The 213,086-nt window shown below is 40.3% G+C and carries 189 protein-coding genes, 1 rRNA gene and 3 pseudogenes; 133 read left to right on the top strand and 60 right to left on the bottom strand.

What is annotated here, in order from left to right; genetic code table 11:
• Window positions 1-140: 140 nt before the first annotated feature.
• Complete coding sequence (locus E0D95_RS13205) at window positions 141-911, top strand: tRNA threonylcarbamoyladenosine dehydratase (protein ID WP_130804355.1); 771 nt, start codon at window positions 141-143, stop codon at window positions 909-911.
• A 41-nt stretch (window positions 912-952) separates the two neighbouring features.
• On the opposite strand, the gene E0D95_RS13210 is transcribed toward E0D95_RS13205, so the two are convergent.
• Both E0D95_RS13210 and dusA read right to left on the bottom strand, forming a co-directional pair.
• The gene (locus tag E0D95_RS13210) at window positions 953-1,432 is read right to left on the bottom strand and encodes a hypothetical protein (RefSeq protein ID WP_130804357.1); all 480 of its coding nucleotides are present in this window, start codon (window positions 1,430-1,432) and stop codon (window positions 953-955) included.
• 485 nt (window positions 1,433-1,917) lie between these two features.
• Complete coding sequence (gene dusA, locus E0D95_RS13215; RefSeq protein ID WP_130804359.1) at window positions 1,918-2,940, bottom strand: tRNA dihydrouridine(20/20a) synthase DusA; 1,023 nt, start codon at window positions 2,938-2,940, stop codon at window positions 1,918-1,920.
• A 131-nt stretch (window positions 2,941-3,071) separates the two neighbouring features.
• On the opposite strand from dusA, the gene E0D95_RS13220 reads away from it, so the two are divergent.
• Complete coding sequence (locus tag E0D95_RS13220) at window positions 3,072-4,208, top strand: site-specific integrase (protein ID WP_004281613.1); 1,137 nt, start codon at window positions 3,072-3,074, stop codon at window positions 4,206-4,208.
• Here E0D95_RS13220 and E0D95_RS13225 read toward each other — a convergent pair.
• Window positions 4,174-4,470 (bottom strand): pyocin activator PrtN family protein, encoded by a 297-nt coding sequence (locus tag E0D95_RS13225; RefSeq protein ID WP_004281614.1) that lies wholly within the window; start codon window positions 4,468-4,470, stop codon window positions 4,174-4,176. The two genes, E0D95_RS13220 and E0D95_RS13225, sit on opposite strands and share 35 nt — an antisense overlap.
• A 146-nt stretch (window positions 4,471-4,616) precedes the next feature.
• Between E0D95_RS13225 and E0D95_RS13230 the strand changes: the two genes are divergently transcribed.
• Window positions 4,617-5,801 carry a hypothetical protein gene (locus E0D95_RS13230; RefSeq protein ID WP_078388755.1) on the top strand — a complete coding sequence of 395 codons (1,185 nt, stop codon included), beginning with the start codon at window positions 4,617-4,619 and terminating at the stop codon, window positions 5,799-5,801.
• 100 nt (window positions 5,802-5,901) lie between these two features.
• Here the strand turns inward: E0D95_RS13230 and E0D95_RS13235 are convergent, their stop codons facing one another.
• Window positions 5,902-6,798 (bottom strand): hypothetical protein, encoded by an 897-nt coding sequence (locus tag E0D95_RS13235; protein ID WP_078388754.1) that lies wholly within the window; start codon window positions 6,796-6,798, stop codon window positions 5,902-5,904.
• Window positions 6,799-7,263: 465 nt separating this feature from the next.
• On the opposite strand from E0D95_RS13235, the gene E0D95_RS13240 reads away from it, so the two are divergent.
• From E0D95_RS13240 to E0D95_RS13260, 5 genes are all read left to right on the top strand, one after another.
• The gene (locus E0D95_RS13240) at window positions 7,264-8,172 is read left to right on the top strand and encodes a YagK/YfjJ domain-containing protein (protein ID WP_078388753.1); all 909 of its coding nucleotides are present in this window, start codon (window positions 7,264-7,266) and stop codon (window positions 8,170-8,172) included.
• 105 nt (window positions 8,173-8,277) lie between these two features.
• Window positions 8,278-8,556 carry a hypothetical protein gene (locus tag E0D95_RS13245; protein ID WP_078388759.1) on the top strand — a complete coding sequence of 93 codons (279 nt, stop codon included), beginning with the start codon at window positions 8,278-8,280 and terminating at the stop codon, window positions 8,554-8,556.
• A gap of 22 nt (window positions 8,557-8,578) precedes the next feature.
• Window positions 8,579-9,610 carry a DUF932 domain-containing protein gene (locus E0D95_RS13250; RefSeq protein WP_130804361.1) on the top strand — a complete coding sequence of 344 codons (1,032 nt, stop codon included), beginning with the start codon at window positions 8,579-8,581 and terminating at the stop codon, window positions 9,608-9,610.
• Window positions 9,611-9,785: 175 nt separating this feature from the next.
• The gene (locus E0D95_RS13255; RefSeq protein ID WP_130804363.1) at window positions 9,786-10,844 is read left to right on the top strand and encodes a YqaJ viral recombinase family nuclease; all 1,059 of its coding nucleotides are present in this window, start codon (window positions 9,786-9,788) and stop codon (window positions 10,842-10,844) included.
• A gap of 195 nt (window positions 10,845-11,039) precedes the next feature.
• The gene (locus E0D95_RS13260; protein WP_130804365.1) at window positions 11,040-11,975 is read left to right on the top strand and encodes a recombination directionality factor; all 936 of its coding nucleotides are present in this window, start codon (window positions 11,040-11,042) and stop codon (window positions 11,973-11,975) included.
• A 55-nt stretch (window positions 11,976-12,030) separates the two neighbouring features.
• On the opposite strand, the gene E0D95_RS13265 is transcribed toward E0D95_RS13260, so the two are convergent.
• Window positions 12,031-12,828 carry an undecaprenyl-diphosphate phosphatase gene (locus E0D95_RS13265; RefSeq protein WP_130804367.1) on the bottom strand — a complete coding sequence of 266 codons (798 nt, stop codon included), beginning with the start codon at window positions 12,826-12,828 and terminating at the stop codon, window positions 12,031-12,033.
• A gap of 313 nt (window positions 12,829-13,141) precedes the next feature.
• Here E0D95_RS13265 and kdpA point away from each other — a divergent pair, with 313 nt between their 5' ends.
• The 5 genes from kdpA to E0D95_RS13290 all read left to right on the top strand — a co-directional run bounded on the left by kdpA (window position 13,142) and on the right by E0D95_RS13290 (window position 21,138).
• Window positions 13,142-14,866: a potassium-transporting ATPase subunit KdpA gene (gene kdpA / locus E0D95_RS13270; protein WP_039890241.1), complete on the top strand. Its 1,725-nt coding sequence runs from the start codon at window positions 13,142-13,144 to the stop codon at window positions 14,864-14,866.
• A gap of 11 nt (window positions 14,867-14,877) precedes the next feature.
• Entirely contained in the window at window positions 14,878-16,920 is a 2,043-nt protein-coding gene (gene kdpB / locus E0D95_RS13275) for a potassium-transporting ATPase subunit KdpB (RefSeq protein WP_004281624.1), read from the top strand.
• Between the two features lie 19 nt (window positions 16,921-16,939).
• Window positions 16,940-17,542 (top strand): potassium-transporting ATPase subunit KdpC, encoded by a 603-nt coding sequence (gene kdpC / locus E0D95_RS13280; protein WP_004679624.1) that lies wholly within the window; start codon window positions 16,940-16,942, stop codon window positions 17,540-17,542.
• Between the two features lie 206 nt (window positions 17,543-17,748).
• Entirely contained in the window at window positions 17,749-20,397 is a 2,649-nt protein-coding gene (locus tag E0D95_RS13285) for a sensor histidine kinase (RefSeq protein WP_078388748.1), read from the top strand.
• A gap of 27 nt (window positions 20,398-20,424) precedes the next feature.
• Window positions 20,425-21,138, top strand: coding sequence for a response regulator (locus E0D95_RS13290; RefSeq protein WP_004692355.1), 714 nt, complete (start codon window positions 20,425-20,427; stop codon window positions 21,136-21,138).
• A 50-nt stretch (window positions 21,139-21,188) separates the two neighbouring features.
• Here E0D95_RS13290 and E0D95_RS16000 read toward each other — a convergent pair.
• From E0D95_RS16000 to E0D95_RS15930, 3 genes and pseudogenes are all read right to left on the bottom strand, one after another.
• Window positions 21,189-21,317, bottom strand: a pseudogene (locus tag E0D95_RS16000) (IS5/IS1182 family transposase); the annotation flags it as partial.
• Between the two features lie 9 nt (window positions 21,318-21,326).
• On the bottom strand, window positions 21,327-21,659 hold the full coding sequence (locus tag E0D95_RS13295; RefSeq protein WP_004692353.1) for a transposase: 333 nt from the start codon (window positions 21,657-21,659) through the stop codon (window positions 21,327-21,329).
• A complete protein-coding gene (locus tag E0D95_RS15930; protein ID WP_078388747.1) occupies window positions 21,607-22,002 on the bottom strand; it encodes a transposase family protein in 396 nt (131 codons plus the stop codon). Before E0D95_RS15930 ends, E0D95_RS13295 begins: the two co-directional genes overlap by 53 nt.
• A 250-nt stretch (window positions 22,003-22,252) precedes the next feature.
• Here E0D95_RS15930 and E0D95_RS13305 point away from each other — a divergent pair, with 250 nt between their 5' ends.
• On the top strand, window positions 22,253-23,668 hold the full coding sequence (locus tag E0D95_RS13305; protein ID WP_078388746.1) for a glutamine synthetase family protein: 1,416 nt from the start codon (window positions 22,253-22,255) through the stop codon (window positions 23,666-23,668).
• 10 nt (window positions 23,669-23,678) lie between these two features.
• Window positions 23,679-23,894: a hypothetical protein gene (locus tag E0D95_RS15960; protein ID WP_078388745.1), complete on the top strand. Its 216-nt coding sequence runs from the start codon at window positions 23,679-23,681 to the stop codon at window positions 23,892-23,894.
• A gap of 45 nt (window positions 23,895-23,939) precedes the next feature.
• Here the strand turns inward: E0D95_RS15960 and E0D95_RS13315 are convergent, their stop codons facing one another.
• Window positions 23,940-24,719, bottom strand: coding sequence for a TorF family putative porin (locus E0D95_RS13315; RefSeq protein ID WP_130804369.1), 780 nt, complete (start codon window positions 24,717-24,719; stop codon window positions 23,940-23,942).
• 196 nt (window positions 24,720-24,915) lie between these two features.
• On the opposite strand from E0D95_RS13315, the pseudogene E0D95_RS15935 reads away from it, so the two are divergent.
• From E0D95_RS15935 to E0D95_RS13355, 8 genes and pseudogenes are all read left to right on the top strand, one after another.
• Window positions 24,916-25,104 (top strand): annotated as a pseudogene (locus E0D95_RS15935) (hypothetical protein); the annotation flags it as partial.
• A 243-nt stretch (window positions 25,105-25,347) separates the two neighbouring features.
• Complete coding sequence (locus tag E0D95_RS13325) at window positions 25,348-27,078, top strand: class I SAM-dependent DNA methyltransferase (protein ID WP_078388742.1); 1,731 nt, start codon at window positions 25,348-25,350, stop codon at window positions 27,076-27,078.
• Window positions 27,068-28,471, top strand: coding sequence for an AlbA family DNA-binding domain-containing protein (locus E0D95_RS13330; protein ID WP_130804372.1), 1,404 nt, complete (start codon window positions 27,068-27,070; stop codon window positions 28,469-28,471). Before E0D95_RS13325 ends, E0D95_RS13330 begins: the two co-directional genes overlap by 11 nt.
• Window positions 28,468-29,886, top strand: coding sequence for a restriction endonuclease subunit S (locus tag E0D95_RS13335; RefSeq protein WP_130804374.1), 1,419 nt, complete (start codon window positions 28,468-28,470; stop codon window positions 29,884-29,886). Before E0D95_RS13330 ends, E0D95_RS13335 begins: the two co-directional genes overlap by 4 nt.
• 8 nt (window positions 29,887-29,894) lie before the next feature.
• A complete protein-coding gene (gene kwaA, locus E0D95_RS13340) occupies window positions 29,895-30,491 on the top strand; it encodes an anti-phage protein KwaA (protein WP_130804376.1) in 597 nt (198 codons plus the stop codon).
• Window positions 30,481-31,446 carry an anti-phage protein KwaB gene (kwaB, locus tag E0D95_RS13345; protein ID WP_130804378.1) on the top strand — a complete coding sequence of 322 codons (966 nt, stop codon included), beginning with the start codon at window positions 30,481-30,483 and terminating at the stop codon, window positions 31,444-31,446. The genes kwaA and kwaB overlap by 11 nt, the downstream gene beginning before the upstream one ends.
• A gap of 57 nt (window positions 31,447-31,503) precedes the next feature.
• A complete protein-coding gene (locus E0D95_RS13350) occupies window positions 31,504-34,608 on the top strand; it encodes a type I restriction endonuclease subunit R (protein WP_130804380.1) in 3,105 nt (1,034 codons plus the stop codon).
• 562 nt (window positions 34,609-35,170) lie between these two features.
• A complete protein-coding gene (locus E0D95_RS13355; protein ID WP_130804382.1) occupies window positions 35,171-35,395 on the top strand; it encodes a hypothetical protein in 225 nt (74 codons plus the stop codon).
• A 27-nt stretch (window positions 35,396-35,422) separates the two neighbouring features.
• Here E0D95_RS13355 and E0D95_RS13360 read toward each other — a convergent pair whose 3' ends face one another.
• Window positions 35,423-36,994 (bottom strand): sensor domain-containing diguanylate cyclase, encoded by a 1,572-nt coding sequence (locus E0D95_RS13360; RefSeq protein ID WP_130804384.1) that lies wholly within the window; start codon window positions 36,992-36,994, stop codon window positions 35,423-35,425.
• Window positions 36,995-37,249: 255 nt separating this feature from the next.
• Here E0D95_RS13360 and E0D95_RS13365 point away from each other — a divergent pair, with 255 nt between their 5' ends.
• The 5 genes from E0D95_RS13365 (at window position 37,250) to E0D95_RS13385 (ending at window position 44,072) form a co-directional block, all read left to right on the top strand.
• Window positions 37,250-38,518, top strand: coding sequence for a sensor histidine kinase (locus tag E0D95_RS13365; protein ID WP_130804386.1), 1,269 nt, complete (start codon window positions 37,250-37,252; stop codon window positions 38,516-38,518).
• Between the two features lie 72 nt (window positions 38,519-38,590).
• Window positions 38,591-41,338, top strand: a complete 2,748-nt coding sequence (gene glnE, locus E0D95_RS13370; RefSeq protein WP_130804388.1) for a bifunctional [glutamate--ammonia ligase]-adenylyl-L-tyrosine phosphorylase/[glutamate--ammonia-ligase] adenylyltransferase — start codon at window positions 38,591-38,593, stop codon at window positions 41,336-41,338.
• 26 nt (window positions 41,339-41,364) lie between these two features.
• Complete coding sequence (locus E0D95_RS13375) at window positions 41,365-42,291, top strand: branched-chain amino acid transaminase (RefSeq protein WP_130804391.1); 927 nt, start codon at window positions 41,365-41,367, stop codon at window positions 42,289-42,291.
• Window positions 42,292-42,364: 73 nt separating this feature from the next.
• Window positions 42,365-43,264 (top strand): mitochondrial fission ELM1 family protein, encoded by a 900-nt coding sequence (locus E0D95_RS13380; protein WP_130804393.1) that lies wholly within the window; start codon window positions 42,365-42,367, stop codon window positions 43,262-43,264.
• A gap of 40 nt (window positions 43,265-43,304) precedes the next feature.
• Window positions 43,305-44,072, top strand: coding sequence for a polysaccharide deacetylase family protein (locus E0D95_RS13385; protein WP_431830750.1), 768 nt, complete (start codon window positions 43,305-43,307; stop codon window positions 44,070-44,072).
• 49 nt (window positions 44,073-44,121) lie between these two features.
• Here the strand turns inward: E0D95_RS13385 and E0D95_RS13390 are convergent, their stop codons facing one another.
• Genes E0D95_RS13390 through E0D95_RS13400 form a run of 3 tightly spaced genes read right to left on the bottom strand, consistent with a single transcriptional unit; the run spans window position 44,122 to window position 46,613 of the window.
• Entirely contained in the window at window positions 44,122-44,943 is an 822-nt protein-coding gene (locus E0D95_RS13390; RefSeq protein ID WP_130804397.1) for a glycosyltransferase family 32 protein, read from the bottom strand.
• A 47-nt stretch (window positions 44,944-44,990) separates the two neighbouring features.
• Window positions 44,991-45,926 (bottom strand): glycosyltransferase family 2 protein, encoded by a 936-nt coding sequence (locus E0D95_RS13395; protein WP_130804399.1) that lies wholly within the window; start codon window positions 45,924-45,926, stop codon window positions 44,991-44,993.
• A gap of 3 nt (window positions 45,927-45,929) precedes the next feature.
• Window positions 45,930-46,613, bottom strand: a complete 684-nt coding sequence (locus tag E0D95_RS13400; protein WP_130804401.1) for a hypothetical protein — start codon at window positions 46,611-46,613, stop codon at window positions 45,930-45,932.
• A gap of 135 nt (window positions 46,614-46,748) precedes the next feature.
• Between E0D95_RS13400 and E0D95_RS13405 the strand changes: the two genes are divergently transcribed.
• Window positions 46,749-47,537, top strand: coding sequence for a glycosyltransferase family 25 protein (locus E0D95_RS13405; RefSeq protein ID WP_431830751.1), 789 nt, complete (start codon window positions 46,749-46,751; stop codon window positions 47,535-47,537).
• A gap of 89 nt (window positions 47,538-47,626) precedes the next feature.
• A complete protein-coding gene (locus tag E0D95_RS13410; protein ID WP_228258863.1) occupies window positions 47,627-48,640 on the top strand; it encodes a capsular polysaccharide synthesis protein in 1,014 nt (337 codons plus the stop codon).
• A gap of 33 nt (window positions 48,641-48,673) precedes the next feature.
• On the opposite strand, the gene E0D95_RS13415 is transcribed toward E0D95_RS13410, so the two are convergent.
• The 4 genes from E0D95_RS13415 to E0D95_RS13430 all read right to left on the bottom strand — a co-directional run bounded on the left by E0D95_RS13415 (window position 48,674) and on the right by E0D95_RS13430 (window position 52,632).
• Window positions 48,674-49,531, bottom strand: coding sequence for a family 6 glucosyltransferase (locus E0D95_RS13415; protein ID WP_130804405.1), 858 nt, complete (start codon window positions 49,529-49,531; stop codon window positions 48,674-48,676).
• Window positions 49,532-49,577: 46 nt separating this feature from the next.
• Window positions 49,578-49,796, bottom strand: coding sequence for a hypothetical protein (locus E0D95_RS13420; protein ID WP_130804407.1), 219 nt, complete (start codon window positions 49,794-49,796; stop codon window positions 49,578-49,580).
• Window positions 49,797-49,946: 150 nt separating this feature from the next.
• Window positions 49,947-51,725, bottom strand: a complete 1,779-nt coding sequence (gene aspS, locus E0D95_RS13425) for an aspartate--tRNA ligase (protein WP_130804409.1) — start codon at window positions 51,723-51,725, stop codon at window positions 49,947-49,949.
• A 133-nt stretch (window positions 51,726-51,858) separates the two neighbouring features.
• A complete protein-coding gene (locus E0D95_RS13430; protein WP_130804411.1) occupies window positions 51,859-52,632 on the bottom strand; it encodes a DUF4184 family protein in 774 nt (257 codons plus the stop codon).
• A gap of 153 nt (window positions 52,633-52,785) precedes the next feature.
• Between E0D95_RS13430 and znuD (E0D95_RS13435) the strand changes: the two genes are divergently transcribed.
• From znuD (E0D95_RS13435) to E0D95_RS13445, 3 genes are all read left to right on the top strand, one after another.
• Window positions 52,786-54,849, top strand: a complete 2,064-nt coding sequence (gene znuD / locus E0D95_RS13435; RefSeq protein ID WP_130804414.1) for a zinc piracy TonB-dependent receptor ZnuD — start codon at window positions 52,786-52,788, stop codon at window positions 54,847-54,849.
• A gap of 225 nt (window positions 54,850-55,074) precedes the next feature.
• Window positions 55,075-57,105 carry a zinc piracy TonB-dependent receptor ZnuD gene (gene znuD / locus E0D95_RS13440; RefSeq protein WP_130804416.1) on the top strand — a complete coding sequence of 677 codons (2,031 nt, stop codon included), beginning with the start codon at window positions 55,075-55,077 and terminating at the stop codon, window positions 57,103-57,105.
• 139 nt (window positions 57,106-57,244) lie between these two features.
• On the top strand, window positions 57,245-58,708 hold the full coding sequence (locus E0D95_RS13445; RefSeq protein WP_130804418.1) for a phospholipase D family protein: 1,464 nt from the start codon (window positions 57,245-57,247) through the stop codon (window positions 58,706-58,708).
• 166 nt (window positions 58,709-58,874) lie between these two features.
• Here the strand turns inward: E0D95_RS13445 and E0D95_RS13450 are convergent, their stop codons facing one another.
• Window positions 58,875-59,321, bottom strand: coding sequence for a hypothetical protein (locus E0D95_RS13450; protein ID WP_130804420.1), 447 nt, complete (start codon window positions 59,319-59,321; stop codon window positions 58,875-58,877).
• Window positions 59,322-59,492: 171 nt separating this feature from the next.
• Between E0D95_RS13450 and E0D95_RS13455 the strand changes: the two genes are divergently transcribed.
• Both E0D95_RS13455 and E0D95_RS13460 read left to right on the top strand, forming a co-directional pair.
• Entirely contained in the window at window positions 59,493-59,948 is a 456-nt protein-coding gene (locus E0D95_RS13455) for an RcnB family protein (RefSeq protein WP_130804422.1), read from the top strand.
• 151 nt (window positions 59,949-60,099) lie between these two features.
• On the top strand, window positions 60,100-60,441 hold the full coding sequence (locus E0D95_RS13460; RefSeq protein ID WP_130804424.1) for an RcnB family protein: 342 nt from the start codon (window positions 60,100-60,102) through the stop codon (window positions 60,439-60,441).
• 60 nt (window positions 60,442-60,501) lie between these two features.
• Here E0D95_RS13460 and E0D95_RS13465 read toward each other — a convergent pair whose 3' ends face one another.
• From E0D95_RS13465 to E0D95_RS13480, 4 genes are all read right to left on the bottom strand, one after another.
• A complete protein-coding gene (locus tag E0D95_RS13465) occupies window positions 60,502-60,990 on the bottom strand; it encodes a phosphate-starvation-inducible protein PsiE (protein WP_130804427.1) in 489 nt (162 codons plus the stop codon).
• A gap of 168 nt (window positions 60,991-61,158) precedes the next feature.
• Window positions 61,159-62,940: an acyl-CoA dehydrogenase C-terminal domain-containing protein gene (locus E0D95_RS13470; protein ID WP_130804429.1), complete on the bottom strand. Its 1,782-nt coding sequence runs from the start codon at window positions 62,938-62,940 to the stop codon at window positions 61,159-61,161.
• 187 nt (window positions 62,941-63,127) lie between these two features.
• Window positions 63,128-64,930 carry an acyl-CoA dehydrogenase C-terminal domain-containing protein gene (locus E0D95_RS13475; RefSeq protein ID WP_130804431.1) on the bottom strand — a complete coding sequence of 601 codons (1,803 nt, stop codon included), beginning with the start codon at window positions 64,928-64,930 and terminating at the stop codon, window positions 63,128-63,130.
• A 295-nt stretch (window positions 64,931-65,225) separates the two neighbouring features.
• Window positions 65,226-65,600 (bottom strand): hypothetical protein, encoded by a 375-nt coding sequence (locus tag E0D95_RS13480; RefSeq protein ID WP_130804433.1) that lies wholly within the window; start codon window positions 65,598-65,600, stop codon window positions 65,226-65,228.
• A gap of 129 nt (window positions 65,601-65,729) precedes the next feature.
• On the opposite strand from E0D95_RS13480, the gene baeS reads away from it, so the two are divergent.
• From baeS to E0D95_RS13520, 8 genes are all read left to right on the top strand, one after another.
• A complete protein-coding gene (gene baeS, locus E0D95_RS13485; RefSeq protein ID WP_130804435.1) occupies window positions 65,730-67,424 on the top strand; it encodes a sensor histidine kinase efflux regulator BaeS in 1,695 nt (564 codons plus the stop codon).
• 6 nt (window positions 67,425-67,430) lie between these two features.
• Window positions 67,431-68,117, top strand: a complete 687-nt coding sequence (locus tag E0D95_RS13490; RefSeq protein WP_130804437.1) for a response regulator — start codon at window positions 67,431-67,433, stop codon at window positions 68,115-68,117.
• Window positions 68,118-68,597: 480 nt separating this feature from the next.
• Window positions 68,598-69,911 carry an MFS transporter gene (locus E0D95_RS13495; RefSeq protein WP_130804439.1) on the top strand — a complete coding sequence of 438 codons (1,314 nt, stop codon included), beginning with the start codon at window positions 68,598-68,600 and terminating at the stop codon, window positions 69,909-69,911.
• 13 nt (window positions 69,912-69,924) lie between these two features.
• Window positions 69,925-70,677, top strand: coding sequence for a class II aldolase/adducin family protein (locus E0D95_RS13500; protein ID WP_130804441.1), 753 nt, complete (start codon window positions 69,925-69,927; stop codon window positions 70,675-70,677).
• Window positions 70,674-71,597 (top strand): 2-hydroxyacid dehydrogenase, encoded by a 924-nt coding sequence (locus E0D95_RS13505; RefSeq protein WP_130804443.1) that lies wholly within the window; start codon window positions 70,674-70,676, stop codon window positions 71,595-71,597. The genes E0D95_RS13500 and E0D95_RS13505 overlap by 4 nt, the downstream gene beginning before the upstream one ends.
• A gap of 2 nt (window positions 71,598-71,599) precedes the next feature.
• A complete protein-coding gene (locus tag E0D95_RS13510) occupies window positions 71,600-72,841 on the top strand; it encodes a Zn-dependent hydrolase (protein ID WP_130804445.1) in 1,242 nt (413 codons plus the stop codon).
• Between the two features lie 20 nt (window positions 72,842-72,861).
• The gene (locus E0D95_RS13515; RefSeq protein ID WP_130804447.1) at window positions 72,862-73,935 is read left to right on the top strand and encodes a histone deacetylase family protein; all 1,074 of its coding nucleotides are present in this window, start codon (window positions 72,862-72,864) and stop codon (window positions 73,933-73,935) included.
• Window positions 73,936-73,977: 42 nt separating this feature from the next.
• A complete protein-coding gene (locus E0D95_RS13520; protein WP_130804449.1) occupies window positions 73,978-74,898 on the top strand; it encodes a LysR family transcriptional regulator in 921 nt (306 codons plus the stop codon).
• Between the two features lie 42 nt (window positions 74,899-74,940).
• Here E0D95_RS13520 and E0D95_RS13525 read toward each other — a convergent pair whose 3' ends face one another.
• On the bottom strand, window positions 74,941-75,315 hold the full coding sequence (locus tag E0D95_RS13525) for an MmcQ/YjbR family DNA-binding protein (protein WP_130804451.1): 375 nt from the start codon (window positions 75,313-75,315) through the stop codon (window positions 74,941-74,943).
• Window positions 75,316-75,637: 322 nt separating this feature from the next.
• Here E0D95_RS13525 and E0D95_RS13530 point away from each other — a divergent pair, with 322 nt between their 5' ends.
• Together E0D95_RS13530 and E0D95_RS15885 are read left to right on the top strand one after the other, a co-directional pair.
• Window positions 75,638-77,023, top strand: a complete 1,386-nt coding sequence (locus E0D95_RS13530) for a hypothetical protein (RefSeq protein ID WP_130804453.1) — start codon at window positions 75,638-75,640, stop codon at window positions 77,021-77,023.
• Between the two features lie 49 nt (window positions 77,024-77,072).
• The gene (locus E0D95_RS15885) at window positions 77,073-78,149 is read left to right on the top strand and encodes a hypothetical protein (protein WP_228258864.1); all 1,077 of its coding nucleotides are present in this window, start codon (window positions 77,073-77,075) and stop codon (window positions 78,147-78,149) included.
• Here the strand turns inward: E0D95_RS15885 and E0D95_RS13540 are convergent, their stop codons facing one another.
• Both E0D95_RS13540 and E0D95_RS13545 read right to left on the bottom strand, forming a co-directional pair.
• Window positions 78,150-79,592: a protein adenylyltransferase SelO gene (locus tag E0D95_RS13540; RefSeq protein WP_130804455.1), complete on the bottom strand. Its 1,443-nt coding sequence runs from the start codon at window positions 79,590-79,592 to the stop codon at window positions 78,150-78,152.
• Between the two features lie 102 nt (window positions 79,593-79,694).
• The gene (locus E0D95_RS13545) at window positions 79,695-80,474 is read right to left on the bottom strand and encodes an SDR family oxidoreductase (protein ID WP_130804457.1); all 780 of its coding nucleotides are present in this window, start codon (window positions 80,472-80,474) and stop codon (window positions 79,695-79,697) included.
• Between the two features lie 131 nt (window positions 80,475-80,605).
• Between E0D95_RS13545 and mazG the strand changes: the two genes are divergently transcribed.
• The 9 genes from mazG (at window position 80,606) to yjgA (ending at window position 87,257) form a co-directional block, all read left to right on the top strand.
• Window positions 80,606-81,379 carry a nucleoside triphosphate pyrophosphohydrolase gene (gene mazG / locus E0D95_RS13550; protein WP_130804459.1) on the top strand — a complete coding sequence of 258 codons (774 nt, stop codon included), beginning with the start codon at window positions 80,606-80,608 and terminating at the stop codon, window positions 81,377-81,379.
• A gap of 1 nt (window position 81,380) precedes the next feature.
• A complete protein-coding gene (locus E0D95_RS13555) occupies window positions 81,381-81,815 on the top strand; it encodes a ComEA family DNA-binding protein (protein ID WP_130804460.1) in 435 nt (144 codons plus the stop codon).
• Window positions 81,816-81,945: 130 nt separating this feature from the next.
• Window positions 81,946-83,400, top strand: a complete 1,455-nt coding sequence (pcnB, locus tag E0D95_RS13560; RefSeq protein WP_130804461.1) for a polynucleotide adenylyltransferase PcnB — start codon at window positions 81,946-81,948, stop codon at window positions 83,398-83,400.
• Entirely contained in the window at window positions 83,397-83,885 is a 489-nt protein-coding gene (gene folK, locus E0D95_RS13565) for a 2-amino-4-hydroxy-6-hydroxymethyldihydropteridine diphosphokinase (RefSeq protein WP_130804462.1), read from the top strand. Before pcnB ends, folK begins: the two co-directional genes overlap by 4 nt.
• A gap of 35 nt (window positions 83,886-83,920) precedes the next feature.
• The gene (gene panB, locus E0D95_RS13570) at window positions 83,921-84,730 is read left to right on the top strand and encodes a 3-methyl-2-oxobutanoate hydroxymethyltransferase (RefSeq protein ID WP_130804910.1); all 810 of its coding nucleotides are present in this window, start codon (window positions 83,921-83,923) and stop codon (window positions 84,728-84,730) included.
• Window positions 84,731-84,733: 3 nt separating this feature from the next.
• Window positions 84,734-85,579, top strand: a complete 846-nt coding sequence (gene panC, locus E0D95_RS13575; RefSeq protein WP_130804464.1) for a pantoate--beta-alanine ligase — start codon at window positions 84,734-84,736, stop codon at window positions 85,577-85,579.
• A gap of 21 nt (window positions 85,580-85,600) precedes the next feature.
• Complete coding sequence (gene rapZ / locus E0D95_RS13580) at window positions 85,601-86,452, top strand: RNase adapter RapZ (RefSeq protein WP_130804466.1); 852 nt, start codon at window positions 85,601-85,603, stop codon at window positions 86,450-86,452.
• Window positions 86,449-86,718, top strand: coding sequence for an HPr family phosphocarrier protein (locus E0D95_RS13585; protein ID WP_130804468.1), 270 nt, complete (start codon window positions 86,449-86,451; stop codon window positions 86,716-86,718). Before rapZ ends, E0D95_RS13585 begins: the two co-directional genes overlap by 4 nt.
• 2 nt (window positions 86,719-86,720) lie before the next feature.
• Entirely contained in the window at window positions 86,721-87,257 is a 537-nt protein-coding gene (gene yjgA / locus E0D95_RS13590; protein ID WP_130804470.1) for a ribosome biogenesis factor YjgA, read from the top strand.
• Between the two features lie 68 nt (window positions 87,258-87,325).
• On the opposite strand, the gene E0D95_RS13595 is transcribed toward yjgA, so the two are convergent.
• Entirely contained in the window at window positions 87,326-88,966 is a 1,641-nt protein-coding gene (locus tag E0D95_RS13595) for an acyl-CoA synthetase (RefSeq protein WP_130804911.1), read from the bottom strand.
• A 357-nt stretch (window positions 88,967-89,323) separates the two neighbouring features.
• Here E0D95_RS13595 and thrS point away from each other — a divergent pair, with 357 nt between their 5' ends.
• The 4 genes from thrS (at window position 89,324) to E0D95_RS13615 (ending at window position 93,134) form a co-directional block, all read left to right on the top strand.
• Entirely contained in the window at window positions 89,324-91,246 is a 1,923-nt protein-coding gene (gene thrS / locus E0D95_RS13600; RefSeq protein ID WP_130804472.1) for a threonine--tRNA ligase, read from the top strand.
• 5 nt (window positions 91,247-91,251) lie between these two features.
• On the top strand, window positions 91,252-91,803 hold the full coding sequence (gene infC, locus E0D95_RS13605; RefSeq protein WP_130804474.1) for a translation initiation factor IF-3: 552 nt from the start codon (window positions 91,252-91,254) through the stop codon (window positions 91,801-91,803).
• A gap of 219 nt (window positions 91,804-92,022) precedes the next feature.
• Window positions 92,023-92,643: a glutathione S-transferase N-terminal domain-containing protein gene (locus tag E0D95_RS13610; protein ID WP_130804476.1), complete on the top strand. Its 621-nt coding sequence runs from the start codon at window positions 92,023-92,025 to the stop codon at window positions 92,641-92,643.
• Between the two features lie 62 nt (window positions 92,644-92,705).
• Window positions 92,706-93,134, top strand: a complete 429-nt coding sequence (locus E0D95_RS13615) for a YqaA family protein (protein ID WP_130804478.1) — start codon at window positions 92,706-92,708, stop codon at window positions 93,132-93,134.
• 31 nt (window positions 93,135-93,165) lie between these two features.
• Here the strand turns inward: E0D95_RS13615 and E0D95_RS13620 are convergent, their stop codons facing one another.
• Window positions 93,166-93,903, bottom strand: coding sequence for a TonB family protein (locus tag E0D95_RS13620; protein WP_130804480.1), 738 nt, complete (start codon window positions 93,901-93,903; stop codon window positions 93,166-93,168).
• A gap of 152 nt (window positions 93,904-94,055) precedes the next feature.
• Entirely contained in the window at window positions 94,056-95,309 is a 1,254-nt protein-coding gene (locus tag E0D95_RS13625) for an MFS transporter (protein WP_130804482.1), read from the bottom strand.
• A gap of 238 nt (window positions 95,310-95,547) precedes the next feature.
• On the opposite strand from E0D95_RS13625, the gene rpmI reads away from it, so the two are divergent.
• From rpmI to E0D95_RS13645, 4 genes are all read left to right on the top strand, one after another.
• On the top strand, window positions 95,548-95,742 hold the full coding sequence (gene rpmI / locus E0D95_RS13630; RefSeq protein WP_002054552.1) for a 50S ribosomal protein L35: 195 nt from the start codon (window positions 95,548-95,550) through the stop codon (window positions 95,740-95,742).
• Window positions 95,743-95,753: 11 nt separating this feature from the next.
• Window positions 95,754-96,113 (top strand): 50S ribosomal protein L20, encoded by a 360-nt coding sequence (rplT, locus tag E0D95_RS13635; RefSeq protein WP_000124858.1) that lies wholly within the window; start codon window positions 95,754-95,756, stop codon window positions 96,111-96,113.
• A gap of 91 nt (window positions 96,114-96,204) precedes the next feature.
• Window positions 96,205-96,582 carry a hypothetical protein gene (locus tag E0D95_RS13640; protein WP_130804484.1) on the top strand — a complete coding sequence of 126 codons (378 nt, stop codon included), beginning with the start codon at window positions 96,205-96,207 and terminating at the stop codon, window positions 96,580-96,582.
• Between the two features lie 197 nt (window positions 96,583-96,779).
• Complete coding sequence (locus E0D95_RS13645; RefSeq protein WP_130804486.1) at window positions 96,780-96,977, top strand: hypothetical protein; 198 nt, start codon at window positions 96,780-96,782, stop codon at window positions 96,975-96,977.
• A gap of 88 nt (window positions 96,978-97,065) precedes the next feature.
• On the opposite strand, the gene E0D95_RS13650 is transcribed toward E0D95_RS13645, so the two are convergent.
• Window positions 97,066-98,106, bottom strand: a complete 1,041-nt coding sequence (locus E0D95_RS13650) for a hypothetical protein (protein WP_130804488.1) — start codon at window positions 98,104-98,106, stop codon at window positions 97,066-97,068.
• A gap of 175 nt (window positions 98,107-98,281) precedes the next feature.
• On the opposite strand from E0D95_RS13650, the gene pheS reads away from it, so the two are divergent.
• The 3 genes from pheS to E0D95_RS13665 are packed head-to-tail and all read left to right on the top strand — an operon-like array spanning window position 98,282 to window position 101,967.
• Complete coding sequence (gene pheS / locus E0D95_RS13655) at window positions 98,282-99,262, top strand: phenylalanine--tRNA ligase subunit alpha (RefSeq protein ID WP_130804490.1); 981 nt, start codon at window positions 98,282-98,284, stop codon at window positions 99,260-99,262.
• A gap of 33 nt (window positions 99,263-99,295) precedes the next feature.
• Complete coding sequence (gene pheT / locus E0D95_RS13660) at window positions 99,296-101,677, top strand: phenylalanine--tRNA ligase subunit beta (protein ID WP_130804492.1); 2,382 nt, start codon at window positions 99,296-99,298, stop codon at window positions 101,675-101,677.
• Window positions 101,674-101,967 (top strand): integration host factor subunit alpha, encoded by a 294-nt coding sequence (locus E0D95_RS13665; protein WP_004993038.1) that lies wholly within the window; start codon window positions 101,674-101,676, stop codon window positions 101,965-101,967. Before pheT ends, E0D95_RS13665 begins: the two co-directional genes overlap by 4 nt.
• Window positions 101,968-102,478: 511 nt before the next feature.
• Here E0D95_RS13665 and E0D95_RS13670 read toward each other — a convergent pair.
• From E0D95_RS13670 to trxA, 3 genes are all read right to left on the bottom strand, one after another.
• Window positions 102,479-102,775: a hypothetical protein gene (locus E0D95_RS13670; protein ID WP_130804494.1), complete on the bottom strand. Its 297-nt coding sequence runs from the start codon at window positions 102,773-102,775 to the stop codon at window positions 102,479-102,481.
• A 413-nt stretch (window positions 102,776-103,188) separates the two neighbouring features.
• Entirely contained in the window at window positions 103,189-104,457 is a 1,269-nt protein-coding gene (gene rho, locus E0D95_RS13675; RefSeq protein ID WP_130804496.1) for a transcription termination factor Rho, read from the bottom strand.
• Window positions 104,458-104,789: 332 nt separating this feature from the next.
• Window positions 104,790-105,116, bottom strand: coding sequence for a thioredoxin (gene trxA / locus E0D95_RS13680; RefSeq protein WP_130804498.1), 327 nt, complete (start codon window positions 105,114-105,116; stop codon window positions 104,790-104,792).
• Between the two features lie 280 nt (window positions 105,117-105,396).
• On the opposite strand from trxA, the gene ppx reads away from it, so the two are divergent.
• The 5 genes from ppx (at window position 105,397) to E0D95_RS13705 (ending at window position 110,548) form a co-directional block, all read left to right on the top strand.
• Window positions 105,397-106,917: an exopolyphosphatase gene (ppx, locus tag E0D95_RS13685; protein ID WP_130804500.1), complete on the top strand. Its 1,521-nt coding sequence runs from the start codon at window positions 105,397-105,399 to the stop codon at window positions 106,915-106,917.
• 74 nt (window positions 106,918-106,991) lie between these two features.
• The gene (locus E0D95_RS13690; protein ID WP_130804502.1) at window positions 106,992-107,816 is read left to right on the top strand and encodes an acetyl-CoA carboxylase carboxyltransferase subunit alpha; all 825 of its coding nucleotides are present in this window, start codon (window positions 106,992-106,994) and stop codon (window positions 107,814-107,816) included.
• On the top strand, window positions 107,753-109,132 hold the full coding sequence (gene tilS / locus E0D95_RS13695; RefSeq protein ID WP_130804504.1) for a tRNA lysidine(34) synthetase TilS: 1,380 nt from the start codon (window positions 107,753-107,755) through the stop codon (window positions 109,130-109,132). The genes E0D95_RS13690 and tilS overlap by 64 nt, the downstream gene beginning before the upstream one ends.
• Window positions 109,129-109,965, top strand: coding sequence for a pyrroline-5-carboxylate reductase (proC, locus tag E0D95_RS13700; protein WP_130804506.1), 837 nt, complete (start codon window positions 109,129-109,131; stop codon window positions 109,963-109,965). The genes tilS and proC overlap by 4 nt, the downstream gene beginning before the upstream one ends.
• Window positions 109,966-109,981: 16 nt before the next feature.
• A complete protein-coding gene (locus E0D95_RS13705) occupies window positions 109,982-110,548 on the top strand; it encodes a YggT family protein (protein ID WP_130804508.1) in 567 nt (188 codons plus the stop codon).
• A 90-nt stretch (window positions 110,549-110,638) separates the two neighbouring features.
• On the opposite strand, the gene polA is transcribed toward E0D95_RS13705, so the two are convergent.
• The gene (gene polA, locus E0D95_RS13710) at window positions 110,639-113,401 is read right to left on the bottom strand and encodes a DNA polymerase I (RefSeq protein ID WP_130804510.1); all 2,763 of its coding nucleotides are present in this window, start codon (window positions 113,399-113,401) and stop codon (window positions 110,639-110,641) included.
• Window positions 113,402-113,556: 155 nt separating this feature from the next.
• On the opposite strand from polA, the gene E0D95_RS13715 reads away from it, so the two are divergent.
• Window positions 113,557-116,439, top strand: coding sequence for a DUF2339 domain-containing protein (locus tag E0D95_RS13715; protein ID WP_130804512.1), 2,883 nt, complete (start codon window positions 113,557-113,559; stop codon window positions 116,437-116,439).
• 54 nt (window positions 116,440-116,493) lie between these two features.
• On the opposite strand, the gene E0D95_RS13720 is transcribed toward E0D95_RS13715, so the two are convergent.
• Window positions 116,494-117,414, bottom strand: coding sequence for a mechanosensitive ion channel family protein (locus E0D95_RS13720; protein ID WP_130804514.1), 921 nt, complete (start codon window positions 117,412-117,414; stop codon window positions 116,494-116,496).
• Between the two features lie 9 nt (window positions 117,415-117,423).
• Window positions 117,424-118,224 carry a DUF432 domain-containing protein gene (locus tag E0D95_RS13725; protein WP_431830765.1) on the bottom strand — a complete coding sequence of 267 codons (801 nt, stop codon included), beginning with the start codon at window positions 118,222-118,224 and terminating at the stop codon, window positions 117,424-117,426.
• A gap of 123 nt (window positions 118,225-118,347) precedes the next feature.
• Here E0D95_RS13725 and gspE point away from each other — a divergent pair, with 123 nt between their 5' ends.
• Window positions 118,348-119,835, top strand: coding sequence for a type II secretion system ATPase GspE (gene gspE / locus E0D95_RS13730; RefSeq protein ID WP_130804518.1), 1,488 nt, complete (start codon window positions 118,348-118,350; stop codon window positions 119,833-119,835).
• A 14-nt stretch (window positions 119,836-119,849) separates the two neighbouring features.
• On the opposite strand, the gene E0D95_RS13735 is transcribed toward gspE, so the two are convergent.
• From E0D95_RS13735 to E0D95_RS13750, 4 genes are all read right to left on the bottom strand, one after another.
• The gene (locus E0D95_RS13735) at window positions 119,850-120,674 is read right to left on the bottom strand and encodes a carbon-nitrogen hydrolase family protein (protein ID WP_130804520.1); all 825 of its coding nucleotides are present in this window, start codon (window positions 120,672-120,674) and stop codon (window positions 119,850-119,852) included.
• Between the two features lie 31 nt (window positions 120,675-120,705).
• On the bottom strand, window positions 120,706-121,227 hold the full coding sequence (gene gigB, locus E0D95_RS13740; protein ID WP_130804522.1) for an anti-anti-sigma factor GigB: 522 nt from the start codon (window positions 121,225-121,227) through the stop codon (window positions 120,706-120,708).
• 113 nt (window positions 121,228-121,340) lie between these two features.
• Window positions 121,341-122,309: an RsbU family protein phosphatase GigA gene (gene gigA, locus E0D95_RS13745; RefSeq protein WP_130804524.1), complete on the bottom strand. Its 969-nt coding sequence runs from the start codon at window positions 122,307-122,309 to the stop codon at window positions 121,341-121,343.
• A 126-nt stretch (window positions 122,310-122,435) separates the two neighbouring features.
• The gene (locus tag E0D95_RS13750; RefSeq protein WP_130804526.1) at window positions 122,436-123,347 is read right to left on the bottom strand and encodes an MlaA family lipoprotein; all 912 of its coding nucleotides are present in this window, start codon (window positions 123,345-123,347) and stop codon (window positions 122,436-122,438) included.
• A gap of 315 nt (window positions 123,348-123,662) precedes the next feature.
• Between E0D95_RS13750 and rrf the strand changes: the two genes are divergently transcribed.
• From rrf to hisC, 8 genes are all read left to right on the top strand, one after another.
• Window positions 123,663-123,777: ribosomal RNA gene (rrf, locus tag E0D95_RS13755) — 5S ribosomal RNA — on the top strand.
• Window positions 123,778-124,011: 234 nt separating this feature from the next.
• Window positions 124,012-125,460, top strand: coding sequence for an RNA polymerase factor sigma-54 (locus tag E0D95_RS13760; protein ID WP_130804528.1), 1,449 nt, complete (start codon window positions 124,012-124,014; stop codon window positions 125,458-125,460).
• A 169-nt stretch (window positions 125,461-125,629) separates the two neighbouring features.
• Window positions 125,630-125,968, top strand: coding sequence for a ribosome hibernation-promoting factor, HPF/YfiA family (hpf, locus tag E0D95_RS13765; RefSeq protein WP_130804530.1), 339 nt, complete (start codon window positions 125,630-125,632; stop codon window positions 125,966-125,968).
• Window positions 125,969-126,102: 134 nt separating this feature from the next.
• Entirely contained in the window at window positions 126,103-126,354 is a 252-nt protein-coding gene (gene ibaG / locus E0D95_RS13770) for a BolA family iron metabolism protein IbaG (RefSeq protein WP_130804532.1), read from the top strand.
• A 6-nt stretch (window positions 126,355-126,360) separates the two neighbouring features.
• The gene (gene murA / locus E0D95_RS13775; protein ID WP_130804534.1) at window positions 126,361-127,617 is read left to right on the top strand and encodes a UDP-N-acetylglucosamine 1-carboxyvinyltransferase; all 1,257 of its coding nucleotides are present in this window, start codon (window positions 126,361-126,363) and stop codon (window positions 127,615-127,617) included.
• Complete coding sequence (gene hisG / locus E0D95_RS13780) at window positions 127,617-128,303, top strand: ATP phosphoribosyltransferase (protein ID WP_130804536.1); 687 nt, start codon at window positions 127,617-127,619, stop codon at window positions 128,301-128,303. Before murA ends, hisG begins: the two co-directional genes overlap by 1 nt.
• 219 nt (window positions 128,304-128,522) lie before the next feature.
• Window positions 128,523-129,812 carry a histidinol dehydrogenase gene (gene hisD, locus E0D95_RS13785; protein WP_130804538.1) on the top strand — a complete coding sequence of 430 codons (1,290 nt, stop codon included), beginning with the start codon at window positions 128,523-128,525 and terminating at the stop codon, window positions 129,810-129,812.
• 112 nt (window positions 129,813-129,924) lie between these two features.
• On the top strand, window positions 129,925-131,013 hold the full coding sequence (gene hisC / locus E0D95_RS13790; protein ID WP_130804540.1) for a histidinol-phosphate transaminase: 1,089 nt from the start codon (window positions 129,925-129,927) through the stop codon (window positions 131,011-131,013).
• 14 nt (window positions 131,014-131,027) lie between these two features.
• Here hisC and E0D95_RS13795 read toward each other — a convergent pair whose 3' ends face one another.
• A complete protein-coding gene (locus tag E0D95_RS13795) occupies window positions 131,028-132,293 on the bottom strand; it encodes an anthranilate synthase component I family protein (RefSeq protein WP_165443243.1) in 1,266 nt (421 codons plus the stop codon).
• Window positions 132,294-132,633: 340 nt separating this feature from the next.
• Here E0D95_RS13795 and filA point away from each other — a divergent pair, with 340 nt between their 5' ends.
• The 6 genes from filA (at window position 132,634) to filF (ending at window position 140,757) form a co-directional block, all read left to right on the top strand.
• Window positions 132,634-133,572: a putative pilus system protein FilA gene (filA, locus tag E0D95_RS13800; RefSeq protein ID WP_130804544.1), complete on the top strand. Its 939-nt coding sequence runs from the start codon at window positions 132,634-132,636 to the stop codon at window positions 133,570-133,572.
• Window positions 133,573-133,790: 218 nt separating this feature from the next.
• Window positions 133,791-134,624 (top strand): putative pilus system C39 family peptidase FilB, encoded by an 834-nt coding sequence (gene filB, locus E0D95_RS13805; RefSeq protein WP_130804546.1) that lies wholly within the window; start codon window positions 133,791-133,793, stop codon window positions 134,622-134,624.
• Window positions 134,625-134,653: 29 nt separating this feature from the next.
• A complete protein-coding gene (gene filC, locus E0D95_RS13810; protein ID WP_130804548.1) occupies window positions 134,654-135,820 on the top strand; it encodes a putative pilus system protein FilC in 1,167 nt (388 codons plus the stop codon).
• 14 nt (window positions 135,821-135,834) lie between these two features.
• A complete protein-coding gene (filD, locus tag E0D95_RS13815) occupies window positions 135,835-137,499 on the top strand; it encodes a putative pilus system OmpP1/FadL family transporter FilD (RefSeq protein WP_130804550.1) in 1,665 nt (554 codons plus the stop codon).
• A 38-nt stretch (window positions 137,500-137,537) separates the two neighbouring features.
• A complete protein-coding gene (gene filE, locus E0D95_RS13820) occupies window positions 137,538-138,800 on the top strand; it encodes a putative pilus assembly protein FilE (RefSeq protein WP_250645233.1) in 1,263 nt (420 codons plus the stop codon).
• Between the two features lie 19 nt (window positions 138,801-138,819).
• Complete coding sequence (gene filF / locus E0D95_RS13825) at window positions 138,820-140,757, top strand: putative pilus system protein FilF (protein ID WP_130804554.1); 1,938 nt, start codon at window positions 138,820-138,822, stop codon at window positions 140,755-140,757.
• Window positions 140,758-140,843: 86 nt separating this feature from the next.
• On the opposite strand, the gene E0D95_RS13830 is transcribed toward filF, so the two are convergent.
• Entirely contained in the window at window positions 140,844-141,392 is a 549-nt protein-coding gene (locus tag E0D95_RS13830) for an NUDIX hydrolase (protein WP_130804556.1), read from the bottom strand.
• Window positions 141,393-141,514: 122 nt separating this feature from the next.
• Between E0D95_RS13830 and E0D95_RS13835 the strand changes: the two genes are divergently transcribed.
• The 7 genes from E0D95_RS13835 (at window position 141,515) to fghA (ending at window position 147,522) form a co-directional block, all read left to right on the top strand.
• Window positions 141,515-142,132, top strand: a complete 618-nt coding sequence (locus E0D95_RS13835; RefSeq protein ID WP_130804558.1) for a CoA pyrophosphatase — start codon at window positions 141,515-141,517, stop codon at window positions 142,130-142,132.
• A 49-nt stretch (window positions 142,133-142,181) separates the two neighbouring features.
• The gene (locus E0D95_RS13840) at window positions 142,182-142,712 is read left to right on the top strand and encodes a gamma carbonic anhydrase family protein (protein WP_165443266.1); all 531 of its coding nucleotides are present in this window, start codon (window positions 142,182-142,184) and stop codon (window positions 142,710-142,712) included.
• Between the two features lie 124 nt (window positions 142,713-142,836).
• On the top strand, window positions 142,837-143,508 hold the full coding sequence (tsaB, locus tag E0D95_RS13845) for a tRNA (adenosine(37)-N6)-threonylcarbamoyltransferase complex dimerization subunit type 1 TsaB (RefSeq protein WP_130804560.1): 672 nt from the start codon (window positions 142,837-142,839) through the stop codon (window positions 143,506-143,508).
• An 8-nt stretch (window positions 143,509-143,516) separates the two neighbouring features.
• Window positions 143,517-144,341, top strand: a complete 825-nt coding sequence (locus E0D95_RS13850) for an undecaprenyl-diphosphate phosphatase (protein WP_130804562.1) — start codon at window positions 143,517-143,519, stop codon at window positions 144,339-144,341.
• 16 nt (window positions 144,342-144,357) lie between these two features.
• Window positions 144,358-145,164: a class I SAM-dependent methyltransferase gene (locus tag E0D95_RS13855; RefSeq protein WP_171478546.1), complete on the top strand. Its 807-nt coding sequence runs from the start codon at window positions 144,358-144,360 to the stop codon at window positions 145,162-145,164.
• Window positions 145,165-145,283: 119 nt separating this feature from the next.
• A complete protein-coding gene (locus E0D95_RS13860; RefSeq protein WP_130804566.1) occupies window positions 145,284-146,717 on the top strand; it encodes a C13 family peptidase in 1,434 nt (477 codons plus the stop codon).
• Complete coding sequence (gene fghA, locus E0D95_RS13865; protein ID WP_130804568.1) at window positions 146,686-147,522, top strand: S-formylglutathione hydrolase; 837 nt, start codon at window positions 146,686-146,688, stop codon at window positions 147,520-147,522. The genes E0D95_RS13860 and fghA overlap by 32 nt, the downstream gene beginning before the upstream one ends.
• 76 nt (window positions 147,523-147,598) lie before the next feature.
• On the opposite strand, the gene E0D95_RS13870 is transcribed toward fghA, so the two are convergent.
• Entirely contained in the window at window positions 147,599-147,874 is a 276-nt protein-coding gene (locus tag E0D95_RS13870; RefSeq protein WP_130804570.1) for a DUF2218 domain-containing protein, read from the bottom strand.
• Window positions 147,875-148,067: 193 nt separating this feature from the next.
• Here E0D95_RS13870 and rpe point away from each other — a divergent pair, with 193 nt between their 5' ends.
• The 9 genes and pseudogenes from rpe to E0D95_RS13915 all read left to right on the top strand — a co-directional run bounded on the left by rpe (window position 148,068) and on the right by E0D95_RS13915 (window position 155,943).
• On the top strand, window positions 148,068-148,754 hold the full coding sequence (gene rpe, locus E0D95_RS13875) for a ribulose-phosphate 3-epimerase (RefSeq protein ID WP_130804572.1): 687 nt from the start codon (window positions 148,068-148,070) through the stop codon (window positions 148,752-148,754).
• A 725-nt stretch (window positions 148,755-149,479) separates the two neighbouring features.
• Window positions 149,480-149,926, top strand: coding sequence for a hypothetical protein (locus tag E0D95_RS13880; protein ID WP_130804574.1), 447 nt, complete (start codon window positions 149,480-149,482; stop codon window positions 149,924-149,926).
• 46 nt (window positions 149,927-149,972) lie between these two features.
• On the top strand, window positions 149,973-151,850 hold the full coding sequence (locus E0D95_RS13885) for a copper resistance system multicopper oxidase (RefSeq protein ID WP_130804576.1): 1,878 nt from the start codon (window positions 149,973-149,975) through the stop codon (window positions 151,848-151,850).
• Window positions 151,837-152,727, top strand: coding sequence for a copper resistance protein B (locus E0D95_RS13890; protein ID WP_130804578.1), 891 nt, complete (start codon window positions 151,837-151,839; stop codon window positions 152,725-152,727). Before E0D95_RS13885 ends, E0D95_RS13890 begins: the two co-directional genes overlap by 14 nt.
• Window positions 152,728-152,809: 82 nt before the next feature.
• Entirely contained in the window at window positions 152,810-153,763 is a 954-nt protein-coding gene (locus E0D95_RS13895; protein WP_004987436.1) for a cation diffusion facilitator family transporter, read from the top strand.
• 8 nt (window positions 153,764-153,771) lie between these two features.
• Entirely contained in the window at window positions 153,772-154,323 is a 552-nt protein-coding gene (locus E0D95_RS13900) for a hypothetical protein (RefSeq protein ID WP_004987433.1), read from the top strand.
• A 124-nt stretch (window positions 154,324-154,447) separates the two neighbouring features.
• Window positions 154,448-154,768, top strand: coding sequence for a DMT family transporter (locus E0D95_RS13905; protein WP_004987432.1), 321 nt, complete (start codon window positions 154,448-154,450; stop codon window positions 154,766-154,768).
• A gap of 11 nt (window positions 154,769-154,779) precedes the next feature.
• Window positions 154,780-155,265 carry a methylated-DNA--[protein]-cysteine S-methyltransferase gene (locus E0D95_RS13910; protein WP_004987431.1) on the top strand — a complete coding sequence of 162 codons (486 nt, stop codon included), beginning with the start codon at window positions 154,780-154,782 and terminating at the stop codon, window positions 155,263-155,265.
• A 40-nt stretch (window positions 155,266-155,305) separates the two neighbouring features.
• Window positions 155,306-155,943, top strand: a pseudogene (locus E0D95_RS13915) (nuclease-related domain-containing protein).
• A gap of 51 nt (window positions 155,944-155,994) precedes the next feature.
• Here the strand turns inward: E0D95_RS13915 and add are convergent.
• On the bottom strand, window positions 155,995-157,011 hold the full coding sequence (add, locus tag E0D95_RS13920) for an adenosine deaminase (protein ID WP_004987428.1): 1,017 nt from the start codon (window positions 157,009-157,011) through the stop codon (window positions 155,995-155,997).
• 175 nt (window positions 157,012-157,186) lie between these two features.
• Entirely contained in the window at window positions 157,187-158,470 is a 1,284-nt protein-coding gene (locus E0D95_RS13925; protein ID WP_004987427.1) for a carbohydrate porin, read from the bottom strand.
• Window positions 158,471-159,180: 710 nt separating this feature from the next.
• On the opposite strand from E0D95_RS13925, the gene E0D95_RS13930 reads away from it, so the two are divergent.
• The 4 genes from E0D95_RS13930 (at window position 159,181) to E0D95_RS13945 (ending at window position 164,539) form a co-directional block, all read left to right on the top strand.
• Window positions 159,181-159,888, top strand: coding sequence for a hypothetical protein (locus E0D95_RS13930; RefSeq protein WP_004987426.1), 708 nt, complete (start codon window positions 159,181-159,183; stop codon window positions 159,886-159,888).
• 284 nt (window positions 159,889-160,172) lie between these two features.
• Window positions 160,173-161,311, top strand: a protein-coding gene (locus E0D95_RS13935) for an IS3 family transposase (RefSeq protein ID WP_104794622.1) whose coding sequence is annotated in 2 segments (ribosomal slippage) — window positions 160,173-160,431 and window positions 160,431-161,311 — 1,140 coding nt in all. Because the reading frame shifts where the segments join, the coding sequence is not laid out codon by codon here.
• 71 nt (window positions 161,312-161,382) lie between these two features.
• Window positions 161,383-162,711 carry an ATP-dependent nuclease gene (locus tag E0D95_RS13940; RefSeq protein ID WP_264757475.1) on the top strand — a complete coding sequence of 443 codons (1,329 nt, stop codon included), beginning with the start codon at window positions 161,383-161,385 and terminating at the stop codon, window positions 162,709-162,711.
• Entirely contained in the window at window positions 162,698-164,539 is a 1,842-nt protein-coding gene (locus tag E0D95_RS13945) for a UvrD-helicase domain-containing protein (protein ID WP_004987421.1), read from the top strand. Before E0D95_RS13940 ends, E0D95_RS13945 begins: the two co-directional genes overlap by 14 nt.
• 123 nt (window positions 164,540-164,662) lie before the next feature.
• Here the strand turns inward: E0D95_RS13945 and E0D95_RS13950 are convergent, their stop codons facing one another.
• The 3 genes from E0D95_RS13950 to E0D95_RS13960 all read right to left on the bottom strand — a co-directional run bounded on the left by E0D95_RS13950 (window position 164,663) and on the right by E0D95_RS13960 (window position 169,102).
• Window positions 164,663-165,946, bottom strand: coding sequence for a ribonucleotide-diphosphate reductase subunit beta (locus E0D95_RS13950; protein WP_004987419.1), 1,284 nt, complete (start codon window positions 165,944-165,946; stop codon window positions 164,663-164,665).
• A gap of 141 nt (window positions 165,947-166,087) precedes the next feature.
• The gene (locus E0D95_RS13955; protein ID WP_171063255.1) at window positions 166,088-166,219 is read right to left on the bottom strand and encodes a preprotein translocase subunit YajC; all 132 of its coding nucleotides are present in this window, start codon (window positions 166,217-166,219) and stop codon (window positions 166,088-166,090) included.
• 57 nt (window positions 166,220-166,276) lie between these two features.
• On the bottom strand, window positions 166,277-169,102 hold the full coding sequence (locus E0D95_RS13960) for a ribonucleoside-diphosphate reductase subunit alpha (protein WP_004987414.1): 2,826 nt from the start codon (window positions 169,100-169,102) through the stop codon (window positions 166,277-166,279).
• Between the two features lie 546 nt (window positions 169,103-169,648).
• Between E0D95_RS13960 and bfmR the strand changes: the two genes are divergently transcribed.
• A complete protein-coding gene (bfmR, locus tag E0D95_RS13965; RefSeq protein WP_004987412.1) occupies window positions 169,649-170,365 on the top strand; it encodes a response regulator transcription factor BfmR in 717 nt (238 codons plus the stop codon).
• A 42-nt stretch (window positions 170,366-170,407) separates the two neighbouring features.
• A complete protein-coding gene (gene bfmS, locus E0D95_RS13970; RefSeq protein ID WP_004987410.1) occupies window positions 170,408-172,069 on the top strand; it encodes a sensor histidine kinase BfmS in 1,662 nt (553 codons plus the stop codon).
• A 31-nt stretch (window positions 172,070-172,100) separates the two neighbouring features.
• On the opposite strand, the gene E0D95_RS13975 is transcribed toward bfmS, so the two are convergent.
• Window positions 172,101-172,457 (bottom strand): hypothetical protein, encoded by a 357-nt coding sequence (locus E0D95_RS13975; RefSeq protein WP_004987409.1) that lies wholly within the window; start codon window positions 172,455-172,457, stop codon window positions 172,101-172,103.
• Between the two features lie 683 nt (window positions 172,458-173,140).
• On the opposite strand from E0D95_RS13975, the gene ndhC reads away from it, so the two are divergent.
• The 15 genes from ndhC (at window position 173,141) to E0D95_RS14050 (ending at window position 191,445) form a co-directional block, all read left to right on the top strand.
• Entirely contained in the window at window positions 173,141-173,692 is a 552-nt protein-coding gene (gene ndhC, locus E0D95_RS13980; RefSeq protein WP_004987406.1) for an NADH-quinone oxidoreductase subunit A, read from the top strand.
• A 6-nt stretch (window positions 173,693-173,698) separates the two neighbouring features.
• The gene (locus E0D95_RS13985; protein WP_004987404.1) at window positions 173,699-174,376 is read left to right on the top strand and encodes a NuoB/complex I 20 kDa subunit family protein; all 678 of its coding nucleotides are present in this window, start codon (window positions 173,699-173,701) and stop codon (window positions 174,374-174,376) included.
• Window positions 174,377-174,463: 87 nt separating this feature from the next.
• Window positions 174,464-176,251: an NADH-quinone oxidoreductase subunit C/D gene (gene nuoC / locus E0D95_RS13990; protein WP_004987402.1), complete on the top strand. Its 1,788-nt coding sequence runs from the start codon at window positions 174,464-174,466 to the stop codon at window positions 176,249-176,251.
• Window positions 176,252-176,263: 12 nt separating this feature from the next.
• Window positions 176,264-176,773: an NADH-quinone oxidoreductase subunit NuoE gene (gene nuoE / locus E0D95_RS13995; protein ID WP_004987397.1), complete on the top strand. Its 510-nt coding sequence runs from the start codon at window positions 176,264-176,266 to the stop codon at window positions 176,771-176,773.
• Window positions 176,770-178,101: an NADH-quinone oxidoreductase subunit NuoF gene (nuoF, locus tag E0D95_RS14000; RefSeq protein WP_004987395.1), complete on the top strand. Its 1,332-nt coding sequence runs from the start codon at window positions 176,770-176,772 to the stop codon at window positions 178,099-178,101. The genes nuoE and nuoF overlap by 4 nt, the downstream gene beginning before the upstream one ends.
• Window positions 178,102-178,112: 11 nt before the next feature.
• The gene (gene nuoG / locus E0D95_RS14005; RefSeq protein WP_004987393.1) at window positions 178,113-180,794 is read left to right on the top strand and encodes an NADH-quinone oxidoreductase subunit NuoG; all 2,682 of its coding nucleotides are present in this window, start codon (window positions 178,113-178,115) and stop codon (window positions 180,792-180,794) included.
• Between the two features lie 3 nt (window positions 180,795-180,797).
• Complete coding sequence (nuoH, locus tag E0D95_RS14010) at window positions 180,798-181,814, top strand: NADH-quinone oxidoreductase subunit NuoH (protein ID WP_004987391.1); 1,017 nt, start codon at window positions 180,798-180,800, stop codon at window positions 181,812-181,814.
• An 18-nt stretch (window positions 181,815-181,832) separates the two neighbouring features.
• Window positions 181,833-182,375 (top strand): NADH-quinone oxidoreductase subunit NuoI, encoded by a 543-nt coding sequence (gene nuoI / locus E0D95_RS14015; RefSeq protein WP_004987388.1) that lies wholly within the window; start codon window positions 181,833-181,835, stop codon window positions 182,373-182,375.
• A complete protein-coding gene (gene nuoJ / locus E0D95_RS14020) occupies window positions 182,375-182,890 on the top strand; it encodes an NADH-quinone oxidoreductase subunit J (RefSeq protein ID WP_171063253.1) in 516 nt (171 codons plus the stop codon). The genes nuoI and nuoJ overlap by 1 nt, the downstream gene beginning before the upstream one ends.
• A gap of 2 nt (window positions 182,891-182,892) precedes the next feature.
• Window positions 182,893-183,201 (top strand): NADH-quinone oxidoreductase subunit NuoK, encoded by a 309-nt coding sequence (gene nuoK, locus E0D95_RS14025; protein WP_004987386.1) that lies wholly within the window; start codon window positions 182,893-182,895, stop codon window positions 183,199-183,201.
• Entirely contained in the window at window positions 183,198-185,093 is a 1,896-nt protein-coding gene (gene nuoL, locus E0D95_RS14030; protein WP_004987385.1) for an NADH-quinone oxidoreductase subunit L, read from the top strand. The genes nuoK and nuoL overlap by 4 nt, the downstream gene beginning before the upstream one ends.
• A gap of 1 nt (window position 185,094) precedes the next feature.
• Window positions 185,095-186,702, top strand: coding sequence for an NADH-quinone oxidoreductase subunit M (gene nuoM, locus E0D95_RS14035; RefSeq protein ID WP_130804580.1), 1,608 nt, complete (start codon window positions 185,095-185,097; stop codon window positions 186,700-186,702).
• Window positions 186,703-186,705: 3 nt separating this feature from the next.
• Entirely contained in the window at window positions 186,706-188,202 is a 1,497-nt protein-coding gene (nuoN, locus tag E0D95_RS14040; RefSeq protein WP_130804582.1) for an NADH-quinone oxidoreductase subunit NuoN, read from the top strand.
• Between the two features lie 106 nt (window positions 188,203-188,308).
• On the top strand, window positions 188,309-188,944 hold the full coding sequence (gene upp, locus E0D95_RS14045) for a uracil phosphoribosyltransferase (protein WP_130804584.1): 636 nt from the start codon (window positions 188,309-188,311) through the stop codon (window positions 188,942-188,944).
• 269 nt (window positions 188,945-189,213) lie between these two features.
• Window positions 189,214-191,445: a TonB-dependent siderophore receptor gene (locus tag E0D95_RS14050; protein WP_130804586.1), complete on the top strand. Its 2,232-nt coding sequence runs from the start codon at window positions 189,214-189,216 to the stop codon at window positions 191,443-191,445.
• A gap of 60 nt (window positions 191,446-191,505) precedes the next feature.
• On the opposite strand, the gene gigC is transcribed toward E0D95_RS14050, so the two are convergent.
• Window positions 191,506-192,393 (bottom strand): LysR family transcriptional regulator GigC, encoded by an 888-nt coding sequence (gene gigC, locus E0D95_RS14055; protein ID WP_130804588.1) that lies wholly within the window; start codon window positions 192,391-192,393, stop codon window positions 191,506-191,508.
• Window positions 192,394-192,477: 84 nt separating this feature from the next.
• Between gigC and E0D95_RS14060 the strand changes: the two genes are divergently transcribed.
• Entirely contained in the window at window positions 192,478-193,239 is a 762-nt protein-coding gene (locus E0D95_RS14060; protein ID WP_130804590.1) for a ferredoxin--NADP reductase, read from the top strand.
• Window positions 193,240-193,340: 101 nt separating this feature from the next.
• Here E0D95_RS14060 and E0D95_RS14065 read toward each other — a convergent pair whose 3' ends face one another.
• A complete protein-coding gene (locus E0D95_RS14065) occupies window positions 193,341-193,763 on the bottom strand; it encodes a hypothetical protein (RefSeq protein ID WP_130804592.1) in 423 nt (140 codons plus the stop codon).
• A 152-nt stretch (window positions 193,764-193,915) separates the two neighbouring features.
• Between E0D95_RS14065 and E0D95_RS14070 the strand changes: the two genes are divergently transcribed.
• The 3 genes from E0D95_RS14070 to E0D95_RS14080 all read left to right on the top strand — a co-directional run bounded on the left by E0D95_RS14070 (window position 193,916) and on the right by E0D95_RS14080 (window position 196,454).
• The gene (locus tag E0D95_RS14070) at window positions 193,916-194,152 is read left to right on the top strand and encodes a flagellar basal body-associated FliL family protein (protein ID WP_130804594.1); all 237 of its coding nucleotides are present in this window, start codon (window positions 193,916-193,918) and stop codon (window positions 194,150-194,152) included.
• Between the two features lie 241 nt (window positions 194,153-194,393).
• On the top strand, window positions 194,394-196,082 hold the full coding sequence (locus E0D95_RS14075) for a mechanosensitive ion channel (protein ID WP_130804597.1): 1,689 nt from the start codon (window positions 194,394-194,396) through the stop codon (window positions 196,080-196,082).
• Between the two features lie 186 nt (window positions 196,083-196,268).
• Window positions 196,269-196,454, top strand: coding sequence for a hypothetical protein (locus tag E0D95_RS14080; RefSeq protein WP_130804599.1), 186 nt, complete (start codon window positions 196,269-196,271; stop codon window positions 196,452-196,454).
• 12 nt (window positions 196,455-196,466) lie between these two features.
• On the opposite strand, the gene E0D95_RS14085 is transcribed toward E0D95_RS14080, so the two are convergent.
• The 5 genes from E0D95_RS14085 to E0D95_RS14105 are packed head-to-tail and all read right to left on the bottom strand — an operon-like array spanning window position 196,467 to window position 202,030.
• The gene (locus E0D95_RS14085) at window positions 196,467-197,663 is read right to left on the bottom strand and encodes a BaiN/RdsA family NAD(P)/FAD-dependent oxidoreductase (RefSeq protein ID WP_130804601.1); all 1,197 of its coding nucleotides are present in this window, start codon (window positions 197,661-197,663) and stop codon (window positions 196,467-196,469) included.
• Window positions 197,664-197,693: 30 nt separating this feature from the next.
• Window positions 197,694-198,566 carry a 1-aminocyclopropane-1-carboxylate deaminase/D-cysteine desulfhydrase gene (locus E0D95_RS14090; protein WP_130804603.1) on the bottom strand — a complete coding sequence of 291 codons (873 nt, stop codon included), beginning with the start codon at window positions 198,564-198,566 and terminating at the stop codon, window positions 197,694-197,696.
• Between the two features lie 45 nt (window positions 198,567-198,611).
• Window positions 198,612-199,787: an HlyD family secretion protein gene (locus E0D95_RS14095; protein WP_130804605.1), complete on the bottom strand. Its 1,176-nt coding sequence runs from the start codon at window positions 199,785-199,787 to the stop codon at window positions 198,612-198,614.
• Between the two features lie 22 nt (window positions 199,788-199,809).
• Window positions 199,810-201,468: an MFS transporter gene (locus tag E0D95_RS14100; protein ID WP_130804607.1), complete on the bottom strand. Its 1,659-nt coding sequence runs from the start codon at window positions 201,466-201,468 to the stop codon at window positions 199,810-199,812.
• Window positions 201,461-202,030: a TetR/AcrR family transcriptional regulator gene (locus E0D95_RS14105; RefSeq protein ID WP_130804609.1), complete on the bottom strand. Its 570-nt coding sequence runs from the start codon at window positions 202,028-202,030 to the stop codon at window positions 201,461-201,463. Before E0D95_RS14105 ends, E0D95_RS14100 begins: the two co-directional genes overlap by 8 nt.
• 181 nt (window positions 202,031-202,211) lie before the next feature.
• Here E0D95_RS14105 and E0D95_RS14110 point away from each other — a divergent pair, with 181 nt between their 5' ends.
• The 4 genes from E0D95_RS14110 (at window position 202,212) to E0D95_RS14125 (ending at window position 204,327) form a co-directional block, all read left to right on the top strand.
• Window positions 202,212-202,976 (top strand): class I SAM-dependent methyltransferase, encoded by a 765-nt coding sequence (locus E0D95_RS14110; protein ID WP_130804611.1) that lies wholly within the window; start codon window positions 202,212-202,214, stop codon window positions 202,974-202,976.
• Between the two features lie 78 nt (window positions 202,977-203,054).
• Entirely contained in the window at window positions 203,055-203,645 is a 591-nt protein-coding gene (locus E0D95_RS14115; RefSeq protein WP_130804913.1) for a LysE family translocator, read from the top strand.
• Between the two features lie 159 nt (window positions 203,646-203,804).
• A complete protein-coding gene (locus E0D95_RS14120; RefSeq protein WP_130804613.1) occupies window positions 203,805-203,996 on the top strand; it encodes an NF038215 family lipoprotein in 192 nt (63 codons plus the stop codon).
• A 25-nt stretch (window positions 203,997-204,021) separates the two neighbouring features.
• The gene (locus E0D95_RS14125) at window positions 204,022-204,327 is read left to right on the top strand and encodes an EF-hand domain-containing protein (protein ID WP_228258867.1); all 306 of its coding nucleotides are present in this window, start codon (window positions 204,022-204,024) and stop codon (window positions 204,325-204,327) included.
• A 37-nt stretch (window positions 204,328-204,364) separates the two neighbouring features.
• Here E0D95_RS14125 and E0D95_RS14130 read toward each other — a convergent pair whose 3' ends face one another.
• Both E0D95_RS14130 and E0D95_RS14135 read right to left on the bottom strand, forming a co-directional pair.
• Window positions 204,365-205,717: an 8-oxoguanine deaminase gene (locus E0D95_RS14130; protein ID WP_130804615.1), complete on the bottom strand. Its 1,353-nt coding sequence runs from the start codon at window positions 205,715-205,717 to the stop codon at window positions 204,365-204,367.
• A gap of 206 nt (window positions 205,718-205,923) precedes the next feature.
• Entirely contained in the window at window positions 205,924-207,291 is a 1,368-nt protein-coding gene (locus tag E0D95_RS14135; RefSeq protein ID WP_130804617.1) for a nucleobase:cation symporter-2 family protein, read from the bottom strand.
• 177 nt (window positions 207,292-207,468) lie between these two features.
• On the opposite strand from E0D95_RS14135, the gene E0D95_RS14140 reads away from it, so the two are divergent.
• Window positions 207,469-208,446, top strand: coding sequence for an isopenicillin N synthase family dioxygenase (locus tag E0D95_RS14140; RefSeq protein WP_171478547.1), 978 nt, complete (start codon window positions 207,469-207,471; stop codon window positions 208,444-208,446).
• Window positions 208,439-209,197 carry an alpha/beta fold hydrolase gene (locus E0D95_RS14145; protein WP_130804621.1) on the top strand — a complete coding sequence of 253 codons (759 nt, stop codon included), beginning with the start codon at window positions 208,439-208,441 and terminating at the stop codon, window positions 209,195-209,197. Before E0D95_RS14140 ends, E0D95_RS14145 begins: the two co-directional genes overlap by 8 nt.
• A gap of 108 nt (window positions 209,198-209,305) precedes the next feature.
• Here E0D95_RS14145 and E0D95_RS14150 read toward each other — a convergent pair whose 3' ends face one another.
• From E0D95_RS14150 to E0D95_RS14160, 3 genes are all read right to left on the bottom strand, one after another.
• The gene (locus E0D95_RS14150) at window positions 209,306-210,268 is read right to left on the bottom strand and encodes an MBL fold metallo-hydrolase (RefSeq protein WP_130804623.1); all 963 of its coding nucleotides are present in this window, start codon (window positions 210,266-210,268) and stop codon (window positions 209,306-209,308) included.
• A gap of 119 nt (window positions 210,269-210,387) precedes the next feature.
• Entirely contained in the window at window positions 210,388-211,596 is a 1,209-nt protein-coding gene (locus E0D95_RS14155; RefSeq protein ID WP_130804625.1) for an IS256-like element ISAbe10 family transposase, read from the bottom strand.
• 189 nt (window positions 211,597-211,785) lie between these two features.
• Window positions 211,786-213,086 (bottom strand): LA2681 family HEPN domain-containing protein (locus E0D95_RS14160; protein WP_130804915.1); only part of this gene is annotated, 1,301 nt, incomplete at its 5' end.

Consider the following 213,086-nt stretch of genomic DNA (forward strand, 5'->3'; position numbering starts at 1 on the left):
TGTTCCATTTTAGAGATTTGTTTAAGATAAGATATAACTCATTGAGATGTGTCATAGTATTCGTCGTTAGAAAACAATTATTGTGACATTATTTCAATGAGTTATCTATTTTTGTCGTGTACAGAGAGCAACGATTCAAGATGACCGATCTCCATACCGATGAATATGACCGCCGTTTTGCAGGTGTCGCCAAAATATATGGTGATAATGCATTTTCCCATTATGAAAAAAGTCATGTCATGGTCATTGGGATTGGAGGGGTCGGAAGTTGGGCGGTTGAAGCACTTGCCCGAACAGGTATTGGAGAATTGACATTAGTAGATATGGATGTCTTGGCTGCATCAAATATCAACCGTCAGTTACCTGCTTTGTCTTCCACATTGGGTCAGGAAAAAGCGGAAGTCATGGCAGAACGTTGCCGCCAGATTAATCTGCGAATTAAGGTCAATGTGATTGATGATTTTCTTTCACCTGATAATGTGGCTGAAATATTGGCTTCACAGCCAGATGTCGTTTTGGACTGTATTGATGATGTCAAAGCGAAACTGGCTTTAATGTTACATTGCCGTTTTAATAAGATTGCGCTGATTGTCTCTGGTGGTGCAGGGGGTAAAATTGATCCGCTGAAAATTCGTGTGGCAGATTTATCCAAAACTGAACAAGATCCCATGCTAGCAAAATTACGCAGTCAATTACGCGCTAAAGGCATCTGTAAAAAGCCAAAAGAAAAATTCGGCATCACCTGTGTTTATTCAATTGATAATCCATTTTCCAGTGCAGAGGTTTGTGCGAGTGCAGGCTTGCGCTGTGGCGGTTATGGTTCCGCTGTGATTGTAACCTCAAGTTTTGGCATGATTGCTGTGGCTGAGGTTCTCAAAAAATTAGATATGAAAAAAACTAAGCCAGAGTAAGCTTGGTTTTAATATTCAAAAATATCAATATCACGAATAAATTATATAGGTCGATAATAGCTGTAAGTTACATTACGGTCTTTATACACGTCATAACTGGTTTGTTTAAAGTCAGAAATCCATTGGCTACCACTATAGCCTGCAATGTGACCATAAACGTGATTGGGTGTACGTTTAATAATATAGATATCACCTTTTTGCGGATGGTCAAAAGCGGGTTGGATTTGCCGATAACCAATTTTAGTTAAGGTATCGCCCCAATCAGAGGCTGCAATCGGATGGCTGACAATCTTCGCACCCGCAGATTGCAGGGCAATACGGACACTTTTGGCACATTTCGCCGTGCTGTAATTGCCGCTCATACTTTTTAACTTGGCAACAAATTTGTGGATATCGATTTGGCTGCGTGCATCATCCGATCCAAAAGAGAACGGTGCTGATCTTTCCCTGTTTTCAGTCACAGTTACTTGAGGTGCATTCTGTGTTTGATAACTATCTGCTAATTGTCCGTCATAAATCATCGTTCAAACTCGTTCTTACATTATTCACACATATCAATAACAATGTATTTGCTTGGTTGCATGATGCTATCGCCTGAACCTTAAAATACTTCTTAAGGAATGTAATAATATTTCACAAGTTTGAAACATTTAAAATAATATATTGATTTTAAATAATTAAAAAATATTCTTTTGCTTATTTTTTATCAAATTTTTGATCAAAACTCTTGGATATAAATCTGGATACGATCAAATTCTTATTTTTGAAACAATCATATAGATCAAAACAGAGATATTGTTTTGGATTTGCTTTAGGCAAATTTTCATCAAACATAAATCAAAATGTACTCATTATATTGTTGTCGATATTATTTTAATCGGTATAAACCAATTTTAAATGATCGATTTATATCACTTATATTTATTTAAATGTTCTCGAAAAAGAACATAGTAATATAAAAATCAAGCCTTTGTGTGGATAAGCGCAACACAACGGCTTGGTGTTTTTATATGGATATATGATGTAGCTGTTTTTGCTGTTCTGAACGCTGAATGCTTTCACGCATGTTAACCAGCGCATGTTCAATATCAGTAAGCGTTTGAGCATTGCCGCCACTTAATGCTTGTCGCCATTTACGTGCACCCGGAAGATTTTGAAATAAACCTAGAATATGGCGAGTAATAATAGACAGAGGCGCACCCTCTGCTAAACGTTGTTCGATATAAGGCATCATTTGTTGCATGATGTCAAATCGATCTGGCATTTCCAAGTTCCAAAACTGTCCACATTCTGCCAGTAAATAAGGGTTATGATAGGCTTCACGACCAATCATGACCCCATCGACATGTTGTAGATGTTGTTGCGTTTCTTCAACACTTTTAATTCCACCATTAATTTCAATGGTCAAATGTGGACGTTCGCGCTTTAATCGATACACGTCTTCATATCGTAATGGTGGAACTTCACGATTTTCTTTGGGAGATAAACCCTGCAAGATTGCGATGCGGGCATGTACGATAAAATAATTACAACCTGTTGCAGCCACGGTATCCACAAAATGCAGCATTTCTTCATAAGACTGCATGTCATCAATCCCAATCCGATGTTTAACGGTGACAGGAATTGAAACTGCTTGTTGCATCTGATCGATACATTCGGCGACCAAATTCGGTTCAGCCATTAAACACGCACCAATTTTATTATTTTGTACACGATCACTTGGACAGCCCACGTTTAAATTGACTTCATCGTAACCCCAATCTTCAGCCATTTTTGTGCAGGTGGTTAAATCTTGTGGATTTGACCCACCCAACTGTAAGACCACTGGATGTTCCTGTGAATTAAAATCTAAATGGCGCTTGACATCACCATGAATGATTGCACCTGTCGTGACCATTTCAGTGTAAAGCACGACATTAGGATTAAATAGACGTGCAAAAAAACGGTAGTCACGTGTTGTCCAATCCATCATCGGCGCAACACTGATTCGAGGATTCTGTGTGTTGCTTGGTTTTGATAAAATACTCATTGAAAATCAACCTATTGAATCAGTGTTGTGTTGAATTTATTTGCATCTATTTCATCTTTTTTTGCTCTTTTTAAAATTTGATTTACGCCATAAATACGCCATAATAAGTAAAAATATCATAAGGCGTAAAAATGGGTACAATCACGCAGCGTAAGTTAGTCAATGGATCAATACGCTATCGTGCTGAAATTCGAATCAATCGAAAAGATTTACCAATATATAAAGAAAGTAAAACATTTGGATCGAAGAAAGTTGCAGCAATTTGGTTAGCAAAAAGGGAAGCTGAAATAGAAGAAAATCCTGAAATTTTGTTTGGTCAAGAAGATGTAATAGATCTAACTCTTTCTAACGCTATTTCGAAATATTTGGCGGAAGTGGGAGCTGAGTATGGACGAACTAAAACATATTCACTCAAACTTATTCAGAAGTTTCCAATCGCGCGGCATGTTATCACAAAAATTAAATCGACTCATATTGCGGAACACGTAGCTCTACGCAAAAAAGGCATTGAAGATCTAGGACTCGCTCCTGTTGCATCTAGTACACTCCAGCATGAGCTTTTACATATTAGAGGGGTGCTATCTCATGCAGCGGTAATGTGGGATATAGATATTGATCTAAATTCTTTCGATAAGGCAACAGCACAATTAAGAAAGACACGCCAAATTTCATCAAGTCAAAAAAGAGATAGGCTTCCAACGAATGAAGAGTTGGCGGCATTGACGAAGTATTTTGTCAATAAATGGAATAATCCTGCTTACAGTTATCCAATGCATTTGATTATTTGGTTTGCAATTTACTCATGTAGACGTGAGGCGGAAATAACTCGAATGGAATTAAGTGATTTTGACATTCATAACAACTCATGGAAAATACGTGATTTGAAAAACCCAACAGGCTCTAAAGGTAATCATAAGGAGTTTAATGTATTACCTCAGTGTAAAAAAATTATTGAGCTTTTATCGGAGCAGGAAGTTAGAGCTAGAATGTTGAAAAGAGGCTATGGCGATGAATATCTGATACCTCTTAGTCCAAAAACAATAGGTGGTGAATTTAGAAAAGCTTGTAAGTTGCTTGGAATAGATGATTTAAAATTCCATGATTTGAGACATGAAGGGTGTACCCGTTTAGCTGAGCAAGGTTTCACTATCCCCCAGATACAGCAAATTAGTTTGCACGATTCATGGGGGAGTTTGGAAAGGTATGTATCAGTTAAACGAAGAAAACAGACCCTTAATTTTGAGAATTCGTTAGAGCTGACTTCGTAAAAATTTCATACTCTTTAGCTTGTTCGTTGTAACGTTTGTCTAAAACAAAAGCTAAGTCAAAAATATCAACTAAGTATGGTGATTTTTGACTTTCATCTATCTTGTAGCAAATAAATGGAAATTCCTTTTTTCTCGCTTTTTCTAATATTTTTGCTTTACTTAGATGGGGGTAATACATGGCTGCCACTTGTTCAAGAGTGGGAGTCATGGTTTTAAATTGCATGAATAAATAATCTGATAAATTCATTTGTACTTTGTTCATTTGGTTACTCTTTTAAAAGTTAATTCTTGAATCTTTAGTCATACAACTAAGGTATAGCTAACAAAATTCACTGAAATAATTGTAAAAAAGATGAAATGACGAATAATGAGGAAATAAGGGTAACTTTTTTCTTCATAGATAGCTCAATGCCAAAACTAACAGACATTCAAATCAACACTATTAAACTATTAGATTATTTATACTTCTACGATATTGTTTCGCTAGAAACCTTTTCTGATGAGAAGTCGGATTTTTATAAAAGGTTGAATGATTCTTTTCATCTAATTTTAGCTACAAGAAAATATAAAGGGCTGAGAGCTGAGCACTACAAGCATTTACTGTTGATGGGGCTAGACTTAAATATTGCCTATTATAGTAAATCGGATAAGATGCAAGAGAATGATGTTAGCAATTTTATCTCTGCTTTTAATGATGAGATACGTTTAGAAGTCGATAAGGCGGATTTTCCTATTGATGAATTTGCCCAAGATTTGCAGAACATATTGGATAGACAACCTATAAATCCGTTGAGCGGAAATGAACGCTATAAAATAGTTAGTCAGTTTTTAAGCTATGAATATGACAATATTGCCATTGGAGTACTTGGAAAATTACTTGATATGGGGATCTTAAAGGTCTCGAAGTATAGTAAAGCCTATCAGGTGATTTCTCAGGAATTATTAGATAAGTTATTCTTTAGAGCTATGCTATTTCTTGAATTAGAAATTTTTAAAAATAAGCTGTTGGCATCAAATTTAAAAATGTCGCAGATTGTAGATTTGAATAATTTAAGTGACCATGAAAAAGTCATTGCAGTTATTAAGTCTAACGCCAAGTTGGAAGCTTTGGAAAAAGTAGATTATCAGCGTATCTATACTATTGATCTAAACAAAAAAAATGATTTGTCGAGGTATTTTACTAATGTGGAGGCAAGGTTAGGGCATAATCCGATCTTTAAGCCCAACCTTGCATCTTGGGTTAGCTTGCTAGGAGCATGGCATCTGATGCTGGTCAAAAAGAACAACATAAATAAACCATTATACCGTGAGACCCCTATCCACATCTTAGATGCTGAACCTACCTGTTCTGAGATAGCAAAAAAAGAAATGGAAGAGTATGGTTTTGCTATTTCGGAAAGAACCTTATTTGACCAACATAATAGTATTTTTGATTTTTATAAGCTTATTAGAATTACAGTGAATGACATGATAGATGATGGCTTCTATGGAATATTAGAACCAGTACTAACTAAATATTTCTTTTATGATCCCAATATTGGGGATAAGTTTAAAAGTGCTTTAAGCAAAGTGAATATGAGCTTAAATCAATAAAATTTTATTAAGATACCTATTTTCATTAGGTCTGCACGCACAAACCCAATCTTAGTTATATAATGGACTAGATTGGGTGTGACTGGTGGAAAGATTATTTTTACAAATATAGATTTTCTCCATCGACTGAACAGCATTCTTTGGCATAGGTTTCATTGATGAGTCTTTCGATCATTTGCTCTTCGGACAGACCATTCTTGAAAGCTAATGTAAGCAACGCTTCTCTAGCTCTTTTAGTTAATGCGTAATAGTGAGGTTTTTTCACCTTTTTCTCCTCACGGTGCTTTTTTTGATACCACGCGTTAGATAATTTTTTTCTTAAAGCATAGTGAATATTTTCATCTTCATAATAGATAATATCAAATATTGAGTTAATTAAAGTCTCATATTCAGATACATGTGATGCATCTCTTCTGTATCTCCTAAATTCTGAGTTTTCATTAATATACTTTTTAGCCCATACAAAAAAATCAGAGCATGGTGATTTAAAATGACTGTTGAATTTTGTGTATATTTTGTCAAATCGAAAATATATATTTTCAATTGATCTAGAATTTTCATAATAAAAAGGGATTGTATAAGCCAGATAAAGGAGCTGGAAGTATAGATTTTTTATATCTAAAATTAAGCGATCTCCTTCTTTTTCATTCAAGACTTTGCATGCAAATTGTAAGAATCTTTGATTATCTTTAATTTTATTAAAGTCAAAAGAATGTATTGTGATTCTAGATTGAAAATCCTTTAAATCACGTAAAAAATAATAGATATCATCATCACTACTATTATTCATTTCATCAATTATAAATTTACTTATGTTCCTGAGTTTATCTAGGCTGTTCAGTTTTGCTATATCTTTTTCTATAGCAGCGTTGCTCTCCCGTATTCTGCGATTGTTATCAATATTTGGGCGATGATAGACAAACAGTGCCCAGATAAGATCTTCATCTCTAAGTTGTGTCAGGAATGATTTAAGATTGTCTAGTTCAGAATTGCGCATTTTGTATCCTGTTTTAAAAAAGCTTACGTCATACTTTAGGTAATAAAAACAATACTTTCTACTAAGTTTTTCGCTCTATTTCCCCTTGTTTTGCACTATATTTTTAAAAGCTTTCTACTAAGGGGTAAGGGTGTTATAAATAAAAAATGTTTAGGCAATATAAGTTTTTAATTTAATTTTTTTTATAACTAAAATTAGGTACTAAAACGATATAGTCTAAAATTCATTTTATTCCTTAATTCTAGCTTTTAATGAGAGGTAGGGTATTAAAAAATCTTTGTGAAATACGGGAAAATTGTATTTGAATTTTTGTATTTTATTTTGATTTAATGATAATTTGGTTTATTTTAAGCTTTGGTTATTAATCTAATCTTTTATTAGTTAATGCTTTGTTAAGAAGTAAAAAGTATATATATACTGAATTCCCGTATCTCTTATGAAACTAACAAACATATAGGTTTAAATATGAGGTATTCAATTAACCAAGCAAAACTTACACTTGAGATTGAGAGCTTTTTAAAACGCTTAAAAAGACAACGTACAAAATGGGATGGATTCTATTCACAGCTTACTAATCTGTTATTAGACTTTAATGATATTTATGATCCTGATGATGAATACCCAGGTTATCTTCAGTTCTTTGTTATTCTGATATATGACTTACAAAGCATAGACTCTGATGAAGTTGATCTTAAAAATGAATTGGAATCGATTGGGTATAGAGAATTGAGATCAGAGTTGTTAGATTTATCTGACCTTTGTGAAAAATATTATGAAACTATTGAAAAACAGAAAGATGAAAATAAAATTGAAGTGCAGAAATATTGTAGATCAATACTTAATAAATGCAGTCGAATATTAGTTGTTCGTGTAGACTTGGGTTATTTGCAAGAATATTCTAGTCGAATCAGAGTTGAAGATATTTATAATGATTTGGATATACTACTTAATCGTATCCAAAATAAAGATGGCATATTTAAACATGTGATCGGATATATGTGGGGAGTAGAGCAAGGTGGTAAAAGTAAAGGTTTTCATTGCCATTTAGCAATCATTTATGATAATGCCTATCGTGCTGGAGGTGCAGCATATTGGGGGGATGAAATAATCGAGCTATGGAGGGATATTACTAGGGATTTTGGTCAAGGATATAATTGCTGGAACCGTGAACGTCTAGCGAAACTTCGAAGAGAGAATAAGCTAGGGATCGGTGTGATTTATCGTCGTGATTCCACCCAAGTAACAAATTTCATTGAGGCAATGCAATACATTGCTGATCATCACAAACGTACTCTTCAATACTTACGTGTAAAGCCAAAAGGACGAAGAGTATTTGGTAAAGGTCAGTTAAGAGCGCAGTATGATAGACGCTAAATGAAGATAATCTCAGATATACATTATCTAGATGAAAACGAGGTTTTAAATACTTTGCAAGGCTTGCCAATCGGTGAGCCTTTGTCATTTCTAGAGGTATATATTATGAGTTTAAATTGTCCTTATTGTTTTTCGGATCAGGTTATTCAAGTGGTCAATCAGCAGGTGAATGGTTCTGATTCTACAGGTCTAGCAGCGTCCGCATCGTTCGCAACTATCGGTGCAACCATTTCAAAGGGTTTACCTTTGCCTGTATCACCACTGCTTGGCGGGCTTGCAGGTGCAGTCATTGGTGGCCTATTCAGTAGTGTGTTTGATGAGCCTAAAAAGCCGATCACGCTGACCTATTATCACTGTAATCACTGTCAGCAGAATTTTCGTTGAATTAGCATAGGAGATAAGAACGATGGCACATCAAATCGAACAAATCGCCTATGTTGGCGAAACCCCTTGGCATGGTCTCGGTAATCAGCTGAGTCCGAATCAACCACTCGAAGTTTGGGCACAGCAAGCTGGAATGGATTGGCGGATTGAATCCTCGAATGTCAGCTATATGGCACAGAATGAACGTGGCCAAAGCATCATCATGCCTTTTGAAGAGCAGCGAGTGTTGTATCGCTCAGATACCCATGCACCTTTATCTGTAGTCAGTCAGCGTTATCAGGAAGTTCAGCCTAAAGAGATTCTGGAGTTCTACCGAGATCTGACAGAGCAATCTGGCTTTGAGTTAGAAGCCGCAGGGGTTTTGAAAGGTGGGAAGAAGTTCTGGGCTTTGGCACGTACCGGGCAAAGTACCGCTTTAAAGTCTAAGGATGTCAGTAATGGTTATATCCTGCTGGCTACTGCGTGTGATGGCACTTTGGCAACGACAGCACAGTTCACCAGTATCCGAGTGGTCTGTAACAACACGTTAGCCATTGCTCTACGCGGACAAAGCAGTAGTGCAGGTGTAGTGAAGGTTCCACATAGCACCAAGTTTGATGCAGAGAAAGTGAAACAGCAATTGGGTATTTCAGTGCGTGCATGGGATGAGCACATGTATGAGATGAAACAGCTCACACAGCGTAAGGTGAGTCAGCAGGAAGCCAAAGCTTATTTTGATGCCGTATTCAACAACAGCACCATGTCAATTTCCGATCCTGAAGAAAACATTATTCAGTTCTATCGTAATGTCGCGCAGCAAGTTCAGGAGAAAAAGCCTGAACCCAATGGTCGCGCCATGAATAAAGCTTTAGAGATGTTTAATGGGCAAGGACGCGGTGCTGATCTGTCATCAGCTAAAGATACGGCTTATGGCTTACTGTGTTCGATTACGGAATTTGTGGATCATGAACGACGTGCCATGAGTACAGATCACCGTCTTGATTCAGCTTGGTTTGGTGCAGGTGCGGGGGTGAAACAACGAGGATTGGAGCAAGCGCTTGCTTTGATCGCGTGAAATTAACTAACTCACTTATGTTGAAATCAAGTCACCCCAAACAAATGCTCATCAGAGCACTCATGTAACCCCTCTCAATTAAAACAGCAAACAAATCGCCATACCCGACCTTGTGTCGGGTATGGCTTTTTTATGCATTTCTTTTACAGAGATCAGAATTTATAAGGATAATTCCATGAATCAAATTGTATCTATTTCCCATCAGCCTACGACGGTAGGATCAAAGATTGTAGTTAATCCAACCATCACCACCAAACGCTCAACAGCAGCCAAGCGATTGGTCAATACCAAAGGGATGGAATATCAGGATTGGCTCGAAGTTCGTAAGCAAGGCGTTGGCAGCAGTGATGCCGCGACTGCCTGTGGTCTCAATCCCTACATGTCGATGTTGGAGCTCTGGTTAATCAAAACCGGACGACAGGCTCAATCCATAGAAGATGAAAGCTCAGGTGTAGCACCGCTGTATTGGGGCAAGCAGCTGGAACCTTTGGTGGCAGAGTTCTATAGCATGCACACCCATAGCAAGGTGCGACGGATCAATGCGGTACTTCAGCATCCTGATCCCGATAAACACTTTATGTTAGCCAATCTGGATTACAGCGTGGTCGGCAGTGATGAAGTCCAAATTTTGGAATGTAAAACAGCAGGTGAGCATGGAGCAAAATTGTGGCGTGATGGTGTGCCTTTATACGTGCTGTGTCAGGTACAACATCAACTGGCGGTGACTGGTAAGCAGGCAGCACATGTTTGTGTCTTGATCTGTGGACATGAAACCAAGATCTTCAAAGTGACACGGTCTGAATCAGTGATTGAGCATATTGTTAAAGCAGAACGTTATTTCTGGGAGTGTGTAGAAAAGGATACTCCGCCATCAGTCGATGCCAGTGAATCCGCAGCTAAAGCGATTCAACAACTTTATCCAGCGCATGTACCTTTAACGGTAGAGGATCTTTCGCAAAATGAAAATGCCAATTTGATGTTCGATCAGCTCATCAAAATGAAAGAAGAGATTCAGCATCAGCAGGAACGCTTTGACCAGCTTAAACATGAAATCCAGATGATGATGCAAGACAAGGAAAGGGCAGTCTTTGCTCATGGCTCAGTAGTCTGGAAGAAAGCCAAGGACTCCATCAGTCTCAACACCAAGGCATTGCTTCAGCACCAACCCGAACTCATCGAGCTTTATCCAATTGAAAAGCAAGGCAGTCGTCGATTTAACATCTATAACGACTAAGCCCTATCTACAGCACCAAATCAAAAAATCACAAAAATCGCTCCCCGCTCTCTACCCTTCGGTAGAGAGCAAATCGGTCGCGATCTCTGTAGCACTTTATCTGGCTCTACATTCTTTGGGTCACTTATTTGGTCCTTGTTCCGACCTACATACATAGACCCAAATTTGTAAGGTAATACATTAAGGAATATCAACATGATTAAAGGTTTAGCAATTACTCCACCAATTCTGGGGCGTATCAGTATCGGTCGTATGATCGAAAAGAATGGCAAGCGATTGCCTGAAAAAGATGACCAGTTCACCATTACTTCCCAGATTCAAAGCAAAGAAGGCTGGGTGAAGCATCCACTGGATGATCAGCTTCGAGCGAATACTCCCAATCAAAAGCTACGCTCAATCCCCGTCAGAATGATCTTTAATGATCCTGACTTAAACCTACGTGCTGAATACACTTTGTTTGATCGCCAGACTGGAAGACCTGTTTGCATGGGCAATGGTGAAACCTGTCAACGCTTAACCAATCAAGGCGTGGAGCAACATCCATGTCCATCCCCTGATTTATGCGCTTTGGCTCAAGGAGGGAACTGCAAGCCCTATGGTCGTTTGCATGTGAACCTGGATGAATCGGATGAGTTTGGCACCTTCATCTTTAGAACTACAGGCTTTAACAGTATTCGAACTTTGGCCGCACGGCTGAGTTATTACCATGCTGCATCAAATGGTTTGTTGTCATGCCTCCCATTGCAGCTGATATTGCGGGGCAAGAGTACGACACAGAGTTATCGTCAGCCCGTGTATTACGTGGATCTAACGTTAAGGGAGGGGATTAGCTTGAATGAAGCCATTATTCAGGCGAAGCAAATTGATGAGCAGAGTAAGCAGGCTGGGTTTTATCAGGAGGCTTTAGACTTTACTGCAAGGAAGGGTTTTGCGAATGGAAGGATGGAGGTCGATATAGAGGAAGGCTTGGAGGTAGTTAAGGAGTTTGATATAGATGAACTTATTGAATCTGAACCCCTGCAAACTAGAACCAAAAAGGAATCTAAATCAGGGCCTAAGTTCCATCAGGGAGAGGGTGTTGTACAAGAGATTCAGAAAAGCTTGCAGCAGAATGTACGGGTTGTAAATTAAAAAAACTTAAAGAGAACAGCGAGTTCTCTTTAATTTATTTATTTTTTTGCTTGTATTAAAAAATAAATAAGATGATTGAACCTAATACCAAACGATACCAAGCAAAAACTTTTAAAGTATGTTTTTCTACAAATTTAACCATGGCTTTTACCACAAGCAAAGCTGCGATGAATGCGGTTACAAAGCCTACGGAAATATTCAATAAATTTTCTGAAGTTAAAACATCAACGTTGCGAAATATGTCATAAGTAGCGGCACCAAGCATTGTTGGTATGGCAAGGAAAAAAGAAAATTCAGTAGCTGCTTTACGTGATAAACCCGCCAACATCCCCCCAATAATGGTTGCACCAGACCGTGAAGTCCCCGGAATCATCGCAAGACATTGAACCAAACCAATAACAATGGCCTGTTTGAATCCAATATTGGTTGCCTCAATGGTTTGGACTTTAAAATTTTTAGCTTCTACAGCAAAAATTAACAGTGCACCAATAATCAGTGCAGATGCCACAACCGAAGGACTGAATAAAACTTGTTTAATAAAATCAACAGCTATAACTCCGATCACTACTGCAGGAATAAATGAAATGAAGACATTTATCGCAAAACGTCTCGCATGGTAATCACCTGATATAAAACCATGTAGTAGATTAATAATTTTTTTACGGTAGAGCCAACAAACGGCTAAGATTGTGCCCAGTTGAATGACAACTTCAAAGACACAGCCTGAGCCTGAATGAAAATCAATTAAATGGCCAAATAAAATTAAATGACCAGTACTGGAAATGGGTAAAAACTCCGTTAAACCTTCTATAAAACCTAAAAATAAGGCTTTAAGTACTGAAATTATATCCATAAATAAAGTGAGTCACAGAATAATAATAGCCATCACTTTTAAGATATTTTTCTGCATTTATAAGTGCATTGAGCTAAATTTTTACGCTTTCTTTACGCGGCATCCAAAGTTATGAATAGAGACTTTACGGTCTTATTTTTCATACTGGATTTTGGAATATCCCAATGCTTAGGATGAAAAACATGAGTGCGGTCATTCACGCGCATCAGCAGGTACAGCATCAAAAAAATTGCGTTGTACTAAATAATCAAAATAAACGTTATTTCAATATCTGCATGCAGATTTCAGCTCTGAAACATAGGAGTGAAATGCCATGTTAGAGTTTGCTTTGCTTTTAGCCATCGTCTTTGTTCTGGCTTATCCCTTGGGTAAATACCTCGCAGCAATTATGCACAACCGCGATATGAAAATTGATCCTCTATTCAATTGGATTGAAAAGCCCATTTACGCGGTTTTAGGAATCAATCCCAAACGGGGGATGAATGTCAAAACCTATTCATTCAATTTTGTCATGAGCTGTGCAGTGATCGGTTTGGTGACTTGGACTCTATTTATGGTTCAAGCCAGCCTGCCGTTGAACCCAAACCATGCACCGAATATGTCATGGGATTTGGCGCTGCATACCATGATTTCGTTTCTGACCAATACCAACCAGCAGCACTATTCAGGACAGGCGCAACTGTCTTATTTATCGCAAATGGTCGGCATTGTCGGCTTGCAGATCTTCACGCCGATGATGGGCCTGGCGATGGTGGTGGCTACAGTTCGAGCACTGTTCTACAAACAATCCAATGCACTTTCTGAAACCGATCAACAGACCAGCTTTAAGCATAAAGTGCAACAAATTAATGTCGGCAACTATTGGGCCGATGTGATTCGTCCGACGTTCCGCTTTCTGATTCCTTTATGCATGGTTTGGTCATTATTGCTCACTAGCCAAGGCGTACCATCGACTTTTCAAGGCGGCCCAGAAGTTCAAGTCATCGACCAAAGCAGCGAATTAACAACGCAAAAAATACCTTTAGGCCCTGTTGCGCCCATGGTAGCAATTAAGCAATTGGGCAGTAATGGTGGTGGCTGGTATGGTCCGAACAGCAGTGTACCTTTGGAAAATCCGACACCATTGTCAAACTTTCTGGAAATGCTTGCGATTTTACTGATCCCTGTTTCGGTGATTTTTATGCTGGGCTTTTTCACCAAACGCGCCAAATTCGCAGGCTTGGTCTTTGCTTCAATGCTGCTGATGTCGATCATTTCTGCGACTAGCGCTATCTGGTCAGAAAGCCTTTCATCGACTTCGACATTGCTTTCCGCCATGGAAGGTAAAGAAGTGCGTTTTGGCGAGGCATCATCTGCTTTGTGGTCAGCGGTCACCACCCAAGTCAATAACGGCTCAGTGGATATGATGCATGATTCATCTGCACCGCTCACAGGTATGGTGCAATTGTCCAATATGCTGATCAATGCCATTTGGGGCGGGATTGGCTGTGGTTTACAGCAATTCATTATTTATCTGTTTTTAGCAGTCTTTATTGCAGGCTTAATGACCGGCCGCACCCCAGAATTGTTTGGCCGCAAAATTGAAGCCGGTGAAATCAAGCTGCTCGCTGTTGTGATTTTGATCCAACCCATCGTCATTCTTGGTTTAACCGCAATAACTGTATTTTTTCCTGAATTGACGGGCAACAGTAATCCGCAATACCACGGCATTTCTCAAGTGCTGTACGAATATGTGTCTGCATTTGCCAACAATGGCTCAGGCTTTGAAGGACTATCAGACAATACCGTGTGGTGGAATGTCACATGCGGTATTGCTTTATTGCTCGGCCGTTTCCCGACATTAATTATTCCTTTAATCATCGCTACACGTTTAGCTGCTAAACGCCAAGCACCTGAAAGCAGCGGCAGTTTAAAAGTCGAAACGCCAACATTCGCACTGACTTTAATTGCCATTGTGGTGATGTTGACCTTATTGCAATTTATGCCAGCCCTGGTCTTGGGGCCAATTGCTGATCATCTGTTATTGGTTCAAGGTTAAGGGGGAGTACAATGAATCATTCAAAACACACTGTTCAAACACAGCAAAACACCATAGCTTCAACCTTATTTCAAGCTGAAGCATGGAAAAATGCTTTTATTAAACTGCTGCCGCAGCATGTGATTAAAAATCCGGTGATGGCCATCGTTTGGCTTGGGACGCTGATTACACTGGTTAGTACAATTCTAGGTCAATCTAGTTTGGTTTTTGGCTTATTGGTGACGTTGATTTTATTTGTGACGGTTCTCTTTGCCAATTATGCCGAAGCGGTTGCTGAAGCCAAAGGCCGCGGACAGGCGTCATCCCTGCGTCAAGCGCGTCAGAATTTGACGGCGCGCCGGATCCATTCTAAAGATGATATGGATGGGGTGCAGATTTCAGCGGCTGAATTGAACATGCATGACTTGATTGAAGTGCGTGCAGGGGAATTGATTCCCGCAGATGGTGAAATAATTCAGGGCTTTGCTACGATCAATGAAGCTGCAGTAACAGGTGAATCTGCGCCGGTACTCCGTGAAGCGGGCACAGATAAATCTGGGGTGATTGGCGGAACCAAAGTCTTAACCGACCGGATCATCGTGCAAGTGACCGCAGAGGCGGGAAATAGCTTTCTCGACCGAATGATTGCTTTAGTCGAAGGCTCAAACCGTCAAAAAACACCGAATGAAATTGCCTTAGGTATTTTACTGACCGTGATGACTGTGACTTTTATCATCGTCGTGGTCAGCCTGCCGTTGATTGGACATTTCCTGCATATTGAAATCAGCCCGATTTTATTGGTGGCGCTATTGGTCTGCTTGATTCCAACCACCATCGGCGGCTTATTGCCAGCTATTGGAATTGCAGGGATGAACAGAGCGCTCAAAGCCAATGTGATTGCCAAATCAGGCAAGGCGGTTGAAGTTGCAGGCGATATAGATGTTTTACTACTCGATAAAACCGGAACTATTACTTACGGTGACCGTCAGGCGACTGCTTTTTATCCCTTAACAGGAGTGACGGAGTCTGAACTTCGCCAAGCGGCGGTACTGACTTCTTTGGCCGATCCAACGCCAGAAGGTAAATCGGTGGTTGCTTTGGCCAAAGAGCAAGGTGAAAGAGTGGCCGAGCCTGAACAGGCTGAATTTATCGCTTTTAATGCGTCCACACGCATTTCAGGCCTTAACTTGGCGGATGGTCATCAAGTGCGTAAAGGCGCTATGGATGCCATTCTTAAATTCGCTTCGCAAAACCTTGAAAATCATGCCGAACTGAAAGCGCGCGTAGAACAAATAGCTTCAAAAGGGGCAACGCCGCTGGTCGTGGCTAAAGACCAGAATTTGTTGGGTGTCATTGAACTATCAGACGTGATTAAGCAAGGCATTAAAGAAAAATTTGCGCGCTTACGTGAAATGGGCATTAAAACTGTGATGGTGACCGGAGATAATCCGCTCACAGCAGCGGCCATCGCAGCAGAGGCTGGTGTGGATGATTATATCGCTGAAGCGAAACCAGAAGATAAACTCACATGCATTCGAACCGAGCAAAACAAAGGACATTTGGTAGCGATGGTCGGTGACGGTACTAATGATGCACCGGCGTTGGCCCAAGCAGATATTGGCTTAGCCATGAACTCGGGAACGCAAGCAGCCAAAGAAGCAGGCAATATGGTGGACTTAGATTCTGATCCAACCAAATTGCTATCTGTGGTTGAAATAGGCAAACAGCAGCTGATTACTCGCGGTGCATTAACCACCTTTTCCTTGGCGAATGATGTATCAAAGTATTTTGCAATTTTGCCGGCATTATTCGTCGCGGCAATTCCGCAAATGCATGTGTTAAATGTCATGCAACTAGGCAGTTCTGAAAGTGCCATCCTGTCTGCGCTGATCTTTAATGCGATCATTATTCCTCTGCTGATTCCAATTGCACTGCGCGGTGTGAAATTCAAACCTTCGACATCTACCCAATTATTGCGCCGCAACATGCTGATTTATGGTGTGGGCGGGGTGCTGCTACCGTTTATTGCCATTAAAGCGATTGATCTGCTGATCAGTCCAATCTTGGCCCTATAAATTTTTTGAGGATGACAAAGTGAATATGCAAAATCATCAATTGGCAGACTCATCATGGGGTGAGAAACTGCGCGCTTCGTTTGGAATGACCATCATTGCTCTAGGCTTATGCGGCTTTGTATATAGTGCTGCTGCAACCAGCTTAGGACAAATGCTCTTTCCAAAACAAGCCAACGGCAGCTTGATTGTCGAAAATAATCAAGTGATCGGTTCACGCTTAGTGGCACAGCCTTTTGCCCAAGTTCAATATTTCCATCCGCGTCCATCTGCCGCAAATTATGATCCTATGGCGATGGCCGGAAGCAACATGGCGAGAACCAATCCTGAACTGCAGAAAGCCATAGAGGAACGGCTGAATCGAATCGCAGCGAAGGAACAGATTGAAAAATCTAAAATTCCTGCGGATCTGGTCACCGCTTCAGGCAGTGGCATCGACCCTGAAATTAGCGTGCAATCAGCCATGATTCAAGTGAAGCGGATTGCCCATGCACGGCATATGCCTGAACAGAATGTCGAAAAACTGATTCAGTCGCATACGGTTCAGCCGATTTTTGGGATTTTAGGGCAGGCACGTATCAATGTGCTTGAATTGAATTTGGCTTTGGATCGGGGCGGGAAGTGATATGAATGGCTTGAAGATTAAAATATAGTGATTGAACGCTATTAAATAATTTGAATTAAGTTACATACGATTGTTGGGCGAGGGGATGTTCTATACCTCCGCCCAACGGTGGCATCCATATTGCCCAGCAATAGCCAAGCTGACTTTAGACGCATTTAAATGAATTTAAAAACATCTTTTTAAAGCAATAAATAAAGATTACTTCTATGACTGATCAACGAACCAATAAAGCCGATGTTTTGCTGCAACATACACAGCGTTATCAGTCTGGGCGGCTGACGATTTTTTTAGGCGCAGCTCCGGGCGTGGGAAAGACCTTTGCCATGCTGGTTCGTGCGCATGAACTGGCGCTGCAGGGTATTAATATCGTCATTGGCTATGTAGAAACGCATGGCCGTAGAGAAACTGAAAATTTAATTTCTGGTTTAGATATAATTCCGCGCAAGGCTATTGAATATCAAGGGCAGCATCTGGAGGAAATGAATCTAGATGCCGTTTTGGATAAAAAGCCCAGTATTGTTTTGGTGGATGAATTTGCCCACACTAATATGCCCGGCAGCCGTCATGAAAAACGCTGGCAAGACATCAATGAATTATTAGATGCTGGTATTGATGTTTTTACCACCATGAACATTCAGCATTTGGAAAGTTTGAATGATGTGGTATATCAAATCACTGGGATTCGTGTCACTGAAACCGTGCCAGACCGGGTGTTCGAATGGATTAGAGATATCCGCTTAATTGATTTGCCTGTGAATGAGCTGTTGGAGCGCTTAAACCAAGGGAAGGTTTATGTGCCTGAGCAGGCGGAACAGGCCTTACAGCGATTTTTCAACAGCTCCAACTTAACGGCACTGCGTGAACTGGCAATGCAAACCGTTGCCAATTATGTTGATAATGATGTACGCGAAAATTTCGCCATTCAAGGGCTTGCTCAAATCCCCTTAAAAAATCATGTCTTAATTATGATTGATGGCAAAGGGCATTCTGAAGCTTTAGTTCGGACTGGATGCCGTATTGCCGAGCATCGTGCGGCAAACTGGACGGTTGTTGCTTTTTCTCATGATACGCAAATCATGAATAAACAGGAAAACTCGCAAAGCCGTGAAATAGAACGGGCTTTAAACTTAACGCGTCAAATGGGCGGAATGACAGAAGTCCTTTACGGCCAGCAACATGCTAAAACTTTATTTGATTATGTGATGGACCGCGGCATTTCAACCTTGGTTTTAGCGCAAGCGGCTCCGCAAAAGTTTTCGCTGAATTTAAGGCTCAATTTGATTGATCAATTACTGCAATACCGGCCCAGTTTTGAACTCAGTATAGTGCCGATTATTGCAGAGAATAAGCATCTGTCCTTTTTCACTCAAAGGGCATTCTTGTCGCTGAGAGAAATACAGTACGTACTAGCCACCACGGTCATCAGCATTGTGATTGCAAGCTTAGGGGAAAAGTATTTAGGGATTGAAGATCTTTCGGTGATTTTTATCACCGCTGTGGTTTTTGTGGCATCAAAAACACGGATGCTGGCTGCAGCTTTTTCAGCCATCCTATTCTTTCTAGCTTATAATTTTTTCTTTATTTCCCCGCAATTTACATTTCAGATTTCTGCACATCAGGGGATTGTCACCGTGATTGCATTTTTGGGCGCGGCTTTAATTTCGAGCCGATTAGCGTCACGTTTGAAAGAGCAGGTGACTGCACTCAAAACGGCGAACAGTTATAACAGCATTATGCAGGATTTAGGGCAGAAGCTGTCCACAGCATTAGATTTGGCACAAATCAAGGAGATTGCTGAACATAGCCTGAGTAAAAATCTCAATGCAGATGTCTGGCTGTATTTCCCAGATACTGCAGCAACTCAAGCATCATCCACTATCATGAGTAATAAAGAAAAAATTTCAGCCGATTGGACATTCAAAAACCATCAACCGTCCGGTCGCTTTACCCAAACCTTGACGGAAAATGAGTGGTGGTTTTTGCCCTTATTGGCTTCCAAGCAATGCTTAGGCGTGGTGGGGTTGAAACTTAAAGATGTGCAAGCAGTAATCAATACGGAGCAAAAACAGCTCGCTGAACTCATGGTAGAGTATCTTGCGCAGGCGATTTTCCGCACCCAGCTGACCAAGGCTTTGGAAATAGCCAATGTGAATTCTGAAACGGAAAAATTGCGCTCGGCATTATTATCATCCGTATCGCACGATTTACGCTCGCCTTTGGCGTCGATGATTGGAGCAGCGGATACTTTGAGCACTTACCGCCATTCCATGAATGAAAATGATCAGGACAGCTTGCTGGAAGCGATTCATTTAGAGGGGGAGCGTTTAGACCGCTATATTCAAAACCTACTGGATATGACCCGTTTAGGCCATGAAGGCTTAAGCTTGAAGCGGGACTGGATTGGAGTTGATGAACTGATCGGTTCAGCAGTGCGCCGTTTAAACCGTTATATGCCAGATGCATTGGTTGAAGTGCATGCGCCTCAAGAATCTTTGAGTTTATTTGTACATGCCGCCTTGATTGAACAGGCCATTTTTAATGTACTGGAAAATGCCGCAAAATTTTCACCAGAAAATAAAGCTGTGATGATTGAGGTGCAGCAGGTGAATGAAAATGAGATCGAAATTGCCATAACTGATAAGGGGCAGGGTATCCCGGAAGGTGAGCGGGAACGCATTTTTGACATGTTTTATACCATGCAGCGCGGCGACCGCGGGCAATATGGTACAGGCTTGGGCTTGACGATTGTGAAAGCGATTGTGGGTGCGCATATGGGGAAAATCATGGCATCATCAGGCAAGAACAATCAAGGAACATGTATCCGCATACAGCTTCCTATTCAGCAAATTACTTAAAGCATCTAGCAGCTTTTAGGTGGGAAAATGCCAGAACAGAATGAATCAGCCAGCTCCATGACCAATGTCTTGATTATTGATGACGAAAATCAGATTCGAAAATTCTTGGATATAGCACTCAGAGCGCAAGGCTATAAAACGCTTTTGGCTGAAAATGGCCAAAAGGGTTTGGAACTCCTAGCTTTGCAAGGCGCGGATTTAGTGATCCTCGATTTGGGTTTGCCAGATTTGGATGGTTATGAGGTTTTGTCTGAGCTTCGCACATGGTCGCACGTTCCAGTGATAGTGCTGTCTGTGCGGGCAAATGAAGAAGAAAAAGTGAAGCTTCTGGATGCTGGCGCAAATGATTATGTGACCAAGCCGTTTAGTGTTCAGGAGCTGGTGGCGCGCATTCGTGTACTGCTTAGGCAGCACCAGCATAGTACTGTTGATACTGTAATTTTTGATGATGGCGTATTAAAAATCGATTTTTCCAAACGGCAGGTTTTTTTAAATCAACAATTGCTCTCCTTAACACGCAAAGAATATCAGCTGCTGAATTTATTGGCGAAAAATAAAGGCCAATTGATTACTCAGCCGCAAATATTGAAAGAGCTGTGGGGGCCAACGCACCAAGAAGATACGCATTATTTACGGATTCTGGTGGCTAAATTAAGAGTGAAGTTAAATGATAATGCTGTGCAGCCTAAATATATTATTACTGAACCGGGAGTGGGTTTGCGATTTTTGAAGATTTATTAATATTAAATATGCCATTTATTTTACATGAGTAATTAGACCTCTTTCATAAATCATTTTTTGCTCAGTTCCAAGTTGTAGATTCCAGCGATTAAATTGAATCTCAAACTAAGCCTTTTACATCTATTTCGATAACGCTCAGCAAGGATTTTGAAGGTTTTCAGGTTGCCAAATACATGCTCAATTCCGATTCATCTTTTATTGATTTCTTGATTATAGATTTTCAATTCAGGATCCAATTTACAGTGTCTTTTGGCTTTTAATGGCAACAGGCTATTCGGATACAACACATAAATCCGCTGATAGCCTTTATCTGCCAGGATAAAAGCCCCAAAAGGAATCTGGTTTAAATTGCGTTTGAACAACTCGAAATCATGCACTGCCCCGCGACTGGCACATAAACTCAGAATTTGCTGAGTTTTGTAGTGAATCATGGCTTGTACTTTAAAGGTATGGGTCTTTTTTTTGCCGCTATAGCTTTTCTTCTGTTTTTTTAGGCCTTTGGATTGGAATTTCCGTGGCATCCACGATCACAACATTCCAGTCGATGCCTTCGCCCTCGGGTAAATCTTTGGGTAAATTAAACAGATTGGACCGAAGCAGGCAGTCTTCAACATGACGGACAATTCTTGAGGCTGTGGGCTCTGAAACCCCGTAACTCGTCGCAACGTGAAATAAGGTTCGGTATTCCCGCCAATAGCTCAGACAGAGCAGAACCTGATCCTCCAGGCTTAACTTGGGCGGTCTGTCTTTGGCAGAGACATGCTTCTGCAATTGCTCAACCATCAAATAGAAAGTTGACCATGAGATGCCTGTGTATCGCTTGAACTGAGGATCAGAAAGCTTGTTTGAATCGATGTATTTCATCCGCAGATTATGCACGAATGCTAAGAAATCCGGAGTGCAAATATTAACCAAAAAGAAGATCGTTTTTTGATTTATGAAAGAGATCTATTGTTATTTTTATGTTTTAACTTATTTTAAATTAGCTTTTTCGTGGTTTTAATAGTTTAAAAAATAATCATATTAGTTGGGTGCTTTTTTACGGTTTATTTACGTTACATTCGGTAGAACTTGTTTTATTTTGATCATTGTTAATATTTAACAGGACAAAATAATGAGTAATTTACTCATGGCTAGACATAATATAGCTGACGAAGAAGCGGTCCCTGAATCCATGCCATCTGCGCGTCAATGCTGCGATATTGAAGATATTCTATTTTCAGAAGAAATCGAAAACTATCTGCAGCGCTATCCCAATACCCGTCATGTTGAGATTTGCCTGCACGATCTGAATGGTCATGTCCGCGGCAAGCGCATAGATATTGTCGGTCTAAAAAATATTGCACAAGGCTGTTATTTCCCAATGTCTATTTATGCCATGAGTCTTGATGGAGAAGTGATTGAAGAATCGGGTTTAGGAAAATCGATCGGTGAGCCGGATTATTTATGTAAACCTATATTGGGAAGCCTGCAGCCCTGCGCTTTAAATCCAGAGTCCAATGCACAGTTATTCCTAACCATGAAAGATGACAATCATCAAGATTGCGAAGTTGAACCGCGCAATATTTTAAAAAAAAGTTTAAGAGCGCTGCATGATCAAAACTTTTATCCTTGCATGGCCGCAGAATTGGAGTTTTATTTATTTGACAGCAATGAAAAATCTGGCTCCAATCAGATTTATTTAAATCAATGTTTTGATGTGAATGCGCAAGATAAATATCAAGACGTTCTGGATGAAATTGAACGGATTGCCCTTTTGCAGGGGATTCAGATTACAGGCTTAGTCTCGGAATCATCTTCCGGACAATACGAAATTAATATTCAGCATAGCGGTGATATTTTGAAGCTATGCGATCAGATCATGATGCTAAAGCGCACCATTAAGCAAGTCGCTGTAGAACATGGGTTACATGCAAGCTTTTTGGCTAAGCCTGATCTGAATAAAGCGGGCAGCGGCATGCACTTTCACATGAGTTTGTTAAATCAAGACCAGCAGAATATTTTCAGCATGAAGCAGAATCCTTTACCGTCACGGCAATTATTAAAGGCGATCAGCGGGCTGATAGTCTTGCTGCCGCCGTCCATGGCCGTGCTTGCCCCGAATGTAAACTCATTCCGCCGGTTTAAAGCTGGAAACCATGTGCCCTTAGAAGCTAATTGGGGCGTGAATAACCGCAATGTGGCCATTCGCATACCACGTTCGGACAATGAAAATCAACGCTTGGAATATCGTGTTGCAGGTGCGGATTGCAATCCTTATTTAACTGCAGCCCTGATTTTGATCGGCACACTGCATGGGTTGACACAGAATCTGGAAATTCCACAGCAAGCCACTCACATAAAAAATAAAGATCAGCTGCTCTTTTTAAGTACAAATCAGCCGGATGCTTTAGCGCTTTTTCACAGTAATTCGGTTTTGCAAAAACATCTCGGCAAAAGATTTATGGAATTATGGTGTGCTGTTAAATGTGCGGAGTATCAGCATATGTATAGCCAAATCACTTTAATGGAACAGCATTGGGATATTTAGCTACATAAAAATGTATAACACGATAAATAATGAAGATGATGCTAAAAATCAGAAGCTCAATGAAGAATTATATTTGAAGTATAGTTTACAGGAAATTGATTCTGAAATTTTAGTAAAGAAATACCAGCATGCGTCAAAAAATATGAAAAAAATAATTCATGCTATTTTAAAAGAAAGAGGTTTTAATCGAAGTGAGGTAGAGTATTTATTGAATTCAATCAAGTAAAATGATTATGCCAATAGTATTATTGATACTATTGGCATTAGACTTTTAAAAAGATTTAGTCAGGGTAAATACGGCTTCAGTTTTTACCCCTTTTTTATTTTGATTTGTAAAGTCTTTGGTTTTTAAATTACTACCAACTGCTGCTAATTCTACATTTATTCCCATTGGGTTATAGCGGTAAGTTGCACCAATTTTCCAATCAAAAAAATGGTCTTCTGCTTCAGAACCATAAATGTCCTGATTTGCTTTAGAATAGCCTAAGCTAACATTTGTGCCAAAATTAGTTTGGGCAATCGGTGTAGTATATAAGACATTAAAATACCAATTTGAGATATCTTTACCTGTACTGTCACTTGCAGCTTTGCCGCCATAGTTATCGGTATAGCTTATGCTTGGTGTGAAGCTATCGTTCTGATGCAGCAACGCATTAAAGATCATTTTGAAATAATATTCATTATAATTTAAATCGCTGTTATCGATGTAATTGTAGCGCAGGATGCCAAGATCGACTGCAGGATGGATTGAACCTAGCGCGATTGGCGCTGTATAGCCCATCTGGGGATCCAGTTCTAAATGCGCTTCGTCATCAAAATCAACATTCGATGCAAATGCAGCAAGATAAAAGCCAGAAGCGTGGCTTAAAACAAAGTTTGCCTGTAAGGCTGGGTCATTCTGGGTTTGCGTTTGGCCGCGCCATCGGTACTCGCTGGCTAATGATACATTACCTGAAAAGCTTAATGCGGGAGAGCTTTCATCTCCAGTAGCAAAAGCATAACTTGAATAGAGCGGTATAAGGCTAAAAAGTAGATGGTATAATTTTTTCATAACATTTTAAATTAGTAGTCAGTGAAGTAATGTATGTTATGGATTAATTTATTGATTTATAATAAAAATATCGTAAATTTTGCGTAAAATAAGTATAAAATTTAAGATGAATATTTTTTAAAGTCGCAGATTCAAATCCCAAGTGCAACACATTTGTAGTTAGTTGAAAAAGTTAGGTGTATTCATAGAATCATTAGACTTTACCGCAAGGAAGGGTTTTGCCAATGCACGGTTTGAAACGGATATAGAGGAAGGGTTGGATGTGCTGGAGGAATACTACCCTGAACAAGAACAAAACCGTACGGTGGAGCAACAAGCTTCGCCTGAAGGGTTTGTGCAGGGTATTCAGCAGGGGTTGCAGCGATCAGTCAGACCCGTCAATTAATCGATTGGTTGGAAAAGAGCAACTTTCTAGGTTGCTCTTTTTTTTTACGACATTATAAGACGTAGCAGTTGTTAAAGGACTATTTTAGCTAAAGTTATCCCGTTAAAATGACAGGACTTTATTAATCTCTATTTTTTTTGTTAAGTGCATGACTTTTAATAGGTCATTGATATGCTAACTTAGCAACATTGTTTAACATTAAGTATAAAACCAAAGCGGTTGATCTTGGATTGAGGAAATAAAATGCATTCATTGGAACAAAAGTTTCTAAATGACTTAGATGACAAGCTTTGGAAAGCCGCCGATAAATTACGCAGCAGTCTGGATGCCGCTAACTACAAGCATATTGTTTTAGGACTGATTTTCTTAAAGTACGTATCAGATGCTTTTGATGAACGGCAATCTGAACTCAAAGAATTGTTTGCACAAAAAGACGATCACAACATCTATTACATGCCGCGTGATCAGTACGACAGCGAAGAAGAATACCAACAGTCTATTGCTGATGAACTAGAAATACTGGATTACTACCAAGAAAAAAACGTATTTTGGGTGCCAAAAGCAGGCCGCTGGTCAAATATCCGTGATGCAGCCGCTTTACCAATTGGCTCAACCATTTGGCAGGATGAACAAGGTACAGATGTCAAACTGCGTTCTGTATCCTGGCTGATTGACAATGCCTTTGATGCAATTGAAAAAGCCAATCCAAAGCTTAAGGGTATTCTTAATCGTATTGGACAGTATCAGCTGGACAATGACAAGTTACTTGATCTGATCAATACTTTTTCTGACACCAGTTTTACTAATCCAGAATATAACGGTGAGCAACTCAGTCTGCACAGTAAAGATATTCTTGGGCACGTCTACGAATACTTTTTAGGACAGTTTGCTTTGGCTGAAGGCAAGCAAGGTGGGCAGTACTACACGCCTAAAAGTATCGTCACCTTAATCGTTGAAATGTTGCAGCCTTATAAAGGTCGTGTGTATGACCCTGCAATGGGTTCAGGTGGATTCTTTGTATCCAGTGAAAAGTTCATTGAACAACATGCACAGGAAAAGCGTTACAAAGCGTCTGAACAGAAAAAGCATATTTCCATCTATGGTCAGGAGAGCAACCCGACCACATGGAAACTGGCAGCCATGAACATGGCGATTCGCGGGATTGATTTTAATTTCGGTAAAAAGAATGCAGACAGCTTTTTAGAGGATCAGCATCCAGACTTGCGTGCCGATTTTGTCATGGCTAACCCACCTTTTAACATCAAGGATTGGTGGCATGCTTCTTTAGAAAATGATGTGCGTTGGAAATACGGCACGCCACCGCAAGGTAATGCCAACTTTGCTTGGATGCAGCACATGCTGCACCATCTATCACCTACGGGCAGTATGGCATTGTTACTTGCCAATGGTTCGATGAGTTCCAATACCAACAATGAAGGTGAGATCCGTAAGAACCTGATCGAAGCCGATCTGGTGGAATGTATTGTCGCATTACCGGGACAACTGTTCACCAACACGCAAATTCCAGCCTGTATTTGGTTCCTAACCAAGGACAAAAAGAATGGCTTGTCTTTAGATAAAAAGAAAGCCAACCGTGAAGGCAAGACCCTGTTTATCGATGCCCGTAATTTGGGCTACATGAAAGATCGTGTGCTACGTGACTTTACCGATGCGGATATTGCTAAAATCACCAATGCTTTACATGCTTGGCAACAAGGTGAAAACTTTGAAGGCGAAGCGTATCAAGATGAGAAAGGTTTCTGCTTCTCTGCTGAGTTAAAAGATATTCAGAAGCATGACTACGTACTGACTCCGGGACGTTATGTGGGTGCAGTCGAGCAGGAAGATGATGGCGAGCCATTCGCTGAGAAAATGTTACGTTTGACTGCTCAGCTCAAAGAGCAATTTGCTGAAAGTGCGGTCTTGGAAAGTGAGATTAAAAAGAATCTAAAGGGCTTGGGCTATGAGTTCTGATCATCCTTTATTGCAAGAAATTCAGAAGGGTGAAAGTCAAACCCTTGAATTTAAAGAGCAGTTACCGAAAGGGCAACAGGTCGCAAAGACCCTGATTGCTTTTGCCAATACCAGTGGTGGTAAATTGGTAGTGGGTGTAAGTGATGATCGCCAACTCGTGGGTATTCAAGATGATATTTTTGAGTTGCAAGATCAGATCACTTCGATGATCAATGAACTCTGTATGCCCAACATTCTGCCGTATATTTATATCGAGAATATCCAAGGCATGGAGTTGCTGGTGATTGAAGTCAGCCGTGGTTCATTGTTGCCTTATTATCTCAAGCCACAAGGCAAGGCACAGGGAACCTATATCCGTTTGGGTGCAAGTAATCGTGTGGCATCGCCTGAGTATATCCAGCAACTTGAATTGCAACGTCTGAACCAAACTTTTGATGAACAGCCGAATCCACAATACAGTTTAGATGACATTGATTTACAGCCTTTAAAGCAAGCCTTTGCTGATCTGGGTAAAGAGCTGTCTTTGCAGAAAATGCGTAATCTTAAATTGATCATTCAGCAGAATGGACAGGATTACCCAAGTCATGGGTTACTCATTTTGTTGGGGCTTTATGAGCAGGTTGAGATCAAATGTAGCCGCTTTAAAGGCACGACCATGACAGTGTTTTTGGATAAGAAAGAATACCGTGGAGACTTATTTAGTCAGTTGAAGCAAACAGAGCAATTCATCAAAAACCATCTGCATCTACGTGCTGAAATTTTAGGGTTACAACGTACAGAAAGTTATGAAATCCCCATTCCTGCAATTCGTGAAGCCTTGGTGAATGCAGTGTTGCATCGTGACTATAGCAATGCAGGGCGTGATATCAAGGTTGGCATTTATGATGACATCCTGAATATTGTATCCCCGGGTGGCTTGCCCAATGGTCTGACTGAAGAAGATTTGGCTCAAGGTCGTTCAGAGATTCGTAACCGTGTTTTGGCACGTGTGTTTAAAGAGCTGGGTTATATCGAGCAGTGGGGCAGTGGTATTGCCCGTATTAAAGATCTGTGTTTGCAGGCAGGTAATGCCGAACCTCAATTGAAAGCGCAAGGTGATTTTGTCGATTGGGAGTTTTACCGTCCTTCGATTGAGCAATTAAGTGGCTCAATAGGTGGCTCAATAGGTGGCTCAATCCAAAATACTATGCTGACAGATCGTCAAAAAGAGATTTTAGTTTTAATTCAACAGAACCCGAAAGTTTCCTATCGCTACATGGCAGAGCAGCTAGGGATTAATGAGTCAGCAGTGAAAAAGCATCTGAACCATTTAAAAGATGCAGGTTGGCTTGAGCGTGTTGGTGGTACTCGTGGCTATTGGGCGATTAAGAAAGAATTTGGGGGTGCGGTGTGAGTTTTACTCTACGTTTGTTTTGGGAAGCTGCGGGCGGTAATGTGCCTGAGCATTGGGAATTTAAAACAATAGATGAGTTATTAGAGCATCCGAAGGCTATATCAGTTGGTGTGATGTATCCGGGATCTGATACGGATGGTGGTGTTCCTTTAATTAAGGTTTCTGATGTTAAAAATGGAGCAATTGCATCACGCCCTTCATTTTGTATCAGTAACAAAGTTGATGAAGAGTATAAAAGGACTCGTTTAAATGGTTCGGAGCTTTTACTGACATTAGTCGGTAATCCCGGCGATTGTGTAATCGTAACTGATGAAATGTGTGGCTGGAACGTGGCTAGAGCATTAGCTGTGATTCGCCTCAAAGATACCCAATTGCGGTCTTGGATACGTTATGTACTGGCAAGTAAGCCCGCACAACATTTAATAGAAGCTAGATTAAATACCACAGTTCAAAAAACCTTGAATTTAAAAGATGTACGGGAAATTGGTATTCCAATTCCTCCTAGAGAAGAACGTGATTCAATAACAAAAATAATTGATTCAATTGAGAAAAAGACATTACTTAATACGCAAATAAACCAAACCCTAGAATCCATTGCTCAAGCCATTTTTAAAAGTTGGTTTATCGACTTTGACCCTGTGCGTGCCAAAATTGCAGCTAAGCAGGAAGGAAAAGACGCTGATTTTGCTGCGATGTGTGTTATTAGTGGCAAGAGCGAAGAAGAGCTTAAGCAAATGTCTGAAGATGATTTGGCTGAATTGCGAGCAACTGCTTCGCTATTTCCTGATGAGTTGATGGAAAGTGAGTTAGGGGAAGTGCCGAAGGGTTGGGATGCAACAGCTTTAGGAAATTTTCTTGAAATTAAACGAGGTGGCTCCCCTAGACCAATTCAAAACTTTATGGCACCTACAGGATATCCATGGGTTAAGATTGCTGATGCAACAGCTGATCCTTCGCCTTTTTTATTTAAAACAAAAGAATTTATTATAAAAGAAGGGCTGAAAAAAACTGTTTATCTCAAAAAAAGTTCGTTAATATTAACAAATAGTGCAACACCCGGATTACCTAAGTTTTTAGAATTAGATGCATGTATTCATGATGGATGGTTATATTTTCCTCAAAAAAAACATTTTTCAGATAATTATTTATATTTCTTATTCTTAAAATTAAGAACTCAACTAGTTGCTCAGGGTAATGGTAGTGTTTTTACAAACCTAAAAACAGATATTTTGCGTAATCAAGTTGTTTTAGTACCAACTAGAGAGGTTATTGAAAAATTTGATCTTCAAGTTGGCAAGATATTAGAAATGATGAAAACTCAGTGTATTCAATCCAGTAACTTATCTGATTTGAGAGATACCCTATTACCAAAACTATTGTCGGGTGAGCTAGATGCTACTTTATTAAAAGAATAGGCAACGTTATGGCAAGAACAAATACTCGTAGGAAGGTAGATTTATATATCCTATCTTTAGGATTGTTATTTCTATTTTTTATAATAATGTCGATTCATTTCCCTGATGAATCTTTTTTTTTGAAAGATTTTAAATCATGGAATGAGTTAATATTAAAAAATATTTTGACCATAATTTCGCTCTTAGCTTTGATATATTGTTTTGATGCCTACAAAAAATTTGACTTTGATTTGAAAGGAACAACCGAGATTCCTTTTGAAATAAGAAAAATTGATGATGCTAATTATGAGCATTTAACATTCTTGGCTACATATGTAGTTCCTTTGATTAGTTTTAATTTTAGTGAAGGGAGACAAGTTATCGTGCTAATACTTTTATTGGTGGTTATGGGAGCTATATATGTTAAAACTGATCTTTTTTATGCTAATCCATCACTAGCACTTTTGGGATTTCGTATATATCGGGCAAATGGTAATTTTAAAAATGGAGAAAGAGAGGGAATAATTTTGATAAGTAGAACTAAAATGAAAGTGGGGACTAAAGTTTCATATATAAAACTAGATGATAGAATTTATTTTGTAAAAGGCTTAAAAGATGAATCTTAGTGAAGTTCAGGAATCAGTTCGGTATTTTATTGATAATTATGAAAAAATTGGGGTTTCGGTTTATGCTATTCTAAAAGATAGAGGGAGTACAGATCCTGTTAAAGTTGATATTGAATCAGATGCTTTAAAGGGCTTAAAAAAACTATTTATTCAAAGTATAAAAGAATGCGTATTCGATAATGAAGATCTAACAGTATTAAATCTTTCTAGTTCGGATGAGCGTTTAAATGCTCTTTATATATATGATTTAGAGAGGCCAGATGAACTTAATACATTACAAACGGTAATTGCTAATGATGAATTGCCACTACTAAATTTAACTCAACATGACCTTTCTTCTATAAAAGCTTTATTAATAGAGCTAGGTAATGATGAAAATCAGATAGTCTTATATAAAACTTTAGCGCAAGTGAATGTGTTTAAACGTTCAGGCTTGTTTTTGAAAAAGTCAAAATCTCGATTGGAAAAAATAGACGATGAATTTTTACGCATAAGTTCAGGTTTTCAAATGTTGCAAGTAAATAACACTCTATTAGTTGTTGATTTGCAAACTATAGAAAAAAGTTTTGGGTTCCATGACGTAATTAAAAAAGAAGCAGCAGTAGGTGTTGCTGCATTAAAAAACATGAATTTAGTTCAGAATCATGAGGTTTTGTCTGAGTTGCTTGATGATATCAAATATGCAAGAAGATTCACTAAAATTGCAAAATCCTCTCCCGTATTGAAATCAGGAATCCCTAATAACGAAATTATTCAATTTTGCCAAACCTTTCCCACTCTGACAGGAAGAATTCGTTTTAATGATGCTGCTGATAAAATTATATTAGATACTAAAGTTTCCAAGGATTTATTTATTCAATTGCTTATGGATAATTTTCTTACCTCAGAGCTGACCAAGTCTTATTATGCAAGTGTAGCAAAAGATAGTATTAATAAAGTTGTCATAAGTAATTAGTCAAAAGATATAGCTAAAATTATAGGACTATTTAAGTAATATTTATCGGGGATTGCCATGAACGAAACACAACTTGAAAACTTATGCCTTGACTGGTTTGCTGAAAATGGTTGGGAAGTCATTCATGGTATTGATATTGCGCCTGACAGCAGTAATCCCCTACGCAAAGACTATAAACAAGTCTTAATTGAATCAGACTTACATGCTGCATTTGAACGATTAAATCCGCATCTTCCCATAAATTGTTTTGAACAAGTCTTACAAAAGCTGAATCAACCTGAAAGTTTAGATATTGTCACCAATAATCGCGCTTTCCATCGTATGTTGTTGGAAGGTGTACCTGTCACGTATAAGAAGCAAGATGATTGGGTACATGACCATGCCTTCTTAGTGGACTTTAATCATGTGCATCAAAACCGTTTTGTTGCGGTCAATCAATTTACTATTCTAGGTACTAAACAACCTCGACGTCCTGACATCATCTGTTTTATCAATGGTATTCCGTTTGCCGTGTTGGAGCTAAAAAGCCCAACCGATGAAAATGCAGATATCTGGGATGCCTTTAACCAGTTGCAAACTTACAAAGAAGAAATCTCGGATCTGTTTGTATTTAATGAAGCTTTGGTAGTCAGTGATGGTGTAACAGCACGTGTCGGTTCACTGACGGCGAATCAGGAACGCTTTTTACCGTGGCGTACGATCAAGAATGAAGATGATAAACCCGTTTTAGAATGGGAGTTAGAGACAGTTATTCGAGGCTTCTTTGATCGAGAATTGTTCCTGGATTACATTCGATTCTTTGTGTTGTTTGAAACAGATGGCGAAAAGACCATTAAGAAAATTGCAGGCTATCATCAATTCCATGCGGTTCGGGAAGCGGTACATGCGACCATTGCAGCAGCCAATCCAACTGGGGATAAAAAAGCCGGTGTTGTATGGCATACCCAAGGCTCGGGTAAAAGTATCTCCATGTGTTGCTATGCAGGTAAACTTTTACAGCAGCCCGCTATGCACAACCCAACCTTGTTAATCGTGACTGACCGTAATGACTTGGATGGACAGCTCTTTGAAACCTTTAGCAATGCTCAAGAATTATTAAAGCAAACCCCAGTACAAGCCAATAACCGTGATGAGCTAAGACAGCTTTTGGCTGAGCGTGAGTCTGGTGGAATCATTTTTACTACAGTACAAAAGTTTGCATTACTGGAAGGTGAGAGTGAGCATCCATTATTGAATGGACGCCATAATATTGTTGTGATGTCAGATGAAGCACATCGTAGCCAATATGGTTTGAAAGCAAAACTAAACAATGATGGCACATACAAGTTCGGCTATGCCAAGCACATGCGTGATGCTTTAAAGAATGCTGCTTTTATTGGCTTTACTGGAACTCCAATCTCAAGTGAAGATAAAGACACCCGAGCCGTCTTTGGCGACTATGTCTCCATCTATGATATTCAGGATGCCGTCGATGATGGTGCAACAGTCCCAATCTACTACGAATCACGCTTGGCAAAGTTAGATATTAATCAGGCTGAAATCGAAGAGCTATCTGATCAAGTTGATGAGGTTGTAGAAGATGAAGAATATGTTGGTAACCGAGAAAAGACTAAAAGTGAGTGGAGCCGACTAGAAAAGCTGCTGGGTGCCACACCACGGCTGAAACAGATTGCTGCGGATTTAGTCGCACACTTTGAAGCTCGTACTGAAGCGACGGCGGGTAAAGGTATGATTGTGACCATGAGCCGAGAGATCTGTGTCCACCTTTACAATGAGATTATTGCCTTACGTCCAGATTGGCATGACCCTGATCCTGAAAAAGGCAAAATCAAAATTGTGATGACGGGTTCAGCTTCAGATAAACCATTATTACAGCCGCATATCTACAATAAGCAAACTAAAAAACGTCTTGAGAAACGCTTTAAGGATGTCAAAGATCCTTTGCAGTTAGTGATCGTGCGCGATATGTGGCTCACAGGTTTTGATGCGCCTTGTACGCACACCATGTATATCGACAAACCGATGAAGGGGCACAACCTCATGCAGGCTATTGCACGTGTGAACCGTGTCTTTAAAGATAAGCAGGGTGGACTAGTTGTTGACTATATCGGCATTGCTAATGAATTGAAGCAAGCCTTAAAAACCTATACCGATGCCAAAGGTAAAGGGGAACCAACATTACGTGCAGAAGAAGCTTATGCGGTTCTTGCTGAAAAGATGGATGCGATACGGGGAATGTTTGCCAAAACCAATGAACAGGTTGGCATGGATTTAAGTGCTTATGAAACTCAGGCACACCGACTGATTATCCCCGCAGCTAACTATGTGCTGAGCTTGAAGGATGGTAAAAAGCGTTTTCTTGATTTAGTCCTGGCAATCAATAAAGCCTTCTCTTTATGCAGCACCTTGGATGAAGCGAAGAACCTGCACAAAGAAATTGCCTTTTACTCAGCCATTAAAGCGGTCATTAGCAAGCATACCTCTGTAGATCGTAAACTGTCGCAAGCGGAAAAGGACAGTACGCTAAAACAGATTCTGGATAATGCTGTCATTGCTGATGGGGTAACAGATGTCTTTGCAATGTGTGGTTTGGATAAACCCAACATTGGCTTGCTTTCAGATGAGTTCTTAGAAGATGTAAGGCAGATGCCATACCGTAACTTGGCAGTTGAACTGTTGGAAAAGTTACTCAATGATGGCATTAAGGCAAAGACACGAAACAATGTGGTACAGGAAAAACGCTTCTCTGACCGTTTGCAGGAAACCTTGAGGAAATACAATAACCGAGCGATTGAAACGTCTCAGGTCATTGAAGAACTCATTCAAATGGCAAAAGAGTTTCAGGCAGAAATGCAGCGTGAAGCTTCACTTGGCTTGAATCCAGATGAAATCGCTTTCTATGATGCTTTGGCAAACAATGAAAGTGCTGTCAGAGAGCTTGGAGACGATACGTTGAAACAGATCGCACGAGAGATTACCGAAAAGCTCAGGAAGTCAACGACCGTCGATTGGCAGGTTAGGGACAGTGTCCGTGCTCAGCTGAAAATATTAGTACGTCGTACTTTACAGCGTTGGAAGTATCCACCTGATAAAGCAGCTGAAGCGATTGAGTTGGTGATGAAGCAGGCGGAGACTTTGTCGAATGCTTGGACGTGTGCTTAACTAATAATTCGATTGAAAAATTGGTAAGCATTTGGCTTGCCAATTGTTTTTTACACCAAATTTACGCCATTAAAATTTATAATAATAATAAATCATTGTTTTTAAATAGTAATATTTATTTGTTTGTCCAATCCATCATCGGGGCAACAGAAATACGCGGATTCTTAGAAGTTGTAGTGGAAGAAAAATGGGTCATTAAAGATCATGCCTTAACATCAGCGTTGGAAAGTTTGCGATCACAGTAAATTTGAGGTTAAAGAATGAAAATGAAAAAGCAAATAGGCATATTTAATCATTACATTTCTAGACCTATAAATCGATCGAAACATGGTCAAACAGAATTTAAATAGATTTTAGCATAGAAATAAAATTGACGTTGAATCACATACAAGTATATGGATGTTATCTCTTATGAATGTAAATTGCATACGATTCTAATCCGATGCAGATCGACCCTGATGTTACATATCCATACATTGCCATAAAATCTAACAACTCGAATATTTTATCGACCATAAACTATGCTATACAAAATAAAAGGACGAAATTAGATGTGAATATTATGGAAACACGTGAAATTATGGTCAAGGATCAATTTGATCAAACATATACAGCCGTCGCAACTATGAAGGCGCAACAGCTTACACCAGAAGGGCAACCTTTAAGCCTGTACCAACGGGTTGAGAAAATTGAAGTTGAAAATGAAAGTATTCTGCCTTCAACTGAATTGTTATTTGAAAGTCAGCATTCCAATCGAATTTATAAAATTGTTAGCGAATCCACTTGAATTGAGCCTTAGGTTGCGAACATCAATTTAAATTTTGACACGGTTACGACCTTCAGCTTTCGCCACATACAATTTGTCATCTGCAAGTTTAAATACACGACTTATCTCATTGTCTGAGATTGGCCAGTGGGCAATCCCTATTGATACTGTAATGGTGCCAATGTCTTCGATCTTAGTATTTGCGATAGTCTGACGAATACGTTCAGCCAAATGATATGCATTATTTAAATCTGAATTTGGTGATAACACAATAAATTCTTCTCCACCAATACGACAGCAGGCATCAATATCCCGAGAGTTTCTTTCAATGGTCGTGGCAATATTTTTAAGTACAAGATCGCCTGTTTCATGTCCATAAATATCATTAATACGCTTAAAATGATCAATATCGATAGAGATGACGGCAAAGGGAGTTCCGGATTTTTGGAACTCGTCCAAAAATAATCGCATACCGCGTCGATTATAAAAACCAGTTAAAGGATCTGTATTTACATAAAAATTAAGCTCTGAAATTTTTTCTTTAAATTGCTGTGAACTTAAAAGTAGTGACAATTTAAATTTTAGTACTTCATAGTACCAAGGCTCTATTTGCTTAATTTTTTGATCAGTTTCTACACTATTTAAATGACTTGCCATTTTGGCAAGTTGTGCGAGAGGGTTGGAAATTAAAAAAGAAATGCGCCAAACGATGAAAAAAATGAATACATAAAAGAGCAGCATACCTGCAATAATTTTGACAATAATTGAGGATGCTTGTGCCAGCAAATCACGTGTCGGTTGCTGCGAAACCACAATCCAGTCTGTAGTTGGAATATGAGCAAAGCCCGCTAAATTATCGATACCTTGACTATTGATCAGGCGAATTTTGCCATTTTTCTCAGTCAAAATCGTTGCTAATCCCGTATTATTTTTAACCTCTTTCCCGATGAGTTGTTGATCGGGATGGAAAATAATTCGTTGATTACTGTCAATCACATACATATAACTATTTTTATAACGGTATTTAATTGTGAGTAATTCATTTAAAATATTATCCGATTTTAAATAGATCGCTGCGCCAATAAAACCTAGATAACGACGGTTTTGGTCAAAAACCGGTTGCGATAAAAAAACGATCAAATTATTTTTGACTGAATAATAAGGGGGTGTCACAACCGTCTTTTGCTGTGTAAGCGACATTTTAAAACCGAGTGTGGTATTGACGACATTTTTATTAAGTTGAAGTTTTTCCGGCGCAAAACTTAAGATGTTCCCGTGACGATCAGAAATAATCAAACTATCAAAATAATTAGACTGAAATTTAAGACGATTGACTTCTGCTTGGCGGATCTGATCATTATCAAAAGCTTGACCCAATACATGAGCACTGTAATCCAGTTCTTGTAACATCGATTTAAAATGGCTATTGGTGCCTCGTGCAATTTTGGAAGCATATTCCATGTTGACTGAAAGTGAATTTTCAATGAGTTGATTTTTTTGAATATAATAATTGACCAATAATGAAATGATGAAGAGACTCAAGACACTAAAAATGGCCAGAAATAAAATTAATTTGCGTAAATTAAGTTGTAGAGAATAGATAATTTTTTTGAAAATCATGAACTAAAAATAATATCTGCTTTTGATGCTTATGTTATATTTTTTGAACAATTTAATCGAATAAAAAATGCAAAATGAGATAAAAACAACAGAATTTATTTATTGCCTGATAAATCGTTTAAATTCAACGCCCGATTACATTATTGCGTTTTGTTATTGATTTTTTGTGAAAAATTTGCTAAATGTAAGTGGTGCAATTTGTTTTTTATTTTTATCTTCTATTTCATAATAACCATAACAATGATGAGGCGGACCATGAGTTTACAGTTGTTAGAGCTTGATCAAGCAGATCAGCTAAGTGCTTGCCGCTTATCGCTACTCCTTGGTCTAAAAAGTGAGCATAATCTGATTCAACAGTTTTTAGAATTTGGTAAAAACTTGATAGGGGCTCAAAAAGCAATTTTATGTTTCCACGAAGAATCTTATTTTTGGCATCATGCTGAAAGTAAAATTCACGCAGTACTCAAGTTGCAAAAACGTAATAATGCGCAGTTTTTTAAAGATAAAGTTTTTATCGATCAAGAACATCCGCATTATATTGATTTTTCAGCCTATATGAATGAGGGTGGAGTAGAGCATCATCGTATTATTGCCCTCAATATTTTAAAAAATAACGAATCCATTGGCATTGCTTTGTTTTTTGACCAAGAAGATCAACCATTTGAGCCGCTTAAGATCTCAATGCTAGCCGAGCATGGGGTTAATTTCTCGCGTTATATTGAACTGAAATATAACCATGAAATACTCAATGAGTTATATGAACAGCAATGTGCCTTAAATTTCAGTAAAACCAAATTTTTCTCGATCATTTCACATGATTTGCGTGCGCCTTTTCATGGCTTGTTGGGCTTTTCGGAAGTGCTTGCCAAAGAGCGTGAGAGTCTGGATGAATCCAGTGTGCAGAATATCGCAGACTATCTGTATGATACGTCTCAATCGACCTATAACTTACTCGAAAGTTTATTGGAGTGGGCGATGGCAGAAGGTGGGCGTTTTGTGTATCACCCAATTAATTTTAATCTAAAGCAAGCGACTTCGATTGTTATTAACGTCCTGAATACCTTGGCAATTAAAAAGAAAATTGCATTGGTTGATCAAGTTCCTGATGATCTAAAAGTTCATGCAGACATTAATATGATTACCTCGGTCATTCAAAACCTGGTGTCCAATGCCTTAAAGTTCACCAGCCTAGGCGGGGAAGGTTATGTCGCATTACGAGCCAATCATGGTGAAAATGGTATTGAAATCTATGTCGAAGATAATGGCTTGGGCATGACCGAGCTTCAGATGTCTACCGTTTTTCATCCTAGAATTACTGCAAGTTTAAGAGGCACTGATGGTGAGAAAGGTGCTGGTCTGGGATTGACTTTATGTAAGAGATTTATAGACCTGAACCTTGGACAAATATCTGTCAGTTCTAAAGAAGGACAAGGGACAATATTTAAAGTGGTTCTACCTTGTGCTACAGATGTCGGTGAAGTCTTGATTGAACAAAAAGATAGCGGAGATCTTACAGTCACTTAAATCGATTTCCCTAAAACCACCTGTAACTGTTATAACGATATATAAATAAAAGTTAAATGTTGCAGGTGAATGATGAATATTGAGCAATTGCATAAGACCTTAAGAGCCAGTCAATACGCAGAACAGGTATTGGGTTTACATCAAACGGCTTTGGAGCAGGATTATGCGATTGACCAATTTAATCAGCCCTTAACAACACAAGCTATTTTTCAATGTGTTGAGCAAGAACTCAAAGAGATTCAGGATGAAAGTCAGTGGATGCGTACTTTACGTATTCTGCGCGCGAAGCTGATGTTTCGATGGATCTGGCAGGATGCCAACCAACTCACTAATGTCGTCACCCTCACTCGCGAACTTTCTGATTTTGCTGATGCATGTATTGGTGCAGCTAAAACTTTTGCGCTGCCTGCTTTATTGGCCAAACATGGTGAACCTGTTGGATATGATGGTCAAATTCAGGACTTAATTGTAATTGGCATGGGTAAACTAGGCGCACAAGAACTGAATTTATCCAGTGATATCGACCTGATTTTTGCTTTTGATGAACAAGGTGAAACCAATGGGCGTAAGTTGATTGATGTTCAGCAATTTTGTATTTTATGGGGACAAAAGCTGATTTATTTACTCGATCATATCACCGCAGACGGTTTTGTGTTTCGAGTCGATATGCGCTTGCGACCATGGGGAGATGGTTCAGCACTGGCTATTAGTCATGTGGCTTTGGAAAAATATCTCATGCAACATGGACGTGAATGGGAGCGTTATGCATGGATTAAGGCACGTATTATCTGTGGCGGTAAACGTGGTGATGATTTATTAGATATGACACGCCCTTTTGTATTTCGCCGTTATGTCGATTATTCCGCTTTTGAAGCCATGCGCGAAATGAAAGTCATGATTGAGCGTGAAGTAACTCGTCGTAATATTGCCGATGACATTAAATTGGGAGCGGGGGGGATCCGTGAAGTTGAATTTATTGTGCAGGTATTTCAACTGATTTATGGCGGTTCAAAGCGCGAGTTGCAGGATCGGCAATGTCTGGTCAGTCTGCATCATTTGGGGCAGGTCGGTTTGCTGGATTCGCAGGCCGTGATTGAACTTGAAGATGCCTATTTATTTCTCAGACGAGTTGAACATGCCATACAGGCTTTAAACGATCAGCAAACACAAATGTTGCCTGTTGAGCCTGATTTACGGCAACGTATGATTGATACTTTAAATTATGAGTCTTGGGATGCATTTTTAGCTGTATTAAACGAAAAACGTGGACGTGTCAGTGACCAATTTAAAAACCTGATTCAGGATGAGGTTGCATCTCCTGTCGAAACTGAAAGTCAACTGGAACAACGATTGAATGCCGTGCTAGATGAATCTGCACAAAATTTAATTTATGAGTTTTGGCATAGTAATGCCTTAAAAAAATTACCCGCTAAAGCCATTGAGCGTTTAAAAGATTTTTGGCCGCATTTGATTGAAGCGATACTTCAGTCCGACAAACCGCAAGTGGCACTGACACGTCTAATGCCCTTGGTGGAGTCAGTCATGCGTCGCACAGTCTATCTGGTCATGCTCATGGAAAGTCGTGGTGCCATGCAGCGTTTGGTGAAAATGGCAACCGTCAGTCCATGGATTTGCGAAGAGTTAACCCAATATCCAGTGTTGCTGGACGAATTTTTGTCGATGGATTTTGAATTACCAAAACGACAAGATCTGGAAGATTCTCTGCGTCAGCAATTATTGCGAATTGAAATTGATCAAGTGGAAGATCAAATGCGGGTGCTGCGATTATTTAAGAAAAGTAATGTACTGACGGTCGCCGCAAGTGATGTACTGGCAGAAAGTCCATTGATGAAAGTCTCCGACGCACTAACGGATATTGCTGAAGTCAGTGTGATTGCCACTTTAAATCTGGCTTATCAGGCGGTGGTAAAACGCCATGGTTTTCCACTGGATGCTCAGGGACAACGTTGCTCATTCGAGCATAACGGTTTTGCTGTGATTGGTTATGGCAAAGTGGGTGGAATCGAATTAGGCTATGGATCCGATCTGGATTTGGTATTCATTCATTATTTTGATGAACAGGCTGAAACTGATGGTCAAAAAGCCATTACAGGTTTTGAATTTGCAGTGCGTGTGGCGCAAAAATTTTTATCGCTTATGACCACGCAAACGCTGGATGGCCGGGTGTATGAAATTGATACCCGATTACGGCCTTCAGGTGAAGCCGGCCTACTTGTGACGAGCCTTAAAGCATTTGAACAATATCAATTTAAAAATGCATGGTTATGGGAACATCAGGCTTTAGTCCGTGCACGTTCCATTGCAGGTGAAGCAACTTTGCGCCAGAAGTTTGAAGATTTACGCTGTCACATATTGACCCAACCACGAGATGAAAAACATGTACAGGAAGAAGTGCTTAAAATGCGCCAGAAGATGAAAGATCATCTGGGCTCTTCGACTGAACAAAAAAAACATGGGATTTTTCATTTAAAACAGGATGCAGGTGGTATCGTTGACATCGAATTTATGGCACAGTATATGGTGCTTGCATGGAGTGGTGCGAATCCTGATCTCGCCCATTTTTCCGACAATGTAAGAATTCTTGAAGATGCTGCTCAAGCAGGCTGCTTATCCAGTGAAGATGCCACAGCATTGATACACGCTTATCTCAGTGAACGAGCCGAGAGCCACCGTTTAGCCCTTGCAAATCAATCCATGCAAGTCAGCGCTGCGGACTGGCGCGATACCCGCGAGGTCGTTTGCAAGTTATGGCAAAGATTAATAGATCCAGCGTCAACGGTGATGCTGGAGAGTGAATGATTGTGTAAAAATTTGGAGTGTGTGCCATGAATTTGGCTGATCGTGATGGTTTTATTTGGCAAGATGGACAATTGGTTGACTGGCGTGATGCAAAAATCCACGTCTTAACTCATACGCTACACTACAGTATGGGTGTCTTTGAAGGTGTCCGTGCCTATGAAACACCTAAAGGCACTGCAATTTTCCGTCTTCAAGACCACACTAAACGCTTGCTCAACTCTGCAAAAATTTATCAAATGAAAGTTCCATTTGATCAAGCAACTCTTGAACAAGCGCAAATTGATGTGGTACGTGAAAATAAACTGGCTTCTTGCTATTTGCGTCCTTTGATCTGGATCGGTTCTGAAAAACTTGGAATTGCGGCGACTGACAATACGATTCATGCTGCGGTTGCTGCATGGGGGTGGGGTGCTTATTTGGGCGAAGAAGCAATGGCACAAGGTATTCGTGTTAAAACCTCTTCGTTTACTCATCACCATCCAAACGTGACCATGTGTAAAGCGAAAGCTTCTGGTAACTATACCTTGTCTATCCTTGCGCATCAGGAAGTAGCACATTCTGGTTATGATGAAGCGATGTTGATGGATCCACAAGGCTATGTTTGCCAAGGTTCTGGCGAAAACGTATTTTTGGTCAGAGATGGTGTGTTACATACTCCAGATATCGCAGGTGGTGCGCTGGATGGGATTACCCGTCAAACCATTATTACCATTGCCAAAGACCTAGGCTATGAAGTAGTTGAGCGTCGTATCACCCGTGATGAGTTTTATATTGCCGATGAAGCGTTCTTTACTGGAACTGCGGCTGAAGTGACGCCAATTCGTGAATATGATGATCGTCAAATTGGTGAAGGTCGTCGTGGCCCAATCACCACGATTATTCAAAAAACATTCTTTGATGCCGTTCAAGGTAAAAATCTAAAATATGAACACTGGTTAACTTACGTTAAATAATTGAATCAGTTAAGATGAAAGGCGAAACAGGTGTTTCGCCTTTTTTTTGTGCTTGTGATATTGGGAAAATAAAATGCATATTGTATATGTGAGTGATGCGAAGGCAGGACATCGGTCACAGGCTTTAGGTTTATATCAGGCCATACATCGGCAAAATTCCAATTCAAGTTTTGAAGAAATTCAGTTAGAAAAACTACCCTTGTTGTCGCTTTTTAAATGTCTATTTAGCCATCAAGTGGATGCAATTCGCCAAGCTCCTGATTTTATTTTTGGGGTGGGTTCACATACCCATTTTCGGGTTTGGTTATTGGGAAAAGTGTATCCTCAAGCCAAAACGGTAATCTTGATGAAACCCAGCTTGCCCATTCACTGTTTTGACTATGCGGTAATTCCTGAGCATGATGGGATTGCTGCATCAGAGCGTGTGATTGTGACTCAAGGTGCGCTTAATCCAATTGAAAATGAACATCGTCATCAAAGCAATCGGATTTTGATTGCGTTAGGTGGTCATTCAAAACGACATCAATGGAATGAAGACAAAGTTTTAAGCTCGATACAGCACATTCTTGAGCAGAATCCGCAATGCCAGATTATCTTAACCACATCGCGCCGAACTCCTGAGCATTTTCTGGATTATTTAAAACAACAAATTGATGTAAAGCAATTACAGATTTTTCCTGTTGAGCAAACGCCACAAGGCTGGATTTTTGAGCAAATGCAACTGGCAGAAACAGTCTTTGTAACAGAAGATAGTGTGTCGATGATGTTTGAAGCATTGACCGCAGGGTGTCGGGTAGGCGTGATTGCAATGGATCGATTAAAACAGGATCGTATTACTCAGGCAGTTGATGCCTTAATTCAGGATCAAATTGTTGGTACACAGACCATTGTTGCACAACTTCCACCGCAACAGACTTTTAAAGAGGCAGAACGTGTGGCAACATATTTATTGAAATCTTATTCAGGTCAATGATGTGATTTATCTTGCTTTAGTCTTTGTTTTAGCAGTGATTATGTTCAGTTATAAATATGCATGGTGGAAGCCAGCAATAGACTGGAAGCGACCACGTGTTTTGATGTATCACATGGTGAGAGAACATATTGACGGCGCGAAGTTTAATAAATTGCGCGTTAAACCTGCTGAGTTTGATAAGCAAGTGGCGTGGATGAAAGAACAGGGATTTCATTTTGTCACCATGCAGGAGCTACAGCAAAATTGGGGTAAACATCCTGATAAAACAGTTGCGATTACTTTTGATGATGGTTACTTAGATAATCTGGAACATGCTTTCCCGATTTTAGAAAAATATCAAGCCAAAGCCACCATCTATGTCGTGGTCGACCGACATGAGCGTGATTGGTCAACTTATAAAAAAGCACATCATAACAGTGGCGAGCTGGCGCGAGAGCCTAAACTTAGTGATGAACAAATTCAAGTTTTAGCAAAAAGTGGTTTGATTGAAATTGGTTCGCATACTTTGACACATGCCAACTTAGCTAAACTGAACGATCAGGAATGTTTTGATGAATTGCTTCAATCCAAGCAACAACTAGAACAGATGACAGGGCAACAGGTGACCAGTTTTGCTTATCCATTTGGAATCTATTCACAACGCGATGTGGAAATTGCAAAACAGGCAGGCTATTTAAACGCGGTCACAACGATTGAGGGAATTGATGCAGAGCAGCCTGATTTTATGCAATTAAAGCGTATTAAAGTTAGTGGAAAAGATTCCATGTTTGCAGTGAAGCTTAGAATGAAGCTAGGGAAACGTGCATAACTCACGTTTTCTTAACGCTTATCAATGTAAAAAATTGAATCATCAAAATTTATCTTTTAAATATTTCTGAAAATTTATCCTTTTTGCTTTTCACTTTTTTGGGGTGTAACAGAAATAACCAGCCAATATAGAGGTAATGATGGATCAAGCCTAATCTCACAATGGGTTGAAGCTGTTGAGAATAATGATTTTGATTCACTACGGCTGTATCGGCATTTTTATAAACCAGACCGATATCCTGAGAAAATCGTACATATCTATAACTATTTTTTTGATTTTTAATTAATTTTTCTATTGCAATGGAGTAGGGAACAGGCCCTGTTGTATTTAAAACACCCTTGCGACCGACATGATATTTTAAAGGTGAATAATGTTGCAGGCGGTTAATCACTTCGTCAATAACAGCTTTAAGAAAGGGAGATTTTTCTTTGGCAATAATATTCCATTGCTGATATTCCCCATGCGCTAAATGCTTAAGAAATTTACTTTTTCCATATCCTTCATATTGTTGCCCTTTTTCATTTTCCCATCCACAGACAATAAATTCATCTTCTGCTGTCAGGATCGAATTAAACGGCTGAGTACATGAACTTTTGAGATCCAGATAAATCCCACCTTTTTGATATAACAGTAAATATCTGAATAAATCAGAGCGCGCGGCGGCATAGCATGGGTTAATCGATAAATACAGATCAAGCATTGTTTGATCATAATATTTCCGAATAAATTCTAAAATTGTCGATTCATCGTAGAGCTGATAGTCCCAATCTGGATTCCGTTCCCGAAGCTGTTGTATAGACTGTTGGATATTTTCAGGAATGTTAGCTTCGCCTTGTAAATAAATTTGATGAATTATTTTAGGAATCGACATTTTTTACTCTCGATGAACAGCATTCATTAGTATTTTGCTTAGCTCAATTATAAATGTGGGCGACGTACACGATCGAGCATGCTGAAATACTGCCTTAATTCCGTATGTCGAATATTCCACCATTTTTCTGGATTATATTTTGCGAAAACATAGAAAATAAACTCTTTAATACTCTTACGATTAGTGACTTTTAGGCTTTTCCAGTAGGTCGATAGCGCTTTTTTTTGTAATAGCATTTTTTGTTGTGGATTGAGATTGTGATTCATTAAAAAGTCATCAATCGTAAAAAACATATCATGATGCTGCTGATTTAAGTTTTGTGAAAGTCTATTTTTACCACGAATTTGCTTGGTTTCATTTTCATCCAGAATCACAAAGACAGTTGGTGTCTCGGTAAAGAGTAATTTTTTAGCAACCATTCCGAGTTCAAGCGCAAGAGATTCATCCTGAATAAATAGGGTGGGATTACAACCTTTGGATTCTTGCCACAAATCACGGGTGCACATCACGCACATTTCCATAATATTATGCTGAATCATATAGGTGAGAGGCTGTTCTACAGTCATTGTGGATATTTCTGGGAAATGATGAATTTCGTTTAAATCATGAATTTTGACTTTGTTTCCGTAGAATAAATCACAATTTGATTCCTGCATTAAGGTCATTATTTGTTTGAGACGCTCAGGTGCAAGCACATCATCGGCATCCATAAAAAAAATATAGTCTCCTAATGCTAAATCTGCACCTTGATTGAGCCGATTTGCAGGTCCTAAGTTGTTGCTATTTGTAATAATTTTTACTTTCTGATAGGTTTGTTCTAGTGTGTTGGAAAATTCAAGCCAAGAAGGATCAGTCGATGCATCATCTACAATAATAATTTCAAGTAAATCAGGCTGCTCAGGTTGCAATGAGTCAATCGTACGTTGTAATAGAAGTCCTTTATTGAAATGCGTTAAGACCACTGAAATACGAGGTGAAGACATAGACTAATTCACTTGCTTATATTTAAGCGTTTTATTTAACCATAAAAAGAAAGTTTTGAGCGGTCCTGTCATACTGTTGGTTGCCAAAAACTGCACCTGTACATGAGAAATATGATATTTACGACAAAAAAACATACGATGATGACCCTGATGTAATTTATCTTTTACCCCTAGACCACGGCATAACATAATGGCCATAGGATAGTTTTTATCATATCCATGCAGTCGAAAAGATTCATCAATCTCATTAAATCTGGATTGTCTTTGATCTTTAGGCACGCCCCATTTGTTTCGATCACTATAATTATAAGCCGTTTCTTCGGTCTTTAAATTTCGCTCTAAATGATTATCAATGATATCACTCAGATAGATTTCATAGCTGTTGGAAGAATAATCCAGATATTTTTTACGAATGGGTTTGAGTAATGCAAAAAAAGAAAGTTGTGGTGCACGTTGCCTAAAAATAATTCGTGTTGGAATGTGGGTCTGACCTTGTTGAAGCGCTTGAATCAACTGATCTCGCCCACGAACAAGTTTATCTGTAATTTTTAGCTTTTCCTGACCAATAAATAAAACCACCTTGTCACTATATTCATCTGGAATGTTGATATCAGATAAGTCATCAAGAGCGAGTAACTCATTAATTTTAATATGATAAATTTCAGATGAAAAGCCAAGATCAGACATAAAAACAATGTATCAGATGTAAAAATATTTAGCACCCATCTTACTTAAAAAAAAACGATCAATCCATAACAACAGATCATTATTATTTCTTGATCAGTTACTTTATAATTATCGGTATCATAACTTTGCATTTCGATGAACAACGTGAAAAAGTATTTAATTAGCATTGAACAGCCTGAAAGTCCGAGGTTAACTAACTTTTTTGCTCAGTCTACTTTTTCACGATATCAATCAGAGTTTATTCAATGCGGTGTGATTGGTGCAGATCTCCCCACTAGGGAATATTTTAAGTTGGCTGTAGCTGGTCGAAAAAAACCACTGAGTCCTGCTGAATTAGGTTGTACATTATCTCATCTGGAGGCACTGAAAAATTTTCTATCAACAGATGAGAAATATGCCTGTATTTTTGAAGATGATGCAATTTCTTTAAAGGATTTTGATTTAAATTCACTTGAAACCGAAATCTCACAATTAAATCTGAAGGAATGTTTCTTTTTTAGTCTTGGCGGAATACAACTTAAAAGTAATCAGCGTGTTCGAGGTACACTCCTTGATCAGCAAATCAATGAAAAACAAATCCTTCAATTACACCCACTTTATTTTGGACGTTTTTTCTATACTTATGCATATGTCGTAGATAGAAAAATGGCTGAACTGTTACTTCAGTACCATCAACCCCCTAAAGGTTGTGATCATTGGTCTCAAATCACAAATTACGACCCAAACTGTAACTTCTATGCGACTTTCTTATTTGATCATCCTGAATTGGATCAAATTGCTACGGGTCAAAGTTATATTGAACAAGAACGACAGTCTATTGGTCTAGAACAGAGTAAAAATAAATCATTTTTTTTAAGGTTAAAAATTTCAATTTTAAAGAAATTTTATAATATTTTTTTAAATCAATATAAAAAAATAAATTGAAATTAAGCCTATTGGTTGGGTTGACGTTTTAAGTTCATTCGCAATGAAATGCTTAAATTTTTATGGAGATGATTGTGGTGGATAATTTTATGATTTCAGAAGAAAAATGTGCAGATGTGATGTATCTATTTTCAGAAGACTCAGCTCAGACCAAACGATTAAAACGCTTAAAAAAACAACCTTGGCGTACTTTTTATTCTACATTCACTACAAAAAAATTCCGTAAAGCTCAGGCAAGAGAGGCAAATCTTTTACAAAAAAAACATGTCGCACGACAATGGGATTTTTTTATCGATCAATATCTGGCAGGTCAATTAAATCACTTTAAATTAGAACCTAAAATCAATTTAGGGAATGAAAAAATCATTTGGCAATATTGGGGGCAGGGAATCGAATTAGCCAATGAAAATGAAACCGTTCAATTATGTTTTGCTTCAGTAGATAAATTTAAAGGTGATTATAAAGTTATTCGACTTGATGAAAACACCATAAAAGATTATTTAGATTTACCTGATTTTGTCTGGGAAAGAAAGCAAAATCCTTACTTTAAACCAGCTTTTTTTGCAGATTTAATCAGATTGGCTTTGCTAGATATATATGGTGGTATCTGGATTGATGCTACAATTTTGTTAACAAATCAAATTGATAAAAATATTTTAAATCAAGATTTTTTTATGTTTCAAAGAAGTGCTAATGCTGAAAATAAAGATTTTTGGATTGCATTTAACTCAGATTATTTTGGTTGGAGTGATGAACATTTTGTTAATATACTGAATAGCTTTATTGTTGCAAAAAAAAATAATGAAATTATACATACATGCCTAAATATAATGTTGAACTACTGGAAGACACAAAAAGATATACCGCATTATTTCTTTTTTCAAATTATGATGAATGAATTACTTAAAAAAAATACTTTTAATGTAGATATGTTGATTTTAGATGATACTTTACCACATTTACTACAAACGAAAATGAAAGAGCCGTTTAACTCAAATGGATATGATCGTATATTAAAAGATACGAATATCCATAAAATTAATTATATCAAAGAGGCGGATGAAAATTCATATTTTTATCAATTAAAAAATCTTCTAGGCTAGGTTAAGTTTAAAACAACTTTTTAATTGGTTGTTTCATAAGAGAAAAGATTTAATATATTGTTTTAGTCTAAAAGCATACCTCTTTTTATGTAAACTTTTAGTTTTAAGCCAATCATTTTCAGTTATTTTTTCGTTGGTTTCACTACGAAGGTAGGCATGTCCACCAAAGCGGAAATGACTTTTATCAGAGAACATAATTTTTGCTGATTTTTTCCAGTATTCAGTTTCACCCCGAGTAAAATATGCAGGTAATATTTTTATATCTTCTCTATTAAGTGCATATTTGTTCAAATGGCTTTCATCATGCCATAATGCGATAACATTATTTTCTAAATCAATTTTTGTATTTTTGTTGAGTGTTTCACACATATTTAAATAGTCTTGGCATCTCCCTCCATTCAAGGCACCTGTGAAATAAAATTTTCCAGAATTGTAATCAATATAGGCAGTACTTTCAGGATTTCGATCGTAGGTGAATTTATCGATACGTTTATGAAAGGAATGAGGCTGTAGTGCGAAAATTAAGTTTTCATCTTGTTTTTCTGGTAAAAACTCTTTAGAGGTTACTTCTTTTACAATCTCAGTATTTGCATTAAAGAAGAAAACAAAATCATATTCTTTTAATTTATCTTTTTGTGATAGAAAAATTTCAAATCTCATTAAAGTATCATATGGCCAACCGAGCTTTTCTTGCTGAATATAAGTGACATTACTGAGATTACTTTTATTTAATAAGGCTGCATCATCGGTAAAAACGAAATAATGTTTTTTATTGGATCTAAGTAAATTTTTTTCTGCTGATTCATAAAAGTGTTGCCAAAAAACAGTATATCGTCCAGTCGCAATATAAAGTATTGCAATTGAAGCTTGATTGAGATCAGTATTTAGCATATATGAAAATTTTTAGAGTCAATATGAATGTATTCAAAATTGAATGCTAGGATTGATCCGCATTACCTTTTAACACCATATAAATCAGTGCCACGAAAATCAATAAGGCACCAGCTAGACTACTGATACAGAAAAACAGAATCCGTTGATTGGTGTCCATGTTAAATAACTCATTGGCAAGGATATAACGCATAAACAACCATTGTGCTAATGCAAAAACGATGACGACAAGAGCGTGTCGACGTACTTCAGGACGCATTGCCATACTGAGTTATCCATTGCGAGAGTAAAGCGTTATTATGCCATTAACCAGAGTCAACCTCAATTCATGTCATGATTCTTGATGTAACCCTTAACCAAACGTGAAGAAGCCAGCATAAATGCTGGCCTCTTTAGACGTTTTATACAACTAAAATCAATCTTCTTTCTTTGCTTGTTCGCGTAAACGAATGCCTAAGTCACGTAATTGATTTGGCTCAACTGGTGCAGGGGCTTGAGTCAATGGACATTCAGCAGTCTTGGTTTTCGGGAATGCAATGACATCACGAATAGACGCTGCGCCTGTCATTAACATAATCAAACGATCCAGACCAAAAGCCAAACCACCATGTGGAGGGGCACCATAACGTAATGCATTTAACAAGAAGCTGAATTTCTCTTCGGCTTCTTCTTCACTAATACCTAAGGCTTCAAAAATGGCTTTTTGCATCTCTAAAGTGTAAATACGCAATGAACCACCACCAATTTCAGTACCATTTAAAACCATGTCATAGGCAACAGACAATGCTTCACCCGGATTGGCTTTCACATCTTCAACGCTAGATTTTGGTAAGGTAAATGGATGGTGAACCGAAGTCCATTTGCCATCATCCGTTTCTTCAAACATTGGGAAATCAACCACCCAAAGTGGTGCCCATTCGCAGGTTGCAAGTTTTAAGTCATGACCAATCTTAACGCGTAATGCGCCCATGGCATCATTCACGACTTTGGCTTTATCTGCACCAAAGAACACGATGTCGCCATTTTCTGCACCGACACGTTTTAACAAGTCAAGCACGATCGGCTCAATAAACTTCACGATTGGAGATTGCAAACCTTCAATGCCTTTTTCAAGCTCATTGACTTTGATGTAGGCTAAACCTTTCGCACCGTAGATGCCAACGAACTTGGTATATTCATCAATCGCGCTACGTGGTAATGAGCCTGCACCCGGTACACGTAAAGCCACAATACGACCTTTAGGATCTTTAGCTGGGCCTGCAAAAACTTTAAATTCCACGTCTTGCATTAAGTCAGCAACGTCGACCAGTTTTAACGGAATACGCATATCAGGCTTGTCTGATGCATAATCACGCATCGCATCGTTATAAGTCATACGTTCAAATTTATCGAACTTGACCCCAAGCAAATCGTTAAATAATTTAACGGTCATGCCTTCCATCAAATCCATGATGTCATCATCGTTTAAGAACGATGTTTCGATGTCGATTTGAGTAAATTCAGGCTGACGATCCGCACGTAAGTCTTCGTCACGGAAACATTTTGCAATTTGGTAATAACGATCGATACCACCGACCATTAATAACTGTTTAAATAATTGTGGGGATTGTGGCAATGCATAGAAGCTACCATTTTGAACACGGCTTGGGACTAAATAGTCACGCGCACCTTCTGGTGTTGCACGGGTCAAAATAGGAGTTTCAACGTCCAAGAAACCATTATCATCTAAATAGTTACGAATTAGAGTTGTGGCTTTAGAACGTAAACGTAAACGCTCTAACATTTCAGGACGACGAATATCAAGGAAGCGATATTTTAAACGATGTTCTTCCGACACGTTAATATTGTCATCATTCAAAGGGAATGGAGGTGTTTCAGACTGTGCAAGAACTTCAATTTCTTTGCCCAAAACCTCAATTTGACCACTGACCATATTGGCATTTTCGGTGCCTTCATAACGACGACGAACACGACCCGTAATTTTTAGCACAAATTCAGAACGCGCTTTATCTGCTGTTGCAAAGGCTTCTGGGGTGTCAGGGTCGATCACGACTTGGACTAAACCATCACGGTCACGCATATCCAAGAAAATTACACCACCATGGTCACGGCGACGGTGTACCCATCCACAAAGAGTTACGGTCTGGTCAATTTGGGCTTCTGTTAAAGAGCCACAGTAATGAGTTCGCATCATAATTTTAAAAATCCAAACTATATTGGCTGTAGGGGCGCATACGTAAACAGCGTACCGCCAGTGAATCAGCGATTATGCCTTCTCAGAGGACGGGTCACAAGAACTTGAATGAAAAATACCAAAAAATGAAGGCTTAATTGTCATTTTTTCGCTGAAATTGATTGAAGAATTTCAGTAAAATAAAGATAAGGCAACTCAAACTAAAGCTGATAAGAAAACCACGACAAAAATAATTAATCGCTTTGCCAGTAATCACATAAGTCTCTGTATGCCAAAGTTGTGGGTCAATGTGTTGTAAATAGAGAAATACTGCATAACTGCCCGTAGCGCATGAGAGCAATACAACTAAGCTCAACAATAAAAAGAAGCTGCGCTGCTGTGCAATACGATGTTGAATGAAATAGCGATAACACATCCAACCCAGAATCGGCAAACTCACGATAGATGTCGCCAGTTGTAAAAAACGATGAACGGGATAGGTTCGTCCAAAAAATACAAGAGCCTGACCGAGAAAATCCTGAAATGCGAAAGTTCTAAAGTCATCGTGGGTTAAGCCATCCCAAACAATATGTGTGACACAACCGACCATGATCCCCACCATACAGGCAATGGCAAAACCACAAAATTGATGAAGGCTTTTAAAATTCAAATCATCCTGTAGCGCAAGCCATTGGTACAGTACAGGACGATAGAGCAAATACCAAACTAGGCAAAACCCAAGTCCAAGTAATAAATTCGGGATTATTAAGCCAGACCATTCATGACTAATGGTGATGTTTTCATCAGTAAATAATCGAACTAAATCGGGTGTCATACAGCCAATCGCCAAAGCAGCGACGGGTAATGTGTGTCGAGTAAGTTTGGCAATAGGAGGTGCAAGAACAGCATGGGACAACGTAAAAGGCATATAGGCGAAGCAATTAATTCTGACTCAATATCGGGTTTGAGTTTAAAGCGTCAATTGAAGAATGAATGTTTTTTATTGCAAATTTCATGAAATGTTATAATATTTCAAAAATTAAGAAATGATTAAGCTTTATATTATTGTTGAGTTTTATGTATGTCTTTTCAGAAAAAAATATTGTCGTTTTCAATCTTGAGTATCATGTCTTCAACGCTTTATGCGGTTGAAAGTCAATCTGCCACTCATCAATTGGAAACCATCGAAGCAACCGCACATCCGCTGGTACAAACGGCTGTGGACTATGCTGCTGCGGATCATGTGATTAAAAATGAGCAATTACGACAGGGCGGGGCAACCATTGGTGAGGCACTGAGTGATCAGGTTGGGGTGTATTCCAATCAATTTGGGCCGGGTGCAAGTCGTCCTGTGATTCGCGGTCAGGATGGGGCGCGCGTGAAAGTTTTGGCGAATGCGTCTGAAACGATGGATGTGTCAACTCTATCTCCCGATCATGCAGTAACGGTCGATCCAATCTTGGCCAAACAGGTTGAAATCGTCCGTGGTCCATCAACTTTGCTGTATGGTGCAGGCACAGTAGGTGGATTGGTTAATATCACCGATAGCAAAATTCCAACTCAAATGCCTGAAAACGGTTATGAAGGTCAAGTGGGTCTAAGATACAACACAGGCGGTGATGAAAAGTTGGGTGCTGCGGGGGTGACTGTCGGTTTGGGCGATCGGGTCGCGTTACGTGTTGAAGGTTCAAAACGTGATGCGAACAGTTATATTGCCCCTGATTATGTTCATGAGGGTGAAAAAGAACGCCGCGTGGATAACACCTTTGCTCAATCAGACAATGTCAGCTTAGGTTTGTCATGGATTTACGATCGAGGCTTTACTGGTGTTTCCTACACCAACCGTCAGGATCAGTATGGTTTGCCGGGACATAGCCACGAATATGAAAGCTGCCATCCCCATGGAACGCATTTGCACTGTGGTGAACATGATGATCACGATCATGGTGAAGATGAAGAGGGACACGAGCATGAACATGATCATGCAGGTCCATGGGTTGATCTGAAATCGGAGCGTTATGATTTTAGAACAGAGCTGGATGATCCGTTTGTAGGCTTTAAAAAACTTCGTGCCCAGGCCAGCTATACCGATTATAAACATGATGAAATTGAAGAAGGCGAAGCGGCCACCACTTTTAAAAGCACAGGTTATGATGCCCGTTTAGAGTTGGTGCACAATCCAATCGCGGTTTGGGAAGGAGTCATCGGGACGCAATTTGGTCGTCAAAAGCTGGATATTAGCGGTGAAGAATCCTTATTTGCTGGGCCAAGTACGACCAATAAATGGAGCCTATTTGCCCTTGAGCATACCCAATGGAAAGATGTTCATTTTGAACTTGCAGCACGTTTTGATCAGCAAAATATTGATATTGATTCACCTCAGAAAAATTATGATGATCATACTTTTTCTTATTCAGGTGCTGCCAACTGGTCATTTGCGCCAAATTATAAATTGTCACTGGTTGCCTCTCATCAGGAACGTATGCCACTCGCGCAAGAGCTTTATGCCAATGGTAAACATTTGGCTACCAACACCTATGAAATTGGCAATGAAAATCTGAATCCAGAAAAATCCAATAATATTGAACTGGGTTTTCATTACGATGCAGATCAACTGAACTATCATGTTCACCTGTTCCATAGCTGGTTTGATGATTACATTTATGCTCAAACCTTAGATCGTTATGAAAACTTTCGTCTGGTCGAATACACACAAGACGAAGCCCGTTTTTATGGGGTAGAAGGAGAAGTGTCTTATCAGCTATCACCACGATATAAAACAACTGTGTTTGGTGATTATGTACGTGGCAAGATTGAAGCTGAAGGCAATGCGCCACGTATTCCGGGTGGACGTTTGGGCACACGTTTCGATGCTGATTTTGGCGACGGTTTCTCAGGCATGGCTGAGTATTATCATGCATTTAAGCAAGACAAAATTGCAGCCTACGAAACCGATACAGAAGGCTATAATATGGTCAATCTAGGATTGGCGTATGCAGCGCGTGCCACCAACAAAACCGACTATCGTGTTTATGTAAAAGCCAATAACGTACTGGATGAAACAGTTTATAACCATGCTTCGTTTTTATCCAATATTCCCCATGTTGGACGAAACTTTACTGTAGGTGTTGATTTTAGTTTCTAAAAAGTAGTTGTTTTTAAATATTCACATGGAGTCTATCCCGCATAGGTTCCATGTTTTTTGAAATATTATATTGTTACAATTATCTTTTGCTTAAATCTGACTTAAATTTTGATTAAAACCATAAAAGTCATATTCCCAATGGAAATAATGATATCAAGCTGAATTTTCTTGAAAAATAAACAATATATTATAACGTAACATGTGATTGACTCTTGGATCATCATCATGCTGAACAACACCAACCTTTTTGCCTTTTCTATTTTGTCTTTATCGATACATCATGCACAAGCACGGGACTTAAATACTGAAATTCAGACCAGTTATTTACCGACGATTGAGCTAAAAGCCAAAGCCAGTGAACAACCGCTCCCTGGTCAAACCACAGGTAATATTACTATTGCGCAAGATCAACTACTTCAGGGCGGAACAACCATCGGGAATGCTTTAGACGGTCAGGCTGGTATCTATTCTGCACAATATACAGGCGGCGTCAGTCGCCCAGTGATTCGTGGTCAGGATGGTGCACGTGTCAAGATTACTCAAAATGGCGGTGATCCGCTGGATGTGTCTTCGGTTTCTCCAGACCATGCGGTGACGGTTGATCCAAATTCGGCAGATCAGATTGAAGTATTAAGAGGACCTGAAACCTTAATGTATGGTGCAGGATCAGTGGGTGGACTGGTGAATATCATTGATCATAAGATTCCTTCAAAAATGCCAGATCAGGGATATGAGGGTCGTATCGGGGCGCGTTATAACACAGGTGATGATGGTGTTGTTTATTCTGGAGAGACTACGATCGGTCTGGGGCGTCAGATTGCTTTAAATGTTGGCGGCTTAAAACGCGATGCCAATGATTACATCTTGCCTCGCGATCTGCAAACAGATGCGCGCCGCGAAGACAGTACTTTTGCCAAATCCAATGATTATCATGCAGGTTTGTCGTGGATTTATGATCGTGGCTATACGGGTATTGCGTATAGCGAACGCCACGATAAATATGGTATTCCCGGTGATGTTGATTCAGATTGGGAACCGGATCAAAATATGATGTTGACGATTCCTGCGCAACATGAGGATGAGGGTGAGGAAGGTGGCTCTTCTTGGATCAACTTAAAACAAAAGCGTTATGACTTTAAAACCCAATTGGATGAGCCATTTGCTGGATTTAGCCGTTTCACTGCTCAGGCAAACCACACCAGCTATCAACATGCAGAAATGGATGGTGATACAGCTGCCACACTTTTCCGTAGTCAAGGTACAGATGGGCGTATTGTTTTAGATAATCACCCGTGGCTCGGTTGGAATGGTCAAATGGGCGCGCAATATACCCAGCAAAAATTGACTATTGATGGTGAAGAAGCCCTAATGGCACCCACAGATACCAAGCGGTATAGCTTATTTGCAGTACAAGCTAAACCAGTGGGTGCATTCACTACAACACTTTCCACACGTATTGATCATCAACAATCAAAAGTTGATTCAGATCAGAAAAACTTCAATGGCACTGCTTACTCTGTGGCAGGTGAAACCGCTTGGGAGTTTTTGCCCGATCAAAAGATTTCGCTGGATGCTTCACATCAAGAGCGTCTACCGATGGCGCAAGAGCTTTATTCCAATGGTGGCTTACATGGGCCAACCAAAAGTTTTGAATTTGGTAATGATCAACTCAGCAAAGAAAAATCCAATAATCTCAGTTTAGGCTTTCATGCTAACCAAGATGCGCTTCAATATAATGTCAGTGTTTATCATAACTGGTTTGATGACTTTATCTATGCCAACACTATTGACTGTAAAGGAGACTTTCGTTCAGTCCATTATGACCAAACGGATGCACGTTTCTATGGCATAGATGGCGATATCAGTTATCAACTGAATGCACGTTATAATGCAGGATTATTTGGGGATTATGTGCGTGCTAAGCTGGATAATCAGGGCAATGCGCCACGTATTCCGGGTGGACGTATCGGAACGCGCATCAAGGCTAATTTTGGTGAGGGGTATTCTGGAACTGCCGAGTATTACCATGTATTCAATCAGGATGATATTGCCAATTACGAAACTGAAGGTCAATCTTATAACATGGTGAATCTTGGTTTTACTTATGATGGGCATATCAACCCAAAAGCAGCGTATCAGCTCTATGCCAAAGCCAATAATTTACTCGATAGTAAAGTCTATTTACATGAATCATTCTTATCGGATGTTCCACAAATTGGACGTAATTTTACGATGGGCATAAACTTTAACTTCTAATGCTTGTTGGTTGAACATGATCAGGGAAAGCTTCGGCTTTCCTTTTTTAAAGACTTTAGACGCGCTAATTTAACTAAATGCGTCTTGAAAAATAAGGAAATAAACTCTAGCCTGAACATAACTGTTTAGGTTGTTTTTTATGCGTATTTTTCAACGGATTCACAAAAAACTGAATTGGTCAGGGCGTCGTTACGTGGCGTTGATCGCAGGGATTTTAGTGTTGGGTTATGTGGCCTCAGCCATTTATCACGTTTACAAACCTTTGCCTGTGGGCCTAAATTTTAACGGTAAGTTCCGTCATGCACAGGTCAAATTTCTTTCTGATCAAACTTATTTGAATGCACAAGGTCAACAGCAACAGGATCATCAGATTTTTGATGAGATGTTAAGTCTGATTCATCAGGCTCGAAGCACTATCGTGCTGGATATGTTTTTGTTTAATGCAGAGACAGGTGAGTCTAAGTTGGCTCAACGACCATTAACACAGCAGTTGACTCAAGCCTTGATTCAAAAACGCCGTGAATCGCCAAATGTTGAAATTACGCTGATCACCGATCCAATTAACTCGGTATATGGCGGTATTTTGCCTGAACATTATCGACAATTACGTCAGGCAGGCGTCGATGTGATTGAAACGGATTTGACTCCATTACGGGCTTCTAATCCATTGTGGTCTGGATTTTGGTACATTTGCTGTCAGGGATTGGGTAACAATCCTGAGAAAGGCTGGCTTGCTAACCCTTTTGGACAGGAAAAAATTACCTTACGGAGTTATTTACAATTGGCTAATTTTAAGGCCAATCATCGTAAAACCTTAGTGGTAGATACCGATGAGGGCTGGAAAACCATGGTTACTTCGGCAAATCCGCATGATGGCAGTTCACGTCATTCAAATGTCGCTTTAGTGGTTGCAGGCCCAACAGCGATGGATGTGTTAAAAACAGAGCAACGTGTTGCACAACTGTCGGGTGGAACCTCACCCGTAGTGGTGATGGGGGAAATCAATGCCAGTCACAGTGCACCACAAGTGCAAGTGCTTACTGAGGCTGCTATTTATCAAGCTGTATTAGAGCTGATTGACACAGCTAAAGCCGATGAGCAAATTGATCTGGCGATGTTCTATCTATCAGAGCGTCGCATCATTAAAGCCTTAAAAGCGGCACAGCAGCGTGGTGTGAAGTTACGGATTTTGCTTGACCCCAATAAAGATGCCTTTGGTCGTCAGAAAAATGGTATTCCAAATCGTCAGGTGGCAGCAGAGCTACACGCAGCAGGCGTGCCTGTACGCTGGTGCAATACGCAGGGTGAGCAATGTCACAGTAAAATGATCATTAAATCCAATTCGACCCAAACAGACATGATTTTAGGCTCGGCTAATTTTACCGCTCGAAATCTAAAAAATTATAATCTGGAAACGGATTTACGCGTGAAAGGCACAAGCCAGACTGCTGTTTTTCAAGATGCCAAACACTACTTCAATACCGCTTGGTCGAATCTGGATGGTCGCCAGATGAGTGTTGATTATGCTCAATATGCAGATGAGTCTAAACTAAAATATTGGACCTATCGCTTTATGGAGTGGTCAGGACTTTCTACTTTTTAATTAGGCTTCTTCCATAAGTCTCTTTTATTTCTCTTTGGGAGAAAAATAAAAAGGGCTTAAACCATCATGAAAAAGAAGCCTAATTTAGATGATTGAGCTTTAAAACAAGTCTAATGCTGATCAAAAGAGAGGGGATTCCTCTCTTTTTCATATTTATACGTATGACTTAATGGGTCGGGGGAATTAATTCATCCAGTTCTTTAGCCGTCAGTTGATCGAGCTCTGTTAAATCGTTTGCAATTTTCCATTGGCTTTCATCATCAACCGGATTCGGTAAACGTGCTTCCAGCCAGTCACACACTACATCAGGTGTAAAATCTGGATGATTACATTGAATGACCCATGCCAAAAACTCTTTAGGTTCACCGTTCATATACGGTGGTGGAGAAACTGGAAAAAACTGGGTTGGGAGGCGTTCATTGGTTGATAAATAATTGAGTACATGCCCCAGTTCTTGAACGGTTTGCCATGCAAGTGGATGTTCAACATCAATTTGAAATTTAAACCACCATGCCTCTTTGCCATCTGTACCATGCGCATCGATTCGGCTTTCCTGAATGCTGGGTACTTTACTAAAAAATTGATAAAGGCGTTCAAAACTTAACTCAGACACAAGCTCTCATCCAGTCATACAACGATGGTCTAGTATAACGGCTTTTTTGCTCAAGAAATGCAAGCCATATCAACAACGACAACTTTAAATAATGCCTACATTTATGATGCAGATATTGCTGATTTTTTAAGCTAAAATGAAAGAAAGATCAGAATATAAAAGGGCAATACCATGCGTATTTATGCGATATATGCCTGTATCGGGGCACTCTTATTCAGTCTCTCGATGCCAAGTTTTGCCGAAAATCAGTGGGGAAATTATCGCAGCGTGGAACGTCCAAAGCCACCTTCAAGACCTCCACAATGGAAGCGGCCGCCACCATCTCATGCACATCGTCCACCTCCGAATTGGGGTGGACATTATCCTGATTATCCGCAGCGTCCACGTCAGGGGACTTATATTGAATATCATTATCAACCTGCGACTACCTATGAATATCGTAATGATCGATATGTATTTGTACAGGGCAATCATTTGCCCATTGAGTATCGGAATGAACGGTATTATTTAAATGACTGGTACGGACATCAGTTGTATGAGCCACCATGGGGAACACGCTGGTATTTAGTGGGGGGACATTACCTCCTTATTTCTGATGATAATTTTAGAATTGAATTTGTCCGTTAAATCGGTTTATGCGGATTAAATTGATTTCAAGTTACAGATTCTTCATCTTTAAGGAAACTTGCTTACACTCCTTAGCAAAGTTGGCATTTTCATTCATCCTTTCTCCTTGAGTACTGCTTAAGCTGAGTCTATCGTTTAAGAGGATGAAATAATGAAAACATCGTTTAAGATTTTACTGGCTGTCGCAAGCTTCGCAGTTTCGGCAAGCGCAATGGCGACCTCTCATCATTGGCAAAATGATCGTGGTCCAGACCGTTACCATCATGCCCCTCCTGCCGCGAAATGGTCTGATCGCCAGCATGACCGATCTGATTATGCCCGTTTTAGACAAGGTGACCGCTTGCCTAAGCAATATCGCGACAATCGTTATCATGTATCTAACTGGCGTAATTCACGTTTGTCTGCTCCGCCTCGTGGTTATCATTGGGTGAGAGCCGACCACCGATATCTATTAGTCTCGAACTATAATCATCGAATTTATCAGGTTCGTTAATGATCCAAACCTTTCAATAAGCAGGAATTAACCTGCTTTATTGCTTGAGTAAGCTATATTTTAAGCAAGTTCATCATCTTCAGGACGAGGTGTTTTACCCGCGGGTAATTCGCGTTCCTGCTCTTTGCTTCGGATGACCGATGGATAATTCCATGAGGCATAGCGCACGATTAAAATCGCGAAGGCCAAAATCAGGATAGATCCCGTAATAATTAACTGACCGACATCTGCTTTATGGTTATGTTGGATGTCAGAAATGAGTAAACGGGTCAGTGCGGTAATGGCCACATAAATTAAGAAACGTACAGGCATGTGATTGGTTTTAAAGTAAATTCCAACCATTGCACCAAGCTCAAGATAAATAAATAGCAGTAAAATATCATCAATGGTTGCATACTGTTTTACGGTCAAAATTTCGATAGTCGTATGCAGTGCCGACCAGACCACCATACAGCCAATAATAAATAGGGCAATATAGTGAAAGGCTTCAACAGCGTAATTACCAAATTTGTCGAGTAAGGTTTCTAATTTATTCTTGGGAGCAGACATAAAGGATTCAGACTCAAATAGATGTTTAGTCATTATATATGAAGCAAATTTCATGCACATGAGACATATATAAATATTTATAGTCTTGATTTTATGGAGACAATATTACATTTTAAGGCGCATAAAAAAACGCCTGCATGGGCAGGCGTTTTTGCTTGATCGTTAAGATTAAGATTGAGTGGTGAAGTAATCTTCACTAAAGCTCATGACCAGCTCAGAACCCGCTTCAATTTTTTTGATGCGTGATTCAAGTTCTGGAAGAATACGGGTCACAAAGTATTGTGCAAGTGATAATTTGTTTTGATAGAAATCACCTGATTTATCTTTGGCTGCCGCAGCAATTTTGGTAAACATATAGGCAAAGCTGAGTAGACCGACGGCATGCAAATAATCAACTGCTGCTGCATTTGGGAAATCAACATTTTCTGCTGCTTGTTCTAAAATAAACTGGGTCACTGCTTCAACACTTGTGGCTGCATCTAGGGTTGCATCCTTGATGAAGTTTAAGTCAGCATCTAAAGTGTTGGCAAAATCACGGATTTCAGCAACATATTCTTCAATAAACGCACCACCACATTTAATGGTTTTACGACCAATCAAGTCCTGAGACTGAACACCATTGGTGCCTTCATAGATTTGTGAAATACGTAAGTCACGAATACATTGTTCCATGCCCCATTCACGAATATAACCATGTCCACCGAAACACATTTGTGCATCTAATGTGGCTTGGAATGCAGTATCGGTTAAATACGCTTTAGCAATTGGCGTCAATAATGCTACACGATTATTGGCTTTTTTCACCGCTTCTGCATCAGTTGAAAACTTAGTGATGTCCAGTTGCTGACCGACATACACCGCAAAAGCACGGGATGCTTCGTTGTTGGCACGAACATTGAGCAGCATACGACGTACATCACCATGTACTAAAATGCTGTCTGCTGGCTTATTCGGGGATTGAACACCCGCAGCACTACGACCCTGTAAACGGTCAGTCGCGTATTGCGCAGCATTTTGATAAGCAAATTCAGAGGCACCTAAACCCTGAATTCCCATCGACAAACGTTCATAGTTCATCATCACGAACATGGCAGCCAGACCTTCGTTTTCCTTACCAACAAGGAAACCTTTCGCTCCGTCAAAGTTCATGACACATGTAGCAGATGCCTTGATCCCCATTTTATGTTCAATTGAACCCGGGCCCACGGCATTGCGTTCACCGACTGAGCCATCTTCATTAACGAGGAATTTTGGCACGATAAACAATGAAATACCGCGCGAACCCGCTGGTGCATCAGGTGTTTTTGCCAAGACCAAATGAATAATGTTTTCAGCTAAATCGTGATCGCCACCGGTAATGAAGATTTTAGTACCCGTAATGTTGTAAGTACCATCTGCATTCGGTTCTGCTTTGGTTTTAATAATGCCTAAATCTGTACCCGCATGAGGTTCAGTCAAACACATCGTGCCAGACCATTCTCCTGAATAGATTTTAGGTAAATAGGTTTGTTTTTGCTCTTGTGATGCATAGCTATTTAAAGCCATACCAGCACCCACAGAAAGAAGCGGATAGAGCATAAAAGATGGGTTGGTGGCAAAAAGCATTTCATCTGCAAGTACAGTCAGCATTTTAGGCATGCCTTGACCGCCCCATTCTTCATCTGCACCTAAACCGATCCAGCCACCTTGTGCATATTGCTCGAACGCATCTTTAAAACCAGCAGGTGTGGTCACGTTTCCATTGTCATAACGTGCACCTTCTTCATCGCCGCTACGATTCAGTGGCAAAGTCACGTTTTGTGCAAATTTTGCCATTTCTTCTAAAATCGCTTCTGCGGTCGCTGCATCAATATGTGCCAAATTTTCATTGGCTTGCCAGAATTGTTCTGCTTTAAATACGTCATTTAAAATAAAACGCATATCTGCAAGTGGCGCATTGTAAATTGGCATCGTTTTTCACCCTTGTTATTTTACATTTATCTGCTTCATCTTACGCAGAAAATGTAATTCATGACTATGTCTGGAATGTTATTAATTTAGCATTGATTCAATAAAAAAAGGACTGTCAAAACTGATCAGTCCTTTTCGTTGGCATGCAGTTGTTTTTGCAAATCAACCCATGCTAGAGCCGGATCGCTTAGAACACAAAGTGTTCTGCATCAAGTGCCATCAATGGCTCAAGACCAGTTGAAAGCACATCGACATGTGAGCGAACACGTGGCAAGATTTTCTTGAAGTAGAATCGCGCTGTGGTCACTTTGGCATTGTAGAAATCAACATCAGTTGTACCTGCTGCCAATGTTTCTTGAGCAACCAATGCCATACGAGCCCATAGATAAGCTAAGGTGACATAACCAGAGAAATACAGGTAGTCAACTGCCGCAGCACCGACTTCATCTGGGTTTTGCATAGCACGCATACCAATTTGCATGGTGATGTCACCCCATTCTTTGTTCGCCGCTGCCAATGGTGCAACAAATTCTTGCATTGCTGCATTGTCTTTATTGGCTTCAACAAATTTATGAATGATTTTGGTGAAATCACGTAGCATTGCGCCTTGAGTTTGTAGAACTTTACGACCTAACAAATCCAGTGCCTGAATTTCAGTTGTACCTTCATATAAACATGCGATACGCGTGTCACGGACAATTTGTTCCATGCCATGTTCAGAAATGAAGCCATGACCACCGAACACTTGTACGCCGTGTTTTGCAGACTCAGAACCTGTTTCAGTCAGGAATGCTTTTGCAATCGGGGTCAACAATGAAAGGATGTTGTCTGCAAATTTACGTTCTTCTTCAGAAGTACCTTGTTCAACGATATCGGCATATTGAGCAAGTAAGTAAACTAAAGCACGACCACCTTCAGCATACGCTTTTTGAGTCAAAAGCATGTTGCGAACGGCAGGATGAACAATAATCGGATCTGCTTCTTTTTCAGGTGCTTTAGGACCAGAAAGTGAGCGCATCGCTAAACGTTCTTTGGCATAGGTTAACGCGCCTTGGAACGATGATTCAGATGCAGACAAACCTTGAACCGCAGTCCCAATACGTGCAGTATTCATGAAGGTAAACATGCAGTTTAGACCACGGTTTTCAGGTCCAATCAGATAACCTTTGGCACGGTCAAAGTTAATGACGCAAGTTGCATTACCATGAATCCCCATTTTGTGTTCGATTGAACCACAACGTACCGCATTGCGCTCGCCAACAGAACCATCTTCATTTACAAGGAATTTCGGTACGATAAATAGCGAAATACCTTTAGTGCCTTTTGGCGCACCTGGTAAACGGGCAAGCACAATATGAATGATGTTATCTGCCATGTCATGTTCACCAGCAGAGATAAAGATTTTCTCGCCAGAGATAGCATAGCTGCCATCTTCATTTGGTTCTGCTTTTGAACGAATAATACCTAAGTCTGAACCTGCATGAGATTCAGTCAAACACATGGTTCCTGTCCAGACACCTGAAACAAGGTTAGGTAAATAAGTGTTCTTTTGTTCTTCTGAACCGTGATGTTCCAAAGTACGAACTGCACCGTGTGACAGACCTGGATACATGCCCCATGCCCAGTTTGAGGCACCGACCATTTCAGAAATTGCAACACCTAAAGAGTTTGGTAGACCTTGACCGCCGTATTCTTCTTCAGCAGACAATGATGGAAAGCCAAGTTCGATATATTTTTGATAAGCTTCTTTAAATCCTGTTGGTGTCGTTACAACGCCATCATTCCATGTACAGCCTTCGCGGTCACCCACTTGATTGAGGGGAGAAAGTTCATTTTCACAGAAATCCGCAGCAGCTTCCAAGTATTGATCCACCAATTCACGGCTTACGTTTTCTTGGAATGCAGGAAGTTTTGCATAATGTTCTTCGGCATTTAATACTTCATGCAAAACAAATTGCATATCACGTAGCGGCGCTTTGTATTGTGGCATATCGGGTTCCTCAATACTGGTTAAACCAGAGTTATAATCTTAATCAACGATAATGGTGTCATGTGACACATCTTTTACTTTTACATCGTGCAACAACTTATTTATCAGTACAAGCATTTGCCGTTCAACATCCATGACTGTAAAGTCAAAGAAAATTGCTTTAACTATGCTAAGTACATTGAACCTCAACACTTTTAACGAATTTTCAATGAAAGGAATAGTCAAAAAACGTAAAGAGATGTGTCCATAAAAAAAGACGCCGAAGCGTCTTTAAGGATATGACTTAAATTGAATTTTAAGACGATTTTACTGCTGCCGTTGGCGCAGGTGGCGCAACACGATCATTCATTTTGTTCGGTTTAAAGCGAACCTCACAGGTGCCATCAATAGTTTTGTCGCCGACTTTGACCTGAATGGCCTGACCTACAGTTTTACCGACACAGGCTTTTTGAATTTGTTCAAATTGAGCTTTTCGCTCTGCACGATGCTGTTGCATCTCTGCACGTTGTTCGGGCGTTAATTTATGGCGTTTAAAATGTTTGCCGTGATCACCTTGCATCATTGCACGATCTTGTCGTGGTTCTGGTGCTGAAGTTGATTGACAGGCTGCTAAACTTCCCATCGTGATGATGGTTGCTGTTAACATTGCGACTTTAGAAATTTTATTCATGTTCTATCCCCGATTGATCTTGATGGCATACGTTAAAGATTAAGTAATAAACATGAAGAAACAATGGAGAGTTTTTTGAGTGAGTGTTCGCTACAATAGTGAATATAGAAGAAAAATGAGAGATTTCTTTTGAATATTCGTCGTGTACCGATTGCCTTGCGCCTATTTTTAACGGTGCTGCTGACAACACTGGTGATTACGACCGTCAGTTTGGGCGTTTTACACTGGACGATGCAAAAGAATTTTGCACGTTATGTTGCTGATGTCGAGATGCAAAAACTGGATCATCTCATCATTAATTTAGGAAACGTATATAATGTTTACCATGATTGGGGCAATGCAATTCAGGCACAAATTTTACAGATAGAAGGTAATGCCGCGCCTGATGATTATGATCGATTGTCACGTTGGTGGTTACGCCGTCAGTATGACATTGCCTTGCAACAGCGAATGTTTAAAGAGCAAACGTTATTAAGCTTATCACCAGAATTATCTAAAAATGAATTAAAGAATAGTCTGATTTTAGATGCTCAGGAACGTAAATTTATCGAAGATAATTTGCCATCTGAGTATCAGCCTTTTGAGGGATTAAAATTTCCGCTGAGTTCCAATCAAAATTTATTTCGTCCAAATGATAAAAATAAAGATCCACATAAGCCGCCGCGATTGTCTGAAATGGCCGGCATGATGCCGCAAGAGGGGAAAAAACGCTTTATTTCCATGCCTGACCGGCTTGGATTAAGTTCGCGGCTTTCTTTGTATGATGCCAAACGCCAATTTGTAGTGGGTGAGCCTTCTAATGACCAACTGTCATTTCGACCGATTATGTCGGGCAATCAGGTGATTGGTTATTTGGGTTTAAAGCCTGTTCTGGATGAAGATGATGCTTTAAGTATTAATTTTTTTAGTAATCAAAAGCGTTTTTTATTACTCATTTATACTTTATCGGTGTTGGCGAGTTTGGTTGCGGCGTTATTGTTAGCCACCTATTTTAAAAAACCGATTCAACGTTTATTGGATGCTACCCGTGAGTTGACTAAAGGGCATTATCAGTATCAGGTCAAAATTAAGCGCAATGATGAGTTGGGAGACTTGGCAACACAACTGAATCAATTGGCAGAAATTTTGGATCAACATGAGCAATCACGCCGACAATGGGTCGCAGATACATCACATGAATTAAAAACCCCACTCAGTGTATTGCAGGCGCAAATTGAAGCGATGCAAGATGGAATTCGTCAAGCCAACCCAGAACATTTAGATGCGATGATGCGTCAGGTTAGCAGTTTGAAAAAACTCACGCAGGATTTGGCTGACTTGGCTCAGGCGGATGCGCAACAACTGAAATGTTACTTTGCTGAAGTGAACCCTTGGGATGTGATCATTCAGGAAGTAGAAAACTTCAAACCCAAGTTTGAACAAGCCGAACTCAGCATTTTAGTCGAAGGTCAGGGTGCGGTTTTACAATTAGATATAGATCGTTTTAAACAAATTATGGTCAACTTGTTGAGTAATAGTGTCCGCTATACCGAAAAAGGTGGTCAAATCCATATCCATACCGAGGAAAGTAGTCAGCACTGGAGTGTGATTGTGGATGACAGTCCGTTGGGTGTGGATGATGAACAGTTAAAACGATTGGGTGAACGCTTCTATCGCGTGGATGATTCACGAACACGTAGTACCGGTGGTACAGGCTTAGGGCTGGCATTGTCTAGTAAGTTGGCGCAAGCATTGGGTGGTCGCTTAAGTTTTGCACACTCTCCATTGGGCGGGCTGCGTTGTAGCTTAACCTTTCCAAAAATACAGTCCATACATAAGGAATAATTGACAATGAAACACGTAATGTTGGTTGAAGATGAAGTTGAATTGGCGCATCTGGTACGTGACTATTTGCAAGCGGCAGGTTTTGAAGTCAGCATGTTTCATGATGGGCAGGAAGCCTACGACAGCTTTTTACAACAAAAACCCAGTCTTATGGTCTTGGATTTAATGGTTCCTCGGATGGATGGTTTAACCATTTGCCGTAAAGTTCGTGAACAGTCAGATTTACCGATTATTATGGTGACAGCGCGTACTGAAGAAATTGACCGAGTTCTGGGTTTAAATATGGGCGCGGATGATTATGTGTGTAAACCTTTTAGTCCGAAAGAACTGGTTGCTCGAGTACAAGCGGTATTACGCCGACTAGATCGTAAAGCTGAACCTGAACAAAATGATTTATTTCGTATCGATAAGGCGCAACAACGTATCTGGTATCAACAAAAACCTTTAAGCCTGACACCTACTGAGTTTCGACTTTTAGAGTTGTTTTTAGAACATGTGGGGCAGGTTTATTCGCGAGCGCAGTTATTAGATCATATTAATCCAGATAGTTTTGATGTTGCAGATCGTGTAATTGACAGCCATATTAAAAACTTACGTCGTAAAGTGACGGAAGCTGCGGATACGGGCAATCGTCATGAATGGATTCAGGCTGTTTATGGCGTCGGTTATCGTTTTGAATATCCTGAAGATTAACTTCCAGATTTTATAGCTTGTTCAGGAGGGACTTTAATTCCATGGAAGTCACTCCTACATCTCTAGTATCAACCTAAATCATTGAGACTTGTTAAGATCACTTTATGAGAAAATGATTATTCTCAAAAAATATATGTTTATTGTTCATTAGTTAAGCTTAATCTAAAAAATAAATATTAGTAAATAATGATCCTTTTTTGTGCATTGAAAGCATTTAAATTATTACTTCTGCGCCAAAAAATTACAAATAAGGCTTTATATCATTTAGTTCTCCGCAAATTTTGACTCCTTTTTTATCATATAAGTTTTTCTAATGTCATGCTTTAAAATTATTCGCTTGATGAGTCTTTTTTAAATCTTATATGTTGAGGGAGTCATAGATTCATCAGTGTTTCAATTGAAGCGCACATGACATATCCGTAATGACCTTGTTGTACTAATAAAAATAGCGAAGCCTATTTCAAAAATTAAGGATGAAAGATGAAAAAAGATCAGTCTAAACGCGCCGCCGCCGCCGCGTTTATGGGAACAACAATTGAGTTTTATGATTTCTATGTGTATGCCACTGCCGCAGCCTTGATATTAGGAACCGTATTTTTCCCTAAAACAGATCCAGTAACAGGAACGTTGGCTTCATTTGCAACTTTGGCCGTGGGATTTGTTGCAAGACCCTTGGCTGGCGTCGTCTTTGGGCATCTTGGTGATCGCTTGGGCCGAAAAAAAATGTTGCTATTTACAATGGTACTGATGGGAATGGCTACAACTTGTATTGGGCTTATTCCGAGTTATGAAAGTATTGGTATATGGGCACCAATCTTATTGATATTTTTCCGATTTTTACAGGGAATTTCAGTCGGGGGGGAATGGGGTGGAGCTGTATTAATGGCAAGTGAACACGCACCTCAAGCAAGAAAAAATTTTTTTGCATCATTTGCGCAATTAGGTAGTCCCGCAGGTCTTATTTTGTGTTTACTTGTATTTAGAGCTGTAAGCACACTTGATGAACAAGCTTTTGCAAGTTGGGGATGGCGTGTCCCATTTTTGCTCAGCTTTCTGTTGATGGCTGTCGGATTTGTCATTCGTTTTGGTATAGAAGAATCACCAGAGTTTACGCAAGCTAAGCAGCAAGAAACAACTTTACAGCATCCTGTAAAAGAATTACTTAAAAATTATCGAGGACATTTAATTTTTGCTGGACTGACGATTACGATCGGGACAGCAGGTTTCTTTTTTACTAATACCTTCATGATTACTTATGTCACTCAATATCTGGGAATGAGCAAACAAACAATTTTGGATGCCTTGTTTTTGGTTACTATTTTTCAGTTTCTAACAATGCCAATCGCAGCATGGTGTGCAGACAAAGTCGGTGTACAGCGTTTTCTTATCGTGGTTGCGAGTCTGTGTATCATCGTTCCATATCCAATGTTTATGTTAGTTGAAACCAAAAACATCATTTTTATTACCTTGGGAATTACTCTGGCAGTTGTCACATTATCTGCCTTGTATGCAGTTGCTGCTGGGTTTATGGCCAATATATTTCCAACACAGGTACGCTATTCAGGTATTTCGATTTCGTATCAATTCATTGCTGCTTTGACAGCGGGGACTACGCCATTTATTGGAACCCTCTTGGCAAGTCATTATACCGGGCAATGGTGGCCGCTGGCTTTACTGTTTAGTTTTCTATCTTTTCTATCTTTAGTCGGTGTACTTGGAGTTAAAGCCCTCATGACTAAACAGGAAAAAAAGATTTCTTCGATTCAACCTATGGTCGCTGAAGAGTCTGTGTGAAAAGAGAGCAATTATGAATACCTTAGTAAAAATTGACACAGTTGAATGGCAAGCGCGTTGTGATTTGGCTGCGTTATATCGCCTCATTGCATTTTATCGAATGACTGATTTGATCGATACTCATATTAGCTTTAGAGTTCCAAATGAGCCGAATCATTTCCTCATTAATCGTTATGGCATTCCTTTCGATAAGATGAAAGCATCAGACTTAGTTAAAATTGATCATAGTGGAAATATTATTGAAAGTTATGATCAGCATAAGCATGTTAATAGAGCAGGTTTTGTAATTCATTCTGCCATACATCATGCTCGGCAGGATGTGAACTGTATCATTCATACGCATACAGCTGATGGTGTAGCTGTTTCTGCACAAAAGCATGGCTTGTTACCACTTTCACAGCATGCTTTAAAGTTTTATGAACGGATTGGTTATCATGACTATGAAGGGATTGCTTTATCTTTAGATGAGCAGCAACGCTTAGTCAATGATTTGGCACAACATCGTTGCATGATTCTGAGAAATCATGGCTTGTTAGCGACAGGTGATTCAATTCCACGTGCCTTTCATGAAATTTACTTTTTAGAACGCGCGTGTCAAATCCAGATCAAGGCTTTGAGCAGTCATGATTTAAATTATCCCGATATTCAGGTTTGTCAGCATACCGCGGCGCAGTTTGACCGTGAGGGTGTTGAGCAAATTATCGGAGATGCTTGGCAGGCAGCACTTTCTTTAATTGAAAGTCAGCAGCAAGAGTATTGCTCATGATTGTAATCGCTTCAACGAAGCCTTATGCGCAAAAAATGCTTTTGGATGCATTTCAGGCTTTTGCACCTGAAAATAGTTTCTGTCTTCCTGATGATGCTTGTGCGACACAAGCGACAACAGCTGCATGCTGGTTTCCAGATATGGATCAGTTAGAGTCTTTACCCGACCTACAATTGATTCATTCTATGGGCGCAGGTGTAGAGCATTTAGATTTGAAAAAGATTGAGTATAAATACCAACTTTGTCGAATAGTCGATGCGCATCACAAGCAGGGAATGCTGAATTATTTACATTGGGGCATTTTGTATTACCAACGCTGCTTCGATCTTTATGCGCACAATCAGCAACAGCAAATTTGGCATCAATATTCACAGCTTTCTGAACATGATGTAAAGGTCGGCATTATGGGGCTGGGAGAAATAGGCTCTTTTGTGGCGCAAAAACTGGCGAATTATGGCTATCAAATTTCTGGTTGGTCAAAATCAAGTAAATCTATTGAATCAGTGACTTGTTATTCTGGTGAGGCACAGTTTGAGCAGTTTTTATCTCAAAGCCAGATTCTGATTAATCTTTTACCACTTACAACAGAAACCCGACATATTTTATCCAATAAAACTTTTGAAAAATTACCAAAAGGTGCAGCTGTAATTAATAGTGGTCGAGGGGCTCATTTAAATTCGAATGATTTATTGGCTTGTCTTCAATCTGGTCAATTACGTGGAGCAATTCTAGATGTTTTCGAGCAAGAACCTCTCATCCCAGAGCATCCGCTATGGACAACACAAAACGTATTGATCACACCCCATGTAGCATCACATGCGCCTTTAAAGGTAGTGGTTGAACAGATATTGGAAAATGATAAACGTCTTATCAACAGGCAGCCATTGATGAATGTAGTGAATCTACAACGAGGATATTAAAGATGAAAACGAATGGAAAGCGATTATGGAATTCATTAATGGAGATGGCAAAAATTGGTGCGACTGAACAGGGCGGTAATACTAGACTTGCATTGACCGATCAGGATCTTGCAGGTCGTCATCTGTTAATCGAATGGGCTTCTGAACTAGATTTTAAAGTGAGCTACGATGCAATAGGAAACCTGTATTTATCAAAACATGGTGTTCATACAGATTTAGCACCTATTGTGATGGGTAGTCATTTGGATACTCAACCTAAAGGTGGACGTTTTGATGGTATTTACGGCGTTTTGGCTGGTTTAGAGGTTTTAAGATGTTTGCATGAGACACAAACCTTGACGCATCATCCCATTGAACTGGTGGTATGGATGAATGAAGAAGGTGCACGTTTTACTCCAGCAATGATGGGATCAGGTGTATTTACAAATATTTTAAATTTAGATCAGGTACTTAAAACCACAGACAAAGATGGTTTGAGTGTCGAAAGTGAATTGATACGTACAGAGCAGTCAGGTCAAATACCATTGCAGCGTCATTTTCAGGCGTATTATGAGCTACATATTGAGCAAGGACCTGTACTTGAACAAAACCAAAAAGAAATTGGTGTAGTGACCGGAGGACAGGCGATTATTTGGCTGGATGTCGAAGTCTCAGGTAAAGCGGCACATGCTGGCACTACCCCAATGGCAATGCGTCATGATCCTATGCTTGGAACTGCAGAGATGATGATTGCTTTAGAGAAAATGGTTTTACAGGACTTTCCTGAAGGCTTAATTACCTTTGGAGAAATTTCAATTCAAAATTCATCCAGAAATACCATTCCTGCAAAAACTCAGTGGACAATCGATTTAAGACATCCAGAAGATACGCAAATACAAAACATGCAGCAGCAGGTTTTGAAACTCTTACAGCAAATTGCAGCTCAACGCCATTTAAATGCCACAAGTCAACAGCACTGGCATAGTCCAGCAACTTATTTTGATGCAGGCTGTGTGCAAACAGTGCAGTCTACGGTTGAAGATTTAGGTTTTAGTTCTCAAAGAATGGTCAGTGGTGCTGGTCATGATGCCATCAACTTAGCCAAGCACTGTCCAACGACCATGATTTTTGTACCTTGTGAGGGTGGTTTGAGTCATAACGAAGCTGAAAAGATAACATCCTTACAGGCTGAACAAGGTGCAGATGTTCTTTTAAACAGCATATTAAAGTTTGATCAGCAATATAAGCTTGCTCGAGCTGGTTAATAAACAAAAAAGGATTACCCATGCAAATTTTCTTTCATCCTGAACAGTTAAAACATTGTCCACAAAGTTATTATTCAAGAGGGAAAATGCGTCAGCCTCAAGAAAAGCCTGAGCGCATGCACGAACTGCTTAAAGCCATTGAACAGCTATCATTGACTGTGAAAACAGCAAAAGATTTTGGTACTAAACCTCTATTGGATGTTCACACACTAGGCTATATCGACTTTTTAAAAAATGCTTATAGCGAATGGAAACAGTTACCTGAAGACTGGGGCGATGAAGTACTTTCCAATGTATTTATACGGGAAAATAATCGGGAAATTGGTGTGCTTGCGAAAGCAGCAAAGTATTTGGCAGATGGGAGTGCGCCTATTGGTCAGCATACATGGACATCTACTTATTGGTCGGCACAAACGGCTTTATCTTGTGCAGATGCACTTCTTAGCCAAAAGGAACAGTGTATTATTGGTTTAACACGCCCAGCAGGCCATCACGCCCGTAAAGATGGTGCGGGAGGATTTTGTTATATCAACAACGCTGCTGTAATTGCACAATATTTAAGACAACATTTTAAACGAATTGCTATTATTGATACAGATATGCACCATGGACAAGGAATTCAGGAAATATTTTATGATCGCTCTGATGTATTGTATGTTTCAGTGCATGGCGATCCAACCAATTTTTATCCAGTAGTCGCAGGTTTTGCTGATGAATATGGCACAGGATCTGGATATGGCTACAATAAAAATTTTCCAATGCCACATGGAAGCTCAGAAGAAACCTTTTTTAAGTTTTTAGATCAGGCTGTCGATTATGTTCAAACGTATCAGCCTGATATTGTTATTCATGTCATGGGCTTTGATATCTATGTGGATGATCCACAAGCAAAATGTTCGGTCAGTACAGCAGGATTTGCACAGGTTGCTGAAAAAATTAAATCAATTGGTGTTCCGACCATTAGCTTGATAGAAGGAGGATACTGTATCGAAAAGTTAGGTGAGAACTTTAAAAGTTTTTTGAAAGGATTTGGTATTCATCCTGCTTCTCAACATGAGCAAAATCAGCAACAAGTGTTGGTTGAACTTGAGTAAATAGCTTTTGAAATTTAATTCAAAATAGGGAAATATGTTTTAATGAAGTCAAATATATTGCTAGAAAAATGCAATTGGTCATTGTTACGTATTTTTCGCGTTATTGTACAAGAAGGCAGCTTAAATAAAGCTGCCATGAAGCTATTTTTAACTCAGTCTGCAATTAGTCAAAGTTTAAAGCGCCTTGAAGAGCAGATTGGGGAAGTGCTTATTATTCGCACAGGAGGGAAGTTTTATCTGACGCCAACAGGTGAAATTGTCTTTGAAGCCAGTTTAGTCATTTATAATCAGTTAATTGATTATGAAGATCGTTTAAATACTGAAAAGAATAGTTTGTCTGGAACGATTAAACTTTTAGTTCTTAGCCGAATTGAATCATCTCGTTATGATCAGGTTTTACATGATTTTCATGAAAAATATCCTTTGGTCGATTTTCAGGTGGATGTTTTAAGAAGTAAGGAAATTCAGCAACTTTTATTGCAGAAAATTCCTGCATTAGGTATTTGTATTAGTCGTGAGATGCATCCAAAACTAAATTATCATACTTTGATTAATCAAAAATATGCGCTTTTTTGTAGTCGAAAGCATCCTCTTTATCAACAGGATATTCAAGCGATTGATCAGATTAGAGGGCATGGTTTTATTTCTTTTCAGAGTGAGCAGTTAAACGATCCACTCTCTCCGCTCCATGAGATAAGAGAAATAGTAATTAGAAATAACAAATTATTGGTCACCACCAACAATATAGACGAAGTGATACGTTTTATAAAAAATGGAATTGGAATTGGTTTTTTGCCAAAACATATGGTAGAAGATAAAAATATTGGGGCCGAGTTTCGACAATTACCTCCGTTCCCACATGCTGCTATCCTTCCTATTTTATTAACTTGGCATAAGGATCGTGAACTTTCTTTATTAGAACAGTATTTTACGAATGACTTGAGAAATGTTTTTTGCCGTTAAAAAAAAGTTGGTAGACATATATTTTATTGAAGAACGAGTGATTTATTCAGACAAAAGCTTTAAACGCATTTTTTGTGCTTTATTCAATTTAGTGATAACCAGCGCATACGAAGCTTTTACTAAATCTTCAATCAGCTCTTGATCAATATTTTGCCCTTCAAAAATCGAAATCCAGTGTTTTTTATTCATGTGATAGCCTGATGTAATTGAGGGATACAATTCTTTCAGTTCTTCAGCATAATCAGGCTCAATTTTGACGTTAATAAACTTTTGTCGATTGACTTCGCCTGTTAATAAAAACACTTTGTCAAAGACTTTAATCACATTGCACTCTGGACCAAAGGGGTGAGACAACTCAGTTTCAGCTTGTTCAAGTGCAATTTTTATCGCCAGTTTTTGTATGTGTTCTGCTTTCATTTGCATCCTTATAAATTTAGATTTGTTCTTGGTTGAATTTTAATCATTATAGATTCAATGGTTTAAATTAATTTATCGTATTGTGTTTATCCTGTGGATAATCACAATGTTATCCACAGAAAATGGGGATAACTGTACGCGCAAAAATATCAATCAATGACTAAATAGCCTAATCTAATTCTGCGTACTAGAAAAATCATTTTAATGGCATTTGCCATTTTCTATTGAATAAAAGACAGATTTGTCTGCTTAAGCCATTGTAAAAATCACATGTTTTATGTAAATTCTGTTTGCTTTGTGTAAGTATAAAAATGGAAAAATCATGATATTCAAAAAAACTGTACTTGTTATTGCTCTGACTTCTTTACTTGCTGCATGTGGCGGTGGTGGTGGAGACTCATCAACTTCTTCTGGTTCACCAAATGGTGGTTCAGAATCAACCAATACAATGAGCGATTTAGATAAAGCAAAACAGCTCATTACAACAGCCAATACCATTATTTCTTATTACGATAGTTTTGAAGATATTCAAAAAACCTATGAACCATCTATTGATGCGGTTGCTCAAGTGAGTACTGATATTGAAGATGGAAGTAATTTAGTTCTTATTCTGGCTGAATTGGCACACGACGACGCAAAAGGAAGTAATCGGGATTATAATTCTGAACAAGTTGCAGCACTTTATAATACTCATGCTGATTATACGCCAGATTATAAGCTCAGTAACAACACCCTTTCGATTCAGGTCAGAGGCTCAACAATTACCATTCGCGGATCCACTGAGTTTGAGCGTTGGGTTGGCTATAATTTTCCTAATAATGGGCAAAGTCCAACTCCGATTTATGCTGACAAGATGACTATGGATGTCAAGGATTTGGTTTTAACTGTTCCTGTGACCAATACATCAGCTACAAGTTATCGTTTTAATCTTCAGCAGGGCGGCAGTATTCATACGATTAATGCTAAGCAAAAAGAAGCGACCCTCAGTTTTAATGGTAACTCTACGGCTTCTATAACATATGCATCTTCTAAAATCATGGACGTTCGTACGGATGATGAAGTCCCTACATCGGCAAAGCTTGAATTAAGTAACATCACGCTGAAGACAAATGATAATTTTGTAGCAACTTTGGCAGAGTTATCAGGTGAAGCAAAAGCAGCAAACTTTATTAATAATGGCGATGCTTTTGTAGGTCTTGTACCTTATCAAGTAAAACTTAAAGGAACAGCTACATTAAATGATAAGGACAACTTAGGCATTGATGCAACTATTAAATTAAATAATGATTTAACTAAGAACATTGATATAACTGGTAATAAAGAATCCCTAAATAATTTCTTAAATCTTTCCGTGGAAGTTGCTTTAAAAGGAAACTTGCAAGCAAAAGCTAAACAAACTCCATTTAGTTTGAAAATTGATGCATTAAGAAATAAATATGAGTCAGGTAATGCAACTGCGGATATTGATGTAGATGGAAATGCATTAAATATTCAATTTATTTCATCTGATCTCGATAAGGATAAACCAACCATTGGGGCAACGATTAAACATAAAAATGGTGCTTTTGTATCAACCCCTAATCTGAAAAATTTTGCCTCAACAGATATTATGGTAGGTAGTCAAAGTTATGGAACATTATCTAAAACTTCTGGCTCTGTATACAATGCAAAATTCAGTGATAATTCCATTATTACCATTGCACCATAATATTTAACTCAAGGTGGCGATTATTAGCCACCTTTTTTATTTGTTGATTATGAAAAAAATTGTTTGTTTTTTGGCTCTTTTACCAAGCTGTGTTTATGCCCAGCCGCAACAAATCGAATATCGGGTTAAAGCTGATTTATATAGTCAACCGATTTCGATCCATTCATTTTTGGATGATTGGAAAGATCCAAATTTGAAATCGGGCAACAATGCATTTGCTCATGGGAAAATGCAGCTTGGCTTACAACAAGGCTCTTGGAATTATGCTTGGGTTTGGCGTTATGACTATGTTTTAAATTTTAGTCAGGATATGGCAAAACTTTATCATCAAATTCAAAATGATCAACTTATTGATTCAAATCAGCACTATAACCTTGACTTAAAGGCACAGCATATCGATGCGGTGGGTACTCGATTTGCTTATGATTGGTCGATCAATGCAGATTGGATACTGAGTTCGGGACTTACAGCATTAATTGGTCGACATTATGTTGATGGGTATTTTCAGGGAACTGGACAAACTACCCAGATGCAAGAGTTGTTTGATCGTGTGGAGTGGTTAAATGGATCGCTCAACTACAGTTATGATCGGCCAGCGCTCAAAGAAGAAAATATGGGTTGGGACCCACAGGCAAATCGTGGATATGGTTATGCATTAGATTTTGCGTTATCAGGTCGAATGTTTGATCGGATTGATATAAATCTTTCTGCTGAGGATTTGGTCGGCTATCTGTATTGGGATAATGCACCTTATACCCAATATGAACTTCGTTATGATCAGGATAATCGTCCAAGATTTGATATTCGTGGCCAATTAGGTACCAAACAGAAGTACACGCAAAGATTGCCTTGTACCATTAGCACTGAAATTAACTATGCGCCAGAAGCATCATTATGGAAAGCGGGTATCTCCACATTATCCAATGAATATATAACTTTATATCAATTGAATGGTTATTATCGTTTTGAGTTGGGGACGTTGGGGATTCATTTTGAACCGCAATCACATGCTTATGGGGTTTCATTTCAGCACCAAAACATTGGGCTTAAATACCTCACGGATGATTTGAATACCAATCAGGCCCATCGAATGGGCGCTTTGGTATATGCACAATATCAATGGTAACTATGACGAGCAACTGACCATTACTTCGGGTACATCGCTTGGAAGTGGGGCTAAATCTTCAGGTCGTTCCAATTCTGGCTGTGGCTTAAATGGGTGGCGCAGTAAAGCGAATAAGCGTTCAACTTCACTCAAATCGCCACGTTCAGCAAGTTCGATGGCTTTTTGTGCCATATGATTTCTGAGAATATAAACGGGATTGACCTGTTGCATTTGGGCATCGAGTAATTCAAGGTCTTGATGCTCGCGAATGCTTTGATAAAGGTGTAAAAACGCATCAAACTGACGAATATCCAGACAATCATCGCGAAGGGCTTGGTATTGCTGATGTTGCAGGTGTAGAAAACTCTGAGTGTAATCCAGTTGCTCAGTTTGCAAGATACGCAAAAAAGCCATGCCGCAGTCAAAGCTATCCTTATGAAAATCTGGCAGACCCATTTTTTGACATAAGCCTTGGGTATAGGCTGCTAAAAAAGTCGGTTCAAAATGTTCCAAACAATCAGCGAGTTGTTTTTTAAAGCTTTCTTTATCTTCTGGCTGTGCGAGCGGAATCAGATGATTCAGCCACATCCATAAGTTCCAATGTGCGATGCTCGGTTGGTTTTGATAAGCATAACGACCTTGGTGATCTGAATGATTGTTGATCCAATTGGGACGAAAGCGTTCCATAAAGCCATAAGGGCCAAAATCCAAGGTAGAACCTGTAATGTTTAAATTGTCGGTATTCATCACCCCATGTGCAAACCCGATCAATTGCCATTGCGCGATCATTTTGGCGGTGTTTTTAATCACGCCTTCTGCAAAAGCCAGAATCGGTTGTTCAGCTTGTAAAGCTTCTGGATAATGCCATTCGATACATTTTTGGGTAAATTCTGCGAGCAGTTCAGGCGCGTATTGATTGATCCACTCAAAATGACCTAAACGAATGTGGCAATCGGAACTGCGTAACAACATTGCGCCTTGTTCCAGTTTTTCACGTTGTACCCCTTGACCGGATGTCGTAAAACCCACAGCATTACTTGATGCAATACCCAGACTATTTAAAGCGTGTCCTGCCAAATATTCACGAATCACCGAGCGCAATACTGCACGGCCATCGCCCATTCTTGAATAAGGCGTCAGTCCTGCACCTTTCAAGTGTAAGTCGATGGTTTGTCCTGAGCGATTTAAAACCTGAGCAATTAATAAGCCTCGACCATCACCCAGTTGACCTGCCCATTGTCCAAATTGATGTCCTGCATAGACCATTGCTAAGGGTGAAAATTCTGTAAAGGTTTTTTGTCCACTACAGATCTCAACCCATTGCTGTTTATCCTGTTCAGACCACTGTAAATCATCAGCCAGTTCGACATTAAAATGTCCTGCCGCAGCACCTTTCAGTGGGACAGGTGCTTGTTGGTGATAAAGTTTCTGGTTGAGTTCAGGATAACGTGAATTAAAATGCATAACAGAAGGCGACTCATGGCTATAACATCACTATAGCAAATAATCCTGCTTCTGCCTAAAACATAGACTGCGTGATAAAAGTAAAGCATTTATGATATTGATTCATTTTTTTCTTCGACTAATCATCAGGTTACTTAAGCGATTTAAAAATTGTGGACTGATATTCGATAATTGATACAAAACTTTGGTTTTTAAACCAATCGCTGTATGGGTGGCGCGAAAAAAATGATCTTGTTGTTGCGCAAGTTTGAGAACCTGTTTAGCAACATCAGACGGGCTGAGATTTACGCCCATATTTTGAATGCTCGCTGCATCCATATTTTTAACCATGGTGGTTTGTACAAAAAGTGGCATGACATCCAGCACTCGAATGCCATATTTTTGCCATTCCACATCCAAGGCTTCAGTCAGCCCGCGTACTGCAAACTTACTGGCTGAATAAGAGCTTAAGTCTGCTTGACCATAAATGGCAGAAGCCGATGACAAGTTAATAATTCGCGCAAAGCCCGTTTGTTTAAGATAAGGTAAGGCAGCATGACAGCCGTTTAGTACACCTTTGACATTAATATCAATGGTGCGGTGATGCGTTTGAATATTGGTATGTTCAAATGCGCCTGAGTAGAGGATGCCAGCATTATTCACCAAAATATTGAGTTCTCCTGCCCATTGTACAAACTGTTTTAAGGCATGTTGCCAGTGATCGTAGTCACTCACATCCAGATAACCTGCAAAAGCACGTGAACCTAACCCTTTGGCCAGTTTTTGACTCTGGATTTCATTGATATCAAAAATTCCGACCAGATAACCATGCTGATAAAAAGTTCTCGCAATTTCTGCGCCAATCCCTTGAGCTGCGCCTGTAATCAGGATACTTTGAGCCATATTTTTCTCATTTTTTTTTGTTAAAAGATGCTTGATTGAATGATCATATGAGTGTTAGCGCTCACTGTTCAGATCATAACAAATCTGCTTTTGAAATAAATTGACCACGATAAGCTGTAGAGGATTTAGACATGCAACAACTACTGAATATCATGCGTGAGTTACGTGAAAAATGTCCGTGGGATCGTGAGCAAACGCCTTCAACTTTGACTCAATATGCGATTGAAGAAGCTTATGAAGTGGAGGCCGCTGTGCGTGAAGGTCATTTGGATGAGATTCGCGATGAACTAGGCGATCTGCTTTTACAAGTGGTTTTTCAGTCACAAATGTATAGCGAGCAAGGTGCTTTTGATTTTCATGATGTGGTAAATGCGATTAGTGAAAAATTGATTCGTCGGCATCCGCATGTGTTTCAGGCTGAACAGTTTTCAGCGTTAAATCCGGATCAGGTGAGCGAACTTTGGCAACAGATCAAGCAGCAAGAAAAACAGGGCAAACCGCAATCGCGCTTAGACGACCTCAAACATGGTCCAGCTCTAAATCAGGCGCAGGACATTCAAAAAAAAGCGGCGCAATTGGGCTTCGATTTTGAAACAGTTGAAGATTCGTATGGCAAATTAAAAGAAGAACTTGCAGAATTTGAACAAGCATTACAATCGCAACAATCCGATGAAATACATGAGGAATTTGGAGATTGCCTATTTTCTCTGGTGAATGTTGGACGTAAACTTGGGCTTTCCAGTGAATCCGCACTATTGGCGACGATTTTTAAGTTTAGACAACGTTTTGCTTATATAGAGCAACAAGCGACTTTACAACAAAAAAATTTAGAAGACATGAGTCTACAAGAAATGGATGCACTTTGGGATCAAGCGAAACAACAATTAGAATCTAGGTCTTTATAATATGTTTTGGGTACAACAAACACAGCAACTTTTACTTAAATTGATTCAGATCATCGTATTGTCATCATGTTCAAGTGTGCTCTTTGCACAGCAGTTTGATCAATCCTATTTGACATGGAAAGCACAGCAACAATCACATGATCAACGCTTAAATGCATCAGCTTCGGCAAATCATTATTTGGGCAAGCCTAGTTTAGCATCGGCTCAAACATCGTCACAAAACAGCACTTCAAAAAATGCGGGCCAGAAGGTGAATATCAATAAAGCTTCTGTACTGGAACTTCAGCAATTGCATGGTATTGGTGAGAAAAAGGCACAGGCTATTGTAGAGTATCGAAACCAGAATGGGCAGTTTAAAAACATGAATGATTTGCTAAATATTAAAGGCATTGGACCAAAATTTATTGAAAAAAACAGGTCAAATCTGAGTTTGTAAACCTACAATTTCAGCGAAATTTAGTGGCTAAGTGCCTAATCATTGAGAGAATCAAATTGCCCTTTGGTCTGCTTAGAGATATGATTAGCGCATCTTATCATTTACGTCCAGACGTAGGAGACAGCGTCTTTTGCAAACCTTGCGCGCGTCAAAATGTGGTTTATCTACCACGCAGCTTCCTTCTTCAATCTTAGATGTGATCGATAGTCTCACCAAAGCAGGTTATGAGGCTTATATTGTCGGTGGTGGAGTGCGGGATCTGATGTTAGGCCTTAATCCAAAGGATTTTGATGCCGTGACCAATGCCACACCTGCTCAGGTCAAAGAAGTTTTCGGACGACGTTGTCGTATTATTGGACGACGTTTTGAGCTGGCACATGTCTACTCTGGACGTGAACTGATTGAAGTTGCGACATTTCGTGCTCCTCCCAAAAAAGCAGTGACCAGCACCTCAGGCATGATTCTGCGTGATAATAATTGGGGAAGTATTGAGCAGGATTTTGCACGACGTGATTTTTCAATCAATGCTTTGTACTATCAACCACGTAAAGGCATTGTGCTGGATTTTTGTGATGCCATCTCAGATATTCATCACAAAACATTGCGTTTATTGGGTGACCCGAAACAGCGTTTTGAGGAAGACCCAGTACGCATGCTGCGTACTTTACGTTTTGCCGCCAAACTGAATTTTGATATTGATCCTGCGATTTTAAAAATTTTTGATGTGGATATGACACAGCTATTACGTGATGTCTCTCCACACCGTTTATATGACGAATCGCAAAAGTTATTTACCATGGGACATCTGGCGCGAGTTTTGCCGATGCTCATCGAGTTTGACATCTGGAAACAATTATTTGCGGATATTAAACCAGAGATTAGCCAGTTTATTGAGCGCGCGGCTAAAAATACCGATCAGCGCATTCAGATTGGTAAAACTATCAATCCTGCATTTTTCTATGCAGTGTTATTGTGGAAGCCTTTTTTGGAACGTTGTGATTTTTATTTAAATAAAGGGGTTATTCCTGCTGAGGCTCGTGCGCAAGCAGGTTTAGATGTGCTCAAGCGTCAGGCTACTCGTACCGTCATTCCACGTTTTGCTGAAACTTTTATTCGTGAAGTATGGGAAATGCAGGTCCGTCTGCTCAATCCTAAACCACAACAAATTGAAGCATTGGCGGGGCATGCGCGTTTTCGTGCAGGTTTTGACTTTTTATTGCTACGCGAAAAGTCAGGAGACGACTCTACACAAGGCATGGGACAGTGGTGGGATCAGTATCAATCACTTTCGGTTGATCAAAAAGAAGCAGCCATTAGCCAATATAATCGGCAACGCGCCAAAACACGTCGCAAACAAAATGCTGAAGTGAATGAGCCAAAAGAGATTTCGACTGAAATCGAACCCTTGGTTGATGTGCCAGAACCTCGTAGTCGCCGTTCCCGTCGAGAGCAACCTCGTCAAAAAGACGCTGGTCGAGCTTCTGCTTCGGCTTCTGCTGAACAGATCAATTCAGATCATCCGATTATGAAACGTAAACGGGTCAATCGAGATTTAAGTAAAGTAATTTTTGGACCGACGCAATGAGTGTTGTGACCTACATCGGCATGGGCAGTAATTTAGGAGATTCTGTCCAGATTCTGCGTGAAGCGGCTCATAAACTTGCAGAACTTGGTCCAATTCAAGTTTCCAGACTGTATCGTAGTCCCCCGATGGGCCCACAGGATCAGCCACACTATTACAATGCCGTTGTGCAATTGGTCACGACACTTCAGCCTTTAGATTTACTCGATCAACTACAGCGTTTTGAACAAGAGGCTGGACGTGTGCGATTACGTCGTTGGGGGGAGCGTACACTCGATCTGGATGTATTGCTCTATGCCGATCAATCTATTGAAAATGAACGTTTGAACGTGCCTCACATTGGTCTGCTTGAGCGTGATTTTGTCGTGCTCCCTTTATTGGATATTGAGAGTAATTTGAAGGTTCGTGATCAATGGCTTCGGGATTTAAAATGGAGCCAAGCATCCACATTGACTGTGATTGACGATAAGCACTGGGTTGAAAAATAACGTCATTTGACGTGACGTTGATAGAGGACATCATGATGATTAGTCTAAGTGACTTAAGAAAGTTTAAAGCCGAAGGACGCAAGTTTTCCTGTCTGACTTGTTACGATGCAAGCATGGCAAAAGCGATGGAGCTTGCCGAGATTGATACCATCTTGATTGGTGATTCTCTGGGAATGGCAATACAGGGTCATGACTCTACTTTGCCTGTAACGGTCGAAGACATGGCTTATCACACTGCAGCTGTACGCCGTGGAAATCAGCATGCGCTGATCATGACTGATTTGCCTTTCATGAGCTATGCGACCTTGAATGATGCTTTGCACAACGCCAAAAAGGTCATGCAAGCAGGCGCGCAAATGATCAAAATCGAGGGTGGAGCATGGTTGAGTGAATCTGTACGTGTATTGACACAAAATGGTATTCCAGTATGTGTACACTTGGGATTAACGCCACAATCGGTACATGTATTTGGTGGTTATAAATTGCAAGCCAGAACACGTGAAGCCGCGGATCAGTTAATTGCAGACTGTACTGCGGTGGTTGAGGCTGGGGCTGCGATGTTATTGTTGGAATGCGTTCCTGCACAGTTAGGTCAGGAAATTGCTGAATTATTTCCGCATACCCCCGTGATTGGGATTGGCGCAGGTCATCAAACGGATGGTCAAGTCTTGGTGGTACAGGATATGCTGGGTTTGACTTTTGGGCGTATGGCACGATTTGTGCGTAATTTTATGAAAGAACAGGCAGGCGAGACCGCCATTGTGGATGCCTTTAAAGCTTACCACTTAGCAGTGCAGGATCAATCTTTTCCTGCACCAGAGCATACATTTCAGGTTGAGCTGTAACTCATGAAAACAGAAACAACAATACAAGGGCTGAGTGCTTCTTTACAATCTGCTCGTGCTGCTCGCAAAACGATTGGCTTTGTCCCAACCATGGGCAATTTGCATCAGGGGCATTTGAATCTGGTACGTGAAGCCAAAAAACTCTGTGATGTGGTAGTAGTGAGTATTTTTGTCAATCCTATCCAGTTTGGTGAAGGTGAGGATTTTGAAAGCTATCCGCGGACATTGGAGCAAGACAGCCATTTATTGGCAGATGTCGGGTGTGACATTATTTTTGCACCCACGGTAGATCAAATGTACGGTAAACAACCACGCTTGACCAATATTAGTGTGGGTGGCATTACTCAGGATTTGTGTGGTCAGTCTCGTCCAGGTCACTTTGATGGTGTGGCGGTGGTGGTGACGAAACTATTTAACATTGTTCAGCCACATTTTGCATTTTTTGGTCAAAAAGACTATCAACAATTGGCGGTTATTCGTCAATTGGTCAAAGATCTCAATATGCCGATCGAAATTATTGGTGTCCCGATTGCGCGTGACACAGATGGTCTCGCGCTCAGCTCGCGTAATGGCTATTTGACGCAAGAACAACGTCAAACTGCTCCTGTCATTTTTCAGTCTCTCAAACAGGCCGAAAAAGATTTGCATGCAGGTGTGGCCTTGTCAGAGGTATTGCAAAATATCAAAGCACAACTCAGCGATGCTGGACTCGTTGTGGACTATGTAGAAGCGCGTCAGCCTGATTTACAACCGATCAATGTCTTTGATCATGATCTGGTTCTGTTTATTGCAGCGAAACTGGGAAATACCCGTCTCATTGATAATTTACAGATTCAACTCAAGACATAATATAAAAAGGACAGTCATGCCATGAAGCGTATTCTTATCGTCACAGGGCAATCTGGATCAGGAAAATCCTCTGCATTGCAGGTGTTGGAAGATCTGGGCTATTACTGTATTGATAACCTGCCTTTGGCATTGCTGCCAGAAATTGTATCTAAACTCGATCATGAAAATAATCTGGAACAACTGGCACTTGGGGTGGATGTTCGAAGTACGCGTGCAGATTTACAGGAATTTGATCAGGTCTTTGAACAGTTGCAGCGTCATGGTTCAGTCGATGTCATTTATTTGACTACACAGGATCAGGAGCTGATTGCACGCTTTAGTGCATCGCGTCGACCACATCCACTGGCCAGTCGTTTTAAAAGTTTGAATGAATGCATTCAGGAAGAAAAGCAACTATTGCTTCCGATTCAGTTTCGTTCAACGGTACATATTGATACCACTGATAAAAGTGTGCATGACTTAAAGCATACATTACTGTCAAAATTGGGACAGTCAGATAAACTCATCCTGATTTTACAGTCTTTTGGTTATAAACATGGCATCCCGCTCGATGCCGATTATGTGTTTGATGTACGTCATTTGCCGAATCCACACTGGGATTTAGAACTGCGTAAATTTTCTGGGCTAGATGCGCCAGTACAGCAGTTTTTAGAGTCGAGCCAGCAAACCAATGACATGTTCAATGATGTCTATCAGTTTTTGGATAAATGGCTACCCGTTTTTGCAGAAGGGCATCGTCACTACATGACCATTTCGATCGGATGCACAGGTGGACAACATCGTTCAGTTTACATTGTGGATAGACTAAAAAAGGCACTTGAGGCAAAATGGTCGGTTCAGGTTTTACATAGAGAAATGAAGCACTGGTCATGATTGACACTACAGTTGATGTAATTAATAAACTTGGTCTACACGCCCGTGCATCAGGGAAATTGATTGAGGTCACCACAAAATTTCGTTCTTCGATTCAAATCGGTAAAGGCGATAAACTGGTTGATGCCAAAAATATCATGTCTTTACTGATGCTAGGTGCAGGCAAAGGAACAACTTTGCGTCTGGTGCTTGATGGTGCTGATGAAGAAAAGGCACAAGACGAAATTAAGGCATTGTTCGCAGCAAAATTTTATGAGGCAGATTAATCGTGGCACGTCGTCCAAATAAACGTTTCAGTGAAGAAGATTTTGAATCTTTAGAAGGACGTGCAAGTAAAACCGAACAGAAGAAAGCTGTTCAGCGTATGGCTGCACTCGGTGAACAACTGGCTGAACTTTCGGCAAAGCAAATTCAAAAATTACCCGTTGATGAACGTTTAATTGATGCATTGCTGGATGCACAAACAATTACCTCTTTTGAAGCCCGTCGTCGTCAGTTTCAGCGAGTGGGTAAATTATTACGTAACGAAGACGAAAGCGTAATTTTGTCTTATTTGACTCCACAACAGGGGCTGAAAAAACAGGCGCAGTTACAGCGTTGGGTCGATCGTATGATCGAACAGGGTGACCCTGCCATTAACGAATTTAGTAAACTTCATAATGCCTCAGAACGTCATACCTTACGTCAACATGTATTGCGTATTCAACGAGATCTGACCCAAGCATTAGGTGAAGAAGAACTGGCAGCATCCAAGTTAAAATTTTTTAACTATGTGCAACAAGTGGCGTTATTATCTGATAATTGATTCAATTTTTATCGAAACACATCTTACATAATGCCAGTCAAGCTACACTTCGACTGGCATTTTTTTGATTAACTCAATTCACGTGTGGCACGTTCTTTGGCCCAATCCCGTAAAATAAATTTTTGTAATTTACCGGTCGAGGTTTTTGGAATTTCGGTAATCACAATATCTTTGGGAACTTTAAAACGAGCCAACTCTTGCTGACAATGTTGAATTAATTCTTCGACTGTGACCAAAGCATCCTGTTTTAATTCAATAAAAGCGCAGGGCACTTCTTGCCAGCGTAAGTCGGGTTTTGCTACAACTGCAGCGGTCATCACCGCAGGATGTCGGTAGAGCACTTCTTCTACTTCAAGAGATGAAATATTTTCGCCACCAGAAATAATCACATCTTTGGCGCGATCAGTAATTTTGGCGTAACCATCTGCTTGGCATACCGCTAAATCTCCGCTATGAAACCAGCCGCCAGCAAAAGCTTCTTCTGTGGCTTGAGGATTTTTTAAATAACCCTTCATCACAATATTGCCACGGAACATAATTTCTCCGAGCGTTTCTCCATCAGCGGGTACGGGCTGCATCGTTTCAGGGTCTAGCACGCGCATACTGTCCTGTAAGGGATAAGGCACTCCCTGACGTGAATGTAACTGGGCTTGTTCCTGAATTGAAAGATCATTCCAGCCCGCTTGTGAAGCACAAAGTGCAGAAGGGCCATAGGTTTCAGTCAGTCCATACACATGTGTGACATTGATGCCTATATGACGCATTCCTTCAATAATCGCCGCAGGTGGGGCGGCACCTGCCACCATCACTTCAACCCGATGATCAAAATGAACTTGTTTGTCTTTAGGGGTATTGATTAACATCGATAATACGATTGGCGCACCACAGAAATAATCGACTTGATGTTGGGCAATCAGTTGAAACACCCGCTCAGGATCAACTTTGCGCAGACAGACATTGGTGCCGCCATTGGCTGCAACAGTCCATGCAAAACACCAGCCATTACAGTGAAACAGCGGCAATGTCCATAAATAACGGGCGCGTGGCGTCATACCGCAGGCAATAATATTGCTGGCTGCATTCAGATAAGCCCCACGGTGATGATAGACCACACCTTTAGGGTTACCTGTCGTACCCGAGGTATAGTTCAGGCTAATCGCATCCCATTCATCATTTGGCAGTGACCATACAAAATCTGGATTGCCTTGACTGAGCCATGTTTCATATTCAATTTGACCAATTGGATTGCAGAGTTCAGGCTCATATTCGGTATCTGCAACATCAATCACATCAATCCGCTGTGGAACCAGTGCCAACGCTTCCTGAGCAACCGCAGCAAATTCAGGATCAACCAGTAACACTTTAGTCTCGGCATGTTCCAGCATAAAAGCCAATGTTTTTGCGTCCAGACGTGTATTCAATGTATTTAATACTGCGCCAGCCATAGGCACCGCAAAATGTGCTTCAATCATGGCAGGAATATTCGGCAGTAAGACTGAAACTGTATCGTTCTTCTGGATACCTAATTGTTGTAATTGATGGGCAAACTGACAACAGCGTTGATAAGTCTGTTTCCATGAAATTGTGCGTTCGCCATGAATGATGGCTGCCTGATCAGGGTAAATATAAGCGGCGCGTTCAAGATAACGCAAAGGCGAAAGCGCGACAAAATTGGCGGCGTTTTTGGCTAGCTCATCATAAGCATTCATCGTGATTGACTCCATGTCATTATTTTTTAATTGTGCTTGATCAAAAGATATGGCTTTCATTCGATCAAATCATTTAGGCTTTAGTCGTAATTATGTAAGTACATATGTTGATAAAAGACGATGTTAAACCACTTGAAAACACAGTATTTTGCCCATATATCACTGTGGCAGAATTGATTCTGTCAAAATCTGTTTTTTTGTTGATTCAGTTGTTTTATCTCAACGCAAACGCGTGTAAAATTTGTGCTCACTTTTTTATTTATTACCCACCGTTTTTATCTTTTGAGGTTTTCCTCGATCATAATCTCGCGGTGATATGCTCCATTGTGCGGGGCATCACTCCTTAAGGATTTTCTTATGCCAATTATCACATTGCCAAATGGCGATCAAAAATCATTTGATCAAGCTGTTTCTGTTATGCAAGTTGCCCAAAGTATAGGGCCTGGACTTGCTAAAAATACCGTTGCGGGTCGTGTCAACGATCGCCTTGTAGATGCATGTGATCTCATCACTGAAGACGCCACCTTACAAATCATTACGCCGAAAGATCCAGAGGGCGTTGAAATCATTCGCCATTCTTGTGCGCACTTGGTGGGACATGCGGTTAAGCAATTGTTCCCTGAGGTGCAAATGGTGATTGGGCCAGTGATTGAGGAAGGATTTTATTACGATATCTTTAGTCCAAAGCCATTTACCTTAGATGACATGGCTGCGATTGAAGCGCGTATGAAACAATTGATTGATCAGGACTATGATGTCATTAAAAAAATGACACCGCGTGCCGAAGTGATCAAAGAATTTCAATCTCGGGGTGAAACGTATAAATTACGTTTGATTGATGATATGCCTGACGAAACAGCCATGGGGCTGTATTATCATCAGGAATATGTGGACATGTGCCGTGGTCCTCATGTGCCAAATACCCGTTTTCTGAAAAACTTCAAGCTGACTAAAATTTCAGGTGCGTACTGGCGCGGTGATGCTAAAAATGAGCAGTTACAACGGATTTATGGTACAGCGTGGGCAGATAAAAAAGAGCTTGTGGCATATATCAAACGCATAGAAGAAGCTGAAAAACGTGACCACCGTAAAATTGGTAAAGCACTTGATTTGTTCCATATGCAAGAAGAAGCACCAGGTATGGTGTTTTGGCATCCAAATGGCTGGACCATGTATCAAGTTCTTGAACAACATATGCGTCAAGTACAACGTACTCATGGTTACCAAGAGCTAAAAACACCACAAGTTGTGGATATTAGTTTGTGGAAAAAATCGGGTCATGCGGACAATTACGCAGATAATATGTTTACTACACATTCGGAAAGTCGCGAATATGCAGTTAAACCGATGAATTGTCCATGTCATATTCAAGTGTTTAACCAAGGCCTCAAATCGTACAAAGAATTACCAATTCGTTTTGCTGAGTTTGGTTCGTGCCATCGTAATGAACCATCGGGTTCACTTCACGGTATTATGCGTGTACGTGGCTTTACACAAGATGATGGTCATATTTTCTGTACTAAAGATCAAATTGCAGATGAAGTTGCTCAATTTATCAAGCTGACTTTAGATGTTTATAAAGACTTTGGCTTTGAAGATATTCAAATGAAGCTGTCAACACGTCCAGAAAAACGTGTAGGTAGTGAAGAAATGTGGGATGTATCTGAAAAAGCATTGGCTGATGCGTTAGATGCTGCTGGTTTACCTTGGGAATTACAACCAGGTGAAGGCGCATTTTATGGTCCGAAAATTGAATTTTCATTGAAAGACTGTTTGGGCCGCGTATGGCAATGTGGAACCATTCAGTGTGATCCGAATATGCCAGAACGACTAGATGCTTCATTTGTAACTGAAGACAATGAGCGTGATCATCCTGTGATGTTGCACCGCGCAATACTTGGCAGTTTTGAGCGTTTTATTGGTATACTTATTGAACACTATGCGGGTTTTATGCCACCTTGGTTGTCACCAGTCCAAGCCTGTGTCATGAACATTACTGATTCACAAGCCGAAGCTTGTGAACAAGTAGTCGCAAAACTTAAACAAAATGGTCTTCGAGCGATTTCTGACTTGAGAAATGAGAAAATCGGCTTTAAGATTCGTGAGCGTACACTTGAGCGTATTCCTTACCTTTTGGTCTTAGGTGATCGTGAGGTTGAAGAGGGAACTGTGAATGTTCGTACTCGCTCAGGAAAAAATTTAGGGACTATGTCAATTGATGCATTTATTGACCTAGTAAATTCTGCCGTCGCCGAACGCGGCCGGTACATTGTGGAGTAAGAAAGATTAAACAGCCTGACCGTAACCAACAACAACCTGCTAAAAGTAATCGTCCAGCAATCAATGACGAGATTCGAGCTAAAGAAGTCCGTCTTGTCGCTGCGGATGGTGAGCAAAAAGGTATTGTAACCTTGGCAGAGGCTTTAAAAGCAGCTGAAGACGTTGAACTTGATCTTGTCGAAATTGTGGCGAATGCTGAACCGCCAGTTTGTAAAATCATGGATTACAACAAGCACTTGTTTGATTTAAAGCAAAAGCAAAAAGATGCCAAGAAAAAACAGCATCAAGTACAGGTCAAAGAAATCAAACTACGTCCAGCAACGGATGTAGGTGATTACCAAGTGAAATTACGTGCGATTTTAAAGTTCCTTGAAGAAGGCAACAAAGTTAAAATCACATTACGTTTCCGTGGTCGTGAAATGGCACATCAACAGCTTGGTTTGGCGCAATTGCAAAAAATCGAAGCAGACGTGACGGATTTTGGTGTAGTAGAACAAGCACCAAAGATGGAAGGTCGTCAAATGGGGATGTTACTTGGACCGAAAAAGAAAAAGTAATCTTCCTACATAAAAAACGCAGCCGAAACGCTGCGTTTTTTTTCATCTATTTGCTGCGAAAAAGCACAATGAATTCTCATTCAATGATTTTATTTAAGGTTGTTAAGCAAAGTCACTGCTAAACTAAATCACTTTTTATAGGTTTAGTACAGGCTAAAAATTGTGCTATAAACGTATACAAAGACTTAAAGATAGAAAAATAGGATAAGCAGGTATTTCATGATAGACCTATATTATTGGGGAACTCCCAATGGCCATAAGATCACCATCGCACTTGAAGAAATGGGACTGGAATATCAGATTTTTCCAATTAATATTTTAGAAAATGACCAGTTTCAACCTGATTTTTTAAAAATTTCTCCTAACAATAAAATTCCTGCCATCATTGACCAAGATGGTCCACATCATGAACCGATATCAATTTTTGAATCGGGTGCAATTTTACAATATTTAGGGCGTAAAACAGGGCTATATTATCCGAGCGATGAGCAAGAGCGGGTTGAAGTCGAACAATGGTTAATGTGGCAAATGGGCGGCTTTGGCCCGATGCTCGGACAAAACCATCATTTTGGTCGATTTGCCAAAGAAAAAATTCCTTATGCAATTGAGCGTTATGTGACTGAAACCAAACGTTTATATAAGGTGTTGAACACCCAGTTAATTGGACAAAAATTTGTGGCAGGTGAGTATTCAATTGCCGATATGGCCATTTTACCGTGGGTGTTACGTTATGAATGGCAATCCATTGACTTAAACGACTATCCTTATGTGAAGGATTATGTCGAACGATTGACTGCACGACCTGCGGTACAAAAAGCGTTATCCATTCAAGTGATTTGATTTTTACTGCAACATGTCTCGATCTTTGATAAAAAGAAACAGCTTTTGTCAAAGATCCATTTATGGCTTATCTATTTTTATTCCTATCTGCATTTGGTGCTGCAACGCTGTTACCACTTCAGTCAGAAACCGTGCTGTTTTCTCTTTTCGTCCTCAAACAGCATTCGGTTATGGCGTTATTGATAGTCGCGACTGTTGGAAATGTACTCGGTTCCTGTGTCAATTGGTGGTTGGGGGTTAAAATTGAATATCTTAAACATAAAAAATGGTTTCCTGTTTCAGAAAACCAATTAGAAAAAGCACAAAATATTTATCACCGTTATGGTTTTTACTCATTATTGCTGAGTTGGCTGCCGGTGATTGGGGATCCGATTACACTCATTGCAGGGGTATTAAAAGAAAGTTTCTGGCGGTTCCTCATCGTGGTGAGTCTGGCAAAAGCAGGGCGTTATTGTTTTATTTACCTGCTTTATGTTGGTGTGATCAACTGACCAGAAAGTGGTCTTTCGAGTCAGTCAGGTTTTAGTGGGTCGAGCATTCATTCAATTTAAAATAGATTTCATCTTTGAGGTTTGATTTTTTAAATAACCAAAGCTTTTTAGGTACGTCAACTTTGGCATTGGTCACTGCTTGCATGACCTGTGCATCCAGAGCATAAATACCAGATCCTTTTTTGATTTTGACTTTAGTCGTTTCGCCTTGTTGATTCACTTTAAAATCAAAGCGCACTAGGCGATCTTTCCCTTTAAGTTGCTCACGCGGTATGTTTAAAACAGGTTGCTGAACATACTGAAAAGGCACCGATTTTCCATATTGTTGTCTGAGCCAATTTTTTGAAGCAAAAGAGTAAACACATTCGGTCGTCGTATCATTTTCTTTATAGTCTAGATTAAAAGTTTGATACCCAATGGTAGAAATCAAATTACCATCTTGTTGAAAAGGTTTTACCTTGGCATGTTCTGTGGCTTTGACCAGCAAGGCATCCAGCTTTTTAATGCCTGTACTTTCCTGAACGTTGACTTGAGTCACTGTGCCTGTTTCATCAGCAGCAACACGTAAAATAGCTGCTCTATCTTGGCCTTGTAAATCTGCATTATCATAATTGAGCTTTGGAAATTCACGCCATTCAATACGTGTCGTTAAATGAGCGGGTAGTGCGGAGCTTTTTTGTGGTGCAAGTTGAGACGAGTTCTCTTTGGCATTAACCTGAGTTACGACGATACCTGCAAAAAGTGCAAGGCAAAAAATAGATTGTTTCATCTTAAATGGTTTTGGTTGTTAAAGCATTGTGGCGCAGTATTCCCTGTTCAGGAAATACACGCAACAAAAAAATGCAGACTAAAGCGTATCTGAGAGCAAATCACCTCATTTCAGTGGGAAACAGTCATAAAACTGACTCTTGCTATAAACAGTTAGTGATCTGAGCCTTTATTAATATCCACATGGAACAAGTCCTTGGTTTTAGTCCAGCTTAAGACCACTACGGCCAATGTCATACAGCCGCCAAAAATGGTAGCGGCGATGGTTCCCATATATTTCGCAGCCAAACCCGACTCAAATGCACCCAGTTCATTACTACTGGAGACAAACATGCCATTCACCGCAGCTACACGACCTCGCATATTTTCTGGTGGAAAAATTTGCAAAATCGTTTGACGTACTACGACAGAAATACTATCGCAAGCCCCAGTCATCGCCAGAGCAAAGAGTGACAGCCACATATGATTTGAAAAAGCGAAAATGATGGTAAATACGCCAAAACCTGCGACTGCCAATAGCATATTGCGCCATGCGTGATGCGTGGGTGGAAACTTGGTTAAGGCAATCATGGTCAATAATGCGCCAATAGAAGGCGCAGCCCGCAAATAACCTAAACCTTCTGGGCCAACTTTTAAAATATCTTCGGCAAAAATAGGCAGTAAAGCGATGACACCGCCAAAAAGCACAGAAACTAAATCTAAAGAAATCGCCCATAATACAATTTTGGTTTTTAAAATAAACCGGAATCCTTCCCCCAGACTTGACCAGATATTTTCATGTTCAATGGCAGGGAAGGTTCTATTTTTCAATAATAAAATGAGACAAAAGCAGCTAAATAAAAGAATAGAAACGCTGAATAAACTGGTTTCACGACCTAAAAATGCCAACATAAAGCCACCTAACATTGGCCCCAAAATTACGCCACTTTGCCAGCCGATGGTGGTCCACGTTGCACCGTTGGCATAAAGTGCTCGGGGAATCAAAAATGGTTTAAGTGAGGTTGCCGATGGACTGTAAAAACCACGAATGACACCAAAGCAGAAAATCACCGCATAAATCCCCAGTGCCAGAGTATGTACACTGATTTGATTTAGTCCATATAAGTGAAACAGGCTCCAAAGTACCAATGGCAATGGAAAGGAAAAAAACAAACAGATTTTCATAATCCGCTGCTTATTAAATTTATCTGCCACATAGCCCCCAAAAAGCGACAGGCTAATAAAGGGAATGGCTTCTGCTAAACCAATCAATCCAAGTGTTAAAGGGTCTCGGGTCAATTGATATAAAGAATAGGCGACAATAATTTCCTGAATCAAAATGGCAAGTGTCAGACAAAATTGATTAACAGTAATAATGGAGAAATCACGATATCGGAGTGCGGCAAAAGCATCCTGCTTGGCTTTCATAACTATCGTATATTGAGAATATTGGTTTAATTATAAAGCTCTATTCTTAAAAAATGACGAAACATACAAATTTAAAACCAAGACTTTTCTGAAGTTTTGAAGGACTTGAACCTGATTCAAATTTTATCTTGAATTGCTTTTGTTTTGAGCAAAGATGCTATATCATACTGCCTTCCTTACCTGCAGGTCGATTTGCAATGGTGCAAACGCGCCGAACAGGTGCCTAAAAGAGGTTACTATGGCTAAGTTAAAAACTCGCCGTGGTGCAGCTAAACGCTTCAAAGCGACTGCAAACGGTTTTAAGCGTAAACAAGCGTTCAAGCGCCACATCTTGACCAAAAAATCTGCTAAACGTATCCGTCAATTACGCGGCTGTGTAATGGTTCATGTTTCTGACATGAATTCAGTTCGTCGTATGTGCCCATACATCTAAGGAGATTATAAATGGCTCGTGTAAAACGTGGTGTAGTGGCTCATCGTCGTCACAAAAAAATTCTTGCTCGCGCTAAAGGTTACTATGGTGCTCGTTCACGCGTTTATCGCGTAGCGTTCCAAGCGGTAATCAAAGCTGGTCAATACGCTTACCGTGACCGTCGTCAGAAGAAACGTCAATTCCGTGCTTTATGGATTGCGCGTATCAATGCGGGTGCTCGTCAAAACGGTTTGTCTTACAGCCGTATGATCGATGGCTTGAAAAAAGCTCAAGTGATCATCGACCGTCGCGTATTAGCTGACATCGCTATGCATGATGCAGTAGCATTTGCTGCTTTAGCTGAAAAAGCGAAAGGCGCATTAGCTGCATAAGCTTAGAGATTCAAAGGAGACCGCTTTTTAGCGGTCTTTTTTATGTCACGCATTTGTCTTTGTATTTGATAATAATTTTTAGAGTTTTAAAATGCGTAAACAATATCATTTCCGTGAAGTGGGTGAAGATAGTTATATTTGGGATGTGCATCGGCTTGTCGCCTTATCCAAAAACTTAAAGACCAAAAAAGTCTTTCTCAGTCAAATTATCGAGTTAAATGAAGCCTATTGGTTTCCAGAGCAAGTCCCCACCACACAGCAAATTCTTGATCATATTCAACTCATCGAACAGGCAGATTTAGCCTATCCCATTATTCTAAGCGCAGATGGTCGTGTTATGGATGGTATGCATCGGGTGGCTAAAGCAAAGCTACAGGGTGATTTGGAGATTATCGCGGTACAATTTGAGCAAACGCCTACCCCTGATTTTATCAATGTGCATGAAGATGACTTAAATTATAATGAATAAAGTTATAAGGTTTTAATGAAGTGTCTTTCATCACGATTTAAATCCTATTTATTTTTTTTCTTAAAAGAGAAATAAAAATAGACTGATGACAGAAATCCATTGAATTTAAAATTACACAACATCAACATGTTGAAATAGACATCGCCCTTCAAATTTTTCTACAGTAAAGTTCATGAAAAGCAAAGGCGAAGAAAAAAATGTTAGTCAGTGTAGAAGGTTTAGAACAAGGAACAATAGAGACAGAACTGAGTATTTTGCCGAGAAAAGGTGAAACAATCCGAATCTTTTATGGACCTGATGCAGAGGTTGAAGGTGAAATTGAAAATGTTCATCACATTGTCAATCAACATGATGGTGGGCATAAAGTGATTATAAAAATTCGACCTACTTTTTAATGCAAGATTCGTGTTCTTATGGCTTTATCTAAAACCTAGATCTATCCTTTGTTTCAATGCAGTAAAGTGAAGTCTAGGTTTAACTAGACTATAGACCAAAATAATAGGCACAAGCGCAAATAATAATCGTCAAAATAATCAGTTTAATGACAGCAGATGAACTGACTTTATGAGGTGGATGATGAGATTCAGAGCGAGATTTGCTCTGTAATATCGTCTGGGTCTGTGGATCAAGTGGTGATGCAATTTCAACTGCTGTACGCTGTGCAGATTTGTAATGATTGGCAATTTTAACAATCAGTTTGGCATTTAAGTCGTCGAGCTTTTGAGAAAAATTACGTAGATTAATCTGATCTTCAGGCGTGAGCATTTCACCAGATTCACGGTACGGATGCAGACGCAAATGCTCGATAAAGTTCGCTAGAGCCTCGGTGCGGTGCAAAAGCTCATGTGCCACATCTGCTGCATAATCAGTTGGAATCAATGCCAGATATTGCATGTCTTGCAAGGTTGAACCATCAGGTTTGTGTACAAGATTCGCTTCTATTCCATAATAGGGTAAATCCCGATTGGCTGGTTCAACAAAACCTTGCGCATATTTACTTCGAAAGAGTTCATTTTCAATAAATGTTTGAATTTCATCCCAGTCAGATTCTTTTAAATCGGCTTCAATTTTTTTGCAGAGTTTATCTGATAAATCAAAACGCCAAAAAGTTTCCTGATGCAAGGTGGCTTGCTGTGATGCTGGAATTTCAAAGTCATTGTCACTGAAGTACCATTCGGCAAGCTCTTTACCTAAAATCCATGCAGTTTTTTTATTTTTCTCATGACTTACAATAAAGTGTGCAAAGGGCAATAGTTCTACATTGGCATTCGGATTCTGTTCATCAGTCAGTAGATTTGAGAGATGTAGGCTAATACGATAGACGCCCTGTTTTTTTAACCCTTCGAGCCAGACCTGAAAATGTTGGGCGAGCAAATGTTGGGAGTGAAGATCACGGAACTGAAAATAATGCTGATAAAAAATAGAATGTTGTAACCAACGGTTAAAACTAAGTTCGTGGCTGAGATATTCATTGCCAAAAGTAACCAGTGTCAGTTGTTGTTTCCAGATTTGATCAAGTGCCATTGTTCAGTTTTCTTGTCCATACTGTTTTCAATCTTATACGTTTTATCATTCATATGACTAGAGGAAGATATCATTCCGTGTAATTTTCCTGTGTTTGATCTTCATCATTGTGCCGAAAAACTGTTAGAATGCAGAGTTTTATTTTATTTATAACTTTGTTGCTTTGAGAGTTACTATGTCACTGGAAGCCCTGACCACCGACGCGCTTGCTGCCATTGCAGCGGCTCAAGACCTTGCTGCACTCGATCAGGTTCGAGTTCAATTTACAGGGAAAAAAAGCCAGCTTGCAGAGCAATCGAAAGCATTGGGCAAAATGGATCCTGAAGAGAGAAAAACTCAGGGGGCGGCCATTCATGCCGTTCGTGAAGCGATCAATAGTGCATTCACTGAACGTCAAAATGCATTGCAACAAGCCGCATTACAACAAAAATTGGCGAGCGAAACCATTGATATTACTTTGCCGGGACGCGGTCAGCATACGGGTAGTATTCATCCAGTTATTCAGGTGCAGGAACGTATTTGTCAGTTCTTCACCAAAGCAGGTTTCATGGTTGCGACAGGTCCAGAAGTTGAAGATGATTATCATAACTTTGAAGCCTTAAATATTCCGGGACATCACCCTGCGCGCGCCATGCATGATACGTTTTATTTTGATGCCAATCATTTGCTACGTACACATACTTCTGGCGTACAAATTCGTACCATGGAAACCACGCAGCCACCGATTCGTATTGTGTGTCCGGGACGTGTTTATCGCTGTGACTCAGATCAAACACATTCGCCGATGTTTCATCAGATTGAAGGTTTATATGTTGCAGAGAACACCAGTTTTGCTGAACTAAAAGGTTTACTGGTTAATCTGCTCAATGAATTTTTTGAAAAAGATTTGAAAGTACGTTTCCGTCCATCTTATTTCCCGTTCACAGAACCAAGTGCTGAAGTGGACATTATGGATGAGCGCGGTCGCTGGTTAGAAGTTTTAGGCTGTGGCATGGTACATCCAAATGTATTACAGGCAGCAGGAATTGATCCTGAAAAATACAAAGGCTTTGCCTTTGGTTTAGGGGTAGAACGTTTTGCAATGCTACGTTATGGCATTAACGATTTGCGTATGTTCTACCAAAATGATGTGCGTTTCTTACGCCAATTTGCTTAAACATTTTTCAGAATTAAATAAGGTTTTATACAAATGAAAATTAGCGAAAACTGGTTGCGCACTTGGGTTAACCCAGCGATTGATAGCGACACTTTGGCTGACCAATTGACGATGCTTGGTCTGGAAGTCGATGAACTTACTCCTGTAGCTAAACCATTTACAGGTGTGGTGGTGGGTGAAGTTCTTACCGTTGAACAACATCCAGATGCAGATCGCTTGCGTGTGACCACGGTCAATATCGGTTCGGACGAAACTTTGCAAATTGTCTGTGGTGCGCCGAATGTACGTGTGGGCATGAAAGCACCTGTAGCGACCATTGGTGCAGTATTACCGGGCGACTTTAAAATTAAAAAAGGCAAACTACGTGGTGTGGAATCACAAGGAATGCTCTGCGGTGCTTCAGAAATTGATTTAGAAGATAAAATCGATGGTTTGCTGGAGTTGCCTGATGATGCGCCAGTGGGTGTCAATGTTCGTGACTATTTAAAACTTGATGACAATGTCATTGATATCAGTATTACGCCAAACCGTGGTGACTGTTTTAGTATTCGTGGAATTGCCCGTGAAATTGGTGTGATCAATCAGTTATCTGTTACTCAGCCTGAAATTGCAACGGTTGAGGCAGTCATTGCCGATCAAAAACAAGTGCAATTGGCAACCGATGGCGCACCTCGCTATTTGGGTCGTATTGTTAAAAATGTCAATGTCAAAGCCCCTACACCTGCGTGGATGGAACAAGCTTTAGCACGTTCAGGCATTCGTACCCATAGTATTTTGGTGGATATTACCAACTATGTATTGATGGAACTGGGACAGCCGATGCATGCCTTTGATTTGGCGAAATTGCAAGGCGATATTCAGGTACGTCAAGCTCAGTCGAATGAAAAGTTGATGTTACTGAATGAACAGGAAGTTGAACTCAATCCTGACATTATGGTGATAGCTGATAACGCGAAAGTCTTGGCAATTGCAGGAATCATGGGCGGTCTTGAATCGAGCGTCACCGATGATACTCAAGATATTTTCCTTGAAAGCGCATTCTTTGCACCTCTTGCGATTGCTGGTCGTGCGCGACGTTTCGGTTTGCATACGGATTCATCACAACGCTATGAACGTGGGGTTGATTTTGAACTGCCAATGCTGGCAATGATTCGTGCTTCGCAATTAATTCAGCAATATGCGGGTGGTGAATTTGGTCCAATCAGCTCAGCTGAAAAGACTGAGTTATTGCCACAGCGCAAAGCAATTGAATTGAATCAGGCGCAGGTCGATGCACTACTTGGTTATCAGGTCGATGCGGAGTTTATTGCTGATGCTTTAACGCGTCTGGGTTGTGTAGTCACGGTGAAAGCGCAAGGTGAATGGTCAGTTGTGCCACCATCACATCGTTATGATATGGTGATTTATCAAGACTTGATTGAAGAAGTTGCACGTATTCATGGTTATGACAATATTCAAATTCGTCTGCCACAAATCGATGTGAAATTTAGTGCTTATCAGGATGGTTTTGAACAAGATCAATTGCGTCAAACCATTGCGACATTAGGCTACCAAGAAGCGATCAGTTTTAGCTTTGCTGACTTAAAACTGGAAAAACAACTGAACCCAGCCGTAAATCCGCTGGCATTAGCCAACCCGATTTCAAGTGATTTAGCCGTGATGCGCAGTACCTTGCTGTCGAGCTTGATTCCATGTGTACAATACAACTTAAATCGTCAGCAAAATCGTGTGCGTTTGTTTGAATTAGGCTTACGTTTTGACTACCAAAATGCCCAGTCGATTCATGATTTAAAACAAATCCCAACTTTGGCTTTAATTGCGGTGGGTTCTCACATTCCAGAGCAATGGCATGCGAAAGCTCAAGCGATGGATTTCTTTGATCTCAAAGGCGAGGTTGAACAGATTTTAGCGGCAGGTCGCGTACAGGTTGAATACATCCGTTCTGAACGTGCTTGGTTACATCCGGGACAATCTGCTGAAATCGTCGTAAATGGTCAATCGATTGGCTATTTAGGACGTTTACATCCATCACTTGAAAATGATCTGGATTTAGGTGTAACTTGGGTAGCAGAGTTAGATCAAAGCGCAGTTTTGCAATCTTATGTATCTAATTTTACAGAATTATCACGTTTTCCATCAGTTCGACGTGATATTGCGCTATTAATCAGTGATAATATAAATGTGAGTGATATTCAGCAGTTAATTAAACAAACAGGTGGAGACCTTCTGGATTCTAGTTGGTTGTTTGATGTGTATACGGGTCAAGGTGTTGAGCAGGGCAAACGTTCTTTAGCATTTGCACTACTATGGCAACATCCTTCACGTACGCTTGAAGATGCTGAAATTAAATCAGGTATGGATCAAATTATAGAAGTGTTGGAAAACACTTATCAAGCGACATTGAGGGCCTCATGACAGCATTAACTAAAGCAGACATGGCGGATCATTTAAGTGAGCTCACGAGCTTAAATCGTCGTGAAGCAAAACAAATGGTTGAGTTGTTCTTTGACGAAATTAGTCAGGCATTAATTGCTGGCGAACACGTCAAACTTTCGGGTTTTGGTAATTTTGAATTGCGTGACAAGCGTGAACGCCCGGGACGCAATCCTAAGACTGGTGAAGAAATTCCGATTTCTGCCCGTCGTGTGGTCACCTTTAGAGCGGGTCAGAAGTTTAGACAGCGCGTAGGAAATGAGCAGGATTAACCTGCTCTTTTTTTATTTTATCTGGACGATATTGAGCCGACTTTAAAACATAACCGTTTCTAATTTTTTATTTTTATACAAATACTTCTCTTGATCTGAAAGTGCTAGACCGTTTGATTTTGTTGCTTATCTTCATCTAGCTGATCATCTTAATTAAATTCTCAGATATATCTTAAATCCTAATTATACGCTGATTCTATGGTACGAAATGATGATGGATCTTTAATTTAAGCTCCAATAGAAATAGCCTCGAGCTCAGTCTTCGTTTTGCTTATATTCTCAAAGTGTTTGGAGTATGAGTTAAATCATCATTTTTTTAATGGTAATCAAGCTGCTTTCAAAATATTCAACGTTCGAGGGGGAAGGTAATCGATAAGTGAATTATAAATTAGAAAGCATTGATAAAAATCCGTTTGAGTTTTAATTATTCTTACAGGAATTTATCTATAAATTTAAATGAAAAAAGAGAGCTAAAAAGCTCTCTTTTTGAACTGCTAATCTAAAAACTAGATTAGTGAGCAGCTTCAGATGCAGCAGCAGCAGCGTCTGTAGCTGAACCAGCAGCATCAGTTGCAGCAGCAGCAGCTGTGTCAGCAGCAGCAGCAGCGTCAGATGCAGCAGCAGCAGCTTCTGGAGCAGAAACAGCAGCAGCGTCAGTTGCAGCAGCAGCAGCTTCAGATGCAGCAGCAGTAGCTTCAGATGCAGCAGCGTTAGCGTCAGCAGCAGCTTCGTCAGTTTTCTTTGCACAACCAACGAAAGCTAAAGTAGTAGCGATAGCAGCAGCAATAGCGATTTTTTTGAATAACATGGCATCACTCTCATAAAATTTGTGAGATTAAAAAAAACCGGTGTCAAACTGTTTGTGCTTTAATTATTCCTAAACGAAGCTAGGTAACAACGCATAGAGCAGTCTAACTGGTCTGCAAATATGCTATCATTGCCTATAAGGAAATACTACTGGCTGGCATTAAAAATCACTAAAAAAACCGATAAAATGAAGATCTTTTTAACAGATAATAACAATTAAAGTCGTCATTTATATTGGATAATTAATAGTTAAGAGTTTAAAACATAAGCATTTTTTGAAGCGTTGCTTAAAATTTATCATGTGGTTACACGTGCTTTAACATTTTAAACTATCAATTGTATATTTATGTAATAAAAGTCAACCAAAACAAAAGGCTGTCATCAAGACAGCCTTTTATCAAAAAACACAAAATTTTAGTTCGCAGCTTTTCGTTTCATTTGATCAAAAAAGTCATCATTGGTTTTGGTTTCTTTCATACGATCAAGCAAGAATTCCATTGCTGCCAATTCATCCATAGGATGAAGCAGTTTGCGAAGAATCCAGACTTTACGAAGATTATCTTCATCCATCAAACGTTCTTCGCGACGTGTGCCTGATTTTTTGATATTCATGGCAGGGAAAACACGCTTTTCAGCAATACGACGATCCAGCGTGATCTCTTGGTTACCTGTCCCTTTGAATTCTTCGTAGATCACTTCATCCATCTTACTGCCAGTTTCAATCAGTGCAGTTGAGATGATGGTCAATGAACCGCCTTCTTCAATATTACGTGCCGCACCAAAGAAACGTTTTGGACGTTCAAGTGCATGGGCATCGACACCACCGGTCAAGACTTTTCCTGAAGATGGAATGACCGTGTTATAAGCACGTGCCAGACGCGTAATAGAGTCCAGCAAAATCACCACATCTTTTTTGTGTTCGACCAGACGTTTGGCTTTTTCAATGACCATTTCAGCCACCTGAACGTGACGTGCTGGTGATTCATCAAAAGTAGATGCGACCACTTCACCACGCACACTGCGTTCCATTTCTGTGACTTCTTCTGGACGTTCATCAATCAGAAGTACAATCAGGAAAACTTCAGGATTATTACGAACAATAGACTGCGCAATGTTCTGTAATAACATGGTTTTACCCGCTTTTGGCGGTGCCACGATAATCGAACGTTGACCCTTACCAATTGGAGCGATCAAGTCAACTACACGTGCAGTTAAATCTTCTGTAGTTCCGTTCCCTAACTCCATAATCAGTTGTTCAGTTGGGAAAAGCGGGGTTAAGTTTTCAAAAAGAATTTTATTGCGAGAATTTTCTGGCGTATCGTAGTTAATCTGGTTGACTTTTAGCAACGCAAAATAACGTTCGCCTTCTTTAGGTGGACGAATGGTTCCTGTGATGGTATCGCCTGTGCGCAAATTAAAACGGCGAATTTGCGATGGACTGACATAAATATCGTCTGGGCCTGCAAGGTAAGAACCCGCAGCTGAACGTAGAAAACCAAAACCATCAGAGAGGATTTCGAGAACACCATCACCAAAGATTTCTTCGCCATTCATGGCATGGCGTTTTAAAATGGCAAAAATAATGTCTTGCTTACGATTACGAGCCATTCCTTCAAGGCCCATAAACTCAGCAATCTTGATCAGTTCGCCAATCGGTTTTTTCTTGAGTTCGGTTAAATTCATAAGTGTTCAGATTGATAAGGAAAATAGTGGAGTCAGATAAGAGAAGTAAAAGTCAGCCGCAAGTAATCAAATGCGAAATATACGCACTTGCATAGTCACAAACGCAGAAGTCAGGTTGATTGTTTCGGTAAGAAATAATTAAAACAATTGCTATTGCCGAATGGCGATCTTATGTTTTGTGTCTTGCTTGTAAGAAGGCAGGTGAAGTGATTTTCCTTCAGCACTTCTTGCTCAAGAAATATATGCCAGATCAGTGAGTTTGTCAATTTTTCAGCAAAAAAAATACGCTATTAAAAATAGCGTATTCATTTATAAAGTCATTAAACTCAAACTTAAGCATTTTCATCAAGAAATGCAGCAAGTTTAGAACGTGGCGCAGCACCAACTTGTTGTGCAACCACCTGACCATCTTTAAATAAAAGAAGTGCAGGAATGTTACGGATATTATATTTCACCGCAGTGTCTTCACAAGAAGTCACGTCAACTTTCACAATTTTTACTTTACCTTCGTATTCTTGAGACAAGTCTTCAAGTACAGGAGCGATCGCTTTACATGGCGCACACCAAGCCGCCCAGAAGTCGACGAGTACAGGGATTTGTGAATCGAGAACATCTGCCTGAAAATCAGCATCAGTGGTATTTACGATATTAGCAGACATAGCTTGCTCCGAATTTTTTGAAAATTTTTAATCTAGAAGGTTAGTCAATCTATCGGCATAAAGTATTACATAGCCTTCTAGGTCAATGTAAGGGTTGTTTTACATTATTCAAGGATTCAGTTACTTTGTCTAATAGATGTTGGCAATGTTGTTGATCGTGTAGAGCAATGCTAGCACCTCATTACTTGATAAAAATACAGTGCACAGTTTGGCAAAAATGGCTTTTCAATTGTATGTATGTGAATTACTCTAAGCGACAATTCTGTAGGGGTTAATTTCAATGGCTGATTTTTTAATTGATGAAGAATTACTTGCTGCCATCGACATGGGATCAAATAGTTTCCACTTAGCCATTGCACGTGTAGACCATGGTGAAGTAAAAAAAGTCGCATCGATGTCCGAAAAAGTGCAATTAGCAGCAGGTCTGGATGAAAATAAAAATTTAACTGAAGCCGCACAGCAACGTGGTTTGGCATGTTTAGCCCGTTTTGTTGGGCGTCTTGGCTCTGTACAGCCAAATCGTTTAAGAATTGTGGCAACCAATGCCTTGCGTCAGGCAAAAAATGGTCATGAATTTATTCAAAAAGCAGCTGAAATTTTACCCAAACCGATTGAAATTATTGCAGGTCGTGAAGAAGCCCGTTTAATTTATCTGGGGGTATCGCACACCATGGCCAATGGTGGACGTCGTTTGGTCATCGATATTGGTGGTGGTTCAACTGAGCTGATTATTGGTGAAGAGTTTGAACCCATTCAGACTGAATCTTTGCAAATGGGCTGTGTGGCATATACCAAAGCTTTTTTCCCCGAAGGTGACATTAGCGCTAAAATTTTTGATAAAGCGGTCACGGCTGCACGTAAGGAACTTTCTGCAATCGCCAATACTTATAAAGCTGAAGGCTGGGACACAGTTGTGGGTTCATCAGGAACCATTAAAGCGGCCAAACAGATTATGGTCAATCTGGGCTTGAGCGATGAACAGGAAAATGTGACCCGCGAAGGTCTGGAAAAACTCAAAGACAAGCTTCTTAAATTTAAACACAGTGCTGAAATCGATTTTGAAGGTTTGAAGGATGACCGCCGAGCAGTTTTGCCAGCGGGTTTAGCAATTTTATATGCGGTTTTTGATGTTTTAGAGATCGACAAACTGGCCTATTCAGATGGTGCATTACGCGAAGGGGTCATGTATGACTTACTTGGTCGTTTTAAACATGAAGATATTCGTGATCGTAGCGTACAAGCCTTAATGGGGCGTTATAACGCCGATTTAAAACAGGCAGAGCGTGTGGTGAATACGGCGCAACAATTGTTTGATCATGTGGCAGAGCCGCTTGATTTAAGCAGTGAAGACAGTGACTTATTGCGCCGCGCCGCGTATTTGCACGAAATTGGTCTAGCGATCAGTCATGGGGGCTATCATCGTCATGGTGCATATTTATTGCAACATTCAGACATCCCGGGCTTCTCACAAATTGACCAAAATCATCTTTCTTTATTGGTGGCGCATCATCGTCGTAAGTTACGAAATGACGCTAAACAGGACGTTTTAAGGGGCGGCGGGATAAAATTGGTCTATCTATGCCTGTTACTTCGTTTGGCGGTTTTACTCAATCATAGTCGTAGCGATCAGATGCTTCCTGCCATTGAATTGACCGTACTAAATAGTCAACAATGGCAACTTAGCGTTTCTGGTGATGCAAAACAATGGCCGCTGCTGGTTGCCGATCTGCATGATGAGCAAGAGCAATTTAAGCATTGGGACATTGAGTTGGATATTCAGTCGGAAAAATTTATCGATTAACTCGACTTGGTTGGGCGATTGCGCATGTGTAATATGCAGCCAATACGCCCCAATTTAGGGATAATACTCGACTTATGAAAAGTAAAGCTGCTCAGTCTAAAGCGTGGAAAACCGTGCAAATTGCACGACATCCTGATCGACCACAATTTCTGGATTATGTCGGTGAAATTTTCACTGAATTTGATGCCTTGCATGGCGATCGGCTATTTGGTGATGATGGCGCAATGGTCGGTGGCTTAGCACGTTTTGAAGGCCGCCCAGTCATGGTGGTGGGTCAGCATCGTGGTCGCAGTACCCGTGAAAAATTAAAACATAATTTTGGGATGTCAAATCCGGAAGGCTATCGTAAATCGCAGCGTTTATTGGACATGGCAGAGCGTTTTAACCTGCCTGTATTTACTTTTATCGACACCATGGGTGCATATCCGGGTGTGGGAGCTGAAGAACGTGGTCAGGCCGAAGCGATTGCAACCAGTTTGGCGCAGCTATCAAACTTGAAAGTCCCTGTCATTGCAACAGTTTTGGGTGAAGGGGGTTCAGGTGGTGCGTTAGGAATTGGCGTCGCTGACCGTGTGATTATGCTATCACACAGCATTTACTCGGTGATTTCACCAGAAGGCTGTGCTTCGATTTTATGGAAAACGGCAGAAAAAGCTGAACAGGCCAGTGATGCTTTAGCATTGACCGCCGATAAACTGCAAAAGATTGGTATAGTCGAATATGTGGTGGATGAAGGTGAAGGTGCACATTTACATCCAGAACAAGTTATGCAAAACCTGCAAGCTGTGTTAAAAGAAGCGTTGGATGAATTGCTACCGATGGATGCAGATGAACGATGCGAAGCACGTTACCAGCGTTTAATGAAATTTGGCAGCGACAATTTAGGTCTGAGCTCTTAAATCAAGCTGAACAGTTTCCACCTGAAACGACGTTTTTAATTGGATGCAGTGGTGGCATGGACTCCATGCTGTTGCTGCATTTAATGTCTCTTGTTTTTCCTACGCGCGTTCGTGCAATTTATATCGATCATCAATTACAAGCACCTAGCCATGAATGGGGCATTTTTGTGCAACATTATGCACAACAACTGAATCTTCCGATTATTATTCAAAAAGTTGAGGTTGCCTCAGGTAATCTGGAAAATCAGGCACGTAACGCGCGTTATGCGGCATTTCAACAGCATTTAAAACCACATGATATTTTAGTTTTGGCACATCATCAGCAAGATCAGGCTGAAACGCTATTCTTGCGTTTATTGTCGGGGGCTGGGGTAGGCGGTCTGGCTGCAATGCAACAACTGGAATCTCGTGAACATTTTCAATTATGGCGACCTTTTTTATTATTATCACGTCAACAAATTGAATCATGGTCACTGCAACTCAATTTGCCATTTGTACAAGATCAGAGCAATTTTGATATTCAGTATGATCGGGCATGGTGTCGTCAACAAGTCTGGCCCTTATTGCAACAGCGTTTTCCCAAAATGCAGCATGCTTTGAGCCGCACCAGTCTGTTAATGCAGGATGCCGAAAGTATATTGCAGGATGTTTTAGTACAGGACTTGCAATATTGTGGCAATAGCATCCAGATTGATCTGGAAAAATTACAACAACTCAGTTTGCCTCGACAACGTCAGCTTTTATCTGCTTGGATGAAAGGAGAAGCAGAATATCGACCTGCTTTCGATATGGTGGAACGTATTCAGCAAGAAGTGATTCATGCCAGAGCGGATGCGCAAGCGGCTTTGCATTGGAATGACCACTACTATGTGCGCTATCAAAAACAACTGTATCGGATCACTCAATTTTTGTATTTAGCTGCAAAAAATTCTGCTCATGCTGTGGATAGCATTTGTTTGGAGATGGATCAAATCGTCCAGTTGGCTTCAGGTCATTTTAAAGTTGCGTCTGCTGAAATTGGTCTATCTGCTGACTTATTCAAGCAAAACTTAACGATACACTCGCGTCAGGGTGGTGAAAAAATTCATTTATATGGTCGTATTGGGCACTGGCCATTAAAAAAAGCCATACAAGAGGCACAAATTTTGCCGTGGTTACGTCATACAATTCAAATATTAGCCATAGATAATGTTATGCTAGGGGTTTTTACCCCCAAAGGGTTTTGGTTAGCACAATCGACGTATTGTGAAGTTGGCGGTTGGTTGCCATATTTAAGTTCTGAGATAGATAATTTGCGAGTTGAGCGTAATTCATGAATGCGACATTAAATTCAAATATCACATTTATTGGTGGTGGTAATATGGCGCAAGCCCTGATTGGTGGCTTGCTGGCACGTGGATTACCAACAACTCGAATTACGGTATCTGACCCTGTTGAGGCGATTCGTCAGCTCTTGCAGGAAAAAGAAATTCAGGCAGTGGATGATAATGTTCAAGCCATTAAAAATGCCGATATCGTGGTATTGGCAGTCAAACCACAGGTTTTAGGTGCGGTGCTCAAACCTTTACAAGGTTTATTTGATGGTAAGTTGATTGTTTCGATTATTGCTGGGGCGGAAATAGACACGATTGCTGCACTCACTGGGACTGATCGAATTGTACGCGTGATGCCAAATACGCCTGCTTTGGTTCAGACAGGGGCACACGGTTTATATGCCAATGACAGCGTTTCAACGCAGGATCGCGAATTGGCCAGTCAGATTTTGGCGGCAACAGGTTTAACCATTTGGGTCAACTCAGAAGCACAAATTGATGCAGTGACAGCCGTTTCTGGCTCAGGCCCAGCTTACTTTTTTTATTTAATGGAAAGTATGATTCGTGCTGGAAAAAATATGGGGCTCGATGAAAAAGTGGCAACTGCTTTGACTTTGCAAACCGCATTAGGTGCTGCGCAAATGGCAATTACCAGTTCCAATACGCCTGCTGAATTGCGTAAAAATGTGACCTCTCCAAATGGCACTACCCAAGCGGCACTTGAGGTATTTGATCGCGCCCAGATTTCTCAAAATATTCAGTCAGCACTCGCTGCTGCGCAAAAACGTAGTCAAGAATTAGCACATGAGCTAAGTGACAGTACCAAGACTCATTAAGTAGGAAAGTAACAGTATGGCGAGTTCTGCGCTTATTTTTGGTATTTTAATTAATGTTGCCATTTTATTGGTGTTCTTTCGCTTTTTAATGCAGTTGACTGGTGTGAGCCCTTATAATCCAGTGGTTTTATCAACGGTTAAAGCAACACGAATTGTCGATATTTTTAGTCGTATTTTTCCTACGGTAGGCAAAGGTCGCGTGAATCTTGCGGCAATTGCTCTGCTCGTGGTTTTATATCTGTTGAAAATTTTTGGGTTGATGTATCTTTCCGGCGCGATGCCGAACAGTCCGATTCATTTATTGATTTTGACTTTTGTGACCATGATTCAGGACTTAATTCGTTTCTGTCGCTATTTGATTTTTGCGACCATTATTTTGAGTTGGGTGGTGATGTTTACTCAATCACGTTCACCGTATATTGAAGTGATTCAGGAGTTGGCTGAACCTTTACTTGCACCATTTCGCCGTTTATTGCCAAATATGGGCATGATTGATCTTTCTCCGATTATTGCATTTTTGGCGTTGTATATTGCTGAAATCTTAATGAATGAAGTGGCGAAAATTTTACTGACTGGGCTATAAAACTGAGTTAATTTTTGAAAGCATAAATTCAGATGAAACAAAGGCCGATTGAATCGGCCTTTGTTTTGTTTCTACTAAATATAAATAAAATTAATGCGCTTCTTCCCAATTTAAGCCTTTACCGACTTCAACCACCAAAGGTACAGAAATTTCAACCACAGATTGCATGGTTTCAGCAAGTTTAGGTGCAAGTTCATCCGCCAGATCTGCATCGACTTCAAATACGAGTTCATCGTGGACTTGCAGTAATAATTTAGCTTGATCTTTAGGTAACATTTTATCCACTTCAATCATCGCCAGTTTAATAATATCGGCGGCACTCCCTTGGAGTGGCGCATTAATCGCGGCACGTTCCGCACCTTTACGTACCATCATATTGCGGGCATCGATGTCTGGCGTATAGAGACGACGTCCTAAAATGGTTTCCACAAAACCTTGTTCTAGTGCCACCTGACGGGTACGTTGCATATATTCATAAATACCCGGATAGCGATGGAAATATTGTTTGATATAATTTTGTGATTCTTCACGGGTAAAACCCAATTGACGAATCAAACCAAACTCGGACATACCATAGAGCAGGCCAAAGTTGACCGCTTTGGCTTGGCGGCGTTGATCGTTGGTGACTTGTTCGAGTGGAATATTCAAGACTTCCGCGGCAGTACGACGATGCACATCTTGACCATGTTGAAAGGCATCGAGTAAAGCTTCATCTTGAGAGAAATGTGCCATTAAACGCAGTTCGATTTGTGAATAATCGGCTGCCAATAATACGCGGCCTTCTGGTGCAATAAAGGCTTTACGAATTTGACGACCAATTTCGCCACGAATTGGAATATTTTGCAGGTTGGGATCAGAAGATGACAAACGTCCCGTTGCAGTTAAAGCTTGATGATAACTGGTGTGTACCCGATGTGTTTCATTATGCGACTGCTCCACCAAACGATCGGTATAGGTATTTTTCAGTTTGGATAAAGTACGATGTTCTAAAATCACTTCTGCAATCGGATGTTCGACTTTTTCCAGAATACTTTCACTGGTACTGTGCTGACCTGTAGCAGTTTTTTTGCCGCCTTTTAGCCCCATTTTATCAAATAAAATTTCGCCGACTTGTTTTGGAGAGCTGACATTAAACGTTTCACCTGCCAGTTCAATCGCCTGATTTTCCAGTCCTTGAATGGTTTCAGTAAATTCAAGGCTCAATTGTCCCAAAAAGGCGTGATCCAGTTTAATGCCTGCTTCTTCCATCCCTGTAAGAATACGCGCAACAGGCATTTCAATGTTGTAGAGAATATTTTCGAGTTCAGGAGAAGCTTTTAGTTTTTCGGCCAAGACTTCATATAAGCGATAAGTAACATGTGCATCTTCGGCAGCGTAGTGTGCAGCCACTTCAATGTCGATTTGATTAAAGGTTTTCTGTTTGACGCCTTTACCTGCAATTTGTTCAAAGGTCGTAGTGAGGTGACTTAAATACACCCGTGCCACATCATCCATCCCATGACGAGTCGCGACAGAATTAAGCACATACGACGCTAGCATGGTATCAAAATACCAGCCTTTCAGCTCAATACCGTGATTGGCAAAAATATGTGCATCATATTTCAGATGGTGTCCAATTTTTTTGACATTATCATTTTCCAGAATTGGCTTGATCTGTGCCAAGACTTGCTCACGATCAAGCTGTTGTGGTGCATTTTCATAATCATGTGCCAATGGGACGTAGTAAGCATCGTTGGCATCAAAAGCGACTGAGAAACCGACCATTTCAGCAACACGGTAATCCAGACTGGTGGTTTCAGTATCAATCGCAAAACGCTGTTCAGTTTGCATGCGCTTGAATAAGGCATCCCATGCATCCTGAGTCAAGACGGTATGGTAATTTGCTGTCCCTAATTGATCATCATCACTGGTCAGACTCGCTTGATCTTCAGTTTCAACAGTCTGCTGTGTTTCAGCCTTGGCGATTTCTTTATTAATTTCCTTATAGCTTTGACTGACTGGATTGTTTGGATGATCCAGTGATTGCAACTGATTTCTAAATTCAAGTTCAGTATATAAGTTGCGCAGGGTGTCGACATGCGGCTCACGAAGTTGTAAGTCATCCCAAGTCAAAGCAATATCTAAATCACAAACAATACTCGCCAGTTGATGATCAATCGCGATTCCATCGGCATTATCTTTGATATTTTGTCCGACTTTACCTTTAATCTGATCGACATTTTCTAAAATGCCACCAATTGAACCATATTCAGTGAGCAGTTTGGCGGCGGTTTTCGCCCCGATTCCCGGGACACCCATAATGCCATCTGAGGCATCGCCCATTAAGGTCAGATAATCAATGATCTGGTTCGGCCAGACGCCAAACTTATCAAACACCCCCTGAATATCCATCGGTTTGTCTTTAAAACTGTCTTCGAGGGTCACTTTTTCAGTGACCAGTTGCGCCATGTCTTTATCGCCTGTTGAAATCAGGACTTGTTGGCCTTGTTTTTCAGCACGTTTTGCCAGAGTCCCAATAATATCGTCGGCTTCTGCACCCGGCAGCATATATAGAGGAATTCCCAATGCTTTGATCAACGCATGTAAATACGGAATTTGTTGGGCTAATTCATCGGGCATGCTAGGACGATCACCCTTATAAATAGGCGAAAGTTCATGTCGAAAGGTTGGTTCTGGGGTATCAAAAATCACTGCCATATGTGTCGGTTGAGTACGACGCATCAATTTTTGAATCGCAGAGATCGCACCACGAATTGCATTGGTTTGTAATCCTGTTGAGGTCGTCAACGGTGGGAGTGCATGAAATGCACGAAATAAAAAATAAGACCCATCAACCAAAACAAATGGTGGCATCGAATACTTCCTTCATCACAATTGGGTCTTATTCTACGTGAAAATGGAGCGAAATGTGGAACTTCGATTTGTAGAGAGTTTTGTATGGCTAAATATACGCTGCAAAGAGGATGAGGTAAGATAGCCTTAAAAACAAATGAGTTCGTTTTTTGATCATGTATAAAAATGACAAGCATACTGCCACGATGGTCATCCTTATTCTTACCGTAGCTCTAGGAGCCGCTTGGCTTTTCGATATTCAAAATGCAGTCATCGTGTTGATGGTACTGTTATTATTTTTTGTCGTACAGCAATTCAATGCTTTTGAACGTCGTCTTCAGCAACTTGAACAACAATATCAAATCACTGTGCCTGTGGCGGATCTGAATTTACCGAAATGGGGCATATATTTAGGCACATTAATCGGGATAAGTGGCGTCTATTTACATGCCACCTCGGCTATTTGGGTTGGCATCGGGTTGCTGTTGCTGAGTCTGATTCAAATGTTAAATGTGATAAATGAGCGTCTGAGCAAACTTGAAAATCAAAAACAACTGCAACCGACTACATTGAATGTAACGATGGCTCCCGTGCAAGCGAATCCTTCAGCGCCGTCTGATGCACCTGAATGGTTTCAAACTCATGCTGATTCTCAAGATAGTCAGCCAACAATAGCCAGTTTAGCGAATGATCAAAACCCTGATTTGATTGCGCCAAGTTCAGCATTTCAAAAACAGGTATGGTGGCAACCTGCACGGGATTGGTTGCTGCATGGCAATCCAATTTTAAGGGTGGCGATTGCGTTGTTAATGATTGGTGTGGTGTTGCTATTACGGTTTGCCAGTGAACATTGGCAACTCAGTTTAGCGATGAAATTATCGGGCATTGCTGTCACTGGGGCAGCATTGACGGCATTGGGTTATTATTTAAGAAAAAAGAATGCATTGTTTGCTGTTGCGTTGCAAGGGGCGGGTTTGGCAGTTGTTTTTCTCACTTTAATTTTTGCGCACCATTATGCAGTGATTGAAAGTTTAAGCATCGCAAGTATTGGATTTGCCGTGCTATTGATCATCACGGTTGCTTTAAGTTTAAAACAGAATGCAGTTTATTTAGCGATTCTTGCATTAAGCATGGCTTATCTTGCGCCTTTAGTCATTCCACAATATCGTCCAGACAGCATCTTTTTGTTGAGTTATTACCTGCTGATTAATCTGGCTGTGGCAGCAATCAATGTGATTAAGCCGTGGAAAATACTGAATCAAATTGCTTTTTGTGCTACTGGATTGTTGGCTGGCAGCATCATTGTTTTATATGCCAGCCCCACGCAATATCATACCCTTGATCTTATTTTATGGCTGCATATCGCTGTGTTTATCTGGCTCAGTGTGCGTTATAGCCAGCTCATTCAGAAAGAATATCGTTCTTTAAAGGATCAAGCTAAAGATCAGGCTTTTAATTATTCGTTTGCAAATCATCAGCAAGGTGTTCAACTGCCACCTTTGCTGGATGTGGGCCTGATTTTTAGTGTGCCGATTTTTGGATTTTCTTTGCATGCATTTTTAGTACAACAATCGAGTCTGGCATTGACCTGCGGTGCAGCATTACTCGGACTGACTTATGCGGCATTAGGATGGTGGGTTAAACAAAAACAATCTGAGCTGTCGATTTTAGCCAAAAGTTTTTTTATTTTGGCAGTGGCATTTATCGCACTGATTTTTCCTTTTTACCAAGGCGTGCATTGGACAGCAACAGGCTGGGTGGTACAAGGCACGGCTTTAATTGTCTGGGGTGTTTCCGAGCGTTATCGTTTAAGTCGTTATCTCGGCATCATTTTAGTGATCCTGAGCTCATTCGCTTTGTTCTATCAAGTCTGGTCAGATGAACATTTCCCAGTTTTAAGCACCACGATTTATGCGATTGCTCAATTTATTTCAGCTTATGCTTTATTTCGTCATAGCTCCTCAAGTCCTTATTCATCCGTTTTTGCCAGTATTTTTTTGTGTTTGGCTTTGTATTCGGGTGCAGTCGCAGCTGTGGAGTTCTTGGACTGGCATGGACAGGGGTTGAGTCCTTATTTGGCGATTGCCGCATTGTTATATTTAGGTTTTACAGTGGTTGTTTATTTACAGGCGCGTTTAAATTGGCAAATTTCACAGTTGGTCATCGCTAGCCTGCTATTGTTATTGTGTCTCGTGGAACTTATTCAACAAGGACTATTTACACATTTTCACTGGACGACTCCGTTACAGCGCATCAGTTTTTTTATTGCGACATTCATCATTGCTTCACTGTTGATTGGACTTCAAAAAACACGAGCGCAGCAAATGGATTCGACATTGAATGCTTATTGGGCGGGCTTATTATGGTTGAGTTTAGCTGTGATTGGGCCAGCACTTTGGTCAAATGCGGTTTTATTGTCTTTTGCTGTGATGCCTGTTTTGTATAGTGTCTGGCTATTTAAACAACGTCATTTTATTGTGCTGGATCAGTTTCCAGTTTGGGTATTGACGTGGTGGTGGTTATTGCTCGTGAGTCTGAGTGATCAGGTTTTTGTAGCTTATTACCTGCCTATAGTTAACCCAGTCGATGTTTTGTCTTTACTCATGTTAGCTGGCTTGCTATGGATGATCTATCATCATGATTGTAGTGCGCAGCGTAAATCTGTCGAATGGCGAGATAAAATCTTGAGTATTGTCATGGCTCTATGTGTATTGAGTAGCATCGTCGTTCGCGCTTTACATATCTATTTAGCCACGCCACTTTGGAGTTGGTCAATTTGGTCGAATGGTACCGTACAACTCAGTTTGACTTTACTTTGGGTCATTTTGGCTTTTGTGCTCATGACTTTTTCCAGTCAACGTCAGATTCGTCAGCTTTGGTTTGTTGGTGCCGCCTTACTTGCAATTGTGGTGATTAAACTGGTTGCGCTGGACTTATCGCAGAGTGGTACTTTGACTCGAGTGATTTCTTTTATTGGTGCAGGAGGAGTGATGTTGGTAATTGCTTATTTGGCACCACTGCCTCCAGTTCAGACCATACAGGAGACGAGTGAAAAATAAGATAAGAGTTTTTTAAACATGAAATATAAAAAGGTGGCGAAAATGCCACCTTCACTAAAATTTTGCTTCTCGTTTTAAATCTTCTTTATTGGCATATTGGTCAACTTCATCATCGGTTAATGGTGTGACAGGTGGGCGGTCTACAAAGCCCATTTTCGGTACAGGAATTTCAATCTGATTTTCCAAAAAGCCATTCCGAATCCGTTCCTGTAATTCATCACGAGTATGCAAAAAAAGTTCCTGACGGCACCAGACTGAAAATAATAATTCAATCGAAGACTCACGGAAAGCCGTGACGGTCACCTCAGGTTTTGGGTCATCCAAAACCAAAGGATATCGTGATGCAACATCCAACAAGACCTGCCGTACCTTGATAATGTCTTCCTGAAAATTGATTGCAAGGGTGATAGGAATGCGCCGTATTGGATATTTCGACAGATTCATAACAGGGGCACGAATTAATTGTTCATTGGGTAAACGAACGTAAACGTTATCCAGTGTCAGTAACTTGACGGATAATAAATCAATTGAAATCACTTGCCCTTCAATGGTGTGACCGCGAATTAAGGTGATTTGAATGGTATCACCCACCTCAAATGAACCTTCGCCAATCAGGAATAAACCACTAATTAAGTTACTGGCCGAGGTTTGAGAGGCAAAACCTAAGGCCACGGTTAAAATTCCTGCCGCACCCAAAAATACACTGAGTTTAAAGCCTGCTTCTTTGAGGCTGGCCATGACGAAAATCAGGAAAATAAAATAAAAAATCCCACGCCGCCAAACCATGCGTTGATGTGCATTAAAACGCATGCCGACCGTGCGAATAAAGGTGTTAGAAACCAGTCGGGCAAAAATAAAACCAATTAAACACAGAACAACTGCGACGAGAACTTCACTGAGTCGATCCAAATTAATATTGGTGAAAATCCCTTTGAGGCTGACAGCGACATCTTTGGGGATATTAGAATCTGCCATAATGCCTCCTTAGAAAAATGAATCAAACATATTAAATAATGCACCACCCGGCGAGCGTGGTGGATGAACATAAGTCACTTCACCTGCCAAAGGTGGTGTACGATTTTCCAGACGAATACGGGGTGGACGATCAGAACCTTCATGAATCACTTTAATCTGCGATGTCCATAAGCGGTTGGTACTTTCACTATAAAACAGCGGCAATGCCGATACAGGCACATTCATACGGTCAAAGCGTAATTGTTGACTGCTGGTGTTGTGAAACTCGACCGGTGTAACCGCTCGAAAAGCACGAGGTTTTAATAAATTTAAATCGGTACGTCCATCGACTGCGGTGGCATAACACATTTCGCCAGTACGATGATCTGGTCCAAACCACGTGTCTTTCGGGCGAATCACTGGAAGGTCGAAAATAGGCTCGCGCTGGTTTTCTACAAATCCAGAAATCCATAGCGGCGTACTAATATATAAAGTACCGCGTTCACCGGCTGGAATATAAATCGGATCGACAGGTTTAATGACCACAGACCGATCTGCCAGACGGGGCATCAGTTGGAACTCGTTGTGGGTATTACGAAACATATAACGTTCGATTTTTGCCCCTTGTGGAAAGGCAAAATGTGGATCATCAATTTTTTGCCACTGTTGTTCATAATCATGCTGATATTGTGGACGATAATATTCTAATCGCCATTCATTAATACCGCGAGTCAGGCGAAACAGAAGCGAGCCAAACTGCCATGCTTTGGATTCACTCAGTTCAAATCGCTGTTCGCCCCACCACTTTAAATTGCTCTGTTCGGGTTCCAGATTTTCGTATTGTTGCTGTGCCAAGTTCAAAAATTCCTCTGGTGAGTTTGTAAAAACAGACTTCACGCTGTATGACGCTTAGAGTACACTCAAAACTCTCTTTTTGATCATTATAAATTTGTGATGCAAATACTCAAACAAATACAAATTCCGTATAGTTTTGCCAAGCGTCATGGCGTTTTGTTGCGTTATGAAGGGGATCAGGTCTTTATTGTACGTCGTCAAAATACAGAATGGATTGCCTTGCAGGAAGCAAGACGTATTGTAGGAAAACCTGCGCAACATCAAATTTGTGATGATCAAAGTTTTAATGCATTACTCAGTTCGAGTTATGCAGGAGATACGGGTGAATCACAACAGGTTGCTGCGGGACTTGAAGATCATCCCGATTTATTAAGTCTGGCAGATCAAGTTCCTGAAGCTGAAGATTTGATGGATCAGGAAGATGATGCACCGATTGTACGACTGATTAATGCACTTTTGTCGGAAGCGATTCGCGTCAATGCTTCCGATATTCATATCGAATCTTTTGAAAAAAAGCTTTCTGTACGGTTGCGTGTTGATGGTCAATTGCGTGAAATTGTCCAGCCACGCCGTGAACTTGCACCGTTATTGGTGTCACGAATTAAAGTCATGGCGAAACTGGATATTGCCGAAAAACGCATACCACAAGATGGACGGATTTCCTTACGTCTGGCAGGGCGTGAAGTAGACGTGCGTGTTTCTACCTTGCCTTCTTCACATGGTGAACGTGTGGTGATGCGTTTGCTAGATAAGCAGGCAGGTCGTTTGAATATGACGCATTTGGGGCTGATGTCACATGATTATGAACGTCTGACGCATTTGGTACATCGCCCGCACGGCATTATTTTGGTTACAGGGCCAACTGGTTCGGGTAAAACCACGACCTTATATGCGGCACTGTCTGATCTAAATGACAATACCCGAAATATTCTAACGGCCGAAGACCCAATTGAGTATCAACTGGAAGGTATAGGTCAAACTCAGGTGAACACCAAAGTAGATATGACCTTTGCGCGTGCCTTAAAAGCCATGCTACGTCAGGATCCTGATGTGGTAATGGTCGGTGAGATTCGTGATCTGGAAACGGCTGAAATTGCGGTACAAGCCTCACTCACAGGTCACTTGGTATTATCTACTTTACATACTAATACCGCCATTGGTGCTGTGACTCGTTTAAAAGATATGGGGATTGAACCTTTCTTGTTGTCTAGCTCGTTAATCGGAGTGATCGCTCAGCGTCTGGTTCGCACCTTATGTTCACATTGCGCCACTTGGCGTGAGGCAGATGATTTTGAACGTCAATTATTTCAGCACATTAGTCCTGAGCAACATTTAAAGTTACCAGAACCGCAAGCTTGTGAGCATTGTTCACATTTGGGTTTTACAGGGCGGACTGCGATTTATGAAATTGTTCCTGTCGATGATCAGATGCGTCGTCTAATTCATGGCAATGCTGCTGAATTTGAACTGGAACGTTACGCTCGCCAATACTCAGGATCAATTCGTGACGATGGTTTAAGAAAGGTTCTGGCAGGAAAAACCACATTGGAAGAAGTGTTACGAGTCACCAATCAGGCAGAAGAATAGCTCATTCTCTCGACTTAAAAACTGATTAAACGTCGATGCTGCATCAGTGGCATCGACTCACGAATGTGATCCTGTTCTTTGGAATCAAACTCAACTGTAATCAGACCAGCACCTTCACCATCAATCATGTCTAAGAGCTGACCCCGACTATTGGTGGCTCCAGTATGACCCCAAGTCTGACGTTTTTCCCCATGCCAGCCTTGTTGTGCTGCACCAAGGACATCACATTGGCTGTCCATTGCACGTGCTTGTAATAAAAGTTGCCAATGCATTTGACCCGTCGTATAAGTAAAAGCGGCAGGTGCGGTTAAGATTCTTGCGCCTTGTGCCCGCAAATTGAGTGCCAGCTCAGGAAAACGAAGATCATAACAAACCATGAGTCCGATATTGCCAAAAGGTGTTTGAGCAACGACAACCTGATCACCTGGTTCAAAAAATTGAGATTCCTGATAACCGCCGACAGCATCACCCACTTGCACATCAAACAAATGAATTTTGTCATAACGTGCTTCAGTTTTTTCTGGGCTGATACATAAACTGACCGTACGGACACGACCATCCTGAATGACAGAACCATCAGGACGGAATGGACAGGGCAGTGTGCCTGCAATGATCCAGATATTGTATTGCTGCGCCAGCCGTTCTAAACGTTGTTGGATCTCTTCAAACCGTGCTGCGGTTTCACGTTGTTTACCCGCAGCAAAGCAGACAAAGTTTTCAGGAAACACAATCAGCTCTGCCTGTTGAGCCTTACTCTGCTGAATCAATGATTCAATGACACGAAAATTATCTTCAATGTCATTTTGAGAATTCATTTGCGCAACAGAGAGTAAAGTCATATGCAGAATTTATCCTGAAAAACTGAGGGAGCTAAGCGTTTTGCTTAGAAGATACTTGATCCAGTGTATCTTGTTCTTTTTGTAATTGTTTAACCAGTGGCTCAAACATATTCTGATTATTTTCGTTGAGTTGCATCAGGGTTCTATGTGCTTCAAGTACTGTTTTGAGCATCGCATTATGTGTAATTTCTTCTTCACATAATTCATGCGTACACACTTGTGGCTCTTTACAATAATTCAGGATGACGAAAACCTGCCCTAGCCCCATGCTGTTGGCCAGAGTTGTAATATCAGGATTAGTTGATAGCATCACTGCCTGAATATGATGGACTTGCTTGAGTTTTAAACCTAGCTTGGCCAATATTCCAAGAACAGTACTATCAATAAAAGTGGTTTCAGTTAAATCGACAATTGCACCAACCACATTTTGCTGCTGTTCAATTCGATTTAAAAGTTTGTCTAGACTTATGCAAGACTGGGCGCGTACTTCACCAATAAGTTTGAAAATATGCGTTCCATTTAAACTTGCATATTCAACATGACCTGTTGACATATAAATGCCATTTTCAGAGAAGGATAGCAAAATTATCACATAGGGCGCATAGATACTCAAGTATCCAACAGTCTTATAGGGAATAATTGAAATCTATATGATTGATTATTCAGTTAATTCAGTCGACACAGACTTAAAATAGCAATGTCATCTGCGACATGTTCAGGTGCTTTAAAGGATTGTTTTTGCAAATGATTGACCAATTGAGAAAATTGTTCGTTCAATCCGCCATCGAACGGTTCGAGTGCGCCATCTGAACAAATAATAAACCGAGTCTGTCGATTTAGAGTGCACTCATACTCTTGAATCTCCAGATCATCGGTTAAACCGAGTGGAAAACTACTGGTATTTAAAATTTTAGGTGGTTGATTGGGTTCAAAAATAATGGGTGGCGGATAATGCCCTGCACTTGACCAGCGAATCTGATGGGTTTGCAAATTTAAAATACCTGCCACCATGGTAATGTGTTTTTCAATATTTTCCTGCAATAACATGCCATTGAGTTTTTTAATCAACTCACGTGGGGTTTTAGATCGTCCATGAAAGGCTGCCATCCATGAAGTGAGTAAACTACTGGTCACACCATGACCAGAAACATCAGCTAAATAAAATAGAACTTCTTTATCGTTAAGTTTCCAGTAATCATACCAGTCACCTGATAAATAAGCTGAGGGCTGGAAAAAAGTTTCAATTTTATAATCGAGTAAATCCAGCGTATTGGGTAATAATTTCTTTTGTAATTCAGCTGCCGCAGGTAAATCTCGGCTATCCTGATTACGTTTATATTGTGCATCAATCTTTGATAAAGCTTCAGCGGGATTTTGCGGCAAATTTCCCCAAATCCAGCCTGCAAGTGCACCAAGTTGCCAAGCTTGAGCCAGTGCTGCACCTTCATCTTCACGTGCGATCACCACCGTTGGCAAAGACCACTGGTGCTCTAAAAAATCCTGAACATCCGCAATGGCAATGATAGTAGGGTCATATAGTTCCAGATCATCTATGTGAATGACTTGTAGACTCGGTAGCTCATCAACGGCTTTAGCTAAATGAGGGACTGAACGTGTCGGCTGAATAAAATACATAGACGATTAGATGTAACCTTATCAATAATCATATTTACTATAATAGATGTACTATAGAAATCAAAAGATTGCTAGAAAAACTCGGCTTCTAGCAACTTTATTAAAAACTATGATGCAACCAAATATTTAATTTTGAGTGTTGGAGTCGTCAGCATCATCTAAATCATCATCAATGAACTGGATTTGTTCAGTTGAGTTGCCTTTTTTCTCAGCAATTTGAAAACTCTTGCGCTGCAAATACAAGTCTCGAATCACAGCATATTTATCGCCTTGTAAAATTTGCTCGATATCCAACACTTGAGCACGAGTATCAATGGCTTGCAGCATATTGGTAGACCAATATAAACCTTTTTGATCATCCATTACATATTTCTGAGGTCGAGCCTGACTGTCAACCACTAAACCGAAGCCGTCACGAACAGTACTTGGACCAAAGAAAGGCAACATCAGGAAAGGTCCCGATGGTACGCCATAATAACCGAGAGTTACACCGAAATTTTCCTCTTCAGTCGGTAAACCCAAACGACGTGCAGGATCAGCCAATCCTAAAGTTGTTAAGGTATTAATGGTAAAACGACCAAAGGTTTTGGCAGCTCGAGATGGACGACCTTGAATTAACTGATTCACTGCATTCCATGGCTCACCCAGATTTTTTCTAAATAAACGATAAGAACCACGAACTTGCTCTGGCGTTTTTTTCGTATATTGCACAGCAATAGGACGTACAATGGTTCGATCCAAAGCATCATTAAACGCATAAAACTGACGGTTTAAAGGTTGCAACGGATCCTTAACTTCATCCGGCTGTGCTGCATTCGCATTGACCTTAAAATCACTGGCTTTTACATTTTTAAGATCATCTTTTAATTCTTTTAATTTCTGAAATCGAGCCTTATTTTCAGGTGTGTCAGATTCAGATAGAGAGGCAGCACCTTCTTCGGCGTTAGTCGTCGCAACATTTTCACTCTCTTGAGCAAAAACATGAAAAGACATGCCTGTAGATAGGAGTCCAATAAATACAAGTTTTGAGTAATGCATAAGAATCCTTAAACGCCTGTTGCGGCAAGATTTTATACCATTCTATATAAAGATGGTTCTATTTGAATGACTAGATCATAACTGCTATTAAAACAAATCTGGGTAAAAAATGTTAAAAAAAGATAAAAAGAATGAAAAATAGACACTCGGACTAACAATATTAAAAAAAGATATTGCGTTGATGTGAGGATGCTGTAGAATGCGCACCTATCGGCGGCGAGCTAGATAAAAACTTGTTGAAAAACAGTGTGTTGATTGGGTATTAGTGGTTTTACACTGAGATTTGATTGAGACGTTGGAAGAGTAAAAAAGTTTGCTGGCGACAATAGCAAGAGTGAACCACCTGATCCCTTCCCGAACTCAGAAGTGAAACCTCTTCGCGCTGATGGTAGTGTGGCATTGGCCATGTGAGAGTAAGTCATCGCCAGCTTTTAAATACTAAGCACCTCAACTCAAATGTTGGGGTGCTTTTTTTTTGTGATAAGAAAAATAGAAATAGAATAAGTCTTGGTATGGATGGTTAATCTACCAATCAAGCTTGAATGCTTGAGTCAGGGCTTTCGTTAATAGAGCATAGTGTTTATGTAGGATATCGTTAAAATATATGCTATAAATAAGTTATGGGCACATTTTTTGCTTTGTAACGAAGTTGGGATATCAATTTATGAAGTTATCTGTTGGATTGAAAGTCGCGAATTCTTTATCGCTTACCCCTCAATTACAACAAGCGATCCGTTTATTGCAACTCTCTAGCTTGGAGTTGGAACAGGAAATACAGATACAATTAGATAGTAACCCATTGCTCGAAAAAGTAGAAGAAGAAGGCATTATCGAAAGTCTATCGAGTTTAGAGTCAAAAGATACCAATGATTTGACACAGGATCTGAATGCGGATCATTTGCCTAATGATTTGCCTGTAGATACGGATTGGGATGATATTTACACGCATCAATCAACAGCTTTAGCATCGCCTGAGTTTGAAGAGCGTGAAGATAACCGCCAAGTTCAAAATACATTAAAAGAGCATATTTTAGAGCAGGTGAATTTACTGCATTTTTCAATGGTAGATAAATTAATTGCGTATTGCATTGTTGATTGTCTGGATGATAAAGGTTTTTTAGATGCTGAGATTGAAGAAGTTTTATTTGCAGTCGAACATTTGCTTGAAGAAGCTGACTATCATGAAGAAATTGAAATTGATGAAGTTCTCGTTGTCTTAAAATATATCCAACGTTTAGATCCAGTCGGAGTCGGTTCAACCAACCTTGCGCAGTGTCTTAAAATTCAATTGGAAATGATGGATGCAAGTATTCCATTTCGTCAGGAAGCTCTTAGTTTATTGCAATATTATGAGCTTTTAATTGCCAATGATTTAAACAAGTTATTAAAACTTTCTGGTTTAAATATGAGTCAGTTAAAAGCTGCGATCTGTCTATTAAAAACCTTAAAGCCCTACCCAGGCGCAGAGTTTGAAAGTCAGGAATCAGATTATCAAATTCCAGATGTTGTCGTGAGTAAAAAGGATAATAGTTGGCAAGTTCAGTTGAATCCAGATGTGATTCCAAAATTGCGAGTCAATTCTTTTTATTCCAATATGATTCGCCGAGCTGATCAGAGTGATGAAAATCTTTATTTGCGTAATCAAATGCTGGAAGCCAAAAATTTTATCAAGAGCATTGATGAGCGTCATAAGACACTGTTAAAAGTGGCGACCTGTATTGTGGAACATCAACGCGCTTTTTTTGAAATTGGTGCTGAAGGAATGAAGCCTTTAGTGTTGCGTGATGTCGCTGAAGAAGTTGAATTGCATGAATCGACGGTTTCTCGAGTGACGACCAATAAATATATACTAACACCGCGTGGCTTATTCGAACTCAAATACTTTTTTTCTAGTCATGTTGGCACTACTTCTGGCGGTGAATGTTCTTCAACTGCAATTCGCGCACGAATTAAAAAGATGATTTCTGCTGAGAATCCACGTAAACCTTTGTCTGATAATGCAATTGCGGTTTTATTGAAGGATGAGGGCATTGATGTAGCACGTCGGACAGTCGCAAAATATCGCGAATCGTTACATATTCCTTCGTCTTCTGAACGAAAAGTCTTGATCTAGTTTTTAAAGTGTGACTATTCTAAGGGTTCATTGTTGCAAAATAATGAATCTTTTTTTTCACCAAAGGAATAGTCGAAATGATTTAGTGATTGTGATGCAGAATTCTGTTTTTGTCATTGGATCGTATTGGCTATGACTTTATATCCTAAAGAAGGTGAGGGATAGAATTATGCAAATAACAATTCGTGGACATCATTTAGCGATTACCCCTGCAATAGAACAAACAATCAAGACAAAATTTGATCAGATGACTAAGCATCTGGATCAAGTCAATAGTTTGCAAGTTAAACTTTCCAAAGATCATCAAATTGATAAAAGAACGCACAAAGGAAGTGCAAATCATATCGCAGAAGCGATTGTGCGATTGCCGGGTGTGGAACTTTTTGCTCAGGCTTCAGCTGACGATATGTATATGTCGATCAAAAAACTAAGTGAAAAATTAAAAAGACAATTACAGAAACATCGAAAAATACAATGTCACCATCAACAGGTTCTAGTCGATATATAATTTTTTTCTTTAAAAAAGAGACCAAAACTTGGTCTCTTTTTTTATTGATAAAATACGATCATCTACTGAATTATCGGAATGATTTATAGTAAACTAACGCATTTTACGCTTAAGCTTGTATATGAGGTCTAGCAATGAATAGTGAACAGCTCACCCAAATTTTACAAGAAGCTTTCCCCAATGCGGAAGTGGCTGTCTCTGGTCAGGCTGGAAAATTTGACCTTCGTATTGTAGATGATCAGTTTGAAGGTAAACGCAGTGTTGCACGTCAACAAGCAGTTTATGGCCCTTTAAATACTTATATCGCAAGTGGCGCAGTACATGCGGTCACAATTCGGGCAATGACCAAAGACGAATGGCGCAAAGCAAGCCTTTTCGGAGCATAATAATTAATGGATAAATTTTTAATTACGGGCGGTGTTAAGCTCGAGGGTGAAGTGCGGATTTCTGGTGCGAAAAATGCAGCCTTGCCTTTATTGGCGGCGATGATTTTGGCCGACTCTCCCATTACATTGACCAATGTTCCCAATTTAAAAGATGTAAATACATTGGTGAAGCTGATTGCTGGTTTAGGCATTACAATGTCTTATGAGGGTGATACAGTTCAAGCAGATACTTCAACGTTATCCAATCAATTTGCACCTTATGAATTGGTCAAAACCATGCGTGCATCAATTTTGGTTTTAGGACCATTATTGGCACGTTATGGCAATGCTCAAGTGTCTTTGCCAGGTGGTTGTGCAATTGGTTCGCGTCCAGTAGATCAGCATTTAAAAGCCTTAGAAGCGTTGGGTGCGCATATTGAAGTTGAAAACGGATATGTACATGCGACAGTCGATGGACGTTTAAAAGGTGCGGATATTACCTTTGATATGGTCACAGTGGGTGGAACTGAAAATATTTTGATGGCAGCAGTGTTAGCAGAAGGTGTGACCACACTTCGTAATGCTGCGCGTGAACCTGAGATTACCGATTTAGCCAATATGCTGGTCAAAATGGGTGCCAAAATTGATGGCATTGATACAGATACCTTAGTGATTACAGGTGTTGAAAGTCTGCATGGTTGCGAATATGCGGTGGTTGCCGATCGTATCGAAACGGGTTCATATCTTGCTGCTGCCGCGATTACAGGCGGGCGTGTCAAAACCACGCATACTGACCCAAGTTTGCTGGAATCTGTTTTAGACAAGTTCGAAGAAATGGGAGCAGAAGTCACTCGTGGTGAAGACTGGATTGAATTAGATATGCAGGGTAAACGTCCTAAAGCAGTGAGTTTTAGAACCTTGCCTCATCCAGATTTTCCAACCGATATGCAGGCACAGCTCATGGCTGTCAATGTGATTGGTCGAGGGTTTGCAACGATTTCAGAAACGATTTTCGAAAATCGTTTTATGCATGTCCCTGAATTGGCACGTATGGGGGCCAATATTCAGGTTGAAGGTAACGATGCAGTGGTGACAGGCGTTGAAACTTTACAGGCGGCTCCTGTAATGGCAACAGATTTACGTGCTTCATTTTCTTTGGTATTGGCGGCATTGGTTGCCCAAGGCGATACTTTAATTGATCGTATTTATCATATTGATCGCGGTTATGAAAATGTTGAACAGAAATTGCAAGATTTAGGCGCTCAAATTAAGCGAGTCAGTTAATGAATGATATGAGAAACGATGATCCAAACTTTAATGTGATGGGAAATTTTGATCATGGTTTAACATTGGCACTAAGTAAGGGTCGTATTTTAAAAGAAACACTGCCTTTACTGGAAAAAGCAGGCATTAATTTGCTTGAGGATCCTGAAAAATCACGTAAGTTAATTTTTCCGACGACGCATAAACAAGTTCGTATTTTAATTTTACGTGCTTCGGATGTGCCGACCTATGTTGAAAATGGAGCTGCTGATATTGGTGTAGCAGGTAAAGATGTCCTGATGGAACATGGAGCTCAACACGTTTATGAGTTGCTGGACCTAAAAATCGCGAATTGTAAACTGATGACAGCGGGTAAGGTTGGCATGCAACGTCCGCAAGGTCGTTTGAAAATTGCGACTAAATACGTTAATTTGACTCGACAATATTATGCCAGTTTGGGCGAGCAGGTTGATGTCATTAAGCTTTATGGCTCGATGGAACTTGCGCCTTTGGTTGGGCTGGGTGATTATATTGTGGATGTGGTCGATACTGGAAATACTTTACGTGCCAATGGTTTAGAGCCATTGGATGAAATCATGAAAGTTTCTTCACGTTTAATTGTGAATAAAGCCAGCTTTAAACGTAAACAAGCATTACTTGACCCTATCCTCGCACAGGTCGAGCAAGCGGTTAGCGAACGTCAATAAAAACTGCTCGATACTTAAAACCGCTGTTTATCCACAGCGGTTTTTCTTTTTCGGATTTAAATATTGATGACGGTAGGAAATAAGATTCTATTTTTCCTATGCTGTTATTCATAATTTCCACTGATACCGGATCAGAATAAGCATAGAACTTGCCCACAAAGCACTGGAAAAAGAGTAAACTAAGTTTTTCTTTCAACTCAAAACCTTGTAGGTAAATTGATGCGACGTTTATCGACTCAAGATCAAAACTTCAAACAAGTCTTTGCAGATTTGTTGGCGTTTGAAACTGTGAATGATCCTGAACTTTTAAAAACAGTAGACCAAATCATTGCTGATGTACGTCAGTATGGTGATGAACATGTTCTTAAGCTCACTCAACAGTTTGATCGACATCCAGCGCATCAATTTTCAGATCTAGAGCTGACTCAGGCACAACTTAAAACCGCGTTTGAGGCTTTAAGTTCAGAGATTCGTGAAGCACTTGAATTGGCAGCAGAGCGTATTCGTAGCTTTCATGAGGTACAAAAGCAGGAAGGCTGGATCTATGTGGATGCTTTGGGAAATACATTAGGTCAGAAAGTTACACCGTTAGATCGAGTCGGTATTTATGTGCCCGGCGGTTTGGCATCATATCCATCTTCAGTGTTGATGAATGCAATTCCTGCACATGTGGCTGGCGTGCCTGAAATTATTATGGTGGTTCCAGCGCCAAATGGTGAACTCAATCTATTGGTGTTAGCTGCGGCATATTTAGCTGGTGTAAATCGTATTTTTACCATTGGTGGTGCACAGGCCGTTGCAGCATTGGCTTATGGAACCGAAACTATTCCTGCGGTAGATAAAATTACTGGGCCGGGGAATCGTTTTGTTGCCGCAGCCAAACGCGCGGTGTTTGGTCAAGTCGGGATTGATATGATTGCAGGACCATCTGAGATTTTGGTCTATGCAGAAGGTCAAAATAATCCCAAATGGTTGGCGATGGATGTTTTGTCCCAAGCTGAACACGATACAGTTGCCCAAGCGATTTTCATTACCCCAGATGAGCAGCTTTTGAATGATGTTGCGCAAGCTATAGAAGAGCATCTTGCGGCGTTACCTAAGGCTGAGATTGCACGAACTTCAATTGCCAATCGTGGCGCATTGGTCTTGGTCAAAGATCGAGCCGAAGCGATTGAACTGATTAATCAAGTTGCACCTGAGCATTTAGAACTTTCTCTGGATGATGCTGAAGCGATGAGTCAAGACATTCGTCATGCAGGTGCAATCTTTATAGGACGCTATACACCAGAAGCCATTGGAGATTACTGTGCGGGACCAAATCACGTCTTGCCGACCTCTGGTACAGCACGGTTCTCATCACCGCTAGGCGTTTATGACTTTCAAAAGCGTTCCAGTTTAATTATGTGCTCGCAACAAGGCGTTAAAACATTAGCCAAAACAGCAGATATATTGGCGCAACAGGAAAATCTGGATGCTCATGCACGTTCTGCCCGTTATCGCTACCAATGATCATCTAATGAGAAAAACTTTTGCCTAAATTCTCTTGGGTTAAATTTATAGAGTGCGATTCAATCATCGCGCTCTATAGAAGAGTTTAGGCAATTGTATAAGAGAAAAGACAATGTCAAATATTACATCAGAACAAAAGCGTTTCTGGAGTCCAGAGGTTCGTGAATTAGAGCCGTATACGCCGGGTGAACAACCTAAAATCCAGAATTTGCTCAAACTGAATACCAATGAAAATCCGTATCCACCTTCTCCGAAAGTGGTTGAGGCTGTGCAAGCGGTATTGAACCAGCAAGCAGATGCTTTACGTTTATATCCAGACCCAGAAGCGACTCAGCTAAAACAGGCGATTGCGACACAGCAATCTGTCACTGTAGATCAAGTTTTTGTCGGTAATGGTTCAGATGAAGTGCTGGCACATATTTTTAAGGCATTTTTTATCCAAAGTGAAGCTGTTCTTTATCCAGATATTAGCTATAGTTTTTATCCTGTTTATAGTCAGTTTTTCAATATACAAACCAAACAGATTCCACTGAATGATCATTTTGAAATTGTGGTAGAAGACTATAAACAAGCCAATGGTGGCATTATTATCGCCAATCCAAATGCCCCGACGGGAATCGCACTAACACGTGTTCAAATTGAGGCATTGCTTCAAGCGAATCCTGATCGCGTTGTGGTGATTGACGAAGCCTACGTCGATTTTGGGGCTGAATCTGCTGTGAATCTTGTAAATGAATATGACAATTTAGTGGTGTGTCAAACGACTTCTAAATCGCGTTCACTTGCTGGATTACGTGTAGGCTTTGCGATTGCGCAAGCGCATTTGATTGCAGCGTTAGAGGCTGTAAAAAATAGTTTTAATTCATATCCGATTGATCGTTTTGCCTTAGCTGCTGCGGTGGCCTCTTTTCAAGATCAAGTTTATTTTGAAGCGCAATGTCAAAAGGTGATTCAAAGTCGTGAAGCCCTGGTGGAACAATTGCAATGCATTGGTTTTCAGGTGTTGCCATCTAAAGCCAATTTTATATTTGCAACACATCCTACCCGTGAGGCGGCTGAATTAGCTGCACAATTACGTGAACAAGGTGTAATCGTGCGTTACTTTAATAAACCGCGTATTGATCAATATTTGCGAATTACGATTGGGACAGATCAACAAAATCAACGTCTGGTTGATACACTAAAAAATATAATGACATAATTATCCGCTTGTGATTATTTCTGTTTCTGCCATGTATTGAGTAAATCCAGCATGGCAGAAACTTTATCAAAACATTCCTGATATTCTGCATCACAATCTGAAGCGATCGTAATACCTCCACCAGCCCAAACTGATAATTCATCTTGATATTTTTGAATAGTTCGAATCAGAATATTCCAGCGACCTGTTCCATCATAATTAAAATAGCCAAGAGAACCACAATATGCGCCACGCGCTGCACCCTCAAGTTCTTCAATAATTTGCATGGCACGAATTTTGGGTGCACCCGTAATAGAGCCACCCGGTAAGGCAGACATTAAAACTTGTAAGGGATTAATCTCTGGTTTCAACTGGGCTTCAATTTCGCTCACCATATGATGAACCTGATTAAAGCTTTCAATTTCAAATAGTTTTGTAGTTTTAACTGAACCAGTTTCAGCATAAATACTTAAATCATTACGTAATAAATCGACAATCATCACATTTTCAGCTTGATCTTTTTTTGAGCTTTTTAATTTTTGTTTAGAAGCTGCATCTAAATTGGCATCCTCAAAACGTGGCATTGTGCCTTTAATTGGACGGGTGATTATTTTTTGATGTGAATTAAATTCAATAAATAACTCAGGAGAACAACTAAGTAATTCAAAACTATCCAGTTTTAAATAACCTGCATAAGGCGCATTGGTTAAATGCCATAATTGTTCAGCGCGACTAAGTAACATCCCCTCACAAGGTGCTTTAAATTCTTGAGTGAGATTAATCTGATAACAATCACCAGCTAAAATATAATTCTGAATATTTTGAAAGGCATGATCATATTCTGATTTTGACCAGCGAGGTTTTAATGGTTGATCTAGGCTCAGAAGCTGATTTGTTGATGATTGCGACAACACCTGTTCAAGCGCGTTCCATTGTTGTTCGGCATCAGCAGCATGACTATAGAAATACCAGCCATCATCTTGAAGTTTTATAAAACTATCATAGTGACCAAAATAAAAAGCAGGTTGAGGATGTACTGAACTTTCTACAAATTGTTGGGTTGCATAATCATAGGAGACAAAACCGATATAACCTCCGGTAAATTCAGTATGGGTTAAGTCACTATGAACTGTGTAGCAGGAATTAAACTCAAGAAAATTGTCAATATCCAATCCTTCAATCATTTCATATTTTTTTTGTGAGTTTAATTTAAAATATTTAAATTGATTATTTTGATTAATTAAATAATAACAGGGAAGAAAAGCAATGACAGGATGACTTTGATCATTTAAATAAACCATACCAAATAACTGTTTTAGTTTTATAAGAAGTTGTGATGGGTCTTTAACGTTTTGATTTAACTTGGAAAAAAATATCACAGAAATTTGCCTGACAACTAAAACAGATTTAAGGAAGTTATTTTACTACAGAACAGCAACAGACATAAAATCATGAACCGTTTATCGGGTAGTTTGCAAATTTTGACGAACAGGAGTTGAACAAAAATTAACAGAGCGGTAATTTAGAGAGGCAAATTCAGCTACTCAAGGATAGGACGTTTCTGCTGGGGAAATTCGAAAAACCGTAGAGACATAGAGTAGTGAAAACCAAAAAAAATAAATGCTCTTGGGAGAGTACGGAATGAAAATGTTTACTAAACTTGCTTTGGTTTCATCAATTGCGATCAGTGCAAATGCAATGGCAATGCAGTCAATGGATGATGCTGCGCTAAGTGCTACTACAGGTCAAGATGGTTTAAATATCGGTATTGGTATTTCTAAAGTCACAATTGATCAATTAGCTATTCATGATAACGATGGTTATACTGATACAACTAAAGGCGGTACAAGTACAGCTGGTGCTATTGTAATTAAGGCAAATGGTGATGGTACAGTGGGTACAGTTGCTCACGGCGTTGAAATTACACCGAATATGACATCACTTTTACCTTCTCATAATTTAGCTGATTTAGTTATTGATACTGATGCTGGCGCAAATGGTGCTTTTTTGAACGTAGCGGCTAAAGTATCTGGATTGACCATCAAAATTGGTGAGATTGGGGTGGATAAAAGTAATACCTATACAACTGGTAGTGTTGTTCGTGGTGTAGCTGGTACTAGTGGTACAAGTTATAATAAAATTTTGAATGGTCTTACATTAACTACTGGTGTAATGGACGCGAATATTCAATTGGGTGCTGCTCCACAAGGTGCGATGGTTAACTTAAATACGACTATGCAAGGTGGTTTAGAACTCTCTAATCTATCTATTCATGATGGTTCTGGTACTGGTGATATCTTATTGGATAGTATCAAGGTGGCATCAACTGGCAATGCGAATGGTGATTTAGCTATAAATGCATCTGTAAAAGTGCTTCCAACAGGACTTCAAATTACTTCAAATGATTCATCTGGTAATGATATCTATATTAAAGGTATCCATTTGGGTAATCAGACTGGTACAATTTCTGGTGTAGCTTTTGACTCTACTAAATCAATTGGTGATGTAGAAATTAGTGGTTTGAAAACTTACTACGGTGCTGGTAATGCAGGTTCTCAAATTACGATTTCTGGTCACTAATCTAATTTAGATTACTCCATAAATAAAAAACGCGCATTCATGCGCGTTTTTTATTTACATAAGTTACAAAAAAAGACGCATTCCGTCAAAAAAATAAAAAAAAAGCTGTATTTTTATATAAAAAAAGGTATCTTCAACAGACAAGGAACGTAGAGTGCTTACTCTAAAAATAATAGCAACGTAAGGGCATCAGATGCCAAAAGTAGAAAATTCAGATTATGTTAGAGATTACATTGGGGTCTGCACTGATTTATTACTTTGCGACTCAAGCCTTTGATATTAAGGAAAAGCCGCCGGGTACAGTCAACTACACGGAAGTTTTGGACTCAAGACAACCTTCTTTTACACGTTATCATCGTGAGCAGGTGAATATTAAACCTGCGGTAGAGGATCAATTTCGTGGAATTGTCCGTCAGGCTTATGACTATAGTTGTGGTTCAGCTGCTTTAACTACCCTTTTAAATGGTTATGTTGGAACACGCCTAACCGAACAACAAACCATGAATGGTCTATTACGTTTCGGGGAATACAACCGTATTGTAGAACGTCGAAGCTTTTCTTTATTGGACATGAAACGCTTTGTGACTGCTTTAGGGCTAGAAAGTGGCGGGTATCGTGGCGAGTTTTCTGACTTGATTAAACAAGGTCAACCAGCGATTGTTCCCATTTCCTATGCTGGCTTTAAACACTTCGTCGTGTATAAAGCCTATAAAAATGGACGTGTATACGTTGCGGATCCTGCCTTGGGGAATATCAGTTTCGATCAGGAGCGATTTAAAGAAATTTGGGAAAACAATACCTTATTTTTGATTAATGTGCCTGAAGCACAGCGCCAGTCTCTCTTGGCTTTGCAAGATGCAGATATGCGCCATGTCGAAGATGCAACTGTGAATAAATATGCATTGGTCGACATTCAGTATCCAACTTTCTATATGGAGCGCATTGCAGATAAAGCTTCTACAGTACGCAGAGCACCAGATTTAAATAAAGATTCTGGTACTTATGGTGAAAATGTAAATACTTTTATGCGCTTATATTACAAGCGTAAATAGCCAGAAAAAAAATAAGTGTTAGGAATTAGATGATGAGAGCTCAATGGATGAATAAAACGCTACTTGCAGTCAGTATTCAAATCTTTATGGTGGGTGGAGTGTATGCCGCTGATGTCAAAGCACAGGACGTGCCTGAAGACTCAGCTTCTGCAACGGCATTTACACAACCTGATCCAAATGCAACCGCAGTACAGCCTGAGGATCCACCAGCAATTGAACCTGCGCCTGTTGCACCAGATCAAGTAACGCCAGCACAACCAAACAGTGCTGCTGAAGCTTTGCAGAAACAAGAAGGTGATGCGACTCAGGAAAGCAACCTACAAGAAGTTTTTACATCAAATGAGCGTCAATACTCTTTAATTAAAAGAGGGGAGATCTCGACCTATTATGATATTGATTATACGTATTATCGTGATAGTCAGCTCAATCTCGCTATTCAGGATGGTAGTGTTGCACAATTGCGTGTCGATGAAGATGCAACGCATACATTGACCAACACCTTCACCTTACAATATGGTCTACGTGATAACTTGACCTTATCAACCTCTTTACCTTTTGTAGCTAAATCAGATAATTTAAAAGATACCACCACAGCGGGTTTAGGTGATATTTCTTTTGGCGCACGTTGGGAACCATTTCCATTAAAAGCAGGACGTTTACCTTTAATTCTGTTTGGTAACGTGTCAACTAAAACAGGCGACAGCCCTTACGAAATTAATCCAAATAAAGATCTCTCTACAGGTAAGGGATATTATTCAGCAGGTATTGGTGCAAGTACTCGTAAATATATTGATCCAGTGGTTTTGTTTGCTTCAGTTTCTGCGAACTATGGTTTTAAAGAATCTGGAATCAATCAAATTCGTGGTAACCGAATTATTGATGAGTTTGATCCGGGAATTAGTGGCGGGTTTGCATTTGGTTTTGCTTATTCGTTTAACTACGATGTTTCGTTGACGATGTCTTATCAGCAAAGCTTTAATACAGAAAGCGAATTTACGTATAATACTGGCGAGACTTATAAGCCCGCAGACCAAACCAGTGCCACTTTCTCTATTGCTTTGGGTGTTCGAGTTTCGCCAGATACGATTGTCAACGGTACATTGGGAATCGGTTTAACTGAAGATGCACCAGATATATCACTCGGTCTATCTTTCCCACTGGATATTGTGGGTTTTGCTAAAAAAATTCGTAACTAACGGGAGTCATCGGTATGATATACCTGAGACTACGCCCGTTAGCTGCTGCAATTTTTTTAACGGGCTTTTCAAGCGTGGCGTTTGCGCAGCTTGGACAAAACTTATCTGTTGATATTCGCTCATTATCTTTGGGGAACGCAGTCACGGCTGATCCACCGGGGATTAGTGCTATTCACTTCAACCCTGCGGGTTTGGCTAAAATTGAAGGCTTGCAGACCGATGTACAGGGGATTGTCGCTAACTTTAATGTACAGCGCGACCTTTCTGCACCAGCTGGATATAACGTATTTGGTTACTCTGATGATCCACTGGTCTGTAATGACGCACCAGAAAATCCATCGAGTTTATGTACTGATTTTAAAGGAACAGTGAATGCTGACGTAGAATACGCCAGTATTTATGTGCCTATTTTTAAAAAAATGGTTGATTTGGGGGAGGGCGTTCCAATTGCTGCTCCTACAGCAGGTATCGCTTATAAACCACCGGGTTCTAAAGTCACCTATGCAACTGCTATTTATGCTCCTTTGATTGTGGGTTATGGCTCTGAAAATGGCAATCCCGGAAATTTCATGGGACAACAGGTTGCCTTTGAGCGTATTACTTATTTATCACCTTCCTTTGCTTTTCAGGTGAATGATGAACTTTCACTGGGTGCATCGCTGGGTATGTCTTATCAGGCAATTTCGTTAAAAACGGATTTACGTTTTCCAAACGAGCTGATTGGTGTACTTCGTATGGTCGATGAAGTGGTGTGTTCCCCATTTCGTGACAACTCAGATATTATTACAGACCTTTTACTTTTAGGCTTGTGTAATGCCAATGAAGGGCTTAATCCATTTGCTAAGTTTGGTCAACTTAAAGCAACGATGGAGCAATCATTAGCCCCGAGTTATAACTTGGGTTTAATGTGGGAACCATCGGATGATTTCGCATTTGGTATGGTTTACCAGAGTGAAAGTAAGACAAGAATGAAAGGCAAATATTATATTGATAATGCCAATGCACCAAGAGAACTTATTCGTGCCTTAAATTCGTCTGCAACGGGTCAGATTTTTGCAGCGATTTTAGGTTTTCCATCTTACATTCCAGCAAGTGAATCTGGTTTAGTGTCAATGGATCTTAAATATCCTGCACATTTTCAAGCAGGGATTAAATATAAAGTTTTGCCTGACTTACAAATTAACTTTGATGTAGGTTGGACCGATTATAAACAGTGGGATGAGTTTAGGTTTGAATTTGATCGACAAGTTTCAGCACTTAAAATTGCAAAATTACTTTCACAGGGTGTGACAGATACGACTTTATCTGTGCCATTAAAATTTACTTCGCCTTGGAGTTGGGGGATTGGTGTGGAATATTCTGCGACCGATCGTCTGAAGTTGCGCGCTGGTTATGAACCACGTACGTCAGCCACACCAAATGATAAACGTAATACTCTGATTCCGATTAACAATGCACAGCTGTTTGGTATGGGCTTGGGTTACCGCTTTGATGCAGATACAGACATTGATTTAACCTTGGCCTTCTTGCGTAGTCGCGATAATATTCCTGCATGTTCAAGTAGCTTATCTAATGCATGTGGAGTAGATAATTTAATTTTAAATCCTTATGCGGGATTAAATGTGAGAACCAATACCCAAGTGACTATTTTGGGGATTAACTATAGAACAAGATGGTAATTATGTTTAAAAGTGGTCGACCAATTCATTATATCTCAATGATACTTGTGACATGTGGAACAGTATCACTGGGATATGCTGCGGATTTTTTTACGATTATTGGCCCAGATGGTCGTCCTTTGGTGATCCCGCGTGATCCTGTTGCGGTTAAGCAAGCGCAACCTTCGCACTCATTGCCTCAGCCTACAACTCCGGCGAAGGATTCAAACACTTTACCCAACTCACTTAAAAGTCAAAAGTCGCCATCTAAAGTGATTAATCAGCCTAACGGAGCCGATCAAAAAAGCAAATCTGAACCAGATCAATCTGAAATAGCATCTAGCAATTTAGACTCCAAAAAAGCTTCAAGTCCGGTCATTACACAATCCATAGAAAAGCAAACCATTCAAATAGAGTCTGAAACGGCTCAGAGCAAACAAACCATTCAAGAAACAGAAGCAATTCAACAGCGCTCTTCTGAAAATACCACTCCTGCTGTTTCGCAAGCATTAAAACAAGCAGTAAAAGTTGCCCCCAAGCAGGTTTCCGCTGTTCAAACCTCGAATCAGCTTAAAACAGATCAACCGAGTCGTGCACCAGAGTCAGTCGATGCAGATCAGCATATTGTGGAGCTGAATGGTGAAAAATATGTGGATAGTGAATATTTAGAAGATAAAGAATTTAATCTTGAAGGAAAGAAACGCTTTTATATGATGCCAGAAGGGATTGTCGATGCTCGTTTAGGCGCTGTACGTATGCAACCTGAGCAACGTGAAAAAGGGGTAAGTAAATCCTTTGTTAAATCACTTTTAAAAAAGAATGAAACCCAGAAAGAACAAGAAGTTTTGGCATTATCTGCAACGTATTACCGATTACCTAAAGAACAAGTGGTTGAGAATCTTGAAACGACTTGTTTTAGTGGTAAAAAAATGAAAGATGCAAAGTTATTCAATGTGGAAAAGCAGATTGGTCTTTGGCCTAGAAAGCCACTTAAAGATACATTTGATTATGACGTAGTCAAGCTTTCAGCACCGTTAAAGCAGCTTAAATTGACCTCTTATGCAACGACAGATCAGGAACCTACATTTTATTGGCCGTTCGTGGTTTTTCTGGACAAAAATGGCTGTATTTTAGAGGGCGTTAGTGGCTACAAAAATCAGGAATATTCTGCCACCATGTTACAGCATGCTGCAATTGAAGGAACGATAAGACTTCCCGATCAAACCTCCTATATTTTGCTGACGCCTTTAGCCTCGGCCTTGGATGTTCAGGAAAAATCTTTATCAAATCAGGGACAAATAAAATTAACGGCGATTCGTTAATCATTAAAGTGATTGTATTATGAAAAAACAGATACTTATTCCTTTTACCTTAACTGCACTTATGACTGCACTGAGTGGATGTGGTGGAGAGGGTGGAAATATTAATGTAGAGCCGCCGGGAAGTAATGGTGTTACTGCGAGTACCAGTTGCTCTACGACAGCCAGTGATTGCTTGGAATTTGTGTTCGATTATCCAGTGGCAGGCCTAAACTTTGATTGTAGCAGTGATACCACCAATCATTATATTACTCAGAATAGTTCAAATGCTGTTTCAGGTGCTTGTAAGTTAGGTGACACGGTTACTTTCTCGATCAAAGGCCAAGGCACAGATAAGCAGATTAAATTAGGCGCGGTCGATTTAAAAACAATTACATCTTTAAAAATTTCCGATGCACCGATTTCATTGGTGGATATTGCAACCGCGATGGTGGGTAAGGCACCAGCCAGTTTAACTCAGGATGACGAAACCATTAAAGTCGCCATGGCTTTGGTTAAAATTTTTCAGGCAGCGGGCGTCGCAAATGAAAATAATACGGTCGGAGACTTACAACCTGTTGATCTGGATGAAGATTATAAAAGTAATTTGAAAAATATTAATCAGTCGATTGATGTGAGTAATTTTAAAGATGGTTCTTATGCAGCTATTTTAAAACCATGGGTAGATGTATCCATAGTCAGTGATCAAAGTGCATTCGATGTTGTCAACAAAATGTTGAATATGCAAAATGCAGGAAGTTTCCAGTCTGATTTCCTACCATGGCCATTAACTACTGATAGTAATGTTGATCAGCAATATATTGAAGGGTTCCATGGTAAGAGTTTATTGGGTAATGAGATTATTGCCAATATGTATCTTTTGTCAGACCGTACCGGCCACACTTTGGGTTATGGTTTGCAATGGCGAGGCAAACCAGATGATAAAACAGCTGGAGGATCTATCATTGGTGACTCTTTAAAACGCCTTACACTAATCAGTAAAATTGCGCCGAAGAAAATGAATGCTGATGCGCAGACCAACTGGATTAACCCATTAAATAAAAAATTAGCAAGCAATGCGCCATTTGTTTTCTCAATGGCAGATCAAAGTGGAGATGCATTGCGATTAACGCAAGGACGTTTATTAAACGGCTATATTATTGCAGGTACTGAACCCGTATATAAACAGGTAACTGCTGCCAAAGAAGGCGATAGTGCAAGTTATGGGAAATGGTCACAACAATTTGGTCCAGAGCAGTTCGATGGCTCAATTGATATTTCTAAAACCAATCCAATTACTTATTTAGATAAGAAAATTTTAACCACCCAACACAATGTGAAAACAGGGGGCTACTATGTTTTCCCAATGTTTGCCACCTTAATTGTCAAATTTGACGATAAGACCATTCCAGATGTTAAGTTGGGTATTGTGATTGACGAAAATGGTGATATCCGTTCAGATATTAAACCACAAGCAACAGCGAATGATATGTCAGGCACCTGTGCAACTGTAAACCCGAACAGTATGATCGATAATAATGGTGTCCAGCAATTCCGTATAGGCACCACAGGTGCAGGCAATTATGCAGAAACGGATAAATCTCTTACCATCCGTATGATTTTAGCTAATTCCAAGTTTGGTTTATTAGATGGTTTAATTTTGGGACTTAACCAAAACTTGTCTGTAAGAGCGGGTGAAGGTACAGGACAAAATTCCCAGACGCTTAATTCTAGTGGGGTAAAGATTAACCTGCATAATTTGCTGACTGATAACAGTACCAGTCGTGGCGTGAATATTACGAATTTTAATAACTTAACAGCCAACTGGATTAACATTCATGCGGCCTATCAAAAAGTTTATAATGGAATTAAGGATATTTCTCCAGCACCTACGCAGGAACAGATTGATCTCGCAAAACGTGTGAATGGAACCTTGGCAATAGAATTACCAAGTTGTTATAGCATTAAGCAAAAACCATAAAATATCGTAACTAAAAAGGGCAATCAAAATGATTGCCCTTTTCGTATTTCAATACGCTACTCAATAATCGGTACAGCCTAAAAAACTTAACCCGTATGATCCAAACGCGTACCTAAAGTTTCCAGATGTACAGGGAAATGCTGATTTTTACGATCAGCAAAATAATGTTTTAAAGTTTGTTCGACACTTGGAAATGCCAATTCACCCCACGGGATGTCTTGTTCTTCAAACAAGCGGCATTCGATACTTTCTTCGCCTGCACCGAACTGTCCATCAATTAATTTTGATTTAAATAGAACATATATTTGTCCGATACGCGGAATGTTATACATGCAATATAAATGTTCAATGTCAATTTCAGCTTCCGCTTCTTCACGAGTTTCTCGTGCTGCACCTTGTTCCATGGTTTCAAATAATTCCATATAACCTGCTGGAAGCGTCCAGAGACCGTAACGCGGTTCAATGGCACGACGGCAGAGCAACACTTTATTTTCCCAAATGGCTAAGGCACCACAAATCAGCTTGGGGTTTTCATAATGAATATGACCACAGTGGGGACAGACACGACGAATTTTCTGATCGCCTAAAGGAATTTTATCTTCAGTTTGGTGTCCGCAAACAGTGCAAAAACTCATAATCATCATCGGGTGTAAAGATGACTCAGCATAACTGAAATTTTCGACTTTCGCATCATTTCTATACGAACAGCGTGCTTTTTCAGCTATGATGAAAACAACTACAACAAAGAGAACAGGGCATGGTAACGCAAGATCTCACACAACTTTTGCAGCAACGATTACGTTTCTCAAAACGCACTTCGTCTGCACAAGCTGCCGTGCTGATTGCGATCACGCATGAACCAGAACCAAAGGTATTATTAACTCGGCGTTCGACACAATTATCCAATCATGCAGGTGAGGTCTCATTTCCTGGAGGCAAGCGTGATCCGGGAGATACCAGTAATATTGTGGTGGCATTAAGGGAAGCGCAAGAAGAAACAGCTTTAAATCCCTTTGATGTCGAATTGATTGGTGATTTACCCATGCAACAGGCACGTAGTGGAATGCTGGTCAAACCCGTGGTAGGGCTTATTCCTCCTAAAGTAGATTTGATTGCCCAGCCGACAGAAATTGATCGTATTTTTTTCGCTTCATTATCGCAATTATTGAAAGCACCTGCCACGCCTTATGAAGTGAAATATGCGCATCAATCCCTCTATTTTCCAAGTTTAAGAGTTGAAGATGAGGTGATTTGGGGGCTGACGGCACGTATGCTGATTTCTTTATTCCATTATGGTCTAAATTATCAGAAAGATTGGCCATTTCTTTTAAATGCGCCACACTTTAAGCCCAAAAAATTAAACTCAAGAAATTAAATCCATAAAATTGAATAAGTTAAAATTTGAACAGGATGTGATGAATATGATGTATCGTTTTGAAGGACATTCACCAAAGGCACTCATTGAACCTTGGGATGGCTGGATCGCGGATAATGCGACCGTAATTGGACAAGTTGAACTCGGGCAGCAGGTGAGTGTCTGGTTTGGTGCGGTCATTCGCGCTGATAATAGTCCAATTCGTTTAGGACATTTTACCAATATTCAGGAAAATGCAGTATTGCATACAGATGCAGGGATTGAACTTCATATTGGCGAATATGTCACTGTTGGTCATCAGGCAATGCTACATGGCTGTACAATTGGTGATAACAGTTTAATCGGGATTAACGCCGTGGTACTTAATCACGCTGTAATTGGTAAAAACTGTATTATTGGTGCAAATGCTTTAATCCCTGAAGGAAAAGTGATTCCAGACAATTCAGTGGTGATGGGGTCACCGGGGAAAATCGTCAAAACACTGGATGAAGCAGGGGCTGCTAAATTACGTTTGAGTGCTTTACATTATGCTGAACACTTTAAACGCTTTCAGCAATTGCGGCCTTTTTCCTTTGAATAATTCAAAGAAATCGCAGTATGCAAACCGCGCTTTTTTGTATCCTTCAAACTGAACATCTCGCCTAACTAGACGTTGTAGAGTATGATAGCCAACGTTTTTTAATTAAATTATGGCGTGGAGTTGCATGAAAGTTCTGGCATTGGAAACGGCGAATGAGCATTGTTCAGTTTGCTTGATAGATCAATCAAATGAGCTTTTTTTTCAACTAGATACCCAATCCAAAGCACAAACACGTACCATTTTGCCAATGATTGAACAGGCAATGCAGGTTGCGCACAGCACTTATTCAGATTTAACCGCTATTGCATTTAGTCGTGGACCGGGTTCTTTTAGTGGTGTGCGTATCAATGCTGCTGTGACTCAAGCACTGGCTTGGGCAAATGATTTGCCTGTGATTCCTGTTTCTACATTACAAGCACTGGCGCAAGCAGCTTATCGCCAATTGCAACTCACTCAGGTGACTGCGGTTTTGGATGCACGGATGCAGGAAGTGTATCTGGCGAATTTTAGCTGTGATGAAAATGGCATTATGCAACTTCAAGGCGAAGAACACCTGTTAAATTATGAGTTGGCACAATCTTATGCTCAGTTTTCCTGTGTGGGTTCGGGGGCCAAACTTATTTCTTCTTGCGTTTCTGAACAAAACAATGCAATCAGTCCATCTGCGCGTGATATCGCGTTAATTGCTCGACATGAAGCTCAACAAGAGTGTTGGGTCAGTGCAGAACAGGCATTACCCGTCTATTTGCGTGATAATGCATGGAAAAAAATTGCTGAACAAGGTAAAGCGAATTAGGACACTTTATGGATCTTTTACTGCTATTAAAAGCAGCGATTATGGGAATTGTGGAGGGTATTACCGAATTCCTTCCAATTTCAAGCACCGGTCATTTAATCTTAGCTTCTGAGTTGATGAACTTCTGGACCCCAGAAAAAAGTGCTGTATTTGTAGTTGCAATTCAAATGGGTGCGATTGCTGCGGTGATCTATGAATATTGGTCGCGTCTTTGGGGGGCAGCCACTGGCATGGTGACGGGTGAGGAAAAAGGTCGACGCTTGGGCATTAGTCTCATTCTTGCCTCTATTCCGATCGTCTTGGTTGGACTGACCTTTGGTCAAACCGTCAAAGAACTCTTATTTAATGATATTCCGGTTGCCATGGGCTTGATCATTGGTGGTTTGATCATTATCTGGATTGAGAAAAATCCACGTAAGGTGAATGCTGTTGAGGTTGAAAATATTAGCTTAAAACAAGCCATCTGGATTGGTCTCATACAGGTTTTATCCTTAATTCCAGGTACATCCCGTTCAGGTGCAACTATTATCGGGGCCATGTTCTTAGGGGTATCCCGTAAAGCAGCCACTGAATTTTCTTTCTTTTTGGGGATTCCTGTCATTATTGGTGCAGGGCTATTAGATTTGTATCAAAGTCATGATGTATTTCAGACCCAACAGGACTGGGCAGTGTTGGCTGTTGGTCTACTGGTTTCATTTATTTCAGCCTTGCTATTGATTCGTGCATTGGTGGCTTATGTTGCCAAACGCGACTTTATGATTTTTGCATGGTATCGAATTTTTTCTGGTTTGCTCATTTTACTGTTTGCTTTTACGGGCTGGAAGCTGTGGTAAACAAAAGGGGGTGTTAATGGTAATGCCATTATTTTTCATTGCCTCTGATCTAAAATCCGCGCAGCATTATCAACAGATTTTGCTTGAGCGCGGCGTAGATATTAATTTGTGTGAAGTTGAACAGCTCAATGCCCGATTTTTTCGGCAACATCCTGAGTTGGCATTGTGCGCAGATGAGCAAGGTCTTTGGCTATGTGCCAATGGTATGAAAATGCAGCCAGATTGGAAGGCTGAAGTACCTCGGTTAAAACGTGCCAGTTTAAAATCGGAAATGATTGCGAGAGCTTGTCAATTGGGCGAAGCTCCGCAATTAATTGATGCAACAGCCGGCTTGGGGCATGATAGTTTACTGATGGCACATTTGGGTGCGCACGTTACCTTGCTGGAACGTCATCCGATTTTATTTACTTTGCTAGAGGATGCGCATAATCAGGCAAAACAAGATCCATTTTTAAGTAAAATTGTCGAGCGGATTCAACTGATTTTTTCTGATTCGAGTGATTATTTGCAGGCATGTATTCAACACCATCAGCAAGTGAATGTGATCTATCTTGATCCAATGTTTCCACAGCGTGATCAACATCAAAATACCATCAAAAAACAGGCACAAGTCAAAAAGCAAATGCAATTATTACACCTATTACTGCCCGAGCATGGTGAAATGGATTTAGGGGATTCCTTGTTGCCTTTAGCTCAACAAGTGGCACAGCGAGTAATTGTAAAACGTCCACGCCATGCTGTTTTTTTGAATCAGCAAACACCTGATCATCAATGGTTAGGCGATGCTTGTCGTTTTGATGCCTATTTTCAATTGAGTATGTGATGAATTGTGATCATCACTTCAATCAACAGCAAATATTTGTTATATAGATAAAAGCATTATTGATATAATTTCACACAAGCATACACTGATTATGCATTCTCACTCCTGAATAATTTTTTATGATTGACCTGAAGCCCTCCATCAATTTTTGGCATGATTTCAAAAGTAACCAAATTGCGGGTATGTGGTTATTTCTAGGGTCACGACGTTGCTTGCAAATTGTTCATCCCTCAATCTTTCAGTTATTGGTCTGGGGAGTACTAGGCGGTGCTGCCAATACTTTATTTAGCTGGTTGGTTGCAGGGCAGAATGGTGAATTTAATTCTCAGGGGTTGGTCAGTTATGCACTCTGGCCTTTTTTGGCACTGATCGTTGGAATTTTTTTATCGCAACGTACCAATAACGCACGATTAATGTTAGTACCTGCTATTTTATGGCTGGTACTGGATACCAATATTGCTTTATTACAAAGCTTTATTCAGTTTTTAGGACAACTGGATTATCTACCTTACTTTAGCTACGATTATTTGCCTACCTTGTTTATGGTGTTATTTGTCTGGCAAAGTCTGGCCGTGGTTTGGGTGTTTTCTCGTGAGCTGAAATGGCCGTGGTGGGAACGTGCCCTGATCATGATTGCTACACTGGTGACATTGGTGGTGTGGCAAGGGTCGGTGCGCAGTCAACCGATCTGGAAAGTGGAAGATGTTGCGCCTACCTTTGCAGAAGACGCTTTTTACGCGCAAAGTCAGTTGTTAAATAAGTCTCTTGAACAGATTCAATATGGCGAATTTGCCCAAAGCCACTGGTATTTTCTTGGCGTGGCAGGTGCGAGTTATCAGGATGTTTTCAAATCTGAAATTATGCGGATAAAAGAGCAGTTTGATACACGTTTTGGCACTTTTGGCCGTTCTATGATGCTCATTAATAATCCGAATACGCGTACTCAAGTGCCAATCGCCTCACAAACCAGTATTGCCACTGCTTTACGCCGTATTGGGCAGCAAATGAATAAAGAAAGTGATGTATTGTTTTTATATATGACATCACATGGCGCGCCGAATGAATTTGAAATGGAAAATGCGCCGCTGGATTTACATCAGGTTGATCCAAAATGGTTACGTGAAACCTTAGATAAATCAGGAATTCGCTGGCGAGTGATTGTGATTTCATCGTGTTTTTCAGGCAGTTTTATTCCTGCATTGCAATCTCCTGACACGCTCATTATTACGGCCTCCGCTTCAGATCGGCAATCTTTTGGTTGTACTAACGAGGCGGATTATACCTATTTCGGACGTGCATTATTTGATCAGGCTATGCGTGAACAACACTCAATGAAAGATGCATTTAAGCAAGCTCAGGACACTGTCGCCAAATGGGAATCGGCGCAAGGCTTTGAACCATCGGAACCGCAATGGGTCATTGGTAAAAATATGGAACTTATGTTGCCACAATTAGAGCAACATTTATTTCCTCAACAAAATTTACCCCAAACGACCATGACTCAGCACGAGGAAAAGACACATGGAAATGCTACAAAAAAATCGTTGCTTTGATGGTGAACAACGCATTTATCAATGTGATTCAGATGCACTGAAGGGCACAAGCAAATTTGCTGTGTTTTTACCGCCAGCGGCATTGAAAGGCGAACAGTGTTCAGCCTTGTTTTATCTGGCAGGGTTAACATGTACTGAAGAAACCTTTGCCATTAAAGCACATGCACAGCGTTTGGCAGCTCAACTGGATTTAATTCTCATTATGCCAGACACTTCACCGCGTGGTGATGGTGTGGCACAAGGCGATAGTTGGGATTTGGGGTTAGGAGCAGGGTTCTATATTAATGCAACTCAGGCACCATGGGCTACGCATTATCAAATGGAAAGTTATATTGTTGAAGAACTTTATCCTCTCATTCAAACAGAATTCCCTGTCATCCAAGGTCAGATCGGCATTTTTGGTCACAGTATGGGCGGCCATGGTGCGCTCACGCTGGCACTGAAATACCCTGAAAAGTTTAAATCAGTTTCGGCATTTGCTCCAATTTGCGCACCTAGTCAATGTCCTTGGGGAGAGAAGGCATTTTCAAACTATTTAGGTCATGACCAAAGCGTTTGGTTACAACATGATGCGACCGCACTTATCCAGCATAAAGGTGCATTATTTGCTGAAATCCTGATTGATCAAGGCTTGGATGATCAGTTTTATGCGCAGTTAAATCCAGATTTATTTCAACAAGCCTGTGACAAAGTTGGACAAAAACTGAGCCTAAGACAACATGCAGGATATGATCACGGTTATTATTTTATTCAGAGTTTTATCGATGATCATTTGCAATTTCATGCAGTGCAACTCGAACAATAAGTTAAAGCCACCATATACCACTTAAAGCGCAAACTGGATAAGGCTGCGCTTTATTTGATTTAGACAAATGAATACGTTATGAATGTATCCAATCTGCCTGAAACTCTTGTTGAGCCATACGATTTAAATGATCCAGAACAACACCTTCTAAACGCACAGTATCTTCATTTTCACTCTGAATTTGGACATCTAGGCTTTGTAGTTGCGGAATCAAAATGACTGTTGCGCTCGGCATAAAAATTTTAAAATCCTGTTCCGATTCGGCAACTTCAAATTTGTGTTTCCAGTGATTCAGTAGACGTTTGGCAATCCGTCGTGCTTCTGTGGTGCTAATAGACGTTGAACTTTGCATATAATGGGTCTCCTTTAACAGCTTTTGATATGACTATTACCTTAACAAGTTTAGTCACAGAAAAAACCGGATAAATAAGAACAACGTGTTGCATTTATGCAATTGAGACGCATTTAATCTATGGTTTTAAGCCCCCCATAGTAAAACTGTTTTTGTTATACTCTATTTTTATTTTTGATTTGCCAGGTCGCTCATGTCCAAGCCCTATCTTATTGCACCTTCTATTCTTTCAGCCGATTTTGCCCGTTTGGGTGAAGACGTAGAAAAAGTTTTGCAGGCGGGTGCAGATGTAGTGCATTTTGATGTGATGGATAACCATTATGTGCCCAATTTGACCTTTGGTGCAGGGGTATGTAAGGCACTTAAAAATTACGGGATTAAAGCTCCAATTGATGTGCACCTTATGGTGTCGCCAGTTGATCGCATGATTGGTGATTTTATCGAAGCGGGTGCAGATATTATTACCTTTCACCCAGAAGCTTCGGATCATATTGATCGTTCATTACAATTGATTAAGGCAGGCGGAGCTAAAGCTGGTTTAGTGTTTAATCCAGCTACGCCATTGCATTATCTGGATTATGTACTCGACAAAGTCGATCAAATTTTACTCATGAGTGTGAATCCGGGATTTGGTGGCCAAAAATTTATTCCAATGACTTTGGAAAAATTACGTCAGGCACGTCAGATCATTGATGCCAGTGGTCGTGATATTCGCTTGGAAGTTGATGGTGGAGTTGGGCCAGCCAATATTCGTGAAATTGCGGAAGCGGGTGCGGACATGTTTGTGGCAGGGTCAGCCATTTTTGGTAAACCTGACTATAAAGCGGTCATTGATGAAATGCGTGCTGAATTAGCTAAAGTTGGTGCACAACAGATTTAATTTTATTTTCAATATCATATTTTCTCGCACTGCATCATTCTTTGCTGTGGTGCTTAAATTTTGGCTTTCGATTTTTCCTTTCAAGCACAAAAAACCATTCACTTTAGCCAAAAATAAAGCATTAGATATTTTCTTTTAGTGACAGCAAAGCGGTTGGTCTTTTGCTCAAGATATGGCGCTGTTTAATTTCATCTCATGCCTCCAATGAAGAGTTGCTGTATTTCATCTTGCGACACAAATAAAGTGCTACTTTATTTATCTTGCGCATTCACTAAAGCGCTGCTTTATTGAATGCTCATGTGGATAACTTTGTTTATAACTCTCTGGATAACTATGTTGATAACAGGGTGGATAAACTGCTGATAGAATAATCAAAATGATATCAATTGCTTAAAAAATCCATGAAATTGGCATAAAAATAAATCAATCTGATTTCTTTTTATGCATTTTAACTTATTTATTTTGCACGTTTTTTAATCTGTGAGAAAAGTCACATTCGCTGTTTAAAAAATAGAAAGTTAATAGAAATAAAGACCTGAAATATGCGGATTATATAGATCAAAATTACCTCATTTTTATCCACATATACTAGCTGTCAGCTTATAAGTGAAAAGTAATTTCACGCTGTATTGAAATGACATGATTCAGATTTGTATCTAATGATAAACTTGGTTATGCTGTATGACAGGTATCATAAGATGCGTGTATTTCAGAGGATTTTCAGCTTGTATCAACTTCAGCGCAGACGGACGTGGTTTGTGTTGCTCATGGTGTTTATGATGAGCTGGAGTGGTGTGGCTGTTGCTTCTGTTAAAAATATGCATGTAGGCATGATGCAAAGTATTGTTCAGCCGATACAGCATCTATCAAAAAAATCGCCGTGTGATGATCCCCACATACATGCAAATAAAATGCAGCACGATTTAGCGCATACACCGCAAGACAAGATGCATTGTGATCAACAACCGCAATTGCATTCTTCTAACATCTCAGTTTCTTGTCAGGATTGTCATCAGTTACATTGCCAAAATTTAAATAATTATGTTGAGCATGTGATTCCGACCTTACCAGAGCATACTGTGTTTGCTGCAATGGCAACGCCTCCTTCGGATTATAACGTTCAGCATTTTACAGGTTTCTGGCAGGAAATTTTAAGACCACCCAAAGCTTAATCTCAAAATCAAACTAAATATTACGTTTTAAATTTTGAGGTTAGTGATGTCTATTTTATTTAGAATTGCTCTTTTTGCAGGACTGTGTCTGGCGATTTCGCCATTCAGTCTGGCTGCGGTCAAAGAATATCATTTGGATATTGCCGAACAAACGGTCAATATCACCGGAAAAGCTGTTCAACGGATTACGGTCAATGGTCAGTTTCCTGCACCAAAACTTGAATTTGAAGAAGGCGACGAAGCCGTTATACATGTGCATAACAATTTAAAAAATCAGGATTCTTCGATTCATTGGCATGGTTTGCTCCTCCCCGGGATTATGGATGGTGTTCCTGGCTTTAATGGCTTTCAGGGAATCAAACCAAACGGTTCATTTGAATATCGTTTTAAAATCCGCCAAAACGGAACCTATTGGTATCACGCGCATAGTCGTGGACAAGAGCAGGACGGTTTATATGGCGCATTTATTGTTTATCCAAAACATAAACAAGCACTGATTGTACAGGAACAGACTGAACGCGATTATGTGGTAATGCTGTCAGATTTTCATGAATCATCGAGTGCTACGCTCATGAAAAATTTAAAGAAATCTGCGGAATATTATCAAAATCAACGTGAAACATTAGGCGATGTTTTTCAGCAGGTGAAACAGCAAGGTCTGAAAGCCACTTGGCAGGATCGTAAAATGTGGAATCAGATGCGGATGTTGAAAACGGATTTATCTGATGTCACAGGTTATACCTTTCTGGTCAATGGTAAAACGCCTGAACAGAACTGGAGTGGTGCATTTAGTTCGGGTGAAAAAGTTCGTTTACGTTTCATTAATGCCTCAGCGATGTCATTTTTTGATGTGCGTATTCCTAACTTAAAAATGACCGTTGTCAGTGCTGATGGGCAACCTGTCAAACCTGTTACGGTGGATGAGTTTCGGATTGGTACAGCGGAAACGTATGACGTTATCGTTGAACCCAAGGCTGCACATTATCAAATACAGGCTGAATCGATTGATCGTAGTGGATTTGCTCTAGCAAGTTTGCAAAATGTGGCGATGCCTGCACCGCAACAAATCATGACTCCAATCGCGCGACCTCGGGCATTACTGACCATGCAGGATATGGGGCATGGCGATATGTCTGAAAATTCAACGCATGCAGAACATTCCTCTATGTCGATGGACATGCCGAAGGAGCTGCAACATAGCGTTGAATCTTCTTCATCCATGCCAGACCATATGGATCACCATGTGATGTCATCTGAACACATGCATCATGAGGCGATGTCACATCAGCAGATGAGTCCTGAAATGGCACATGGTGACATGAATCATGAGCAGATGATGCAGCATAAAATCTCGAATCCATCAACTCAAACTGAATCAGCAAAAACAGTGCAAGGTTGGGCGAATGCTTCCACGCCAGTAGGTTCGAAAGCCTTGCAATATCAGGATTTACAATCCTTGACTCCGCAGCCAGATACTCGTCAGCCCACTAGAGAATTAGTGATTCGTTTAGGCGGCAATATGGAGCGTTATATCTGGACCATGAACGGCCAAAAATATAACGAAGCGAAACCTTTAGTGGTCAAATATGGAGAGCGTATTCGTCTGAAATTTATCAATGACAGCATGATGGCGCATCCGATGCATTTGCATGGCATGTTTGTGCAATTGGAAAATGGTCAGTCCTTACAGAATCTTCCCAATAAACATACGCTGATTGTACCGCCCGGTAAAACCGTGACTGCACTTTTGACCGCAGATGAATTAGGTGAATGGGCAATCCATTGTCATCTGTTGTATCACATGTCCGCAGGGATGATGAATAAACTGATTGTGGCTAAAGTTAATGACGATGGCTTACCGCCAGTTTCATCTGAGCAGCAGAACATTCAACCTGTTCAAGGAGGTCAACATGCGCAGCACTAAATTGATGACTTTGTTGATGCTCTCGGGGGGATGGATGTTAAGTTCATGGGCTTTTGCTCATGAAGGGCATGAGATGATGATGTCTGATATGTCGATGTCAGATGCTCAAGATCATTCTAAAATGCAAATGTCTGACAGCAGCATAGATACAGACATTGCAACTTCAGATAATGAAATCAATTCCACAAATTCTGCTGGTGATCATTCAGATCATGATCATCGCCGTGAACATGGCGGACAAATTTATCAGGCAACGAAACTGGACAATCAATGGCGATTGGATAAACACGGGCAGGGCGAGTTTAATACTGAACTGGAAACCTGGATTGGCACAGATCAAAATAAACTTTTCATCAAAGCTCACAGTGAAAAGTCAGAATCTGAGAAAGCTGATTATGCGATTTCGGCATTATATAGCCGAAACATTGCTGATTTTTGGGATGCTCAAGTCGGCTTGCGTTATCGCAGTGAAGCCTTTGAGGCACATCGTCAGGAAGCGGTGGATGCAGCATTTGGTCTACATGGTTTAGCCCCATATTTCTTTGAAACTGATGCCTATATTTATGTCGGTCAAGATCAACATGTCAGCTTAAGTCTGGAAACTGAGCGCGACATTTTGCTGACGCAAAAGCTCATTACTCAACCTTATCTTAAAGCGGATGTTTTAATTCGGGATGAATCTGATAATGCAAAGAAGACAGGCTTAAGCTCTTTGCAAACAGGCGTTCAAACCCGTTATGAGATCAGCAAAAAAGTAATGCCGTTTATTGATGTCGCCTATCGTTATGAAAAAGGGGATCGTGAAACCAGTCGTCAAGTTGCAACCAGTTCAGAATCGGGCTGGCTGTATGGTGCAGGGATTACTTTCAAGTTTTAATTGATTCGTCAAAATAAAGCTGTATAGAATGTCATCACAATTAACCTGATGACATTCTTTTTGCATCTAATCTGGTGCGTCAATGAGCCTAAAACAACAGTACCAACGCTTTTTACTTTCAAATGCTTTTTTTCAATCGCAACGGGAGTTACACACAGACGGCAATTTACTTGCAGATGATGAATATGATTTTTCAGAACAAGACAATATTCAGTCGGAATGGGTGAGTTATTACTATATTCCCCAACTGGATATGGCGCATGAACGTGAATTGCGCAAGGCTTTGGTGCAATGTCATCAGGTCAAATATATTGAGATGGATCATCAAACTCAACATATGGCCATTTTCCATGATGGTGAAGTAGAGGTATTGACCAGTTTATTAAAGAACAAAGTGAAACAGGCGGATTATCAACAAACGCTATCTAATTTTGTGCCTGTCACCACCACCTTAAAACCCGTGATCAAAACCACGCAAATCCTGTCGTGGCTATCTTCGATTTATATTATTTTGTGTCTGGTCACTTTGTGTATGGCAATTCTGGCGACCTCGTTTAGTCTCTTGGCGATGAGTTTGTTGATCCTGATGGATGCCGTGATTTATTTGGTCGCCAATAATGCCATCGTGATTGAGCCTTTGCTTCGAAATAGATTAATTCAGGCATTGGCGTGGTTTGAACTGGTCGCAGCCACTGCTTTAATGATCGGCATTGTATATGATTATTTTAATGCACAGGTTGCATTGGCGGGATTTGTGCTGTTGCAAGGATTGGTGATCCTGACAGCGACTATTTTATCGCGTTATTTGATTGCTAAAGACTATATTAAAAATCGACCTTTGCACTGGAGTCATTTAGTGCGCAATATGGATGTAACAATTGCAATCACGTTGGTGATGGCTGGTGTGCTACTTCAACTCACACAGAACATAAGTATTGATTTGATGATGGCCATGTTGGTGATATTTTTAATTTTTTTACGAGTGTTTAATATTCTGATTTTAAATAAACTCGCACTGAAACCATCAAAATATTGAGTACACAAATGCGTAAATGGATGTACTTTTTATTGATCATCGCGGTCGCGTGGGGCGCTTGGACAACATGGATAAAACCAGCGCCCGATATTCAGACCTTTAGTTCAGATCACAACATTCATATTCAACAATTACAGCCTTATGAAGGAACATTCAGGGTTTTGTCACGTGAGGACTATCACGCTGGGAGAGAGGCTCAATTTTCACCGATGGATATTGCGGTGGGATGGGGCGAAATGGCAAATCCCAGTATTTATAAACAGATTGATATTTCACAAGGCAATCGTTGGTACCATTGGCGTATTGATTCAATTCCTCCAATTTCATTGAATGATATTTCGACACACAGTGCCAATATGCATCTGGTTCCTGCAACGCCAGAGATTGCCAAACAATTACAGCAGCTAAAAAAAGATGATTTAGTTTTCCTCAAAGGTGCTTTAATCGAAATTCAGTCAAGCGATGGCTGGCGTTGGCGAAGTTCCTTATCACGTGAGGATACGGGTGCGGGGGCGTGTGAGTTGATGCGAGTGGATCAAATTATTTGGCGTGAACAATGACGTTTCAAAATCAAAATTGGTCATCCCGATTAAATTGACTATAATCATCGTTTTGGAGGAACGACCTCCCCCAGATGAGGGAAACAATGTCAGGACGACCTGACGCCTGATTATGGAGCATAAAATGGCTTGGGCAATCTTAATTTTGGCGGGACTTTTTGAAGTCATCTGGGCATATTCGATGAAAATGTCAGACGGTTTTACCCGTTTGCTGCCAAGTGTCATTACCATCGTATTTATGGTATTGAGTGTCATATTATTATCAATTTCAATGCGGAGCTTGCCGCTTGGTACGGCTTATACAGTCTGGACAGGAATTGGTGCCATTGGTTCTTTTATCGTGGGTATTTTGATTTTGCATGAACCTATGGGAGCAATGCGCATGATGGCTGCGATTTTAATCGTCTCAGGTCTCGTGCTCATGAAACTGTCATCACCTACTTAAGGTTATTTGGTATGCAGTTATCTTATTGTTATATGGCTTCGCCTGTGGGACAGCTTAAATTAGTGGCGAATGAGCAGGCTTTGGTGGCTATTCTTTGGGACAATGAAAACCCAAAAAGAGTACGTCTGGCTGAATTAATTGAAGATGTATCCCATCCGATTTTATTGAATACCCAACAGCAATTAATCGAGTATTTTTCAGGTCAGCGCAAGGTATTTGATATTCTACTTGATTTTGAAGGAACAGATTTTCAGAAACAAGTCTGGAGTGCCTTACTGACGATTCCTTATGGGGAAACTCGCAGTTATAAACAAATTGCCCAGCAACTTGGTAATGAAAAAGCAGTTCGCGCTGTAGGGGCTGCCAATGGTAAAAATCCGATTTCAATTATCGCACCTTGTCATCGTGTAATTGGAGCGGGAGGAGCATTGGTAGGGTTTGCAGGCGGTTTAGATAAAAAAGAAATTTTACTGCGTTTGGAATTGAATAATATTTGAATTAGCTAAACTGTCACCTCTATAAAATAAGGATAATGAGATGTTTTTATATATCGTTTTTTTCATTGTTATCATGGGGATTGTTGCTTATCTATCTTCGCCTGCATTTAAAGGGAAAATGGGTGAGAGTATGGTGATTGATCATGCGAAACGACATTTAGGCGAAGAATATATCATGCTGAATAACTGCACGATTCCCGATGAGCAAAACGGAACAACACAAATTGATCATATTTTGATTAGCCCATATGGCGTTTTTATTATAGAAACTAAAAATTATACAGGCTGGATTTTTGGCAGTATTAATCAAAAACAATGGACGCAAAAAATCTATAAAAAAGTTATCGTTTTCAAAACCCAATTCATCAGAACTTCAAGCATTTAAAAGTATTGGAGCAAATTCTTGAAGATGTGGTTGCTCCTGAATATCTACATTCAGTCATTGTATTTACATCACGTAGCGAGTTTAAAACCGTCATGCCTGAACATGTTTGTCGGGGTAAAGATTGGATCACACATGTGAAAAAATTTAATCAGGAGGTGATTCCAACTATGAAACAAAAACGCATTAAATATCGGATCGAAAAAGAAATATTGGAGCCTTCATGGAAAACCAATCGTACACATATTGCTAACTTGCAACAGAAAAATTCAGTGACAACGAATATATCTCAATAAATGGCTACATTTCATAGCCATTTATAAGATACGGTTTGTACGTTTTAAAAATTATGCGACTTCATGTTGACGAGCCAAAGCCTGATTTTTTAATAATTGCTTTTCCTGTTCAGATAAAAAAGCCACTTTGAGACCATTTTCCTGCGCAGTTCGGATTTGATCTTCGGTTAAACCTGCTTGTGGTGCTGCAACCTGATATTCATGCTGAATTTCAATGCCTTCTACCGCAGGATCATCGGTATTGATCGTCGCCAAAATCCCATGTTGTAAAAAGTCCTTGATGGGATGTTTTTCAATTGAACTGACCGTGCTGGTTTGTACATTTGATGTGATGCACGATTCAATCCCGATCTGATGCTCAGCTAGATAATCCATCAGCTTTGGATCATGAATAGCTTTGACACCATGCCCGATACGCTCTGCCCCAAGTTCCTGTATGGCTTGCCAGATACTTTCTGGACCTGCGGCTTCGCCTGCATGAACGGTAATATGCCAGCCTGCATTTCGAGCCTGTTTAAATTGATCCAGAAAAAGCGTTCCGGGAAATCCCAGTTCATCACCTGCCAAATCCAAAGCTGTGATATGGGTTTTATGGGTGAGTAAGGCATCGAGTTCAGCCTGACAAGCGGCTTGTCCAAAAGTGCGACTCATAATACCAATCAAATTTGCCTGAATCCCTAAATCACGGCAACCCTGTTGTACGCCGTCAATCACCGCCTCAACCACACCTGCTAAAGGCAGATGATGAGTCATGCCCATATAACCCGGAGAAAAACGTAATTCGACATAGTCTAGACCTTGTTGCTTGGCATCCTCAATATTTTCATAGGCGATCCGTTGGCATGCCTCCAGACTTGCCAAAACCTTGACACCCCAGTCCAGCTTTGCCAAGAAACTGAGTAAATCGGGTTGATTATCCATGACTTGTACGTGTGGACGTAACTCTTCGAGCGTTTGAGCGGGTAGGGCAATATGATATTGCTGTCCCAAATCTAAAATGGTTTGTGCGCGAATATTGCCATCCAGATGTCGATGAATATCGGTGAGGGGGAGGTTTGTTGAAATCATCGGCATTACCTCTCTAGCATTGTTTTATTGTGTTTTTATCTTGGCAGAGATGGATTAAATAAAAAAGTAAGGCGATGTTATTTTTTGCTGATAAGTTGAAAAATGACCATTCATGCATGTTCAAAATAAAAATGCCGTGAGCTTAGAATCACGGCATTTTAAATACAGAATAAATTTAGAAAATCACTTTAGTGGTCAAACCAAGTACCAGTGCATTATCCACTTGATCGGTCGCACCCGGTTGAATGACATATTGCACCACAGGGCGTAACATCAACCACGGTGTGACATAGTGCGAATAGTTCAATTCAATATTGTATTCAGCATCTTCATTAATTAAGGCTTTCTTGTTGTAGATACCATCCCGATAACGATCATTGACATGAATGCGATTGACACCTAAGCCTAACATATCAGTGGGATGATCATCTAATAAGCCCAGATAACGAATCCCGATTTGTTGAGTATTATCAATTTTATTCACAGTGGTGTCATGGAAGGAAATATTGGTAAATCCGTATAAACCCCGTTTGCCGCCATCCACAGAAGTGAATTGTTGATCTGCGGTAAACCAACCTGCATAAGCATGGTCTTTCTGCTCACCTGTAATGACATCTTTGTTTTGGGTTTTATCGGCATTGTTATAAAAAACACCTAGACGATAGCTACCCGGTAAATGGTTAATCCCTTGTTTAGGTTGATAATGCAGTTCAACAGGGACAGTGACACCATCCATGTGGTCGGATTTTAAATTCCAACCCTGATTCTCTTTGATATTGGTCGGGTTAAACTCAAATACACCTACTTGGGCAGAGAGTTCAGGGGTAAATCGATATTTTACAATTCCCGCCCATTGCGCCACGGGTTCGTTATACCAGACATTACCCATCCATTTTCCGTTTTGTGCGGTACAAAACGAGGTACTTTGGAAGTCACATCCCATCGTATTAAAGTATGAACCCATACCGATACGACCAACGCGAACACTCCAACCCGTATCTGTAAAAATCTTTTCAATCGAGAGTTGAGTTAAGCGAGAGTCGACATTGCCGCGACCCCAAGTGGCTTGTGTATTGGCCATTTGTGGCGCACCCGGATACGAAATATTATCAACACTGGTACTTTGACCCTGACGAGCAGTGACAATGGCACGAACTGAAACGCCATTCCAACCCAACATTTTTTCCAGATCCAGACTACTGCCTAACCAGAGCTGACTTGCGAAGGTTGCACCATCTCGTGGTTTATAGCCACCATCTGCCAGATAGTCGGTATCGACATAAAGATTGGCATCAAAATTTACGCCCTGACTGGCGAGCTCTGTCCGTTTTCCATTCCAGTCACCAAACAAATACTTGCTTTGAGGACTGAAAGCATCATCCGCATGACTTAAATTAAAACATGTTATTGCTGTCACAAAGCTAGCAAAGCTTATTTGTTTCAGTCCCTGAATTTTCATTTGACTCAACCACGCATACTTAAAATTTGTCCATTCATTGTTTATCAACAATGAGTTTGAAAAATCTAACCATGTTTTAAAATTTAATCAACAAAAATTCACTTGAATTTTCATATTTAATATTTGACTGAACGGTTTAGTTTTTATGAATAATTTGATTTAAAGTTGTTATAAGTATTTCATTTAGAATTTTTTTTAGAAAATCTGAAAAAAGACCATATTTTCTAGAAGAATGGTGGTAGTCCATAATATATTTTTAAAGTCCCCAGTAAGAAACCTAGATTACTTACTGGGTGTATTATATTTCTTATTAATGACAACTGATGTGTCGCCTGACGGTCCGTTAGGCGACACATCCTCTATCATTTTTGAATTGTTAAACTCAAAAACTTAGCAATCTTTGCGACACATGATGAGAAAATATAACGACACAGCCCATGTCACTATCACAAAGAAGTGACACATTTGGTGTCATTTTGATAAGAGCACATAAATTCATGAAAAGCAGTAATTGTGAAACTTATGTAAAGTAATTTTAGTTTTTTGTTAAAAATACGTCTGTTTGTAATTAATATATAAAACGAACGGAGCTGATAGCTTATTTTTCAAACGACAAATTTTGTCGTAGAACTAGAGTGTTTAACTTATAAAAAATAGGCTCAATGCTACTATTCCAGCTCTAACCTTACCAAAACCTAAAAGAGAGAATTATGTCTGACAAAGTATGGACTACCACTATTATGTTTGATGAAAACTATCGAGTATTTGAATTATCTTTCCCTGGTTTATTTAACTATCCTGAGTTTAATAAACTAAATAAAATGGGAGCATCGGCAGAGGAAAAAGAGAAAAAAAATGAAATGACTCAAAAGAGTATAGAAATAATTAAAAGATACCATAAAGCTGAAAAGCTAGACCTAGCCAATGTGCCGACTATTTTATATGCACATGGTTTTAGCAAAACAGTTAAATTACCAAGTTTTTTTCGTACCCAAGATGGCTTTGTGATTGTCACTGAAGCATGTGCAAATGTACTAAAACAATTTCGTTTAGGGGAAAGTGTACTTTATCCATTGTCATTTTTTGATATTCAATTAAATGAACCTGTAAATGCTCAGACTTACTATTTTTTCAATATTGTTGAGCTAAAAAGCTATTTATGCCCAGAATACTGTACACAAGAGTTGGACAAACGTTCATATACCAAGCATGAAGGTTACCAACTTTTTAGCTTATACCATGCTGATTATGCTGATTATGCGATAGCAGTAGAGAAAGAAGTTTTAGCATGTGATGTCGATTTATGGCAAGATCCAGAATTAAATCACTCAATTTTTATGTCTGATGAACTCAAGAAAGCTCTAGATGAAGCTCAATTGAGTGATGCATGGCAATTATTTTTATGTGACCTTAAATAATAAAATAGATTAGAAATAACTAACATGGCTATTTCGTTTCAAGTACATCATATTTTATGAAGTCAGATTCTTAATTTTTATTTTTTATAATTAGATAGCTATTTGAGTAGCCACCAAAATTATTGACACACAAAACCATCTTTTGGACTGCCACCATTCTCCTAGACAAATATCGTCTATTCTTGGACTGCCACCATTCTCCTAGACAAATATCGTCTATTCTTGGACTGCCACCATTCTCCTAGACAAATATCGTCTATTCTTTTTGCATAGGAGAGAACCTTATGAGTGGACAACGATACACCCCAGAATTTAAAGATGAAGCTGTCAAATTGATTACTGAACGTGGATATTCTGTCACCGATGTTGCAGAACGTTTAGGTGTATCACAGCACAGCATTTATAAATGGCTAAAGGCAGTACAGCCTTTACATAATAACTCTGATGAACATGAACTGCTCGAAGCAAAGAAAGAAATTCTACGCCTTAAAAGTCAGCTCAAACAAACTGAAGAGGAACGGGATATCTTAAAAAAGGCCGCAAGGTACTTTGCAAGCCTGCCCGAGTAAAGTATCAATTTATCCTTGAATACAGCCATCAATTTAAGATTAAAACGATGTGTCGGGTTCTGAAGATTGCTCGTGCTGGCTATTACGCCTGGTTGCATGAACCTGAATCAGGCAGGACTATTGAAGATAAGCGCTTATTACAGCTCATCCGTTCTTCTTATGATGCCAGTTATGGTATCTACGGTTATCGTCGCATCACACTGGATCTTAAAGAGCTAGGTGAAAACTGTGGGCCTAATCGTGTGCTGAAGATCATGAAGAACAATGCCATTGCCGCTGTTCGAGGATATAAGAAGCATAAAAGCTATGGTCGTGGTCGTCCGCAGATTGTGCCACCTAACCATTTAAATCGAGAGTTTGTTGTAAACACACCTGATACCTCGTGGGTGACTGATATTACCTACATCCGCACTTGGCAAGGCTGGTTATATTTGGCTGTGGTTCTCGATTTATATTCAAGGAAAGTCATCGGTTGGTCAATGAAACCTACGCTTGCCAAGGATATCGTTTTAGATGCAATTCTTATGGCAGTATGGCGACGCAGACCCAATGAACCTGTGATCATACACTCAGACCAAGGCTCACAATACAGCAGCGGAGACTGGCAGAAATTCTGTCAGAAGCATAATTTGGTTCCAAGTATGAGCCGGAGGGGAAACTGTTGGGATAATGCTGTTGCTGAATCCTTTTTTAGCAGCTTAAAGAAGGAAAGAATTAAAAAGCGAATCTATAAAACACGAGAAATGGCTCGTGCAGATGTGTTTGATTATATCGAGATGTTTTACAATCGAATCAGGCGTCATTCGCATCTCGATGGGATGAGCCCAGAAGCATTTGAGGCAGCTTCAAAATGAAGCTGTCTCATGTCTAGGATACTGGGAGCAGTCCAGGTTACCCTGGAAGTAAAAATGATCCTAATATTAGTATTTCCAGTAAGATTGACCAAATTGAGACATTAGGTCATGAAAGTGCAATACGTTTTAAGATTAATAATGATGGTGAAGAGGAAATTAGAATTCCTGAGGGATTGAATGGACTAGGTTTCAGAAGGTTAATTTCTATTACTTTAACATTGATAGATTTTCGTGAAACTTGGTTACGCAAGAATAAATTAGATCAAGAGCCCATAGAGCCTTTACATTTAGTTCTTATTGAAGAACCAGAAGCTCATTTACATGCCCAAGTACAGCAAGTCTTTATAAAGAAAGCATATGAGACCTTGTGTCTAGGTCAACCTAGTCATTGTGGAACACAATTATTGGTAAGTACTCATTCAAGTTATTTAGCTCGAGAACTAGACTTTTCAAATCTGCGTTACTTTAAAAGGAAAAATAGTGATGCGATACCACATGCAGAAGTAGTAGATCTTTCTAGAACTTTTGATGAAAATTCATCACAGAATGAGAAGTTTGTAACTCGATATATTAGAACTACTCATTGCGATTTATTTTTTGCAAATGGGGTTATCTTAGTCGAAGGCGATGCTGAAAGGTTATTATTACCGCATTTCATTAAGAATCACTTTCCTAAACTTAATAGCAGTTATATCTCTATACTCTCAGTTGGGGGAGCGCATGCACATCGATTAAAAAATTTAATTGAAAAACTTGCCTTACCGTGTTTGATTATTACAGATCTAGATTCAGTTAGAATGGAAATTCAGACGGATGAAGATGGGAATATTAAAATGAATAATAATAATAATGCTGAAAAAGTAAAATATAAAAAGTGTGTACCTTTACCTAATGCAAATCAATTAACAAATAATGATACTTTAAAAACATGGTTTCCTATCAAGGAGAAAATTGATGATTTGTTAAGTTTAAAATATGAAGACAAAACTAATGGTAATATAAGGGTAAGTTATCAGACTCAAGTTTCTTTGAATTTTAATGATGAAAATAAAATAGTATTTCCTTACACATTTGAGGAGTCTATTTATTTTGAAAATAGAACTTGGATCAACACTATTTTTAAAAAAGATGTTGATAAAGATGATCCTCGTATAAAAGCGACTGGCGTTTTGTTAAAAATGATGAAAGCTGAAGGTTGTGAGGATTTTAATGATTTTAGACAGAGTATTTTTTCAGCCCTAGAAAGCAATAAAGTTGATATGGCTATGGATTTAATTTATGGTCTGGAGCCAAAGGATTTAAAAACACCAAGATATATTGATGAGGGGTTAACTTGGCTAGAAAATAAAATATTAGGTATTGACGATTTAGCGCAAGGAGAAGCTAATGAAGTCTGTTAATTCTTTAGTTTTAGAAGATTTAATATTTGATTATGTATCTTCATCTCCTCCACAAAGTTTCATTCTATATGCAGGTGCAGGTGCTGGAAAAACCCATACATTACATCAGGTATTAAATAAAATAAAGGAAGATATTCTTTTATCTCTTGGTAGAGAAAATAAAAAACTTGCTGTTATAACATATACAAATGCTGCCTGTGATGAAATTAAAGAGCGGGTAAATTTTGATAATAATTTTTTTGTCAGTACAATACATAGCTTTGCTTGGAGTTTAATATCACCCTTTACAAAGGAGATTAAAGATATTATTAAAGAGAATTTGAAGGAAATTATTAATGAAGAGGAAAAGGCATTAAAAAAATCTAGAGATTTAAATAATAAAACCAGTATCGGTAGACAAGAGAGAATTAGGAAGTCTTTAAAAAGATTGTCTTCATTAGAATCAACTAGATGCTTTAATTACAATCCAAATTATTCAAATGTTGAAGAAAGTTCATTAGAACACTCAGAAGTTATAGACATCTTTTCAAAATTATTAGTAGAAAAGAAGTCATTTAGAAAAATTTTGGTGAATAAATTTCCTATTCTATTTTTAGATGAAGCTCAAGATACCTATGAAAAAGTTATTGATGCATTAGTCCAAACGCAAATTGAATTTCATAGTCAGTTTGTAATAGGGTTATTTGGTGATAATATGCAGCGAATTTTTACTAATAATAAGAAAGATTTAAGTAAGTTTATTCCTGAAAATTGGAAACGCCCAGAAAAGATTGAGAACTGGAGATGTCCGAAAAGAGTAGTGACATTAATTAATAAAGTAAGATTCGATGCCGATAAATTTCAACAAGAATCTAAAGTTAATCATAATGGATTTGCTCGCTGTTTAATTGTTGATACAAATAAGCCGAATTTAGATAAATTGTTAGTTGAAGATGAAATATGCAAAACAATGAGAGAAATAACCAATGATGATAAATGGAATATAAGGTCTGAGATAAAAACCTTAATTTTAGAGCATCACATGGCTGCAACTCGTTCTGGATTTCATAAGTTCTATAAACCATTATATGATTCGGCATTACGAAGTAAATTGAGTGCCGCTGATACTCAGTCTTTAAGATTTTTAGTGGGTACTTTTTGTGAATTTATTAACTCTGTAAAATCTAAAAATAACTTTAATATCATAAGGATATTGAGGAGTAGTTCAGATATTTTTCTTGATTTCTCTACTGTGGAAGATCAGTTGAGTTATTTGAAAAATATAAGAGATAAAAAAAATGAGTTGTTTGATCTCTTGATGGATAGTAGTAACTCTATAAAGATTATTCTCAATTATATTTATCAGACTAACCTTTTGAACATTCCACCATTATTAATACAGGCATTAATTTTAGATAATTATGCTGTAGATGCAGACAGTAGCTCCTCCGAACTTATTGCGTATAGTCAAGCCTTAGATGCAAAAATAGATCAACTATTTAAATATGCATCTTATATAGATGGAAGTTCGGCATTCGATACTCATCAAGGAGTTAAAGGATTGCAGTTTGAGAGGGTCATGGCGATATTAGATGATGATGAAGCTGGAGGTTTTTTATTTAACTATGATAAATTTTTAGGTATTAAAAGTTTAAGTGATAGTGATAAAAAGAACGAAGCTCAAGGAGAGGATAATGCATTGTCTCGCACTCGTAGACTTTTCTATGTAATTTGTAGTAGAGCTGAGAAGAGTTTAGCTGTGGTTTGCTATACGAAAAACTCTGAGCTTTTAAAGGGTAAATTAATTGAAAAAGAATGGTTCGATGAAAGTGAAATACATTTAATTTAAATAAATAAAAAATCCGACTAAACGTCGGATTTTTTATTTCAGTGTCATTACATGTGTCGCGTAATGTCGTTACATGTGTCGTAAATGTCAACTCATGTGTCGCGTGACGGCGGAGATTTTAACTTACCAGCTCAACGCCCCACCAGTCTGATAATCTGTCACACGAGTCTCGAAGAAATTCTTCTCTTTACGCAAATCCATCATTTCAGACATCCATTGGAATGGATTATTTACACCTGGATACTGTTCAGGTAAACCAAGCTGAGCCAAACGACGGTTACAGATGAATTTTAAATATTCTTCCATCATCGCTGCATTCATGCCTAATACACCACGTGGCATCGTGTCACGCGCATATTCGATTTCAAGCAAGGTACCTTCAAGAATCATTTGAATGACTTCTTGTTGGAACTCGGCTGTCCACAAATGCGGATTCTCGATCTTGATTTGGTTAATCATATCGATACCAAAGTTCACATGCATGGATTCATCACGCAAAATGTACTGGAACTGTTCAGAAACACCGTTCATTTTATTACGACGACCCATACTCAAAATTTGACTAAAGCCGCAGTAGAAGAAAATTCCCTCAAGTACACAATAAAATGCAATCAGATTACGTAATAATTGCTGATCAGTTTCAGGTGTGCCTGTTTCAAATTTTGGATCACTCAAAGATTGCGTATATTTCAAGCCCCAAGCTGCTTTACGCGCCACACTTGGAATCTCATGATACATGTTGAAGATTTCGCCTTCATCCATACCCAAAGATTCAATACAATATTGATAGGCATGCGTATGAATCGCTTCTTCAAATGCCTGACGTAAAATGTACTGACGACATTCAGGATTGGTAATTAAACGATAAATCGCCAGAACCAAGTTATTGGCAACTAAAGAATCCGCAGTCGAGAAAAAGCCAAGATTACGTTTAATAATAATACGTTCATCTTCAGTCAAACCATTTTCAGACTTCCATAATGCAATATCATGGTTCATGTTGACTTCTTGCGGCATCCAGTGGTTGGCACACCCATCCAGATATTTTTGCCACGCCCATTCGTACTTAAATGGCACTAACTGGTTTAAGTCCGCACGACAGTTGATCATGGCTTTATCATCAACTTGTACGCGATTTGCACCCGTTTCAAGCTCTTCCAGACCCACTGTAATATCCAGATTTTTTAAGGATTCAGATGCTCGAGCCACCGAATCGGTTGAATCTGTTGATCGGCTGGTAGCGGTTCCAGCGGGTTGTACATTTGCCACACGCGGCGATGATGGCTCTGCATCAGATACCAGCGGCGCAGTTGGCGCTTTTTGCGGTTCGACGGGCGCAGACTTGTGTTCAGGTGCAGCCGGTTTTTGCGAATCATCTTCGAAATCGTCCCAACTCAGGATAGACATAATCAAATTCTCTCTTCGTTGTTAATATCTTTATCGACACCTTTCTACGAAGATGCCATTACTATACGCTTATTATGTGTAAGCAAAATTAAGTTTTGTCGATAGATGTTCTAAAATTATTCAATAGAACCTATATCCCCACTACTTATTTTGATTACGCTGTTGATTACGAATCTTAAAAAAAGCGTAAACCATAGGCGCGTAAAAGAATAAAAAGGCAAAAATCAGTACAGCTAGACCTAATGTGTAGTTATGACTGAGATGTAACATGATCTTTACCTTTTATTGTGCAAGGAAATATTGTTCTGATATTTCCTTGCGTGTTCGTCATTACTGACAAGCTTCACAGTCTGGATTGTCGATTGAACAAGCCATTGGCACTGGTGCCGCCGTCGTGAAACCATCTTCTGCTGTCACTTCAGGCTTTACTTCCTGAGCCACTGCTGCAACAGGGGCTGTAACCGTAGTTGCTTTAACTGCATTTAATGCGCCAGTATTGATGGTGGATTTCTCAGCCGAGGTTGCACCTAAAGCTCGGAGGTAATACGTAGTTTTTAGACCACGTAACCATGCCATTTTATAAGTGATATCCAGTTTCTTACCGTTGGCACCTGCAATATACAGGTTCAGCGACTGTGCCTGATCGATCCATTTTTGACGACGTGAGGCAGCATCCACAATCCAGCGTGGCTCAACTTCAAATGCAGTGGCAAAGATCGCTTTCAGTTCTTCTGGAATACGTGAAATCTTTTGTACTGAACCTTCAAAATGTTTCAGATCATTGACCATCACGCTATCCCAAAGACCACGATCTTTCAATGCGCGAACAAGGTAAGGGTTGATCACGGTGAATTCACCAGAAAGGTTAGATTTCACATACAGGTTTTGGAATGTCGGCTCAATCGATTGAGACACGCCACAAATGTTAGAAATCGTTGCAGTTGGTGCAATCGCCATAACATTTGAGTTGCGCATACCATCTTTTTGCACTTTGGTACGTAAAGTATCCCAGTCCAAACGTTGAGTACGATCCACTTCAAACATACGTTCAGGGCGTGTTTTACCAACAAGGTCTAAAGAGTCGATTGGTAAAATACCTTGATCCCAGAGTGAACCTTTAAAGGTTGAGTAAACACCACGTTCAAGCGCAAGATCACTTGAAGTTTGAATGGCGTAGTAACTAATGACTTCCATCGACTCATCAGCAAAATTAACTGCTTCATCAGAGCCATACGCCAGATTCATTTCGTATAAAGCATCTTGGAAGCCCATGATACCCATGCCAACAGGGCGATGTTTCAGGTTCGAATTTTTGGCTTGTGGTACAGCATAGTAGTTAATGTCGATGACGTTATCGAGCATACGCACGGCTGTTTTGATGGTACGTGCCAATTTTTCACGGTCTAAAGCGCCGCCTTGTACGTGTTGTACAAGGTTGATCGAACCTAAGTTACAGACTGCAATTTCATCCTGATTAGTATTCAGGGTAATTTCAGTACATAGGTTTGATGAGTGAACCACACCTACATGTTGCTGTGGCGAACGCAAGTTACACACGTCTTTAAATGTAATCCACGGATGACCTGTTTCAAACAGCATTGACAGCATTTTACGCCATAAGTCCTGAGCGCGAACTTTCTTGTAAAGGAAGTTTTGCTCTTTAGCAATCGCTTCATAATGCGCATAGCGTTCAGCAAACGCTTGACCTGTTAGATCATGCAAATCTGGAACTTCGGAAGGAGTGAACAATGTCCATTCACCATCTTCAAACACACGTTGCATAAAGAGGTCAGGAACCCAATTGGCGGTGTTCATGTCGTGGGTACGACGACGATCATCCCCTGTGTTTTTACGTAATTCCAAAAACTCTTCGATATCTAGATGCCATGTTTCAAGATACGCACACACCGCACCTTTACGCTTACCACCCTGATTTACGGCAACCGCAGTATCATTGGCGACTTTAAGGAAAGGAACAACACCTTGTGATTTACCATTGGTGCCTTTGATGTAAGAGTTCAGGGCACGTACAGGTGTCCAGTCGTTACCTAAACCGCCTGCCCATTTTGATAACATTGCGTTGTCACGCATGGCTCCATAAATGTTGTAGAGGTCATCACCAATGGTGGTTAAATAACAGCTAGATAATTGCGGACGCAATGTGCCTGAGTTAAATAGGGTAGGCGTCGATGCCATGTAGTCGAAGCTAGACAACAAGTCATAAAACTCGATGGCACGTTCTTCACGATTGGCTTCATTAATGGACAGCCCCATGGAAACACGCATAAAGAACAATTGTGGAAGTTCGTAGCGAATGCCATCTGAGTGAATAAAGTAACGGTCGTATAGTGTTTGTAAACCTAAATAAGTAAACTGATTTGATCGCTCTGGTTTGATTGCTGCTGCAAGTTTGGCAAGATCAAAGTTTAATAATTCTGGGTCGAGTAACTCAAGTTCAACCCCTTTTTTCAGGAAGATTTCAAGCGCATCACTTTCAAGCGTATCTTCAGGTAAACCTAAAAATTCAAGACCTTTGGCAACCAGTTCATTACGCAATAAACGCGCAGTGACATATGTATAATTTGGCTCATGTTCAATGCGGGTACGTGTTGCCATCATCATTGTCGTGGCAATATCGCTCGCTTTCACGCCGTTATATAAGTTTTTAACTGTTTCATCGACAATCGCTTGAACATCAATCCCTTCCAGACCTTCAGCCGCTTTCTCAACTTCTGCTGATAGCGCATCGAGATCTAATGGCTGGAGCTGACCATTAGCATCCGTAATCTGTAAAGTCGGGTGATGATTTGCACCGGCCTGTTGACGGGCATTAGCGCGTTGTTCACGATAGATGACATAGGCACGCGCAACTTTTTGTTCGCCTGTACGCATCAAGGCCAGTTCAACCTGATCCTGAATTTCTTCAATGTGAATCGTACCGCCAGAAGGTAAGCGACGATTGAAAGTATTCATGACCATTTCTGTAAGTTGAGTAATACGGTCGTGAATACGGCTTGAATCTGCACCTTGTTGTCCTTCGACCGCCAGAAATGCTTTACCAATCGCAACGGAAATTTTCTCTGCATCAAATACAGCAACTTCCCCAGTGCGTTTAATCACCTGAAGTTGGCCAGGAGTTGAAGTGATTACGCTCATGTCAGCATAGCTCCATTGTCATCTATAGTTATGTTCATTGGACCGTTTCAATCGGGCAAAAAGGTGGCTCGATATTTGAGGAATAAACACAAGACTTAGTGGTTAGTGTTTGTTTTAAACACAAGATACGGGAATTTTAATCTGATATCAATCTTGACATTTTATTAATTTTTTATTCATTCATTATCTGTCTGATTCTGCGATGCATAGCTTAGCAAAGTCCTAAAAAATTACGTATAGATAACTATGTGGATAACTCAAAAAACAGACATTTACAGGCTTAAAAAGCGGCTATAGAAATAATTTGTTTAATATTTATACGTACTATTTAGCGAATTAAGATAAGTGGTAATTTTTAAACCAAAATAATAAAATCACTGAAAATTCAACAGCTAATAAAATTGCAACAAAATACAACTGGCGTGTATCAGTTTGGTGAACAAGGACTTGTTTACAATGTAAACGTGTGTATATTGCTTTCTATGAAGCATGTCTATCTGTCGGATTTTAAACAGATACACTTAAATATATAAATAGGGGCATTGTATGAGCCAGGAAGAAAAGTTACCTAAGATTCTGATTGTTGAAGATGATGAGCGTCTTGCACGTCTAACACAGGAATATCTGATTCGTAATGGACTAGAGGTTGGGGTTGAAACAGATGGTAATCGTGCAATTCGTCGTATTATCAGTGAACAGCCTGATCTTGTCGTACTCGATGTGATGTTACCTGGTGCAGATGGTTTAACCGTTTGTCGAGAAGTGCGTCCTCATTACCATTCTCCGATCTTGATGTTAACTGCGCGTACTGAAGATATGGATCAGGTTTTGGGTCTGGAAATGGGCGCAGATGATTATGTGGCTAAACCAGTACAGCCTCGTGTATTATTGGCGCGCATCCGTGCTTTGTTACGTCGTACTGATAAAACGGTTGAAGATGAAGTGGCGCAGCGCATCGAATTTGATGATTTGGTCATCGATAATGGTGGACGCTCAGTGACCTTGAATGGTGATCTAGTTGATTTCACCAGTGCGGAATATGACTTACTCTGGCTATTGGCTTCAAATGCAGGCCGTATCCTGTCTCGTGAAGATATTTTTGAGCGTCTGCGTGGGATTGAATACGATGGACAGGATCGTTCGATTGATGTGCGTATTTCACGCATTCGTCCAAAAATTGGCGATGATCCAGAGAACCCGAAACGTATCAAAACTGTGCGTAGCAAAGGCTATTTATTTGTAAAAGAAACCAATGGTATATGAAACATCCATTGTTAGTAAAAATCTCCCAATAAGGTTGATCGAGTGTTTAAACACAGTATCTTCTTACGCATTTATGCTGGTTTGGTGGTCTTGGTTATGTTGGTGGCTTTATTTGGCTACTTGCTGGTTCAGATCATCAATTACCAACGTGCTCAGGAATATCGTGAATCCCTGACGGATGGTATTTCTTTTGTCATCAGTGAAGGTGTTGCTCGACAGCCGGGAGAACAACAAAAACTGGACTGGATTTCAGATGCCTCTGATTTACTTGAACTGCCAATTTATTATGTGGCGTCAAATAAAATTGAGCTTTCCAGAACAGAAAAGAAACGTATTGAAGAACAAAAATCAGTTGTTCGTTATGATGCTGAAAATAGCATTGCTTACGTCATTATTGGTTTGCCCGAAGACAATCAACATTTCCTCTATGTCAAAGTAGATAAAATTGGTGAGCGCCAAATGAAAGCGCTTCCCATCTTTATTTTGGACTACTTGATTTATTATCCAGGTCAGGAAAAAGAATACATTAATCGTATTCAAAAGCATTTTTCTTATCCAATCACCATTCAGGATGTTAAAGATATCCAACTGGATTCTGAGCAAATTGGTCGTTTGCGTCAGGATCAAAGTGTGATGTTGTATAAAGACAGCGCAACGGTACGCGGAACCACGATCTCCATTGTTTCTCCGATGCCGAATAATCCGACTGAGGTTTTGGTTTTAGGTCCAGTGCCTATGTTTAACTGGATGCCATTTCAGTTATCGGCAGGAATTACCCTATTTAGCTTATTTCTGTTGAGTTTAGGGGTTTATGGACTGATCTTACCGCTAGAGAGAAAAATCAGACAGGTACGATTCGCTCTAAATCGCATGAAGTCTGGCGATTTATCTTTGCGAGTGCCTATTGATGGTAGTGATGAGATGGCCAATCTGGCATCGAGCTATAACAATATGTCAGATCATATCCAGCGTTTGATTGAAGCGCAGCGCGAATTGATGCGCGCAGTTTCGCATGAGCTACGAACGCCTGTGGCACGCGTCCGTTTCGGGATGGAAATGCTGGCTGAAGAAGATGATTACAATTATCGGATTCAGCAAATGGAAATGATTGATAAAGATATTGAGGCCTTAAATACCTTAATTGATGAGATCATGACTTATGCCAAGTTAGAGCAGGGGACACCTTCGCTGGATTTTGAGGAAATTGCTCTGATTGATGTGTTGGATCAGGTCGCCGTTGAAACCGAGGCGCTAAAAACTCAAAAAGAAATTGAGCTGATACCCCCGCCGAATTATGTGATAGCAGATGCAGAACGTCGTTATTTGCATCGTGTCGTACAAAATCTGGTGGGTAATGCAGTACGTCATTGTGATCATAAAGTTCGCTTGAGTGGTGGTATCCGCGCAGATGGAAATGCTTTTGTCTGTGTAGAGGATGATGGTTCTGGTATTCCTGAAGAAGATCGGAAACGTATCTTTGAAGCTTTTGCCCGTCTGGATGATAGTCGTACACGGGCTTCAGGTGGCTATGGTTTAGGGTTATCTATTGTGAGTCGGATTGCGTACTGGTTTGGTGGAACCATTAGTGTGGATGAAAGTCCTGATTTGGGTGGTGCGCGTTTTATTATGCTTTGGCCAGCAAAACGCTTTAATCAAAAGCTTAAACAAAAAAATCTGTCAAAACAAAAAGAAAGCACTCATTAGAGTGCTTTCTTTTTGTCTGATTTGAATCAGTTTATTCTTGTAAGGTCGCATCTGGTGCAATTAGGGCTTTGCCTGCGCGTAAACTGGTTAAAGCATCTTGATCAAAATCGATTAAGAGAAAGTTATTTTCTGCATCGATTTTATAACCACTAATAATTTTTTGATCACCATTGATGGTTTCAATACGATATTCATCCGTAATGTTAAGAATACCTTCTAGATTGGTTGTGGTTGATGCGAGATCCTGACGAAACAGGTCATAAATATCACGTAAATCAAAAATTGCATTGTCTGCATCGGGATGCTTTTGCACATATTCTTGAATATGTCGAATGAGCAATTGAGCATAAAGAAAATAGTTTGGCTTATGTGTATAGTGCAGACTCATTGATTTTACTCCTTATTCTTTGTTTTTAGCATACACATTGGCTCAAGGTTGATGTGTATAAAGTTAATTAAAGCATGTAACTGAATTGCAAAGATTTATAGATCTAATTTTATATATTTTCCTCATTTAGAAATTCTGCTTGTTTAATCAGTTTTATTTCAATCCTAATTTGAATTGAAGTAAAAAATACCACTCGAGTTCAGCATGATCTACTTCTCAAAATAGCATGCTCTTTTGAACTTGAGATAGTCTTTTAGAGCTTTAATTTTCAGCAAAATCACCGTTTAATGTAGGCTGATTTTAAGCCAAGTTTGAGGTTGAGGGTATTTCTTGAGAAAATAGCAAAATAATTCAAAAAAATACATGATAAGTGATGGTTAAAGGTGTAATCATGATTTAGGACAAAATTGTCCGAAATATTGGTTAAAATGTAAGAAAATGAAAAAAATAATCATAATATGAGAATTGATTTGATAAACCGATAAATACCAGTGGATTTAGCGTTCAAGCCCTATATTTTCTAAAATTGTCCAAAAAATCATCCTAAAGACTAAGGTACTTCACCTAGCAACAGAAATTAGAAATCAGGTACAATTGGCGGGATTAATTTTATGTTTGGTGTATTTGAAGGCCAATACATACATTCTTTGTTAAATAATAGGCCTGCCAGGAGTTATCCCCGCATGAGTGCCATTACTCCATACGAATGGGCAACTATTGCCTTCGTGATCGGTGTTACATTTCTGTGCGTTTTTATGCTTACCGTTCCCTTGCTCCTAGGGGGTAAATCGTGGGGGCGCGCGAAGCAAGAGCAATTTGAATCAGGTGTTGTGAGCGCAGGTGGGGCACGTATCCGCTTGTCTGCAAAATTTTATTTGGTCGCGATTTTCTTCGTTGTTTTTGACCTTGAAGCACTCTACTTATACGCATGGGCAACCTCTGTCCGTGAAGTGGGTTGGCTTGGTTTTACGACTGTTGTAATTTTTGTTGTCGATTTATTGATTGCTTTGGTTTATGCATTTGCTGTAGGTGCATTGAACTGGGCACCAGCAGATCGTCGTAAATCAGCAGGAATTAAGGCCAAAGTGGGTTCTGCACAGATGAATATTGCTGATATTACCCGCTTCAATTCTATTGAGGAGTTGGTGATGGACCCTACAGGTCACATTCCAGCTCAATCCTCAGGTCGTATGAAGTCTATTTCAGCGACTCAAACCTCATCTGAACAGGAGTAACTCGGGATGAAATATACATTAACCCGTGCGAATCCGAGTGCTGATCAATATCCTTTGCAAGAACGCCAAATTGTCACTGATCCGCTTGAAGAAGAAGTCAATAAAAATGTCTTCATGACCCGTCTGGAAGATGTGATGCATAATGTGGTCAACTGGGGGCGTAAAAACTCAGTCTGGCCATTTAACTTTGGGACTTCATGCTGTTACGTTGAGTATGCAACCACCTTAACAGGTGTCCATGATTTATCACGTTTTGGTGCCGAGGTTATTCGTGCTTCACCGCGTCAAGCTGACTTGATGATTGTTGCTGGAACCTGTTTTGTCAAAATGGCGCCCGTTATTCAACGTCTTTATGAGCAAATGCTTGAGCCAAAATGGGTCATTTCCATGGGAGCTTGTGCAAATTCAGGCGGTATGTACGACATTTATTCGGTTGTACAGGGCGTCGATAAAATTATTCCTGTTGACGTGTACGTCCCAGGTTGCCCGCCTCGTCCTGAAGCATTGATTCAAGCATTAATGCTACTCCAAGACCAAATTCAATTAGAGCGCCGTCCACTTTCTGCCGTAATCGGTGATGATCTTAAGCCAGTGTATAAGCCAAAGATGATGCCAGAACGCGATCGCAAAAATGCTGAGCGTATTGCGGTGAAAAACCTACGCTCTATGGATGAAATTAAATAATTATTCATGATGAAGTTTTGATATATCGACTGGATATGTTTCATCAGAAAAATTGACTGAATTTGTATTAAATAGGAAGCCAAGCCAATGGCTGAAACTGACATTGCTATGCCAGAATCGACTCCAGTTGATTCACGCCCAGCATTTGCAATTGTAGAGGAACTCCAAACCAAGTTTGGTGAAAACTTCTACGTGCAACCGACTTGTGAAGAGTTTCCGACTGTCTGGGTTGAGCGCGCACGCGTACAAGATGTACTGATGTTTTTGCGTAAAGTAGAACGTCCTTATGTGATGTTGTTTGACTTATCGGCGGTGGATGAGCGTTTACGTACCCACCGTGATGGTTTACCTGCATCTGATTTCACGGTGTTCTATCACTTATTATCATTAGAACGTAATAGTGATATTCGTATCAAAGTGGCGCTGAACGAGAATGATATTAACATTCCAACAGCCACCAATATTTGGCCAAATGCCAACTGGTACGAACGTGAAGCTTACGATATGTTTGGGATCAATTTCGAAGGGCATCCGATGCTACGTCGAATTTTGTTACCAACTTATTGGGAAGGGCATCCACTGCGTAAAGAATATTCTGCACGTGCGACCGAATATACCCCGTATATGCAGAACAAAGCCAAGCAGGATTTTGAACAGGAACATTTACGTTTTGTCCCAGAAGATTGGGGATTAAAACGTGGAAATGCCGATGAGGATTTCATGTTCCTGAACTTGGGTCCTAACCATCCATCTGCACATGGTGCGTTCCGTGTGGTGTTACAGTTAGATGGTGAAGAAGTCAAAGACTGTGTGCCTGATATCGGTTATCACCATCGTGGTGTGGAAAAGATGGCTGAGCGTCAAACTTGGCACTCGTTCATTCCCTATACCGACCGTGTGGACTACTTGGGCGGTTGTGCGCAAAACATGCCTTATGTCATGGGCGTTGAGCAGCTTGCGGGTATTAAAGTGCCTGAACGTGCGCAATGTATCCGTGTCATGATGTCGGAATTGTTCCGTATCAACAACCACTTGTTATATATCGGTACGGCGATTCAGGATGCGGGTGGTATGACCCCAGTATTCTATATGTTTGCCGATCGTCAAAAAATCTATGACGCGATTGAAGCGATCACAGGTTTCCGTATGCATCCTGCGTGGTTCCGTATCGGTGGAACAGCACATGACCTTCCAAACAACTGGCAAAAACTGATTCGTGACATTCTCGAATGGATGCCAAAGCGTTTGAAGGAATATCATACTGCTGCACTTAAAAACTCAGTATTTGAAGGTCGTACCCGTAATGTTGCTCAATATGATGCAAAATCTGCATTGGCTTGGGGAATAACAGGCACTGGTTTACGCGCCACAGGTATTGACTTTGATGTGCGTAAATATCGTCCATACAGTGGTTATGAAAATTACGATTTTGAAGTACCACTTGAGTATGAAGGCGATGCCTATGCTCGTGTCATGGTGCATTATCGCGAAATCGAAGAATCGCTCAAAATCGTGAAACAATGTCTGGATAATATGCCATCTGGTCCGTATAAAGCGGATCATCCTCTGGCAGTTCCACCACCGAAAGATAAAACCCTGCAAGATATTGAAACTCTGATTACGCACTTCTTAAGTGTGTCATGGGGGCCTGTCATGCCAGCGGGTGAAGCATCTGTGATGGCGGAAGTGGTGAAAGGTGCGTCTAACTATTATTTGACGTCTGATAAATCAACCATGAGTTATCGTACTCGTATTCGTACACCGACCTTTACCCATCTACAGCAAATTCCATCTGTGATTAACGGTAGTCTGGTTTCAGACTTGATCATTTATCTGGCAACCATTGATGTGGTTATGGCCGACGTGGATCGCTAAGGGGTACGCATTATGATGATTTTGACTGATAAAAAGCCACGTGTGAATGTTGAAGGGATTTTGACTGCGGATGAAATCCACGAAATAGAACATCACATTGATCACTATCCGTATCCACGTGCGGCATCATTGGATGCACTGAAGTGCGTACAACGCCGTAATGGCTGGGTAGATGATGCACAGATGAATGCAATCGCGCAGTTATTAACGATTAGCGTTGCAGATTTGGAAGGTGTGGCGACATTTTATAACCGTATTTATCGCCAACCTGTGGGTCGTCACGTAATTTTATTGTGTGACTCGATTGCCTGCTTCTTGATGGGTGCTGAAACTTTGGCTGAAGCGTTCCAACGTGAGCTGGGTATTCAGTATGGTCAAACCACGCAAGATGGCCGTTTTACCTTATTACCCATTTGCTGTTTAGGTAATTGTGATAAAGGCCCAACACTTATGATTGATGAAGATACCCATGGTTTGGTAGATGTATCTTCGGTCAAACAGTTATTGGAGAAGTATGTATGAATACTGAACCAAAACCGATTTATGGCGAAGGTAATCCAGAAACTCATCCACTGACTTGGCGTTTGAGTAAACAGGAACATGTCCGCAATGCCGATGATTACGAAGCTTTAGAGGGTTATCAAGGCTTTAAGAAAGCCATTGAAATGAAACCTGCGGAAGTTTTGGAAGTCATTAAAGCAGCAACGGTCAAAGGCCGTGGTGGTGCAGGTTTCCCAGCAGGGATTAAATGGTCGCTCATGGCACCGAATGATGGTGGTCCACGCTATCTCATCTGTAATGCCGATGAAATGGAACCCGGTACATTCAAAGACCGTTTGTTGATGGAACGTCTTCCGCACCAATTGATTGAAGGCATGTTGATCGCTGCTTATACCTTAGAGGCAACGCAGGGTTATATCTTTATTCGTGGTGAATATATTGAAGCGGCTCAATACTTAAATGAAGCTTTGGAACAAGTTCGTGCCAAAGGTTATTTGGGTGACAATATTCTGGATACAGGCTGGAATTTTGAGCTGTTTGTGCATACAGGTGCTGGCCGTTATATCTGTGGTGAAGAAACTGCATTGATTAACTCGCTAGAAGGTCGTCGTGCTAATCCACGGACTAAACCGCCATTCCCGCAAGTTGCAGGAGCATGGGGGCGTCCAACCATCGTCAATAACGTCGAAACTTATAACAACTTACCCGCGATCATGTTACGTGGTCCTGAGTGGTATATCGGTTTGTCTGCGGGTAAATCCAAAGATCCAGGTACTAAAATTTATGGTGCCTCAGGTAAAGTTAAATTCCCAGGACTTTGGGAGTTGCCATTTGGTACGACTGCGCGTGAAGTGATTGAAGACTACGCGGGTGGTATGCGTGATGGTCTGAAACTTAAAGCATGGTTACCGGGTGGTGCATCCACTGACTTTTTAGCAGCTGAGCATATTGATCTTCCGATGGATTCTGAAAGCATCATGAAAGCAGGTTCGCGTTTAGGTACGTGCTTGTTGATGGTGGTGGATGAAACCCAATGTATGGTTTCTGCGGTACGTAACCTTGAAGAGTTCTTTGCGCGTGAATCATGTGGCTGGTGTACACCATGCCGTGATGGTTTACCTTGGGCGGTCAAAGCACTGAAAGCACTTGAAAATGGTGAAGGCAAGATGGAAGACATCGAGCATTTGTCTGAACTCACCAAAAAGTTGTGGATCGGTAAGACCTTCTGTGCCCACGCACCGGGTGCGATGGAGCCGCTTATGGGCGCACTCAAATATTTCCGTAGCGAGTTTGAAGCAAAAGTGACCAATCGTCCTGTTGCCCAAGCCAGTCACGTAGAACAAGTTTAAGGAATTCGACTATGGCTACAATTCATGTCGATGGAAAATCATATGAAGTCAATGGGTCAGAAAACCTGCTACAAGCATGTTTGTCCCTAGGCATCGACATTCCATATTTTTGTTGGCATCCATCCTTAGGTTCTGTGGGTTCATGTCGTCAATGTGCGGTGACTCAGTATGCAAATGCTGACGATACCCGTGGACGTTTAGTGATGTCATGTATGACACCCGCGGCTGACAATACGTTTATTTCAATCGAAGATAAAGAAGCGGTTGATTTTCGTGAGTCAGTGGTTGAATTTTTAATGACCAACCACCCGCACGACTGTCCAGTTTGTGAAGAAGGTGGTCACTGTCATTTACAAGATATGACCGTAATGACAGGTCATGACCGTCGTCGCTATCGCTTTACCAAACGTACGCACTATAACCAAGAGTTGGGTTCATTTATTGCACATGAAATGAACCGTTGTATCGCGTGTTATCGTTGTGTGCGTTACTACAAAGACTACGCAGGCGGGACTGACTTTGGTGTCTATGCCAATGCATCGCGTGTGTACTTTGGTCGTCCAGAGTCTGGCACTTTGGAGTCTGAATTTTCAGGTAACCTGACAGAAGTTTGTCCAACAGGTGTATTTACCGATAAAACTCACTCTGAACGTTATAACCGTAAATGGGATATGCAGTATGCACCAAGCGTGTGTCAGGGCTGTTCTTCAGGTTGTAACATTTCTCCGGGTGAGCGTTATGGTGAATTGCGCCGTGTAGAAAACCGTTTTAACGGTGAGGTCAATCAGTACTTCCTCTGCGATAAAGGTCGCTTTGGTACGGGTTATGTGAACCGTGCAGATCGTCCGCGTCAGCCACAGTTCCGTGTCGGTGAAGCGGTCAGTTCAGTTTCAGTTGATCAGGCACTGGATGAAGTCATTGTAAAACTTCAAGGTAAAAAAGTACTGGGAATCGGTTCTCCACGTGCCAGCCTTGAATCGAACTATGCATTACGTGAGCTAGTCGGACAGGAAAACTACTCAACAGGCCTGTCGCAAAAAGAGCAAAATCTGGTTGAACTTGCGGCTTCAATCATGCAAACCGAGGGTGTTTACAACCCGAATATGCGTGAAGTCGAAAGCTATGATGCAGTACTGATTTTAGGTGAAGACCTCACTCAAACTGCACCGCGTATGGCATTATCCGTTCGTCAAGCAGCGAAAAATAAAGCCAAACAAATGGCGGCGGATCGTCGTACTCCAGACTGGTTAGCAGAACCTGTACAACGTATTGGTCAGGATGAGAAATCTCCGATTTATATTTTGGCAGCGACTCAAACTCGCTTAGCGGATGTCGCAACAGGTGAAGTAGTTGCATCACCAAACGACATCGCGCGTCTTGGTTTTGCAATTGCGGCAGCTGTGAAAGGTGAAACCCTGAATGGTCTAGATGATGATGCCAAAGCCTTTGCTCAAAGTATTGCTGACAGCTTAAAAGCTGCGAAAAAACCTTTGGTGATTTCGGGTACAAGCTTACAAGATCCAGCGATTATGGAAGCGGCTGCGCAAGTCGCACAAAATCTAGGCAATGCTGGTCTTACACTGACTGTGCCTGAAGTGAACTCAATGGGTCTGGCATTGTTTGGTGGTCAAAGCTTAGAACAAGCCTTTGCACAAGATTATGACACTGTCGTGATCGTGGAAAATGACTTATTCCGTCGTTTACCTGCACCTCAAGTCAAAGCTGCTCTTGCCAAAGCGCAAACCGTAATTGTGTTGGATCACAGTGAAACTGAGACTGTGAAACAGGCCGATATCGTGCTTTCAGCGGCAAGTTTTGCTGAGGGTGATGGTACAGTGGTGAGTCAGGAAGGTCGTGCGCAACGTTTCTACCAAGTTTATGATCCAAGCTATTACAAGCCAGAGTATGCGATCAAAGAATCATGGCGTTGGTTACATGCTATTGAAACAGGACTCAACGGTAAAGTGATTAACTGGACTTTACTGGATGATGTGATTGAATCTGTGGTGAAAAATGTTCCTGTGCTTGAAGCGATTCAGGACGTTGCACCAGATGCAGGCTACCGTGTTCATGGTTTAAAAATTGCGCGTGAACCGCGTCGTTATTCAGGTCGTACCGCACTTCGTGCACCAATTTCTGTACATGAACCAAAACAACCTGTGGATGTCGATTCAGCTTTAACTTTCTCGATGGAAGGTTATGTGGGTCCACAAAAAGCATCATCATTGGTTCCATTTGCATGGGCACCGGGTTGGAACTCGCCACAATCTTGGAATAAATACCAAGATGAAGTCGGTGGTCACTTGAAAGGTGGCGACTCAGGTATTCGTTTATTTGATCGTTTACCAAAACGTCCTGCACGTAGCTTTGTTGCACCAGCAGCGATTACGGTCAATCCTGAAAGTTTCCGTCTGGTTCCAATGCATCACATTTTTGCATCGGGTGAATTTACCATTAAGACACCTGCCATGCAGTCTCGTATTCCTGAAGCCACTTTTGCTTTGGGTGAACAAGATGCAACTCGTTTGAATCTCAAAGATGGTGAACGTATTTCATTACAAGCGGGTGAAACCACAGTGAGCTTACCTGTTCAGGTGATTGAATATTTACCAACGGGTTATATCGGTTATCCAATTGGTTTGGCACCGACGGTGTCTTTGGCTGAACCTGTATCAGTCGCGGTAGGAGTGTAATTCATGCAACAAGAAATTATGCGTCAAACACCGCTTTGGGCTGAGAACTGGCCAATTGCTTATGCTGTGGTTCAAGCGATTGTGATTATGCTGGTAGTGGTTGTGATTGCAGCTTTAATGTCATTTATTGAACGTCGTCTTTTGGCACTCTGGCAAGACCGTTATGGTCCTAATCGTGTAGGGCCAGGCGGTATGTTTCAGATCGTGGCAGATATGCTGAAGATCATGTTCAAGGAAGACTGGACACCAAAGTTTGCCGATAAATTGACCTTTCGTATGGCACCAGCAGTGGCAATGGCAACTGCGGTACTGTCATTTATGGTGATTCCAATCAGTCCGACGCTTGGCGTTGCGGACATGAGTATTGGTCTATTGTTCTTTATGGCAATGGCGGGTATTGCAGTTTATGCCGTGCTGTTTGGTGGTTGGTCATCAAACAACAAATACTCGTTACTGGGTGGTTTACGTTCTGCGGCTCAAACCATTTCTTATGAAGTGTTTTTGGGTATTTCCCTGATGGGCGTTGTTGCCATCGCAGGTTCATTTAACCTGCGTGAAATTGTGGAAGCGCAACGCGATGTTTGGTTTATCATTCCGCAGTTTATTGGCTTTATGGTATTTGTGATCGCGGGTGTTGCGGTCACGCATCGTCATCCATTTGACCAACCAGAAGCTGAACAAGAATTGGCTGAAGGTTATCACGTTGAATATGGTGGTATGAAGTGGGGCATGTTCTTCGTTGCAGAATATGTGAATATCGTACTGATTTCTGCCTTGATCGTGACCTTATTCTTTGGTGGTTGGCTTGCGCCATTTAACCTTGAAATTCCGTTTGTTCCGCCTGTGTTCTGGTTCATTATTAAAACAGCGTTTTTTATGATGATGTTTATTTTGGCTCGTGGTTCTTTAATGCGTCCGCGTTATGACCAAGTCATGAATTTTGGTTGGAAAATTTGTTTGCCGCTGGCGTTAGTCAACTTACTCGTGACTGGTGCTGTGATTCTGATGAATCAGGCCTAAGACAGCAGGGAGTACAAAATGTATAAAGTTCTAGCTGGAGTTGGGTCAATCGTTCGTACCTTGTGGATGGTATTTACCCACATTACGCGTAAACGAGACACAATTCTTTATCCTGAAGTCCCAGCAGAGGAAATTGTACCGCCTCGCTATCGTGGCCGTATTATTCTGACTCGTGATCCAGACGGTGAAGAGCGCTGCGTGGCATGTAACTTGTGTGCAGTGGCTTGTCCAGTCGGCTGTATTTCACTGCAAAAAGCAGAAAAAGAAGACGGACGCTGGTATCCAGAATTTTTCCGTATCAACTTCTCTCGTTGTATTTTCTGTGGCATGTGTGAAGAGGCGTGTCCAACGACCGCGATTCAGCTTACTCCTGACTTTGAGTTAGGTGAGTACGTGCGTCAGGACTTGGTTTATGAAAAAGAAAATCTATTGATTTCTGGTCCAGGTAAATATCCTGACTATAACTTCTACCGTGTTGCGGGTATGGCAATTGATGGTAAAGGTAAAGGTCAAGCGCAAAAAGAAAGTGCACCTATCGATGTACGGAGTTTATTACCATGATGTGGCCATTTTATTTGATGGCTCTCGTGGCCATTGTCTCTACGATTCGTGTGGTGACCAATGCGAATCCTGTACATGCTTTACTCAGTCTGATTGTTTCATTACTTGCAGTAGCGGGTATCTTCATGATCGTGGGTGCGCCATTTGCTGGTGCGCTTGAAGTGATTGTTTATGCTGGTGCAATTATGGTTCTGTTCGTCTTTGTGGTGATGATGCTGAATTTAGGTCAGCATACTGTGGAACAAGAACGTAAGTGGTTGAGCTCTGAAACATGGGCAGTTCCAGCACTGATGAGCTTTCTGCTCGGTTTGACTTTGGTCTGGATGTTATCAAGTGATTACACGGTACCGGGACAAGTCATGGGTCGTGAAGTGATCGGTCCAAAAGCAGTCGGTCAAGCTTTGTTTACTCATTATTTATTATTGGTTGAAGTTGCCGCGATGTTATTGCTTGCAGCATTAGTTGCAGCATTCCACTTAGGTAAACGTGAACCAAGTGCAGAAGGGGAACTATAACAATGGGCAATATCCCTTTAGAACATGGTTTGATTGTTGCAACCATTCTTTTTGCACTGGGTTTTTACGGTGTAATGGTGCGACGCAATCTTCTCTTTATGTTGATGAGCCTTGAAATCATGATGAATGCTGCGGCATTGGCATTTGTTTTAGCAGGAAGTGCATGGGCACAACCTGATGGTCAGATTATGTTTATCCTGATTTTGACTCTTGCTGCGGCAGAGGCTTGTATTGGTCTTGCGATTGTCCTTCAGTTTTACCATCGCTTCCACCATCTGGATGTGGATGCTGCTAGTGAGATGCGCGGATGAGTACTTTATATTTAACGATTCTTTTTCCGCTGATCGGTTTTATTTTATTAGCGGTAGGGCGCGACAAGCTCTCTGAAAATGTCGCAGCCATTATTGGTGTCGGCTCGGTTGGACTCTCTGCATTGTTTGCTCTCATTGCCGGACTTGCATTTACCAGCAGTGGACAACCATTTTTTGTCCAACATTTGTGGACTTGGTTTAATGTCGGTGGTTTTGCACCGGGTATTACGCTATATCTCGATGGTTTGTCATTACTGATGACAGGCATGATTACGGGTGTGGGTTTCCTCATCCATATCTTTGCTTCATGGTATATGCGCGGCGAAGAAGGCTATGCGCGTTTCTTCTCATATTTCAACCTGTTTGTTGCCAGCATGTTGGTGTTGGTGCTTGGCGATAACTTGGCGTTATTGTTCTTGGGTTGGGAAGGCGTCGGTCTGTGCTCATATCTATTGATTGGATTTTATTATTCAAATCCAGACAATGGCTGGGCTGCGATCAAGGCATTTACAGTGACACGTGTTGGTGACGTATTTTTACTTATTGCATTGTTCCTGCTTTATCAACAGTTTGGTACGTTAAATACGCATTATATCGTTGAAAATGCGGCGACAGTGATGACACAAAGCTCATCGCTTTCAATCTGGACCGCTTTAATGTTGTTCTTGGGTGCGGCAGGTAAATCTGCGCAGATTCCATTACAAACATGGTTGGCCGATGCGATGGCAGGCCCTACGCCTGTTTCAGCACTTATCCACGCTGCAACGATGGTGACAGCGGGTGTCTATCTGACCAGTCGTATGCATAGCGTGATTGAAATGGCGCCAGCAGTGATGCAATTCATTTCAATTACAGGTGCTGTAACTTTGCTCGTCGCAGGTTTTGCAGCATTGGTTCAAACCGATATCAAACGTATTTTGGCTTACTCAACGATGAGTCAGTTGGGTTATATGTTTATGGCAGTGGGTGCAGAAGCCTATCAGGCAGGTCTGTTCCATATGTTGGCTCACGCATTCTTTAAAGCGTTATTGTTCTTATCTTCTGGTGCAGTGATTTTAGCGTGTCATCATGAACAAAACATTTTCAAGATGGGTGGTTTGCGTAAAAAGATTCCATTTGTATTCTGGTGTTTTGTCATCGGCGGCGGTGCACTTGCTGCGCTTCCAATCGTGACCATTGGCTTCTTCTCTAAAGATGCGATCTTAGGCGCAGTTTATGCACAATCTGTGATTGCAAACTTACCACTTTACAATACCTTGTATTGGGTCGGGGTTGCAGGTGCATTCTTAACGTCTATTTATACTTTCCGTTTAATCTGGGTGGTATTTTTTGGCGAAGAAAAAACAGAAGCACATGCTATTCATGGTGTGACTTACTGGGGACCTTTGGCTATTCTTGCATTCTTATCGACAGGTTTCGGTTACTTCTTACAAGCTCCAGTTTTGAAGCTTTTAAGCAGTGCTAATATTCCAAGTTTTGTGATTCCAGAAAGTTTGGAAGCTGCGGTTTCTCACGCAGAACATTTGGCAAGCGGTATTGCGATTGCGGGTTTAATCGTAGGAATCTTGTTGTTTGTATTTGCTTACGCGGCAGTTAAATCTTTTGCTCAAAGTGGTTTGGGTTCAGGTTTAGTGCATATTTGTCGTACTGCATTTGGTTTTGATGCCTTGTATAACATCGTGTTTGTAAAACCTTATTTGTTTATAGCAAGACTTTTAGGTCGAGATCCAATCGATAGCATGTGGCTGGTATTGCCTGCCTTAGTGAAAGGCGGCAACAAATTTACGAGTTCACGTCAAACTGGTTTAGTGCGTGAATACGCTTCCAGTATGTCGCTTGGTGTCGTCGTGCTGTTGATGATCCTTATCGTTATTCAGGTGGTGGGGAAATAAAATGGAAAACAATTTAATTTTACCCGCGCTGATTTTAGTTCCTTTCATTGCTGGTTTTGTTTGCTGGTTGGTCGACAAGCTCGATCAGCATTTACCGCGCTGGATTGCCTTAATTGGTATGCTCGTGACTTTGGGATTGACACTTGCACTATGGCAAAGTGGTCAATTTCATTATGAGCTTGGTGCTCGAGTTCCAACGTGGTCAGCAGAGTTTAATCTTCCTTGGATTCAGACTTTAGGGATTAATATCCATCTTGCTATTGATGGTTTATCACTCTTGATGGTTGGCCTGACTGCACTACTGGGTGTTTTGGCAGTTGGTTGTTCATGGGGTGAAATCCAGAAAAATGTCGGTTTCTTCCATCTAAACCTTTTATGGTCTTTGGGTGGCGTGATCGGGGTTTTCCTTGCAGTTGATTTGTTCTTGTTCTTCTTCTTCTGGGAGATGATGCTGGTTCCAATCTACTTCCTGATCGCACTATGGGGTCACCGTGGTGCAGACGGAAAATCACGTGTCTATGCGGCTACCAAGTTTTTCCTTTATACCCAGATTGCAGGTTTAATCATGCTGATTGGTATTCTGGGTCTGGTGGTCTATGGCTACATGATGACAGGTTCGATCGGATTTGATTACAACTACTTGCTTGCAGTCGCCAATACACTTGATCAGCAAGCACCTGCGGTTGCTTATGCCTTTATGATCTGTATGTTTATTGGTTTTGCAGTGAAATTACCTGTATTTCCACTGCATGGCTGGTTACCCGATGCGCATGCTCAGGCACCGACCGCGGGTTCAGTAGACTTGGCAGGTATCCTGATCAAAACTGCTGCCTATGGCTTGCTTCGTTTTGTCATTCCATTCTTTCCAGCGGCATCTGCACAGTTCGCGGATATTGCCATTATTTTTGGTTTGATTGGTATTTTCTACGGCGCATGGTGTGCTTATCAACAAACAGATATGAAACGTTTGTTGGCATATACCTCTATTTCGCACATGGGCTTTGTATTGCTCGCGATTTATGCAGGCAATATTTTGACCTATCAAGGTCTGATGATCATGATGCTGGCACATGGTTTGTCATCTGCGGCACTGTTCATTATGTCTGGTCAGGTGTATGAACGTTTGCATACGCGCGATTTGCGTTTGATGGGTGGTTTACGTGGTCAACTTCAGTATTTGCCTTTCTTCCTGATGTTCTTTGTTGCAGCATTGGTTGGTATTCCGGGCTTAGGTAACTTTATTGGTGAATTCCTGATCTTGATGGGTTCATTCAACAAATATCCTGCGTTCACCATTATTGCTGCGGTCAGTCTGGTATTTGCTGGTCTTTATGGTCTGATTCTGATCCACCGTGCATTATTTGGTACACCTAATCCTGAACAACAACAGCATTACACTCAGCCACTTAAAGATTTGAGTCTGCGTGAGTTGGGCATTTTAATGGTGTGCTTAATTGGTTTGGTCTGGTTAGGTCTATATCCACAAACCTTCCTTGATATATCACACTCAAGCATGCAGTGGTTAGCCAATAGCTATACTCCTGTACAACCTGTGGTTGATCTTAGTCAACAGACGGTGACTCAGCTTAGTAATGTGGAGATCCAATAAGCCATGAACTTCACAATGTCTTTTTCTCAGCTTATGCCTTTGGCACCCGTGATGATTGTGGCGTTGACCGCAGTTGTCGTGATGATCCTCATTGCAATTAAACGTAATCATAATTTAATTGCAACGGCTTCAGTGGTTGGCTTAAACCTTGCTGCGGCTTATATTCTTTTAACCATGTTTGGCGGCCATTTTGTTCCTGCCAATGTCATGGGTATGTTTATGATAGATCCGTTTACACTGATTTATCAGCTACTTATCATTGTTGCTGCATTGGCATGCTGTACCTTGTCTCATGCATATATTGAAAACTATCAGGATAAGCGCGAAGAACTGTATTTATTGCTGCTGATTTCGGTATCAGGTGCAATGCTGATGGTTGCAAGTGCACATTATGCATCGTTCTTCATTAGCCTTGAGCTTATGTCGATTCCGATGTACGGTTTGCTTGCCTATACGTATCAACGTAGCCATTCGCTTGAAGCAGGCGTGAAGTATCTTGTACTTTCTGCAACTGCATCTGCCATGTTGTTGATGGGTATGGCTTATATTTATGCGTATACAGGTTCATTGTCTTTTTATGATTCTGTGCAGGCGTTATTTAATGCCATTCGCCAACCAATGGTGATTTTGGGCTTAGGTTTAATTATTTTTGCTGTGGCATTTAAACTTTCTTTGGCTCCATTTCACAAATGGACGCCAGATGTATATTCAGGTGCCCCAGCTCCGATAGCTACCTTTTTGGCAACTGCTGCAAAGGTTGCCACCATTGGTTTGTTCGTGCGTTATATGTTGACTTCAGGTGCAATCTTGGTCGATTCATTGATCACGATTTTAACCATCATTGCTGTGTTATCAATCTTGGTCGGTAACTTATTGGCAGTACGTCAAGTCAACTTGAAACGCATTTTGGGTTATTCATCGATTGCCCACTTTGGTTATTTGTTAATTGCCTTGATTAGCATGACTTATGCAAGCTTGGGAAGTGTCACAGTTTATGTGGTGACTTACGTTTTAACGACTATTGGTGCATTTGGTGCAGTGGCTTTGATGTCAAGCCCATATAACAATGTTGATGAAGCAGAAAGTCTTGCGGACTATCGTGGTTTGTTCTGGCGTCGTCCTGTATTAACGGCAACATTAACTGTCATGATGTTGTCTTTGGCTGGTATTCCATTGACTGCGGGCTTTATTGGTAAGTTCCTTGTGGTGATGGCTGCGGTCACGACGCAACACTGGTTCCTTGCGGCCATGATTATTGTGGGTAGTGGTATCGGTTTATATTACTACTTACGTGTGATGGTGGTCATGTACATGACACCACCTGATGTGCCACGTATCGATGCGGATAAGCATTGGGGACAAAAAGTGGGTGGAATCATGGTCTTGGCTGCGGCTGCACTGGTTCTAATTATTGGTATTTATCCTGATCCAATTATTAAGCTGGCACTTGAAGGCGAGATTTTATCTCCATTGCATTTTGTGTTATCACAGCAACACTAAGTTCGCGTTTTAACAAAAAAACCTCCATTTTTGGAGGTTTTTTTTATATCAGTAGGTAAAACTATTTATAATACGTCAAGTTTAATGTTGTCTTAGGTGTTCTAACGTGCCCATTCAAGAAATCCGTCATCCTTTGATTCGTCATAAACTTGGCTTATTGCGTCGTTCGGATATCAGCACTAAAAATTTTCGTGAACTTGCTCAGGAAGTGACCATGCTTCTGACCTATGAAGCAACTAAAGATTTGCAACTGGTCGATCATGAGATTGACGGTTGGGCTGGCAAAGTAACAACGCAGCGTATCGCGGGTAAAAAAATTACCATTGTGCCGATATTACGTGCAGGTATTGGGATGTTAGAAGGGGTACTTAACCTAATTCCAAGTGCCAAAGTAAGCGTATTGGGACTTGAGCGCGATGAAGAAACTTTACAGGCGCGTACTTATTATAAAAAATTAGTGCCAGATGTGGCGAATCGTATCGCGATGATTATTGATCCTATGTTGGCGACGGGCAGTTCGTTGGTGGCAGCGATTGATGTATTAAAAGCCAGTGGGTGTAAAGATATTCGTGTCATGATTTTGGTGGCTGCTCCAGAAGGCATTCAAAAAGTACAGGAGCTACATCCTGAAGTTCAAATTTATACTGCATCCATTGATGATGGTTTAAATGCACAAGGTTATATTGTGCCAGGTCTAGGAGACGCTGGAGATAAAATCTTTGGTAGTGTGCAAAAAGACTAAAAAATAAGATAAATCAGCCACCTATAGGGTGGCTTTTTTATGACGAAAAGATTGAGCAATAATTTGAAATGCATAATCTATGAAATCAATAATTTATAAAAATTAAATTAAACTTAAAATTTTAGTTAAGATTGAGTGGAAATAGTTATTTTTAACCGTAAATAAATAAGAAAATACAATAATGATTATGGATACAATATTGGTAATGTTAGTGATAATTGTTAACATTTGCGATAGGATTGCGCTAATTTTATGCAGGGGAAATTAAAATGTTGAATACTCAACCTAAAAGATTAGCACGTGCAATTTCTATCATGATGTTTATGGCGGCAGGCAACAATTTTGTTCATGCCGATAATGTTTTACCGACCATTAAACTTAAAGCTGACGATCAAGATCAGCAAGGGTATACCGTCCAGAAATCTAAATCTGCGACTAAAATGGAGCTGGCGCTTAAGGATACGCCACAGTCTGTCAGTGTAATTACAAAAGAACAAATCGATGATCAAAACTTAACAACAGTTGAAGATGTATTGAATCAGACCCCAGGTGTATATGTACAGCGTTTTGGCGCGCAAGGTGCAGTAGGCAATGGGGGAGAATATGTATTTTATTATGCTCGCGGTAAACAAGTTGTAAATTATCAAGTTGATGGTGTGATGACAGCACCAGCGATTGATGGCAAAAATGGATCATCACTTAGTAATTTTGATCCTGCTGTTTTTGAAAATGTTACGATTATTAAAGGTGCTACAGGTTTGACCAATGGTGCTGGTTATCCAAGCGCAAGCGTCAATTTTAATAGAAAACATGCCAATAGTAGTGTCCCAACTGGAGAGCTTAAACTAAGTACTGGCTCATGGGATACTTATCGTTCACAATTTGATGTACAGGGCGGCTTAAATAATTCAGGCTCTATTCGCGGTCGTGCTGTTGCATCGTATGGTCAGGGCGATTCATGGAAAGCTTGGGGAGATAATCAGTCAGCGACACTGTATGGTATTATCGATGCAGATATTGATCCTAAAACAACGGTTTCTGTAGGTGGTATGCTGAGTCGTAATAAAGTTACTGGCCTTGGCGTGCATGGGATTGATATGTATGGTATTGATGGTAGCATTAACCCTTACACGCCTAGCTTTAATGCAAATGCAAAATGGGCATATAGTCGGGTTGATACTGTTAATCTATTTGCCCAAGCAAAACATGAGTTTGAAAATCGTTGGAAGTTGCAGGCAAACTATAGTTATACGCAACAGCAAATTAAGTCGTTGTATGGGGTGATTGGTGTCGCCTCTGTAAATTATTCTGATCAGGATGTCATCAAGGGTACAACAACTTATAAAGCACATTATGCATCTCTAGCTGCCTCACAAAATAACTTTAATCCTGAAGAACATAGTTTAGATGTTTCTGCATCAGGGCCGTATCAGTTATTTGGTCGTGAACATGAGTTGATGCTGGGTGCAAGTTATCAGCATATTGAAAATAACAATAACAATTTCTCAGGTTACAACAGTGCTAATGTGGTTGATTTGAGAACGTGGAATGGTGATGTTGCATTACCTAGCGCGGCGACTCAAGTGGTAGGGGTGAATAACAAGAAATATGAGCAGGTAGGATATTATTTAGCTACACGCTTAAATCCAATTGATCATTTACATGTGATTGCAGGTGCTCGTTTATCTGACTATGATTATGAAACATTAGTTACGACTGCAACAAAAAAAACACCTACCCATTTTAGTACTTATGCAAAAGTTACTCCGTATGCAGGTATTACTTATGACATTGCCCCATGGTTAACTGCTTATGCAAGTTATACCAATATTTTTATGCCACAGAATAACCGTGACTACAATTATGCTTTATTGGATCCGCAAGAAGGTGATAACTATGAAGGTGGTTTTAAAGCGGCATTCTTTGAAAATCGCCTCAATCTGAGCGCTTCATATTTTGAAGCCAAGATGGATAATGTAGCAGATGCTGGTACAAAGTATGGAAACAATATTCCTGCTGATTTAGTTGGAATCGTCTTACCAACTGATAACTATTATGCTGAAATGGATGGGGTAAAAACCAAAGGCTATGAGATAGAAGCAAGTGGGGAAATTCTAGACGGATGGAATATTCAGACTGGTTATACTCATGCAAAATCAAAACAGAATGGTGTAAAAGTAAATACAACGATCCCAGAAGATCAATACAAGCTATTTACCACGTATAACCTCCCGATATTAGATAAAAAACTGACTATTGGTGGTGGTTTAAATTGGCAAAGTGCTTTCTATAATGGGAATGTTAAAGGTATAAATTATATTGCCTATAAACAAGATCAATTTGCACTTGTTAGTTTAATGGCTAAGTATCAGATTAATCGTGATTTAAGTGTTACGTTCAATGTAGACAATGTTACCAATGAAAAGTATCGTCTCAATACTTGGGCAAATACTTACGGTGATCCAACCAGTTATACGGGATCATTAAGCTATAAATTCTAATCATAGGCAAAAAAAACTCTTCCATTAGGAAGAGTTTTTTTATTGCTTAATTTAAAGCGTTTAATTAACACGATGTTCACAAAAATTCATAAAGGCTTTCAAACCCGGTCCCTGATATTTCTGGCGGTGTACCAATACATGTAATGGACGAGTCAGTTCCCAGAAAGGCGTGTCTAAAATCACCAATTGACCCTTTTCAATTAGTGGTTCAATTGCGAGTTTAGAAATACACGACATGCCTAAACCACCTGCAACGATTTTCAAGATCGCTTCATTGTGCCCAAGTGTGAGACGGATATTGGCATCCGGTACATCCTGTAAAATCGCATTATCAAACACTTCACGTGTTCCCGAACCTTCTTCACGTAAAATCCATTCTACGTTTAAAAAATCCTGCGGGGTTAAGGCACGATTGAGTTTGGCTAAGGGATGTTCTGGCGAGCAACATACTGCCAATTCATCATTACGCCAGTGAATACACTGCAACTGCGGTAAATGACATGAACCTTCAATCAGTGCTAAATCAAGCTGGAATTGGTTGACGGCTTCAATCATCTGACGTGTATTACCGACCTGAAGCTGTAAATGGGCTTGAGGATGAACCTGAAGAAAATCAGCCATCAAATCGGGAATCAGATAATCACTAATGGTCAGGGTCGCGCCCAAACGTAAATCAATACTTTGCAATTCACCTTTGGCAGCTTGTTCAAAAGCTTCACAACGCCCCAATATTTCTAAGGCTTGTGGGAGTAAAAAACGACCTAAATCATTGAGTTGTAAACGCTTACCTAAGCGATCGAATAGTGGTGCGCCTAAACCGTCTTCAAGATCGGCCAGTGCCATACTGGCAGCACTTTGTGTCAATCTAACCGCATCACTGGCCTTGGTGACCGTTCCCTCTTGAGCGACTGCCACAAAGACAGCCAGCTGACGTAATGTCATGCGCATGAATGAAGCCTTACTCTTGAAAAGTATTCATAATTTCTGCTGTCATGCTAACATGAGCATACCCTGTCGTGCCATGTTGAAATTATGTCAATTGAGAAATTTAGCGTAGAAAAGGTTTTATCTGTCCACCGTTGGACCTCCAATTTATTTAGTTTTCGCATGACCCGTCCAGCACATTTCAAATTTACAGCAGGTCAATTTGCCCGGATTGGTTTAAAAGTGGGGGATGATTTGGTGGTGCGCGCTTATTCAGTGGTGTCATCGCCTTTTGATGACACGCTGGAATTCTTTTCAATTGTTGTTCCAAATGGTGCCTTTACCTCGAATTTACAGCACTTAAACATAGGTGATGAGCTTTACCTTGAAAAAATTCCATACGGTTTTTTAACCTTGGCACGTTATCAATTGCCTTCACCACAGGATTTATGGCTTTTGGCAACAGGTACAGGTTTGGCTCCATTTATTTCCATGTTGCAGGATTTTGCAACATGGCAAAATTATCAGCACATCCATTTGGTTTATAGTGTACGTACTGCATCTGAATTGGCTTATGTCGATCGTATACAGGAAATTGCTGCAACTTTTGGTGAAGGGCATACTGGGTTTAAGTTTGTACCGGTAATTACGCGTGATCCAAATGCAGCTTTACATGACAGATTACCTGTACTGATTGAAAATGGAGAATTAGAAAAAGCAGTGGGATATACGTTCAATCCTGCAACCAGCCATATCATGCTTTGTGGTAATCCAGAAATGGTTGAAGATACTAAAGAAGCTCTAAAACGACGTGGTTTAAGTATGAACCGTCGTGGTGAGGGCAATATCGCAGTCGAAAACTATTGGTAATGCACTGGGGTTATCGCAGTGCAAAAATCGCGGCTTATACCATACAGAATTATTCAAATCATCTAGTTTGATTTAAAACGCATCGGCACACATTTCAGGACTTAATGTACGAACATATCCATAAATTCACGGAGTTCCTGAATTGCGGTTTCCAGATCGGTACTTAACCACGTGGCTTCAAAAAAACCTGCATAATGTTCAAGTCGCTGTTGTGGAACCACCAGGCGTATAGGACATTCTTCTTCAAGCATTCGCCACGGTAAAATCGGAACTTCATTGTCCAGAAATGAATTGACGTTGCGAATGTCAATAATCATGGCGTTAATACAATCTGGAAAAGGCATGACTGAAAACTCTTCAGTACGACGGCGAAAATATTCCAGATCACCCCATTTCAGACTATAGCTTGGTTTATTAAAACTGATGATGCCAATCAGGTGTTCATCACGCGTGTAATGTAATGAACATTCATGTGTGACGTCAGTGTCTAAATCCAGAGTGACGCTTTGCTGACGGTAGGACATAAAGACCTGAGTAAAAAAATGGGTGGGATAGTATAGCTCATTTTTATATACAACGCAGAAACAAAGAACACGATTGCGCTATGCTTTTTCACACAATGCTACATAAGTGCTTGTTATGATGAAGAACATGGACAATAAAACAGGGGATCAAAATGACACATGATTTTAATAAACCGAATTCACATACTTCTACACCCGAAGAAACTGAGAAAAAGAGACGTTTACCAGTTTACATTTTGATTGTAGTTGGCATATTTTTGATTGCGTTAATTGTATATATGGTCGCTGATCATAAACCTGATGCAAGCGATGCACCACCAGATCATCCGAATCCGAGTGCTGAGCCTGCAACACCAAATAATTCAACCACCAATAGTCAGCAATCTTAAAGATCGTGTGAATGGTTGGTAATTTTAAAGCCCTTTAATAACACTAAAGGGCTTTTTTGCAATCTTTTGCACTGTTTTTGTAGGAGTTCTTATATTGTAGGTTGAATAAAAAAAAGCCACGAAATAAGGTGAAAATCATCACAAATATAGCGTATTTCAATAAACACTTTATTTTACTGCTGAATAAATTTCGAAAATCAAATTTAAAGCAGTGAACAATATAACAAGAGGGCATGACAAGATGAATGATTATGTTGGCAATGAGTCCGCTCAGGCTCATTATGGATTGATGTACTATTGGGATATGTTCCAGCCCATTATTGCTGCAATTGCAATTTTTATTATTGGCTGGATTCTAGCACTGTTGATTGCAGCAGGAATAAAAAAACTTCTCACTGCATTAGGAACCAATCGGCATTTATCGAGTGCCACAGGTAAAGCCCCAGATTTTGAAGGGATTATCTCCAAATTTGTGTTCTGGTTCGTGTTAATTATTGCCTTAATTGCGTCATTAAATGTCCTGAATATTTATAGTGTCAGTGGCCCATTTAGTGCCATGGTGACTCAAGTTCTGGTGTTTGTTCCAAATCTGATTGCGGCAGCAGTGGTTGCTTTTGTAGGTTGGATCTTGGCACGTTTAGTGCGTGCTGTTTTAAGCAAAGGGTTGGCAAAAACCCAGCTTGATGAGAAATTAAGTACAGAAGTCGGTGTTCGACCACTGAGTGAAAATATTGCCGATATCGTATATTGGCTCATTTTGCTTTTATTCCTACCGATTGTGCTTTCGATTTTAGGACTTTCAGGACTGCTTTTACCTGTACAAGCGATGGTGGCTGATGTCGTTGGCTATCTTCCAAATATCTTTATTGCTGGTGTGATTATTTTTGTCGGTTATATTTTGGCAAAAATTGTACGCGGCATTGTTGAAAGTTTGCTCAATAGCCTGGGTATACAGACTCAAGCTGAGAAAATTGGTCTGTTTAAAAATAGCAATGTTGCTTCAGTATTGGGTTCGCTGGTCTTTGCTCTCATTTTTATTACGGCATTGATTATCGCATTTGAAGCACTTGGAATTGAATCGATTTCACAACCTGCTACGGCAATGTTGAATGAGATCATGTATGCGATTCCGAATATTATCGCGGCTGGTTTGATTCTGACTATTGCTTATGTGGTTTCTCGCTTTGTGGCAAAACTGGTTGAAGATATTTTGGCGGGAACAGGTGTTGATGAGGTTCCAGCAAAATTCGATTTACAACGCTTTTTGGGAACCACCAAAGTTTCACATGTAGTTGGTGTACTCATTGTGTTCTTTACCATGCTGTTTGCTGTAGCAGAAGCTGCAAATCGTCTTGGTTTTGATCAAATTAGTCATTTGATTGCGATCTTTATAGCCTTTGGTGCCAATATTTTATTGGGTGCAGTTATTTTGGTCATTGGCTTCTGGTTAGCCAATATTGTAGCCAATGTGGTACAGCGCGGTGAATATAATAGTTCACGCTGGTTAGGAAATTTGGTTCGTATTTTAATTATGGGCTTGGTTCTAGCGATGGGTCTGCGCGCAATGGGCATTGCCGATTCAATCGTCAATCTGGCGTTTGGTTTAACGCTCGGTTCAGTCGCCGTGGCTTTTGCTTTGGCCTTTGGTCTAGGTGGTCGTCAGCCTGCTGAACGCGTTTTAACTGATTTAATTGATAAAGCCAAGGCAGAAGGCAAACAGCCAAATCCACTTGCTGCAACAACGCCAAGTGTGGTGGTTGAAACTCCAGACACGTCATCTACCGTGGCAGCATCAGAGGTGGCAACAGATCATAATGTACCGAGTACTTTCGATGTTGATCCAGCGCATAAGCCTTTAAACAATCCATATGGTTCTAAAGGTGAAGGTGACGATGATGCAACGCTAAAACCCGATGACCAACCAAAATAAATTTTGATTTTTGCTTAAAGATCGGCCACTCTATCCAGAGTGGTCGTTTTTTAGACCTTTAAAAGAATAGAGGTCTTTCATCATGGTTAAGTCCTTTCAATTTTTTTCCCAAGTGAGAAATAAATAATAAGCACTTATGAAAGACATTTTTATACGTGAGTCATAAAAATAACAGTGGAGTGACATATGCAAAAACAGCCGAATCGTTTTATTGCACCAATTGTGATTGCAGGAATAACTGTTGGTTTTTTAGTGAGTGCCTATAAATTTGTATTTGCCAAGCCCAAGCCTGAGCAGAGCGAAAAAACAGTAGCAGACTCTGAACAAGAAACGCCTTCACTTAAAACTGAGCAAACCGATGCAGCCCCTTAATTTTGCTGTGCTTCATACATATTGTGCCGCCGCATAGGCAGATGACCATGCCCATTGAAAGTTATAACCGCCTAAGTGTCCTGTTACATCCAATACTTCACCAATAAAATAAAGTCCATGAACACGCTGACTTTGCATTGTTTTTGATGAAATTTCAGCAGTATCAACACCACCCAACGTCACTTCGGCGGTACGGTAGCCTTCTGTCCCTGAAGGTTTGACCACAAAGCTCTGTAATTGAGATGCGATTTGCTCCAATACTGTGTCGCTCAGTTGTGCAATCGCAGTGTCTGCATAATCTGACCAAATCAGTTGTTGCAACTCAAGCACAATGCTTTTTGCTGTGAACTCTGAAACTAGGGTTCGAAGCAAGACTTTGGGTTGCTGCTGTTTTTTGAGTTTAAAATATTCGATTAAGTCTTGTGCTGGGAAAAAGTTAATCTGAAAACTTTCTCCTGCGTGCCAATAATTGGAAAGTTGTAATGAACTTGGGCCGCTTAAACCCCGATGGGTAAACAATAGTGCTTCGGTAAAACTATGTTTATCATTAGACAGAGTGACATCTAATGCATTGCCACTCAAGCGAGTGGTGACTTCTTTAAATTGATCGGAAAAAGTAAACGGAACCAGTCCTGCGCGGGTCGGAAAAACGGGATGACCAAATTGTTTAGCAATCTCATAACCTACACCTGAACCACCGAGTGTTGGAATGGATAAGCCACCCGAAGCGACCACCAGAGATTCACAACTGAAATGTCCTTGCGTTGTGCTGACCTGAAATAAAGCATTGTCCAGTTTTTTGACTGTTTTTAATTCACAGTCCGTTTTAAGCGTGACTAGTTTGGCTTTTTCACATTCTGCGAGCAGCATATTTAAAATATCTTTTGAACCATTTAAGGTAAAAAGCTGGCCGTGTTTGCGTTCTTCGTAAGCAATCCCATAGTCACAAACCATGCCGATAAAATCCCAGTTGCTATAACGCGACAAGGCAGAAATGACAAAATGTGGATTATGGGAAATAAAATTTTCAGGCTCGACATACAGGTTGGTAAAGTTGCATTTACCTCCACCTGACATCAGAATTTTTTTACCGACTTTATTGGCTTTTTCAACCACCAGCACTTTACGCCCACGCCATGCAGCATGTGCAGCCAGCATCAGTCCAGATGCACCTGCACCCAGAACAATGACATCATAATGCATGGACATAAATCTACTCAGCGTGATAAAAGCGCGACATTATAAAAGATTTTGTCTGCCCTGTAATCCACCACTATGAATCGCTAAAATTCGGGTATTGGGGGCAAAGTAATGGTGTTTAATTAAATCTAAAATACCAAACAGCATTTTTCCTGTATAAATCGGTTCAAGCGGAATCTGATATTGTTCTTCAAACCCATGAATAAACTCAATTAATAGAGGTGAAGTTTTAGCATATCCTCCAAAACAATAGTCATCGCGAATATTCCAATTGCTTTTTTCTGTCAGATTGGCAATGTCCTGTTTTAAAAAATCACCTTTAAGTGCAGAAAACCCCATGACAGTTTGATGAGAATTACTGGCTTCAATCAGCCCTGTAAGGGTTCCTCCAGTTCCTACCGCACAGCAGATTACATCATAATTTTGGCGATCTGCATCCGTTAAAATTTCTGTGCAGCCTTGAATAGCGAGCGTATTCGTTCCGCCTTCAGGAATAATATAAGCTTTTGGAAAACGCCGTTGCAATTCGACCAAAAAATCGGCTTGGTTTTTATTGCGATAATCCTGTCTGCTGATAAATTCAAGCTGCATGCCAAACTGCGAGGCAGTGGTCAATGTGTGATTTAAGCGTTGCTGTGCAAGTTCTTCGCCACGAATAATGCCAATACTTTTAAAACCGAAATAATCAGCAGCATAAGCTGTGGCCGCAATATGATTAGAAAATGCACCGCCAAAGGTAATGATAGTATCTAAACCAAGCTGTTTTGCATATTGCAGGTTGTATTTGAGCTTATAAAATTTATTGCCTGAAATCTGTGGATGGATCAGATCCAGCCGTTTTAAAGCGAGATGTATCTCAGGCTGATCGATGAGCGTTTGATATTTTACAGCTTGTTCGATAGCGTTAAACATAGCAGGCAGCTTGAATGAAGACGTCATAGACATAGGCTAGATCAGCTAGTCCATCGCTTTGGATGACGTATCAACCGAAGCAATTACAGACATACCTGGACGTAAGCGTTCCAAGCCTTTTTGATCAGGATCAATGGCAATCCGTACAGAAATGCGCTGCACCACTTTGGTAAAGTTACCTGTGGCATTGTCTGCTTTGAGTACACTAAACTCTGAACCTGCCGCAGGGGAAATTTGTTCGACTCGACCTGTAAATTTTTGATGAGCCAGTGCATCGACAGTAAAGGTTGCCGTTTGCCCAATTTTCATATTGGCAATCTGGGTTTCTTTAAAGTTGGCAATCACCCATGTTTGTTGTGGGATCAAATACAAGAGCTGTGAACCGGCTGCGACATATTGCCCGACACGTGGATTGACCTCACCCAACTGTCCATCCATTGGCGCGGTAATCACACTATAATCTTTGGTGGTGGTTGCCTGATCCAGTTGTGCCTGAGCACTGGTGACTTGCGCTTCTAAACCTGTTTGTGCAACCTGTGCTGTTTTTAATGCTTCCTGCGTAACATGAACATTGGCTTCGGCTTGTTTGAGTAAGGCCAGATTATTTTTAACGTCTGCTGCTGCCTTATCACGTTCTGATTTAGAGGCTGCGCCACTGTCACCAAGTTGTTGATAACGATTTAATTGAGTCACGGACAAATCATATTGCGCCTGTGCCTGATCGACTTTGGCTTGGGCCGCAGCAATATCGGCTTGTCGTTGGGCAATGGTCTGAGTCTGGTTGGCTAGGTTGTTTTTGGCCTGTTCAACCGCAGATTCAGCCTGTGTGACTTTCTGATCGTAAGTCGTGGCATCAATATGCATTAAAGGTTGACCTTGTTTGACGTAGTCAAAATCCTTGACCAATACGTCTTTGATATAGCCATTAATTTGTGAGGAAAGCACTGTGGTTTTGCCTTTGACATAACTATTGTCAGTTTGTTCCATCACGGTATGAAACGGCCCAATCCGCCAAGCCCACATAATCAGACCTACACCTATCAACAACACCACAAACATTATCGCCAAAGTCGATTTTTTGGTGGGAATTAATTTACCGACGCGCTGTACCGGTTTGAGCGGAGCAGGTTGTGGTGTAACAGGTGATGTGCCAGATGAGGACTGATTCGTGTCATTCGAAGCAGGTTCATGCTGTGGATTATTTTTTTGCTCGTCACTCATAAATTATACTCAAACACTCCACTCAGGATGATGTCGATGAGGCACTCAGTTTCTCCCGATAGGTGAGATACCTTCCCCAGATAATATTGCATAATCCCCAAAGGAATAACACAATTGCCACGATACTATTAAAGTTAATCACATCGTTATAGGCACGAACCTGAGCCTCACGATTTGTGGTTTGCAATAAAGTTTTGCTTGCCTGTAATTGGTCTTGAACAGGATCACTAATGTTGGGACTAAATTTTGCCTGATACTGTTTTAAACGTTGCTCCACCAGAGGGTCAGTGGGTTCAAGATTACGGCTAATATCCATTTGATAGACTTGGGTTTGGCGTTTTTGGTAAGTGTTATAAAACGATGAACCAATTAATCCACCGAAGTTTTGTGTGGCAGAAAATAGCACAATAAAAGTGACGACATGGGCAGGACTTTCTTTTAAGGCACGTCCAAAGCCAACCAAGAGTAATGGTCCAATAAATAAACCATTGGCAAAGGCAATTAGAAATTGGCTGTGATAAAAATTTTGCGGACGAATGTCACTGGTCAAGTGTGCATCTAGCTTACTGGCCACCAAGATTAAAAAAGAAGCTAAAACCAGATGTAATAAGGTTCGTTCTCTGGAAAAGGTCACCGCACTAAAGATCACACCGGCCAGCATTCCAAAAAAGATCACGCTATAAAGACCGACAAACTGGTCTGGTCCCATGCCCATGGTTTTCAGAAAGTTCACTGCGGCATAGCTTTGTTCTGACAATAAAAAACGCAGACACAAAGCACCGAACACAAAACGAAGAACCGCAAAAGTACCTAACCAGCGGGTCATAATCAGGGGGTTGCTGCGATGATGTTCATACATAAAACCAAACATGAGCAGCACAAAACCTATGATTAATACATAAGCCAGCCATGGAGAATCAAACCACCATAGCAAAGGACCTTGCGTTAACACCGCACAGATACAAGCAAAGCCCGGAGCAAGCAATAAAAAGGTAAAAATATCCTCACGTTCAAAAACGGCAATACGTAAACTGCGTGGTAATTTCAAAGAAACCACCATGGCATAGCAACACACCGCCAAACCCAGCTCAAAGGTATAAAGTACAGTCCAGTCATTGACCGTGACCAACGCAGGTGAAATGATCCATGCCAATGGGACACCAAGTTGACCAAAACCAAAACCGATATATAAGCCTCTTAAACGATGCTCTTTAGTAAAGCCCTGCATAATGTAATACATGCCTAAAGAACTTAACGGCGCAGCCACCATCCCGCTAATAAAACGTACAAAAATTGCCATAGGATAATTTTGTACAAAAATATGCAGGATCATGACCCCAATAAACGCCAACAAACCAATTTCGGTAAAGAGACGTAAACCATACTGTTGACGTGCTTTGAACAAGATTAAATTCGAGCTGACATTCGCCATGACGTATGCCGCAGGTAGCCACGCGCTTTCAATGGGCGTTAAACCATATTCACCCTGCAACTGCGGTAAATTGGCTGTAATAAAGCCATTACTGAGTCCTGCGGTCAGTGCGATAAAGGTGCCGATAATAAAATACAGATAACGTTTATGCGACGGATGTTGAATGGATGGCGGTGAACCTGGTAAAACCGGACGTTCATCATCGGTCCAGTCAGGAGGGGTTTCTAGGTAACGAGGATGATCAGCCATGATATACCTCGTCATTTAAATATATGCCATGGAGCATTAACTCGACTGCACGATTGGCAAATCGAATTCTTTCTGTTTCATTATGTCCCCGAAAAGAGGAGGACAGCATGGAAACAATACTGCGATAATCTTCAAAACTAAAGTCAGCACGACAAATTTTTTTCTGAATTGCCTGATCAATCAAGGGCTGAACAATCAGTTGATGATGCTGTACCAAAGGAATCAGCATTTCATCATTTCGATCCAGTACCCGCCAATACTCCATTAGAGCTGACAGATGATTTAAATTGTGTACATGACTCCTGATGAGTCGGATTAAGCCATCATCGTAGTGATTATATTGTTCAGCAGTCTGTTCTAAATGTAATACAGCTTGTTCAAGTAAAGCATAAACCAATGCCTTTCGATCAGTAAAATTTCGATAGAAAGTTGCACGACCTACACCTGCATGATCAATAATGATTTGTAGTGGCACATTCATTCCATGAATTTTAAACATTTCAACCGCAGCTTCGAGTAAGTCTTCCCGATTTCTGGCTGCGCGTTTGATATGTTTACTCATAGTAAAATGAAGCTGGATATGATCAGGGTATTTTACGGACGTTTTTGTCCGAATTTTCAATAAAATTTTTATCGAATTGTAAAACATAACTAAAAATTATGAATAATTTAAAAATTGATTATTTTATTTTTTGAATTAATCAACTTAAGCTAAATAAAACAATGAAAATGGGAGGATCTTGATGACCACGCAACATGAAGTCAATCAGCAACAATACCAAGACAAAGCGAAAGCTTATTTAAAGAGTGCTGTACATGCCCAAGGAGTAGAATTTGGCAAGATAGGTGAGATGTTAAAGCGACAATCGTTTAAACGTGTTTTAGATTTAGGCTGTGGTGGCGGACATGTCACATATCATATTGCACCTGATGTGGGGCAGGTGATTGCTTATGACTTAACTGCCCAAATGGTGCAATTGGTGCTTGAACAGGCGAAGGAGCGCGGATTAAATAACGTTATGGGGCAGCAAGGTGCAGCAGAACAACTTGATTTTGCCGATCAAAGTTTATGTGCGGTCGTAAGTCGTTATTCAGCGCATCATTGGCAAAATGTTTCCCAAGCGATGCATGAAATCTATCGCGTGCTTAAACCGCGTGGCAAAGTCATTTTTGTTGATATTTTGGGAAATCAGCAACCGATATTGGATACTTTTTTACAGAGTATGGAAGTCATTCGTGATCCAAGCCATGTTCGTAATTATTCTTTAGCCGAATGGATGACGTTTGCTGAACGTGCAGGTTTTAAAATTGAGCAGATGGACAAACAAACTTTGCAGTTAGATTTTTCCAGTTGGGTTGAACGGATGCAAACACCAGCAGAAGCGGTTGCGACATTACGTTATTTGCAACAAAAAGCATCTGATGAGGTAAAAAATTATTATCAAATACAGTCGGATGGTTCATTTCAAAGCGAAGTGATGTATTTGGTTCTTACAAAGCCTGAGTAATACGTTAAAATTCATGTTTATCAGCTTTCAGTATTGGATCATCACGTGGATAGTTTGCTGCCTTTATTTTCAATTGCCATGGCTTTAATGCTAGGTGCAATCAGTCCGGGTCCAAGCTTTATTTATGTGGCGCAAAACTCGATTGCAAAATCGCGCAAGCATGGTTTGTTTACTGCATTAGGCACAGGTACAGGCGCAGCGATTTTTGGTTTGCTTGCAGTCATGGGCTTGCAGGCAATTTTGTTAGCTGTGCCATCGGCATATCTGATGTTAAAAATTGGTGGTGGGCTATATTTACTGTGGCTGGCGTATAAAATTGTTAAACATGCCAAATCTCCAATTGAGATGGATGCCGAACAACAACAGACGATGTCTTACCAAAGTGCCTATCGTTATGGTCTCATGACTCAACTCAGCAATCCAAAAATTGCTGTGGTATTGGCCAGTGTATTTACAGCGTTGTTACCCAAAGATATTCCACATTATTATTATGTTGCATTGCCTGTAATTTGTTTTGTGATTGATGCAGGCTGGTATTCCTTGGTTGCTTTACTTTTATCTTCTGAAAAACCACGTCGTGCTTATGTAAAAGCCAAAACTTTAATAGATCGTGTCACGGGCGGCATTGTCACGATTTTAGGTTTAAAACTGATCTTCTCTAGTCGTTAATTTTACTGTTTTAGTGTTTATATTGAGGCAGGCAGATTGAGAGTAAATGTTCTCGATAAACGCAATGACTGATTAAATTTTGAAAAGCTTTTTTGCTCGCTATTTATACAATATATGCTAGTCTGATTGTCATAATAACCAAAATAATCAGGGGGTCATATGAAAAGGATATTTTTGTATGCCTTGTCGATCAGTTTAGGCATTGTTTTATTCGGTTGCGATGCTCAGGAAGATTATCGGGTCCCGAAAACGACGCGTAGTATGAGCATTGCAGGAATGCCTGTTTATGAAAAAGATTTTGCCTTGAATCAAGTTAGACTGGTTGATCATACAGTGAGTAAATATGATTAAGTCTGGTTTGTGGATGATATTATCCATGTTGATACTGACAAGCTTTTCCCATGCCTGTGAGCCTGCATCCTTAAATTGGCAACAGTTTAAGAGCAGTCATGATCGTAATCACAATGGAACTTTCGAGCTTGAAGAATTTATGCATGTTCGTGACTTCGAACCATACCCATGGCCTGCTGATCCTCGTTTTCAAGACAAAGATAAGCAACAGAAATTATTTAACTTTTTAGATAAAAATAAGGATGGTCATTTAACTGATGAAGAGCTAGGAGCAGTTCATCAGTTATTTGAAAATCCATGTGCTGATTGGCCTTGGTCCAAAGCTCGTTAGGGGTATGCCTTAAATATCAGAAATAGCCTGAAAATATCTAAGCGGCTAATAACTTTTTGGCAGCTAAACGATGTTCTGCTTGTAATTTTTCAATATCAAGACTCAATAATTGTTGATCTTTAACAATCCACTTGCCACCGACCATGACATGTTCCGCTCGGTCTGCACCACAAAGCAGCAATGCTGAAATTGGATCATGACTCCCTGAAAATTTTAATTCATCTAATTTGTACAAGGCAAAATCTGCCTGAAAACCGACCGCAACTTGTCCTAAATGTTGCTCACGACCCAACAATTTGGCTGAACCCGCTGTACCCCAGTGTAATGCCAGTTCAGGTGTTATACGTTCCGCACCGTATTTAAGACGTTGTAAATACATGGCTTGACGCGCTTCCAAAATCAGATTCGATGCATCTCCAGAAGCAGAACCATCGACACCTAAACCCAGAGTTGCACCTGCCTGCATTAAGTCAAGCGTTGGGCAAATGCCAGACGCAAGTCGCATATTGGAGTGTGGACAGTGACAAATACCAACGCCCGCCTGACCTAAACGCTGGATTTCTTCGGCATTAAAATGAATACCATGTGCCAGCCATGTTCGGTCACTTAACCAGCCGACACTCTCCAGATAATCTACAGTGCGCATGCCAAACATTTTTAAGCAAAAAGCTTCTTCATCAAGCGTTTCTGCCAAATGAGTATGTAAACGAACATTGAGACGTTCAGCCATGGCAGCACTTTCACGCATAATGTCTTGTGTCACGGAAAATGGCGAACAAGGTGCAAGCGCAATATTGACCATCGCATTGGCATCACGTTGATGATATTTGTGCACTAACCGTTCTGAATCCAGCAAAATTTGCTCCATATGCTGAACGGTATGTTGCGGAGGAAGTCCCCCTGATTCCTCGCCCAAACTCATTGAGCCACGGGTAAGCATGACACGAATGCCTAACTCTTGCGCTGCTTGTGCTTGTATATCAATCGCATCGGTCAATTGCTCTGGAAATAAATAATGATGATCGGCGGCAAAGGTACAACCTGACATGACGAGTTCAGCCAATGCAACTTGTGTAGCGAGATGCAACTGTTCTGGTGTCAGTTTAGCCCAGACAGGATATAAATTTTTTAACCAAGGAAAAAGCGGGACATTCACCACAGGCGACCACGCACGGGTTAAAGTCTGGTAAAAATGATGATGAGCATTGACCAGCCCGGGTATCACCACGCAATCTTTGGCATCAAACACTTGATCGACAGGCGAAAGGGGAGATTGACCTTGTGCAACCAGTTCAATGATTTGCCCATTTTCAACCACGACACCATTCGTTGCATCATGTTGATTGGCTGTAAAAATCGCAAGAGGGTGTTTGATCCAGAGACGTGACATGGCAGATTTCGCTCAAATATTTTCATCATTTAAAAAGCAATGCACGTACCATCATTATAATTTTATTATGTGTTTTATAATTGATATAAATAAAAATATATATGCTGAAATATTAAGTCTGAATTATTTAAATGAGTTATTTAAAAAATGCCAGTCGATTTGATTCGGCTGGCATTCCACAAAGCATGGATTTGACACTGATACTCTTATGAATGATTTTCAGCAGTTGCGGTGGCTTCTGGCAAGCTTTCAGCTTGCGCTTTCTTTCCCACATGTAAGTGATTGAAGAAAAGATTAAGTAAAACGGCCGCAATACAAGTAATACTGATACCAGAATGGAATAAGGTTTGAACGACACTTGGCATTGAGTGGAAAAAGTCTGGGCTAATTAAAGGAATCAGACCAGCCGCCAGTGACACCGCGACAATAATCAGATTAGATTGAACTTGGTAATCTACTTTTGACAATGTACGAATACCACTCACTGCCACACTACCAAATAACACTAATCCTGCGCCACCTAATACAGGCATAGGGATAGACGCGACCAAACGACCAAATACTGGAAGTAGACCAAGTACAACCAAAATACCTCCAGCAGTTGCCACAACAAAACGGCTTTTTACACCTGTAATTGCAACTAAACCGACATTCTGTACAAATGCACACTGCATAAACGCACCGAACAGAGGAGCAAGACCAGAAGAGAGCATATCTGCACGTAAGCCATCTGCAATACGTTTGTTATCGACTTTGGTATCTACAATTTCACCAATTGCCAATAAGCTTGCTGTGGTTTCAGTCAAGATGACCAGCGTCACAATGCTCATGGTTAAAATAGCAGGCCATTCAAACACAGGCATACCAAAGCCTAAAATATTAGGAAGTGCAACCCACGGCCCATTTCCAACTTTGGAGAAATCGGCTAAACCCAGTGCAAAGGCAACGATGGCACCACAAAAGATTGAAAGCAATACGGCAAGACGTTTAACGGCTGGAGAACCAAACTTGGTCAGCAACAACAAAACCAATAAGGTAAACCCTGCTAAACCTATATTTTCAATGGAACCCCAGTTTTCCGCTTTTGGATTGCCACCCATCATCCAGCGGATTGCGACAGGTAACAGTGAGATCCCGATAATGGCAATAATCGAACCGGTGACAATCGGCGGAAAAAAACGCACAATTTTGGAAAAAAATGGTGCAATAATGATCCCAAACAGGGAGCTAACCATAATTGCACCAAGAATGGCCTGAAAACTGCCCCCATTTGAACCAATCGCGATCATACTTGCAACGGCTGCAAAAGAGGTTCCTTGTACAATCGGAAGTTTAGAACCGAACCACTTTACCCCAAGCGTTTGTAATAGTGTTGCAAGACCTGCAACCAGAATAGAGGCTGTAATTAATAAGCCGATATCTGCCTGAGAAAGCCCAATCCCAAGACCTACTACCAGTGGTGCTGCAATTAAGCCGCCGTACATGGTAAGTACATGTTGGAAACCATATGTTAAATTTTTGCCTGCGCTGAGCATTTCATGCTCAGGTGATGTGCTTTTAGATTGGTCGTGCATATCAAACCCTTTCAACTTTGTGTGTATGACAAAAGTAAAATTTGCAACATACATGCCATCTTCTTATTATTTAAATAATCATAAATTTTAAAATATGAAAATTAATATAATCCCTCACCCCCTTATGCATGGCATAGCATTTGCTCCATTCAGATTAGTTCCATGCATTTTTTCTAAATGAATATCTTTAAGGGAGTCAAGAATGTGAATGCTTCAATTCCAGTAATTGATATATCTGGTCTATTTAGCCCAGATTTACAAGACCGCAAAGCGGTTGCAACTGAGTTAAAACAGGCATGTGAAGATAAAGGTTTCTTTTATATTGCACATCATGGGGTATCTACAGCATTGCAAAAGACTGTATTTGAACAGAGTAAACAATTTTTTGATTTGCCTATAGCGACCAAAGAAAAGGTCCATAAAAAGCATTCGATTGCCAATCGTGGATATGAACCCCTAAAGAATCAAACACTAGAAGCAGGCACCCCTGCGGACTTAAAAGAAGGCTTTTATGCTGGTCGTGAATATGCCTTAGACAGTCAGGAAGTGCTGCAAAAAAGGTTCAATCATGGACCGAATCAGTGGCCAGAACAACTTCCTGAATTTCAGTCGGTCATGCAATCTTATCAGGCTCAGCTTGAAAGTCTGGCAAAATATCTAATGCGCGGACTGGCATTGTCGTTGGAACTGGATGAACATTATTTTGACGAGTTCTGTCAGGACTCATTGGTGACCCTTCGTTTGTTACATTATCCGCCACAGCCTGCCAACCCTGAACCCAATGAAAAAGGCTGCGGGGCACATACGGATTTTGGTGCATTAACCTTGCTGCTACAAGACCAACAGGGCGGCTTACAGGTGTGGGATAAAAATACTGAAAGTTGGCTTGATGCTCCACCAATCGAAGGTACATATGTGATTAATCTAGGAGATTTAATCGCGCGCTGGACCAATAATCGTTATAAATCTACGTTACATCGGGTGATTAATCAGTCTGGTCAACAACGTTACTCGGTTCCATTTTTCTTTGGTGGAAATCCAGATTATCAAGTGCAGTGTATAGCCAATTGCAAGGCAGACAACGAAGCTGAATTATTTGAACCTACCACAGTTGAAAAGCACCATGTAGAAATGTACCGGAGAACGTATGGCTAAACATATGGTATTGGTACATGGCGCATGGCAGGGCAGTTGGTCATTTGATTTGATTAAACCGTTATTGGAACAAACAGGCTGGCAAGTGCACGCCGTGGATTTGCCTAATAATGGCTGGAATAATGAAACGCAAATTGTTGCCAATCAGCAAAATTATTGTGAGCATGTGGTGCAGGTGATTCAACAAATTGGAGAACCAGTTGTATTACTAGGGCATAGTGGTGGAGGTCTAACCATTTCAGCTGTAGCGGAACAAATTCCCAATATGATCTCTCATTTGGTGTATTTGGTCGGGATGATGTTGCCCTCAGAAATGTCATTTCTGGATTTTAAAAAGCTGTGTGAGCAGCATTTTCCCGATGAAGATTTTGCAGGGATTTCACCTTATCTGACTTTTACCCAAGATGGCTATAGTGTTGTGAGTCAAGAAGGTGCAAAAAAAATCTTTTTGCAAGATTGTGAGCCAAAACTGGCGCAGCAATTAATTGAAAAATTGCGAGCACAGCCAGAAACAGGGCGTGATTTAAAACCTGTTTTGACACCTGAACGCTTTGGTCGGGTGCCACGTATTTATGTCGAAGCACTCTATGATCAATCTTTATCCATCAATATGCAGCGTTTGATGCAACAGTTACAACCTGATCATTTGCAGGTCATGACCATGCAGACAGGGCATGTGCCACAGGCAGTTGAACCTGAATTGTTGATCGAAAAGCTGAGTCAACTACTTGTTGAAAAAGTATCTGCTTAACATCAATTCGCATTGAGGAAAATCAATTTTGTAAAGTGATTTTCCTCTTATGGAGTGATAAGAAATGATTGATCTTGGTTTAAATTGATCTTAATTTAGAAGCGCGGATCAATCTTTAAAATGCACAGGTATCCACTGATAGCTTTTGCCATCTGCTGAATAAATATGACCCATGCCCGGAAACGGTAAATGTGGCGCTGCAATGGTCTGACCATGTTTCGCAAAATCGGCAAATTGTTTTAAACGGGTTTGAACGGCTTGTTTGGGATCAATATCATATTCAATTGAGGTTTCAGGTCGATCAAACTGAACTGTATGTGAATGCACAATATCGCCAATAAATACGACTGTTTCAGCATTGGTTTTTAGTTCATAACTAAAATGACCCGGGGTATGTCCTGCGGTATTAATGACTTTAAAGCCTTGAATATCGTCACCCAGTTTAAAAGTTTTAAAGCGTTGTTTGGCTTGATAGGGTGCTAAAGCCGCCTTGATTTTCTCCACTGTACTTAAATAGCCTGCACGTTTTTCTTGTGGAATTTTCTCGGCTTGTTTGGGATTTAGCCAATAATTGGCTTCATCTTGTGAGACATAGACTGTTGCATTTGGAAAATTCGCTTTTCCATCTTTACTGATGCCACAGACATGATCAGGATGTAAATGTGTGAGTAATATAGTATCGACTTGTTCGGGTTTGTAGCCTGATGCTTTTAAATTACTTAGAACTGAGCCTAAATGTGCGCCAAAACAACTTGCTGCACCACTATCGACCAGAACCAATGATTTACCTGTATTCACCAGAAAGGCATTCACTGAGGTCTGTACACCTTTGTCTTGATCTGCATAATATTTCTTTAAAATCTCGTGAACCTGTTTTTGTGGAATATCTTTAAACAGTGTAGGGGACATAAAGTTTGTGCCGTCGAGCAGAGCAGTGATTTGTACATCGCCTGATTGATATTGGTAATAGCCTGCGACTTGTTTTTGTTGTTCGATTGGAGGGGCAGTGGCGAAGACTGGTGGGCTGACGAAGCTAGAGCATAGTAAAGCGGAGGCGAGTAGTTTTTTCATTTGAATGTATTTATTAATTTATGGTGTTTATTTTTTAACATGTGGGGCAAGATTTTTCATCTTTTTTAGTTTGTGTAAAAGATTTTAAGAGCCTGTAAAAACTTCTGTGTAAAAGTCGCTTAAATGAAAGCGTCTAAACGACCTTCAAATTCGATCATAAACCGACTCATAGCAGCACGCCAATCCCGAATTGGCATATTCCACTTTTTTGATGCAGCTTCAATTGCCAAATAGATTACCTTTCTGACCGAGTCATCGGTTGGAAAGAGCTTACGCTTCTTGATTGCCTGCCGAATCACACTATTTAGTGATTCAATTGCATTGGTGGTGTAAATCGCTTTACGAATATCTGCTGGATAAGCAAACAAGGTATTTAGGTGCTGCCAGTGTCCGTACCAAGATTTGCTAATCTGCGGGTATTTATCATCCCATGTGCTCGCAAAGACTTCTAATGCCTGCAAGGCAGACTCTTCAGTAACAGCTTGATAAATACGCTTCAAGTCACTGGTGACGGCTTTATAGTCCTTCCAACTCACATATTTCAAACTGTTGCGTACCATGTGGATAATACATAGTTGAATGCGTGTTTGTGGGTAGACGGTAGTAATCGCATCAGGAAAGCCTTTCAAACCATCTACACAGGCAATCAGAATGTCTTGTACACCACGATTCTTTAGTTCTGTTAGAACGGACAGCCAGAATTTGGCACCTTCATTCTCGGCGATCCACATACCCAGCAGATCTTTGTGACCCTCAAGGTTAACACCCAATGCTAGAAAGACAGCTTTGTTAATAACGCTGTTGTCCTGTCTGACCTTCACCACAATGCAATCAAGGTACACGATGGGGTAAATGTTATCGAGTGGGCGATTCTGCCACTCAATCACTTGCTCTTTAACCGCATCTGTCACCTTGGAAATCAAACTAGGAGATACATCTGCATCGTATAGTTCTTTGAATGTACTGACGATTTCACGGGTGGTCATGCCTTTGGCATACAGCGATAGGATTTGGCTATCCATGCTGGTGATTCTGGTTTGGTGTTTCTTCACTAATTGTGGTTCAAATGTACCATCACGATCACGTGGGGTATTCAGCTCAAACTCACCATCACCCGTGAGTAGTTGCTTCTTACTGTAGCCATTACGTGCATTGCCTTTGGCACTAGGCTGGTGACGCTCATGCCCTAAATGCTCAGTGAGTTCTGCATTTAGGGCTGTTTCAACGGTAAGTTTCTTTAGAGCTTTACTGAATTCATTCAGGTCAGAATCTGTTTTTAGGTTTTTGGCAAATTCTTTTGCCAGTGCCATCAATTGACTGTGATCCATTGTGGATGTCTCCATCTATCCCTATTACAGGGTACTAAGATTTGGACATTTACACAGTTTTATTTACAGGCTCGATTTTAAACATGTAGTATTTTTTATCTCAAAAAGATTTTAGATTGTTTATTTCTATTTTGGATTAGGAATATTATTTTGTAAAAGAATGAATGATAAATAGTTTTTATAAAATTATTAAAGATTTTTAAAATCTTTTTTATGAATCGTTACTTCAATAAAATTTTCTTTGTCCTTAGGTTCCTTTTGGCGGAAGTCTTCAACAATTGCGAATGCTGTTGAAAATATAGCTGATCTTGTAAGCTGAATTAGATTAAGAAGGCTAGTTTCAAATTCACTAATTCTTACATACGTGTGGGTCGAGTCATTGGAAAGTTCAAAAGTGTCTGGAACTAGAAATAGAATGTGATGTTCTAATGCATTTCTCCACTTTTTATAAAAACCAAATTCTCCGTTTTTTTCATTTAGATCGCAAATTATGCTATTAACAGCAATTAAAGCAAAATTTTCTTTTTCCTCTAGAATAGATCTATTATCACGCCAAAAATTATTAAAAGATGTGTTATCTTTAATTTTAAGAGAGAAATATTGACATAAGAAGATTGCTAACTTATCCAATATTGAAAAACACAATCTAAAACAAGTTCTTAGCTTTTCATATCTTATATTAATGATTTCTTGGTCATTGAGTTCGGAATAACAACTCTCGTAATCAAACTGAGAGCTATCAGTGAATTTAGACTCATAGAAAAGTACTCGAATTAAAGAAAACTCAGCCTTAATACGATTCAAGTATTGTTCAAATTGAAAAATACTTCCCGAAGAAATGACTCCCTCTAAAAGAGTTAAATTATCTCGTTCATTGGCAATGCATGAACAATACATTCCATGAATATTTAAAGTTAAATTTTCTTCTATACACCATTGTCTAAAGTGGCTCATCAAAGAATATTCTTTGCGAGTTTCTTGTTCATCTTGCTCTAGATTCATTGAGTCTAGCTGGCGACTTAAGAATTTACTTTTATATGCGTAGTAAGGTTTCCAATCATTAGGTACCAGTTTTGATTTATTAGAAAAATCATAACCTTTTATAATTTCAATTATCATCTTATGGGATCTATGATCCAATAATTTATCAAATTGCTCTAAGCAAGAACTCCTGTTAAGCCATGCCTGAGGATAGATTGTATTTTGCTTTATGACCAGATTATAAATTTGTAGTGCTTCAGAAAATCGAAATTGCTGTTTAAGAACATTAGCAAGATTAATCAGATTTTGTTGATATAAGTCATAATCTTCACTTTTATTGATTAGTTTAAAAGCCTTCCAATATAAGTTTTTTACTTCATTAAATAATTTTATATTTTTAAAACTTACTTCTTCGGTGGAATACCCGCAGTCATTTGCAAGAGCGAGCTTTCCATTTGCTAAATTGTAAAAATAAGTAATATTGAAATTTTTTTCAAAGTGTTCAGAAT

The organism is Acinetobacter ihumii (assembly GCF_900625095.1).
Lineage (GTDB): Bacteria > Pseudomonadota > Gammaproteobacteria > Pseudomonadales > Moraxellaceae > Acinetobacter > Acinetobacter ihumii.

What these genes read in the sequence shown, in the direction of transcription:
- E0D95_RS13870 (WP_130804570.1), bottom strand. Translation starts at nt 147,874, where the DNA reads ATGCAAAGTTCAACGTCTATTAGCACCACAGAAGCACGACGGATTGCC.
- E0D95_RS13610 (WP_130804476.1), top strand. Translation starts at nt 92,023, where the DNA reads ATGATAGACCTATATTATTGGGGAACTCCCAATGGCCATAAGATCACC.
- E0D95_RS13255 (WP_130804363.1), top strand. Translation starts at nt 9,786, where the DNA reads ATGAATCAAATTGTATCTATTTCCCATCAGCCTACGACGGTAGGATCA.
- add (WP_004987428.1), bottom strand. Translation starts at nt 157,011, where the DNA reads ATGATTTCAACAAACCTCCCCCTCACCGATATTCATCGACATCTGGAT.
- E0D95_RS13400 (WP_130804401.1), bottom strand. Translation starts at nt 46,613, where the DNA reads ATGTCTGATCTTGGCTTTTCATCTGAAATTTATCATATTAAAATTAAT.
- nuoN (WP_130804582.1), top strand. Translation starts at nt 186,706, where the DNA reads ATGAACTTCACAATGTCTTTTTCTCAGCTTATGCCTTTGGCACCCGTG.
- E0D95_RS13330 (WP_130804372.1), top strand. Translation starts at nt 27,068, where the DNA reads ATGAGTTCTGATCATCCTTTATTGCAAGAAATTCAGAAGGGTGAAAGT.
- E0D95_RS13620 (WP_130804480.1), bottom strand. Translation starts at nt 93,903, where the DNA reads ATGAAACAATCTATTTTTTGCCTTGCACTTTTTGCAGGTATCGTCGTA.
- E0D95_RS14120 (WP_130804613.1), top strand. Translation starts at nt 203,805, where the DNA reads ATGAAAAGGATATTTTTGTATGCCTTGTCGATCAGTTTAGGCATTGTT.
- E0D95_RS13465 (WP_130804427.1), bottom strand. Translation starts at nt 60,990, where the DNA reads ATGTCTGCTCCCAAGAATAAATTAGAAACCTTACTCGACAAATTTGGT.
- E0D95_RS13670 (WP_130804494.1), bottom strand. Translation starts at nt 102,775, where the DNA reads ATGTTATTCAAAAAAATCGCTATTGCTGCTGCTATCGCTACTACTTTA.
- E0D95_RS13690 (WP_130804502.1), top strand. Translation starts at nt 106,992, where the DNA reads ATGAAAAGTAAAGCTGCTCAGTCTAAAGCGTGGAAAACCGTGCAAATT.
- E0D95_RS13240 (WP_078388753.1), top strand. Translation starts at nt 7,264, where the DNA reads ATGAGGTATTCAATTAACCAAGCAAAACTTACACTTGAGATTGAGAGC.
- E0D95_RS13475 (WP_130804431.1), bottom strand. Translation starts at nt 64,930, where the DNA reads ATGCCACAATACAAAGCGCCGCTACGTGATATGCAATTTGTTTTGCAT.
- E0D95_RS15930 (WP_078388747.1), bottom strand. Translation starts at nt 22,002, where the DNA reads ATGAAATACATCGATTCAAACAAGCTTTCTGATCCTCAGTTCAAGCGA.
- E0D95_RS13850 (WP_130804562.1), top strand. Translation starts at nt 143,517, where the DNA reads ATGGATCTTTTACTGCTATTAAAAGCAGCGATTATGGGAATTGTGGAG.
- rplT (WP_000124858.1), top strand. Translation starts at nt 95,754, where the DNA reads ATGGCTCGTGTAAAACGTGGTGTAGTGGCTCATCGTCGTCACAAAAAA.
- E0D95_RS13230 (WP_078388755.1), top strand. Translation starts at nt 4,617, where the DNA reads ATGCCAAAACTAACAGACATTCAAATCAACACTATTAAACTATTAGAT.
- E0D95_RS13295 (WP_004692353.1), bottom strand. Translation starts at nt 21,659, where the DNA reads ATGCCACGGAAATTCCAATCCAAAGGCCTAAAAAAACAGAAGAAAAGC.
- nuoL (WP_004987385.1), top strand. Translation starts at nt 183,198, where the DNA reads ATGAGTACTTTATATTTAACGATTCTTTTTCCGCTGATCGGTTTTATT.
- kdpB (WP_004281624.1), top strand. Translation starts at nt 14,878, where the DNA reads ATGAATCATTCAAAACACACTGTTCAAACACAGCAAAACACCATAGCT.
- E0D95_RS14125 (WP_228258867.1), top strand. Translation starts at nt 204,022, where the DNA reads ATGTTGATACTGACAAGCTTTTCCCATGCCTGTGAGCCTGCATCCTTA.
- E0D95_RS15885 (WP_228258864.1), top strand. Translation starts at nt 77,073, where the DNA reads ATGAAAAAAATTGTTTGTTTTTTGGCTCTTTTACCAAGCTGTGTTTAT.
- kdpA (WP_039890241.1), top strand. Translation starts at nt 13,142, where the DNA reads ATGTTAGAGTTTGCTTTGCTTTTAGCCATCGTCTTTGTTCTGGCTTAT.
- E0D95_RS14080 (WP_130804599.1), top strand. Translation starts at nt 196,269, where the DNA reads ATGCAAAAACAGCCGAATCGTTTTATTGCACCAATTGTGATTGCAGGA.
- gspE (WP_130804518.1), top strand. Translation starts at nt 118,348, where the DNA reads ATGCAAATACTCAAACAAATACAAATTCCGTATAGTTTTGCCAAGCGT.
- murA (WP_130804534.1), top strand. Translation starts at nt 126,361, where the DNA reads ATGGATAAATTTTTAATTACGGGCGGTGTTAAGCTCGAGGGTGAAGTG.
- E0D95_RS14155 (WP_130804625.1), bottom strand. Translation starts at nt 211,596, where the DNA reads ATGGATCACAGTCAATTGATGGCACTGGCAAAAGAATTTGCCAAAAAC.
- E0D95_RS13650 (WP_130804488.1), bottom strand. Translation starts at nt 98,106, where the DNA reads ATGGCACTTGATCAAATCTGGAAACAACAACTGACACTGGTTACTTTT.
- filE (WP_250645233.1), top strand. Translation starts at nt 137,538, where the DNA reads ATGATACTTGTGACATGTGGAACAGTATCACTGGGATATGCTGCGGAT.
- E0D95_RS13205 (WP_130804355.1), top strand. Translation starts at nt 141, where the DNA reads ATGACCGATCTCCATACCGATGAATATGACCGCCGTTTTGCAGGTGTC.
- E0D95_RS13795 (WP_165443243.1), bottom strand. Translation starts at nt 132,293, where the DNA reads ATGGTTTATTTAAATGATCAAAGTCATCCTGTCATTGCTTTTCTTCCC.
- thrS (WP_130804472.1), top strand. Translation starts at nt 89,324, where the DNA reads ATGCCAATTATCACATTGCCAAATGGCGATCAAAAATCATTTGATCAA.
- gigB (WP_130804522.1), bottom strand. Translation starts at nt 121,227, where the DNA reads ATGTCAACAGGTCATGTTGAATATGCAAGTTTAAATGGAACGCATATT.
- nuoC (WP_004987402.1), top strand. Translation starts at nt 174,464, where the DNA reads ATGGCTGAAACTGACATTGCTATGCCAGAATCGACTCCAGTTGATTCA.
- E0D95_RS13525 (WP_130804451.1), bottom strand. Translation starts at nt 75,315, where the DNA reads ATGAAAGCAGAACACATACAAAAACTGGCGATAAAAATTGCACTTGAA.
- E0D95_RS13285 (WP_078388748.1), top strand. Translation starts at nt 17,749, where the DNA reads ATGACTGATCAACGAACCAATAAAGCCGATGTTTTGCTGCAACATACA.
- rapZ (WP_130804466.1), top strand. Translation starts at nt 85,601, where the DNA reads ATGAAGCGTATTCTTATCGTCACAGGGCAATCTGGATCAGGAAAATCC.
- kwaA (WP_130804376.1), top strand. Translation starts at nt 29,895, where the DNA reads ATGGCAAGAACAAATACTCGTAGGAAGGTAGATTTATATATCCTATCT.
- filB (WP_130804546.1), top strand. Translation starts at nt 133,791, where the DNA reads ATGTTAGAGATTACATTGGGGTCTGCACTGATTTATTACTTTGCGACT.
- E0D95_RS13510 (WP_130804445.1), top strand. Translation starts at nt 71,600, where the DNA reads ATGAAAACGAATGGAAAGCGATTATGGAATTCATTAATGGAGATGGCA.
- E0D95_RS14090 (WP_130804603.1), bottom strand. Translation starts at nt 198,566, where the DNA reads ATGTTTAACGCTATCGAACAAGCTGTAAAATATCAAACGCTCATCGAT.
- E0D95_RS13585 (WP_130804468.1), top strand. Translation starts at nt 86,449, where the DNA reads ATGATTGACACTACAGTTGATGTAATTAATAAACTTGGTCTACACGCC.
- E0D95_RS13405 (WP_431830751.1), top strand. Translation starts at nt 46,749, where the DNA reads ATGAACAACGTGAAAAAGTATTTAATTAGCATTGAACAGCCTGAAAGT.
- E0D95_RS13265 (WP_130804367.1), bottom strand. Translation starts at nt 12,828, where the DNA reads ATGGATATAATTTCAGTACTTAAAGCCTTATTTTTAGGTTTTATAGAA.
- E0D95_RS13595 (WP_130804911.1), bottom strand. Translation starts at nt 88,966, where the DNA reads ATGAATGCTTATGATGAGCTAGCCAAAAACGCCGCCAATTTTGTCGCG.
- gigA (WP_130804524.1), bottom strand. Translation starts at nt 122,309, where the DNA reads ATGTATTTTATTCAGCCGACACGTTCAGTCCCTCATTTAGCTAAAGCC.
- E0D95_RS14065 (WP_130804592.1), bottom strand. Translation starts at nt 193,763, where the DNA reads ATGTCCTACCGTCAGCAAAGCGTCACTCTGGATTTAGACACTGACGTC.
- filA (WP_130804544.1), top strand. Translation starts at nt 132,634, where the DNA reads ATGAAAATGTTTACTAAACTTGCTTTGGTTTCATCAATTGCGATCAGT.
- E0D95_RS13625 (WP_130804482.1), bottom strand. Translation starts at nt 95,309, where the DNA reads ATGAAAGCCAAGCAGGATGCTTTTGCCGCACTCCGATATCGTGATTTC.
- nuoJ (WP_171063253.1), top strand. Translation starts at nt 182,375, where the DNA reads ATGTGGCCATTTTATTTGATGGCTCTCGTGGCCATTGTCTCTACGATT.
- ibaG (WP_130804532.1), top strand. Translation starts at nt 126,103, where the DNA reads ATGAATAGTGAACAGCTCACCCAAATTTTACAAGAAGCTTTCCCCAAT.
- E0D95_RS13615 (WP_130804478.1), top strand. Translation starts at nt 92,706, where the DNA reads ATGGCTTATCTATTTTTATTCCTATCTGCATTTGGTGCTGCAACGCTG.
- gigC (WP_130804588.1), bottom strand. Translation starts at nt 192,393, where the DNA reads ATGCGCATGACATTACGTCAGCTGGCTGTCTTTGTGGCAGTCGCTCAA.
- nuoE (WP_004987397.1), top strand. Translation starts at nt 176,264, where the DNA reads ATGATGATTTTGACTGATAAAAAGCCACGTGTGAATGTTGAAGGGATT.
- E0D95_RS13235 (WP_078388754.1), bottom strand. Translation starts at nt 6,798, where the DNA reads ATGCGCAATTCTGAACTAGACAATCTTAAATCATTCCTGACACAACTT.
- E0D95_RS13395 (WP_130804399.1), bottom strand. Translation starts at nt 45,926, where the DNA reads ATGTCTTCACCTCGTATTTCAGTGGTCTTAACGCATTTCAATAAAGGA.
- E0D95_RS13555 (WP_130804460.1), top strand. Translation starts at nt 81,381, where the DNA reads ATGTTTTGGGTACAACAAACACAGCAACTTTTACTTAAATTGATTCAG.
- znuD (WP_130804416.1), top strand. Translation starts at nt 55,075, where the DNA reads ATGCTGAACAACACCAACCTTTTTGCCTTTTCTATTTTGTCTTTATCG.
- tsaB (WP_130804560.1), top strand. Translation starts at nt 142,837, where the DNA reads ATGAAAGTTCTGGCATTGGAAACGGCGAATGAGCATTGTTCAGTTTGC.
- E0D95_RS15960 (WP_078388745.1), top strand. Translation starts at nt 23,679, where the DNA reads ATGTATAACACGATAAATAATGAAGATGATGCTAAAAATCAGAAGCTC.
- fghA (WP_130804568.1), top strand. Translation starts at nt 146,686, where the DNA reads ATGGAAATGCTACAAAAAAATCGTTGCTTTGATGGTGAACAACGCATT.
- E0D95_RS13855 (WP_171478546.1), top strand. Translation starts at nt 144,358, where the DNA reads ATGGTAATGCCATTATTTTTCATTGCCTCTGATCTAAAATCCGCGCAG.
- E0D95_RS14140 (WP_171478547.1), top strand. Translation starts at nt 207,469, where the DNA reads ATGAATATCTTTAAGGGAGTCAAGAATGTGAATGCTTCAATTCCAGTA.
- E0D95_RS13490 (WP_130804437.1), top strand. Translation starts at nt 67,431, where the DNA reads ATGAAACACGTAATGTTGGTTGAAGATGAAGTTGAATTGGCGCATCTG.
- E0D95_RS14135 (WP_130804617.1), bottom strand. Translation starts at nt 207,291, where the DNA reads ATGCACGACCAATCTAAAAGCACATCACCTGAGCATGAAATGCTCAGC.
- nuoK (WP_004987386.1), top strand. Translation starts at nt 182,893, where the DNA reads ATGGGCAATATCCCTTTAGAACATGGTTTGATTGTTGCAACCATTCTT.
- filC (WP_130804548.1), top strand. Translation starts at nt 134,654, where the DNA reads ATGATGAGAGCTCAATGGATGAATAAAACGCTACTTGCAGTCAGTATT.
- E0D95_RS14115 (WP_130804913.1), top strand. Translation starts at nt 203,055, where the DNA reads ATGGCTTTAATGCTAGGTGCAATCAGTCCGGGTCCAAGCTTTATTTAT.
- E0D95_RS13420 (WP_130804407.1), bottom strand. Translation starts at nt 49,796, where the DNA reads ATGGCAATGCGTCCTGAAGTACGTCGACACGCTCTTGTCGTCATCGTT.
- E0D95_RS13225 (WP_004281614.1), bottom strand. Translation starts at nt 4,470, where the DNA reads ATGAACAAAGTACAAATGAATTTATCAGATTATTTATTCATGCAATTT.
- bfmR (WP_004987412.1), top strand. Translation starts at nt 169,649, where the DNA reads ATGAGCCAGGAAGAAAAGTTACCTAAGATTCTGATTGTTGAAGATGAT.
- E0D95_RS13985 (WP_004987404.1), top strand. Translation starts at nt 173,699, where the DNA reads ATGAAATATACATTAACCCGTGCGAATCCGAGTGCTGATCAATATCCT.
- filF (WP_130804554.1), top strand. Translation starts at nt 138,820, where the DNA reads ATGAAAAAACAGATACTTATTCCTTTTACCTTAACTGCACTTATGACT.
- trxA (WP_130804498.1), bottom strand. Translation starts at nt 105,116, where the DNA reads ATGTCTGCTAATATCGTAAATACCACTGATGCTGATTTTCAGGCAGAT.
- E0D95_RS14110 (WP_130804611.1), top strand. Translation starts at nt 202,212, where the DNA reads ATGACCACGCAACATGAAGTCAATCAGCAACAATACCAAGACAAAGCG.
- E0D95_RS14075 (WP_130804597.1), top strand. Translation starts at nt 194,394, where the DNA reads ATGAATGATTATGTTGGCAATGAGTCCGCTCAGGCTCATTATGGATTG.
- E0D95_RS13645 (WP_130804486.1), top strand. Translation starts at nt 96,780, where the DNA reads ATGTTAGTCAGTGTAGAAGGTTTAGAACAAGGAACAATAGAGACAGAA.
- E0D95_RS13430 (WP_130804411.1), bottom strand. Translation starts at nt 52,632, where the DNA reads ATGCCTTTTACGTTGTCCCATGCTGTTCTTGCACCTCCTATTGCCAAA.
- E0D95_RS13905 (WP_004987432.1), top strand. Translation starts at nt 154,448, where the DNA reads ATGGCTTGGGCAATCTTAATTTTGGCGGGACTTTTTGAAGTCATCTGG.
- E0D95_RS13245 (WP_078388759.1), top strand. Translation starts at nt 8,278, where the DNA reads ATGAGTTTAAATTGTCCTTATTGTTTTTCGGATCAGGTTATTCAAGTG.
- nuoM (WP_130804580.1), top strand. Translation starts at nt 185,095, where the DNA reads ATGGAAAACAATTTAATTTTACCCGCGCTGATTTTAGTTCCTTTCATT.
- panB (WP_130804910.1), top strand. Translation starts at nt 83,921, where the DNA reads ATGATTAGTCTAAGTGACTTAAGAAAGTTTAAAGCCGAAGGACGCAAG.
- rpe (WP_130804572.1), top strand. Translation starts at nt 148,068, where the DNA reads ATGTCCAAGCCCTATCTTATTGCACCTTCTATTCTTTCAGCCGATTTT.
- mazG (WP_130804459.1), top strand. Translation starts at nt 80,606, where the DNA reads ATGCAACAACTACTGAATATCATGCGTGAGTTACGTGAAAAATGTCCG.
- proC (WP_130804506.1), top strand. Translation starts at nt 109,129, where the DNA reads ATGAATGCGACATTAAATTCAAATATCACATTTATTGGTGGTGGTAAT.
- E0D95_RS13460 (WP_130804424.1), top strand. Translation starts at nt 60,100, where the DNA reads ATGAAAACATCGTTTAAGATTTTACTGGCTGTCGCAAGCTTCGCAGTT.
- E0D95_RS13950 (WP_004987419.1), bottom strand. Translation starts at nt 165,946, where the DNA reads ATGTCTATCCTGAGTTGGGACGATTTCGAAGATGATTCGCAAAAACCG.
- E0D95_RS14145 (WP_130804621.1), top strand. Translation starts at nt 208,439, where the DNA reads ATGGCTAAACATATGGTATTGGTACATGGCGCATGGCAGGGCAGTTGG.
- E0D95_RS13365 (WP_130804386.1), top strand. Translation starts at nt 37,250, where the DNA reads ATGAGTTTACAGTTGTTAGAGCTTGATCAAGCAGATCAGCTAAGTGCT.
- E0D95_RS13520 (WP_130804449.1), top strand. Translation starts at nt 73,978, where the DNA reads ATGAAGTCAAATATATTGCTAGAAAAATGCAATTGGTCATTGTTACGT.
- E0D95_RS13715 (WP_130804512.1), top strand. Translation starts at nt 113,557, where the DNA reads ATGTATAAAAATGACAAGCATACTGCCACGATGGTCATCCTTATTCTT.
- E0D95_RS13220 (WP_004281613.1), top strand. Translation starts at nt 3,072, where the DNA reads ATGGGTACAATCACGCAGCGTAAGTTAGTCAATGGATCAATACGCTAT.
- nuoH (WP_004987391.1), top strand. Translation starts at nt 180,798, where the DNA reads ATGCAACAAGAAATTATGCGTCAAACACCGCTTTGGGCTGAGAACTGG.
- E0D95_RS13885 (WP_130804576.1), top strand. Translation starts at nt 149,973, where the DNA reads ATGTCTATTTTATTTAGAATTGCTCTTTTTGCAGGACTGTGTCTGGCG.
- tilS (WP_130804504.1), top strand. Translation starts at nt 107,753, where the DNA reads ATGCGAAGCACGTTACCAGCGTTTAATGAAATTTGGCAGCGACAATTT.
- E0D95_RS13540 (WP_130804455.1), bottom strand. Translation starts at nt 79,592, where the DNA reads ATGCATTTTAATTCACGTTATCCTGAACTCAACCAGAAACTTTATCAC.
- dusA (WP_130804359.1), bottom strand. Translation starts at nt 2,940, where the DNA reads ATGAGTATTTTATCAAAACCAAGCAACACACAGAATCCTCGAATCAGT.
- E0D95_RS13890 (WP_130804578.1), top strand. Translation starts at nt 151,837, where the DNA reads ATGCGCAGCACTAAATTGATGACTTTGTTGATGCTCTCGGGGGGATGG.
- aspS (WP_130804409.1), bottom strand. Translation starts at nt 51,725, where the DNA reads ATGATGCGAACTCATTACTGTGGCTCTTTAACAGAAGCCCAAATTGAC.
- E0D95_RS13385 (WP_431830750.1), top strand. Translation starts at nt 43,305, where the DNA reads ATGTTCAGTTATAAATATGCATGGTGGAAGCCAGCAATAGACTGGAAG.
- rpmI (WP_002054552.1), top strand. Translation starts at nt 95,548, where the DNA reads ATGGCTAAGTTAAAAACTCGCCGTGGTGCAGCTAAACGCTTCAAAGCG.
- E0D95_RS14060 (WP_130804590.1), top strand. Translation starts at nt 192,478, where the DNA reads ATGTCAATTGAGAAATTTAGCGTAGAAAAGGTTTTATCTGTCCACCGT.
- E0D95_RS13530 (WP_130804453.1), top strand. Translation starts at nt 75,638, where the DNA reads ATGATATTCAAAAAAACTGTACTTGTTATTGCTCTGACTTCTTTACTT.
- E0D95_RS14100 (WP_130804607.1), bottom strand. Translation starts at nt 201,468, where the DNA reads ATGGCTGATCATCCTCGTTACCTAGAAACCCCTCCTGACTGGACCGAT.
- ndhC (WP_004987406.1), top strand. Translation starts at nt 173,141, where the DNA reads ATGAGTGCCATTACTCCATACGAATGGGCAACTATTGCCTTCGTGATC.
- E0D95_RS13545 (WP_130804457.1), bottom strand. Translation starts at nt 80,474, where the DNA reads ATGGCTCAAAGTATCCTGATTACAGGCGCAGCTCAAGGGATTGGCGCA.
- E0D95_RS13835 (WP_130804558.1), top strand. Translation starts at nt 141,515, where the DNA reads ATGGTAACGCAAGATCTCACACAACTTTTGCAGCAACGATTACGTTTC.
- E0D95_RS13910 (WP_004987431.1), top strand. Translation starts at nt 154,780, where the DNA reads ATGCAGTTATCTTATTGTTATATGGCTTCGCCTGTGGGACAGCTTAAA.
- E0D95_RS13455 (WP_130804422.1), top strand. Translation starts at nt 59,493, where the DNA reads ATGCGTATTTATGCGATATATGCCTGTATCGGGGCACTCTTATTCAGT.
- E0D95_RS13840 (WP_165443266.1), top strand. Translation starts at nt 142,182, where the DNA reads ATGTATCGTTTTGAAGGACATTCACCAAAGGCACTCATTGAACCTTGG.
- E0D95_RS14130 (WP_130804615.1), bottom strand. Translation starts at nt 205,717, where the DNA reads ATGTCACGTCTCTGGATCAAACACCCTCTTGCGATTTTTACAGCCAAT.
- hisC (WP_130804540.1), top strand. Translation starts at nt 129,925, where the DNA reads ATGTCAAATATTACATCAGAACAAAAGCGTTTCTGGAGTCCAGAGGTT.
- E0D95_RS13515 (WP_130804447.1), top strand. Translation starts at nt 72,862, where the DNA reads ATGCAAATTTTCTTTCATCCTGAACAGTTAAAACATTGTCCACAAAGT.
- E0D95_RS13375 (WP_130804391.1), top strand. Translation starts at nt 41,365, where the DNA reads ATGAATTTGGCTGATCGTGATGGTTTTATTTGGCAAGATGGACAATTG.
- hisG (WP_130804536.1), top strand. Translation starts at nt 127,617, where the DNA reads ATGAATGATATGAGAAACGATGATCCAAACTTTAATGTGATGGGAAAT.
- E0D95_RS13860 (WP_130804566.1), top strand. Translation starts at nt 145,284, where the DNA reads ATGATTGACCTGAAGCCCTCCATCAATTTTTGGCATGATTTCAAAAGT.
- pheT (WP_130804492.1), top strand. Translation starts at nt 99,296, where the DNA reads ATGAAAATTAGCGAAAACTGGTTGCGCACTTGGGTTAACCCAGCGATT.
- filD (WP_130804550.1), top strand. Translation starts at nt 135,835, where the DNA reads ATGATATACCTGAGACTACGCCCGTTAGCTGCTGCAATTTTTTTAACG.
- polA (WP_130804510.1), bottom strand. Translation starts at nt 113,401, where the DNA reads ATGCCACCATTTGTTTTGGTTGATGGGTCTTATTTTTTATTTCGTGCA.
- nuoG (WP_004987393.1), top strand. Translation starts at nt 178,113, where the DNA reads ATGGCTACAATTCATGTCGATGGAAAATCATATGAAGTCAATGGGTCA.
- E0D95_RS13895 (WP_004987436.1), top strand. Translation starts at nt 152,810, where the DNA reads ATGAGCCTAAAACAACAGTACCAACGCTTTTTACTTTCAAATGCTTTT.
- E0D95_RS14085 (WP_130804601.1), bottom strand. Translation starts at nt 197,663, where the DNA reads ATGTCCATGCATTATGATGTCATTGTTCTGGGTGCAGGTGCATCTGGA.
- E0D95_RS13355 (WP_130804382.1), top strand. Translation starts at nt 35,171, where the DNA reads ATGGAAACACGTGAAATTATGGTCAAGGATCAATTTGATCAAACATAT.
- E0D95_RS13380 (WP_130804393.1), top strand. Translation starts at nt 42,365, where the DNA reads ATGCATATTGTATATGTGAGTGATGCGAAGGCAGGACATCGGTCACAG.
- hisD (WP_130804538.1), top strand. Translation starts at nt 128,523, where the DNA reads ATGCGACGTTTATCGACTCAAGATCAAAACTTCAAACAAGTCTTTGCA.
- E0D95_RS13735 (WP_130804520.1), bottom strand. Translation starts at nt 120,674, where the DNA reads ATGACTTTACTCTCTGTTGCGCAAATGAATTCTCAAAATGACATTGAA.
- E0D95_RS13470 (WP_130804429.1), bottom strand. Translation starts at nt 62,940, where the DNA reads ATGCCAATTTACAATGCGCCACTTGCAGATATGCGTTTTATTTTAAAT.
- E0D95_RS13930 (WP_004987426.1), top strand. Translation starts at nt 159,181, where the DNA reads ATGTCTGACAAAGTATGGACTACCACTATTATGTTTGATGAAAACTAT.
- panC (WP_130804464.1), top strand. Translation starts at nt 84,734, where the DNA reads ATGAAAACAGAAACAACAATACAAGGGCTGAGTGCTTCTTTACAATCT.
- E0D95_RS13480 (WP_130804433.1), bottom strand. Translation starts at nt 65,600, where the DNA reads ATGAATAAAATTTCTAAAGTCGCAATGTTAACAGCAACCATCATCACG.
- E0D95_RS13705 (WP_130804508.1), top strand. Translation starts at nt 109,982, where the DNA reads ATGGCGAGTTCTGCGCTTATTTTTGGTATTTTAATTAATGTTGCCATT.
- E0D95_RS14050 (WP_130804586.1), top strand. Translation starts at nt 189,214, where the DNA reads ATGTTGAATACTCAACCTAAAAGATTAGCACGTGCAATTTCTATCATG.
- E0D95_RS14095 (WP_130804605.1), bottom strand. Translation starts at nt 199,787, where the DNA reads ATGAGTGACGAGCAAAAAAATAATCCACAGCATGAACCTGCTTCGAAT.
- E0D95_RS13500 (WP_130804441.1), top strand. Translation starts at nt 69,925, where the DNA reads ATGAATACCTTAGTAAAAATTGACACAGTTGAATGGCAAGCGCGTTGT.
- nuoF (WP_004987395.1), top strand. Translation starts at nt 176,770, where the DNA reads ATGAATACTGAACCAAAACCGATTTATGGCGAAGGTAATCCAGAAACT.
- glnE (WP_130804388.1), top strand. Translation starts at nt 38,591, where the DNA reads ATGAATATTGAGCAATTGCATAAGACCTTAAGAGCCAGTCAATACGCA.
- E0D95_RS13665 (WP_004993038.1), top strand. Translation starts at nt 101,674, where the DNA reads ATGACAGCATTAACTAAAGCAGACATGGCGGATCATTTAAGTGAGCTC.
- E0D95_RS14150 (WP_130804623.1), bottom strand. Translation starts at nt 210,268, where the DNA reads ATGAAAAAACTACTCGCCTCCGCTTTACTATGCTCTAGCTTCGTCAGC.
- E0D95_RS13360 (WP_130804384.1), bottom strand. Translation starts at nt 36,994, where the DNA reads ATGATTTTCAAAAAAATTATCTATTCTCTACAACTTAATTTACGCAAA.
- rho (WP_130804496.1), bottom strand. Translation starts at nt 104,457, where the DNA reads ATGAATTTAACCGAACTCAAGAAAAAACCGATTGGCGAACTGATCAAG.
- folK (WP_130804462.1), top strand. Translation starts at nt 83,397, where the DNA reads ATGAGTGTTGTGACCTACATCGGCATGGGCAGTAATTTAGGAGATTCT.
- E0D95_RS13495 (WP_130804439.1), top strand. Translation starts at nt 68,598, where the DNA reads ATGAAAAAAGATCAGTCTAAACGCGCCGCCGCCGCCGCGTTTATGGGA.
- E0D95_RS13315 (WP_130804369.1), bottom strand. Translation starts at nt 24,719, where the DNA reads ATGAAAAAATTATACCATCTACTTTTTAGCCTTATACCGCTCTATTCA.
- E0D95_RS13305 (WP_078388746.1), top strand. Translation starts at nt 22,253, where the DNA reads ATGAGTAATTTACTCATGGCTAGACATAATATAGCTGACGAAGAAGCG.
- E0D95_RS13760 (WP_130804528.1), top strand. Translation starts at nt 124,012, where the DNA reads ATGAAGTTATCTGTTGGATTGAAAGTCGCGAATTCTTTATCGCTTACC.
- E0D95_RS14070 (WP_130804594.1), top strand. Translation starts at nt 193,916, where the DNA reads ATGACACATGATTTTAATAAACCGAATTCACATACTTCTACACCCGAA.
- E0D95_RS13640 (WP_130804484.1), top strand. Translation starts at nt 96,205, where the DNA reads ATGCGTAAACAATATCATTTCCGTGAAGTGGGTGAAGATAGTTATATT.
- E0D95_RS13505 (WP_130804443.1), top strand. Translation starts at nt 70,674, where the DNA reads ATGATTGTAATCGCTTCAACGAAGCCTTATGCGCAAAAAATGCTTTTG.
- E0D95_RS13750 (WP_130804526.1), bottom strand. Translation starts at nt 123,347, where the DNA reads ATGCATTACTCAAAACTTGTATTTATTGGACTCCTATCTACAGGCATG.
- kwaB (WP_130804378.1), top strand. Translation starts at nt 30,481, where the DNA reads ATGAATCTTAGTGAAGTTCAGGAATCAGTTCGGTATTTTATTGATAAT.
- ppx (WP_130804500.1), top strand. Translation starts at nt 105,397, where the DNA reads ATGGCTGATTTTTTAATTGATGAAGAATTACTTGCTGCCATCGACATG.
- E0D95_RS13830 (WP_130804556.1), bottom strand. Translation starts at nt 141,392, where the DNA reads ATGAGTTTTTGCACTGTTTGCGGACACCAAACTGAAGATAAAATTCCT.
- E0D95_RS13410 (WP_228258863.1), top strand. Translation starts at nt 47,627, where the DNA reads ATGATTTCAGAAGAAAAATGTGCAGATGTGATGTATCTATTTTCAGAA.
- E0D95_RS13390 (WP_130804397.1), bottom strand. Translation starts at nt 44,943, where the DNA reads ATGTCGATTCCTAAAATAATTCATCAAATTTATTTACAAGGCGAAGCT.
- E0D95_RS13250 (WP_130804361.1), top strand. Translation starts at nt 8,579, where the DNA reads ATGGCACATCAAATCGAACAAATCGCCTATGTTGGCGAAACCCCTTGG.
- E0D95_RS13975 (WP_004987409.1), bottom strand. Translation starts at nt 172,457, where the DNA reads ATGAGTCTGCACTATACACATAAGCCAAACTATTTTCTTTATGCTCAA.
- nuoI (WP_004987388.1), top strand. Translation starts at nt 181,833, where the DNA reads ATGTATAAAGTTCTAGCTGGAGTTGGGTCAATCGTTCGTACCTTGTGG.
- E0D95_RS13720 (WP_130804514.1), bottom strand. Translation starts at nt 117,414, where the DNA reads ATGGCAGATTCTAATATCCCCAAAGATGTCGCTGTCAGCCTCAAAGGG.
- E0D95_RS13925 (WP_004987427.1), bottom strand. Translation starts at nt 158,470, where the DNA reads ATGAAAATTCAGGGACTGAAACAAATAAGCTTTGCTAGCTTTGTGACA.
- hpf (WP_130804530.1), top strand. Translation starts at nt 125,630, where the DNA reads ATGCAAATAACAATTCGTGGACATCATTTAGCGATTACCCCTGCAATA.
- znuD (WP_130804414.1), top strand. Translation starts at nt 52,786, where the DNA reads ATGTCTTTTCAGAAAAAAATATTGTCGTTTTCAATCTTGAGTATCATG.
- E0D95_RS13325 (WP_078388742.1), top strand. Translation starts at nt 25,348, where the DNA reads ATGCATTCATTGGAACAAAAGTTTCTAAATGACTTAGATGACAAGCTT.
- E0D95_RS13445 (WP_130804418.1), top strand. Translation starts at nt 57,245, where the DNA reads ATGCGTATTTTTCAACGGATTCACAAAAAACTGAATTGGTCAGGGCGT.
- E0D95_RS13290 (WP_004692355.1), top strand. Translation starts at nt 20,425, where the DNA reads ATGCCAGAACAGAATGAATCAGCCAGCTCCATGACCAATGTCTTGATT.
- E0D95_RS13960 (WP_004987414.1), bottom strand. Translation starts at nt 169,102, where the DNA reads ATGAGCGTAATCACTTCAACTCCTGGCCAACTTCAGGTGATTAAACGC.
- E0D95_RS13260 (WP_130804365.1), top strand. Translation starts at nt 11,040, where the DNA reads ATGATTAAAGGTTTAGCAATTACTCCACCAATTCTGGGGCGTATCAGT.
- pheS (WP_130804490.1), top strand. Translation starts at nt 98,282, where the DNA reads ATGTCACTGGAAGCCCTGACCACCGACGCGCTTGCTGCCATTGCAGCG.
- E0D95_RS14105 (WP_130804609.1), bottom strand. Translation starts at nt 202,030, where the DNA reads ATGAGTAAACATATCAAACGCGCAGCCAGAAATCGGGAAGACTTACTC.
- E0D95_RS13900 (WP_004987433.1), top strand. Translation starts at nt 153,772, where the DNA reads ATGCGTAAATGGATGTACTTTTTATTGATCATCGCGGTCGCGTGGGGC.
- E0D95_RS13415 (WP_130804405.1), bottom strand. Translation starts at nt 49,531, where the DNA reads ATGCTAAATACTGATCTCAATCAAGCTTCAATTGCAATACTTTATATT.
- E0D95_RS13945 (WP_004987421.1), top strand. Translation starts at nt 162,698, where the DNA reads ATGAAGTCTGTTAATTCTTTAGTTTTAGAAGATTTAATATTTGATTAT.
- E0D95_RS13350 (WP_130804380.1), top strand. Translation starts at nt 31,504, where the DNA reads ATGAACGAAACACAACTTGAAAACTTATGCCTTGACTGGTTTGCTGAA.
- E0D95_RS13210 (WP_130804357.1), bottom strand. Translation starts at nt 1,432, where the DNA reads ATGATTTATGACGGACAATTAGCAGATAGTTATCAAACACAGAATGCA.